The 220725-nt window shown below is 71.2% G+C and carries 188 protein-coding genes, 3 pseudogenes and 1 riboswitch; of the genes and pseudogenes, 78 read left to right on the forward strand and 113 right to left on the reverse strand.

Going from position 1 to position 220725, the window contains the following annotated elements:
• Nucleotides 1-47: 47 nt before the first annotated feature.
• Nucleotides 48-989, reverse strand: a complete 942-nt coding sequence (locus tag DY218_RS24375) for a choice-of-anchor P family protein (protein ID WP_128558282.1) — start codon at nt 987-989, stop codon at nt 48-50.
• A 305-nt stretch (nt 990-1294) separates the two neighbouring features.
• Complete coding sequence (locus DY218_RS24380; protein WP_128558283.1) at nt 1295-2281, reverse strand: alpha/beta hydrolase; 987 nt, start codon at nt 2279-2281, stop codon at nt 1295-1297.
• Between the two features lie 163 nt (nt 2282-2444).
• Here DY218_RS24380 and DY218_RS24385 point away from each other — a divergent pair, with 163 nt between their 5' ends.
• Nucleotides 2445-3425, forward strand: a complete 981-nt coding sequence (locus DY218_RS24385; protein WP_128558284.1) for an ArsR/SmtB family transcription factor — start codon at nt 2445-2447, stop codon at nt 3423-3425.
• A gap of 30 nt (nt 3426-3455) precedes the next feature.
• On the opposite strand, the gene DY218_RS24390 is transcribed toward DY218_RS24385, so the two are convergent.
• The 10 genes from DY218_RS24390 to DY218_RS24435 all read right to left on the reverse strand — a co-directional run bounded on the left by DY218_RS24390 (nt 3456) and on the right by DY218_RS24435 (nt 15625).
• Complete coding sequence (locus tag DY218_RS24390) at nt 3456-3980, reverse strand: PH domain-containing protein (RefSeq protein ID WP_128558285.1); 525 nt, start codon at nt 3978-3980, stop codon at nt 3456-3458.
• Between the two features lie 93 nt (nt 3981-4073).
• Entirely contained in the window at nt 4074-4685 is a 612-nt protein-coding gene (locus DY218_RS24395; RefSeq protein ID WP_128558286.1) for a TetR/AcrR family transcriptional regulator, read from the reverse strand.
• A 54-nt stretch (nt 4686-4739) separates the two neighbouring features.
• On the reverse strand, nt 4740-6200 hold the full coding sequence (locus tag DY218_RS24400) for an MFS transporter (RefSeq protein WP_233521887.1): 1461 nt from the start codon (nt 6198-6200) through the stop codon (nt 4740-4742).
• A gap of 202 nt (nt 6201-6402) precedes the next feature.
• Complete coding sequence (locus tag DY218_RS24405; RefSeq protein ID WP_128558288.1) at nt 6403-7053, reverse strand: MBL fold metallo-hydrolase; 651 nt, start codon at nt 7051-7053, stop codon at nt 6403-6405.
• Complete coding sequence (locus DY218_RS24410) at nt 7050-8135, reverse strand: S-(hydroxymethyl)mycothiol dehydrogenase (RefSeq protein ID WP_128558289.1); 1086 nt, start codon at nt 8133-8135, stop codon at nt 7050-7052. The genes DY218_RS24405 and DY218_RS24410 overlap by 4 nt, the downstream gene beginning before the upstream one ends.
• A gap of 116 nt (nt 8136-8251) precedes the next feature.
• The gene (locus tag DY218_RS24415; protein WP_128558290.1) at nt 8252-11542 is read right to left on the reverse strand and encodes a family 78 glycoside hydrolase catalytic domain; all 3291 of its coding nucleotides are present in this window, start codon (nt 11540-11542) and stop codon (nt 8252-8254) included.
• 118 nt (nt 11543-11660) lie between these two features.
• Nucleotides 11661-12671, reverse strand: a complete 1011-nt coding sequence (locus DY218_RS24420; RefSeq protein WP_233521888.1) for an alpha-ketoacid dehydrogenase subunit beta — start codon at nt 12669-12671, stop codon at nt 11661-11663.
• Complete coding sequence (locus DY218_RS24425) at nt 12668-13648, reverse strand: thiamine pyrophosphate-dependent dehydrogenase E1 component subunit alpha (protein WP_199566841.1); 981 nt, start codon at nt 13646-13648, stop codon at nt 12668-12670. The genes DY218_RS24420 and DY218_RS24425 overlap by 4 nt, the downstream gene beginning before the upstream one ends.
• A gap of 22 nt (nt 13649-13670) precedes the next feature.
• On the reverse strand, nt 13671-14762 hold the full coding sequence (locus DY218_RS24430) for a LacI family DNA-binding transcriptional regulator (protein WP_158574106.1): 1092 nt from the start codon (nt 14760-14762) through the stop codon (nt 13671-13673).
• A complete protein-coding gene (locus tag DY218_RS24435) occupies nt 14759-15625 on the reverse strand; it encodes a sugar phosphate isomerase/epimerase family protein (protein ID WP_128558292.1) in 867 nt (288 codons plus the stop codon). Before DY218_RS24435 ends, DY218_RS24430 begins: the two co-directional genes overlap by 4 nt.
• 131 nt (nt 15626-15756) lie before the next feature.
• Here DY218_RS24435 and DY218_RS24440 point away from each other — a divergent pair, with 131 nt between their 5' ends.
• A complete protein-coding gene (locus DY218_RS24440; RefSeq protein ID WP_128558293.1) occupies nt 15757-16068 on the forward strand; it encodes an L-rhamnose mutarotase in 312 nt (103 codons plus the stop codon).
• Between the two features lie 87 nt (nt 16069-16155).
• Here DY218_RS24440 and DY218_RS24445 read toward each other — a convergent pair whose 3' ends face one another.
• Complete coding sequence (locus DY218_RS24445) at nt 16156-16917, reverse strand: SDR family NAD(P)-dependent oxidoreductase (RefSeq protein ID WP_128558294.1); 762 nt, start codon at nt 16915-16917, stop codon at nt 16156-16158.
• Nucleotides 16917-18100 (reverse strand): annotated as a pseudogene (locus tag DY218_RS24450) (mandelate racemase/muconate lactonizing enzyme family protein). Before DY218_RS24450 ends, DY218_RS24445 begins: the two are co-directional and overlap by 1 nt.
• Nucleotides 18101-18354: 254 nt before the next feature.
• On the opposite strand from DY218_RS24450, the gene DY218_RS24455 reads away from it, so the two are divergent.
• Genes DY218_RS24455 through DY218_RS24475 form a run of 5 tightly spaced genes read left to right on the forward strand, consistent with a single transcriptional unit; the run spans nt 18355 to nt 24267 of the window.
• Nucleotides 18355-19419: a sugar ABC transporter substrate-binding protein gene (locus tag DY218_RS24455; RefSeq protein WP_128558295.1), complete on the forward strand. Its 1065-nt coding sequence runs from the start codon at nt 18355-18357 to the stop codon at nt 19417-19419.
• A 13-nt stretch (nt 19420-19432) separates the two neighbouring features.
• Entirely contained in the window at nt 19433-20965 is a 1533-nt protein-coding gene (locus DY218_RS24460) for a sugar ABC transporter ATP-binding protein (protein ID WP_128558296.1), read from the forward strand.
• Between the two features lie 29 nt (nt 20966-20994).
• Complete coding sequence (locus DY218_RS24465; protein ID WP_158574108.1) at nt 20995-22026, forward strand: ABC transporter permease; 1032 nt, start codon at nt 20995-20997, stop codon at nt 22024-22026.
• Between the two features lie 58 nt (nt 22027-22084).
• Nucleotides 22085-23140, forward strand: a complete 1056-nt coding sequence (locus DY218_RS24470; protein ID WP_158574110.1) for a Gfo/Idh/MocA family protein — start codon at nt 22085-22087, stop codon at nt 23138-23140.
• Complete coding sequence (locus tag DY218_RS24475; RefSeq protein ID WP_128558299.1) at nt 23140-24267, forward strand: mandelate racemase/muconate lactonizing enzyme family protein; 1128 nt, start codon at nt 23140-23142, stop codon at nt 24265-24267. Before DY218_RS24470 ends, DY218_RS24475 begins: the two co-directional genes overlap by 1 nt.
• A 28-nt stretch (nt 24268-24295) precedes the next feature.
• Here the strand turns inward: DY218_RS24475 and DY218_RS24480 are convergent, their stop codons facing one another.
• The gene (locus DY218_RS24480; protein WP_233521896.1) at nt 24296-25021 is read right to left on the reverse strand and encodes a DeoR/GlpR family DNA-binding transcription regulator; all 726 of its coding nucleotides are present in this window, start codon (nt 25019-25021) and stop codon (nt 24296-24298) included.
• 308 nt (nt 25022-25329) lie between these two features.
• Here DY218_RS24480 and DY218_RS24485 point away from each other — a divergent pair, with 308 nt between their 5' ends.
• The 9 genes from DY218_RS24485 (at nt 25330) to DY218_RS24525 (ending at nt 35886) form a co-directional block, all read left to right on the forward strand.
• Complete coding sequence (locus DY218_RS24485) at nt 25330-26397, forward strand: ABC transporter substrate-binding protein (RefSeq protein WP_128558301.1); 1068 nt, start codon at nt 25330-25332, stop codon at nt 26395-26397.
• 130 nt (nt 26398-26527) lie between these two features.
• Complete coding sequence (locus DY218_RS24490; protein ID WP_128558302.1) at nt 26528-27355, forward strand: ATP-binding cassette domain-containing protein; 828 nt, start codon at nt 26528-26530, stop codon at nt 27353-27355.
• A complete protein-coding gene (locus DY218_RS24495; RefSeq protein WP_128558303.1) occupies nt 27352-28605 on the forward strand; it encodes a sugar ABC transporter permease in 1254 nt (417 codons plus the stop codon). Before DY218_RS24490 ends, DY218_RS24495 begins: the two co-directional genes overlap by 4 nt.
• A gap of 4 nt (nt 28606-28609) precedes the next feature.
• Nucleotides 28610-30130: an FGGY-family carbohydrate kinase gene (locus DY218_RS24500; RefSeq protein ID WP_128558304.1), complete on the forward strand. Its 1521-nt coding sequence runs from the start codon at nt 28610-28612 to the stop codon at nt 30128-30130.
• Complete coding sequence (locus tag DY218_RS24505; protein ID WP_128558305.1) at nt 30127-31623, forward strand: FGGY-family carbohydrate kinase; 1497 nt, start codon at nt 30127-30129, stop codon at nt 31621-31623. Before DY218_RS24500 ends, DY218_RS24505 begins: the two co-directional genes overlap by 4 nt.
• The gene (locus DY218_RS24510; RefSeq protein ID WP_128558306.1) at nt 31620-32243 is read left to right on the forward strand and encodes a histidine phosphatase family protein; all 624 of its coding nucleotides are present in this window, start codon (nt 31620-31622) and stop codon (nt 32241-32243) included. Before DY218_RS24505 ends, DY218_RS24510 begins: the two co-directional genes overlap by 4 nt.
• On the forward strand, nt 32240-33274 hold the full coding sequence (locus DY218_RS24515) for a 2-hydroxyacid dehydrogenase (protein WP_128558307.1): 1035 nt from the start codon (nt 32240-32242) through the stop codon (nt 33272-33274). The genes DY218_RS24510 and DY218_RS24515 overlap by 4 nt, the downstream gene beginning before the upstream one ends.
• Before the next feature lie 135 nt (nt 33275-33409).
• The gene (locus DY218_RS24520) at nt 33410-34573 is read left to right on the forward strand and encodes a hypothetical protein (RefSeq protein ID WP_128558308.1); all 1164 of its coding nucleotides are present in this window, start codon (nt 33410-33412) and stop codon (nt 34571-34573) included.
• Between the two features lie 116 nt (nt 34574-34689).
• A complete protein-coding gene (locus DY218_RS24525; protein ID WP_128558309.1) occupies nt 34690-35886 on the forward strand; it encodes an ABC transporter substrate-binding protein in 1197 nt (398 codons plus the stop codon).
• Nucleotides 35887-35905: 19 nt separating this feature from the next.
• Here DY218_RS24525 and DY218_RS24530 read toward each other — a convergent pair whose 3' ends face one another.
• The 15 genes from DY218_RS24530 to DY218_RS24600 form a co-directional block, all read right to left on the reverse strand.
• Nucleotides 35906-36793, reverse strand: a complete 888-nt coding sequence (locus DY218_RS24530) for a PrsW family glutamic-type intramembrane protease (RefSeq protein ID WP_128558310.1) — start codon at nt 36791-36793, stop codon at nt 35906-35908.
• 159 nt (nt 36794-36952) lie between these two features.
• Nucleotides 36953-37567: an isochorismatase family cysteine hydrolase gene (locus DY218_RS24535; protein WP_128558311.1), complete on the reverse strand. Its 615-nt coding sequence runs from the start codon at nt 37565-37567 to the stop codon at nt 36953-36955.
• A complete protein-coding gene (locus DY218_RS24540) occupies nt 37567-38538 on the reverse strand; it encodes an LLM class F420-dependent oxidoreductase (protein ID WP_128558312.1) in 972 nt (323 codons plus the stop codon). The genes DY218_RS24535 and DY218_RS24540 overlap by 1 nt, the downstream gene beginning before the upstream one ends.
• A 98-nt stretch (nt 38539-38636) precedes the next feature.
• Nucleotides 38637-40175, reverse strand: coding sequence for an acyl-CoA synthetase (locus DY218_RS24545; protein ID WP_128558313.1), 1539 nt, complete (start codon nt 40173-40175; stop codon nt 38637-38639).
• A gap of 67 nt (nt 40176-40242) precedes the next feature.
• Nucleotides 40243-41196, reverse strand: coding sequence for an alpha/beta fold hydrolase (locus DY218_RS24550; protein ID WP_128558314.1), 954 nt, complete (start codon nt 41194-41196; stop codon nt 40243-40245).
• A 13-nt stretch (nt 41197-41209) separates the two neighbouring features.
• On the reverse strand, nt 41210-42637 hold the full coding sequence (locus DY218_RS24555; RefSeq protein ID WP_128558315.1) for an amidase: 1428 nt from the start codon (nt 42635-42637) through the stop codon (nt 41210-41212).
• A gap of 196 nt (nt 42638-42833) precedes the next feature.
• Nucleotides 42834-44492, reverse strand: coding sequence for a PucR family transcriptional regulator (locus DY218_RS24560; RefSeq protein WP_128558316.1), 1659 nt, complete (start codon nt 44490-44492; stop codon nt 42834-42836).
• Nucleotides 44493-44636: 144 nt separating this feature from the next.
• On the reverse strand, nt 44637-45743 hold the full coding sequence (gene menC, locus DY218_RS24565) for an o-succinylbenzoate synthase (RefSeq protein WP_128558317.1): 1107 nt from the start codon (nt 45741-45743) through the stop codon (nt 44637-44639).
• Nucleotides 45740-46729, reverse strand: coding sequence for a GNAT family N-acetyltransferase (locus DY218_RS24570; RefSeq protein WP_128558318.1), 990 nt, complete (start codon nt 46727-46729; stop codon nt 45740-45742). Before DY218_RS24570 ends, menC begins: the two co-directional genes overlap by 4 nt.
• Nucleotides 46726-47868 (reverse strand): M20 family metallopeptidase, encoded by a 1143-nt coding sequence (locus DY218_RS24575; protein WP_128558462.1) that lies wholly within the window; start codon nt 47866-47868, stop codon nt 46726-46728. Before DY218_RS24575 ends, DY218_RS24570 begins: the two co-directional genes overlap by 4 nt.
• Nucleotides 47869-47944: 76 nt before the next feature.
• Nucleotides 47945-51304: a serine hydrolase gene (locus DY218_RS24580; RefSeq protein WP_128558319.1), complete on the reverse strand. Its 3360-nt coding sequence runs from the start codon at nt 51302-51304 to the stop codon at nt 47945-47947.
• 49 nt (nt 51305-51353) lie between these two features.
• Nucleotides 51354-52352: an ABC transporter ATP-binding protein gene (locus DY218_RS24585; RefSeq protein ID WP_128558320.1), complete on the reverse strand. Its 999-nt coding sequence runs from the start codon at nt 52350-52352 to the stop codon at nt 51354-51356.
• Nucleotides 52349-54253 carry a dipeptide/oligopeptide/nickel ABC transporter permease/ATP-binding protein gene (locus tag DY218_RS24590; RefSeq protein ID WP_128558321.1) on the reverse strand — a complete coding sequence of 635 codons (1905 nt, stop codon included), beginning with the start codon at nt 54251-54253 and terminating at the stop codon, nt 52349-52351. The genes DY218_RS24585 and DY218_RS24590 overlap by 4 nt, the downstream gene beginning before the upstream one ends.
• Nucleotides 54253-55266 (reverse strand): ABC transporter permease, encoded by a 1014-nt coding sequence (locus DY218_RS24595; protein ID WP_128558322.1) that lies wholly within the window; start codon nt 55264-55266, stop codon nt 54253-54255. The genes DY218_RS24590 and DY218_RS24595 overlap by 1 nt, the downstream gene beginning before the upstream one ends.
• 10 nt (nt 55267-55276) lie before the next feature.
• Nucleotides 55277-56881, reverse strand: a complete 1605-nt coding sequence (locus tag DY218_RS24600) for an ABC transporter substrate-binding protein (protein WP_128558323.1) — start codon at nt 56879-56881, stop codon at nt 55277-55279.
• Nucleotides 56882-57324: 443 nt separating this feature from the next.
• On the opposite strand from DY218_RS24600, the gene DY218_RS34330 reads away from it, so the two are divergent.
• Nucleotides 57325-58020: an alpha-isopropylmalate synthase regulatory domain-containing protein gene (locus DY218_RS34330; RefSeq protein ID WP_158574112.1), complete on the forward strand. Its 696-nt coding sequence runs from the start codon at nt 57325-57327 to the stop codon at nt 58018-58020.
• A gap of 29 nt (nt 58021-58049) precedes the next feature.
• Here DY218_RS34330 and DY218_RS24610 read toward each other — a convergent pair whose 3' ends face one another.
• Genes DY218_RS24610 through DY218_RS24645 form a run of 8 tightly spaced genes read right to left on the reverse strand, consistent with a single transcriptional unit; the run spans nt 58050 to nt 66046 of the window.
• Nucleotides 58050-58808 (reverse strand): ferredoxin reductase, encoded by a 759-nt coding sequence (locus tag DY218_RS24610; RefSeq protein WP_128558325.1) that lies wholly within the window; start codon nt 58806-58808, stop codon nt 58050-58052.
• Nucleotides 58801-59412, reverse strand: a complete 612-nt coding sequence (locus tag DY218_RS24615; protein WP_128558326.1) for a sulfite oxidase-like oxidoreductase — start codon at nt 59410-59412, stop codon at nt 58801-58803. Before DY218_RS24615 ends, DY218_RS24610 begins: the two co-directional genes overlap by 8 nt.
• Nucleotides 59409-60707 carry an amidohydrolase gene (locus DY218_RS24620; protein ID WP_128558327.1) on the reverse strand — a complete coding sequence of 433 codons (1299 nt, stop codon included), beginning with the start codon at nt 60705-60707 and terminating at the stop codon, nt 59409-59411. The genes DY218_RS24615 and DY218_RS24620 overlap by 4 nt, the downstream gene beginning before the upstream one ends.
• On the reverse strand, nt 60704-61465 hold the full coding sequence (locus DY218_RS24625) for a nucleoside phosphorylase (protein ID WP_128558328.1): 762 nt from the start codon (nt 61463-61465) through the stop codon (nt 60704-60706). The genes DY218_RS24620 and DY218_RS24625 overlap by 4 nt, the downstream gene beginning before the upstream one ends.
• Nucleotides 61462-62319, reverse strand: coding sequence for an ABC transporter permease (locus tag DY218_RS24630; RefSeq protein ID WP_128558329.1), 858 nt, complete (start codon nt 62317-62319; stop codon nt 61462-61464). The genes DY218_RS24625 and DY218_RS24630 overlap by 4 nt, the downstream gene beginning before the upstream one ends.
• On the reverse strand, nt 62319-63401 hold the full coding sequence (locus DY218_RS24635) for an ABC transporter permease (RefSeq protein WP_128558330.1): 1083 nt from the start codon (nt 63399-63401) through the stop codon (nt 62319-62321). The genes DY218_RS24630 and DY218_RS24635 overlap by 1 nt, the downstream gene beginning before the upstream one ends.
• 1 nt (nt 63402) lies before the next feature.
• Nucleotides 63403-65022: an ABC transporter ATP-binding protein gene (locus tag DY218_RS24640; RefSeq protein ID WP_128558331.1), complete on the reverse strand. Its 1620-nt coding sequence runs from the start codon at nt 65020-65022 to the stop codon at nt 63403-63405.
• Nucleotides 65003-66046 (reverse strand): BMP family ABC transporter substrate-binding protein, encoded by a 1044-nt coding sequence (locus DY218_RS24645; RefSeq protein WP_128558332.1) that lies wholly within the window; start codon nt 66044-66046, stop codon nt 65003-65005. Before DY218_RS24645 ends, DY218_RS24640 begins: the two co-directional genes overlap by 20 nt.
• Nucleotides 66047-66384: 338 nt before the next feature.
• Here DY218_RS24645 and mtnA point away from each other — a divergent pair, with 338 nt between their 5' ends.
• Nucleotides 66385-67416 (forward strand): S-methyl-5-thioribose-1-phosphate isomerase, encoded by a 1032-nt coding sequence (gene mtnA / locus DY218_RS24650; RefSeq protein ID WP_128558333.1) that lies wholly within the window; start codon nt 66385-66387, stop codon nt 67414-67416.
• Nucleotides 67417-67448: 32 nt separating this feature from the next.
• On the opposite strand, the gene mtnB is transcribed toward mtnA, so the two are convergent.
• The 3 genes from mtnB to DY218_RS24665 are packed head-to-tail and all read right to left on the reverse strand — an operon-like array spanning nt 67449 to nt 69351.
• Entirely contained in the window at nt 67449-68051 is a 603-nt protein-coding gene (gene mtnB, locus DY218_RS24655) for a methylthioribulose 1-phosphate dehydratase (protein WP_128558334.1), read from the reverse strand.
• Nucleotides 68048-68770, reverse strand: a complete 723-nt coding sequence (gene mtnC / locus DY218_RS24660) for an acireductone synthase (protein ID WP_128558335.1) — start codon at nt 68768-68770, stop codon at nt 68048-68050. Before mtnC ends, mtnB begins: the two co-directional genes overlap by 4 nt.
• Nucleotides 68767-69351, reverse strand: coding sequence for a 1,2-dihydroxy-3-keto-5-methylthiopentene dioxygenase (locus DY218_RS24665; protein ID WP_128558336.1), 585 nt, complete (start codon nt 69349-69351; stop codon nt 68767-68769). The genes mtnC and DY218_RS24665 overlap by 4 nt, the downstream gene beginning before the upstream one ends.
• A 352-nt stretch (nt 69352-69703) precedes the next feature.
• On the opposite strand from DY218_RS24665, the gene DY218_RS24670 reads away from it, so the two are divergent.
• Nucleotides 69704-71380 carry a glycine/sarcosine N-methyltransferase gene (locus DY218_RS24670; RefSeq protein ID WP_233521889.1) on the forward strand — a complete coding sequence of 559 codons (1677 nt, stop codon included), beginning with the start codon at nt 69704-69706 and terminating at the stop codon, nt 71378-71380.
• Between the two features lie 63 nt (nt 71381-71443).
• Here the strand turns inward: DY218_RS24670 and DY218_RS24675 are convergent, their stop codons facing one another.
• Complete coding sequence (locus DY218_RS24675) at nt 71444-72436, reverse strand: SDR family NAD(P)-dependent oxidoreductase (RefSeq protein ID WP_128558338.1); 993 nt, start codon at nt 72434-72436, stop codon at nt 71444-71446.
• Nucleotides 72437-72499: 63 nt separating this feature from the next.
• On the reverse strand, nt 72500-73654 hold the full coding sequence (locus tag DY218_RS24680; protein WP_128558339.1) for a UDP-N-acetylglucosamine--N-acetylmuramyl-(pentapeptide) pyrophosphoryl-undecaprenol N-acetylglucosamine transferase: 1155 nt from the start codon (nt 73652-73654) through the stop codon (nt 72500-72502).
• 62 nt (nt 73655-73716) lie between these two features.
• Between DY218_RS24680 and DY218_RS24685 the strand changes: the two genes are divergently transcribed.
• Nucleotides 73717-74400 (forward strand): response regulator transcription factor, encoded by a 684-nt coding sequence (locus tag DY218_RS24685; RefSeq protein ID WP_128558340.1) that lies wholly within the window; start codon nt 73717-73719, stop codon nt 74398-74400.
• The gene (locus DY218_RS24690) at nt 74397-75815 is read left to right on the forward strand and encodes a sensor histidine kinase (protein WP_128558341.1); all 1419 of its coding nucleotides are present in this window, start codon (nt 74397-74399) and stop codon (nt 75813-75815) included. The genes DY218_RS24685 and DY218_RS24690 overlap by 4 nt, the downstream gene beginning before the upstream one ends.
• Here the strand turns inward: DY218_RS24690 and DY218_RS24695 are convergent.
• From DY218_RS24695 to DY218_RS24700, 3 genes are all read right to left on the reverse strand, one after another.
• Nucleotides 75794-76432: a disulfide bond formation protein B gene (locus DY218_RS24695; protein WP_128558342.1), complete on the reverse strand. Its 639-nt coding sequence runs from the start codon at nt 76430-76432 to the stop codon at nt 75794-75796. The genes DY218_RS24690 and DY218_RS24695 overlap by 22 nt on opposite strands.
• A 1-nt stretch (nt 76433) precedes the next feature.
• Nucleotides 76434-76598 (reverse strand): DUF5993 family protein, encoded by a 165-nt coding sequence (locus DY218_RS34620; protein WP_199566844.1) that lies wholly within the window; start codon nt 76596-76598, stop codon nt 76434-76436.
• Between the two features lie 111 nt (nt 76599-76709).
• On the reverse strand, nt 76710-77780 hold the full coding sequence (locus DY218_RS24700) for an NAD(P)-dependent alcohol dehydrogenase (RefSeq protein WP_128558343.1): 1071 nt from the start codon (nt 77778-77780) through the stop codon (nt 76710-76712).
• Between the two features lie 103 nt (nt 77781-77883).
• Between DY218_RS24700 and DY218_RS24705 the strand changes: the two genes are divergently transcribed.
• Nucleotides 77884-78471, forward strand: coding sequence for a TetR family transcriptional regulator (locus tag DY218_RS24705; protein ID WP_128558344.1), 588 nt, complete (start codon nt 77884-77886; stop codon nt 78469-78471).
• A 51-nt stretch (nt 78472-78522) separates the two neighbouring features.
• On the opposite strand, the gene DY218_RS24710 is transcribed toward DY218_RS24705, so the two are convergent.
• Nucleotides 78523-78825 carry a helix-turn-helix domain-containing protein gene (locus tag DY218_RS24710; RefSeq protein ID WP_128558345.1) on the reverse strand — a complete coding sequence of 101 codons (303 nt, stop codon included), beginning with the start codon at nt 78823-78825 and terminating at the stop codon, nt 78523-78525.
• Nucleotides 78826-78891: 66 nt separating this feature from the next.
• Between DY218_RS24710 and map the strand changes: the two genes are divergently transcribed.
• Complete coding sequence (gene map / locus DY218_RS24715) at nt 78892-79665, forward strand: type I methionyl aminopeptidase (RefSeq protein WP_128558346.1); 774 nt, start codon at nt 78892-78894, stop codon at nt 79663-79665.
• Between the two features lie 31 nt (nt 79666-79696).
• Here map and DY218_RS24720 read toward each other — a convergent pair whose 3' ends face one another.
• Nucleotides 79697-81250 carry an MFS transporter gene (locus DY218_RS24720; RefSeq protein WP_128558463.1) on the reverse strand — a complete coding sequence of 518 codons (1554 nt, stop codon included), beginning with the start codon at nt 81248-81250 and terminating at the stop codon, nt 79697-79699.
• Between the two features lie 146 nt (nt 81251-81396).
• Here DY218_RS24720 and DY218_RS24725 point away from each other — a divergent pair, with 146 nt between their 5' ends.
• The 3 genes from DY218_RS24725 (at nt 81397) to DY218_RS24735 (ending at nt 84160) form a co-directional block, all read left to right on the forward strand.
• On the forward strand, nt 81397-82002 hold the full coding sequence (locus DY218_RS24725) for a helix-turn-helix domain-containing protein (protein ID WP_199566845.1): 606 nt from the start codon (nt 81397-81399) through the stop codon (nt 82000-82002).
• Between the two features lie 106 nt (nt 82003-82108).
• The gene (locus DY218_RS24730) at nt 82109-82978 is read left to right on the forward strand and encodes a class I SAM-dependent methyltransferase (RefSeq protein ID WP_128558348.1); all 870 of its coding nucleotides are present in this window, start codon (nt 82109-82111) and stop codon (nt 82976-82978) included.
• Nucleotides 82979-83434: 456 nt separating this feature from the next.
• Complete coding sequence (locus tag DY218_RS24735) at nt 83435-84160, forward strand: hypothetical protein (protein WP_233521890.1); 726 nt, start codon at nt 83435-83437, stop codon at nt 84158-84160.
• Between the two features lie 453 nt (nt 84161-84613).
• On the opposite strand, the pseudogene DY218_RS35950 reads toward DY218_RS24735, so the two are convergent.
• Nucleotides 84614-84814 (reverse strand): annotated as a pseudogene (locus DY218_RS35950) (IS256 family transposase); the annotation flags it as partial.
• Nucleotides 84815-85210: 396 nt separating this feature from the next.
• Nucleotides 85211-86611 carry a hypothetical protein gene (locus DY218_RS24745; protein ID WP_233521891.1) on the reverse strand — a complete coding sequence of 467 codons (1401 nt, stop codon included), beginning with the start codon at nt 86609-86611 and terminating at the stop codon, nt 85211-85213.
• Nucleotides 86612-87191: 580 nt separating this feature from the next.
• Here DY218_RS24745 and DY218_RS24750 point away from each other — a divergent pair.
• Nucleotides 87192-91244 (forward strand): AAA domain-containing protein, encoded by a 4053-nt coding sequence (locus DY218_RS24750; protein WP_128558350.1) that lies wholly within the window; start codon nt 87192-87194, stop codon nt 91242-91244.
• Nucleotides 91244-92086, forward strand: coding sequence for a hypothetical protein (locus tag DY218_RS24755; protein WP_128558351.1), 843 nt, complete (start codon nt 91244-91246; stop codon nt 92084-92086). The genes DY218_RS24750 and DY218_RS24755 overlap by 1 nt, the downstream gene beginning before the upstream one ends.
• 178 nt (nt 92087-92264) lie before the next feature.
• Here DY218_RS24755 and exaC read toward each other — a convergent pair whose 3' ends face one another.
• The 4 genes from exaC to xylB form a co-directional block, all read right to left on the reverse strand.
• The gene (exaC, locus tag DY218_RS24760; protein WP_128558352.1) at nt 92265-93788 is read right to left on the reverse strand and encodes an acetaldehyde dehydrogenase ExaC; all 1524 of its coding nucleotides are present in this window, start codon (nt 93786-93788) and stop codon (nt 92265-92267) included.
• Nucleotides 93789-93844: 56 nt separating this feature from the next.
• On the reverse strand, nt 93845-95131 hold the full coding sequence (locus DY218_RS24765) for a GAF domain-containing protein (protein WP_128558353.1): 1287 nt from the start codon (nt 95129-95131) through the stop codon (nt 93845-93847).
• A gap of 109 nt (nt 95132-95240) precedes the next feature.
• Entirely contained in the window at nt 95241-95840 is a 600-nt protein-coding gene (locus DY218_RS24770) for an N-acetylmuramoyl-L-alanine amidase (RefSeq protein WP_128558354.1), read from the reverse strand.
• Between the two features lie 230 nt (nt 95841-96070).
• Entirely contained in the window at nt 96071-97537 is a 1467-nt protein-coding gene (gene xylB, locus DY218_RS24775) for a xylulokinase (RefSeq protein ID WP_128558355.1), read from the reverse strand.
• Nucleotides 97538-97799: 262 nt separating this feature from the next.
• Between xylB and DY218_RS24780 the strand changes: the two genes are divergently transcribed.
• Entirely contained in the window at nt 97800-98240 is a 441-nt protein-coding gene (locus DY218_RS24780) for a hypothetical protein (RefSeq protein ID WP_128558356.1), read from the forward strand.
• A 179-nt stretch (nt 98241-98419) separates the two neighbouring features.
• Here the strand turns inward: DY218_RS24780 and DY218_RS24785 are convergent, their stop codons facing one another.
• From DY218_RS24785 to DY218_RS24795, 3 genes are all read right to left on the reverse strand, one after another.
• A complete protein-coding gene (locus tag DY218_RS24785; protein ID WP_128558357.1) occupies nt 98420-98767 on the reverse strand; it encodes an SH3 domain-containing protein in 348 nt (115 codons plus the stop codon).
• A gap of 494 nt (nt 98768-99261) precedes the next feature.
• Nucleotides 99262-100587 (reverse strand): SWIM zinc finger family protein, encoded by a 1326-nt coding sequence (locus DY218_RS24790; protein WP_407703682.1) that lies wholly within the window; start codon nt 100585-100587, stop codon nt 99262-99264.
• Between the two features lie 5 nt (nt 100588-100592).
• Nucleotides 100593-103526, reverse strand: coding sequence for an SNF2-related protein (locus tag DY218_RS24795; RefSeq protein WP_407703679.1), 2934 nt, complete (start codon nt 103524-103526; stop codon nt 100593-100595).
• A 264-nt stretch (nt 103527-103790) separates the two neighbouring features.
• On the opposite strand from DY218_RS24795, the gene DY218_RS24800 reads away from it, so the two are divergent.
• Nucleotides 103791-104855, forward strand: coding sequence for a fatty acid desaturase family protein (locus DY218_RS24800; RefSeq protein ID WP_128558360.1), 1065 nt, complete (start codon nt 103791-103793; stop codon nt 104853-104855).
• A 155-nt stretch (nt 104856-105010) separates the two neighbouring features.
• The gene (locus DY218_RS24805; RefSeq protein ID WP_128558361.1) at nt 105011-105193 is read left to right on the forward strand and encodes a hypothetical protein; all 183 of its coding nucleotides are present in this window, start codon (nt 105011-105013) and stop codon (nt 105191-105193) included.
• A gap of 95 nt (nt 105194-105288) precedes the next feature.
• On the opposite strand, the gene DY218_RS24810 is transcribed toward DY218_RS24805, so the two are convergent.
• The 4 genes from DY218_RS24810 to DY218_RS24825 all read right to left on the reverse strand — a co-directional run bounded on the left by DY218_RS24810 (nt 105289) and on the right by DY218_RS24825 (nt 108045).
• Nucleotides 105289-106392, reverse strand: a complete 1104-nt coding sequence (locus tag DY218_RS24810) for a hypothetical protein (protein WP_128558362.1) — start codon at nt 106390-106392, stop codon at nt 105289-105291.
• Between the two features lie 126 nt (nt 106393-106518).
• Nucleotides 106519-106830, reverse strand: coding sequence for a hypothetical protein (locus DY218_RS24815; protein WP_128558363.1), 312 nt, complete (start codon nt 106828-106830; stop codon nt 106519-106521).
• A 120-nt stretch (nt 106831-106950) separates the two neighbouring features.
• Nucleotides 106951-107550: a class I SAM-dependent methyltransferase gene (locus tag DY218_RS24820; protein ID WP_128558364.1), complete on the reverse strand. Its 600-nt coding sequence runs from the start codon at nt 107548-107550 to the stop codon at nt 106951-106953.
• Between the two features lie 66 nt (nt 107551-107616).
• On the reverse strand, nt 107617-108045 hold the full coding sequence (locus DY218_RS24825; protein ID WP_128558365.1) for a PPOX class F420-dependent oxidoreductase: 429 nt from the start codon (nt 108043-108045) through the stop codon (nt 107617-107619).
• A 77-nt stretch (nt 108046-108122) separates the two neighbouring features.
• Between DY218_RS24825 and DY218_RS24830 the strand changes: the two genes are divergently transcribed.
• Complete coding sequence (locus DY218_RS24830; protein WP_128558366.1) at nt 108123-108560, forward strand: roadblock/LC7 domain-containing protein; 438 nt, start codon at nt 108123-108125, stop codon at nt 108558-108560.
• 157 nt (nt 108561-108717) lie between these two features.
• Nucleotides 108718-109683: a DUF6397 family protein gene (locus tag DY218_RS24835; RefSeq protein ID WP_199566846.1), complete on the forward strand. Its 966-nt coding sequence runs from the start codon at nt 108718-108720 to the stop codon at nt 109681-109683.
• Here the strand turns inward: DY218_RS24835 and DY218_RS24840 are convergent.
• The 3 genes from DY218_RS24840 to DY218_RS24850 all read right to left on the reverse strand — a co-directional run bounded on the left by DY218_RS24840 (nt 109653) and on the right by DY218_RS24850 (nt 113777).
• Complete coding sequence (locus tag DY218_RS24840; protein WP_128558367.1) at nt 109653-110183, reverse strand: tetratricopeptide repeat protein; 531 nt, start codon at nt 110181-110183, stop codon at nt 109653-109655. The genes DY218_RS24835 and DY218_RS24840 overlap by 31 nt on opposite strands.
• On the reverse strand, nt 110180-111064 hold the full coding sequence (locus tag DY218_RS24845) for an acyl-CoA thioesterase (protein ID WP_128558368.1): 885 nt from the start codon (nt 111062-111064) through the stop codon (nt 110180-110182). Before DY218_RS24845 ends, DY218_RS24840 begins: the two co-directional genes overlap by 4 nt.
• 76 nt (nt 111065-111140) lie before the next feature.
• Complete coding sequence (locus tag DY218_RS24850) at nt 111141-113777, reverse strand: DEAD/DEAH box helicase (RefSeq protein ID WP_407703680.1); 2637 nt, start codon at nt 113775-113777, stop codon at nt 111141-111143.
• Between DY218_RS24850 and DY218_RS24855 the strand changes: the two genes are divergently transcribed.
• Nucleotides 113776-114567: a metal-dependent hydrolase gene (locus DY218_RS24855; protein WP_128558370.1), complete on the forward strand. Its 792-nt coding sequence runs from the start codon at nt 113776-113778 to the stop codon at nt 114565-114567. The genes DY218_RS24850 and DY218_RS24855 overlap by 2 nt on opposite strands.
• Nucleotides 114568-114608: 41 nt before the next feature.
• Here DY218_RS24855 and DY218_RS24860 read toward each other — a convergent pair whose 3' ends face one another.
• Both DY218_RS24860 and DY218_RS24865 read right to left on the reverse strand, forming a co-directional pair.
• Nucleotides 114609-116390, reverse strand: coding sequence for an ABC transporter ATP-binding protein (locus DY218_RS24860; protein ID WP_128558371.1), 1782 nt, complete (start codon nt 116388-116390; stop codon nt 114609-114611).
• A complete protein-coding gene (locus DY218_RS24865; RefSeq protein ID WP_128558372.1) occupies nt 116387-118249 on the reverse strand; it encodes an ABC transporter transmembrane domain-containing protein in 1863 nt (620 codons plus the stop codon). Before DY218_RS24865 ends, DY218_RS24860 begins: the two co-directional genes overlap by 4 nt.
• 280 nt (nt 118250-118529) lie before the next feature.
• Here DY218_RS24865 and DY218_RS24870 point away from each other — a divergent pair, with 280 nt between their 5' ends.
• Nucleotides 118530-119300, forward strand: a complete 771-nt coding sequence (locus DY218_RS24870; RefSeq protein ID WP_128558373.1) for a L,D-transpeptidase family protein — start codon at nt 118530-118532, stop codon at nt 119298-119300.
• Between the two features lie 57 nt (nt 119301-119357).
• Here the strand turns inward: DY218_RS24870 and DY218_RS24875 are convergent, their stop codons facing one another.
• The 3 genes from DY218_RS24875 to DY218_RS24885 all read right to left on the reverse strand — a co-directional run bounded on the left by DY218_RS24875 (nt 119358) and on the right by DY218_RS24885 (nt 124526).
• Complete coding sequence (locus DY218_RS24875; protein ID WP_128558374.1) at nt 119358-120803, reverse strand: Gfo/Idh/MocA family protein; 1446 nt, start codon at nt 120801-120803, stop codon at nt 119358-119360.
• A 218-nt stretch (nt 120804-121021) separates the two neighbouring features.
• Complete coding sequence (locus DY218_RS24880) at nt 121022-123970, reverse strand: FAD-binding and (Fe-S)-binding domain-containing protein (RefSeq protein ID WP_128558375.1); 2949 nt, start codon at nt 123968-123970, stop codon at nt 121022-121024.
• A gap of 115 nt (nt 123971-124085) precedes the next feature.
• The gene (locus DY218_RS24885; RefSeq protein ID WP_128558376.1) at nt 124086-124526 is read right to left on the reverse strand and encodes a MarR family winged helix-turn-helix transcriptional regulator; all 441 of its coding nucleotides are present in this window, start codon (nt 124524-124526) and stop codon (nt 124086-124088) included.
• Nucleotides 124527-124621: 95 nt separating this feature from the next.
• Here DY218_RS24885 and DY218_RS24890 point away from each other — a divergent pair, with 95 nt between their 5' ends.
• Complete coding sequence (locus tag DY218_RS24890; protein ID WP_128558377.1) at nt 124622-126475, forward strand: ABC transporter ATP-binding protein; 1854 nt, start codon at nt 124622-124624, stop codon at nt 126473-126475.
• 148 nt (nt 126476-126623) lie between these two features.
• Nucleotides 126624-127466 (forward strand): endolytic transglycosylase MltG, encoded by an 843-nt coding sequence (gene mltG, locus DY218_RS24895; RefSeq protein ID WP_128558378.1) that lies wholly within the window; start codon nt 126624-126626, stop codon nt 127464-127466.
• Between the two features lie 18 nt (nt 127467-127484).
• Here the strand turns inward: mltG and DY218_RS24900 are convergent, their stop codons facing one another.
• From DY218_RS24900 to DY218_RS35905, 6 genes are all read right to left on the reverse strand, one after another.
• A complete protein-coding gene (locus DY218_RS24900) occupies nt 127485-128600 on the reverse strand; it encodes an NAD(P)-binding domain-containing protein (RefSeq protein WP_233521892.1) in 1116 nt (371 codons plus the stop codon).
• Nucleotides 128601-128716: 116 nt separating this feature from the next.
• On the reverse strand, nt 128717-129925 hold the full coding sequence (locus tag DY218_RS24905; protein WP_128558379.1) for an LLM class flavin-dependent oxidoreductase: 1209 nt from the start codon (nt 129923-129925) through the stop codon (nt 128717-128719).
• Nucleotides 129926-129927: 2 nt separating this feature from the next.
• Nucleotides 129928-130971, reverse strand: coding sequence for an ABC transporter substrate-binding protein (locus DY218_RS24910; protein WP_128558380.1), 1044 nt, complete (start codon nt 130969-130971; stop codon nt 129928-129930).
• Nucleotides 130972-131063: 92 nt separating this feature from the next.
• The gene (locus tag DY218_RS24915; protein WP_128558381.1) at nt 131064-131834 is read right to left on the reverse strand and encodes an ABC transporter ATP-binding protein; all 771 of its coding nucleotides are present in this window, start codon (nt 131832-131834) and stop codon (nt 131064-131066) included.
• Entirely contained in the window at nt 131807-132733 is a 927-nt protein-coding gene (locus DY218_RS24920; RefSeq protein ID WP_128558382.1) for an ABC transporter permease, read from the reverse strand. The genes DY218_RS24915 and DY218_RS24920 overlap by 28 nt, the downstream gene beginning before the upstream one ends.
• Nucleotides 132734-133012: 279 nt before the next feature.
• Nucleotides 133013-133096 (reverse strand): putative leader peptide, encoded by an 84-nt coding sequence (locus DY218_RS35905; RefSeq protein ID WP_351276907.1) that lies wholly within the window; start codon nt 133094-133096, stop codon nt 133013-133015.
• Between the two features lie 102 nt (nt 133097-133198).
• Between DY218_RS35905 and DY218_RS24925 the strand changes: the two genes are divergently transcribed.
• Nucleotides 133199-133624 (forward strand): secondary thiamine-phosphate synthase enzyme YjbQ, encoded by a 426-nt coding sequence (locus DY218_RS24925; protein WP_128558383.1) that lies wholly within the window; start codon nt 133199-133201, stop codon nt 133622-133624.
• Between the two features lie 35 nt (nt 133625-133659).
• Here DY218_RS24925 and DY218_RS24930 read toward each other — a convergent pair whose 3' ends face one another.
• Nucleotides 133660-134496, reverse strand: coding sequence for a PIG-L family deacetylase (locus tag DY218_RS24930; protein WP_128558384.1), 837 nt, complete (start codon nt 134494-134496; stop codon nt 133660-133662).
• Nucleotides 134497-134603: 107 nt separating this feature from the next.
• Complete coding sequence (locus DY218_RS24935; protein ID WP_128558385.1) at nt 134604-136199, reverse strand: long-chain-fatty-acid--CoA ligase; 1596 nt, start codon at nt 136197-136199, stop codon at nt 134604-134606.
• Nucleotides 136200-136436: 237 nt separating this feature from the next.
• Between DY218_RS24935 and DY218_RS24940 the strand changes: the two genes are divergently transcribed.
• Complete coding sequence (locus DY218_RS24940; RefSeq protein WP_128558386.1) at nt 136437-137609, forward strand: TetR/AcrR family transcriptional regulator; 1173 nt, start codon at nt 136437-136439, stop codon at nt 137607-137609.
• 30 nt (nt 137610-137639) lie between these two features.
• On the opposite strand, the gene DY218_RS24945 is transcribed toward DY218_RS24940, so the two are convergent.
• A complete protein-coding gene (locus DY218_RS24945) occupies nt 137640-138848 on the reverse strand; it encodes an oxygenase MpaB family protein (protein ID WP_128558387.1) in 1209 nt (402 codons plus the stop codon).
• A gap of 206 nt (nt 138849-139054) precedes the next feature.
• Between DY218_RS24945 and DY218_RS24950 the strand changes: the two genes are divergently transcribed.
• From DY218_RS24950 to DY218_RS24960, 3 genes are all read left to right on the forward strand, one after another.
• Nucleotides 139055-140677 carry a succinic semialdehyde dehydrogenase gene (locus DY218_RS24950; protein ID WP_128558388.1) on the forward strand — a complete coding sequence of 541 codons (1623 nt, stop codon included), beginning with the start codon at nt 139055-139057 and terminating at the stop codon, nt 140675-140677.
• A gap of 75 nt (nt 140678-140752) precedes the next feature.
• A complete protein-coding gene (locus DY218_RS24955; RefSeq protein WP_128558389.1) occupies nt 140753-141916 on the forward strand; it encodes an acyl-CoA dehydrogenase family protein in 1164 nt (387 codons plus the stop codon).
• 177 nt (nt 141917-142093) lie between these two features.
• Complete coding sequence (locus DY218_RS24960) at nt 142094-142570, forward strand: DedA family protein (protein ID WP_128558390.1); 477 nt, start codon at nt 142094-142096, stop codon at nt 142568-142570.
• 32 nt (nt 142571-142602) lie between these two features.
• Here DY218_RS24960 and DY218_RS24965 read toward each other — a convergent pair whose 3' ends face one another.
• A complete protein-coding gene (locus DY218_RS24965) occupies nt 142603-143484 on the reverse strand; it encodes a LysR family transcriptional regulator (protein ID WP_128558391.1) in 882 nt (293 codons plus the stop codon).
• An 81-nt stretch (nt 143485-143565) separates the two neighbouring features.
• On the opposite strand from DY218_RS24965, the gene DY218_RS24970 reads away from it, so the two are divergent.
• The 6 genes from DY218_RS24970 (at nt 143566) to DY218_RS24990 (ending at nt 150469) form a co-directional block, all read left to right on the forward strand.
• Nucleotides 143566-144810 carry an MFS transporter gene (locus DY218_RS24970; protein WP_128558392.1) on the forward strand — a complete coding sequence of 415 codons (1245 nt, stop codon included), beginning with the start codon at nt 143566-143568 and terminating at the stop codon, nt 144808-144810.
• 116 nt (nt 144811-144926) lie between these two features.
• Nucleotides 144927-146168, forward strand: coding sequence for a CynX/NimT family MFS transporter (locus DY218_RS24975; RefSeq protein WP_128558393.1), 1242 nt, complete (start codon nt 144927-144929; stop codon nt 146166-146168).
• 74 nt (nt 146169-146242) lie between these two features.
• Nucleotides 146243-146407 carry a putative leader peptide gene (locus DY218_RS34335; RefSeq protein ID WP_158574114.1) on the forward strand — a complete coding sequence of 55 codons (165 nt, stop codon included), beginning with the start codon at nt 146243-146245 and terminating at the stop codon, nt 146405-146407.
• Between the two features lie 93 nt (nt 146408-146500).
• A complete protein-coding gene (locus DY218_RS24980) occupies nt 146501-147766 on the forward strand; it encodes an LLM class flavin-dependent oxidoreductase (protein ID WP_128558394.1) in 1266 nt (421 codons plus the stop codon).
• A 19-nt stretch (nt 147767-147785) separates the two neighbouring features.
• Nucleotides 147786-149159, forward strand: coding sequence for an NtaA/DmoA family FMN-dependent monooxygenase (locus tag DY218_RS24985; protein ID WP_128558395.1), 1374 nt, complete (start codon nt 147786-147788; stop codon nt 149157-149159).
• A 47-nt stretch (nt 149160-149206) separates the two neighbouring features.
• The gene (locus DY218_RS24990) at nt 149207-150469 is read left to right on the forward strand and encodes an SLC13 family permease (protein WP_128558396.1); all 1263 of its coding nucleotides are present in this window, start codon (nt 149207-149209) and stop codon (nt 150467-150469) included.
• 13 nt (nt 150470-150482) lie between these two features.
• On the opposite strand, the gene DY218_RS24995 is transcribed toward DY218_RS24990, so the two are convergent.
• Complete coding sequence (locus DY218_RS24995; RefSeq protein WP_128558397.1) at nt 150483-152435, reverse strand: FAD/NAD(P)-binding protein; 1953 nt, start codon at nt 152433-152435, stop codon at nt 150483-150485.
• On the reverse strand, nt 152432-153409 hold the full coding sequence (locus tag DY218_RS25000; protein WP_128558398.1) for an amino acid ABC transporter permease: 978 nt from the start codon (nt 153407-153409) through the stop codon (nt 152432-152434). The genes DY218_RS24995 and DY218_RS25000 overlap by 4 nt, the downstream gene beginning before the upstream one ends.
• Before the next feature lie 593 nt (nt 153410-154002).
• On the opposite strand from DY218_RS25000, the gene DY218_RS25005 reads away from it, so the two are divergent.
• The 13 genes from DY218_RS25005 (at nt 154003) to DY218_RS25065 (ending at nt 166528) form a co-directional block, all read left to right on the forward strand.
• Nucleotides 154003-155133, forward strand: coding sequence for an LLM class flavin-dependent oxidoreductase (locus DY218_RS25005; protein WP_128558399.1), 1131 nt, complete (start codon nt 154003-154005; stop codon nt 155131-155133).
• Nucleotides 155130-155729 (forward strand): GNAT family N-acetyltransferase, encoded by a 600-nt coding sequence (locus tag DY218_RS25010; protein WP_128558400.1) that lies wholly within the window; start codon nt 155130-155132, stop codon nt 155727-155729. Before DY218_RS25005 ends, DY218_RS25010 begins: the two co-directional genes overlap by 4 nt.
• The gene (locus tag DY218_RS25015) at nt 155726-156691 is read left to right on the forward strand and encodes an ABC transporter substrate-binding protein (RefSeq protein ID WP_128558401.1); all 966 of its coding nucleotides are present in this window, start codon (nt 155726-155728) and stop codon (nt 156689-156691) included. The genes DY218_RS25010 and DY218_RS25015 overlap by 4 nt, the downstream gene beginning before the upstream one ends.
• A 20-nt stretch (nt 156692-156711) precedes the next feature.
• Nucleotides 156712-157755, forward strand: a complete 1044-nt coding sequence (locus DY218_RS25020; protein ID WP_128558402.1) for an amino acid ABC transporter permease — start codon at nt 156712-156714, stop codon at nt 157753-157755.
• Nucleotides 157752-158516 carry an amino acid ABC transporter ATP-binding protein gene (locus tag DY218_RS25025; RefSeq protein ID WP_128558403.1) on the forward strand — a complete coding sequence of 255 codons (765 nt, stop codon included), beginning with the start codon at nt 157752-157754 and terminating at the stop codon, nt 158514-158516. The genes DY218_RS25020 and DY218_RS25025 overlap by 4 nt, the downstream gene beginning before the upstream one ends.
• A 48-nt stretch (nt 158517-158564) precedes the next feature.
• Entirely contained in the window at nt 158565-159548 is a 984-nt protein-coding gene (locus tag DY218_RS25030) for an ABC transporter substrate-binding protein (protein WP_128558404.1), read from the forward strand.
• A gap of 10 nt (nt 159549-159558) precedes the next feature.
• Nucleotides 159559-160632 (forward strand): LLM class flavin-dependent oxidoreductase, encoded by a 1074-nt coding sequence (locus DY218_RS25035; protein ID WP_128558405.1) that lies wholly within the window; start codon nt 159559-159561, stop codon nt 160630-160632.
• Between the two features lie 219 nt (nt 160633-160851).
• The gene (locus tag DY218_RS25040; RefSeq protein ID WP_128558406.1) at nt 160852-161073 is read left to right on the forward strand and encodes a hypothetical protein; all 222 of its coding nucleotides are present in this window, start codon (nt 160852-160854) and stop codon (nt 161071-161073) included.
• Nucleotides 161074-161354: 281 nt separating this feature from the next.
• Nucleotides 161355-162569: an acyl-CoA dehydrogenase family protein gene (locus DY218_RS25045; protein WP_128558407.1), complete on the forward strand. Its 1215-nt coding sequence runs from the start codon at nt 161355-161357 to the stop codon at nt 162567-162569.
• Nucleotides 162570-162622: 53 nt separating this feature from the next.
• Entirely contained in the window at nt 162623-163081 is a 459-nt protein-coding gene (locus DY218_RS25050; RefSeq protein WP_128558408.1) for an RrF2 family transcriptional regulator, read from the forward strand.
• A gap of 501 nt (nt 163082-163582) precedes the next feature.
• Nucleotides 163583-164434 carry a glutathione S-transferase C-terminal domain-containing protein gene (locus tag DY218_RS25055; RefSeq protein WP_128558409.1) on the forward strand — a complete coding sequence of 284 codons (852 nt, stop codon included), beginning with the start codon at nt 163583-163585 and terminating at the stop codon, nt 164432-164434.
• 10 nt (nt 164435-164444) lie between these two features.
• Nucleotides 164445-165962 (forward strand): flavin monoamine oxidase family protein, encoded by a 1518-nt coding sequence (locus DY218_RS25060; protein WP_128558410.1) that lies wholly within the window; start codon nt 164445-164447, stop codon nt 165960-165962.
• Nucleotides 165963-166057: 95 nt separating this feature from the next.
• Complete coding sequence (locus DY218_RS25065) at nt 166058-166528, forward strand: GlcG/HbpS family heme-binding protein (protein ID WP_128558411.1); 471 nt, start codon at nt 166058-166060, stop codon at nt 166526-166528.
• Nucleotides 166529-166530: 2 nt separating this feature from the next.
• Here DY218_RS25065 and DY218_RS25070 read toward each other — a convergent pair whose 3' ends face one another.
• Nucleotides 166531-166947 (reverse strand): Fur family transcriptional regulator, encoded by a 417-nt coding sequence (locus DY218_RS25070; RefSeq protein ID WP_128558412.1) that lies wholly within the window; start codon nt 166945-166947, stop codon nt 166531-166533.
• A 258-nt stretch (nt 166948-167205) separates the two neighbouring features.
• Here DY218_RS25070 and katG point away from each other — a divergent pair, with 258 nt between their 5' ends.
• The gene (gene katG / locus DY218_RS25075) at nt 167206-169437 is read left to right on the forward strand and encodes a catalase/peroxidase HPI (RefSeq protein WP_128558413.1); all 2232 of its coding nucleotides are present in this window, start codon (nt 167206-167208) and stop codon (nt 169435-169437) included.
• A 70-nt stretch (nt 169438-169507) separates the two neighbouring features.
• Here the strand turns inward: katG and DY218_RS25080 are convergent, their stop codons facing one another.
• A complete protein-coding gene (locus DY218_RS25080) occupies nt 169508-170953 on the reverse strand; it encodes an MFS transporter (protein ID WP_128558414.1) in 1446 nt (481 codons plus the stop codon).
• A 184-nt stretch (nt 170954-171137) separates the two neighbouring features.
• On the opposite strand from DY218_RS25080, the gene DY218_RS25085 reads away from it, so the two are divergent.
• A complete protein-coding gene (locus DY218_RS25085) occupies nt 171138-171632 on the forward strand; it encodes a MarR family winged helix-turn-helix transcriptional regulator (protein WP_128558415.1) in 495 nt (164 codons plus the stop codon).
• Between the two features lie 23 nt (nt 171633-171655).
• Here DY218_RS25085 and DY218_RS25090 read toward each other — a convergent pair whose 3' ends face one another.
• Nucleotides 171656-172054 (reverse strand): DUF5997 family protein, encoded by a 399-nt coding sequence (locus DY218_RS25090; protein WP_128558416.1) that lies wholly within the window; start codon nt 172052-172054, stop codon nt 171656-171658.
• A 108-nt stretch (nt 172055-172162) separates the two neighbouring features.
• On the opposite strand from DY218_RS25090, the gene DY218_RS25095 reads away from it, so the two are divergent.
• Complete coding sequence (locus DY218_RS25095; protein ID WP_128558417.1) at nt 172163-172939, forward strand: LysR family substrate-binding domain-containing protein; 777 nt, start codon at nt 172163-172165, stop codon at nt 172937-172939.
• Between the two features lie 47 nt (nt 172940-172986).
• Here DY218_RS25095 and secD read toward each other — a convergent pair whose 3' ends face one another.
• On the reverse strand, nt 172987-175251 hold the full coding sequence (gene secD, locus DY218_RS25100; RefSeq protein ID WP_407703681.1) for a protein translocase subunit SecD: 2265 nt from the start codon (nt 175249-175251) through the stop codon (nt 172987-172989).
• A gap of 67 nt (nt 175252-175318) precedes the next feature.
• The gene (locus DY218_RS25105; RefSeq protein WP_128558419.1) at nt 175319-175771 is read right to left on the reverse strand and encodes a hypothetical protein; all 453 of its coding nucleotides are present in this window, start codon (nt 175769-175771) and stop codon (nt 175319-175321) included.
• A 227-nt stretch (nt 175772-175998) separates the two neighbouring features.
• Here DY218_RS25105 and DY218_RS25110 point away from each other — a divergent pair, with 227 nt between their 5' ends.
• Nucleotides 175999-176328: a TraR/DksA family transcriptional regulator gene (locus tag DY218_RS25110; protein ID WP_128558420.1), complete on the forward strand. Its 330-nt coding sequence runs from the start codon at nt 175999-176001 to the stop codon at nt 176326-176328.
• 23 nt (nt 176329-176351) lie between these two features.
• On the opposite strand, the gene DY218_RS25115 is transcribed toward DY218_RS25110, so the two are convergent.
• The 7 genes from DY218_RS25115 to DY218_RS25145 all read right to left on the reverse strand — a co-directional run bounded on the left by DY218_RS25115 (nt 176352) and on the right by DY218_RS25145 (nt 183793).
• A complete protein-coding gene (locus DY218_RS25115; protein ID WP_128558421.1) occupies nt 176352-176717 on the reverse strand; it encodes a PH domain-containing protein in 366 nt (121 codons plus the stop codon).
• A 63-nt stretch (nt 176718-176780) separates the two neighbouring features.
• Entirely contained in the window at nt 176781-179321 is a 2541-nt protein-coding gene (locus DY218_RS25120; protein WP_128558422.1) for a polysaccharide lyase family 8 super-sandwich domain-containing protein, read from the reverse strand.
• A 101-nt stretch (nt 179322-179422) separates the two neighbouring features.
• Nucleotides 179423-180280 (reverse strand): ABC transporter ATP-binding protein, encoded by an 858-nt coding sequence (locus DY218_RS25125; protein WP_128558423.1) that lies wholly within the window; start codon nt 180278-180280, stop codon nt 179423-179425.
• Nucleotides 180259-181338 carry a FecCD family ABC transporter permease gene (locus DY218_RS25130; RefSeq protein ID WP_128558424.1) on the reverse strand — a complete coding sequence of 360 codons (1080 nt, stop codon included), beginning with the start codon at nt 181336-181338 and terminating at the stop codon, nt 180259-180261. The genes DY218_RS25125 and DY218_RS25130 overlap by 22 nt, the downstream gene beginning before the upstream one ends.
• Nucleotides 181335-182372: a FecCD family ABC transporter permease gene (locus tag DY218_RS25135; RefSeq protein WP_128558425.1), complete on the reverse strand. Its 1038-nt coding sequence runs from the start codon at nt 182370-182372 to the stop codon at nt 181335-181337. Before DY218_RS25135 ends, DY218_RS25130 begins: the two co-directional genes overlap by 4 nt.
• A 17-nt stretch (nt 182373-182389) precedes the next feature.
• On the reverse strand, nt 182390-183436 hold the full coding sequence (locus DY218_RS25140) for an iron-siderophore ABC transporter substrate-binding protein (protein ID WP_128558426.1): 1047 nt from the start codon (nt 183434-183436) through the stop codon (nt 182390-182392).
• Between the two features lie 93 nt (nt 183437-183529).
• The gene (locus tag DY218_RS25145; protein WP_128558427.1) at nt 183530-183793 is read right to left on the reverse strand and encodes an FAD-dependent oxidoreductase; all 264 of its coding nucleotides are present in this window, start codon (nt 183791-183793) and stop codon (nt 183530-183532) included.
• Between the two features lie 109 nt (nt 183794-183902).
• On the opposite strand from DY218_RS25145, the gene DY218_RS25150 reads away from it, so the two are divergent.
• Complete coding sequence (locus DY218_RS25150) at nt 183903-184598, forward strand: luciferase domain-containing protein (RefSeq protein ID WP_128558428.1); 696 nt, start codon at nt 183903-183905, stop codon at nt 184596-184598.
• 169 nt (nt 184599-184767) lie between these two features.
• On the opposite strand, the pseudogene DY218_RS25155 reads toward DY218_RS25150, so the two are convergent.
• The 4 genes and pseudogenes from DY218_RS25155 to metE all read right to left on the reverse strand — a co-directional run.
• A pseudogene (locus tag DY218_RS25155) lies at nt 184768-186971 on the reverse strand (NADP-dependent isocitrate dehydrogenase); the annotation flags it as partial.
• A gap of 126 nt (nt 186972-187097) precedes the next feature.
• The gene (locus tag DY218_RS25160) at nt 187098-187826 is read right to left on the reverse strand and encodes an HAD family hydrolase (protein ID WP_128558429.1); all 729 of its coding nucleotides are present in this window, start codon (nt 187824-187826) and stop codon (nt 187098-187100) included.
• Between the two features lie 76 nt (nt 187827-187902).
• Nucleotides 187903-188385, reverse strand: coding sequence for an Lrp/AsnC family transcriptional regulator (locus DY218_RS25165; protein ID WP_128558430.1), 483 nt, complete (start codon nt 188383-188385; stop codon nt 187903-187905).
• 236 nt (nt 188386-188621) lie between these two features.
• A complete protein-coding gene (gene metE / locus DY218_RS25170) occupies nt 188622-190946 on the reverse strand; it encodes a 5-methyltetrahydropteroyltriglutamate--homocysteine S-methyltransferase (RefSeq protein WP_128558431.1) in 2325 nt (774 codons plus the stop codon).
• 161 nt (nt 190947-191107) lie between these two features.
• Nucleotides 191108-191307: riboswitch (cobalamin riboswitch) on the reverse strand.
• A gap of 354 nt (nt 191308-191661) precedes the next feature.
• On the opposite strand from metE, the gene DY218_RS25175 reads away from it, so the two are divergent.
• Nucleotides 191662-193173: an FUSC family protein gene (locus DY218_RS25175; RefSeq protein WP_128558432.1), complete on the forward strand. Its 1512-nt coding sequence runs from the start codon at nt 191662-191664 to the stop codon at nt 193171-193173.
• Nucleotides 193174-193279: 106 nt separating this feature from the next.
• Nucleotides 193280-194314: a lactonase family protein gene (locus DY218_RS25180; protein WP_233521894.1), complete on the forward strand. Its 1035-nt coding sequence runs from the start codon at nt 193280-193282 to the stop codon at nt 194312-194314.
• 114 nt (nt 194315-194428) lie between these two features.
• Here DY218_RS25180 and DY218_RS25185 read toward each other — a convergent pair whose 3' ends face one another.
• Both DY218_RS25185 and DY218_RS25190 read right to left on the reverse strand, forming a co-directional pair.
• Nucleotides 194429-195352, reverse strand: a complete 924-nt coding sequence (locus DY218_RS25185) for a sirohydrochlorin chelatase (RefSeq protein ID WP_128558434.1) — start codon at nt 195350-195352, stop codon at nt 194429-194431.
• Between the two features lie 95 nt (nt 195353-195447).
• Nucleotides 195448-196608 (reverse strand): N-acetylglucosamine kinase, encoded by a 1161-nt coding sequence (locus DY218_RS25190; RefSeq protein ID WP_233521895.1) that lies wholly within the window; start codon nt 196606-196608, stop codon nt 195448-195450.
• Nucleotides 196609-196848: 240 nt separating this feature from the next.
• On the opposite strand from DY218_RS25190, the gene DY218_RS25195 reads away from it, so the two are divergent.
• Nucleotides 196849-197526: a uracil-DNA glycosylase gene (locus DY218_RS25195; RefSeq protein ID WP_128558436.1), complete on the forward strand. Its 678-nt coding sequence runs from the start codon at nt 196849-196851 to the stop codon at nt 197524-197526.
• 85 nt (nt 197527-197611) lie between these two features.
• Here the strand turns inward: DY218_RS25195 and DY218_RS25200 are convergent, their stop codons facing one another.
• Together DY218_RS25200 and mmuM are read right to left on the reverse strand one after the other, a co-directional pair.
• Nucleotides 197612-198694 (reverse strand): WD40/YVTN/BNR-like repeat-containing protein, encoded by a 1083-nt coding sequence (locus DY218_RS25200; RefSeq protein WP_199566847.1) that lies wholly within the window; start codon nt 198692-198694, stop codon nt 197612-197614.
• Between the two features lie 181 nt (nt 198695-198875).
• The gene (gene mmuM / locus DY218_RS25205) at nt 198876-199835 is read right to left on the reverse strand and encodes a homocysteine S-methyltransferase (protein WP_128558438.1); all 960 of its coding nucleotides are present in this window, start codon (nt 199833-199835) and stop codon (nt 198876-198878) included.
• Nucleotides 199836-199906: 71 nt separating this feature from the next.
• Here mmuM and aroQ point away from each other — a divergent pair, with 71 nt between their 5' ends.
• Nucleotides 199907-200374 carry a type II 3-dehydroquinate dehydratase gene (aroQ, locus tag DY218_RS25210; RefSeq protein ID WP_128558439.1) on the forward strand — a complete coding sequence of 156 codons (468 nt, stop codon included), beginning with the start codon at nt 199907-199909 and terminating at the stop codon, nt 200372-200374.
• 232 nt (nt 200375-200606) lie between these two features.
• Nucleotides 200607-201434: an endonuclease I family protein gene (locus tag DY218_RS25215; RefSeq protein ID WP_128558440.1), complete on the forward strand. Its 828-nt coding sequence runs from the start codon at nt 200607-200609 to the stop codon at nt 201432-201434.
• Between the two features lie 72 nt (nt 201435-201506).
• Here the strand turns inward: DY218_RS25215 and DY218_RS25220 are convergent, their stop codons facing one another.
• The 3 genes from DY218_RS25220 to DY218_RS25230 all read right to left on the reverse strand — a co-directional run bounded on the left by DY218_RS25220 (nt 201507) and on the right by DY218_RS25230 (nt 205270).
• Nucleotides 201507-202946 (reverse strand): nucleobase:cation symporter-2 family protein, encoded by a 1440-nt coding sequence (locus tag DY218_RS25220; RefSeq protein WP_128558441.1) that lies wholly within the window; start codon nt 202944-202946, stop codon nt 201507-201509.
• A 133-nt stretch (nt 202947-203079) separates the two neighbouring features.
• Nucleotides 203080-204495 (reverse strand): FAD-dependent oxidoreductase, encoded by a 1416-nt coding sequence (locus DY218_RS25225; protein WP_128558442.1) that lies wholly within the window; start codon nt 204493-204495, stop codon nt 203080-203082.
• A 109-nt stretch (nt 204496-204604) separates the two neighbouring features.
• Nucleotides 204605-205270: a DUF305 domain-containing protein gene (locus DY218_RS25230; protein WP_128558443.1), complete on the reverse strand. Its 666-nt coding sequence runs from the start codon at nt 205268-205270 to the stop codon at nt 204605-204607.
• A 237-nt stretch (nt 205271-205507) separates the two neighbouring features.
• Here DY218_RS25230 and DY218_RS25235 point away from each other — a divergent pair, with 237 nt between their 5' ends.
• Entirely contained in the window at nt 205508-207019 is a 1512-nt protein-coding gene (locus tag DY218_RS25235; RefSeq protein WP_128558444.1) for an LVIVD repeat-containing protein, read from the forward strand.
• Here the strand turns inward: DY218_RS25235 and DY218_RS25240 are convergent.
• The 7 genes from DY218_RS25240 to DY218_RS25270 all read right to left on the reverse strand — a co-directional run bounded on the left by DY218_RS25240 (nt 206995) and on the right by DY218_RS25270 (nt 213119).
• A complete protein-coding gene (locus tag DY218_RS25240; protein ID WP_128558445.1) occupies nt 206995-207669 on the reverse strand; it encodes a TetR/AcrR family transcriptional regulator in 675 nt (224 codons plus the stop codon). The two genes, DY218_RS25235 and DY218_RS25240, sit on opposite strands and share 25 nt — an antisense overlap.
• Before the next feature lie 400 nt (nt 207670-208069).
• A complete protein-coding gene (locus DY218_RS25245) occupies nt 208070-208783 on the reverse strand; it encodes an HAD family hydrolase (protein ID WP_128558446.1) in 714 nt (237 codons plus the stop codon).
• 32 nt (nt 208784-208815) lie between these two features.
• A complete protein-coding gene (locus tag DY218_RS25250) occupies nt 208816-209484 on the reverse strand; it encodes a phosphatase PAP2 family protein (protein WP_128558447.1) in 669 nt (222 codons plus the stop codon).
• Nucleotides 209485-209516: 32 nt separating this feature from the next.
• The gene (locus DY218_RS25255) at nt 209517-210452 is read right to left on the reverse strand and encodes a M56 family metallopeptidase (RefSeq protein ID WP_128558448.1); all 936 of its coding nucleotides are present in this window, start codon (nt 210450-210452) and stop codon (nt 209517-209519) included.
• Nucleotides 210453-210572: 120 nt separating this feature from the next.
• Nucleotides 210573-211142, reverse strand: a complete 570-nt coding sequence (locus DY218_RS25260) for a DUF5134 domain-containing protein (RefSeq protein ID WP_128558449.1) — start codon at nt 211140-211142, stop codon at nt 210573-210575.
• Nucleotides 211143-211275: 133 nt separating this feature from the next.
• The gene (locus DY218_RS25265; protein WP_233521897.1) at nt 211276-212463 is read right to left on the reverse strand and encodes a cytochrome P450; all 1188 of its coding nucleotides are present in this window, start codon (nt 212461-212463) and stop codon (nt 211276-211278) included.
• Between the two features lie 269 nt (nt 212464-212732).
• Nucleotides 212733-213119 carry a VOC family protein gene (locus DY218_RS25270; RefSeq protein WP_128558451.1) on the reverse strand — a complete coding sequence of 129 codons (387 nt, stop codon included), beginning with the start codon at nt 213117-213119 and terminating at the stop codon, nt 212733-212735.
• Between the two features lie 160 nt (nt 213120-213279).
• Here DY218_RS25270 and DY218_RS25275 point away from each other — a divergent pair, with 160 nt between their 5' ends.
• On the forward strand, nt 213280-213834 hold the full coding sequence (locus DY218_RS25275) for a GNAT family N-acetyltransferase (RefSeq protein ID WP_128558452.1): 555 nt from the start codon (nt 213280-213282) through the stop codon (nt 213832-213834).
• 62 nt (nt 213835-213896) lie between these two features.
• On the opposite strand, the gene DY218_RS25280 is transcribed toward DY218_RS25275, so the two are convergent.
• On the reverse strand, nt 213897-214580 hold the full coding sequence (locus DY218_RS25280; RefSeq protein ID WP_128558453.1) for a glycerophosphodiester phosphodiesterase: 684 nt from the start codon (nt 214578-214580) through the stop codon (nt 213897-213899).
• A gap of 441 nt (nt 214581-215021) precedes the next feature.
• Between DY218_RS25280 and DY218_RS25285 the strand changes: the two genes are divergently transcribed.
• From DY218_RS25285 to DY218_RS25295, 3 genes are read left to right on the forward strand one after another with little or no spacing between them, the layout of a single operon-like run.
• On the forward strand, nt 215022-216464 hold the full coding sequence (locus DY218_RS25285; RefSeq protein ID WP_128558454.1) for a DUF6421 family protein: 1443 nt from the start codon (nt 215022-215024) through the stop codon (nt 216462-216464).
• A 26-nt stretch (nt 216465-216490) separates the two neighbouring features.
• Nucleotides 216491-217246, forward strand: a complete 756-nt coding sequence (locus DY218_RS25290; RefSeq protein ID WP_128558455.1) for an SDR family NAD(P)-dependent oxidoreductase — start codon at nt 216491-216493, stop codon at nt 217244-217246.
• Nucleotides 217243-218313, forward strand: coding sequence for a threonine aldolase family protein (locus DY218_RS25295; RefSeq protein WP_128558456.1), 1071 nt, complete (start codon nt 217243-217245; stop codon nt 218311-218313). The genes DY218_RS25290 and DY218_RS25295 overlap by 4 nt, the downstream gene beginning before the upstream one ends.
• 84 nt (nt 218314-218397) lie before the next feature.
• Here DY218_RS25295 and DY218_RS25300 read toward each other — a convergent pair whose 3' ends face one another.
• Entirely contained in the window at nt 218398-219120 is a 723-nt protein-coding gene (locus tag DY218_RS25300; protein ID WP_128558457.1) for a lysophospholipid acyltransferase family protein, read from the reverse strand.
• Between the two features lie 279 nt (nt 219121-219399).
• Between DY218_RS25300 and DY218_RS25305 the strand changes: the two genes are divergently transcribed.
• Both DY218_RS25305 and DY218_RS25310 read left to right on the forward strand, forming a co-directional pair.
• Nucleotides 219400-219720 carry a thioredoxin family protein gene (locus tag DY218_RS25305; RefSeq protein WP_128558458.1) on the forward strand — a complete coding sequence of 107 codons (321 nt, stop codon included), beginning with the start codon at nt 219400-219402 and terminating at the stop codon, nt 219718-219720.
• A gap of 211 nt (nt 219721-219931) precedes the next feature.
• Nucleotides 219932-220438 carry a flavin reductase family protein gene (locus DY218_RS25310; RefSeq protein WP_128558459.1) on the forward strand — a complete coding sequence of 169 codons (507 nt, stop codon included), beginning with the start codon at nt 219932-219934 and terminating at the stop codon, nt 220436-220438.
• Nucleotides 220439-220725 lie beyond the last annotated feature (287 nt).

Consider the following 220725-nt stretch of genomic DNA (forward strand, 5'->3'; position numbering starts at 1 on the left):
CCGGCCGCTCCGCCCGCCCCGTTCACGGATCTCGGGGGAGGCGAGCGTCAGCTCTTCTTGCCCTGCTCCTCCGGGATCACGAACCGCACGTAGCGGTGGTTGCCGTCCACGGCGACCGTGCCGGAGCAGCGCTGTGCGGGCATGCCGTAGCCGTCGGGGACATCGGTGACGCACACCTGGTACGAGCCGGCGGCGAGGTCGGAGAACGTACAGCTGCCGGTGTCGTTGCCGGTGCAGGACGGCGCGGCCGCACGGGTCTTGAGGGTCTTGAGCTCGTAGGCGACGCCCGCGACCGGGTCGTCGTCCTCGTCGACCGCGGTGGCCGTGATCTTGCCGGTCTTCGGCTGCTCGGCGGTGCCGGCCTTGCAGGTGGCGGAGCCGATGACGAGGTCGCCACGGATGGCCGGCTGGATCGACTTCAGGTGCACGGCGTTCACGGTCAGTGAGCCGTCGGCGTTGCGAACCTGTTCGTTGAGTACGAGCGTGCCGAGATTGCGCACGTTCACGGTCGTGTTGGGGGCCGGAGAGGCGTCGAGCTCGACCTCGGACGGCGGGAAGACGGCGTTGACCTTGCCGTTGGCGATGTTCACCGACCCGGTCGGATCGGCGCCCGGCTCGGCGTTGCAGGTGGTGGTGATCGCGTCCGTGGACAGCGCCGCGGCGACGAGATCCAGCCTTGCGCCGGCGATCTTGGACGTGGACTCGGTGGTGCCTGCCTGATCGTCGCCGGTGGAGGAAGTGGTGAGGCCCTGGATCGAGCCGTACGTGCCGACCCGCACGTCGGCCACCGTGGCCTCTTCGGGCCCGCCCGGGTAGGCGGTCGGGGCAACTTCCGCGATGGTGATCGGTCCGAGTGAGGCCTTCACTCCGTACGCAGAGCTCGAACCCGCGGCAGCGTGCGCCGTGCCGGCGGCCTGCGCGACCAGCGTCGCGGCGAAGACGGCACCGAGGGCGGCACGACCTGCCACACCCATCTTGACTGAGGCCATGAGGTTCCTTTCCGAGGGGGGAAGGCGGGCCGCCGCGCGGGTTCGCCGACCGGGTGCCCGTCTTCCTGCCTGACAGCCGGACGGCGTGCCCGGCCTGGGCCAGAGGTACCCGCGGCCTGCCGGGCTCGGACAGGTTTGCCGCCGAACGGTGGGTTTGTTCACCTGTGCGGCAAGGCGCCGGTGGGACGGCTTGCGGCCGGGCGCGACCCGTGTTGAGGTCGCGCGGAACGACGAGACGGCCGGCGCCCGGCGCCGGGGAGGCGCCGGACACCGGCCGGGGGGCCGAGCCGAGGGTGTGGGTCCGTCTACGCCTTGCGCAGCCGGTCGACGATGCCGTCCAGGTCACGGCGGAACAGCGCGGCACGGAAGACGTGCCCGCCGGGCTCCTCGTGCGACTCGTGGGGCAGGCCCGCCTCGTCGAGCCGGGCGCGGAACTCCCGCTGTCCGGCGAGTACTTGGGTCTCATTGACCCAGTCCGCCCAGTTGACCGGATCCGGGCTGGTACCGGCCACCAGGAAGATCCGCTTGTCCCGGTAGCTGGGGATGCGTTCCACCGGATTGTCGGCGCTGACCCGGGCCTCGTCCCAGAGCGGTGCACCGTAGACGGTGCCGCCGCCCAGGTCCGCCGCGCCCGCGGAGATGTTCGCCCAGTGCGCCACCAGGCCCGCGTCACGGCGCAGGCTCGCCGGGCCGGAGTGGGCGCTCACCGATGCGAAGTGCCCGTAGTACTTGGCCGCGTACTTCAGAGCGCCGAAGCCGCCCATCGAGAAGCCTGCCACCGCGCGCCCGTCGTACTCGGCGTAGGTGCGGAAGTTCGCGTCGATCCAGGGCACCAACTGCTCGATGTGGAAGGTCTCCCAGTTGCGCGGTCCGGTGTTGGACGACACCGGATTGCTGTACCAGCCGGCGTGCCCGCCGTCCGGCATCACCACGATGACGGGCCGGCCGGCCGTCAGCTCGCGGATGCCCATCCGGTCGAAGGTCATGAAGTCCTGGTCGAGGCCGCCGCCGTGGAACAGGTACACCACGGGGTAGCGGCGGCCGGAGGCGTAGTCGTCGGGCAGCAGGACGTTGACCGCGGGGTCCCAGCCGATCGCGTCGGTGGCGAAGCGGTAGTACTTCATCCGCGGATCGCTCTCGTTGCTGTCCACGACCCGCAGTCCGGCCGCGTCGCCGGCCGCGAAGGCCGGTGCGGACGCGGTGAGGGCTCCGACGCCGCCGAGTGCGAGTGCCGCGCCGGCGGCACCGGCGCTTTGGAGCAGACGGCGTCGGGAGACATGAGGCTGACTCAACTCGACCTCCAGGTGGGGAGTTTGTGTGGTCGCGGGGATGCGCGAACGTCGACCGCAGGGTGTGCGGTGCCACCGGATGCTAGGCAGCCGCGGCGCAACCGGCGGGGCAGGAGTTCGGGCACGGCCGAACTCCCCTTGTGGCAGCGGTGGTTACCCTTCTGCCATGGGCGGTGTGCTGCGCATCCACTTCCAGGACCGGGACTTCCGGCACCTGCAGCTGGCCCGGTCGGCGGACCCGGTGTGGGAGGCGTTCCTGGCGCTGCATGTGCTGGCCACCTCCCCGGCCCGGCTCCCGGCGGGTCTGCGCGCGTGGCGCCGCCGGGCCACCGAGCGCCTGCAGGACCCGGACCTGCGCGCCGCCTGCCGGCTGCTGCACGATCTGGCACCGGCGAACGCCCCGTACTTCCCCGACTTCCTCACTCCCGCCGAATCGGCGGAGGGCATGACCGCGGCCCTGGGGACGCTGCGCGCCACTCCCGATGTCCGCCTGGAGCGTGAACTTCGCCAGGCCGCCCGGTACCGGCCGCTGCCCGGCTGGACCCGCCGGCTCGCGTCGGGGGACCGTGACCTGCTCGGCCGGGTGGCCGACGCGGTACGTCACTTCCACGCACGCCTCATCGCCCCCGACTGGAGCGAGGTGCAGGCCACCGTGGCCGCTGACCGGGAGAGCCGGCTCGAACGGCTCGACGGCGGCATGACCGCGGTGCTCGACACCCTGCACCCGTTCGTCCGCCGGGACTCGGTGCTGCTCGCCCCGTATCCGGTGGACACCGATCTGCTGCTGCGCGGTCGCGGCGTACGGCTCGTCCCGTCGTACTTCTGCCACACCGCACCGATCGCGATCGCCGATCCCCGACTGCCGCCCGTGGTGGTCTACCCGGTCCGGCGAACCGCCGCCTCCCGCGGCACCGACCCGGACCGGGCGCTCGGGGCACTGCTCGGCATCGGGCGCTCAGGCGTGCTGCGCGCCCTGACGTCCGCGTCCACCACCGGAGCCCTCGCCCAGCAGCTCGGCATGTCCGCATCCACGGTGAGCGGCCATCTCAAGGTGCTGCGCGACGCCGGCCTGGTGCACAGTGAGCGCAGCGGCGTCCATGTGCTGCACCGCGCGACGGCCCGTGGCCGCCACCTTCTGGACGACTGACGGGGCCGCACGGCCGGTCCCGGCGAGAGCTCAGTATGCGGGCGGCGGGCCCGCGGGCCCGCCCCACTGCTGCTGGCTCCGCTGCTCCTCGCCCACGGCCTGGTGGATCAGCTGCTTGAGACCCTCGGGGTCGGGGACGTGCTTGAGGGTGAGCATCCCGTGCTCGGACGCGGACTGGATGGACAGCGTCCCCTCGCGCAGGATCCGCTCCCAGAGCGTCGCGCGGAACGCCACGTCGTTCACCCGGACCAGCGGGATGCTGTGGCCCGTCTTCGTGAGGAAGCCGCTGCGTACATAGATCCGCTTCGTGCTGACCACGTACACGGTGCTGCGCCACTTCAGCAGCGGCACCAGCCAGAACCAGATCGAGGCGATCACACCGAGGGCGAGGACCACCATGTCGGCGGTGCCGGACGGGACGACCCACAACAGGGCGCCCACCACTGCCCAGATGACGACCAGGACGACGAACTCGCCCACGATCTCGGTCCAGTGCTGGCGCGTCGCATGCACCAGCTGCTCGTCCTCGGCCAGATAGCGCTCAGCGTTCAGCATGGGATCGATCCTGGCACACCGTGCGCCACTGTCCACCGTTCACCCCGATCGGATTCCGCGCTCGGGGCGAGTGGACCGGCGTACGACCGGACCTCAGGGCTCGGGAGGGGGCGCCGGCCGGTCGTCCGGTGCCTGCGCGGCCGCTTCGAGTACCGCACCGATCGCTTCGGGAGTCATCGAGGCGAGGCCCTCGAACAGATTGCTGGAGCGCAACGCGATCACGCCGACCAGACAGGAGATGAGCACCTCGGCCCGGCCGGCCGGGTCCTCGTGGCCCTCGGCCGCAAGGCGTTCGGCGAGCGGAGTGACGAGCCGGGTGTGCAGTTCGCCGGCCGCGGCGGCGCGCACCTCCGGCGCGCTGCTCTGCGACAGGAGCGCCTGCACCAGCGGGCCCGGCGCGCCACGGCGGTCGGTGCGGTGCAGTGCGTACGCGGTGTACGCGCCGAGGTCGCCGGCCTCGGCGGGAGCGTTCACCTCGCGGCCGTCCTCGGCCACCGCCGAACGGTGCACCGCGGCCTTGTTGCCGAAGTAGCGGGCGATCAACGACGCGTCCACACCGGCACGTTCACCGATGTCCCGCAGGGTCACCTTCTCGTAGCCGTGCCGGCCGAACAGGTCGCGGGCGGCGGCGAGCAGGGCGGCCCGCGTCGCGTCCGCGTCGCGCTTCCTGCGCGGTGCGCCCCCGGTGTCCGGACCCGAGCCCATCGGTCATCCCTTCCTGCCCGTGCCGCCCCGGTGGCCGCGGGACGGACCGCATGATCAGCGCGTGGAGCCACGCCGGACGATACCGGAAGCCGGCGCGGCGGGACGGTGCGCGGCCGGCGGCTGCGGTGCCTCCGGTTCGGTCGCGGCCGGTAGTTCGGGCGTACGGCTGCGCCGCGGTGGCAGTACGACGGCGGTCACGACCCCGAGGAAGGCGGCGCCCGCGGTCACCAGGAGGGCCAGCGTGTAGGCGCCGCTGTCGGGTGTCTCGCCGCCGGCCGGGGTGTGGGCGAGCAGGATGGCCGAGACGGTGGCGCTGCCCACCGAGCCGCCGACGACCCGCAGCACCTGGTTGAAGCCCGTGGCGCTGCCCGTCTCGGACGGTGGCACGTGGCGCACGATGAGCAGTGGCATGACGGCGTAGGACGCGCCGACGCCGTTGCCGAGCAGGAACGTTCCCAGGACGAGGATGCCCAGATGGTCGCGCCACACGGCGAGCAGGACGAGGTCCGCACAGACCAGCAGGGCGCCGAGGGGCAATACGCGGTTGAGCCCGATCCGGGACACCAGGGCGGAGGCAGCGCGGTTCGCGGTGATGCTGCCGAGGGACAGCGGCAGCAGGATCAGGCCGGTGGCGGTCAGCGAGAGCTGGAAACCGTAGCCGGCTGATGCGGGCACCTGCGTGTAGAGGGTGACCAGGGACAGCACTCCGAACATGCCGATGCCCATGAGCAGCGCCGTCACATTGGCCGCGAGGACCGCGCGATTGCGGACCAGGCGGATGTCGACCAGCGGATGACCGACACGTAGCGCGGACACCACCCAGAGGGCGAACGCCGAGACCGCGCCGGCCAGGCATCCGAGCGTCGCGGGAGAGGCCCAGCCCCAGACGCTGCCCTGGCTCAGGGCGAGCAGGACGGTGGCGAGTCCGGTGCAGAGCAGCACGGCGCCGACGGTGTCGAGCCGGCGTCCCGGAGTGGACGAACCCGTGGGCACCACCCAGGTCACCAACCCGAGGGCCAGGGCGCTGAGCAGCGCGGCGAACCAGAAGCCCGCGCGGTAGTCGAGATGTTGGGCGATCATCCCGGTCACCGGATACCCCAGTCCCGCGCCCACCGACGTGGTGACGGACAGCGAGGCGATCCCGGACCGCATCCGCTCGGCCGGGAGGTGGTCGCGGGCCACCGAGATGGCCAGCGGCATGAGCCCCATGCCGACCCCCTGCAGCGAGCGCCCGGCCATCAGGAGCCAGAACGCCGGGGCCGCGGCGGCCAGCACGCTGCCGACGAGGACGCAGGCAAGTGCGCCCTGGATGGCGCCGCGCCGGCGCGGCCCGTCGCCGAGCCGGCCGAGCACGGGTCCCGCGATCGCGCCGGCCAGCAGCGTCACCGTCAAGGTCCACTGGGCGGCGCCGAGGGACACCTGCTGCTCGCGCGCGATGGTCGGCACCATCGGGGCACCGAGCGTGCTGATCACGGAGACCGACAGGGCCATGAACATCAGTGAGGGGAGCAGCACCCCGGGACGCGTCCCCCGGCTTCGACCGCTGCCGCCCGTGGGCGGATTCCCCCTGGTCACGGTCATCTGCGGCGAGCCCTCCGGCACGGTTTGTCAGCATCGGATGTCATCAACTGATGACAAAGATAGCCGCAGCCCACCGATCTGTCATGACCGCCCCGTCCCACGCGGCCGTGCACCCGCGTGGGACGGGGCCGTCACCTCAGTGACCGCGCGCGATCCACTCCTCGAGATGTGGAGCCTCGTCGCCGATCGTGGTCGAGTCCCCGTGACCGGTGCGTACGACCGTCTCCGGGGGCAGTGTGAGGAGCCGCTCCCGGATCGACTCGACGATGGTCGGGAACGAGGAGAACGACCGGCCGGTCGCCCCCGGCCCGCCCTGGAACAGCGTGTCGCCGGAGAAGACCGTGCCGAGCTCCGGCGCATACAGGCACACGGCACCCGGGCTGTGCCCGGGAGTGTGCAGGACTCGCAGTTCCACGCCGGCCACCTGCAGTGACTCGCCGTCGGTGAGTGCTGCGTCGGGCCGCAGATCGGGGTGGCGGAGCTTCCAGAGCTCGCTGTCCGCGGGGTGCAGCAGCACCGGCGCTCCGGCGCGCTCGGCGACCTCGGGGGCCGCGTCGATGTGGTCGTCGTGCCCGTGCGTGGAGATGATGCCGAGCAGCCGGCGTCCGCCCACGGCCTCGAGGATCGCGTCCGCGTCGTGCGCGGCGTCGATCACATAGACCTCACGGTCGTCGCCGACCAGCCAGACGTTGTTGTCCACCTCCCAGGTCCCGCCGTCGAGCGAGAAGGTGCCGGAGGTGACGAGATGGTCGATACGGGCGCCGCCCGCCTGCGGTGCGCTGCTCACAGGACCACCACCGAACGCAGCACCTCGCCGCGCTGCATCCGCGCGAAGGCCTCCTCGACGTCGTCGAGTGCGATCGTCTCGGAGACGAAGGCGTCCAGGTCGAGCCGGCCCTGCCGGTAGAGATCGATGAGCATCGGGAAGTCGCGCGAGGGCAGACAGTCCCCGTACCAGGAGGACTTGAGCGCGCCGCCGCGGCCGAAGACGTCCAGGAGCGGGAGTTCGAGCTTCATCTCGGGTGTGGGGACGCCGACCAGGACCACGGTGCCGGCCAAGTCGCGGGCGTAGAAGGCCTGTCGGTACGTCTCCGGGCGGCCGACCGCGTCGATCACGACATCGGCGCCGAAGCCGTCGGTGAGTTCCCGGATGCGCTCGACCACGTCCGTCCCGCCGCCGGGGACCGTGTGGGTGGCGCCCAGGGACTCGGCCTTCGCGAGTTTGCGGTCGTCGAGGTCCACCGCGATGATCTTCGCGGCCCCGGCGAGGCGGGCACCGGCGATCGCCGCGTTCCCCACGCCGCCGCAGCCGATGACCGCGACGGAGTCGCCGCGGCCCACCTGGCCGGTATTGATGGCGGCCCCGAGCCCGGCCATCACACCGCAGCCGAGCAGACCGGCGGCGGCGGGCGAGGCCTCCGGGTCGACCTTGGTGCACTGGCCCGCCGCCACCAGGGTCTTCTCCGCGAAGGCGCCGATGCCCAGAGCGGGGGAGAGCTCGGTGCCGTCGGTCAGTGTCATCGGCTGCGAGGCGTTGTGCGTGGCGAAGCAGTACCACGGCCTGCCGCGCGTGCACGCCCGGCACTGGCCGCACACCGCACGCCAGTTGAGGATCACGAAGTCGCCGGGCGCGACCTCGTCCACGCCGTCGCCGACGGACTCCACGACGCCCGCGGCCTCGTGACCGAGGAGGAAGGGGAACTCGTCGTTGATCCCACCCTCGCGGTAGTGCAGATCCGTATGACAGACGCCGCAGGCCTGGATCTTCACCACTGCCTCGCCCGGCCCGGGGTCGGGGATCACGATGGTCTCCATCCGGACCGGTTCGTTCACCGCGTGCGAGACGACGCCGCGTACTTCCTGTGGCATGGGCGCACTGGCCTTTCCTCGTCGGTGCGCACCGTTGCGCACCGGGTGTCCGCTGTACCGCCTCATCCTCCCCGACCGCGGAGCGCGGCGCAGCGACGCCGACCGGCCGGCAGCGCTCAAGCGCGGAAGCGGTACCGTCCGGCGCCCACACGGAACACGCCGTCACCCCGCGGCCGCACGCCAGGAGCGTCGGCGGCGGCCCGGCCGCCCTCGGTGACCTGCCTGCCGGCGGGCAGGTGCACATCCGCCGAGGTGTTCGGCGGGACCGTGACGTCGAGCTCCAGGCGGCCGCGCTTCTTCTCCCAGCGCACGGACACCCACCCGTGCGCGGTCTCGAGCCGGGCCGAGGCATGGGTCAGCGGGCCCCGGGTGTAAGGACGGATCCTGATGCGGCGGTAACCGGGCTCGGCCGGGGTGATGCCGGCGACGTGCTCGTAGAACCAGCGGTCCACCGAGCCGAACAGATAGTGGTCGTGCGACGGAGGCCGGCCCTGGCCGCTGTGCTCCGTCTCCCAGGTCTCCCACAGGGTGTCGGCGCCACCTTCCAGCCAGAAACCCCAGCTCGGAAAGGTGCGTTGGCCGGCGATCGCATGCGCGGACTCCTCATGGCCGGCCTCCGACAGGACCGGCAGCAGGACGGCGGTGCCGAGGCAGCCGGTGTTCAGATGACCGTCCCGCTCCCGGACGTCGTCGGCGATAGTCCGGGCGATGCGCGCACGGAACTCCTTCGGCGCGAGCCCGAAGGCCAGAGCGAGGGCATTGGACGTCTGCCGGTAGCCGTCGTCGGAGTCGGTGCGGTAGATACCCCGCTCCCGGTCGAGGAACGCGGAGTTGAAGTGGCCGAGCGTCTTCGCGTGCTGCTCGGCGTATCGCTTCGCGTCCCTGGGCTTGCCGAGGACCTCGGCGCTGTCGATGAGGATGCGCAGGCCGAGCAGCAGATACGCGGTCGCGCTGAGCCGTACGTCCTCCGGTGGCAGTGCGCTACCACCCGGCGGCAGCCAGTCGCCGTTCCCGCTGGTCACAAGGCCGTCGTCGTCGGCCTGCGCGGCGCACCACGCGATGTAGCGGCAGGCTCCCTCATAGTGCCGCTCCAGGGCGGCACGGTCCCCGAACCGTTGGTGGAGCTCCCACATCACGATCGGATAGGCCGTGGTCCACTCCGGCGAGAGCCCGCCGTAACCCCAGCCGCCGCTGGGCGCGATCACCGGGAGCGAACCGTCGGCCGACTGGCTGTCCGCGATGTCGTCGAGCCACTTGGCGAGGAACGCGTGCGAGCGGAAGTTCAGGGCGAAGACCGGGGTGTTGAGCTGGCCGTCCGCGGTCCAGCCGATCTTCTCGTACATCACATCGACCGCGGGGATGCCGACCATATGGTGCGCGGTGCTGCGGACGACCATGGCGTGGATCCGGTTGTACAGATCGCTGGAGCAGGAGAAGTGCCCGGTGAGCGGGGCGTCCGTGTGCACGACCAGACCGCGCAGCAGCTCCTTCGACGGGGCCGCGGGCAGTCCGGTCACCTGGACGTAGCGGAAGCTCTTGTGACTGAAGCGCGGTTGCCACCGCTCGTCGCCCTCGCCGCTCAGCACGTACTCGTCGCGCTGGAAGCGACCGCCGTGCACATAACCCTGTTCCAGATTGACCGTGCCGTCCTTGTGCAGCTGCTGCCCGTACTCGAGGGCGATACGGGTGCCGCGGCGGCCGGTGACGCGCAGCTCGGCCCAACCGCCGATCGTGCGGCCGAAGTCGAAGAGATGGACGCCCTGCTTCACCTCGGTGACCTCGACCGGGTCTACGGAGTCGACGACACGGATGGGCTGCAGCGGCTGGGCGGTCAACGTGCCCTTCGGGGCGTCCAGTTGCGTCACCGGACGCCAGGCCGCGTCGTCGAACCCGGGGCGTGACCAGCCGGGTTGGGCCTCGCGGGCGTCGTAGGTCTCGCCCGCGTACAGCGAGTCGCTCACGGTGGGTCCGTCGGCCGTGCGCCAGCTGTCGTCGCCGGCGACCACCTGCCGGGTCCCGTCCGCGTACTCGATCTCCAGTTGTACGAGCATCCGTGGCTCGCCGCGCCACGAGGCCTCGGTCCAGTCCCAGGCGGTGACGGTCCGTTCGGCGTAGAAGCCGCGGCCCAGTTCGGCGCCGACGGCGTTCCTGCCGCGGCGCAGATGGCCGGTCACGTCGTACGTGATGTGGAACAGGCGCTCGTCGTAGTCCGTGGTGGCCGGGGCGAGGACCTGGTCGCCCACGCGCTCGCCGTTCAGCTGCAGCTCGTGGTAGCCGGCGCAGGCGACATACAGGCGGGCGCGCCGGACGCCGCCCCGGACGTCGAACTCGCGGCGAAGCAGCGGCGCCGCGATGGGTATCTGCGCGTCCGACACGCCCTTGCCCCACGGTCCCTTCCCGTACGGGACGACCTTGCGCGCGGACTTCCACCCGCTGTGGTCGAAGTCCGGTCGCTGCCAGTCCGGCTGCTCCTCGTCCCAGGTCCGCCAGGACTCGTCGCTGTCCACGACGAGCGGCTCCCCGGACTCGAACTCGACGACGAGGCGTCCGATCAGTCCCGCGGGGCTCGGACTCCCGCCCGACTCGGCCTTGTTGGTCACCGCGATAGCGAGGACATGGGCACCGGCTCCCAGTGACTCGGTGAGGTCCACAAGCCGACCGGTCTGCCAGGTGTCGTCCGCACCGGTCTCGGCGAGCTTGTGACCGTCGGCCCACAGGACGAAGGAGTCGTCGGCGGTCAGGAACATCCGCGCGCGCTCGACGCGCCTGCCCTGCGGGACGTCCACGCCGAGCCGGAACCAGCGGGTCATGGCCGGGAGCCCCGCGGCCGGGTCGCCCTCCGGGTACCAGATCCAGTGGGCGTCGTCCAGACCGAGCTCGGGCGTCTTCTCCGGCGAGCCCCCGATCCAGTCACCGACCCAGTCGTCGGCCCCGGTCAGTCCCGCCTCCCAGCGGGCGGGCCTGCTCCACTGCGAGGGGCGGCCGTCCTCGTCCCAGGTACGGACGGTCCAGAAGTACCGCTTCCGGGACGTGACCGGCGGCCCGCCGTAGGCGATCCCGTGGGTGTCGGCCGACTCCACGCGGCCGCTGTCCCAGACATCCGCCTCGCCCGGCCGCAGCTTCGCGGCGGAGCCGGCCACCAGAATCCGGTACGCGGTCTGCCGCGCGCCCCGCCCGCCGCCCTGCAGCCACCAGCTCAGCCGAGGCCGGGCCCGATCGATGCCCAGCGGGTCGCGGGCCAGCTCGGTCCGCAACTCCGCTGCGTGCAGCGGTCCGGTCGAGGCGGCGGGGGCCTCCGGCGCGGACCACGCGGGCGAGAAGGTGCCGAGCGCAGTGCCGACGCCCAGGCCGGCGCCGGTACCGAGCAGCCGGCGTCTCGACCAGCCGGTGGATTCGCTGCGTGCCATGGTCGCTCCTACGTGGTCGCGTGATCGTCGGACGCCCGAGTGATCGCCGGACGAGGGCAGGGCTGTGCGCGGGGAGGCGGGCCGGGCCGCCTCCCCGGGCAGGGAGATGGAGTCGAGGTCAGTACCGGACGAGCTGTTCCACGGCCGCGACGATGCGCGCCGCGTCCGGCAGCGATGCCTGCTCCAGAACTCCCGCGTACGGGACCGGCGTCGGGTCACTGGCCAGCAACACCGGTGCCGCGTCGAGCAGTTCGAAGTGCTGCGTACACACCGTGGAGATCAGCGAGGCGCCCCAGCCGCCGTCCGGCGGGCCCTCCTGCACGACGACGAGGCGGGAGGTCTTGTCGAGCGACGCCGCCACGGTCGCCAGGTCGAACGGCACCAGGGTGCGCGGATCGATCACCTCGGCGGACACACCGCGGTCCGCGAGCAGCGCGGCCGCCTCCTGGGCGCGATGACGCATCTGCTGGGTCGCGACGACGGTGACATCGCCGCCCTCGCGCACCACGTCGGCGACACCGATCGGCACCAGGTGCGCGTCGTCCGGCTCCGCCGGCACCTCGCCCTTCACGGTGAAGAGATTCTTGTGCTCGAAGACGAGGACGGGGTCGTCGTCCCTGACGGCGGAGCGCAGCAGCCCGTACATGTCCGGCACCGTGCCCGGCACCACGATCTTCAGGCCGGGGATGTTCAGGAACCAGTTCTCGGCGGCCTGGGAGTGCTGGGGGCCGAAGCCCGCGCCCGCCCCGTTGGCCATCCGGACCGTGACGGGGACGCTCGCCTGCCCGCCGCTGGTGTAGCGGTACTTGGCGAGGGTGTTCACGAGCTGGTCGAAGCAGACGCCCGCGAAGTCGGCGAACATGATCTCGGCCACCGGGCGCAGCCCCATGAGCGAGGCACCGACGGCGGTGCCGATGATGGCCTGCTCCGAGATCGGCGTGTCACGCACCCGGTCCCCGAAGCGCTCCTTGAGGCCGGCCGTCGTCTTGAACGCACCGCCCGCCTCGCCGACGTCCTCACCCAGGAAGACGACGCGCGGGTCGTGCGCGAGTTCGTCGGCGAGCGCACGGCCGATCACCTTGCGGTAGTTCATCTGCACCAGGGGCCGGGAGGCGAGTGTGTCGGTCATCGGGCCATCCATACGTGGTCGAAACGTGCATCGGGCTCGGGGTCCTTCCAGGCCTGCGCGCGGGCCGCCGCCTCGGCGACCTCGGCTTCGGCGCGCTCCCGCACCTGGTCCAACGCCTCCTGGGAGACGCCCAGTTCGCGGGCGCTCCGCTCGGCGACGAGCAGCGGGTCGCGGGCCAGCCAGCTCTCCAGCTCGCCCGCCGGCCGATACGCCCCGGGGTCCGACCGGGAGTGGCCCGACTGCCGGTAGGTCATCGCCTCGAGCAGGGTGGGCCCCTGTCCGTCCCGGGCCCGCCGCACGGCAGTACGGGCCGCTTCACGCACCGCGAGCACGTCATTGCCGTCGACCCGGACGCCGGGCATGCCGTAGGACGCGCCGCGCCCCGCGAGATCCGTGTTCGCCGTGGTGGTCGAGACGGGGGAGTACTCGCCGTACAGGTTGTTCTCGATGACGAAGACGACCGGCAGCTTCCAGACTCCGGCGAGATTCAGCGACTCGTGGAACGTGCCGATGTTCACCGCGCCGTCCCCGAAGAAAGAAGCGCTGACGGCGCCCGTGCCCTGGACCTGAGCCGCCCAGGCGGCCCCGGCGCTGATCGGCAGATGAGCGCCGACGATCGCGAAGGAACCGAGGGCGCCGACGCCGAGGTCGGTGAGGTGCATCGACCCGCCCTTGCCGGCGCACAGCCCCTCGGCCTTGCCCAGGATCTCGCCGAACGCCCGGTCGAGCGGGGCGCCCTGGGCGAGTACGGTGCCGTGGCCGCGGTAGGTGCAGGTCGTGGTGTCGCCGGGGCCGAGCGCCGCGGTCACACCGACCGCGACGGCCTCCTGACCCTGGTAGAGGTGGGTGCTTCCGCGCACCAGGGCGCGGGAGAACCAGTCCTTGACGGTGTCCTCGAAGAAGCGGATCTCATGCATCCGGCGCAGGAGATCGACGATGCCGGTCCGGTCGCCGGAGCCGGCTGGTTCGGTGGTCACGGGTGCACTCCTGAAGTGTCTTCTACTGACGCGGACGCGGCGGTGCGCAGCTGCTCGCGGCGCTGAACTGCGTGGGCAGGGTGGCGACTTCGTCCGCCGCACCGCCGAGTCGGGCGAGCAGCAGGCGGGCTGCCGTCGCCCCCATCTCGTACGGATCGCGCCGGATGGTGGCGAGGGCGGGGGTGAAGAACTGAGCCAGCGGGACGTCGTCGCAGGTCACGAGCGAGAGGTCGTGCGGGATACGGATCTCGCGGGCGGCGAGCTCGGCGAGCACGCCGACGAGGATCTGATTGCCGCCGGCGATGATGGCGGTCGGCGGTCGCCGGCCGTCGAGGAGGTCACGGGTGGCGGCCCTGCCGTGTGCCTCGGTGAAGGCGCCCGGCCTGACCTGGGCGACGACACCGGGGCTGTCCTCGAGGGCCTCCTCAAGCGCGTCGATGCGCTCACGGGTGGGCCGGACATGCGGGGAACCGGCGATCAGGGTGATCCGCTCGTGCCCCAGACCCACCAGGTGCTCCACGGCACGGGTGATGCCGGCGCGGTGGTCGGACAGGACGGCACTGGTGGGCGCGCGGGTGGGCAGATCGCGGTCGATGAGGATGGTGGGCGTATCGGTCCGTGCCACCGCCTCGGCGGTCTGCTCGCTGGTCTCGTCGGAGAGGGAGAGCAGGAAGCCGTCGACCCGGCGCTGGTGCAGGAGTTGGATGTTCTCCGCGTCGAGCCGCGGGTCGTTGACGGAGTTCGCGAGGAGGAGGGCGTAGTCGGAGGCGCGCAGTGTCGTCTCCGCGCCCAGCGCGATCTGCGAGAGCAGCGGGTTGGAGATGTCGCCCACCACGAACCCCACGGTGCGGGTCGCGCCCCGGCGCAGCATCTGGGCGAGCATGTTGGGCTGGTAGCCGAGCTCCTCCACCGCGGCCATCACTCGGGCCCGCATGGCCTCGCTGACGTCCGCGTGCCCCGACAGGACGCGGGAGACCGAGGACATGGCGACCCCGGCCCGCTCGGCGACCTGGGACATGCCGGTGCCGGCGGAGGCCGCGGCGCTCTTCCTCGCCGGGCGGGTACGGGAGCGGGGCGCGGCGGTATTGCGCTGCCCGGAGGACTCGGTGCTCATGCCTGGGCCCCCACCGGGGTGCCGCGGTCGATGGCGCCGGCGGCCCGCAGGGCGTCGCGCAGCAGGGCGGACTCGGCGACGGTGTCGACGCGGTTGCAGTCCATCCATTCCTGCCAGACGAACTCCAGGCCCCAGTAGCCCTCGTAGCCCTGGCGCCGCAGCGGTGTGACGAGCGACGGCCAGTCGATGGTGTCCTCCTCGACGGCGACCTGGAGCCGGCCCGGTGCGCCCGGGCGGCACTGCAGGTGCCGGGCGTGCGGGAGCAGCGGCAGAATGTCCGGTACGGGCACGGCCGCGTGGACGTAGTGCGCGGGGTCGAGGGTGATGCGCAGTCCGGGGACGCGTTCGAGGAGTTCCAGGGTCTTCTCCGGGGTGTCGATCAGGGAGCCGGTGTGCGGCTCGACGGACAGGTCGAGGCCGTGCGCCGCGGCGAGTTCGACCCGCCGGCTCAGTCCGTCGGCCGCGCGTGCCAGCGCCGATGCGTGGGAGTCACCGGCGAAGAGCACCCCGGGCAGGGTGGTGAGGCCGGGCGCGCCCGTACCGGCCGCGAAGTCCACGGCGTCGCGGAAGAACGCGAGGGAATTCTCCTGCTCCTTGGGGTCCGGATGGTTCGCCGCCATGGTCTCGAAGTCGGTGTACGGGATGGCGAACACATCGGCGGCGTCGAGACCGCGTGCGTCCAGGCGCTCGCGGACGACACCGGCGGTGAACGGGATCGCGCCTCGCGCGGTCTCGGGCCGTATGTGCGAACGCAGGGTCATGAAGCCGAGGTCCACCGCCGCGCACTCCAGGGCCCTGGCCAGATCGAGCGCGGCGCCGTGGGGGAGCAGCGGCCAGGTGTAGTCGGCGCACGAGAAGCGCATCAGTCGTCTCCGCAATCGTCAGAGGTTCCGCAGCGGATCAGCCGACTGGAAACCTTTCCAGTCCGGAATCCGTTCCAGTACAGTGCCCGAACCCTTCGCACCGACACAACCCCGAAGACCGAGGAGTTGTCATGCAGCGCGTGTGTTTCCTGATGGAGCTGATCCCGGGGCGCGAGGACGAGTACCGGCGGCGCCACGACGAGATCTGGCCGGAGCTCGTGGCCGAGTTGACCGGCGCGGGAGTGCGCAACTACACCCTGTTCCGTCGCGGTACGACGGTGATCGCGTACGCCGAGTGCCATCCCGACGCGGACACCGCCTTCGGTCAGGTCGGCGCCACCGAGGTCAACTCCCGCTGGTCGCAGTGGTTTCGGGACGTGCTGGTCAGCACGCCGGACGACGGGGGCCGGACCGAGGCCGAGGAGGTCTGGCATCTGGACTGAACCACCTTTCCTCCGAAGTGGGTTCATGGACGGCAGGCGATCACGTCGGCCTCGAGCCGGCGGCGCAGGGTGACGAGGGACTCCATGTCAGTAGGCCAGCCAGCCACCGCTGACGTTGAGCGTCGCCGCGGTGACGAAGGAGGCGCGGGCCGAGCCCAGGAACAGCACAGCGGAGGCGACCTCCTGTGCGGTCCCGAGGCGGCCGAGCGGGGTGGCGGAGACGATGCCGGCGAGCGCCTGCTCGCTCAGGTCGTCGGTGAGCATGGCGGTGTCGACGGCGCCGGGCGCCACGGTGTTGACGGTGATCCCGGCCGGGCCGTACGTGCGTGCAAGGCCCCGGCAGAGCGAGACCAGGCCGCCCTTGCTGGCCGCGTACACGGACGATCCGCCGTAGCCGCCGCTCCACCAGCCCTGCGAGGTCGCGGCGACCAGGCGGCCCCCCGTCCCCTGCCGCCTCATCAGCTCCGCGGCGTCCCGCAGCAGGAAGAACGACGCCTTGAGGTTCACGTCGTGCTGCAGGTCCCAGTCGTCCTCGGTGACCTCGTCGATCTCCCTGCGGCGCAGCACCCCGGCCAGGTGCGCGACGACATCCAGACCGCCGAGCTCCTCGGCCGTCGCAGCGAGCAGCCGGGTGCGGTCGGCAGCGCTGCGCAGATCGGCCCGCACCGTCGCCCGCGCACCCGAGTCGCGCGGGAGCCCGGCGACGTCGGAGGCCACCACCGCCGAACCGGCCTCGACGAACGCGTCCGCCACCGCCGCGCCGATGCCGCCCGCGGCGCCGGTCACCAGGACCCGTGCGCCCGCGAGCCCGTCGTCCAGCGGGGACATCCCGCCGCCCACCGGGGACATCAGGCGTCCAGCCGGTGGCGCTCGATGTAGTCCCAGTCCAGTTCCCAGCCGAGGCCCGGTCCTTCGGGCAGCTTGAACTGCCCGTCCTGCAAAGGTGATCGGTTGGTGACCAGGGTCCACCAGAAGGGGTCGCGGTCCGGGTGGAAGCACTCGGCCTGCGTACCGTGCGGCACCCCGGCCAGCAGGTGCGTGCTGACCTGAGGCTCCTCGTGGTGCCCCATCAGCACGTCGTAGCTGGCGGCGATCGCGGCCGTACGGCGCCACGCGGTGGGTCCGCCGGACCAGGAGGCGTCGAAGTTGCACACGTCGACCGACCCGTCTCCATCAGGTCGCGGCAGCCGCTCGACGACAGTTCGCTCTGTCCGGCGCACACCGGAATGCCGCCGAGGTAGCGCACGTCCCGCAGGCCGCGGCGGTCGTTGTGCCAGCGCACCGGCTCCTCGAACCACTGGATGTCCGCGCCCTCCAGCCGCCGCGCCAGGTCCACCGCCTGCGGGACGGTGTAGCCCTGGTTGGCGTCGATGCAGAGGGTGAAGTCCGCACCCGCCGCGGCCCGCGCACGCAGCACCCGTCGCGCGTCCTCGGCAGGGGAGGCGCCGCCCACCTTGAACTTCATTCCCGCAAGGCCCAACGTGTCGCGGTAGTGGGCGACTTCCTCCTCGATCGGCCCCAGCGGCTCGCCGTAGTACCCGCCGATCGCCGTCATCGGGACGCGGTCGCGGGCGCCGCCCCACAGGCGCCACAGCGGCTGGCCGAGGACCTTGCCGTAGGCGTCCCAGACGGCCGTGTCGAGGGCCGCGAGGGCCACCAGACCGATGCGCCGGTCACGCAGGATGTCGAAGGTGGCGGGGTAGGCCGCCTCCCAGGCCTTCTCGGTGGCGAGGACGTCGATGCCCTTCACCCGGGGTGCTATCTCGTCGAGCAGGACCGACCGGATGGCGCGGGCGCCCGCGTCCTCGTCGCCCACATAGGCCTCGCCGACGACGCCTGCGTCGGTCAGCACCCGGACGACCAGGGTGGCCCGGTGCGTCATGCGGTAGTAGCTGCCGCGGAACTCCCGGGCCAGCGGTGCGCGTACGGGCACCGCCTCGACGGCCCGGATGTGCACACCCGACGAGGCGGTCCGGGGAATGTCGGCCTCGGCCGGCGCGATCCCGGTGGAGTTCAGCGCATTGGACACCATGGGTGAGCCCTCTCTGCTGGAATCGAATCCAGCGTTGCAGCTGGCTCGGGCGCCGGTCAACCGTCCGGCGCTTCGGACTTCGACTCACCGAAAAGTACAGGTAGTTGGAGGATCGTCGAGATGGGCATCGGCCAATCCGTGCGCGAAGTATTGACGCGACTCGACCCGGAGCATAGACAGAGCGCTGGAATGCATTCCGGTCCGGATTGCTGCGGGACCCCGCTTGCCTTCAAGCCTTAAGAGAGGTCGTTCTCATGGAGTCTCGGACACTGCGCACGGTGGCTCTGGCCAGCGTGGTCGCGATTCTGGGCCTCGGCGCGTGCTCCACGGGCAAGCCCGGCGGAGCCAAGAGTCAGGAACCGCCGGCCGATCCGCCGAAGGCGGAGATCAAGGTGCCGAGCGGCGAGGCGGGCGCCGTCGAGTTCGAGCAGGTGAAGCCGGGCAGCGGCAAGGGCCTCAAGCTCGGCCTGATCGCGCTCGACGAGGCGGCCCCGTTCTCCCAGCTCGTCAGCAGGAGCGTACGCAAGCAGGCGAAGCGCGCCGGAGCCGAGCTGATCCTCTGCGACTCCAAGGGCGACGGCGCCACCGCCCTGTCCTGTGCCAAGAACTTCCGGCAGCAGGGCGTGGACGGCTATCTCAACTTCCAGGCCGACGCCAAGGCGGGCGACTCCATCTGCAAGGCGGGCCCCGACGTCCCGGTCATCGCCATCGACATCGAACAGGGCTCCTGCCAGACCTCCTTCATGGGAGCGAACAACGCCTACGCCGGTGAGCTCGCCGGCAAGGCCCTCGGCAAGCGGATGAAGGACGAGTCCGACTGCGAGTACGACGCGTACGTCTCCCTGGAGCAGCGCGACGCCGGCGAGGTGAACGCCGCCCGCATGGGCGGATACCGCAAGGGCTTCGAGTCGGTGTGCGGTCCGGTGAAGAACCTGAAGACCGAGAACGCCTTCCGCATCGACCAGGCCCGCACCACCTTCAACGACGTCCTCACCACCCTGCCGAGCGCCGGGCGGATCGTCGTCGCGGCCATCAACGACGACGCGATCGAGGGCGCCCTGGCGGCGGCCAAGACCGCGGGCCGCACCGACGACCTGTACGTCTCCGGCCAGGGCGCCGACCCCTCGGCCTGGTGCGAGATCAAGCGCAACTCCCAATGGGTCGGCGATACCGCGTACTTCCCCGAGCGGTACGGCGAGATCGGCGTCCCGTACCTGATCGAGGCGGTCAAGGGAGCGAAGATCCCCAAGAAGCTCCTCGTGCCGCACATGATCATCAACCAGTCGAACATCGACGACATCTACCGACCGTCCTGCTGACGGGAGCCACCCGATGTCCAGCGACCGACCACAGGACCCCGCGCCCTCGGCGTTCAGCCTGCGGGCCAGGAACATCCGCAAGTCCTTCGGCGGCACCGAGGTGCTGCACGGAGTCGACGTCGACGTGCTCGGCGGCCGGGTGCTCGCGCTGCTCGGCGAGAACGGCGCGGGCAAGTCGACGCTGGTGCGCGTGATCGCCGGAGCCCACCAACCGGACGCCGGAACTCTCGAGTTCGGCTCACCGGACGGCGCCGCGGAGACGGCGACCGGCCTCGACCCGCCCGCGGCCCGCCGCCGCGGCATCCGGATGATCTTCCAGGAGCTCTCGGACGCACCGGACCTGACCGTCGCCGAGAACATCAGCCTCGGCAACTGGCCCCGCCGCCGCGGACTCGTCGACTGGCGGGCCGTACGACAGCGCGCACGGCAGGTGCTCGACAGCATGGGCGTCACACTCGACCTGGATGCGAAGGTGGCGACCCTGCGGGTGGGGGAGCGGCAGATCGTCGAGATCGCACGGGCGCTGTCCGACGACGCGGGCTGTCTGGTGCTCGACGAGCCGACCGCGGCGCTCTCCGCCGAGGAATGCCGGCGGCTCTTCGGGTTCGTACGCCGACTGCGGGAGCAGGGTGTCGCGCTCGTCCACATCACCCACCGGCTCGACGAGGTAGCCGAGTTGGCCGACGACGTCGTCGTACTGCGGGACGGAGCCGTCTCCGCCGCGGGCCCCGCCGACCGCTTCGACCGGACCGAACTCGTCACCGCGATGGTCGGCCGCGACATCGGCGCCGTCACCCGGCCCGAGCCCTCGACCTCGGTGACCGGCACGCCCCTGCTCGTCTTCGACAAGGCCACCGCACCACCCGCGTTCGAAGAGCTCGACCTCGTGGTGCACGCCGGTGAAATCGTCTGCCTGTACGGGAAGGTCGGCAGCGGGACCGCGGACGTCGCCGACGCGGTCTTCGGTCGCCGACGGCCGACCGCGGGCACCGTCCGCGTACTCGACCGACCGCCCGCCGACGGCCCACGGCAGGCCATCGCCCGGGGAATCGGCTATCTCGCCGCCGACCGGCAGCGCGAGGGAGCCCTGCTCACCCGGTCCGTCGGCGAGAATCTCGCCGCGCCGTCCTGGCCGCGACTGAGCCGTTTCGGCCTGGTCGACGCGGCCCGCGAACGGCGGGCGTTCACCCGCTGGAGCGAGCAACTGGGCATCCGGGCGCCCGACGGGGCCGGACAGTCGCTCGCCGGCCTGTCCGGCGGCAACCAGCAGAAGGTACTGCTCGCCCGCTGGCTCGAACGCGGATCCTCGCTGCTCGCCCTCGTCGAACCCACCCGCGGAGTGGACGTGGGCGCACGGTCCGACATCTATGCGGCGCTGCGCGGCATGGCCGCCGACGGCGCCGGGATCCTCGTCGCCACCAGCGACTACGAAGAGGTCGTCCAACTGGCCGATCGCGCCCTCGTGATGGTCCGCGGCCGGGTGACCCGCGAGCTCGCCGGGGACCTGGTCACCACCGAAGCGCTGACGGACGCAGCCGGCGGATGAGCCGGCCCACAAGCCCGGAAGAAGGACCCATGGCACACGCGACAGAAGACCGGACGGCCCCGAACGGCGCCGGTCCCGACGGCGCCGCGGCACGACCCGCCTCGGCCGAGGGCCCCGCGAAGCGTCCTCTGCGCGGACGCACCCTGCCCGAACTGGGCGCCCTGCTGCTCATGCTCGCCGCACTCGTGCTGTTCTTCTCCCTGAAGACACCGCAGTTCATGACCCAGGGCAATCTGCTCAACCTGCTCACCGCGGTCGCGGTGACCGGCATCATCGCGATACCCGGCACCATGCTGCTCATCGCCGGACAGGTGGACCTGTCCGTCGGCAGCGGAGCCGCCTTCTGCGGTGTGATGATGGCGAGCATCGCGCAGGAGCAGATCATCCTGGTGGGCGTGCTCGCCGCCGTCGGCATCGGCATCGCGATCGGTGTCGTCAACGGGGTGCTCGTCACGGTCTTCAAGGTCAACGCCCTCATCGCGACGCTCGGCATGATGGCCGTGCTGCGCGGCCTGACCCACGTCAACGCGGACGGCGGCACCATCGCCCTGGCCAACTTCGCCGGACTCGGCACCGCACGGCCGTTCCTGGACATCCCGCTGCCCGTCATCATCCTCGTCCTGGTCGCGGCGATCGCGGTCGTGCTGATGCGCTACACCGTCTTCGGACGCTCGCTGTACGCATCGGGCTCCAACCCGGTCGCCGCCCGGCTCGTCGGCGTACGGGGCAACAAGATGCTGGTCCTGGCCTTCGTCGCGAGCGGTCTGAGCGTCGCCCTGTCGGGACTCGTCCTCACCTCGCAGCTCTCGGCCGCCTCACCGAACAGCGCGACGGGCCTCGAACTCACCGTGGTGACCGCCATCGTGCTGGGCGGGGCCAGCCTGTCCGGCGGCCGCGGCACCATCCAGGGCACCCTGGTGGGCCTGCTGATCATCGGAGTGGTGAACAACGGCCTGACCCTGATGAACGTGAACAGCTTCTACCAGCAGGTCGCCAGTGGCACCCTGCTCATCCTGGCGGTCGCTTTCGACCAGCTCAGGCTGCGCCTGGCGAAGACGTGACGCGGGCCGGCACCCCAGGTCGGACCCACCGCAACACTGCAGAAGGGGAGGGATCACCGTGGCCAAGCTCCGCCTCGGCGTGATCGGCGCCGGATCGTGGGCGACGGCGGCGCATCTGCCGGCGCTGCGGGCCCGGGGGCAGGACGTCGAGTTCGTCGGCGTCTGCCGGCCGGGCGCCGACGCCCTGGCCCGGGTCAAGGAATGCTTCGGCTTCCGCATGGCCAGCGAGGACTACCGCGACGTGCTCGACGCGGGCGTCGACATCGTCGTCGTGGCCAGCCCGACCGTGCTGCACCACGAGCACGCATCGGCAGCTCTCGACGCCGGCGCCCATGTGCTGTGCGAGAAGCCGTACACGATCAGCAGCAAACAGGCCTGGGACGTGGTCGACCGAGCCCGCCGGGCCGACCGCCATCTGGTGCTCTCCTTCGGCTGGAACCACTCCCCGATGATCAAACGCCTCAAGCGGCTCTTGACCACCTACGACATCGGCCCTGTGGAGCATCTGACGGTCACCATGTCCTCCCAGACCCGCGAACTGCTCACCGACACCGGGGTCTACCCGGACGCCAGTCCCGACGCGGTGCCCGAGCCCGAGACCTGGACCGATCCCGCGGTGTCCGGCGGTGGCTACGGTCAGGCGCAGCTGTCGCACGCGCTGGCCCTCGCACTCGGGCTGACCGGCGCACGCGCGAACGGCGCCTTCGCCCTGGCCTGGACGCCCCGAGAGGCCCAGGTGGAGCTGCACAACGCCGTCAGCCTGACCCTCGAAGGGGGCGGCATCTGCAGCCTCGCGGGCGCTTCCGCCTTCCTCGGGGCGGACGGCAACAAACACCACCTCGCCGTCGAAGCCGTGTGCAGCCGCGGCCAGTTCGCGGTCGACGTCTTCCGCGAGCGGGCCGTTCTGTTCAGCCCGGAGGCGGGACAGATCGACCTCACGGTCGCGCCGGGGGAGGGGGCGTACGACGGGACGCGACCCGCGGGCAGCCTCGTCGACCTGGCGCTCGGCCACCGCGACGAGAACCCGGCGCCGGGAGAACTCGGTGCCCGTACGGTCGAGGCGCTCGAGCTCACCTATCGCAGCGCCGCGAGCGGCGCGTTCGAGAGGGCCTGATGAAGGTCACCGCGGTGGAGACGATCCCCGTCGCCCATCCCGAGCCCAACGACGCCGGCTCCACCCGCCATCTCCTCTTCGTCCGCATCACCGACGCCGATGGCCGGGTCGGCTGGGGCGAGGCCGTCACCATGTGGCCCGAGGCGACCCGGGCGACCGCCGTGCTCGTGGACGCCCTCGCCGAGCTGGTGATCGGCCGTGAAGCCCAGGAACACGCCGCGATCCACCGGGAGTTGCAGCGCCACACCTGGTGGTACGGCCACGGCGGACTCGCGGCCTTCGCCGTCTCGGCACTCGACATCGCCCTCTGGGACCTGGCGGGCCGGCAGACCGGGACCGGCCTGGTCGAGCTGCTCGGCGGTGCGGTGCACACCACGATGCCCGCACTCGTCAGCTGTCACGCCGCGGAGGCGGATCTCGACAGGATGGCCGCCACCATGGCGAGTTGGGTGGACCGGCACCGGGCCGTCGGCATCAAGGTCGGCTTCGGCAAGCGCGGTGAGGCGCGCCTCGGCGTCGACGAGCGGCGCGATGTGGCCTTCGTGTCGGCGCTCAGGCGCGAACTCGGTCCGGACCGCTCGATCATGATCGACATCGGTGCCGCCGTCGAGTGGGACGTGCCGACGGCTATCCGGCGGACCCGCGCCTTCGAGGAGTTCGGGGTCGACTGGATCGAGGAACCACTCGGCGCCGACCATCCGGAGGGCTACGCCGAGCTGCGCGCCCGCACCGCCACGCGGATCGCCTACGGCGAGCGGGAGTGGACGCCCCGCGGGATCCGGCGCATCGCAAGGACGGGCACCGTCGATGTGGTCGGCGTGGACCCGGGGCGCTGCGAGGGAGTGACGGGGTGGCTGGCGGCGGCCGGGCACTGCCGAGCGGCGGGGTGCGAGATCAATGCGCACGCCTGGTCCGGCGCCGTGATCAGTGCGGCGAGCCTGGCGCTCTCGCTGGTCTCGCCGCACTGCCACCAGTTCGAGCTGAAGCCCCTGGACAGTCCGATGCAACACGAGCTGGTGGCCGAGCCGTTGGCCCCGATCGAAGGTGGCTTCACGGCACTGCGGGGCCCGGGCCTGGGCATCGAGGTGCGGCAGGACGTCCTGGATCGGTACCGGACCGACCGCTGACGCTCTCTGCCGCCGCCGTCCGCCGCCCTCACACCGGGTCGGCCACCAGGACCTCCACGCCGTCCGCCTGCAGGGCGTCGAGGTCGGATGCGGGGATCCCGGAGTCCACGATCACCAGGTCGAAGGCGCCGACCGGGGCCAGTTGATGCAGGCCGCGGCGGCGGAACTTGGTGTGGTCGACGAGCAGCACCTTGCGCGCGCAGGCGTCCATCAGGGCGCGCTTCACGGCCACCGTCTCCTGCGACTGGTGATAGCAGTGGCCGCGGGTGATCGCCGTGGTGGACGCGAACAGGGTGTCGGCACTGAGGCTGGTCACCGCGTCCACCGTGCGCAGGCCGAGGAACGCGTCGTACGCCGGGTAGTAGGTGCCGCCCAGCGATATCAGCTCGATGCCCGGGACGCCGGCCAGCGTCTGGGTGACGGGCAGGAAGTTGCTGATGACGGTCAGCGGGGCCTGCGGGCCGAGCAGCCGGGTGAGGGCGAGCGCCGTCGTGCTGTCGTCGACGATGACCGAATGGCCGGGCCTGACCAGGGGCAGGGCAGCGCGTGCGACGGCGTTCTTCTCGGCGGTCATCGCCTGGGCGCGGTGGCGTACGTCGCCGTGGAAGGCGGCCGACGGCTGGGCGGTCGCGCCGCCGCGCACCTTGCGCAGCCAGCCGCGGTCCTGGAGGTAGTCGAGATCGCGCCGGATGGTCATGGCGGTCACGCCCAGCTCCTCCGCGAGTTGCTCGATCCGGACGAAGCCGTTGTCGATCACCCGGCTCTTGATCTCCTCCCGCCGAGTCCGCAGCTTCCGTGCGCTCAGGTCCGCCGGCTGGCGTGCCTCTGCCCCCATGGAAACTCCTGTTCATTTTCTGTGAAGTGAACACGGCCGGGGCGGTGTTGGTGCACCCGTTGCCGTGGCGGACGCCAAGTCGATGTTAATACGCGGGCGTTGCGTGAACATCCTGGGGCGGCACCCGGAGGCGGTCCAATTGTTCAGTTGTTGAGGCCTGTTGACACTAATGAAACATCCGAGTTTCGTGTCCGTTGCCTCGAGCGTCCACGAGCAGGGAGTGGCTCATGAGAAGACTCGCCGGTTTTGCTCTCGTCGGAATCGTCGCCGCGGGCGCGCTCACCGGATGCGCCGAGGAACCGGACGAGGGCGGTTCCGACTCCGGCGGCGGCACGGGCAAGGTCGCCTTCCTGATGCCCGACCTCGCCTCCACCCGCTACGAGCAGTACGACGCACCGCTGTTCAAGAAGCGCATGCGGGAACTCTGCGACGACTGCAAGGTGATCTACCAGAACGCGGACAGCGACGCCTCGTTGCAGCAACAGCAGGCCAACTCCGCACTGGCGCAGGGCGCGAAGGTCCTCGTCCTCGACCCGGTCGACTCCGACTCGGCCGCGACCATCGTCCAGACCGCACAGTCCCAGGGCGTCAAGGTCGTCGCGTACGACCGCCCGATCCCCAAGAAGCCCGCGGACTTCTATGTCTCCTTCGACAACGAGGCGATCGGCGAGTCCATCGGGCAGTCGCTCGTCGACCACCTGAAGAAGACCAAGGCGAAGGGCGGTCTCCTCCAGGTCAACGGCTCACCCACCGACGCCGCCGCCGGGCTGATCAAGAAGGGCATCCACAACGCGGTCGACGACAGCGGCTTCAAGCTCCTCGCCGAGTACGACACCCCCGACTGGTCACCGGAGAAGGCGCAGCAGTGGGTGAGCGGCCAGATCGCCCAGTACCCGAAGCGCATCGCCGGAGTGGTCGCCGCCAACGACGGAACGGGCGGCGGCGCGATCGCGGCCTTCAAGGGCGCCGAGGTCGAGGTCCCGCCGGTCACCGGCAACGACGCCGAACTCGCCGCCGTACAGCGGGTGATCGCCGGCGACCAGTACAACACCATCTCCAAGCCCATCAAGACCGTCGCCGAGGCGGCCGCCGAGGTCGCGCACCAGCTCATGGAGGGGAAGAAACCGAAGGCGGACGCCAAGCTCTTCGACACCCCCTCACAGCTCTACGAGCCGACCGTGGTGACCCAGGACAACCTGAAGAAGGTCGTCTTCGGCGCAGACGGAGTGCTCGAGCCCAAGAAGGTCTGCACCCGCGCGTACGCCGACGCCTGCCGCGACCTCGACATCACGTAGCGGACCGGACGGACCGGATCGAACGGACCGAACCGGACCGAACAGGACCGGACCGAACTGGACCGGAGCACAGACGCACGGACGGCCGCGCGGACGGCCGTCGTACGGCCAGGAGGAGAGAGGGCCCACCATGACCACCCCCGCAGCCCCTGCGGCCCCCGGCGAAGCCACCACCGGCGTGCTGTCGCTCAGGGGCGTGAGCAAGCAGTTCGGCGCGGTCGCCGCGCTCACCGGGATCGACCTCGACGTGGCGGCCGGCGAAGTCGTCGCCGTGGTCGGGGACAACGGCGCCGGCAAGTCCACGCTGGTGAAGATCCTGTCCGGGGTGTACACGCCCGACGCCGGGACCATCTTGTTCCACGGCGAGCAGGTGACCCTCCAATCCCCGGCCGCGGCACATCAGTTGGGCATCGCCACCGTCTACCAGGACCTGGCGCTCTGCGAGAACCTCGACGTCAAGGCCAATCTGTTCCTGGGCCAGGAGATCCGGCCCTGGATGCTCGACGACATCGCCATGGAGAAGCGCTCCTGGGAACTGCTGAGGGAACTCTCCGCGCGGATCCCCACCCTCGGCATCCCGGTCGCCGCCCTCTCCGGCGGCCAGCGGCAGACCGTGGCCATCACCCGGGCCCTGCTCGGGCGACCGGAGATCATCCTCCTCGACGAGCCGACCGCGGCCCTCGGCGTCGCCCAGACCGCCGAGGTGCTCAACCTGATCGAACGACTGCGCGGCAACGGCCTCGGCGTCGTCATGATCAGCCACAACATGGACGACGTCCGGGCCGTCGCCGACCGCGTCGCCGTCCTGCGACTCGGGCGCAACAACGGCGTGTTCGACGCCCGGCAGGTCTCCTCCGAAGACGTCGTCGCCGCGATCACCGGCGCAGCCGACAACGCCGTGTCCCAGCGCGCCGCACGCCGCGCGGCCACCCCGCGCGAAGGGCAGGAGAACCCGTGACATCCCTCGAAACCCCGCCGGCCGCCACCGCCACCGACCTGCAGGACGAGCGCCTCGCCGCCCCGCAGGGCTTCCGCGACCACCTCCGCGGCACCGTCCGCCGCGCCCGCGACGGCGACCTCGGCATGCTCCCGGTGATCGCGGGCGTCGTGGTCATCTGGACCATCTTCCAGTCCCTGAACGCGACGTTCCTGTCCAGCACCAACCTGGTCAACCTGGCCTTCGACATGGTGTCCCTCGGCGTCATCGCCCTCGGCATCGTCTGCGTGCTGCTCGTCGGCCAGATCGACCTGTCGGTGGGCTCGGTCAGCGGCGTCGCCGCGGCCACCACCGGTGTGGTGATGGTCCGTCACGAGCAGCCCCTGGTACTCGCCGTGCTGGTCGCCATCGGAGCAGGAGCGCTGATCGGCTGGCTCTACGGCCAGGTCCTCAACCGCTTCGGAGTGCCCAGCTTCGTCGCCACCCTCGGCGGCCTGCTCGCCTTCCTCGGCACCCAACTCTGGCTCCTGCGCGGCCAGAACGCGATCAATCTGCCGTACGACTCCACGCTCGTGCGGTTCGCCCAGGTGTGGTTCGTCCCCGAGGCGCTGGCGTACCTCTTCGCGGTGACCGCGGCCGGCGGCTTCCTCGCGGCCGGCCTGCTGCGCGCCCGCAAGCGGCGGCGGGCGGGCCTGTCCTCGGTCAGCACCCGATGGCTCGCGGCGCAGGCCCTGGCCCTGGGAGCCGCGCTCGTCTTCGCGGTCTACTACCTCAACCGCACCCGCGGAGTGCCGTGGATGTTCATGCTCTTCGTCGTCCTCGTGCTCGCCCTGCAGTACGTCCTGACCCGGACCGGATTCGGGCGCTCCCTGTACGCGGTGGGCGGCAACGCGGAGGCCGCACGCCGGGCCGGCATCAATGTCCGCGGCGTCTACACCGCCGCGTTCGTGATGTGCTCCACCCTCGCGGCCACCGGCGGCGTACTGGCCGCCGCACGGCTCGCCGCCGCCAATCAGAGCACCGGCACCGCGGACGTCAACCTCAACGCGATCGCCGCCGCGGTGATCGGCGGGACCAGCCTGTTCGGCGGCCGCGGCTCGGCCTTCGCCGCACTGCTCGGCGTACTCGTCATCCAGTCCATCTCCAGCGGGCTCACCCTGCTCAACCTCGACTCCTCGTACCGCTTCATCATCACCGGCGCGGTGCTGCTCGTCGCCGTCGCCCTGGACTCCGCCGCACGCCGCTCGCGGCAGGCACACGGAAGGGGCTGAAGCCATGACATCGCTGGCCATCGACGCCGGCACCACGACCGTCAAGGTCGTCGGCTACGGGTCCGACGGGGCCGAGCTGGCGGTCGGCCGCCGCCCCACGGAGGTGCTGCGCCCACGGCCCGGGCACGCCGAACAGGACATGAACCAGGTCTGGGACGCGGTCGCCTCGGCGATCCGCGAGGTCGTGGGCCGGCTTCCGGAACCGCCCGATCTGGTGGCCGTCACCGGGCAGGGCGACGGCGCCTGGCTCGTCGACGACCGCGGCCACCCGACCGGACCTGCCGTGCTGTGGAACGACGGCCGCGCCGCCGGCCTGGTCAGCGCCTGGGAGCGGGACGGCACCCTCGAGGAGGCCTTCCGCATCTGCGGCTCCCGGCTCTCCACCGGCATGCCCAATGCCGTACTCGCCTGGCAGCGCGCCCACGACCCGAAGGCCCTCGACGGCGCCCGGCACCTGCTGACCTGCGGCGGCTGGCTGTACCTCCGACTGACCGGCAAGGCCGCCGTGGACGAGTCCGAGGCCTCGGCGCCGTTCCTCGACATCCGCCGACGCACCTGGTCCGAGCGCCTGTTGGAGCTCTACGGTCTGGAGTGGGCCCGCGAACTGCTGCCCCCGTTGCGCGACGACGACCACCGCGTCACCGAACTGGCCCCCGCGGCCGCCGCCGAGACCGGCCTTGCGGCCGGCACGCCCGTGGTGCTCGCGCCCTACGACATCTGCGCCACCGCCATCGGCTCCGGCGCGGTCACCGCGGGCCGGGCCTGCACGATACTCGGCACCACCCTGTCCACCGAGATCGTCACGGAGTCCGCCGAGGCAGCGGTCACCGGCGACCCGGTGGGCATCACGGTCACCCTCGGCGTACCGGGGCACTATCTGCGGGCCTTCCCCACCATGAGCGGCGTCGACATGCTGCACTGGGGTGCCCGGCTGCTCGGACTCGACTCCGTAACCGAACTCATGGCCCTCGCCCAACAGGGCGCCGAGGACACCGCGGGCGTACGGTTCCTGCCGTACGTCTCCTCCGCGGGGGAGCGCGCCCCGTTCTTCGACCCCGGCGCGCGCGGATCGCTCCTCGGACTCTCCCTGGACAGCGGCCGGGAGGACGTCGCCCGCGCCGTCGTCGAGGGCGCCACCATGGCCGTACGGGACTGCCTCACCGCATCCGCGGCCGACCCGCAGCGCCTCACCCTCAGTGGCGGCGGCGCCCGCAGCACATACTGGACCCGGCTGATCGCGGACGTCACCGGACTGCCGGTCGCCGTACCCGCCGACACCGAGACCGGAGCCCGCGGCGCCTGGCTGACCGGCATGGTCGCCACCGGTCGCGAACGCGACTTCGGCACCGCGGCCGACCGGCATGTGACGATCGCCGCCACCCACGACCCGGATGCCGCCAAGGGCGGTGCCGTGCACGAGCGTTACGCCGAGTTCCTGCGCCTGCGGGAGCTGCACCGGCCGATCTGGGCACTGGGCCGCGAGGGCGTGGCCGGCACGGCCGCGGCCGGCGGGGCGGGCGCATGAGCGACCCCGGCCAGGACCTGTGGCTCGGCATCGACCTCGGCACCCAGGGCGTCCGTGCCGTCCTCGTCACGTCCGGCGGGCATCGACTCGGCTCCGGATCGGCCCCGTTGACCAGCAGCCGCCACGGCGAGCGGCACGAACAGGACCCGCAGGACTGGTGGCGCGCGACCTGCACGGCCGTCGCACAGGCCCGCGCCGCGATCACCGACCCGCGCCGCATCCGCGCCCTCGCCGTCGACGCCACCTCCGGCACCGTCACCCTCACCGACCGGCACGGCGGGAGCGTCACACCGGCCCTGATGTACGACGACGGGCGCGCGGCCGCCGAAGCCGAACGGGTCAACGCGATCGGCGCACCGCAGTGGGCCAAGGCCGGCTACCGGCGGATGCAGCGCTCCTGGGGTCTGCCCAAGCTGTGCCGGCTGCTCGACCGGCATCCGCACGCGGCCGCCGACGGCCTGCAACTGGCGCACCAGAACGACGTGATCAACCGCAGGCTCGTCGGCCACCCCGTGCCCACCGACACCGGCAACGCCCTCAAGACAGGCGCGGACGCGGCCACCGTCACCTGGCCCGAACAGATCCTTGCGGACCTCGGGGTCCCCGCGTCCGTACTGCCCGACCTGGTGACCCCCGGCACCGTCATCGGCGAAGTGTGCGCCGACGCCGCCCACGCCACCGGACTCGCCGCGGGCACCACCGTGGTGGCCGGGACGACCGACGGATGCGCCGCCCAACTGGGCTCCGGAGCAACCTCGGTGGGCAGCTGGAACTCCGTCCTCGGCACCACACTCGTCGTCAAGGGCGTCACCGAGCACCTTCTGCACGACCCCGACGGCGTCGTCTACTCGCACCGCTCACCGGACGGCCACTGGCTGCCCGGCGGAGCCTCCAGCACCGGGGCCGGCCTGGTCGCGCGCGAGTTCGCGACCGGCGACCTGGACTCCCTCACCGCCACGGCCGAATCCCTGCTCCCCACCGATCTGCTGCGCTACCCCCTGGTCTCGCCCGGTGAACGCTTCCCCTTCGTCGCCCCAGCCGCCAGGGCCTTCCGTACCCGCGAACCAGCCAGCAGCGCAGAGGACTTCGCCGCCCTGCTGCAAGGTGTCGCCTACACGGAACGCCTCTGCTTCGACTATCTGCGGCTGCTCGGCGCACCGACCGACGGCTCTCTCGTCCTCACCGGCGGCGCCACCCGCAACCCGGTGTGGAACCAGCTGCGCGCCGACGTCCTGCAACGCACCGTGACGCTGCCGCAAGGTGCGGGCCCGGCCCTCGGCATGGCCGTACTGGCCGCCTCCGCGCACGGCGGGTTCGCATCGCTCGACCGTGCCGCGGCCGCGATGGTCCGGCCCGCCCGGACCGTCGAGCCGAGCACCGCACACCGCTCCGCCCACGACGAGGGCTACCACCGACTGCTCGAACTCCTTGTCCGGCGCGGCTGGTTGGCCGAGTCCGTGGCGGCGCACGCACGAGAAGGGACCGCGGCATGAGCCTGCACGTCTTCCTGGTCCGGCACGCGCAGAGCGTCTGGCACGACGAGAACCGCTATGCGGGCGCCACCGACATCGACCTCACCCCCTACGGGCACGGCCAGGCCGACCGCCTCGCGGACTGGGCCGGGCATGCCGGGCTCACCGCCGTCCGCTCCTCGCCCATGCGCCGCTGCCGGGCGACCGCCGAACAGAGCGCGGCCCGCGCCGGACTGCCCCTCGGCCTCGACCCCCGGCTGCGGGAACTGGACTTCGGTGTCGCCGAGGGACTGACCCGTACCGAGATGCGCCGGCGCATGCCCAAGGACCTCGATGCCTTCGAGGACGATCCCGTCGGCCACCACTTCCCCGGAGGCGAGGACCCGCTCGAAGCCGGCCGGCGCTATCTCGACTTCCTCGACGAGCTGCGCACCGAACACCCCGACGGCCGGGTCCTCGTGGTCGCCCACTCCACTGCGATCCGCCTCACCCTGTGCCGGCTCCTCGGACTGCCGCTGCGCGACTACCGCCGGCTCTTCCCGTACCTGGCGAACTGCGCCCTCAACGAACTGGTCCTGCGGGACGGCGTGCCCGCGCTCCTCGCCCTCAACAAGGAACTGACCCCAGGAGCAGCCGAGTGACCACCATCCTTCTCGCCGGCGACCACTTCGTCCGCAACGCGCTGTTCGCCGAGCGGCTCCGGCCCGTCGCACCCGGCGCGACCCTGCGCGAACTCACCCTGCCCTGGCCGGTCGAGCCGTTCGGACCGATCGCCGAGGTCCGCGAGGCCTCCGGCACCGAGGACCAGCTGATCGAGGCGCTGGACGGTGCGGAGATCTGTGTGACCCAGATGGCGCCGCTCACCGAGCGGATCCTCGCCGCCAGCCCGCAGCTGCGGCTCTTCTGCGTCAGCCGCGGCGGCCCGGTCAACGCGAACCTCGTGGCGGCCACCCGGCACAAGGTCGCCGTGACCTCCGCCCCCGGCCGCAATGCCACCGCCACCGCCGAGCACACCGTCGCGCTCATGCTGGCCGCCGCCCGCCGGGTGCCCGCCACCCACGGCGACCTCGCCGCCGGCACCTGGCGCGGCGACTACTACCGCTACGAGAGCGTCGGCCCGGAGCTCGCGGACAGCACGGTCGGCATCGTCGGCTACGGAGCGATCGGCTCGCGCGTCGCGCGCATCGTGCGCGGCTTCGGCGCCCGGGTACTGGTCGCCGACCCGTACGCCGATCCAGGCGATGTCGCCCCTGCGGAACGGGTCGAACTGCCCGAACTGATGCGCCGCTCGGCCTTCGTGACCGTGCACGCCCGCGCCACCGCCGAGACCGCGGGACTGCTCTCGCGCGAGCTGATCGGGCTGCTGCCGCCCGGTGCCGTGCTGGTCAACTGCGCCCGCGGATCGCTGCTCGACTACGAGGCCGTGTGCGACGCCCTGGACGCGGGGCGGCTCTTCGGCGCCGCCTTCGACGTGTTCCCCGAGGAACCCGTACCGGCCGGCTCCCGCCTGACCCGTACCCCGGGCGTCGTGATGACTCCGCATCTGGCCGGGGCCAGTAAGCAGACCGCGCACAACGCGGCCGACATCGTGGCCGGGGAGGTGTCCAGGTATCTGACCGGACGGCCCCTCGCGCACTGCGCCAACCCGGAGGTGCTCGGGGCGGGTTCGTGACCCTCCGTCGAACGGGACCCGTTGTGAAGGAATCCCCGCAGTCCGGGCACCGCCGGTTCGTTCCCCGCTCACCCCGTCAACGTCGTGCGCGCGTTCACTGGCGCGCGACCCCTGGACCCGTGGAAAGGACACCGCGTGCACGCCAAGCTTCGCCCGCTCCGCTCGACCGCCGTCGCCGGGAGCGCCGTACTGGCCCTGCTGACCGCCGCATCCGCACCCGGCCTGGCCGCCGACGGCCCGACCGGCAGACCCGAACTGCCCACCCGTATCGACGGCGGCGCGTGGCCCACCAGCCATGTGCAGGGCGTCACCGTCGACCACGAACGGGGCTTCGTCTACTGGTCGTTCACCCAGATGCTGGTCAAGACGGACCTCTCAGGCAAGGTGATCGGCACCGTGGAGGGCCTCACCGGACACCTCGGCGACATCGACATCGACGACCGCGACGGCCGGGTCTACGGCTCGCTCGAGTACAAGGCCGAGGAATCCTTCTACATCGCCGTCTTCGACGTCGACCGCATCGACCGGGTCGGCATGGATGCCGAAACCGACGGCGTGATGACCGCCGTCCATCTCGACGAGGTCGCCGAGGACTTCACCGCCGACATGAACGGCGACGGAGTCTTCGACGGCGACGTCGCGGACACCCCCGACCACCGCTACGGCTGCAGCGGCATCGACGGCGTCTCCTTCGGCCCCGGATTCGGCAAGCGCGGCGGCAGACAGACGCTCAAGGTCGCCTACGGCGTCTACTCCAACACCGAGCGCACCGACAACGATCACCAGGTGATCCTGGAGTACGACATCGCCAACTGGCGGAAGTACGAGCGGCCGCTCTCCCAGTCCGACCCGCACCACAGCGGCCCGAAGCGGTACGACGGCAAGTTCTTCGCGTACACCGGCAACACCACCTACGGCGTGCAGAACCTGCAGTACGACCCGAGCACCCGCAACTGGATCATGGCCGTCTACGAGGGCGAGAAGGAGGGCTTCCCCAACTACTCCTTCTTCACCGTCGACGGCACCGCCAAGCCGGTGCGGGGCGAGATCGCCGGACAGCCGGAGCCCGAGACCGGCAGGCTTCTCAAGCTCCGCGAGGCCGGTCTGCGCGACGAGGCGACCGGGATCCGCGGCTGGGAGTTCCACGGCAACCTCGGCTTCGACGCGCTCGGCGACGGCCGCTACTACGTGGCCGAGGGGCGGGCCGTCGAGGAGGACGGCGTCAAGAAGCAGGAGGGCTGGGTGCGACTGCACCGCTGGACCGGCGACACCCCGGCGCCCTTCGAACCGATCGACTGACAGCGCCGCGGGACACAGCTCCGGCGAACGCGCCTCGACAAGGTGTCCGCGCGACCCGCGGCGGCTTCGACGCACCGTCCATTGTCCGGCGCCGCCCGGCCGGGCATGCTGCGGTGATGCGAGCCCACCACGGGTGCAGCCCGTCCCCGCCGTCCCGCCGATCCGTGCTGCGAGCGCTCGGCGGAGGCCTGGCACTCGGCGCGCTCGCCGGGTGCGGGGTCCCCGCCGCGTACGTACCGGCCGGCGATCGCGCGGCCGCCGATCTCTCGAAGCGGGACCGGCGCCTCACCTTCGCCAACTGGCCGCTCTACATCGACACGGACGACGACGACACCTCCCGCAGGCCCACCCTGGACGCCTTCACCCGGCGCACCGGGATCGGCGTGCAGTACACCGAGGAGATCAACGACAACGACGAGTTCTTCGGGAAGATCAGCCCGGCCCTGATGAACGGCCAGGCGACCGGCCGGGACCTGATCGTCATCAGCGACTGGATGTGCGCCCGCTTCGTCCGCCTCGGCTGGGTCCAGGAGATGGACCGCTCCCGGCAGCCCAATGTCGCCAAGTACCTGGACCCGCTGCTGCGTTCACCCCACTTCGACCGCGGCCGCCGCTCCACCGTGCCCTGGCAGTCCGGGATCACCGGCATCGCGTACAACAAGGCGAAGATCGGCCGCGAGCTGAAGAGCGTGTCGGATCTGTGGGCCGACGACCTGCGCGGCCGGGTCACCCTCCTCTCCGGGCTCGACGAGGCCTTCGCGCTGCTGATGCAGGGCGACGGGGTCGACATCACCCGGTGGGACGCCGACGACTTCCACCGGATCTGCGATCGCGTGGAGAAGCTGGTCGCCGCCCGGCACATCCGCCGCTTCACCGGAAACGACTACATCAAGGATCTGGAGACCGGCGATGTGCTCGCCTGCCAGGCCTACAGCGGTGACGTCATCCAACTCCAGGCGGACAAGCCGGAGATCGAGTTCCTGGTCCCCGAGGAGGGCGCCGAGCTCTGGTCGGAGTCGCTGATGATCCCCAACCTCGCCCGCCACAAGCGCAACGCCGAACAACTCGTCGACCACTACTACGATCCGGAGGTCGCGGCCGAACTCGCCGCCTGGGTCAACTACGTCTGCCCGGTCCCGGCGGCGCGCGACGTCCTCGCCTCCAGCAAGGACGAGGAGACCGCGGCCCTCGCCGAGGACCCGCTGATCTTCCCGGACGACGCGATGCGCGACCGCCTCGCGATCGCCCGCGACATCACCGACGAGGAACGCCCCGAACTGTCCAAGCGGTGGAACCGGATCGCCGGGGTGTGACCGCCCGCCCCGGCGCCCGTCACGCCGGGGTGCGGGTCTGCGGCGCCGGCAGCCCGTCGACGGAGAGGTCGCGGGTCAGCCTCCGGAAGAGCAAGTAACTGGCCAGCGCCACCAGGAGATAGAGCAGATGCGCCGCCACCGGCACGTCGTGCATGACCAGAAGTCCGTCGTTGAGCGAGTGCAGCACGCAGACGGCGACGAAGACGCCGAGGATCGAGGGCGTCACGACCACCTTGCCGCGGCGCTCCCACACGGCGAAGGCCGCCGCACAGACCGCTCCGGTCCACACCAGATGACCGAAGGGCGTCGTCAGGCCCCGCATCAGGAGCACACCGTCGGCGGCGAAGACGTTGTCGTGGTGCATGTTCGAGAACGCGTACGACACCGACTCGAGGACGGCGAAACCGGTCGCCACCACGAGGCCGGTCATCACACCGGCCCGCTTGCTGATCACCTTGCCGGTGAGGGCCATCGCCAGGACCGGCACGAGCTTCGCCGGTTCCTCGATGAATCCGACCCGCAGGATCTCCAGACTGTCGTCGACCCCGATCAGCAGCGCGTCGTAGAACCCGCCGAGCAGCAGGGCCACACCACCGCCGAACAGCCCCGCGCTCATCAGCGTCAGGGCGGGCACGCTGGTCGCGATGCCGGTGCGGTCCTGGGTGGCGACGAGCAGGGCGACCGGACCTGCGGCCGCGCCGTAGAAGAACGACGCGGGGACCACGGCGGTGTTCCCGGTCCCCTTCGCGACCAGGGCGAAGGCGAGCGAGAGCAGCAGCATCAGGAGCCAGACACGGAACCAGCGGTTGCGCAGGAACCACCGCCGGCGTCGTCGTGGCGCCGCGGCCGGATCCGCCGGCCGACGGGAGTCCCACTGGGACCGGTGAGGGTCCGGCTTGCGTGCCATGACTGAGCCCCCTTCGGCTCGACGAGGCGGTCGGCCTCCCGCACGCCGCGCGGTGCTCCCGGCGCGCTGGGCCCACTCCACCCCACCGCACCGGACGCGCCGGCGCACCGCGGGAGCACCCGATCGGGCGTCCCGCGTCCCGCACCGGGCGGCCGGACGTCACGGCACGGACGGGCCGGGCGCCGAGGGCGGGCCGTGGAACGGCACCCGGTCGGCCGCCACCACCTCGGCGTTCATATTGCGGCGCATCATCTCCAGGGCCGCATCCGCGAGCCCGGGATGGATATGGGCGACGCCGTCGCGCGGGACCGTCACGCGCAGATGCCGGATGTGGGCGTCGAGCGCCGAGTAGAGCACGCACTGCTCGGTGACCTGTCCGCACAGCACCAGATGCCGGACGTCCAGCTGCCACAGCAGATACGACAGCGGCGTCTCGTAGAAGATCGAGTGGCGCGCCTTGACCACGAACAGGGACGTGTCGTCCGGCAGGATCGGCTTCACCAGGTCGGCATGCGGTCCCGCGAGCGCGCTGTCCACGATCTCGCCGTGGTGCGAGCGCCATTCGCCGAAGTTGTCGTTCACGTAGATCACCGGCACCCCGGCCGCCCGGGCACGCTCGATCAGCCGCCCGATCGTCGGCACCACGGTGCGTGCGGATGCCACGAGCTGCTCCGCGTCGTCGTGGTCGTACGTGTTGATCATGTCGATGACGACGAGCGCCCCGGGGCCGCCGGTCCCGTGTCCGTCGGGCCTCGGCCCGTCCGGCGCACTCATCACAGATCCGCCTTGCGCAGGGTCGGCAGCAGCGTGCGGGACGCCCACTCGAGGAACGGATCCTGTGCGTCGCCGCCGATCTGCACGAGCGCGACCTCGGTGAAGCCCGCCGCCGTGAAGGCGCGCACGGCTTCCACCACGGCATCGGGATCGTCGCCGCAGGGGATGGACTCCGCGACGTCCTCCGGCGTGACGAACTGCGTGGCGCCGGCGAAGGAATCGGGGTGCGGGAGCTCCGAGTTCACCTTCCAGCCGCCCGCGAACCAGCGGAACTGGTCGTGGGCCCGCTCGACCGCGGCCCGGCGGTCGGTGTCGAAACAGACCGGCAGCTGCCCCACGCGGGGCTTGCCGCTGCCACCGTGCCGGTCGAAGGCGCGCAGCAGCTCCGCGTCCGGCTCGGTACTGATCAGGAGGTCGGCCAGCCGGCCCGCCAGGGCACAGGACCGCGTCCCCGACACGGCGATCCCCAGCGGTGGCAGCGGATCCGGAAGGTCCCACAGCCGCGCCGAGTCCACGTCGAAGTGCCGACCGTGACGGGTGACATGACCACCGGCGAACAGTTCGCGAATGAGCGTCACCGCCTCCTCGAACATCTCGTGCCGCACGTCGACGGACGGCCACCCGCGGCCCACGACGTGCTCGTTGAGGTTCTCGCCGGACCCGAGACCGAGGCGGAATCTGCCCTCGGACAGCAGCTGCAGCGTCGCCGCCTGCTGCGCCACCACGGCCGGGTGGTACCGGAAGGTCGGACAGGTGACGTACGACATCAGCGGGATCCGGGAGGTCGCCTGGGCCGCGGCCCCGAGCACACTCCACGCGTACGGTGAGTGACCCTGGGACCGCAGCCAGGGGAAGTAGTGGTCACTGGTCACGGAGAAGTCGAAGCCGGCCTCCTCCGCCCCCACCACATGCCGTACGAGCTCCCGCGGCCCGGCCTGCTCGGTCATCATCGTGTACCCGATCTGCACCATGACCACCGAGTCCCCCGCACATCACGGGACAACCGGACCGCTACGCCTTGTGCACGGGCGGCTCACCGAGTGCTACGAGGCCGGACCCGGCCGGCGGGTCAGCCGACGGCGCGGTCGCGGTCTCGCCAGTGCTGCTCCCGGAGGGCTCGTTTGAGGATCTTGCCTGCGGGTGAGAGGGGGAGCTGCGGGACGAACTCGGCGGTGCGCGGGGCCTTGTAGCCGGCGATCAGGGTCTTGCAGTGGTCCCTGAGTTCCTCGGCGGTGGTCTCGGTGCCGGGCCTGAGGACGACCACGGCGTGCACCCGCTCGCCGTAGGTCTCGTCCGGTACGCCGATCACGGCGCAGGACGCCACCGCGGGGTGGCGCCCCAGGGCGTTCTCGACCTCGGTGGAGTACACGTTCTCGCCGCCGGTCACGATCATGTCCTTGATCCGGTCGACGATGTGCAGATAGCCGTCCGGGTCCAGGCGCCCGCCGTCGCCGGTGTGCAGCCAGCCGTCCCGCAGCACCTCGGCGGTCTCGGCCGGCTTGTCCCAGTAGCCGCTCATGACGTGTCCGCCCCGGACCGTGATCTCGCCGACCTCCCCGGGCGGCAGCTCCCCGCCGTCGGGGCCGACGATCCTGATCTCGCAGTGCGGGGCGGCCCGGCCGCCGGAGCGCAGCCGGGTGCCCTCGATGTGGTCCGCGCCGGTCAGCAGCGTGGCCACCGGCGCCACCTCGGTCATGCCGTACGCCTGCAGGAAGCGCGCCGCGGGGAAGGCGGCCATGGCGCGCTCGAGCAGGGCCTCGGGCATCGGGGACGCGCCGTACAGGAACGAGCGGAAGCTGGACAGGTCGTACGCGGAGCGCTCCGGATGGTCCACGAGCAGCTGGATCATCACCGGCGGCAGCATCGCCGTGGACACCGCATGCCGCTCCACGGCCTGCATCACGGCCACCGGCTCGAACGACGGCGTGAACACATGGGTGCCGCCGGCGATCGTCTGGATGTTCCAGGCCACCAGACCCGCGCTGTGGAACAGCGGTGCGGCGTGCAGCATCCGGCCGCCCGCCACCGCGATCGGCTCGCAGGCCTGGCTGCCCAGGGCCGAGACCATCATGTTGGCGTGGCTGAGCATGACGCCCTTGGGGAAGCCGGTCGTCCCGCCGGTGTAGAAGACACCGGCCAGCGTCTCGCCGCCGAAGCGCCCGTCCTCGACCGGACCGGTCGAGGACACCAAGTCCTCGTACGACAGGAGCCCTTCGGGCGCGGCCTGCTCGCCGCAGTGCACCACGGTGTCGAGCAGATCTCGCAGCTCCTCGACCACCGGCAGGAAGGCGTCGTCGACGAACAGGCAGCGGGTGCCGGACTGTTCGAGCGAGTAGCGGATCTCGGGTGGCGCCCAGCGGATGTTCACCGGGTTCACCGCCGCGCCGATCCACCAACAGGCCATCAGGTACTCGTGATACCGGTCGGAGTTGAAGGCGAGGATCCCGACCCGGTCACCCTGCCGTACGCCGAGTTCGCGCAGCGCTCCGGCGAGCCGGGCGGTCCGTTCGACCGATTCACGGACCGTGCGCACCCGGTCGCCGCTGATCGTGAGCGGCAGATCCGGACTCTGCTGCAGAAGCCGGTGCAGCGCTTGCGTCAGATACATGGAGCGTCTCCCCGGATGGAGGTGGGAGTGGGAGTGGAGGTGGATCACGGGCCGCTGCGTGAGCGTGTCAGTCGGCGGTCTCCTGGGACGCCGGCCCGGCCGCCCCCGGTCGGGTCCGTGCGGACCGCAGCACCTCGATCACGGCGTCGCGTACGGGCCCGGGGCGTTCCTGCGGGACGAGGTGACCGGCCTCGGGGACCACGACGGTCCTGCCGCCCCGGGTGTCGTGCATCAGCCGCTCCGCCGTGTCGTTGAGCAGCAGCCGGGTCCGGGCCGTCCCGCGGTCGACCCGCCCGCCCTGCACGCAGATGGTCGGCACGTCGGGCGTGCCGGCCTGCTGCAGACGGCGGACCAGCGGGCGGGCGGAGACGATGTGCTCCGCCTCACGGGCGCCGGCCCGCATGGCCCGGACGCAGGCGTAGTCGCGCAGCATGATCGCCACATCGGCGCGGTCGATGTCCGGCGAGGTGCCGTGCGGCAGGGTCAGGCGCTCGATCAGTCCGGCGCCGCCGAACCGCGCCAGGAACCCCATGACGCGGAACGAACCGGCCACCAGCCAGGCGTTCTTCGCCGGCATCGTCTCGGCGACCGTCGAATCGACGAACACGATCCCGGCGACCCGTGCCGGATGCCGTTCGGCGAAGAGCCGGATGACGGGACCGCCCCAGCTGTGCCCGACCAGCACCACCGGAGCCCGCTCGTCGAGCACGTCGAGGAGTGCGGTGAGGTCGTCGACCAGGCGGTCAAGGGTCCGAGGGCGCGGGTCGACGTCACTGCCGCCGTAGCCGGCACGGTCGTAGGACAGGGTGCGGGTGTGCGCACCGATCTCGCGCTGGGTGTGCACCCAGCAGGCCGCGGGCGCGCTCATGCCGGCCTCGAACAGCACGAGCGGGCCGGGGCCCTCGCCGGCGGCGACGGTGCGCAGCGTACGGCCGTCGGGCAGCGTCACGAGTCGTTCGGTCAGGCCGCGGCCCGGGTCGAGCCCGGCGCCGGCGGGCGGTGAGGTCCGATCGTGGGGCACGAAGGTCCGCCTTTCACCGGGATCCGAGTACGCGGCGGTCAAGGTCCCACCGGGATGCGCGTTCCAGCTGGGCGGCAAGGTTCAGCAGCTCGGCGTCCCGGTGCGGTCGCCCCACCAGCTGGGCGCCGTACGGCAGTCGGGCGTCGTCGAGGTGGGACGGGACGGCGACGGCCGGCTGCCCGGTGAGATTGACCCACGGTGTGTAGCAGGACCAGTCGAGCATCAGGCGCGGCTCGGCCTCGACCCCGTCGCGGAAGTAGTGACCGATCGGCACCGGTGGGCCGTTGGTGGTGGGGGTCAGGGCGACGTCGTAACCGTCGAGTGCCGTGAGGAAGGCGCTCGCGTAGCCGGCGAGGACCGCCTGCATGCCCATCACGTCGAGGCCGGTCGACTTCGCGCCCAGGGCGTGCAGATGGCGTGTGTACGGCCTGAGCAGAGGTTGCCGGTCGGCGGGTACGAGCGCGGTGGCCGCGGCATGGACCGAGGAGGCGAACCAGGCGGTGATCGCCTGCTGTACCGGCTCGGTGTACGGCACGGGCACGGCGATCTCGTGGACCTCGTGGCCGAGTTCGCGCAGCAGGACCGCGGTCCGCTCGGCCGCATCGACCGCGCCCGGATGCGGCCGTACCCCGTCGAGGCCCGTATCGGTCCACAGCGCGATGCGCAGCGGCCGGTCCGGATCGCGGGCGACCGCGCCGGCGAGGCTCTCCGCGGGCCGAGCGCCGTACAGATCGCCGGGCGAGGGCTGCGCCATCACATCGAGCAGCAGCGCGGCGTCCTCGACGGTCCGGGCGATCGGCCCTTCCGTGGTGGTGACGAAGAACGAGGATCCCGGCGCCGGACTCACCACGCCCCGACTCGGCTTGACCCCGACCAGATGACATGTCGACGCAGGAGTGCGGATCGACCCCGCCCCGTCGCTGGCGTGCGCCAAGGGCAGCAGCCCCGCGGCCACCGCGGCGGCCGCCCCGCCGCTCGAACCGCTGGCATAGCGGCCCGGGTCGTACGGAGTGACGGCCGGGTGCACGGTCACGTCGTTCTCGGTGTAGCAAGTCGCCCCGAACTCGGGTGAGTTGGTCTTGCCCACGAGCACCGCGCCGGCCGTGCGGAGCAGGCCCACGGTCCAGCTGTCGCCGTCGGGCACATGCTCGGCGAGCGCCGCGGAGCCGAAGGTGGTGCGCGTACCGGCCGTGGCGAAGAGGTCCTTGATGCCGAGCGGCAGCCCGCACAAGGGGCCGCCCGCTCCCCGGGCCAGTTGCGCATCGGCGCGATCCGCTTCCTCGAGGGCGCGTTCGGGGGTCACGGTTACGAAGGCGCCGAGCGCGGAGTCCAGCCGGTCGATCCGGGCCAGGTAGTGCTCGGTCAGCTCTCTGGCGCCGACCTCGCGTGCGCGCAGCGCGGCGAGCTGCTGCGCCGCGGTGAGCTCGTGGAGATCACTCATCGCCGGCACCGCCGTTCGTTCGACGTTCCGTACATGACGACACGGGGACCCTCACTTCCGCGGCACCGGACCAGTACTGCCCGCAAGGTAGGGCAGCCCGCTCGGACGCAGCTTCGTCGTCACCGCCAAACCCGGGGGCGGTGGTTGGTGCCCGGCCACCAGCGCGCGCGGGCGTGCACCGGGCGTGCCGGAGACGTCACGGCGATGCGGCGCCCGGCAGTCGGAGCAGCCGCAGCTGCAGCATCAGGGCGAAGCGGGTGTCGGGGTCGGCGAGATCGGTCTCGGCGACCTCGGTGACCCTGCGCAGCCGGTAGCGGAAGGTGTTCTGGTGCACGAACATCGCCTCCGCCGCGGCCGGGACGTCTCCGAAACTGTTCAGCCAGTGGCGCAGCGTCTCCACCAGGGCCGAGTCGTGCCGCCGGTCGTACGCGAGCAGGCGCGCCAGCGGCCCGGTCGGTGCGTCGCCGCGTGCGGCCGCGAGGTCGGCCAGGTCGAGCAGCAGCGCCTCGACCTGGACGTCCGAGATGTGCGCCAGCCGCCGGGAGTGCCCGCCCGACCGCAGTACCCGCAGAGCCCGGTCCGCGCCCTGCCGGGACCGGGCGAGCGCACCGCCGTCACGGGCGATCGTGCCCACCCCGATGAGCGGGCCGAGCCGGTCGCCGACCCGGGTCAGGAAGTCTGCGGCGACCCGGACCGCGTTGTCCTCGGCACCCTCGGCACCCGTCTGATGGTGTGGCACGGGCAGGATGCCGTACGCCACGTCGCCGATCAGTGCGGTGGCGGCCCGCGCGTGGATCGCGGAGAGGTGCATCGCGAAGGCGTCCGTGAGGCGTTGGCGTTCGGCCGCGTGCCGCGCGTGCTGGTCGGCCGATCCGGACGGTGCGGGCGGATCGGGCACGGCGAGTGCGAGGACCACTCCGGCGTAGTCGGTGAGGCCGAGCCGGCCGAGCGCCTCGGCCGCACCCGTACCGCCTTCGAGCGCCGTGGACAGCAGATCGGCGCGGAGCCTGCGCTCCACGTCGGCGCCGGCCCGCAGCCGCAGCATGTGCAGGGCGACCAGTTTGGCCGCGTCGTGCAGCGCCCGGGTGCGCTGCGGCCCGAGCTCGGCATCCACCACGGCCCAGATGGAGCCGAGGATCTCGTCGCCCGCGCGTACCGCGATCGCGGCGCGCGGCAGGTGGAAACCGTCCGTGTCCGCGGGCGCGACCAGGACCGGCTGGTCGCTGCGGTACAGCGCACGGAACACGCCACGGTCCTCCAGGAGCCGGGTGAAACGCTCGGGCACCTGCCGGCCCAGGACGGTCTCCACCCGGGAGGCGTCGGCCTCGTCCTGACGGCCCGAGAAGGCGAGGACGCGGGAGCTGCGGTCCTCGATGGTGACGGGCGCGTCGAGCAGCGCGGCCACCGCATTGGCCAGCGCGAACATGTCGCCGGACGGGGTGCCGCCCAGCGTCTGCGGACTCGCCTCGCCGACATCGCCGTCCGCGAGCAACGAGCGCAGCAGCGCGGCCAGTTGCGCCCAGGAGGCGCCGCGGGTGAGCGCGAGCAGGGCGACTCCGGAGCGCTCGGCGGCCGCGATGACCGCCGCGTCCTGCGGGGCGGGGGAGCGGACCACGAGCGCCGCCGCCCCGGCCTCGCCGAGCGTGCCGAGCAGCCGGGCGATCTCGGACGCGCCCTGCACACCGACCCCGAGCACCAGGGCCTGGCGGGGCAGCACCGGATCGTCCAGCGGATCGTGGATGATCACCCCGCCGATCGCGTCCGCCCGCTCCGGATCTCCGCAGACCAGATCGAGCAGGGTGGTGCCCAGATCCTCGAGCACCCGCGGGAGGCCGGCGCGGGGCGACGCGTGCACCACAGAACCGCCCCCTACATCCCGGCGTGCGAGCGGGCCGTGCCTCGGCCGTTCGTCGTCAGCACCGGAATTGTGTGCTCCAGCTGTCGTCCTCGACAAGGGGTGCGACCTCGTCGGCCGTGGATCCCGCGCCCGGGGCCCGCCTCACAGCGGCAGCCACTCGGTGCCGACCGTGACCTCGTCGAGCACGTCCGGATCGGGCGTGACGCCGAGGCCGGGCCCGTCGGGCACCGGCAGCTGCCCGTCGGCCAGGACGAACGGCGCGGTGATGTCGGTCCGGTAGTAGCGGGCGGATCCCGAGGTGTCACCGGGCAGGGTGAAACCGGGCAGCGCCGCGAGCGCCACATTCGCCGCTCGCCCGAGCCCGGTCTCCAGCATGCCGCCGCACCACACGGGCACGCCGTGGGCCGCGCACACGTCGTGGATGCGCCGCGCCTCCAGATAGCCGCCGACCCGGCCTGGCTTGATGTTCACCACACTGCACGCGCCGAGCGTGATCGCGGCCGCCGCGGAGCGCGCGGAGGTGATCGACTCGTCCAGGCACACCGGTGTGGTGAGAGCCTTGGCGAGCTCCGCATGGCCGAGCAGGTCCTCCTCCTCCAGAGGCTGCTCGATCAGCAGCAGACCGAAGGGGTCGAGCCGGGCCAGATGCCGCGTGTCGGCGAGCGTGTAGGCCGTGTTGGCGTCGACCTGGAGCAGCACCTCTTCGCCGAACCGCTCCCGTACGGCACGGACCGGTTCCACGTCCCAGCCCGGCTCGATCTTCAGCTTGATGCGTACGTAGCCCTCGTCCAGATATCCGGCGACCGCATCGAGGAGCTGCGGGACCGAGTCCATGATGCCGACCGACACCCCGCACGGAACCCGGTCGCGGACGGCACCCAGCTCGCGGGCCAACGGCACGCCCCTGGCCCGCAGTTCGGCATCGAGGACGGCCGTCTCCAGGGCCGCCTTCGCCATCCGGTGACCCCGGAACGGAGCGAGCGCGGGGCCCACCGCGACGGCTCCCAGCCGGTCGCGCCCGCCGAGCGCGGGCACCAGGAAACGGCGCAGTACGTCGGCGCAGCCGGCCACGTACTCGGACGAGTACAGCGGGTCGGCCATCGCCACGCACTCGCCCCAGCCCTCGCTCTCGGTGCTCACCGCCCGCAGCAGCAGGGCCGAGCGTTCGGTCTGGGTGGCGAAGGAGGTGCGGAAGGGCGCCACCAACGGCAGCCTGATCTCGCGGATCTCGACCCCGGTGAGCTTCACGGCTGGTCCTCTCGTTCGACGGGTACGGACGGTGACCCGGGTCGGTCGGGCAGGTCGGGTGGGTCGGGCAGGTCGGGTGGGTCGGGCAGGCCGGTTCGCTCGGACGCTTCGAGCAGGTACCAGCCCGCCCGGTCGAACCCCGTGACCTGCCACCCGTCGGCGAGGAGACCGCCGAGGACGTCCCGCAGTCCGGAACGCCAGTCGGCGGCGCAGCCCGGATCGCTGTGCCGCAGCTGCTCGATGTCCGCCGGTACGGCGACCCGGGTACGCGTACCGGAGACCCGGCCCGCCACGGGCCGTCCGTCGGCCGTCACGTCCAGGGCGGCGGCGATCGCTCCGGGAGCCGCAGCGGCGGAGTGCCGCGGCAGTCCGTGGCAGGCGGCGGCGGCCTCGGGGGAGGCGAGGCGCCACTCGACCAGGAGCCGGTCGGTGGCATCGGCGCCGTTGATGCCGTCGTTCATCCGGCCGTAGAAGTCCGGCAGATACTGCGCGGGACGGGCGGCCAGCTTGCCGATGTTGAAGTAGGCATTGCGCCGCACCAGCGGGTCGAAGGTCCAGGAGATCCGCGCCGTGCCGCGCCGCAGCGCCCAGGCACGCTGGTGGACCTTCAGCGCGAAGCCGACGCTGCGTCCGCGCATCCGCCCCGAGACCCCCGCGATGTGGCTGTGCAGAGCGCCGGCCGGTGGCGGTCCGAAGAAGCCGATGCAGGCGCCGACCAGTTCGCCGTCCCGGCCTCCGTCGAAGGCGGCGGCCACATAGCTGCCCGCCTTGTCCAGGGCGCGCAGCAGCTCGGGGGTCGCCAGACCGTTCTCGCCGTCGGGCTTCCAGATGCTCTCGAAGAGTCCGCAGGCGGCTTCCAGGTCCGCACGGGCGTCGATCGCCCGCACCTCGGTGCCCGCCGTACGTGCGGCCGCGTCCGCCGCGGCCCGCGCATCGGCGACGGTCCGCTCGTCCGCCGCCGGGGAACTCAGTGCCAGGTCGCTCATCGCGCACTCCCGCTGCTCGCTGCCGCCGAACTCCCGGGCGCTCCAAGGGAGTCGGTGCCCAGCAGGTCCTCCACCAGTGCCGCGAGCAGCGCGGTCCGCGGAGGTATCCCGGCGATCCGCACATGCTCGTGGTCGGCGTGCGCGCCGCCGCCCACCGCGCCGAGCCCGTCCAGGGTGCGGATCCCGGCGCCCGCGGTGAAGTTGCCGTCCGAGGCCCCGCCCACCGCCGCCTCGGCCGGCGGTGCGAGGCCGAGCCGGGCGGCCAGTCGCTCGGCGGTGCGGTACAGCTCCTCGGACGCCTCACGCGACAGCGGCGGCCGGTTGGGGCCGCCGGTCACCTGCACCGTCGCGCCGTCGAGCACGGGCCGCAGCGCCTTCAGCGCCGCATCCACCCGAGCCTGCTCCGCGGCCTCCCGTACGCGTACGTCCACGGCGAACCGGCCGTCGGCGGGCACCGTGTTGGTGGTCGCCCCCGCGCGCAGCACGGTCGGCGTGACGGTCGTCCCGCGGCCGTCGTCGCCGAGAGCGGCGACGGCGAGGAGCTGGTGTGCGGCCTCGACGGAGGCGTTCACCCCGTTGTCCGGCTCGAGGCCGGCATGCGCGGCCCGACCGCCGGCCCGGACCTCGTACAGCGAGACGCCCTTGCGTACGGTCTTCAACGCGCCGCCCTCCGCGGCCCCTTCGAGGACCAGCGCGGCCGCGCACCCGGCCGCCTCCTGCTCGATCAACTCGCGCGAGGACGGCGAGCCGAGCTCCTCGTCGCCGGTGACCAACAGGGTCACCCCGTCCACCCGGTCGAGCGCACTGAGCACACCGAGTGCGTGGAAGGCCATCACCAGACCGGTCTTCATGTCGAAGCACCCGGGCCCGCGCAGCACTCCGTCCCGCACCGAGAACGGGCGGGCGGCCAATGACCCGAGCGGCCAGACCGTGTCGTGGTGCCCGAGCAGCAGCACCCGCCGCGGCCCGGCGCCGAGGCGCCAGCGCAGATGCGTACGCCCGTCGACGACGACCACCTCGGGCTCCACCCCGAGCCGGCGGGCGCCGACAGCGGCGACGATCTCTGCACTGCGCGCCACCGCCGCGAGGTCGGCCGACGGCGACTCGGCCCGCACCAACTGCCCGATGTCGTCGACCATTTCGGGCAGCGCCGCCTCGAATCGGGCCCGCCCCACCGTGCCGCCGGGGTCGTCGTAGCCGTCTTGCTGTTTCATGTCAGGACACCTTCGGGGTCGCGCGCACGCCGTGGTGGACGTAGTGCTCGCCGGTGGGCAGTGCATAGAACGTCACCGGGATCCAGGACGGACTGCCGGCGTACTGCACGAGGAACCGGCGGTCCGACACCGGCACCAGGGCGGCCTCGCGGACCGGTTCCGGCACGAGGTGCGCGAGCGGCCCGGTCGTCGTGTGCCGCAGCCGCGGTCCGTCCGTGCCCTCGAGGATGTCGATGCGGGTCCCGGCCCGCTCGTACCGTCCGAGGTGCCGGCCGGCGTCCACCGACACCGGCCCGGCCGGCGGCCGCGGGGCATCGGGCATGGCCACTCCGGCCAGTTCGGCGAAGATCTCCCCGAACAGCTCCCGGTACAGGTCCGCCGCCGCCCCGCCGTTGGTGAGGAGCGTGACGGCCAGGTCCTGTTCGGGCAGCACCCGCAGGAACGCCGACTGGCCGAGCGTGTTGCCGTCGTGACCGATCAGACGCCGGCCGTCCCAGCCGAAGCGGATCCAGCCGAGCCCCCAGGAGTCCCCGAGCGAGTCGGTGTCCGGCAGCTCGACCTGCTGCTCGGTCATGGCCTGCGCCGCACGCTCCGAGAGCAGCCGCGTCCCGTCCGGCGCCAGGCCTCCAGTCAGGTGGAGCCGGGCGAAGGCGAGGACGTCCGCGGCCGTGGCCGTGATCAGCCCGGCCGGACCCGCGGAGCGAGGCAGACCCCAGGCGGGTACCGGGCGCGGTGGCGCGTCGCCCTCGGAGGCATGACCCATGGCGGCACGGAAGCGCAGCGCCTCCTCCGGAAGCGTCACCGTACGCTCGAGGCCGAGCGGGGCACACAGCCGCTCCTGCAGCGCACGGTCCCAGCTCGTGCCGGTGAGCTTCTCGACGACCCGTCCGGCGAGCACGAACCCGGAGTTGCAGTACGAGAACGTCGCCCCCAGTGGATGGTTCTGCGCCGCCTCGTCCAACCGGTCGACGAAGCGCTCCAGGCAGTCGTCGCCGCGTCCGGTGTCGGTGAACACGTCCCCGTCGATGCCGCTGGTGTGGGTCAGCAGATGCCGCATCGTCACCTGCCGTGCCACCAGCGGGTCCGCGAGATGCAGCTCCGGCAGCACATCGGCGACCGGCGCGTCCAGATCGAGCACACCCTCGTCGACGAGCTGCATCGCCAGGGTCGCGGTCCACACCTTCGTGATCGACCCGATCTGGAAGAGCGAGTCGTGCGTGGTGGTCACTCCGGTGTCTTTGTTCAGCACACCGTGCGCGGCGACCGCGCTGTGCGCACCGCGGGCGATACCCAGGACCGCACCCGGTACTCGGTGCCGCCCGGCCAGCTCGGCCAACCGCCGCTCCCAGTACGCCACATCCACCGGACGCGCGGCAGACCGCCCGGAGGCGACGCGCCGCGGGGCTCCCGCACCGGCGTGCTGCTCCACCCAGTCCACGATGCGCCGGCCGAGATCGGTGCGGTGCGACGGCGGGCCGTCGAGCAGGAACAGGTGCGACCCGCCCGGGTACAGCACCATGCGGGTCGGCACCCCACGCACCCGCAGCGCGTTGAACCACTGCTCGGCCTGGCCCACCGGACACCGTTCGTCCGCCGCCCCGTGCAGCACGAGTGTCGGCGTGCGTACCTGTTCCACCCGGGAGTACGGGGAGAGTTCGGCGTACCGGTCGCGGTCGAGCCAGGGAGAGGTGCCCAGTTCGGTGGTGGCGAGCCAGTGCCCCGCGTCACTCGTGCCGCACATGCTGGTGAGGTCACTGACCACACCGCCGGCGACCGCCGCGGCGAAGCGGTCGTCGTGGCCGGTGAGGTAGCAGGTCATGTAGCCGCCGTAGCTGTATCCCGCCACCGCGAGCCTTCCGGGGTCGGCCGTCCCCTCGGCGACCAGCGCATCGACCGGTTCGAGGAAGTCCCGCGCGTCCGCCGCGCCCCAGGCGCCGGCGGTCGCGGTGAAGAAGGCCTCGCCGTAGCCGTCGCTGCCCCGCGGGTTGAGCAGCAGCACCGCCCAGCCGCGGGCGACCAGCTCCTGGTGGTAGAGGTGGGCGGGATCCGCCGCGCCGTTCCAGGAGTTGTGCGGTCCGCCGTGGATGTCGAGCAGCAGCGGGGCGGGACCGGTGCGTTCCGGGTCGCGCAGCAGCCAGCCGTGCACGGTGCCGCCGTCGGAGATGGCGAACTCCCGTTCCTGCGCGGGGAAGAGCTCCACATCGGCGAGCGGCGCGCCGTGCCGGGTGAGGACCCGCTCGCGGCCGGTGGCCGTCTCGACGGCGACGATCTCGCCGTGGCTCCCCGGAGTCGTCAGGACAACCGCGGCCGTGTCCTTGGCGGCGGTCATGCCGGCGACCACGCGGCCCGCTCCGCCGACGACCGGCCGCGGGGCTCCCGCGCCGGTCGCGTCGACCGCGTACAGATGGCTGCAGCCTCGGTCGCGCAGACAGAACAGCACGGTACGGCCGTCGTCGATGACCCGGGGCAGCGCGCCCGGGTAACCGGGCCCGCCCGGCATCACATTGCGGTCGACGCCGCTCGTCAGGTCGACAACCGGCCCGCCGTCCAGGGGGACCCGCAGCAGACCGGCGTGGCCGAGTGCGGTGTCCGTGCGGCCGACGACCAGCAGGGCGGTGCCGTCCGCGGTCCAGGTCACGGCATGGGCGACGCCCTCGTCGCCGCCCACGAGCCGTGGTGGTGCGGCCGTCGCGGCCGGGTCCACGTCCACCACGTACGCCTCGGAGGCAAGGGTCAGATCGGCGGTGGAACCGCGGGCCGCGCAGAAGGCGAGCGACCGGCCGTCGGGCGACCACGCCGGAGCACCGGCATGCCAGTCGCCGTCGGTGACCTGCCGCAGCCGCCCGCTCGCGGCATCGACGACGTGCAGATGGCTGCGGACCGTGCCCACCGGCCCGCCCCCGTCGGTCTTGTGGTCGAGCCGGTCCACCACGAGGGGCGGCGGCACGGCCGTGCCCGCGGTCGGCGCCGGCCGCCGGTCGACGGGCGCGGTGAAGGCGATCGAGGTGCCGTCCGGGCTCCACACCGGGGCGCCCGCCCCCAGCGGCAGCTCGGTGACCTGCTCCGGCTCGCCCCCGTCGGCCGGCAGCAGCCACAGTTGCGCCGGACCGTCCCCGCCCCGCAGGAAGGCGATCCGTGCGCCGTCGGGCGACCAGGCGGGTGCGGTGTCGGCCGGCCCGCGGGTCAGCCTCCGTGCCGCGCCCGTCCCGGTCGGCACGGTCCACAACTCCCTCTCGTCCCGGTCGTGTTCGCGGTCGGCGGTGCGCAGGACGTACACCAGACGTGTACCGTCCGGTGACAGCGCGGGCTGCTCCGGCAGCTCGAGCGAGTAGAGATCGTCGATACCCAGGCGTCGAGTCAAAGCGGGCTGTCTCCTCGTGGACGGTGCGGATACGGCAGACATGTGCGGTTTACGAAGCGTTCCCCGGGGCGCCGGCCTCGAGGCCTGCAGTACTGGGCGCGGTCACGAAATGGCAGGCCGCCCGATGGGCACGTGACGCCGCTTCGGTGCCGGGATCGCGGGTGCGGCACAGCTCGCGGTCGTCGCGGACCGACGGCCCGACCGGGCAGTGCGGGTGATAGCGGCAGCCGTCCGGCGGGTGGTGCGGATCGGCCGGCTCACGGACGTCCTCCTCGACCCGACCGACGTCTTCCGGCGTCGCGGAGCGGCGGGGCACGGCGGCGAGCAGCTCACGGGTGTACGGGTGCTGCGGATCGGCAAGCACCTCCTTGGTCGGGCCCGACTCGACGATGCGGCCGAGGTGCATCACGGCGATGTGGTCGCTGACGTACCGCACCACGGCCAGATTGTGCGTGATGAACAGCGTGGTCAGACCGAGGCGTCGCTGCACCTCGCGGAAGAGGTTCAGGACCGTGCCCTGGACGGACACATCGAGCGCCGAGGTGATCTCGTCCGCGATGACGGCCCCTGGCCGGCCCGCCAACGCCCGGGCGAGACCCACGCGTTGGCGCTGACCTCCGGACAGCCGCCCCGGCAGCAGGCTCGCCCGCCCGGCGTCCAGACCGACCTGCTCCAGGAGCCGTTCGACCTCGGCGCGGCGTGCCGTCCGGCCACGCAGTGCGGCCCGGGGGATGGCCTCGGCGATCGAGTCCCCGACCGTCATCCGCGGATCGAGCGACGCGTACGGATCCTGGAAGATCATCTGCAGCGGACGGTGCCGTCCGCGCAGCCGAGTCACATCGGTGCCGTCGAGCAGGACCCGGCCCCCGCGGACCGGTGCCAGACCCACCGCGGACTTGGCCAGAGTCGACTTCCCCGACCCCGACTCCCCGACCAGACCCACGACTTGACCGGACGGTACGGTCAGGCTCGCACCGTCCACGGCGGTCAGGCCGCGGCGGCCGTGGCCGTAGCGCACACTGACCCGGTCGAAGACCAGCCCGCTCATGAGGCACCTCCGGACGTGGCGGCGACGGGCGTCGGCGCGGGGTTCCAGCAGGCGAGCCGATGGCCCGCGGAGTCGGTCACCAGGTCCGGGTCCTCGCCGCGGCAGCGGTCCTCGGCGCGCGGGCAGCGCGGTGCGAATGCACAGCCCTCGGGCAGCCGGTCGGGTTCCGGCGGGCGCCCGGGAATCACCGGCAGCGGACGTGCCCGGTCGGTGTCCAGGTCCGGCACCGCGGCCAGCAGCGCCCGCGTGTACGGATGCCGCGCCGCAGCGAACAGCTCGGCGGCGGGCAGCTCCTCGACGATCCGGCCCGCGTACATCACCAGGATCCGGTCGCAGGTGCCGGCGACCACCGTGACGTCGTGGCTGATCAGCAGCAGGGCGGTGCCCTCGGCCGCCCGTACGTCGGCGAGCAGCCGCAGCACCCGGCGCTGCACCGTGACATCCAGCGCGGTGGTCGGCTCGTCCGCGACGATCAGCCGTGGGCCGCCCATCAGCCCCATGCCGATCATCGCGCGCTGCCGCATCCCGCCGGAGAACTCGTGCGGATACTGCCCGGCCCGGCGCTCCGGCGCCGGCACCCGCACCTCGCGCAGCCGGTCGACCGCGGCCGCGAGCGCGGCGCCACGAGACATCCCCCGATGCTGTTCGGCGACTTCGGCCAGCTGCCTGCCCACGCTCAGTACGGGATTGAACGAGGTCATGGGGTCCTGGAAGACCATCGCGAGCCGGCCGCCGAGCAGCGGCCCGAGCTCCCGGTCCGAGGCGCGCAGCAGCTCGGTGCCCGCGAACTCGAGGCGGTCGGCGGTCACTTCGCCCGGTGGTTCGACGAGCCGCGCCGCGGCGAGCGCGGTCAGGCTCTTGCCGGAGCCGGACTCGCCGACCACCCCGACCGCTTCCCCGGGCCGCACGGTCAAACTCACCCCGCGCACCGGTGTCACCGGAGCGTCGCGCCCCGGGAAGGACACCCGCAGGTTCCGCACCGCAAGCACCGACTCCGCGCCGTCCGGCTCAACCACCGTGCCGGGGCGCTGAGTCGAGAGGCCGCGCGCCTCGGTGCGGCGCGGCGACAGGGGTCGCACCCCGAGCGCGGCGGCGGCCGCCTCCCCGAAAAGGTTGAACGCCAGGCCGGTGACCACCACGGCGAGGCACGGAGCGAGCGCGGGCGCGGGCGTCAGACTGATCCGGTTCAGTCCTTCGCCGAGGAGCCGGCCCCAGTCGTAGTCCGGTGCCTGCACACCAAGGCCGAGGAACGAGAGGCCCGCGAAGGCGAGCAGCGCGGTACCGGCACCGATTGTGGCGTTCACGGCCAGCGGCTCCGCGATGTTGGGCAGGATGTGCCGCACCAGCATCCGGATCCGGCCGACTCCGGCGACCCGGGCGGCCGCGACGAAGTCCTTGCCCGCCACCGAGGCGGACAGCGTCTGGGTGAGCCTGGCGAAGGACGGGGCCGTCGCCAGACCGATCGCCAGCACCGCACCGGTCGTACCCACACCGAAGATCACCGCGAAGAACAGGGCGAGCAGAAGCCCGGGGAACGCCACGGCGGTGTGCACCGCGGACGTCACAAGACGCCCCGCACGCCGCGGCAGCACCGCCGGCGCCGTGCCGAGCAGCAGCCCCAGGAGCACGCCGATGACGGTGGCCGTCACGGCGAGCAGCACGGACAACCGGGTGGCCACCAGGACCCGGTAGAAGATGTCCCGGCCCAGCGTGTCCGTGCCGAGCAGATGCGCGGCCGACGGCCCCTGCTGCACGGCCCCGGTGTCGACCACCGACGCCCGCTCGCCCCACAGGAGGGGCGCGAGCACCGCCACCACGACCACCACGAGCAGCAGCACCGCCGCACACAGCCCGACGGGCGTACGGACGACCGCCGCCCACCTGGAGTCCCGTACCGACATCAGCCCTCCTTGATCGTGGACCGTGGATCGAGCACGGCGAGCAGCACGTCGACGAGCAGATTGATCACAAGGACACCTGCGCCGTAGACCAGCACGATGCCCTGGACGACCGGGAAGTCCTTCTGCTGGATGGACTGCACGATGGTCGAGCCGAGCCCCGGCCAGGCGAACACGTTCTCCACCAGGACCGTGCCCGCGACCAGGGCGGACAGCAGCAGACCGCCCAGCGTGAGCGTCGCCGTGAGGGCATTGGGCAGCGCGTGCCGTACGTACACCAGGCGGGCGGGCAGCCGCTTGGCGCGGGCCGTGCGCACAAAGTCGGCGCCGAGCACGGACAGCATCTCCACCCGGCCGATCCGGGCGAGTACCGCGGCGGGCCCGACCGACAGGGCTAGCACGGGCAGCACGTATGAGGCCGGCCCGTCGCGGCCCGCGACCGGGAACCAGCCGAGCTGCACACCGAAGACGTACGCGAGCAGCACCGACAGCAGGAACTCCGGGACGGCGGCCAGCAGGACGCTGACCGAGGTGAACACCAGCTCCCCGCCCCGGCGCCGCCCGCCGCGGGTGAGTGCGGCCATCACCGTGCCCAGCGGAATCGCCACCGCAAGCGCGACCACGAAGGCGAGACCGGCCAGTTCCAGGGTCGCCGGCAGCCGCTCCCCGACGACCTGCGACACCGGCAGCGCACTGATCGTCGAGGTGCCCAGGTCTCCGGTGCACAGCCCTTTGAGGAAGTGCAGGTACTGCTGCCACAGCGGGTCGTCCAGGCCCAGCTCGGCGCGGCGGGCCCGCACCAGCTCCGGCGAGGCGGTCATCCCGAGCGCGGCCCGCACCGGATCGCCCGGGATCAGATGGATCATCAGGAACGCGGCGGTGACCAGGACCCACAGGGAACCCGCGAACCGCACCGTCCGCCGTGCGGCGAACGCCGGCCACCGGCCGCCCCGCGGGACCCGCCGGCCGGGCACACCCGCCGCAGGCGCGGCCGCCTCCACCGTCGAAGTCGTCATCGAAGAGCCCTCAGTCCGTGTACATACGGATCGACGACGGGACGATCGCGCCCTGGCTGAGCTCGAAACGCGCGCCCTTGCCGAAGACCGGCGTCAGCGAGTCGTAGTACGGCACCGCGTCGAGGTCGTCGATCAGCGCCTCCTCGGCCTGCTGCCACTGCGGACAACTGGCCTCGCCGACCTTCGCCGAAGCCTGCTCGACCAGCGCCTCGTACTTCGCGTTGTGCACCCCGGCGAAATTGACGCCCTTCGGCGCGCGCGGGCCGGCCATGAACGGCACCAGCTGGGTGGGTGAGTTGAGGGCGACCGGCCCCATCGACACATCCCAGTCGCCGCCGCCGAACAGCGCGTTGTTCAGGCCGGGGCTGTCCACCGGACGCAGCTCGACATCGACCCCCAGGGCCTTCCACTCCTTCTGGACCAGCTCGGCGCCCGCGGCCGTCGTCGGCCCGTTCTGGGTGCCGTACATCAGGCTCAGTGCGAGCTTCTTGCCGCCCTTGGCGCGGATTCCGCCTGCGCCCGGCTTCCAACCGGCCCTGTCCAGGGCGGACTTGGCGGCCGCGACATCGTGCTCGGGCAGCCGGCCGGTGACCGTGTCGCCGGTGCAGGCCCGCGGCTCGACCGTGACCATGCCCTTCGACGGCTTCCCCGCGCCATTGGTGATCACCTTGCCGACGGCCGGCAGGTCGAGGGCGCCCACGAGGGCCCGGCGTACGGCCTCGTCGGCTCCTGGCCGGCCACCGTTCTGGTTGAAGTACAGCTGGCCCACCGGCGCTTGCAGATCCTTGCGGAACAGTTTCTGGGCGGCCAGACGCTTCTGCTCGGGGCCCGTCATCGGTGCCGCGTTGAGCTCCCCGGAGAGCAGCAGGTTCGCTGCCGTCGACTCATTGGGGATCACCCGGATCGTCACCTTGTCCGGCAGCCCCTTCGCCTTGCCGTCGTACGAGCCCGGGCCCCAGGTGTAGTCCTTGCGCCGGGTGAGTGTGTAGTGGTCGCCCGTGACGGCCTCGGTCATGGTGAACATGCCGGTGCCGCCGTCCTTGCCGCCCTTCGCGAGGGACTTGCGGTTCGCGAGGCCCTTGCCGCAGGCGATCGGCACCGATCCGGCATTGCGCAGCAGCATGGCGTCGGGGGCGCCGCTGGTGAGGGTGACCGTGCGCTTCGCATCGTCCGCCTTCGCCGTGGTGCCCGGCTGGATCTGCACGCCCGCGAGCGGCGACTTGTTCTTCGGATCGCCGATGTAGTCGATGTTCTTCGCGACATCGCTCGCCGTCAGGGCCGAGCCGTCCGAACAGGTCACGCCAGACCGGAGGGTGAAGGTGGCGGTGGTCCCGGTCGCCTCCCACTTCTGCGCAAGGCCGGCGACCGGCTCGCCCTCGTCGTCCAGGTGGATCAGCGGGTCGTACAGATAGCGGTTGACGCCGATGGCGATCGACATGACCGTCTTGGCCGGATCGAGGGTGCCCGGATCGGAGGCGTACGCCATGGTGAACGTCCCGCCGTCGGCCGGCTTCCCGTCGCCGCCGCCCGACGATCCGCCACAGCCCCCGAGCACGAGGGCGGCGGCCGTGGCGAGGGACGTGGCGCGCCCGAGACTCCGCAGCCTGCTCCTCATCCCGCGCACCGCCGATCCGCCGCAACACCGTGCATCCGGGCCGGAGTTCCGGTCCGGTGGACGAGCTCATCCCAGGTGGCCATGGAGGTCCCCACTTCCGAGGCAGTGAACCGGTGATGCCGGGAAAGGTAGGACGGGTGTGCCGCCGGTCGCTTCGTCGCCGGCACCAAGGTGCGGGTGGGACCTTCGTGCGGGACGACGAAGTGGGAGTGCGAGCGGGCCGGCGTTGCCGCGGCCGCCGATGTGTGCCAGCATCTGCGCCATGCTGCACCGGCTCATTATCAGCTGGAGCGTGTCGGCACCGACGTGACCTGGAGGCGAACCCTCCACGGAGCGCACCGCCCACACGCAGACCTCTCGCATCCGCGAGGGGTCTTTTTGCTTTCCCCATCCGATGCCGGCGGCCACCTCCGTCCGGCACCTCAAGACAGGAAGCAGCCGCCATGCCCCATCACGACGTACGCGCCCTCGACGCCCCCGTGTTCCAGTGGGAGTCGTGGCGCGTCATCTCCGAGGACGACACCCGCCGGTCGGGAGCCGTCGACGCCACGGTCAGGATCCTCGTCGGGGGTGAGCGCGCCGTCGCGACCGCCGAGGGCAACGGACCGGTGAACGCCCTGGAACGGGCGCTGCGCCAGGCCCTCCTGCCCAGCCACCCCGCCGTCGCCCACCTCGAACTGGTCGACTGCACCATCCGCGTCGTGGAGAGCGGGCGGGGCACCGCAGGGCAGAGCCGAGTGGAGATGAGCGTCACCGACGGCCACGCCCTGTGGCGCTCGGGAAGCGTCTCGCCCAATGTGCTCACCGCAGCCTGCGCGGCACTGCAGCAGGGGTTCACCCAAGGCCTGACGCGCCGACCGGATCCGCACGCCGACGCGCAGCGCGGCCCGCTGCCGGACACCGGCCCGGTCTGCCGTCTCACCGTGACGGCCCGGCACAGCGGCGCCGCTCTCGCCCGTATCGTCGCCACCCTCAACGCCATCCCGGTGGGGGAGTTGACCTACGAGGTCTCCGGCACCGCACGGGCGACCGCCCGACTCGTGGTGCCGCGCGCCGACGCATCGCTGGCCCGCAGACGGCTCGATCGCATGGTGGACGTCCTGGCCGTCACCGAATCGGGGACGGCGGCGCAGCCGTGAGCACGTCCACCGGTAGCGGTGAGCCCGCGTCAGCCGAAGCGTTCGATGCGGATACGGTCCACCGGCTGGCCGAGGCCGACCAGGAGCCGGGACGCGTGCTCGGCGAACGCGTTGGAACCGCACACATACGCCTCCCACTCCGGGGCACCGGCCCCGAGGAGCGGCGCCACATGGTCCGCGGAAAGCCGCCGGCCTTCGCCCTCGCGGGTGAACACGGTGCTGGTCTCGTCCCCGTACTCGCCCGCGTACAGGAGCTCCGCACGGGTGCGTGCGGACACCAACAGGCGCAGCGGCACGTCGAGTTGCTGCCGGCGGTGATGGCGGAGCATCGAGATCAGCGGCACCACACCCGAGCCCCCGCCGAGCAGCAGCGCCGGCCGGTCGCCGGGCCAGGCGAAGAAGCCGCTCAGCGGGCCCCGCACCTCCATCTCGTCACCCGGCCGGGCGGCCGTGTGCAGATGTCCCGACACCTCGCCGCCCTCGACATGGTCGAGGGTGAGCTCGATGTACCCGGAGTCGTCGGGCGGTGAGGCGAGCGAGTAGTGGCGCTGTGCCGTGTACCCGTCCTCGGCGGTCAGGCGCAGCATCAGGTGCTGGCCCGGCAGATGGCCCTGCCAGCCGGGCACCGCGAAGCGGAAGGTGGCGGCCGTCGGTGTCTCCCGGCGGACCTCGGTGAGGGTGGCGCGCTGCCAGGTGGCGGCGGCCCGGTTGCTGGCGACGATCCTGCCGGGGACGGCGAATCGGGTACGAGATGTCCCGGCGGCAGCGGCCGCGGCGGTCTCAGTCACCGGCGTACCGCTGTTCTTCCCAGGGGTTGCCCCGCGCGTGATAGCCGTTCTGCTCCCAGAAGCCGGGCTCGTCGTGGTCGAGCAGCCGAAGGCCCGCGAGCCATTTCGCGCTCTTCCAGAAGTACAGGTGCGGCACCAACAGCCGTACCGGGCCGCCGTGTTCGGGCGGCAGCGGCGCATCCTGGTAGGTGAGCGCCAGCCAGGCCCGGCCGCCCGTGACATCGGCGATCGGCAGGTTCGTGGTGTACCCCGTGTGCGAGTACGCGACCACATGGGTGGCCGAGGCATCCGGACGTACCGCGTCGAGGAACGTGTCCAGCGGGATGCCGCCGAACCGCACCCCGAACTTGGACCAGCCGGTCACGCAGTGGATGTCGCCCTCGTAGCGGGTGGTGGGCAGCTGCTGCAGCTCCTGCCAGGTCCAGGTGCGTGGCTCGTCGACCAGCCCGTCGATCCGGAACGTCCAGTCCTCCGCGGCCAGTTCGGGCGTGACCTCGGCCGACAGGACCGGCCAGTCGTCGCCCGCGTCGTACTGGCCGGGTGGCAGCCCGGGGTTGTGCACCCGGGGGCGGCCGACGAAGCCGCGGGTGGCGCGGACGGTCATACGAGACCCTCCAGACCCGCGAGCACCGCTCCCTCGTCGAGCGTGGTGAGCGCCCGGTCGCGCATCAGGACCCGGCCGTCGACGACGGTGTCCCGTACGTCGGAGGCCTGGGCGGCGTACGCGAGCATCGACCAGGGGTCGTGACGCGGTGTGAGGTGCGGGCGGTCCAGGTCGAGCACGATCAGATCGGCGCGCTTCCCGGCCTCGAGGGACCCGAGTTCGGCGCCGAGACCCAGGGCGCGCGCACCTTCCACGGTCGCCATCCGCACCGCCTGTTCGGCGCCCACCGCGGTCGGGTCGCCGTCCGCCTTGTGCACGAGCGCGGCCTGACGCACCGCGCCGAGCAGGTCGAGGGTGTTGGAGCTGACGGCGCCGTCCGTGCCGAGGCCGACCGTCACTCCCGCGCTCAACAGCCGCGGCACCGGCGCGATCCCGCAGCCCAGCTTGAGATTCGACACCGGGCAGTGCGCCACCGAGGTACCCGTACGGGCGAGCGCGGCGATCTCCGCGCCGGTCAGGTCGACGGCATGCGCGAGCAGCACATCGGGGCCCAACAGGCCGAGCGAGTCGAGCAGTTCGACGGGCCGCTTGCCGTGCTGGACCTCGACCGTCGCGACCTCGGCGGCGTTCTCCGAGGCATGGATGTGGATCAGCGCACCGAACTCCCGGCCCAGGGCGAAGATCTCCACGAGCTGCTCGGGCGACAGGGTGTATGCGGAGTGCGCGAAGAGCACCGGCCTACTCCCGCCGGTGCGCGCCGCCAGGTCGCGGCGCGCCCAGTCGAGCCGGGTCTTGTAGGCGCGCGAGTCCGGCGGGTCCGGGACGTCCATGAAGGTGGGTCCGGTGAGCAGCCGCCAGCCGGCCGCGCGCGCAGCCTCCTCGGCGGCCTCGTGGAACCAGTACATGTCGAGTGCCGAGGTCACCCCGGCCCGTACGCTCTCCGCCACGGCGAGGCGGACCGCCGCCGTGACGTTCCCCGGATTGAGCAGCCTGGCCTCGGCCGGGATCACCCGCCCGAGGAACTCCTGGAGCGTCACGTCGTCGGCGCTTCCGCGCAGCAGTGTCATCGCGAGATGGGTGTGCGTGTTGATCAGGCCGGGCATCACGAGGCCGCCGCGGGCGTCGAGTTCGTCGGCGGGGGAGTACCTGGCCCGCAGTGCTTCACCGGGGCCGACCGCGACGACGACACCGTCCCGAACGGCGACCGCACCGTCCGGGATCACGGTCGAGTCCTCGTCCACGGTCAGCACCGTGCCCCCGTGGACGAGCAGATCCGCCCGCTCGTCGCCGCTCACCGGGCCTCGTCCCCGGCGAGCAGGCGCAGCGCGTCGAGCGCGACGGTGCTGCCGCGGGCCACGCCCTCGGCGACCACGTCCCGGTGCGGGTTGTATCCGCCGGTGCTGTCCTCGTCCACCAGCTCGTCCGCGTTCGCCCCGTCCACCACGAGCACGCCGCCGGCGACCAGGCCGCGCAGCGAGGCCGTCACATACAGCGCGGACAGCTCCATCTCGATCGCCGCGAGCCCCGCCTTCTCATAGGAGTCGAGCGGGATGAGGCCCGGCTGGAAGGCGGCCCGGGTCCACACCAGGCCACGGTGGTACGGAGCCCCGGCCGCGCGCGCCGCCCGCGTCAGGGCGAGCACCGCCTCCGGCGCGGACACCGCCGGATACTCGGCGGGCACCAGCTGCTGCGTCACACCGTCGTCCCGTACGCAGGCCTCGGCGACCACCAGATCACCGTCGGCGATCCCGGGGCGCATCGCACCGGCCGTGCCGAACCGGACGAAGGTGTCCACACCCGCGTCCGCCAGCTCCTGGAACAGCAGGATCGCGCCGGGCGCCCCCACGCCGTGCGAGGCGACGACCACCGGCAGTCCCTGCCAACTCCCGCTGAACACCCGGTACTCACGGTGGTACGACACCTCTTTGGCGTCCTCGAGCAGATCGGCGACGGCCGCCGCACGGGCCGGGTCGCCGACCACCACCGCCCGGGGCGGCAGGCCCGTGCGCGGTATCCGGGTGATGGGCAGCAGTTCGGCGGCGGGATCACTCATACAACGGCTCCAGTCTTGCGGCGGCGCTTCGCGGTGGTCAGGAAGAGGGCGATCAGGGTGACGACATAGGGCGCGGCGTCCGTCGCCTGCTGCGGAAGACCGAGGCCCTGCAGCCGGAAACCGGCGGCCTCCGCGAGCCCGAAGAGCAGCGCCGCGAGCAGCACACCGAGCGGCAGGGCGCGGCCCAGCATCACGGCGACGACAGCGATCCAGCCGCGGCCGGCCGTCATGTTCTCGGAGAACAACGTGACATTGCCCAGGGCGAGTTGGGCTCCGGCGAGTCCGCACAGGACCCCGGAGGCGAGCACCGCACCGTACTTGTACTTGGCCGGGCTCACCCCGAGCGTCGCGGCCGCCTCGGGTGTCTCGCCGACCCCGCGGAGCCGCAGACCCCAGGCGTGCCGGGACAGCAACACGGCCGCCACCGCGACCGCACCCCACGACAGCCAGGTCAGCGGCGAGAAGCCGGCGATCTCCCCGAGCCCCGCGAGGTCCGGGTCGTCGAAGGTGCCCTGCACACCGAAGACCGTACGCAGCAGGAAGCTCGTCAGGCCCACCGCGAGCAGGTTCATGGCGACACCGAGGACCACGGCATCTCCCTTGAGGGTGACCGCGCCGACGGCGAGGATCAGCGAGTACGCCGCCGCGGCGAGCGCCGCCGCGAGCACCCCGAGCCAGGGGCTGCCGGTGAACCAGCTGGTGGTGACCGCGGTGAAGCATCCCATCAGCATCATGCCTTCGAGGCCGATGTTGAAGACGCCCGCGCGTTCGCAGATCGCTCCGCCGAGCGCGGCGAGCAGGATCGGGGTGAGGGCGCGCAGCGCCGACAGGGCGAGATCGGAGTCGAGGAACATCAGGCGCCGACCTTCCGGGGGTCCTTCCGGCTTTCCTTCTGGGGTTCGTCGCTCTTCCTGCGCCGCCAGGTGATCCGCAGCCGGGCCGCCAGGAACACGATCACGATCGCCTGAAGGACCTGCGTCAACTCTCGTGGCACGTCGGTGGTCCGCTCCATGGAGAGACCACCGACCTGCAGCACGGCGAAGAAGAACGAGGCGAGCACGGTCCCGAGCGGTGCCGCGGCGGCGAGCAGCGCCGCCGTCAGGCCGGTCCAGGTGTAGCCGGGCGCGGTGAGCGACCCGTCCAGGAACCGGAAGGGGAAGGTGAGCACCCCTACCGCGCCGACGAGCCCGGCGATGGCACCCGACACCGCCATCAACTGCAGCGTCTGGCGCCCTCGTTCGACACCCGCATACGCGGAGAAGCGGCGGTTGAGCCCCGTCATCCGCATCTCGTAGCCGACCGTGGTGCGCGAGTCGACGACGTGGTACGCGACGGCCGCGAGCGCCACGAGGACCAGGCCGAGCGTCACCGTCGAGGAGCCGAAGGCGGGCAGCGCCACTCCGTCGGGCAGCCGCTCGGTCTGCGGCAGGCTGGAGCCGGGCTCCTTGAGTGGATAGCGCACCAGATACGAGGCGAGCGATCCCGCCGGATACGACAGGAGCAGACTGCTCACCAGGAGCGGCACACCGAACTTGATGTCGCACAGCGCGGCGAGCGCGGCGTACAGGGCGCCGCCCGCCATCCCGGCGAGGACGGCCAGGACGGTGGTCAACGGCGCCGGCAGCGGCGAGTACAGACCGACCGCGACCGCGGCGATGCCACCGAGCACCAACTGGCCGTCGCCGCCCAGATTGATGAGCCCGGCGCGCAGCGGGATCGCCAGGGCCAGGGCCATGCCGAGCACGCTGGTGCCCGTGGTCAGCGTCGAGCCGATGCCGTCCGAGCCGAGCGAACCGGTCAGCACCGCCTGATAGGCGGTCAGCGGGTCCGCGCCCGTGCCGATCAGGAACAGGGCGCCGATCACCAGGGCCGCGGCCACCGAGAAGAAGACGGGAGAGCGCAGCACGCGCGCGGCGGCGGGCAGGGTCGTCGCCATGTCAGGCCCCCTTCTCGGTCTGCGCGGTCTGCGCGGTCTCCTCGGGGCGCGCCGTCGGCGCGGTGCGGGAGGCCGGCACCACCGGCTCCGCCTCTGCCTCCGGCCGGGCGGAGTCGACACCACCGGCCATCGCGAGCCCGAGTGTCCGCTCATCGGCCTCGCCTTTCGGATACGAGGCCACGATCCGGCCCTCGTACATCACCAGGATCCGGTCGGCGAGACCGCGCACCTCGCTCAGCTCGGCCGAGACGAGCAGCACCGCGTGCCCCGCGTCGCGATAGGCGATCAGCTGCTCATGGATGTTCTGTACGGCCCCGATGTCGACACCCCGGGTCGGCTGCTCGACGAGCAGCAGCGGTGCGTCGTGCGCGATCTCCCGGCCGATCAGAAGCTTCTGCAGATTGCCGCCGGAAAGGGCGCTCGCCGCCACCCCGGGCGAGGACGCCTTGACGCCGAATCGCTCGATCAGCTTCACGGCGTGCTCGCGCACCGACTTCGGCGGCAGAACTCCCTTGTGGGACAGGGCCGTCCGGTGGTGTCCCATAGCCAGGTTGTCGGCCACCGATGCGGCCGGCGCGGTGCCGACCGCATGCCGGTCCTCGGGTACGTAGGCGAGTCCCTCCACGCGGCGTCGGGCGGCCGAGGCGTGCGTGATGTCACGTCCGGAGAGCATGACCCGTCCCGAGTCGACCTGCCGCAGACCGGCGAGCGCCTCGACCAGTTCGCTCTGGCCGTTGCCCGCCACACCCGCGATCCCGACGATCTCGCCCGCGCGCACGGTCAGTTCGGCGTCGTGCACACCGGCCGCCGTCAGGCCCGACACCCGCAGCACCTCTTCGCCGGGCGCGCCGGTCTCGTACACCCGGTCGAGGGCGACGGACCGGCCCGTCATCGCCGCGGCTATCTCGTCCGCCGTGGTGTCGGCGGTACGGAGGCGGGCGACCACGCGGCCGTCCCGCATCACCGTCACGTTGTCGCTGCCCTCGAGGACCTCGCGCAGCTTGTGGGTGACCAGGACGACGGTGCGGCCCGCGTCGGTCAGCGAGCGCAGCACCCCGAAAAGGGCGTCCGCCTCGGACGGGGTGAGCACGGCGGTCGGCTCGTCGAGGATGAGCGTACGGGCGCCCCGGTGCAGGAGCTTGAGGATCTCCACGCGCTGGCGCACACCCACCGGCAGATCGCCGACCCGGGCGTCCGGGTCCACCGCGAGTCCGTGCGCCTCGACGAGCTCGGCGACCCTGCGGCGCGCCGCGGCCCGGTCGACGAATCCGTAGCGTCGCGGCTCCGCCCCGTACACCACGTTCTCGGTGACCGTCAGCGAGTCGAACAGCTTGAAGCTCTGGTGCGCCATGCCGAGGCCCGCGGCCATCGCATCGCCCGGTGAGGCGAACGACACCTCGCGGCCGTCGACCTTCACCGTGCCTGCGTCCGGGCGCAGCATCCCGTACAGGACGGACATCAGCGTCGACTTGCCGGCGCCGTTCTCACCCATCAGGGCGTGGATCTCGCCGCGGCGCACGGCCAGGTCGACCCGGTCGTTGGCGAGAGTGCCGGGGAACTCCTTGCTGATGCCGATGAGTTCGAAGGCGGGCTCGGACGGGTCAGGCGGCTGCGGGGTCATCGACCTTCAGCTTCCCGTCCACGATCTCGTCACGCAGCTCCGCGATCTTCTTCAGGACATCCTCGTGCTTCGCGATCACGCACTTCGAGCCGGCCACATCCTTTTCGAGGCCGGTCAGCGTGATGCCGCCCTCCTCGAGGCCGTACGAGACGTTCTTGCCGGCGTCGCCGCCCAGGATGTGCTTGATGCCGTCACGGACCGCGACGTCGGTGCGCTTGACCACATTGTCGACGACGGTGCCGGGCGCCGACGGGCACTGGTTGACGTCCACGCCGTACGCGAAGGTGCCCTTCGCCTTGGCCGCCTCGAACACGCCGTAGTTGCCCGCCGCGGCCGCCGCCATGATGTGGTCGGTGCCCTTCGCGATCAGTGACCCCGCCTGCTCCTTGGCGCGCGCCGAGTCGTCGAACGGCGACTGCCCGCCCACGAATCGCGTACTGGCCCGGGCCTTGGCGTCGACGTGCTTCGCGCCCGCGGCGAACGGATCGCTGTAGCGCCGGAACTGCGGGGTGTCCAGGACGTCCACCGCGCCGACCTTGCCGCTCTTGCTCAGCAGCCCCGCCTCGGCGCCCGCGAGGAACACGCCTTCGTGCTCACGGAATGTGGCACAGGCGACATTCTCGAACGACTCCTTGGTGCAGGCGTCGACCATCAGGAACTGCTGCTTCGGATGCGCCTCCGCCTGCTGGGCCACCGCGTCCGCGAACTCGAAACCGACAAGGACCACGGCGTCCGGGGCGGCGTCCACCGCGGCCTGCAGATTCTGCTGCTGCGAGGCCGAGTCGGAGCTCTGGTACACCTTCGAGGTGCCGCCGTGCGCCTTGGCCGCCGACTTCACTCCGGTCACGGCGAGCTTCAGGAACTCGTTCTGACCCACCGGATCGGGGGTGACGAGCGTGAACGCCTTCGACCCCTTCTCGCCCGATTCGCCCTTCTTCGCGGCGGCGTTGCAGCCCGTCAGTACGAGCGCGGTGCCGGCGGCCAGTGCGGCGAACTGCAGAGTGCGGCGGGATCTACCAGGCATGACGGGGCCTTCCGGACGTGGTGCTGCTGGGGAGAAGGGAATGCGGGTCTTACGGGGACAGAGGTGCGCCGGGTGCGAGTTCAGCCGCAACAGGCGTCGCTTGAGCACCGGCCGTGGTCGAGGAAGCGGCGCATCGTCAGCAGCACGGGCCCTCCTCGCCGTTGTCGTCCCGGTGTCGTACCGGCGCTGTCCCGGTGCGGTGGAGCAGGAGGGTAGCACTGCCGCTCGTACCCCTGCGCGAGTGTCTCGAACTGTGGTTCGCGCTGGTCATGTACGGTGTCGCGCACCCTTGGGCGCCCCGACCGCGGTGTCCGCGCCCGGAGATTCAGGAGAACCGCATGTCCCAGGAATTGCGCGCCGTCGAGTGGACCGGCGATGCCCTCGCACTCATCGACCAGACCGCCCTGCCGCACCGCACCGAGACCCTCCGGGTCCGCGACGTGGACGGCCTGGTGGACGCCATTCAGCGCCTGGTGGTGCGCGGCGCCCCCGCGATCGGCGCGGCCGGTGCGTACGGCGTCGCCCTCGCCCTGCTGCAGGCCGAGCGTGAGCACTGGGACGGCGAGCGGCTGCGGGCCGGGATCGCCCGCATCCGGGCGGCCCGACCCACCGCCGTGAATCTCATGGTGTGCGTGGATCGTGTGGCGGCCCGGCTCGACGACGGCCTGGACGCCGTCCTCGCCGAGGCCGATGCCGTACAGCGCGAGGACGTCGAGGCCAACCGCGCGATGGGCGTGCACGGCGCGGACTGGCTGATCGAGCGGGTCGCCGAGGACCGGCCGCTGCGGCTCCTCACGCACTGCAACACCGGCGCCCTCGCCACCGCCGGCTGGGGCACCGCCCTCGGCGTCATCCGTGAACTGCACGCCCGCGGCCTGGTGGAGCTGGTCCACGCGGACGAGACCAGGCCGCTGCTCCAGGGCTCCCGCCTCACCGCCTGGGAGCTGGTCCAGGAGGGCATCCCGCACCGCGTCCAGGCCGACGGGGCCGCGGCCGGCACCATCCTGCGCGGCGAGGTGGACGCGGCGATCGTCGGCGCCGACCGCATCGCGGCCAACGGCGACACCGCCAACAAGGTCGGCACCGTGGGCATCGCCCTCGCCTGCGCGGACGCCGGCATCCCGTTCCTGGTCGCCGCGCCCACCACGACGGTCGACCTCGCCACACCGGACGGCTCCGCCATCCACATCGAACTGCGCGGCGAGAACGAGGTGTTGGAGTGGGGCGGGGTCCGCACCGCACCCGCCGAGTCACGGGGCCACAACCCGGCCTTCGACGTGACACCCGGCCGCCTGGTCACCGGACTGGTCACCGAGCGCGGAGTGCTCGAGGTGTCGGCGGGCGAACTGCCGGGGGAGCGGCTGGCCTGACAGCCGGCGGGCGGGCGCCCCCTGCGCGCGAACTACCGCTCGGTCAGAGCGAGTTCAAGCAGCCACTCCACGACCTCGGTGTGGTGCCGCGCCTGCCGCGGCGAGTCGCCCCACACATACAGGCCGTGCCCGGCGACCACCACCGCCGGCATCCGCTCGTCCCGCGCCGCCTCCAGGCGGTCGCCGAGCACCTTCATGTCCTGGCTGTTGGCGATCACCGGCAGCGTCACCTCGGTGTCGTGCGCGGGCTGCCCGACGCCCTTGAGCATCTCCAGGTCCTTGAACACGATGCCGCCCGGCTCCCGCCGGCCCATCGCCACCGACGCCACCGTGTGCACATGCACCACCGCGTTCGCACCGGTGAGCGCCGCGACCCGGGCGTGCAGCTCGGCCTCCGCGGACGGCTTCCCGCCGTCCACCGCGGCGCCGTCCCCGTCCACCAACACCACGTCCGAGGACGTCAGTTCACCCTTGTCGTGCCCGCTCGCCGTGACCGCGAGACGCAGCGGGTCACGCGACAGGACGGCGGACAGATTGCCGGACGTCCCGCGCATCCAGCCGAACCCGGCGAACCGCGCCGACTCCTCGGCGAGTATCGCCCCGGCCTCCTCGAGCTGCCCGGTCGTCGTCGTCACTGCGTGCTCCTCGTGCTCAGGGTGATCTCGTCGAACGTCGCCACCGCAGGGTGGTCGCCGACGCCTTGCTCGTAGTACGGCTCTCCGGGGCGCCGCACACCGACGGCCCGCCAGCCCGCGGCGCGCGCCGCGTCCAGCTCGCCGGGCCGGTCGGACAGGAAGAGGGTGCGCCCGGCGGGCACGCCCAGGGCCGCGGTGATCCTGCGGTACGACTCCGCCTCCTGCTTGGGCCCCGCGTTCTCGGTGTCGTACAGGCCGTCGACCAGCGGCAGCAGATCGCCCTCGGGACTGCTCGCGAACCACGCACGCTGCGCGGCCACCGACCCCGACGAGTACACCGAGAGCCCGATGCCCGCCGTGTGCCAGGTGCGCAGCACCGGCAGCACATCGTCGTAGAAGTGCGAGACCAGATCGCCGCGTGCGAAGCCCTCGGCCCAGACGATGCCCTGCAGGGTCTTCAGGGGTGTGGCCTTGCGGTCCTCGTCGAGCCAGCCGTTCAGGACCTGCTCGATACGGGCCGCGTCCGCGTCCGGCTCACCGATCAGATCCCGCACCTGTCCGATCGCGCGCGCCACTTCGGGCTCGTCCGCGCGCTCGGTCAGCAGCGCACCGAAGCGCTTCCGGGAGTACGGATAGAGGACGTCGACCACGAACCCGGTGGCGCTGGTGGTGCCCTCGATGTCGAGCACCACTGCGTCCACGTCGTACTGCACACTCACGCCAGGTGCCCCGCGGCGATCGTGTCGAAGTCGGGGAAGCGGTCGGCGATCCGGTCGCCGGTGAAGTTGCCGATCCAGCCGTCCTCCTCGTGGAAGAACCGGATCGCCGTGAACGACGGGCGCGTACCCATGTCGAACCAGTGCGTCGTACCGCGCGGCACCCCGAGCAGATCGCCCTTCTCGCAGAGCACGGCGTGCACCTCGCCGTCCACGTGCAGATAGAAGATCCCGGAGCCCGAGACGAAGAAGCGCACCTCGTCATCGTCGTCGTGCGTGTGCTCCTGCAGGAACTTCTCCCGTGCGGCCTTCGCCTTGACGGGGAATTCCGGGTCGTCGCTCGGGTGCAGACCGAGGACGTCGACCGTGGTGAAGCCCTCCTCCGCGTTGAGCTTCGCTATCTCGGGCCCGTACGCGGCGAACACCGTGTCGCTGTCCGCGTCGGCCGGTACGTCCTCGCGGATCGGCCACTGCTCGTAGCGGACCCCGATCGGGGCGAGCGCTTCCTTGATCGCGACCGGGTCGGCGGTGCGGCGCACCTCGGTCTCCGGACCGGATTCGGGCCAGGTGGTGAGGAGAGTCATGAGAACTCCAAGGAGAGAGAACGGAAGCGGCAGCAAGGGGACGCCTGCTGTCGTCACGCCTCGCTGTCCCGGGAGCGTCGGCCGGTCTCCGGATCGTATCCCCACCCACCGACCGACGTCAGACGGCACCTGTTCCGTCTCACTCTCCGAGAAAGAATCTCCGCCGGGAAACCCGCTGGCCAGGGCGGCGATTCGCGTCAACGACGCATATGTATACGGCTGTTGGGCGCATAGAACGGGCGTTCCCTGGATAGCCATGCGCTCAGACCGTGCGCACCCGGGGCCACAGACCGAGCCGTGGCGGGACTGTCGTGCCCGGGCAACACTCCCACAACGGAAGGGTTCCTCCACCGTGCAATCGGCCCAAGAGTTCGGCGACAACCCCGTAGAAGTACGCGAGACCGGGCACTACACCGAGGAATACGTCCCGAGTTTCGTCGAGAAATGGGATTCCCTCATCGACTGGGAGAAGAGAGAGGAGAGCGAGGGGAACTTCTTCATCGACCTGCTGCGCAAGTGGGGCGTGAAGAGTGTGCTCGACGTCGCCACCGGCACCGGATTTCATTCGGTGCGACTGCTTTCCGCCGGATTCGACACCGTGAGTGCGGACGGCAGCGCGGACATGCTGGCGATGGCCTTCGAGAACGGCATGAAGCAGGGCGACCACATCCTGCGCGTGGTGCAGGCGGACTGGCGCTGGCTCAATCGCGACGTCCACGGCGAGTACGACGCCATCGTCTGCCTCGGCAACTCCTTCACGCACCTCTTCTCGGAGCGTGACCGGCGCAAGGCGCTCGCCGAGTTCTACGCCATGCTCAAGCACGACGGAATCCTCATCCTCGACCAGCGCAATTACGATGCGATCCTGGACGACGGCTACACCAGCAAGCACACGTACTACTACTGCGGCGAGGACGTCAGCGTGGCGCCGGAGTACGTCGACGAGGGCCTGTGCCGGATGCGGTACGAGTTCCCGGACGACTCCGTGTACCACCTCAACATGTTCCCGCTGCGCAAGGACTACGTGCGCCGCCTGATGTCGGAGGTGGGCTTCCAGCACATCGAGACGTACGGCGACTTCCAGCACACCTACCGCGGTGAGCAGCCGGACTTCTTCGTGCACGTGGCAGAGAAGGAGTACCGCATGGACGACGAGAAGGAAGGCCGGTACTCGGGAGCGGTCGGCACCGCCCGCAGCTACTACAACTCGTCGGACGCCGACACCTTCTACGCCGCCGTGTGGGGCGGCGAGGACATCCACATCGGCCTCTACGAGAGCTCCGAGGAACCCATCGCGGACGCCAGCCGCCGCACCGTGCAGCGGATGGCGGAGAAGCTGGACCTCGAGCCCGGCTCCGTGGTCCTCGACCTCGGTTCGGGGTACGGCGGCTCGGCGCGGTACCTGGCCGGCACGTACGGCTGCCGGGTCCTCGCGCTCAACCTGAGCGAGGTGGAGAACCGGCGGCACGAGGAGCTGAACTCCGCCAGCGGGCTCAGCGACCGGATCGAGGTCGTGGACGGGTCCTTCGAGGACATCCCCTACCCGGACGACTCGGTCGACGTCATCTGGTCCCAGGACGCCTTCCTGCACAGCGGGAACCGCGTCCGCGTCCTCGAGGAGATCGCCCGGGTGCTGCGTCCCGGCGGACAGCTCGTCTTCACCGACCCGATGGCGGCCGACGACTGTCCGAGCGGTGTGCTGCAGCCCATCCTCGACCGCATCCACCTCGACGACATGGGCTCACCCGCCTTCTACCGCCGCGAGCTGACCCGGCTCGGATTCACCGCCGTCGACGGCGGGTTCGACGAGCACCGCGAGCAGTTGGTGGCCCACTACGCCCGCGTCCTGAAGGAGACCGAGCAGCAGGAGGCCGAGGGCCTGGCCCGCAAGGTCAGCCACGAGTACCTCAGCCAGATGAAGAAGGGCCTCGACCACTGGGTCGACGGTGGTCGTGCGGAGCACATCACCTGGGGCATCTTCCACTTCACGCTGGACGACTTCCACCTGAGGCTCGACGACGCGGGCTGACGCACACCGGACGGGTCGGTGGCCGGCGGACGACTCCGCCGGCCACCCCGGAACCTGCGCGGCTCATACCGCGTAACGGTCCGCGGCGAACAGGTGCAGGTTCTCCTCGACCCACGCGGAGGTGCGCCGGAGCCCTTCCCCGAGGGAGACCTCGGGCCGCCAGGAAGTCCACTGCAGTGCACGGGAGTTGTCCGAAAGGAGCCGGTGCACCTCGCTGCCCGAAGGGCGCAGCCGTGACGGGTCCACGACGACCTCCGCGTCCCGGCCCGAGGCGGCGATCAGCTCCTCGGCCAGCCGGCCGATGGCGATCTCCTGCCCGGAGCCGAGATTGACCACCTCACCGAGCGCCCGGTCGCACGCGGCGGCCGCGAGGAAGCCGGCCGCGGTGTCGGTGACATAGGTGAAGTCCCGGGTCGGGGTGAGCGATCCGAGGCGTATCTCCCGGGCCCCGGAGTGGAGTTGGGCGAGGATCGTCGGGATCACCGCACGGGCGGACTGCCGTGGACCGTAGGTGTTGAAGGGCCGTACGACCGTGACGGGCAGCTCGAAGGCGTGCGCGTGCGACAGCGCCATCATGTCCGCGCCGATCTTCGACGCCGAGTAGGGGGACTGCGGCTGCAGCGGGTGGTCCTCCGCGATCGGCGCGGTCAGCGCCGTGCCGTAGACCTCGCTGGTGGACGTGTGCACAAGCCGGCGGACCGCGTGCCGGCGGCAGGCCTCGGCCACGTTCTCGGTGCCGACGACATTGGTCGCGACGTACGCGCCGGGGGAGTCGTAGCTGTACGGGATGCCGATGAGCGCCGCGAGATGGAAGACGGTGTCGCAGCCCTCCACGACGTCCATCACCCGGCCCGCGTCACGGACGTCTCCGCTGACCGTCTCCACATCGCCGGAGTGCAGCAGATGAGCCAGATTGCCCTTCTCCGCGTACGGCTTGTAGTGCGTGAACGCCCGTACCTGCGCGCCGAGTTCGACGAGCAGGTCGACCAGGGTCGAGCCGATGAATCCCTCGGCTCCGGTGACCAGGACCTTACGGCCGTGCCAGGGGCTGTGCATGATGGTTCCTTCTCGTTTCGTCGGGGAGGGCGGCGCGCCGGCGGGTGCGCCGCATGGCGTACGTCAGTGGGATGTGCTGCGCCGCGCCCGCGGGACGTGCCCGGCGAGCCGCAGCACGCGCAGCGCGATCCGGTCGGCCGCCACCGCATGCCCGCCGGGATCCGCGGAGTGCGCCATCGCGGCGAGCCGCTCCGGCGTCTCGAACAGCGGGGTGACGAGCCGGTGGAGACTCTCGCCGCTGGTCCGGTGGTCGGGCAGCAGCAGACCCTGACCGGGGTCCGAGACGACGCGTGCGTTGTGCGTCTGGTGGTCGCCGGGCGCATGCGGATACGGCACCAGGACCGCCGGCATACCGGTCGCGGCGAGCTCCGCGACCGTCGCCGCCCCCGCCCTGCACACCACCAGATCGGCGGCCGCGTAGGCGAGGTCCATCCGGTCCAGATACGGCACCGCATGGGCGAGCAAGTCGCCACCGGTCGCCCGGAGTCGACTGCGAGCGTCCGCGAGGCCCGCGGGCCCGGTCTTGATCAGCAGCCGGTACGGGCGCCCCTCGCGGGCCCAGCGCGCGGCCAGGTCGAGCGTCGCCGAGGTGAGTCGGGCGGCGCCGAGGGAACCGCCGTTCACCAGGAGCAGACGCTCGTCCGGCCGGACGCCGAGGGAGGCGCGGGCCTGCGGCCGCAGGGCCGCCCGGTCCAGGCCGGCCAGCGGACCGGTCAGCGGCATGCCGATCACCTCGCCGCCGGGCAGCTGCTGCCGCCCGTGCTCGAAGGCCAGCGCTATGTGCGGCGTCAGCCGCGCGGCGAAGGCATTGGCGCGGCCGGGCACGGCGTTCGACTCGTGGACGAGCGAGGGCAGCCCGGACAGCTTCGCCGCGAGCATCGCCGGGGCGCTCGGGTACCCGCCCATGCCGACCACCACCTGCGCGCCCTGCTCCCTGAGCACCGCGCGGGCCTGCCCGGCGGAGCGCAGCAGGGCGGCGGGCAGCAGGTAGCGGCGCGCGCCGAGCGACGGGTCGAAGGGGATCATGTCGACGGTGTGGAGCCGGTACCCCGCCGCGGGGATCAGACGCGACTCCAGGCCGCGTGTGGTCCCCACGAACGAGACGACGGCATCGGGCACCGCCCGCCGCAGGGCGTCCGCGATCGCGAGCCCGGGATAGATGTGCCCACCCGTACCGCCCGCGCCGATGACGACGGAGAGAGTCTGCTCAACAGTCATGCCGCAACGCTGGCGGAGCGGTCTAAGAGGTATTTAAGAGCGGTTTCGGCATGCTGGTCCGCATGCGCACCACGATCCTGGTCGTCGACGACGACCCCGAGGTCCGGGCCGCCCTGGACGACGTCCTCACCCTGGAGGGCTATGCCGTGCACACGGCGCCCGACGGCCATGCGGCACTCGCCGAGGTCGCCGCCGGGGAGCCGGACGCACTCGTCCTCGACGTGATGATGCCGGTACTCGACGGACTCGCCGTCTGCCGCCGCCTCCGGGCGCTCGGCGACCGCACGCCGATCCTGGTGCTGACCGCCCTCGACTCGGTCCACGACCGGGTCGACGGCCTGGACGCGGGCGCCGACGACTATCTGGTGAAGCCGTTCTCCCTGGACGAACTGCTGGCCCGGCTGCGGGCCCTGCTGCGCCGAGCGACCCCGGACCCGGTGGCACCCGGCCCGCCCGGCTTCGCCGACCTCGCGGTCGACCCCGCGACGCGGACGGGCCGGCGAGGCGGCCGCTCCCTCGAGTTCACCCGTACCGAATGGGCGCTGCTCGAACTGCTCCTCAGACACCCGGGGCAGATCCTCACCCGCGAGACCCTGATGGAGCACGTCTGGGGCCGCGACCTGGGCCGCGACTCCAACTCCCTCGCCGTGTACGTCGGTTACCTGCGGCGCAAGCTGGAGGCCGACGGCGCGTCGCGCCTCGTCCACACCGTGCACGGCGTCGGCTACCGCCTGGACACCCGGTGAGCGGGCACCGCGCCCGCCGGCGCCGTCGTGCACCCCTGCGCCGGCGTCTCACCCTGGCCGCATCCGCGGCGGTCGCCGTGGTGGCGGTCGCGCTCTGCGCCGGCGCGTACGCGATCGTGCACTGGGAGCTGGAACGCCAACTGCGGCTGCAGCTCACCCAGTCGGTGGCCCGCCTCGGCGTCGACCGGGACGAGCCCGCGGAGTACGGAACGCTCTCCGGCGAATGCCGCTACCTCGCGGCGCCGGCCTGCGCCCAGCTCGTGCCGGCCGACCCGGACCGTGATCGCGGGGACCATCTGCTGCCGGTCACCGACGAGGTGCGCGAGGCGGCCGCCGGCCGGCAGGGGCCGTTCTATTCCACGGGCACCGTGGACGGGCACCCGCTTCTCGTCCTCACCCAGAACCACGGCACCGACCGCGCCGTCCAGGTCGCGCTCCGCTCCGACGGCGTGGATCGCTCCGAGCGGCGCGCCGCCTGGCTGTTCGCCGGACTCGGCGGCGGCGCGGTGCTGCTCGCCGCCGGACTCGGATACTGGGTCGCGCGCACCGGTCTGGCACCCGTGGCCCGCCTCACCGCCACCGCCGAGCGGATCACGTCGACCCGCGACGCCGGACACCGCATCGAGCTGCCCGAAGGGCGCGGCGAGGACGAGATCACCCGGCTCGCCGCAAGCTTCAACGGCATGCTGGAGGCCCTGGAGGATTCCGTCGAAGCCCGGCGCCGGCTCGTCGCCGACGCATCCCATGAACTGCGCACGCCCCTGACCTCGTTGAGCGCCAACGCCGAACTGCTCGGCCGGTCCGAGCGGCTCTCCCCGGCCCAGCGGGACCGCGCCTGCGCCGCTGTGGTGCGCCAGGCACGCGGTATGACCGGACTGGTCAACGACCTCATCGAGCTGGCCCGAGGAGAGCAGCCGCCCACGCAGGCCGAGGCGGTCGACGCGGTCGCACTGGTGCGCTCAGCCGTGGAGTCCGCGCGCGGACACTGGCCCTCGGTGGTGTTCAGGGTCGCCGTGCACAAGAGCCCGCGGCTGGTACACGGCGATCCGGCCCGGCTCGATCGCCTGCTCACCAACCTCCTCGACAACGCGGCCAAGTTCTCGCCGCCCGGCGGCCCGGTCGAGGTGGCGCTGACGGCCGAGGCCGAGCACCTCATCCTCACCGTCCGCGATCACGGGCCGGGCATCGCGCCCGAGGACCAGCCGTATGTCTTCGACCGCTTCTACCGGTCACGCTCGGCCCGCGCCCTGCCCGGCTCGGGCCTCGGCCTCGCCATGGCCCAGCAGACCGCCCGCGCCCACGGCGGCCGTCTGACCGCCGGCGACGCCGGCGAGGGAGGCGGCGCGGAACTCCGCCTCCGGCTGCCGTATCTGCCCGCCGGCCCGGAGCGCGGTCAGTCCAGGATTCCCACCTGATAGAAGAACTCGTAGCGCGTGGGGTCGTCCGGCAGGAACCAGTGGAAGCCCTCCTCGAAGAAGACGGCCACCAGATTCACGGCGATGACCACGCCGGTGAACCAGAGCACGCCGAGCCCGAGCATCCGGTACGCACCGGACGAGGGGATGTCGTTGTCCGAGGTGAGATGGGCGAGCGCCATGACGACACCGATCGCCACCACCGAGGCCATGAAGAGGATCCACGCCCACACGTACATGTGCAGACCGAGCACCGGACTGCCGTAGCCCTCGTCGCCGGGCAGGATGTGCAGCATCGTCTGGCGCCACGCGGTGAAGCCGCCGCCGATGCAGGCGACCAGGGCGAGCCCCCAGCCCATCATGTAGTCGCGGCCGGTGATGCCGCCCGTCATGCCCTTGCGCACGATCACCCCGGCGCCGAGCGCGGCGAGCAGCATGAACATCCGCTGGATCATGCACAGCGGGCAGGGGTAGTCCCAGCTGATGAACTGCACCCCGAGTCCGGTGCAGACGATGGCCGTCCAGCCGGCGGCGAAGAGGCAGGCGAACCAGTACTGGACCTTGCCGAGCGGCCCGGCCGCCTCGGTGTCCCGGAGGTATGCGGTCGTGGCGGCCATGTCAGTAACTCAGCCCGAGACCGAGGCTGCTGGTGATGTGGTGCGACAGCAGCACCCCGACGGCCGCGATCACGACCCACCAGCAGACGAGCAGTACGGTCCGGCCGCGCCGGCGATAGAGCACCAGCCAGGTGGCGAGCAGGCCGCCGAAGATGAGGGTGTCCATGCCGGCGGACGGTACCGAGCCGGTGTCCGGCCGGTGCGGGAGCACGCCGGATACGGCCTCGAAGCCCACGGAAGGACGACACGGCGGCCGGGCCACCCGGCCGAGCCGCTCTCAGCGGCGGTCGAGTTCACCGTCCGGAGCCCGGTCCAGGTCCGCCATGTCCAGTACGAAGCGGTACCGGACGTCGTTGCGGCGGAGCCGGGCGAGTGCCGTGTCGACCTGTGCCGAGGGAAGTACCTCGACATCGGCGACGATGCCGTGCGCGGCGCAGAAGTCGAGCATCTCGGCCGTCCCCGCGCGGCCGCCACTGCCCGCGGAGCTGAGCTTCTTCCGTCCGACGAGCAGGTCCATGACCTCGACGGTGACCGGCCCCAGATGCCCGAGGTGGCTGAGCGTGCCGTCCATCGCCACCAGCTTCAGATACGGGGCCGGGTCGTGGGGCGCGGAGACGGTGTCGATGACGACGTCGAAGCTGTCGCGTACGGCTGCCATCCGCGCCTCGTCCGTGGAGACGACGAGATCGCCTGCGCCGAGCCGCAGGGCGTCCTCGCGCTTGTCCGGGGTGCGGCTGAGCACCGTGGTGTCGGCACCGAGTGCCACCGCCAACTTGACCGCGAGATGGCCGAGTCCGCCGAGCCCCGCCACGGCGACCCGAGTGCCCGTACCCACGCCGAGTGCGCGCAGCGGCTCCCACACGGTGACTCCGGCGCACAGCAGGGGCGCGGCGGCGGCGGCATCCAGTCCGTCGGGAAGCCGGTGGGCGAAGGCGTCGCGCACGACGTACTCACGCGAGAAGCCACCCAGTGTGGTCGTCCCGTCCTGCCGATCGGTGCCGGCGTACGTCAGTGTCGGGAAGGAGTGGCAGAAGTTCTCCTGTCCCGCCGTGCACATGGCGCACGCCCCGCAGGCGTCGACGATGTTGCCCACCGCGACGCGGTCGCCGGCGGTGAAAGCGGTCACCTCGGAGCCCGTTTCGCTCACCACACCGGTGAGTTCGTGGCCCGGCACCAGCGGCGTCCCGGCGCGCGGGTCGTACTGGCTCAGCGCCTGCAGATCGGTGTGGCAGACGCCGCAGTAGTCGACCCGGACCGCCACGTCGTGCGGGCGCAGGTCACGGCGTTCCAGCGGCACGCGGCGCAGCGTGTCCGGTCCGATCGCCCGCAAACCCGTGGTCGTACGCACAGCAGCGCCTCCAGAACGAACTGTTCGGTCTATGTGCGCTGTCGAGGCTAGGTGTGATGACGCGGCAAGGCAAACCAACTGTTCTGTTTGCTAGGGTCGGCGCATGCCGGAACAGCCCCAGACCTCGCGAGGCGCCGCGACCTATCGGCGCATCGTGGAAGCCGCGACCGAGGAGTTCGCCCAGCACGGCATCGCCGGTGCCCGCGTCGAGCGCATCGTGAAGTCCGCGCGCACCAACAAGGCCCAGCTCTATGCCTACTTCGGCGACAAGGAGCAGCTCTTCGACGCGATCTTCCTCGACTCGCTCGAGCGCATCACGGACGTCGTCCCCATCGACGCGGACGACCTCGCGGGCTGGGCCGTGCGTCTCTACGACGAGTATCTGCGCCGCCCCGACCTCATCCGGCTCGCGACCTGGACCCGCCTCGAACGCCGGCCCGCCGGTCACCTGGTGGAGACCCACGAGCACTACGACGACCGCAAGCTCACTGCGATCGCCGAGGCCCAGGCCGCCGGGCGGGTCCGGGCGGGCGACCCGTTCGACCTGATGGCCATGGTGATCGCCATGTCCATGGCCTGGTCCCCGGTGAGCAATGTCTACGCGGCCACCGACCGCGAGGCCGCCGAACTGCACGAGCGCCGTCGCGAGCTGCTCCGTGACAGCGTGCGCCGAGTCACCGCGGCCGACTGACGCCCGCGTACCGCGCTGCGTGGCTGACGGGCGTCCGGGTGACCGGCCCGGTCATGCAGGCAGTTGAGCCCCGCGGTCGGGCACGGCGGCGCTCTGCCCGGCGTGCCTCTCGGGCCCGCTGATCTCCGCCCACACCGCGTCGAGGGAGAGGCCGAGGACGTCGGCGATCGCCGCGATGGTCGGGAAGGCGGGGGTGGCGACGCGGCCCGACTCGATCTTCCGGAGCGTCTCCGGCGAGACGCGGGCGTCGAGTGCGACCTCGAGCATGGAGCGATGTCCCCTGGCGCGACGGAGGAGCGCACCGAGGCGCTGTCCGCGTTCGACCTCTGCGGGGGTGAGCGGCAACCTGACCATGCCGCCGATTGTAGTACCGGTATAGTATGGCCGGTATAATTATTGGCCGCATCGGAGAGGCGCCGCATGATCGAGATCCTGAACTCCACGCTGCTGGACCGGGCGAAGGACACGGGCGCCCTGGTCGCCGACATCCTGCAGACACTGCGGAGCCGCACCGCGGTCGGCACGAACCTGCTGGACATCGACCGGTGGACGCAGGCCATGATCCTCGAGGCGGAAGCGCAGTCCTGCTACGTCGACTACGCACCGTCCTTCGGCCGCGGCCCGTTCGGCCACTACGTCTGCACCGCGGTCAACGACGCGGTGCTGCACGGCCGCCCGTACGACTACGCACTGGCCGACGGTGATCTGCTCACCCTCGACCTCGCCGTCTCCCGGGGCGGAGTCGCCGCGGACGCGGCCATCAGCTTCCTGGTGGGCGACGCGAGGCCCGCCGAGAGCGTCGCCATGATCGAGACGACGGAGCGCGCACTGGCCGCGGGGATCGCCGCCGCCGGGCCCGGGGCGCGCATCGGCGATCTCTCCCATGCGATCGGGACGGTCCTCGATGCGGCGGGGTACGCGATCAACACCGAGTTCGGCGGCCACGGCATCGGCTCGACGATGCACCAGGACCCGCATGTGGCCAACTCCGGTCGCCCGGGCCGTGGTTACCGGCTCCGGCCCGGACTGCTGCTCGCCCTGGAGCCCTGGATCATGGCGGACACCGCGCAGCTCGTGACCGATCCCGACGGGTGGACGCTCCGCAGCGCGACGGGCTGCCGCACGGCCCACAGTGAGCACACCATCGCGATCACCGAGGACGGGGCCGAGATCCTCACGCTGCCTTCGCGATAGTCAGGAGGCGCCGGTATCCACCGCCCGGTGATCACCCCGCCGGGGTTCGATCCCCCGGGCCGCGCAGGACGATGTGGGCGAACAGCGCGGCCAGTACGGCGGCGCCCACCCACATGGACTGCTGCCAGCCGTCGACGAAGGACTGCTGTGCGGCGTGCAGCAGTTCCGGCGCGTGCGAGCCGCTCCTGGGCGCGACCTCGACGGCATGGGCGATGCCTTCGCGTGCGGTGTCCGCGGCCGGGCCCGGTACGCCGTCGAGCCTGTCGTCCATGGCGCTGCGGTATCCCGCGGCCAGGAGCGCGCCCAGCACGGCGACCCCGAGTGCGGTGCCGAACTCCCGGGTGACGTCGTTGAGCGCGGAGGCGACTCCCTGCTGGGCGCGGGGCAGCGAGGCCGTGATGGCCTCGGTGGAGGGCGTCATCGACAGGCCCATGCCGATGCCCATCGCGAGCATGCCGGCCAGGACGGACAGGTAGCCGCCTTCGACGGAGACGAACAGCGCCATCAGGGCCAGGCCGAGAGCGGCCAGGGCGATACCGGCGGCCATGGTGGCGCGTGCCCCGATCCTGGCGGCCGTCCTGGGAGCCAGGCCGGACGTCAGCATCATCATGACGGCCATCGGCATCATCGCGAGCGTGGACAGCAGCCCGGACCAGCCCAGGACGGCCTGGAAGAAGGGGAAGAGCACGACGGCGATGCCCGCCTGGACGCCGAAGACGACCAGCAGGGTGATCGAGCCGCCGGCCAGGCCGCGCTCACGGAAGAGGCGTACGTCGAGAAGTGCGGCGTCGCGGCGGTGCAGCTCCCGGGCGACGAAGACGGCGGCGGCGACGACGCCGACGGCCAGACCGATCAGGGGCACCGGTGCGGTCCAGCCGCGTTCGGGTCCCTCCTGCAGGACGAAGATGAGGCCGGTCACGGCGACCACGGAGAGCAGCGCACCGATGGTGTCGAAGGAATGCGCCGAGCGCTCACGGGAGTTGGGCACCGACCTCAGTGTCATCGCCAGGGCCACGGCGGCCAGTACCACCGGCAGGAGGAACAGCCACCGCCAGTCGGCGACATCGACGAGGAGGGCGGACAGAAACATGCCGACGATGCCGCCGCCTCCGGCGACGCCCGTCCATACACCGATCGCCCTGCCCCGCTGCTCCTCGGGGAACGTACTGGTGATGACGGCCAGCGTGATCGGCATGATCATCGCGGCGCTGACGCCGGCGGCCGCCCGGGCGGCGATCATCACCCCGGCCGACGGGGCGAGTCCTGCCGCGATACCGGCGGCGCCGAACAGGGCCAGCCCGGCGACCAGCATGGGCTTGCGGCCCAGGCGGTCACCGATCGCGCCGAGCGGCAGCAGCAGTGCGGCCAGGGCGAGGGTGTAGATGTTGATGATCCACAGCACGGTGCTCTGCGAGGCGCCGAACTCCACGGCCATGTGCGTCTGGGCGACGTTCAGCCCGGAGACCGACGCGATGACGGCCATCAGCGCGACGGAGACGGCGATCAGGATCGTGCGCAGCCGGCGCGCATTGGGTGCGTCCGCGTCGCTTGCGTCTGCCGCCTGTGGATGCTGGTGAGTACGCATCATTTCCTTCCGAAGGCCCCGAGCGAGGCATGCCGCAGCAGTGCCGGAGCGTGCCGGTCGCCGGGGCGATGCGATGGGGGAGTCGAGGTGAGGACTGGTGGCTCGACGCTAAGCCCGGATTGCCGACAGGGCATACGATGTTGCCCATGACGCAAGAAGATGGGCAGTTGGACAGCCTCGTACGCAAACGAATCCGCGCTCTGCGGGTCGCCCAGGGCTGGTCCCTGGAGGAGCTGGCCACCCGCGCGAACCTCAGTCAGTCCTCGCTGAGCCGCATCGAGAACGGCCGGCGACGCCTCGCCCTCGACCAACTGGTCACCCTGGCCCGCGCCCTGGACACATCCCTTGACCAGCTCGTGGAGAACGCCGCCGACGACGTCGTCATCAGCCCGATGATCGACGGCGCGCACGGAATCATGCGCTGGCCCGTGAAGGGCGATCCCGGGATGAGTGTGATGCGCCAGCGGATGACCGAACCGCCGCCCGACAACCCGGCCCGGATGCGCGCGCACCCGGGCCGAGAATGGCTGGTGGTCCTGTCCGGCACCGCCGTCCTCATGCTCGGCCACCGGCGCTTCCGCATGGAGGCCAACCAGGCCGCCGAGTTCCCGACGATGCTGCCGCACGCGATCGGCGCCGAGGGCGGGCCGTGCGAGATCATGGGCATCTTCGACCGCGACGCCCGCCGCGGTCACCAGCGGGAGGCCGCCGAAGCGGGCGACCGCGGCGAGGCGCAGACGCCCCGCGAGTGACCGGCGCCGGGCAGGATCTTGCGTGGCCGGCAGCAGCTGGGGCCACCTTCTTGCGGATACGGCAACCGACGCTGCGATCGGCGCAGCACGGCTCTACGGTGCAGCCATGACCCATGCGCACGACCACTTGCCCCACGAGCACACTCCGCACGAGCACACACCCCACGACGACAGGGCTCAGGCGGAGATCCTCGACCTGGACGCCGAGGTCCTCGCCGAGCACATCGCGTCCATCACCGCCTGGCTGCCCCTGAAGTCCGCGCCCCGCCAGATCGTCGATCTGGGCTGCGGCACCGGAGCGGGCACCTTCGCCCTCCTGGACCGATTCCCCGACGCCCACATCACTGCCGTCGACACCTCCGCCGGTCATCTGCAGCTGCTGCGCGAGAAGGCGTGCGCCCAGGGCGTCCTGGACCGCGTACGCACCGTGCAGGCCGACCTCGACGCCGCCGGCTGGCCGGACCTCGGCACACCGGACCTGGTGTGGGCCTCGGCGTCGATGCACCACATGGCCCACCCCGAGCGCGCCCTGCGCAGCGTCCGCGAACTACTCGCACCGGGCGGCCTGTTCGCCGTCGTCGAACTGGACGGCTTCCCCCGCTTCCTGCCGTACGACGTACCCGAGCACAGGCCCGGCCTCGAGGAGCGCGCGCACGCCGCGACAAACAGCTTCCACGCCGAACACGTCCCGCACCGCGGCGCCGACTGGGGACCGATGCTGAGCGCCGCCGGCTTCACCGTCGAGGACGAGCGCACCATCACCGTCCGCATCGAGGCCGCCCGCAGCGAGGCCGTCACCCGCTACGCCCGCAGCAGCCTGCAGCGCCTGCGCGGCACCGCCGCACCCGCGCTCGGCACCGAGGACCTCGCCGCACTCGACGAACTCCTGGACGCCCGGAGCCCGCACAGCATCCTGCACCGCGACGACCTGACGGTCCGCACCGAACGCACCGTCTGGGCGGCCCGCCGCGCCTGAAGCGAGAGACGACAGCTGCCGGGAATCCGGAAAGTGACTGGATCTGCCCGCGCGTCGAGTTCAGGCGGGCCGTGCGGGCGAGGGCCGGACGCCTCGTCGAGCGGGCCTGAGCGAAGGGTTCGTAGCCATCTGGTCTAGGGCTGGCAAACTATGGCGGGAGCGGCGACGAGCGCGGCTTCCGTCCCCTGTGCTGCCCGTACACTGCGCTTGCCAGCACAGGAAATGTCAACTGGCCGGAAGCAAACGGAGATCGGCATGGCTTCGGGGGGATGGGGGCCGGCAAACGGCCCGAATCAGCCTGGCGGCAACGGACCGGGTGGGCAAGGCGGTTGGGGCGCTCCCTACGGACCACCGCACGGCGGCCCCGGAGTGCCACCACAGAATCCGGGCCCGAACCCTTACGGCCCTCGGCCCACGAGACCCGCCCCCCGGCGCCGGCGGTTCGGGCTCATCGGCATGCTGTTCCGCTCCGCGCACCGCGTGGCCACCAGACTCTTCGCGCAGGAGGGCGACGGCCGGATCGTCGACCGCACCGTGGACCGCGTCCAGGGGATCCGCACGGTGCTCGGTGCCGCCGCCACCGTCTTCCTGATCCTCGCCTACAACGTGGATCCGAACCGCTGGGAGGACGCGGCGTTGGGCGGCGCCGCCCAACTGATCATCGCGCCAGTGGTGCTGATCATCGCCGCGCCCTTGGTCATCATCGGCTTCATCCGGTACGCGCCCCCGCATGTGCGGCCACAGCTGCGCTCCCGACTGCGCGCTCCGCTGAAGGCGGTCGGCTGGTACGTCCTGACGCTGGTCGTGATCGGCGGGATCCTCGTCGCGACGGCCCAGACGGTCAACGCCGACGACGGCAAGAGCCTCTGGGAGTACGCACTGGTCATCGCCTCGCTGGTCGTGATCGTGTGGGGCTTCCCCTTCTTCTTCCTGGCCTCGCTGTACTCGGCCCGCACCGCCTTCAACAGCGCCCAGGTCCACCCGATGCTGCCGCCCGTCCTCACCATGACACTGGTGTGGGTGTTCGCGGCCTTCAGCGTGATCGGCGACGGCGGCATGCCGCCGGGCCCACCTCTCGTCCAGTTCTGCTCCGTCCTGGGCGGCCCGCTTTCGGTGACGGCTGTCTCGCTGTGGGAACTGCGGCGGATGAAGACCCGCTTCGGCGTCGTACTGCGCGCCTGAGCCAAGAACGGCGCCCGACCGGCACAGGACCAGGTCAGGCGCCGTTCTCGTACTCCTAGAAGAAGCCCAGCTTGTCCGGCCAGTACGACACCGGCATGTTCTTGGTCTGCTGGCGGTACAGCCGCTGCACCCACGTTGACCAGGGGCAAGGGTAGTTGGTGCAGCTTTCGGGCGGGGCTGGGCCGGGAATGGTCCGGATCTTGGTCTGGCGGGACCCGTTCGGGTCATGCTGTCGCTGTAGTGCGAGCGATCGGGAGGCGGGACCGGACGGAGCAGATGGGTGGCTGCCCGTACGCTGGCAATCTGGGATCAAGGGTCTCTGTGCCGTCGTCTCCTGGAATGGCGTTCGGCTGGACCTTGATGCGGGTCGTGTCGGCGAGGAAGTCGGTGACCTGCTGGGCCGTGTAGGTGTTCGTGCGGTAGATGCCGAAACAGGTCACGGTTGCATCCTTCTCAGACCGCGTGGTTCTCGGTGCGTTCAACCAGTTGGCCATTCCCGAAACGGGCGCCCGCGCGGACCAGCGGGATCGGATGGGTTCCCGTGGTCTCCCGCCGGCGTGACTGGGCGTACCCGACGGGCTTGAACACCATCGGGACGGCAGCGGCCGGACTGCCAGAACGTCGGGTGACATTCGTGCGGAGCTTGACCGTGGAAACGTCCTGAAGCCATCCGTTGTGGTGCGGGAGGGGTGGCTCGTCGACCCCACAAACTTCGTCGGTGACTCGTGCTCGACGAGGTCTGCCCGCCAGGCGTCGACGTCGCTCGTTACCTGAACTACCACGAGGATCCGGTGCTTCGCGGAAGGAGAGGATCCAGAGTGCTGGGCGCGACGGACCAGCGCCCTGTGTCCGACTTCCGTGCTGGCTGCGCTCGACCAGCAAGATCCCCGGGAGGTCTGAGAACCGCGTGTCCCGCTTCTGTGGGGCAGGAATCGTTTGACTTGCTTACGGGAGAAGTGGGTTCTGCATGATTTCCTTCGGCAATCCCAGTCCAGGCGTCACCGAGGAAAGTCTTGTCTTGCGGTAGAAGGGCCCATTGGATACGGCGACTCAGGGCTTGCGCTGTCGTCGAAGCGGCAAGATCCTTAGTGCCATCACGGTGCCGTTCGGTTGAAGGGAAAGGGGACTGGTCTGCCTGTCCTCTTTCTGGATATCGCCCCACGTCGAACTCAGGTTGTGGGCTACACGCCGATATTCTTCCACCTCTCCCTCTTTGATTAACTTGTACAGATTCTCGGCCATTCCGGAGAAAGCCTCGACGCGCACGGATCCCAGCCGGAAGACGTGATCGGTACCTACGAACTTCACGCCGCCAACATAGATTTGTGCGTCGTCGACACTTGACGTCGCGGCGAAAATGGGCACCTGGTAGTGCTTTCGGCCTTGGCGTGCGGTCAGGTAGTGGGCTGTGTTGGGGCCGCCGCCTGCGAAGGCCGTCAGGCCGGCTGCCCCGGTTCGTGCAAGGAGTTGACCGAACCACGCGAGGTCGTCAGGGCCTACTTGAAATCCGTCGACTCGGTGCGCTCGTTGCCCTTCATGGACAGGGATCTGAACGGCGTTGAGGTACGGGATGCCGGGTCTATCTCTGATCTCGTCGTCTGCGTTTCCGGGCGCTCCTGGTACTCGGAGGGGGAGCTGAGCGTCGCCTGGTGACTCGATCACATTGACCACGATGCCGCCTTGACCAATGAGTTCGGTCGAGAGCATCAGGCTGGCAGCGGTGTTCCAGTCTCCGAACTGCATGCCCTCGGTCAGCTCGGCGCCCTTGACCAACTGTTGAAGGGTAGTGCTGCGCGTCTTGCCACCTCGCTTGCTGGGCTGCTGGTGGTTACCGCGGCACGCTACGAACGTGATCTTCGAAGGTTCGCCGGGCTTCCAAGCCTCAAGGATGTAGTCAGGGCGCGGCCGTGAGGAATTGCTGTGCTGCGAGACGTTTGGCGGCCAGCCGGCACGCAGAACCGTTCCCGTATCCACCACCGAGACGATGTGGCCCGGATACCGTTGTTGCACGATGTGTTCCGCTGCTGCGAGTCCAAACCCCACGGCCAACTCGCGTGCTTGCATCCCCTTGTACCAACTCTCGGGCGTACGGCCCCTCTCAGTGAGGTCCATGGCGCGGGCGCGGTTCCCATGCAGGGCTTCGCAGAACTTCAGACTCAGCCAGTGTTCTGCGAGTCCGTGCCCCATGCCCTGGCCTGACAACACGTATCCGCGCGCCAGCGCGTGCAGCACTTGCCAAGGTGTCAGTTCAATCGTGGAGCCTGATTGTGCGCGCGCGACGGGGTGAAGTGTGGGCTTTCTGCGGAGCGCGCTCTGCCCGTTTTCGCGCCGCTTCTTGTCGACGGCCGCTGCCGTCGACTCGACCTGGGCGACGAGCTCCTGTGTGGAGTGGAGGTAGATGCTCGCTGGGCGTCGGAGTGCGTTCATCGTCTGTCGCGCGGTCCTGGCCATCCATCCCCCTACGCCGTCGCCCTCTGTAGCTGGCGTGGAACGTAGTCGGGGGTGGCCAGGCGCACGCAAGTGCGCATGGCATGTGAAATGTCGAATTGGCTGGAACTGAGTTCGCCTCGTGTAGATCAACTCTGGGCAAGATGGTCGCCTCTCAGGCGGTCCCGAAGAGCGCCGTGGTGCGGTTCGACTGCCAAGCGCCTGCCTCGCGGCAGGCGGAGATTGTCGCTCTTGCATGTTGCGATCGTGGCAAGGCGAGGTTCTTGACGGTGCTGATGTCGACGTGGCGCCTGCGGCAGGTGAAGAGGCGGCACTCGAGAGTGGCACGTCGTGATCGCAGGCGAGTAAAGCGAAATGCTCTGGCTCCGCAGCCGAAGGTCATTTTGTACACGAGCTGAGACCCGTTCATTGAAAATGCGCCGCATCTGCGCCGTGTGTGCTTCCGACGCGCCCCTGTGTGTCTCAATTTTGCCTGTGGCATGACCTCTTCCGCTCGTATGTTGATCTGTTCGTCTCGGCCCGAGAGCGGACGACGACCCATACACGGTCGGAGCTAGCAGCCCAGATCAGCCAAGGGGGAGACGTGGACGAACACGTGGGACCTATACGCCGCCGGGCGGTGGAGGTCTGCGCGCAGCAGTGGTCCGATGCGCTGATCGACTTCGGCCCCTACAACACTCTGCTGCACTTCAAAGACACGAAGCGGGCGACCCTGGACGTCACCTGTGCGGCGTCACAGGCACTGACCTCGCTACTGAATGGCCGCGCAACCCGACTGGCCAGCCTTTTCCCGGCCGTTGATGATCACAAAACGGCGTGGGCGCGAGCGCGTGGTCTCCGCCGCAAGATGGTCGAACTGGCGGAGGAACAGGGCATCGACGCCGGGCGCCTGGCGCTTGGCCTGGTGCGTGTCGAGCCCTCAACTACGCGTGGCAATCGTCCGCTCGCAGCCCTGTGTGCTCCCCTTCTCCTGCAGCCGCTGACCATTGAACCGCGCACCGCGACGGAGAGCGACTTCGTCCTCGAAGGAGTGAGCGAAGCCGAGATCAACCCAGTCCTGCTCTACGCCCTGAGCCGACAGTACGGTCTGGATGGTGATCTCGAGGAGCTCTCTGACAAGATCGCGAACGCGGTCGAGGAGTGCGCGGATCCTGGTGAACGTACCCGTTGCGCCTATGCGGTGCTGCAGACGGCTTGCACCCGTAGCCACCTCAGTGTGGAACTTGAAGAACGTGTGGTGGCCGGCGTCTTCAGCTTCGACCGCCTTCCCATGGTCAACGACCTCGCCCGATCAGTTGACTTGCTGGCGAGCCACCCGGTTGTAGCGGCCCTGGCCAAGGACAAGGAGGCCGAACGTGCCCTGCATGCGGAGACAGCCTCTCACGTGGCCTCCAGCGCAGACTCCACCGCACCTCGGTCGGAATATCTGGTACGTGACGCCAACGGCTCTCAACAGAAGGCCATCAGCGCCGCATTGGCCGGCGCTCACCTCGTCATTGAAGGACCACCCGGCACGGGCAAGAGCCAGACCATCGCCAACCTGATCGCCGCCTTTGCGGCATTGGGTAAACGGACGCTCTTCGTCGCCGAGAAGCGTGCCGCCATCGAAGCGGTGACCGACAGTCTTGCCGAGGTCGACCTCGGCGGACTGGTCTTCGACCTGCATGGCAACAAGCTCAGCCGCCGCCAGACCGCCAGGCAACTGTATGAGGCCCTGGAACGCGCCGGAAAAGAGCCTCCACCCCGCCCTGACGGTCTCCACCGAAGTCTTGATGGCCATCGGGAACAGGCCCTGAGGCACGTCCAGGAGTTTCACCAGCTTCTGGCGCCTTGGGAGATCAGTCCCTACCAACTCATCACGCGCCTCATGGCCAGCCCTCGTGACCAGCACACCCGGCTGCGGCTTCGCGGCGGCGACCTGTACCGCCTCCACGGAGAGCAGCTCCTCCAAACCGAAAGCGACCTGCGCGCCCTTGTGGCCAAGAACGGCCTTCTGGTGCGATGCGGATCCTCCCCCTGGTCTCACCTGCCAGTCCGCTCCGACAACGAACTGCATTCCGTCGTCGCCAGCCTCGACCAACTCACCGGCCGTGCCCTCACAGATGCCCGACGCACCGTTGAGAAGCTCGTGAACGCAGCGGGACTGCGACCGGCCGACGACGTCCATGGATGGCAATCCCTCCTCGCTCTGCTGGATGACGTCACCACAACCCTCAGCCGCTTCGAGGTAGCCGTCTTCGACTCGGGCCTGAGCGACATGATCGCCGCGACAGCAGACCAGGCCTGGCGCAAGGAGCGCTCAGTGAAGATCGGTTGGTGGCAACGTCGAAAACTGACATCCAGAGCGCGGGGACTGGCCAAGGACGGCTGTCGAACCCGCTCTTTGCTGCACGCGGCACTCACGGAGGCAGCCGATCAGAAGGCCCGGTGGCAGGAACATGCTACGACTGACGAAAGCAGCCCATGGGCCGTCCCCGGGCTGGCCAACGCTGTCGCCTCCTTCACGCAGGTGCGTGATCAGCTGGCTGCGATCGCCCTGTGCGTGCGCTGGGACGGATGGGAGAACACGTCCACCGACGACGTCGACCGATTCATCCAGCGACTTGACCAGGACCGCGCGACGCTGCTGCGGATGCCCGAGCTCAACCAGCTCACCGACCGCCTGGAGTCGGCCGGGCTCGGCCGCTTGCTGGACGAGCTCGCCGAAGCCGGAACCACGCCCGACAGGGCTGTCGGAACCCTGAACCACCTCTGGTGGGCCTCTGTCCTGGACGAGGCCCACATGCAACACCCCTACTTGCGCTCCTTCGTCGGAACCGAGCACGATCACACGATCGAGCAGTTCCAACGTCTCGACCGCACCCATCGAGACCTCAATCCGGCTCGCGTCCGGTACGAGGTCGCCACCCGCCTGCGGAAAGCCCGCGATACGCACCCCGACCAGAACACCCTCGTGCGCACCCAGGCCCACCGAAAATCCCGGCACCTGTCCGTCCGCAGACTGGTTGAAAAGGCGCCCGACGTCCTCATGGCCGCCAAACCGTGCTGGGCCATGTCCCCACTCGTCGTGAGTCGCGTTCTACCCGCCACTCGCCTCTTCGACGTCGTCATCTTCGACGAAGCCAGCCAGGTCCTTCCGCACGACGCCATCACATCCATCATGCGCGCCCACCAGGTCATTGTCGCCGGCGACCCGCACCAACTCCCCCCGACGACCTTCTTCCAGAAGCTTCTCAGCGGCGCAGGCGAAGAATCCGATGACGACGAGTCTGGCGACGCCGCGCCAGATGCCTTCGAATCCCTCCTCGACATGCTGTGCAGCCACCTCCCCGTACACACCCTCAAATGGCACTATCGCAGCCGCGATGAACGCCTCATCGCCTTCGCCAACCACACCATCTACAACGACACACTCGTCACCTTTCCGGGCACCACCCAGGCGAGTCCACTACGCCTGGACATCGTCGACGCCCAGGCCCGCCCCGGCCAAGCCGGCTCCTCAGACGAAGAAGTGCAACGGGTCGTCGACCTCGCTCTGGCACATGCCACCCGCACACCGGGCCAGAGTCTCGGAGTCATCACCATGGGACAGCGGCACGCAGAGCGGATCGAACTTGGTCTGACCCAAGCTCTGAAAGGCCACCCGGACCTGCAGGACTACTTCAGCCCCGATGCTGGCCCGCGCCAACGCTTCTTCGTCAAAACGATCGAGCAAGTCCAAGGCGATGAACGAGACGCCATCATCCTCAGCATCGGCTACGGGAAAGCCGCCAACGGACGCCTGGCCATGAACTTCGGCCCGCTCAACAACGAAGGGGGAGAGCGTCGCCTCAACGTGGCGATCACCCGCGCCCGCCAGTCGATGACCGTCGTCACCTCGCTCACCCACCACGACTTCGACCCGTCCAAGCTCCTGGCCACCCGCCACCGCGGCCCCGAGATGTTGCGCGCGTTCCTGGAGTACGCCGCTCACGGAGGAGACCTCCAGCGCACCGGCAGTGCACGCACCGACTGGAACCTCAACGGTTTCGAGCAACAGGTCCTCGCCGCCCTCGAAGCAGCTGACGTCCCGGTCACACCGCAATGGGGCGTGTCCGGCTACCGCATCGACTTCGCGCTCGGCCACCCCACACGCCCTGGACAGATGGTCCTCGCCGTCGAAACCGATGGCGACCGCTACCACCGAGCTCCCAGCGCTCGCGACCGCGACCGACTGCGCCAAGAACACCTCCAACGACTGGGATGGCGCTTCCACCGCATCTGGGCGTCCAGTTGGTTCGCCAACCCAAGCGCCGAACTCGAACGACTCCTCGACACCTGGCGTGATGCCACAGATCGGGCCGACCGCGCACCAATCCCCGATTCAGTCCAACACCCGCCGGCTCCTCCACCGGCGGTCGGCCGCGGCGCACGCCCCACTGTGCCGCACGGAGGACGCACCGCCGACTACAGCGACGCCGACCTGCTCGCGCTGGCCAACTGGCTCCTGAGCGACGGGTACCAGCTCGATCGCGACACCCGAGTCGGCCAGGCCCTCACCGAACTCGGCTTTAAACGACGCGGACGCGTGATCACCGAACGTCTCATCCGCGCCTTCGAACAGGCCCAGAACCCGGCAGACAAGGAAGCGTACTGATGAAGAAGCTCGACGTCCTGACCCTTGAGCGCGTCGCTCGTCTCATCGTCGACATTGACGGCCCCTTCGAACGGCGCGGCTACCAGCTGGAACAACTCCTGCGACGCGCAGCCTGGCCATCGCCTCCCGACTACGACGGCTCACCGCGCATCGCGTGGCTTACGGACGTCATGGCCGGTACCGATGACCACGCCGCTGTCAGTCGACTGCTCTGTCGCATCTGTGACCCGCTCGAATACGACGACGGCCGTTCCTCCGCCGAGATCATCCGCCAAGAGCTGAACAGTCTCCTCGCAGCAGAGCGGGTGGCGGTCACCTACGTCGCAGGGCGCCCCGTCCTGGGAGAGGTCGGCACCGACGGTCACAGCACGCTGTTCTCCGCCCCCGAGGACCTGGAAGAGCGAATCCGTCCCCTCGTCAGCAGCGAGGAGTTCCTGCAACAACTCATGGAGAGGGTCACCGAAACGCAGATCTGTGAGCAGCACGGTGCGTACGGCATGGCGCTCATCGGCATCGGCAGCTTCACGGAAGCCCTTCTCCTCGAGGTACTAACCCATAGAGATCCAAGCCTTCAACGAGGCTTCCCCCAGGGCGAGAAGCGCGTTGCCCCTGAACGGGCGAGCTTTGCCCTGCTGCTCGACACTGCTCGTACCCGAGGATGGATTCAGATGGACGCCCACGACTTCATGGCGATCGTCCGTGAGTATCGAAACTTCGTCCACCTCCGCAAGCAACGAGAACGCGGCGTGGTCCCGGATCGAGACACCGTCGGCATGTGCTGGGGACCAGTCCTCGCGGTGCTCAACGACCTCGAGACCACCCGAGAGCACATTGTTGTGTGATCACGCCCACCACCAGACGTCGCCGAAACGTAGCGCCCAGATGGTCCATGGCTGGTCCGGGGCGGGCGCAATTTCGCGGTGAATGGATCCAGAAGGTTACTGACGGGTCACTGATAGTGGCTGCACTCTGTGGGTGCCTGAAAGGGCAAAGCTTCTTCCAGGCACCCAACTTGAGGCTCTAGAAGAAGCCCAGCTTGTCCGGCGAGTACGACACCAGCATGTTCTTCGTCTGCTGGTAGTGGTCCAGCATCATGCGGTGGTTCTCGCGGCCGATGCCCGACTGTTTGTAGCCGCCGAAGGCGGCGTGGGCCGGGTAGGCGTGGTAGTTGTTCACCCAGACGCGGCCCGCCTGGATCGAACGGCCCGCCCGGTAGGCGGTGTTGGCGTCCCGGGTCCAGACCCCCGCGCCGAGGCCGTACAGCGTGTCGTTGGCGATCTTGATGGCGTCGTCGTAGTTGTCGAAGGACGCGACCGACACCACCGGACCGAAGATCTCCTCCTGGAAGATCCGCATACGGTTGTCGCCCTCGAAGACGGTCGGCTGGACGTAGTAACCGCCCGCCAACTCGCCGTCGTACTGCACGCGGTGGCCGCCGGTCAGGACCTTCGCGCCCTCGCGCTGACCGATGTCCAGATACGAAAGGATCTTCTCCAGCTGGTCGTTGGAGGCCTGGGCGCCGATCATCGTCTCGGTGTCCAGCGGATGGCCCGGGACGATCTGCTCGGTGCGCGCGACCGCCGCGTCCAGGAACTCGCTGTAGTGGCCGCGCTGGATGAGCGCACGCGACGGACAGGTGCAGACCTCGCCCTGGTTCAGGGCGAACATGGTGAAGCCCTCGAGGGCCTTGTCGCGGAAGGCGTCGTCCTCGGCCCACACGTCGTCGAAGAAGATGTTCGGCGACTTGCCGCCCAGCTCCAGCGTGACCGGTTTGATGTTCTCCGAGGCGTACTGCATGATCAGCCGGCCCGTGGTGGTCTCACCCGTGAAGGCGACCTTCGCGACCCGCGGGCTGGACGCCAGCGGCTTGCCTGCCTCGGCGCCGAAGCCGTTGACGATGTTGACCACGCCGGGCGGCAGCAGATCGGCGATGAGACTCATCCAGTAGTGCACGGAGACCGGGGTCTGCTCCGCCGGCTTGAGGACCACCGCATTGCCCGCGGCGAGCGCGGGTGCCAGCTTCCAAGTGGCCATCAGGATCGGGAAGTTCCACGGGATGATCTGCGCCACCACGCCGAGCGGCTCATGGAAGTGGTACGCCACGGTGTCGTCGTCGATCTCGCTGAGCGAACCCTCCTGCGCGCGGATGGTGCCCGCGAAATAGCGGAAGTGGTCGATGGCGAGGGGGATGTCCGCCGCCAGTGTCTCTCGGACCGGCTTGCCGTTCTCCCAGGACTCGGCGACGGCCAGGGACTCGAGGTTGGCCTCCATGCGGTCGGCGATCCGGTTGAGGATACCGGCACGCTCCGCGGCCGGCGTCCGGCCCCAGGCGGGAGCCGCCGCGTGCGCGGCGTCGAGGGCGCGCTCGACGTCCTCGGCGGTGCCGCGGGCCACCTCGGTGAAGGACCGTCCGTTCACCGGACTCGGATTCTCGAAGTACCGGCCGGCCGCGGGCGGTACGTACTCACCACCGATGAAGTGGTCGTAGCGGGACTGGTAGGAGACGAGGGCGCCTTCGGTGCCGGGCGCGGCGTAACGGGTCATCTCTGCTGGCCTCCCGTGGACTGCTGCCCGCCGTTGGGCAGCGCTGTCCCGGCACGCTAGGTGCGCGGAGGTTGCAACCACGTTGCGGCGGACTGCTCCGCGTCCAGGGCGTCCGACCGGTCCTGGACCGCGGCCCGTTCGGGCGCGCCCCGCGGCAGGGAGCGGGCGAGGGCGCGCCAGATGTCGGCGTCCTCGGTGCCCCAGGGGCTGTGCGCCCAGTCGGCGAGCAACTGGGGATCACCACGGTCGGTCAGGGCGGCGCGCAGCGCACGGTCGAGCCGGTCGCGCAGGGTGGCCACCGCGGGCGCCAGGGACAGCGGCAGCAACGGACCGTCGTACGCCCGCATCGCCGCCGACACGGCTCCCGTCGCCAGCCTTCGCTCCACCAGCTGGAAGTCGGACTCCACCGGTTCGGTGAGCCGGTACGGGCGGGAGGCGAGCAGATCGGGGCCGAGCAGGCCGCGGAGCCTGGACAGTTCGGCCCGTAGGGTCACCGGCGACATCGACTCGTTCTCGTAGAGATGCACCAGGAGCTGATCACCGGTCAGGCCCTCGGGGTGGCAGGCGAGCAGGACCAGCAGCTCGCTGTGACGGCGGCTGAGGCGCAGCTTGCGGCCGTTCGCGACGAGCAGTGCCTCGTCCCTGCCGAGTGCGTGCAGTTCGACCGTGCTGCGGCCGACGGGGCGTTGGTCCAGGGCAAGTTGGGTCTCCGCGGCGCGGGCGACGGCCTGCACGAAGGCGAGGCTGTGCGGATGGGCGAGCCGGTCGCCGCCGGTGATGTCGACCGCACCGAGCAGCCGTCCGGTGTGCGGATCGTGCACGGGGGCGGCGGCGCAAGTCCAGGGCTGCACACGGCGGGTGAAGTGCTCGGCGGCGAAGACCTGCACGGCATGATCGACCGCGACCGCGGTCCCCGGGGCGTTGGTGCCCACCGCCGTCTCCGACCAGCGGGCACCCGGTACGAAGTTCATGCAGTCGGCGCGCTTGCGGGTGGCGCTGTGCCCCTCCACCCACAGGAGTCTGCCGTGCGCGTCGCACACAGCCAGAAGGTGTTCCCCGTCGGTGGCGAAGGTGCTCATCAGTTCGCGGAACAGTGGCATCACCCGGGCCAGCGGATGCTCCGCGCGATAGGAACCGAGGTCGTCGTCGGTCAACTCCACGCGTGCGGAGCCGTCGGGACTGACCCTCGCCCGGGCCGAGCGCTGCCAGGAATCGGCGACCACGGCACGCACGGGCCGCTGGACGGTGCCCGCGGCGGTGAAGGTGTCGTGCGCGCCGCGCAGGGCACGCGCATGGTCCGCCGGATCCACGCCGGAAGTGAGAGCGACCCACGGATCCGTCAACTCGGCCTCCCCTCGGGGGCGATGCGTCACCTGCCATCGTCGCCCCGCGGCGGGCGCCCGACAACCGCCCCAGCAGGAACGGGCGAACGGCGGTCGCCGGGCGGCCGGTTCACGCCGCCTTGATCAGCCGCATGTAGCGGGCCCAATCCCAGTGCGGACCGGGGTCGGTGTGGGTGGCGCCCGGCACCTCGTTGTGGCCGATGATGTGGTCGCGGTTGCGGGGGATGCCGTAGGTGTCGCAGAGGTGGGCGGTCAGGGCGGCCGACGAGGCGTACATCTCGTCCGTGAAGTACTCCGGCTGATCCACCCAGCCCTCGTGCTCGATGCCGATGCTGCGGGTGTTGTAGTCCCAATTGCCCGCGTGCCAGCCGATGTCGCGGTCGGCGACGCACTGGGCGACATGGCCGTCCTTCGAGCGGACCAGGTAGTGCGCGGACACCTGCTTGTCGGGATTCCGGAAGATCGCCAGGGTGTCCGCGTACGTCTCCTGCGTGACGTGTACGACGACGAAGTCGACCGGATACGCCGAAGGGCGGTCGGAGGAGGTGTAGTTGGAGGGGCTCGCCGGGATCCACTCGGCGTCCGGATAGTCGCGCGGACGCCGGCGGGCCGCCGTCGCTGCGGTGGCCGGCACGAGGGCCGCCGGGACGGCCAGCGCCGCACCCTGCAGGATGCGGCGCCTGCTCGGCATACGTCGGGCTCGGTCCATGGTCCTTGCCTCTCTGTGTGGGGGCGTACGAGCGGCCCGCGCGGAGGTGGACGTACGGTCGGCGTGACCGTCGGGGCGCACGGGTGCGCTGTACTCGACGTGGTGCACGGACGGTGTGGTCCGCCGATTCGATGAAGCGTCAAGTACCGTACGGCTACGCCGTGTTGAGGCGAAAGAGGGACTGCCGGTACCGGGTCGGTACCGACGGGCTCGATGCCGGCTTCGGAGAACTAGGAGGTGCCGCCCGGGGATCCGGATCCGTCGAACAGCGGCACGGCGTCCGAGAGGACGCCCTCGATGCGCTCCCAGGCGGCGTCGTCGCGTTCCGTCGGCTCGAGGACCGGCCCGTCGGAGGTGCCCCAGCGGCGCGCCACCGCGGCCGCGTCCTCGCCGGTGAGCAGCCCGGCCGCCTGGGCGGCAGCGCCGAGCGCGACGAGCTCCTGTGCCCGCGGGACCTGCACGGGCCGTCCGCTGAGCCGGCGCACCGTCTGCTGCCAGGCGGTGCCACGGGCGCCGCCGCCGATCAGGAGCAGGGGAGAGGCCGAACCGTCGACCGTCCGCTCGTCCTGGCCGAGCACCAGGCCGAGCGCCCGCAGCAGGGCGAACACCGCACCGTCGTAGGCGGCTTGCAGCAGCTGACCGGCGGTGGTCTCGTGGCGCAGCCCGTGGAGCAGGCCGGATGCACCCGGCAGGTTGGGTGTGCGTTCGCCGTCCAGGAACGGCAGCAGTACGGCGGAGCCGCCGGACTCCACGGCCTCGCGGTCCCGGCCGAGCAGTGCGGCGATGCGGTCCACGGCGAGCGTGCAGTTCAGGGTGCAGGCCAGCGGCAGCCAGTCGCCGCGGGCGTCGGCGAATCCGGCGACCGTGCCGCTCGGGTCCGGCACGAGCTGTTCCGAGACCGCGTACACGGTGCCGGATGTGCCGAGGCTGAGTACCGGGGTGCCCGGACGCAGGCCGAGTCCGAGGGCGGCCGCGGCGTTGTCCCCCATGCCCGGACCCACCAACGTCCCTTTGCTGAAGGGGAGGTCGGGCAGCTCGCGTACGGTGCCGGCCACCTCGCCCGGGCCCACGACGGAAGGCAGGAGCACCGGGTCCAGGTCGGCGAGGGCGAGGATCTCCTCGTCGTAGCGTTCGATGGAAGCGGCCCACCAGCCGGTGCCCGAGGCGTCCGAGCGGTCCGTGGTGCCCTGGCCGGTGAGGCGCTCCGTGAGGTAGTCGTGCGGGAGGCGCACGGCCGCCGTGGCGGCCGCCGCCGTCGGCTCGTGCTCGCGCAGCCAGGCCCACTTTCCGACGGTGAATGCGGGAGCGGGCACACTCCCGATGCGATCCGCCCACGCCTTGGGGCCGCCGAGGCGCTGCACCAGATCGGCGGTCCTGGCCGCCGGCCGGACGTCGTTCCACAGCAGCGCCGGGCGCACCGGACGTCCGTCGGCGCCGAGCGTCACCAGGCCGTGCTGCTGGCCTGCCACGGATACAGCCGCGGCCCGCCGTGCGAAGTCGCCGCACTGGGCGAGGGCGTCCGCAAGTGCCTGCCACCACTGCTCGGGATCGCTCTCCCGGCCGGCGCCGCCGGACACCGTGTGCGGGGCCTGCCCGCTCGCGACGACCTCTCCCGAGGAACTGTCGACCACCAGGGCCTTGGTGGACTGAGTGGAACTGTCCACGCCGACGACGAGGGGCGCGTCCGCAACTGACATCGAGAATCTCCGTCCGAGAATCGGGCGACCGGGAGCTTTCCAGGGATAGTGCCGGAGATTAATTTGTTCAGTGCCATGACGAAACAGGCACGGCAGATGCGCGGCGGATCGCGGCTGATGGCGGATGTGTGGTGGATCGCGGCTGACGGCGGATGCGCGGCGGATCGCAGCGGACGAGGGTTCCGGCCGGGCAGGCGGTGTGATCGGGCCCAACTCGCCTGTATGGCGCGCACGGTGGCGGCCCATGGGTGACGCTGGGAGCATGGCCATGCCGCCCGAGCCTCCTCAGACGCCGCCGCCTCAAGCACCGCCACCGCCACCGCCGCCGCCCGGTCCCGAACCGTCGGGGCTGCCGCCGCAGGGGCCGGGCGGTCGGCGTCCGCCGTTCCTGATCCTGGCGGCGCTGCTCGCGGTGGCGGCGATCGCCGTCGTGGTCGTCGTGCTCAACGGCCGGGACGATCGGGGCGATCCGGCGAACCCGGGTGATCGCACCAGCGAGACGCCTGATCCGCCGACTCGTACGCCCTCGAAGCTGCCGACCGGAGCGCCGTCCGACCTGCCCACCGAGCTGCCGTCCGATCTGCCTACGGAGTTGCCCTCCGATCTCCCCACCGAGCTGTTGCCGTCCGATGTCCCCACCGACCTGCTGCCGTCCGACCTGCCCACCGGCCTCGGCGCTCCGGCGGACGCGGCCGGCCGCTAGCAAGGGCCGGGCGGCTGGTTCCCGGCCGGCGGCAGGGCGCGGGCGGCTGTCCGCCGGTCGGCGGGTCGCCGCATGGTGTGCCGGGAACGCCGAAGCGGCGCCTCCCGCGAGGGGCGGGAGGCGCCGCGGTCCGCCCCCGGCGGTCAGCGCCGTCGCAGTCCGCCGGAGGAGGCGCGGGGTCAGCAGTGGTTCGGCACGTTGCCCTTGTCGTCGCCCTTCAGGTAGATGGCGCTGACGTAGCCGATGCCGCCGCTGTTGAGCTTCAGGCGGACCCAGTTGCGGTTGCTGATGCCCTTGTCGTTGACCAGATCGCCCTCGAGCCAGCACTGCGCGTTGTAGCTGTAGCCGTTGTTGACATGGCTCACGACGCGCTCGCCGAGTGCCGGACCCGCGTGCACCTTGCCGTGGGTCCACGCGACGACGGCGGTGTCCGCCATCGCGGGTCCCGACGACATCAGTGCCGTGCCGAGCAGAGCGGCGCCGGCCCCGGAGAGGGCGAGGGCGCGCTTGGTGTTCCGTCCGAGCATGTACATCTCCCGTTGAACGACGTCAGGCCGGTGACGGTGAGTCACCTGGCCGGTGGCCGGCCCAGCGAATGTCCGGCCGCGGTCCGCACCCCTCTGAGCCGTGATCAACGCTCCCGGACGGCCGGCTACTTGATCAATCGCCGATCGGGGTGAGCGCCCGTGCGACTGTTCGGGGAGCGTGTCCGACCTGCTGGAATGCGCCGGTCGCCACCGCGTGTGTTTCGGCCGCGTCGGCACGGCCGGTACGACGCAGCCGCTCCGCGCGCTGACCGGCCGATGCGGCGCTGTGATGCTTCACAGGTCGGGGCATGCCTGGCTTGATCTTGATGTTCCAGGCGGACGGTGACAGGAAGTCACCTACGGGCCACCTCGCCCGGCGGTCGCTGCACACCGCCGGGCGAGGGAGGCGCACTCCTCAGCGGCGCGCCGGTCGAGCGCGCCCCGGCCCTCCCCGCGCCTGCCCGCCGCGGATCGGGACCGAACACCGCCCGCCCTCAGCGCACTTCGCTGCCCGTCGCCACCGCGTACGCCGTCGCCGGATCGGGCGCCGCAGGGCCGCACGGCTCCCAACGACCCCGCTCCTTGCGGTACGGCCACCAGCGGCCGTTCGGCGCCAGGCGGACCTGGACGCCGTGCTCACCGTCCGTCCAGCGGTTGCCGGAGCGGGCCAACTCCGGCCGCTCCGCCCGGTCCCACTCCGCATCCAGGGCGGCACGCGCGCGTGCCAGTGCCGCGGGATCGGGCGACCACGACTCCTCCAGCGCCTCGATGCCCGCATGGCCACCCCACTCCCAGGCGCGTACCGCCCGCTGCAGGCCCTCCGGATCGCGCCCCGTGCCGGCCGCCAGGCGCGCCGACTGCGCCTTGCTCGCCCCGGCCGCGGCGAGGCGGACGGCGTCCTGCGAGACCGTCGGCCGCGCCTGGACCGGCTGCCGTTCGTGCCCCGGTGCCAGGGCCTCGGCCAGCAGGCGGTGAGCGGCCGCCGCGGTGCGGGCCGCCAGGAGCTCCAGACCGGACACGTCGAGGCCCGGCGCGGGCTCCGTGTCCGTGTCGAGCGCCGGGGGAGCACCCGGCGCGTCGGGCACCGGCGGCGGGGCGGGCAGCGCCGGCAGCACGTCCCCCGTGCGATACGCCTCCAGGGCCGGAACGCCCGCCGGCGCGGCTGGCTCCACGGCATCCCCGGCACCGACGGGCGCGGCCCGGGAGGCGGTGCGCATCTGCAGTTCGTCGAGCACTTCCCGTTCACCGCGTCCGCGGAGCAGCAGCAGTACGAAGGGATCCTGGTCGAGGAGCCGGGCCAACTGATAGCACAGGGCGGCCGTGTGCCCACAGTGGTCCCAGGCCCCGCAGTCGCACTCCGGCTCCAGATCACCGATGCCGGGAAGCAGCTCCACCCCGGCCGCGGCCGCGTCCTCCACCAGGTGCGGAGGCATGTCGCGGTCGAGCAGGGCGGCGATGTGGCCCGCACTCTCCACCGCCATGTCGAGCAGCCGGTCCCACTCCTCCTCGTCGAGCCGCTGCAGCATCACATCGGAGCGATGCGCCGTACGGTCACGGTCCTGGACCACCGCGGTGATCCGGCCCGAACGCACGGACACGGCGCCCACCGACCCCGCGCGCGCCAGCCGGCGCCCGGCCTTCAACTGCTGAAGATCCAGGGCGGTGTCCTCGAGCGCCTTGAGCCAGGCGCGACCCCACCAGGTGGTGGCGAAACCACGGCCCTGGGCCGGTGGAAGAGCTGCGAAGGTGCGTTCCGTGGGCGCACCGCCCTGGTGTGCTTCGTCGCCGAAACCGTGGTCGCCGTCCTCGCGCGCGTGCATGTCGGTCACCGTGATCCCCCTCGCAGCTCGACCAGGTGCGCCAGCTCCGCATCGGTCAGTTCGGTCAACGCCGCCTCTCCTGAGCCCAGTACGGCGTCCGCCAGCTCCCTCTTGCGGTCCAGCATCTGCGCGATACGGTCCTCGATCGTGCCTTCCGCGACGATCCGGTGCACCTGCACGGGCTGGGTCTGGCCGATCCGGTAGGCGCGGTCGGTGGCCTGTGCCTCGACGGCCGGGTTCCACCAGCGGTCGAAGTGCACGACGTGACCCGCGCGCGTGAGATTCAAGCCCGTGCCCGCCGCCTTCAGGGACAGCAGAAACACCGGTACCCGGCCCTCCTGGAAGCGCTCGACCATGGACTCCCGCTCTGCCACCGGGGTGCCGCCGTGCAGGAACTGGGTCGTCACCCCGCGGGCCGCCAGATGCGCCTCGATCAGCCGCGCCATTCGCACGTACTGGGTGAACACGAGCACACTCGCGTCCTCGGAGAGGATCGTGTCGAGCAGCTCGTCGAGGAGCTCGAGTTTGCCGGAACGGCCGGCCAGAGTGAGCGGGGCGGTCCGGCCGGTGGTGCGGCTCCCCGCGGCCGGCAGCTCCTCCTTGAGGTACTGGGCGGGATGGTTGCAGATCTGTTTGAGCCCTGTGAGGAGCTGCATCACCAGACCGCGGCGCTCCATCCCGGTGGAGTCCGAGATGACCGCCAGCGTCTCGCGCACCAACGCCTCGTACAGGCCGGTCTGTTCGGCCGTGAGGGAGACCGTGCGGTCCGTCTCGGTCTTCGGGGGCAGTTCGGGCGCGATGCCCGGGTCCGACTTACGGCGCCGCAGGAGGAACGGGCGCACCAGTGCGGCGAGTCGCTCCGCGGCGGCCGGGTCCTCGCCGCCCTCGACCGCGTGCGCGTACCGGCTGCGGAACGTGCCCAGACGGCCGAGCAGCCCTGGCGTGGTCCAGTCGAGGATCGCCCACAGCTCGGAGAGGTTGTTCTCCACGGGAGTGCCGGTGAGCGCCACGCGCGCGTGGGCACCGATCTCCCGGAGGGCCTTCGCGGTCGCCGAGTACGGGTTCTTCACGTGCTGCGCCTCGTCGGCGACCACCATGCCCCAGCCGACGTCCGCGAGCCGCGCGGCGTCCAGCCGCATGGTGCCGTACGTGGTGAGCACGAACTCGCCGGCCCCGAGGCCGTCCAGATTCCGTGCACCGCCGTGGTGGCGCCGTACCGGAGTGCCGGGCGCGAAGCGCTCGATCTCCCGCTGCCAGTTGCCCATCAGGGACGTCGGGCAGACCACGAGGGTCGGACCCGCGGACTCGGGATCGTGCCCACGGTGCAGATGCAGCGCGATCAGAGTGATCGTCTTGCCGAGGCCCATGTCGTCGGCGAGACAACCGCCGAGGCCGAGCGAGGTCATACGAGCGAGCCAGTTGAGGCCGCGCAGCTGGTAGTCGCGGAGGGTCGCGGCGAGCTCGGGCGGCTGGGGCACCGAGCGCTCGCTCTCCGGGTCGGCGAGCCGCTCGCGCAGCCGCGACAGCCAGCCCGTGGTCTCGACCTCGAAGCGCTCGCCGCCGACCTCCGTGCACCCCGTCAGGGCGGCGCTGAGCGCATCGATCGGGGTGACCTTGCGGTCCGGTTGCTCGGTGGCGTGGCGGGCCGCCTGCGGGTCGACCAGGACCCACTGGTCGCGAAGCCGCACCACCGGCCGCTTCGCCTCGGCGATGCGGTCGAGTTCGGCGCGGCTGAGCTGCTGATCGCCCAGCGCGAAGCGCCAGTTGAACGACAGCAGGGCGTCGGCCGACAGGAACGACGGCACACCGGACTCGCCGCGCTCGAAGCCGCGGCCGCTGCCATCGGGCGGTGCGCCGTCGTCGGGCGTGCCGATCACGGCACGTGCGGTGAGCGTGCGCGCCAGCTGTTTCGGCCAGTGCACCGCGACGCCGGCTGCCGCCAGCGTGCCGGAAGCGGCCCCGATGAGGTCGGTGACTTCTTCTGGGGCGAGTTCGACGGCATCCGGTACGGCCGCGGAGAGCAGCGGCGTGAGCGGTGCCCACGCGCGCGCCGCCCGGCGCAGGGCCAGCAGGGCGTCGAGGCGCGCACGGGGCCCTAGGCCCCGGCTGTCCGCATCCGCCCACACCTCCGCCGCGTCGGCGACCAGCGCCGGATCGCTGATGCTGTGCACCTGGAGCACGGCCCGGAAGGCCGACGGCGGGGCCTCTGGATCCGCCGTGTCGAGTCCGGGCACCTCGACCCGGAGGGAGAGGCGCACACCGGCGTCGTGGCCCGCGGCCACATCGGCCGCCCAGCCGCGTTGCGCGGGCAGCTGCTGGGGCTCATCGGCGGCGAACGCGGCGTGCCCGGTGGCCAGTTCGGCAGCCGGTGACCGAGGGAGAGTGTCGGCGACCGCGTCCAGGAAACCGCGGACCAAGGCGGTCGGTTCGGCCAGCCGCGGCGGATCGAGGACCTCGCCGTCCGGCCCGCACAGGGCGGCCGCGTGCGCCTCTGGCGGCATCGCGGCGGCCAGCTCGTCGATGCGCCGCAGGTCCTCGGCGTCGAGCGGGCCGATGCGCCAGGCGTCCTGATCCCCGGCCGTGAGCCCGGGCAACAGCAGCCCGCGCGCTGTGAGTTGGAGTGCGAGTACCGCGACGGCTCCCCAGAAGGCCGTCGCCCGGTGCGAGTCGTCGACGACCCGCGCGCGGGTGAGCACCGGCAGCGCCTCGCGCAACGACAGCGTGCGTACCGGCACGCGCGCGTGGGCCACGCCGTTCCCGGCGGGCAGCACCATCGGCAGCTCTTCCGGCCGGCCGTCGAGGGAGGGGGTTGGGTCCGAGCCGTCCGGTGACCAGAAGGCCACACGGCCCGCGCGCGCCGGGGTGCCGGGTACGAAGACGGCCGGGTGGCGGGCTGTTTCGGTGGCCGGTTGCGAGGTCGCCGCTTGATGCCTGTGCACAGCTATGACTGGTTCCTCAAATTTGACTACTGGGTTCGCAGGGCGCCGAGGGTACAGCATCGGCCGAAGAAATGGCGGAAGAGCGGCCGGCGGCCCCGGTACGAGGTCGAGGCGGCGGAGGACCGCCGTGCCGGGTGTATCCAACAGCACCCTGTCCCGGGTGCTTACCCCCCGATTTTCGGGGTGGTGGCGCCATGGCTGCCCGGCCCCCGTGCTCCGTAGCTTCAAGGCATCGGATCGCCCACCACAGACCGGAGACCCACCATGCCGCACACCGTACTCGCGGAGCCGGCCCCGGCCGCCGAACCGGCCGGGAGGCCCGGCGGATCGCGTGCCGGGAGCGAGTTCTCACCGCTCCTGCGCACGGTGAAAGGGCAGGGCCTCCTCGAGCGCCGTATCGACTGGTACGCGCGCGTGATCGCCGTCAACGCGCTTGCTCTGGCCGCCATCGGCACCGGGATGTTCCTGCTGGGCGGTTCCTGGTGGGTGGTCCTGCTCGCCGTACCGCTGGCCGTCTTCTCGGCGCGCACCGCCTTCATCGGCCACGACGCGGGTCACTCGCAGATAGCCGCGGGGCGGCGAGCGAACCGCATCATCGGCCTGATCCACGGCAATCTGCTCCTGGGCATGAGCGCAGCGTGGTGGAACGACAAGCACAACCGTCATCACGCCAACCCCAATCACGTCGAGAAGGACCCCGATGTGAAGGCCGACGTGCTGGTGTTCACCAGCCGGCAGGCCGCCGTGCGCACGGGATTCCGGCGCTGGCTCACCCGCCATCAGGCCTTGCTGTTCTTCCCGCTCACCCTCCTCGAAGGCATTGCTCTCAAGGTCTACGGATTCCAGGACCTGCGACGGCAGTCCCGAGGGGAGCGTCTGGTGGAGGGCGCTCTGCTGGTCGCCCACGTCGCCGGCTATGTGACGCTGCTGCTGCTCGCCATGCCACCGGCCCACGCCGTCGTCTTCGCCGTGATCCACCAGGCGCTCTTCGGACTGCACCTGGGGTTGGCCTTCGCACCCAACCACAAGGGCATGGAAATGCCCGACGGAGACAGCGAGCGCTGGGGGCATCTGCGCAGGCAGGTCCTCACCTCGCGCAACATCCGCGGCGGCGTCGCCACCGACTGGCTGCTCGGCGGCCTCAACTACCAGATCGAGCACCACCTCTTCCCGAGCATGCCGCGCCCCCATCTGCGCCTGGTGCAGCCCCTGGTCAAGTCGCACTGCGCGGACCTCGGCATGCCGTACGCGGAGACGGGACCGGTCGATTCGTACCGGCAGGCACTGCGCCACATGTACGAGGTCGGGGAGCCGCTCCGCGTCGAGTAGGCGGGCGGCCGGCGCCGTCCCCTAAGGGGCGTCTCCCTCTCAGGGAGGCTGAGTCCTGTCTCAGGGTTGTGTCAGGGTTCAGACTGGAACCAGGGCGGGCCTGGGGCCGTTCTCACAGTCAGAGAGCGGCTGCAGCCGCGGAGGAGGCAACTCAGATGTCCAAGAACGCGAAGATCGCGGCGGGTGGCGTAGCCGCCGGGCTCATCCTGCTGATCTGGCTCCCGTGGTGGGCGGCACTGCTCATCGTGCTCGGAGTCCCGGCCGCGGCGTACCTGACGCTCGATCCCTCGCAGCGGCGCCGGCTGCGCCGGGTGACGCGCAAGGAAATAGGCCACTGACGGACGCCGTGCGCGCACGGTCCGCCGCTCACCACCTGCAGGCCCCGTCGCGGGCCATGAGCAGGGGGAGCGGCGGTCCCGCATCCGTCGCTGCTTCAGGATGGGCGTACGGCGATCTCGTCCAGGGAGGCCAGCAGGCCCGGCAGTTCTGTCCCCCGGCCGACCGGAAGCACCTCGCCGGGTTCCTCGTCGAGCAGGACGAAGGCGATGTCGTCGGTGCGCGCCACCAGTGACCAGCCCGGGCCGTCGGCCCGCAGGGTGCGCGCCTCGTCGGTGGCGAAGGCCGAGCGGATCCGGCCCGGCGGGGGCGCATTGTCGAGATAGGCCCGCGCTTCGGTGAGCACGCGGCGGACGCCCGCGTGCAGATGGGAGGAGCCAGCACCTCCCTTCGACTCACCGTCCTCCTGCGAGGAGATCCGCTCGGTGTCCTGGGTCGGAGCAGCCTCGTCGTCCTGGGCCGAATCGTCCGCGACCTCCTCCGCCGATTCGGCTCCGGCTTCGGCGTCCTCGGCGGATTCGGGCCGGGCGTCGGAGTCCTCCGTCCCGGCGGACTCGACGTCATGTGCGTCCGCGTCCGTGCCCGCGTCGGCGTCCGCTGCCTCGGCCGCTGTCTCCGTGTCCGAGGCCGTGTCCGCCGCCGCGGCTTCGGAGACCGCTGCCGTCCCGTCGGTGTCGTCCGTGCTGTCCTGGATCACATCCGAATCGTCCAACTGCGCACGCCAGGTCGCCCATTGCAGGGCGACCTCGTCGGCCCCCAGCCGCCGCTGGGCCGGCCCCCAGGCGCTGGTGTCCGGCGGGCGGAGCACCTGAGCGCCCTCGGTATCGGGGTCCGGTTCCGGATCGTGCGGGGCAGGGATTCCCGGTGCAGCGACGTCGAGGGCGAGCGGCCACCCGGGCAGCGCCGCCACCACGGTGCGATCGTCGGGCGACAGGTCGTACTCCATGCCGCAGTCCCAGGACGCGATCGCCACGGCGACCAGGGACACGTCGTCGACGGCCACGGTCCAGCGGGCGCCGTCGCTGTCCTGCCCGAGGACCAGGCCGTAGCCTTCGGCCAGCGGTACGAGTCCCAGGGCCGCGCACGCCTCGGGATAGTCGTCGCCGAGCACGCTCGGGAACTGCGGCGGCGTGAGCAGCGTCGCCGTCAGCACGTACAGAGCGTCCTCGTCGGCGGCGACGGCCTCGTCCGTCCCAGCCATGGCACCCCTCCCTCTCGCTTCTACCGTCGGCGCACCTTAACGAGTCAGTAACCAGGTCGTCGAGGCTTCGCGAGCACGGAAACCGCTAGTCGACGCGCTGCCGGCGGTCGGCCCGCACACCTCCCGTCAGGCGGCGGGCAGCCCCAGGAGCGAGCGCGCGACCTTGTGCGGCGGCTCGTCGTACTCTCTGGCCAGGGCGATGAGGGCGCGGCACGCCAACTCACGGACACCGAAGGACAGAGCCTCCGGGGACGTCAGGTGCTCTGCCGCCTCGATCGCCTCCTCGTCGTCCTCCGCGCATGCGGCGACGTAGGCGGCCGCGGCCTCGAAGAGATTGGGCCCCGGACGTGTCGTGTGGCGCCCGGCGCGTGCTTCCGGGTCCGGCGTGCCGGGAGCCCGCCCGTCCGGCTGGAACAGCCTGCGCAGTCTGGTGAGCATGCTGGAACCTCCCCGTGTCACGCAGTGGCGAACTTCGGTTCAACCTGTCAAGTGTGCCGTACGGCGCGGGAGTTGGCGCGGGCTCTGCGCATGCGGTCGGCCACGGCGCCGCGTGCCAGGTCAGGCGCTGCGCTCGGCCAGGGCGAGGAAACACGCGTCCTCGTCCACGTAGGACGTCAGCTGCCAGCCGGCTCCCGCGAGCAGTGGGCGGAGATTGGGCTCGGCCCGCAGATCCCCGGGCGTGATCTGCCGCCCCTGACGGGCCGCGAGCGCCGCACGCCCGATGGGATGGAACAGAGCAAGGGTGCCGCGGGGGCGCACGACCCGGGCCAACTCGCTGAGATTCTCGGCGGGTCGGGGGAGGTGGGCGATGAGGCCGGCCCCGAGGACGGCATCCAGCGACTCCGTACGAAGCGGAAGCCGGGACACGTCGGTGAGCAGGAGCCGCCCGACCTCATCGCGTCCCGCCCGTACCGCGACCGTCAGCATCTCGGGCGTGAGATCCGCCCCGATCACGATCCCGGTCGGGCCCACGGCGGACCGCAGTTCGGGCAACGCCCGCCCGGTGCCGCATCCGGCGTCCAGGACGCGGTCTCCCGGGCGCAGCCGCATCCGGGCGACTCCGGCCGCGTAGGCGGGGCCGTCGTCCGGGAAACGCCGGTCCCAGTCGTCGGCCCTCGCGGCGAAGAACTCCTGCACCTGTGTGTGGTCGTCGGTCATGAAGGAATGATCGCGCGGATCCGTCGCCGGGGGACACCCGGCCGCTGATCACCCCTTACGGAGGCGCTACGCCGCGACGTCCGCCAGGGCGACCACCTTCGCGATCCTCACGCGGACCAGGAGCTCACCGGGGACTCCGTTGCGCTCGCCGAACTCCTCGGCCCGGTCCTCGCCCATGTACCGGGCACCGATCCGCGCCGCCCAGTGGCGCAGCTCGGCCGGTTCCTCGGTCACCTCGGCGGTGCCCTGGACGACCACGAAGGAGAAGGGTGGCCGGTCGTCGTCCACGCAGAGAGCGATTCGCCCGTCGCGCTCGATGTTGTGTCCCTTGACGGTGTCCTTGCCGGTGTTGAACACCAGGTCGTCGCCGTCGAGCACGAACCAGATCGGGGCGATGTGCGGCGAGCCGTCCGCCCGCACCGTCGCCAGCTTCCCGGTCCTGGTGCCGTGCGAGAGGAACGCGTGCCACTGTTCGTCGGTCATCTTCTGTGCCATGTCGCCATCGTGCCTTGCCCGCACGTCGAGTGTGGGGAAGGCTTACGGCCAACGAGTCAAACGGGGAGGGGCCGGACATGGCACAGAACGCGGGACTCGGCTGGTTGCTCGACGATCTCACCAAACGTGTCGAACACATCCGGCACGCCTTGGTGCTCTCGAACGACGGCCTCGTCACGGGCGCGAGCAGCGATCTCGAGCGTGCGGACGCGGAGCATCTGGCCGCGGTGTCCTCCGCACTGCACAGCCTGGCGAAGGGCTCGGGCCGGCACTTCGGGGCAGGGGGCGTCCGGCAGACGATGGTCGAGTTCGACGGCGCCGTACTCTTCGTGACCGCCGCCGGGGACGGCAGCTGTCTGTGCGTGCTCACCACGGCCGAGGCGGACATCGGCCAGGTCGCCTACGAGATGACTCTGCTGGTCAACCGTGTCGGCGAGCATCTGGGCGTGGAGATCAGACAAGGCGGCGGCCCGGCGCCGATCGGCGTCGACACCGTCCGGACGCCGAGCGACTGATCCCCGCGAAGGCGGGCGACTGATCCGCTTCGCGATGACGGTGCGCTGACCTGCATGAACGCTCGTTGATTTGAGTTATCCACAGGCCGAGCGCGGAGCGTGACATCCGGTCTATGGTCTTCACCGAGAGTAATCAACACCTCACGGGGAGGCCGTCATGGTGGAAGAAGCAGTGGCATGTCCGGCAGCCGAGCGCTCGTACGCGCCGTCTCGCGCGGCACGTGAACTGGAGTTGCGGCGCAGCGAGTTCGACCTCGCGGTGCTGCTCGGCAGCGTCCGCTCGATCCCGGACGGGGAGACCGGCCGCCGCCGTGTCCCCGTCGCGGAGATCCGGCGGCTCCGTACGACGCGGGGATTTCCGCATGTGCTGCGCGAGCGCCTGCAGACGGTGGGGACGGCCGATGGCGCAGCCCTGATGCGGATCACCGAGGCCCGGTTCACGCGCCTGGCCCGGGCAGGCCTGCTCGTGCCGATCCGCTTCTATCTGAACAGGTACCAGAGCGTCGTATGGCACTATCTGGCAGACGATCTGCGGCAGTTCGCCGATGCCAACCCTGCTCTTCTCACCGGCCGGGCACCGGAGACCATGCGCGCCCGCCTCGAGGCAGGCGAGGACAGCCGCGCGCGGAACTGGCGGGCCAGATACAGCGGACACCTGCTCCGTCTCGCCGAGGACGGCTGGGCGCGTGCCGCGATCGCGGCGTCGATACTGCCCCAGGGAGAACTCGAGGACGCCGTCCCCGACCCGTGGGAGAGAGCGCATCTGAACCGCCTGCGACCGGGACTCGCACCGGTGTCGGGACCCGCAGGCTCACCGGCGGCGCGACGAGCCGCCGCACTCCAGCTCGCGGACGATCCCGCCGAGGTGCGCTGGCTGCTCGCGATCCTCGGCCTCGACCTGGACGAAGCACGCCGGGAGTCGGCCGCACCACGACCGGGCGCGCAGGCACCGGCGGCAGGAGTGCCGGAGCGATGCCCGCCAGAGACGGACGGACCGCTCGAGACGGACGGGCCGCCAGGGCTGCCCCGCCGTGGCATGTTCGGCTGGCTGCGGCGCCGGCAGACACGACTCAGCACGGACCGCGGCCTGCCTCAGACGGTCGCGTCCAAGTCCTCCGCGTAGGCCTCGATGGCCGCGCGGTAGGCCGTGATGCTGGCGTCGTCGCTGGTGGAGGCCAGGAGAGTGAGGAGCAGCTGCATCGCCTCGTGGTGGCGGCCCGTGTTGTAAAGGGCCATGGCGAGGAAGGTCCGCAGCCCACCGTGGCTCGGGAATTCCTCGACCGCCCCGCGAAGCGTGTCGATCGCCTGCGGGTACATCCCGAGAATCCGATACGTGGATCCGAGACCGAGGAGCGCTTCGCACCGTTCGCCCGGCTCGAGGCCGTCACCCTCGACCGCCGCCAGGTAGTAGGGCACCGCCTCGGCCTCCAGGCCGAGCACATCGTGCACCCACGCAGTCTGATGCGCGACCTCGGCGTCGTGCGGGTGGCGCGCGGCGAGATCGACCAGGAGCGCCCTGGCCTCCTCACGCCGCCCGTTCTCCCGCAACCGCACGCCCTCGGCGAGCAGTTCGTCCCTCCGGCGATCCGGTCCCGTACCGGCACCCCTGCTGGCCGCCGTCACGGCTCCAGACTCCGGAAGAGACCCTCCTGGACGACGGAGACGAGCAGGTTCCCCTCGCGGTCGTAGATCCGTCCGCGGGCCAGCCCTCGGCCACCCGTGGCGATGGGGGACTCCTGGTCGTACAGGAACCACTCGTCGGCGCGGAAGGGGCGGTGGAACCACATCGCGTGATCGAGCGAGGCCATGTCGAAACCGCGCGGACCCCACAGCGGCTCCACCGGGATGCGCACCGCGTCGAGGAGGGTCATGTCACTCGCGTACGTCAGGGCACAGGTGTGGATCAACTGGTCGTCGCCCAGCGGGCCCACGGCCTTCATCCACACGGCGCTGCGCGGCTCCGCGCCCGTGACCTCGTCCGGTTCCCAGCGCAGCCGGTCGACGTAGCGGATGTCGAAGGGCTGTCGGCGCGCCATGCGTTCCCACTGCTCGGGCAGCTCGCCGAGATGTTCGCGGATCTCGTCGGCGACCGTCGGCAGCGACTCCGGATCCGGCGCCTCGAGCCGCGGTGGCAACTGGTGCTCGAATCCCCCCTCTTCCGGACGATGAAAGGAGGCGGTCAGATTGAAGATCGTGCGGCCCTGCTGGACCGCGGTGACCCGGCGCGTGGTGAAGGAGCGCCCGTCACGGACCCGTTCGACCTGGTACACGATGGGCACGCCGGGGCGGCCAGGGCGCAGGAAGTACGCGTGCAGCGAGTGCACGGGACGCTCGCCGTCCGTGGTGCGGCCGGCGGCCACCAGAGCCTGGCCCGCCACCTGCCCGCCGAAGACCCGCTGCAGAGCCTCCTGGGGGCTGCGGCCACGGAAGATGTTGACCTCGATCTGCTCGATGTCGAGCAGGCCGACGAGCCTGGCGGCCGGGTCCGTCTCGGAATCGCTCATCGCGGTGGCTCAGCTCCTGTCCGGAAGCGCCGCAGATCCGCGGCATGGTGAAGGTGACGCACGGTGTTCCCCAGGCTCACAGCTGTCCGACGTCGGTGACGCGCACGACGGCGCGTCCCTCCGCGTCCGAGGCGGCGAGGTCGATCTCGGCGCTGATGCCCCAGTCGTGGTCGCCGTTCGGATCGGCGAAGGTCTGGCGCACCACCCACAGGCCGTCCTCGGGCCGTTCCTCGATCCGGAGCAGCTTCGGCCCTCGAGCGTCCGGGCCGGTGCCGAGGTCGTCGTACTCGTCCCAGTAGGCGTCCATCGCCTCGCCCCAGGCGTCCGCGTCCCAGCCGCTGTCGCCGTCGAGTTCGCCGAGCTCGTCCACGTGATCGAGAGCGGCCAGCTCCACCCGGCGGAAGAGCGCATTGCGCACCAGGACCCGGAAGGCGCGGGCATTCGCGGTGACGGGCTTGACCTGGTCGGCCTTCTCCTGCGCCTCCTCGGCGGTCATCTCCTCGGGGTTGGCGAGCTGTTCCCACTCGTCGAGCAGACTGGAGTCGACCTGCCGCACCATCTCCCCGAGCCAGGCGATCAGATCCTCGAGATCGTCGGACTTCAGATCGTCCGGGACGGTGTGCTCCAGGGCCTTGTAGGCGCTCGCCAGGTAGCGCAGCACGATGCCCTCGGTGCGCGCCAGCTCGTAGTACGACACGAACTCCGTGAAGGTCAGGGCCCGTTCGTACATGTCCCGGATCACGGACTTCGGGGACAGCGGATGGTCACCCACCCAGGGATGGCTCCTGCGGTACAGGTCGTAGGCGTGGAAGAGCAGCTCCTCCAGCGGCTTCGGGTACGTGATGTCCTGCAGCCGCTCCATCCGCTCCTCGTACTCGACGCCGTCGGCCTTCATCGCGCCGACCGCCTCGCCGCGGGCCTTGTTCTGCTGAGCGGCCAGGATCTGCCGCGGATCGTCCAGGGTGGACTCCACGACCGAGACCATGTCGAGGGCGTACGACGGGGAATCCGGCTCGAGGAGTTCGAATGCGGCGAGGGCGAAGGTCGACAGGGGCTGGTTGAGCGCGAAGTCCTGCTGCAGATCGACCGTGAGGCGGACGATCCGCCCCTCCGCGTCGGGGGCGTCGAGCTTCTCGACGATGCCGCCGTCGAGCAGGGACCGGTAGATCGCGATGGCCCGCCGGATGTGGCGCAGTTGGTTCCTGCGCGGCTCGTGATTGTCCTCGAGGAGGCGGCGCATCGCCTCGAAGGCGTTGCCGGGACGCGCGATCACCGACAGGAGCATGGTGTGCGTGACGCGGAACCGGGAGGTGAGCGGCTCGGGTTCGGAGGCGATGAGCTTGTCGAAGGTGTTCTCGGTCCAGCCGACGAACCCTTCGGGCGCCTTCTTGCGCACCACCTTGCGGCGCTTCTTCGGATCGTCGCCCGCCTTGGCCAGCGCCTTCTCGTTCTCGATCACATGCTCCGGCGCCTGCGCCACGACCAGCCCCGCAGTGTCGAAGCCTGCCCGCCCCGCACGCCCGGCGATCTGATGGAACTCGCGGGCCCGCAGCACCCGGACACGATTGCCGTCGTACTTGGCGAGCGCGGTGAACAGCACGGTGCGGATCGGCACATTGACGCCCACGCCCAGGGTGTCCGTACCGCAGATGACCTTCAGCAGGCCCGCCTGCGCGAGTTTCTCCACGAGCCTGCGGTACTTGGGCAGCATCCCCGCGTGATGCACACCGATCCCGTGCCGGACGTAACGGGAGAGATTGCGGCCGAATTTGGTGGTGAAGCGGAAGTTCCCGATCAGATCGGCGATCTGGTCCTTCTCGGCCCGGGTGCACATGTTGATGCTCATCAGCGACTGCGCCCGCTCGACGGCCTGCGCCTGAGTGAAGTGCACGATGTAGACCGGGGCCTGCTTCGTCTCGAGCAGTTCGGTCAGCGTCTCCGTGATCGGCGTCAGCCGGTACTCGTACGAGAGCGGCACCGGGCGAGTCGCGGAGCGGACGACAGAGGTCTCACGCCCGGTCCGGCGCGTCAGATCCTTCTCGAACAGCGAGACGTCACCGAGCGTCGCCGACATCAGAATGAACTGTGCCTGGGGCAGTTCCAGAATCGGAATCTGCCAGGCCCAGCCGCGATCGGCCTCGGCGTAGAAGTGGAACTCGTCCATCACCACCTGACCGATGTCCGCGTCCTTGCCGTCGCGCAGGGCGATGGACGCCAGGACCTCGGCCGTGCAGCAGATCACCGGAGCGTCCGCGTTGACCGATGCGTCGCCGGTCAGCATGCCGACGTTCTCCGTGCCGAAGAGCTTGCACAGGTCGAAGAACTTCTCCGACACCAGCGCCTTGATCGGAGCGGTGTAGAAGGTGACCTTGTCCTGGGCCAGCGCCGTGAAGTGCGCGCCGGCCGCCACCAGGCTCTTGCCCGAGCCGGTCGGGGTCGACAGGATCACGTTGGCGCCGGAGACGACTTCGATCAGCGCTTCCTCCTGGGCCGGATAGAGCGCGATGCCCTGCTCCTCCGCCCAGCCCGAGAAGGCTTCGAAGAGGGCATCTGGGTCGGCGTCCGGCGGCAGCTGATCGATAAGGGTCACGCCCCCATCTTGCCTGCCGACCACCCGGATCAGGGAATCGGCGGTTCCCACGAAGATCACGCCCGATACGCTGATCGCCCAACGCGGTTGATGCGAACAAGAAATGGGGCGGGGAACGGCCATGATGGGTCCTGCACACTCACTGTCGGGAGCAGCAGCCTGGCTGGGGGTGGGAGCGGCCGCGGCGGCCGCCGGGCACACCATGCCCTGGCCGGTCCTCGTGGTCGGCGCCCTGATCTGCGCGGGTGCTGCCCTGGCACCCGATCTGGACCACAAGTCGGCCACCATCTCGCGCGCCTTCGGTCCCATATCGCGCGCCCTGTGCGGGATCGTCGACAAGCTGTCCTACGCCGTCTACAAGGCCACCCGGTCGAGCAGCGACCCGCGGCGCTCCGGCGGTCACCGCACCCTGACGCACACCTGGCTGTGGGCGGTACTGATCGGTGCGGGCACCTCGGCGGCGGCCGTCACCGGCGGCCGTTGGGCGGTCCTCGCCATCCTTTTCATCCACCTCGTCCTTGCGGTCGAAGGCCTGCTGTGGCGGGCTGCCCGGGTGTCCAGCGATGTGCTGGTGTGGCTGCTCGGCGCCACCAGTGCCTGGATCCTCGCCGGCATACTCGACCAGCCGGGCCAGGGCGCCGACTGGTTGTTCACGTCCCCGGGCCAGGAGTACCTGTGGCTCGGCCTGCCCATCATTCTCGGGGCGCTGGTGCACGACATCGGCGATGCACTGACGGTGTCCGGTTGCCCCATCCTCTGGCCCCTGCCGATCGCCGGGAAGCGCTGGTACCCGCTCGGGCCGCCCAAGTTCATGCGGTTCCGCGCGGGCAGCTGGATCGAACTGAAGGTTCTGATGCCGGTGTTCATGCTGCTCGGCGGAGTGGGCGGCGCCGCGGCGCTCAACTTCATCTGAGCGGCCGGCGGCGCCCCGCCACCCCGAGGATCTGTCGCAGCTCAGCCGTGCCAGGAGCGCCACAGCGCCGCGTAGGCGCCGTCCGCCGCGACCAGTTCGTCGTGGCTGCCCAGCTCCGTGATGCGCCCCTGCTCCACCACCGCGATCACATCGGCGTCGTGCGCGGTGTGCAGACGGTGCGCGATGGCGATCACCGTACGACCGGCCAGGACACGGGCGAGCGAGCGCTCCAGATGACGTGCCGCTCGGGGGTCGAGCAGCGACGTCGCCTCGTCCAGGACCAGGGTGTGCGGATCCGCGAGCACCAGACGGGCCAGCGCGATCTGTTGCGCCTGCGCGGGTGTGAGCGTGAAGCCGCCCGAGCCGACCTCGGTGTCCAGACCGTCGTCGAGAGCCCGTGCCCAGCTGTCCGCGCCCACTGCGGACAGCGCGGCCCACAACTCGTCGTCCGTGGCCCCGGACCTGGCGAGCAGCACATTGTCCCGCAGAGACCCGACGAAGACGTGATGCTCCTGATTCACCAGAGCCACATGCTCGCGCACCCGCTCCGCAGGCATCCGCGACAGCTCGGCGCGGCCCAGCGTCACCAGTCCCGTCCGCGGCGAGTAGATCCCCGCGAGGAGCCGTCCGAGCGTCGATTTGCCCGCGCCCGACGGACCGACCAGGGCGACCCGGGTGCCCGGTGGCACCCGCAGCGAGACCTCGCGCAGCACATCGGTGCCCGGCAGGTAGCCGAAGTGGACGTCGTCGGCATCGACCACCCTGCCCTCGGGCGCGACCTTCGGGTCACCGGCGTCGGGCTCGATCTCCCGCACACCCACCAGCCTGGCCAACGACACCTGTGCGACCTGGAGTTCGTCGTACCAGCGCAGGATCAGCCCGACCGGATCCACCATCATCTGCGCGATGAGCGCGCTGGTGGTCAACTGACCGATCCCGATCCAGCCCTGCAGGACGAACACGCCGCCGATCATCAGGACCGAGCCGAGCACGGTGACATGGGTCAGGTTGATCACGGGGAAGAGCACCGACCGCAGCCACAGCGTGTAGCGCTCCCACGCGGTCCACTCCGCGACCCGCTGGTCGGACAGCGCCACCCGCCGGTCACCGAGCCGGTGGGCCTCCACGGTCCGGCCTGCGTCCACCGTCTCGGCGAGGGCCGCCGCGACCGCCGCATAGCCCGCGGCCTCCGAGCGGTAGGCGGACGGTGCGCGCTTGAAGTACCAGCGGCAGCCGAGCACAAGGAGCGGCACGGCGAGCAGCAGCGCAGGAGCGAGCGGCGGCGCCGTCACGGCGAGACCGCCCACGAGCAGGGCGATCCACACCACGCCGATCGTCAGCTGTGGGACGGCCTCGCGCATCGCGTTCGCGAGCCGGTCGATGTCCGTGGTGATCCGGGAGAGCAGATCTCCGGTGCCGGCGCGTTCCAGCACACCGGGAGGCAGACCCACGGAGCGTACGAGGAAGTCCTCCCGCAGGTCCGCGAGCATCTGCTCGCCCAGCATCGCCCCCCGCAGCCGGACCAGCCGTACGAAGACGGCCTGCACCACGAGCGCCGCGACGAACAGCGCGACGGTGCGCCCCAGATGGAGTTCGCCGGCCCCCGCCTCGGCGCGCTCGACCAGTGTGCCGAGAAGGGAGGGGCCGACCATCGAGGCGACCACCGCGGTGACGTTCGCTCCGACCAGGATCAGGAACGCCCTGCGGTGACGGCGCAGCAGTTCACGCACATACGTACGCACCGTCGGCGTGCTGCCCACCGGCAGGGTGGTGGCGGTCCGGGGAGCCGCCGGATCATGATCCGGAGGCGCCACGCCGATCATGCTGTCTCCTCGATGGTGTAGTCGTTGCAGGCGTTGTAGTCGTCGCGGTCCGCCTCGCAGTCCGCGCGGTACGCGGAGGCGTGCGGTTCGTCCGTGGCACGTTCGTCGTCGGTCTCGCGGGTGACCACGGCCCGGTAGCGGGGATCGGTCCGGATCAGCTCCCGGTGCACACCGACCGCGGCGACCGCGCCGTCGTGCACCAGGACGACCCGTTCGGCCCGGTCGAGGACCAGCGGGGACGAGGTCAGGACCACCGTCGTACGTCCGCTCCGCAGCCAGCGGAGCCCGTCGGCGATCCGCGCCTCGGTGTGGGAGTCCACGGCGGAGGTGGGCTCGTCGAGTACGAGCACCTCCGGGTCCGTCACCAGGGAGCGGGCGAGCGCAAGGCGCTGGCGCTGGCCACCGGAGAGCGAGCGGCCGCGCTCGGTGATCGGCGCGTCCATGGCGTCGGCCCCGTCGACCGCGGCCTGGCGCAGCGCATCGAGCACATCGCCACACTCCGCCGCCGCCAGCGCGTCCTCGGCGGCGACCTTCCCGGAAGCCGGCACGTCGAGCAGTTCGCGCAGGGTGCCCGAAAGAAGCACCGGGTCCTTGTCCTGGACGAGCACGGCGGTGCGCGCCGCGCCGAGCTCCACGTCGTCCAGAGCCACCCCGCCGAGCAGGGCCGACGGCTCCGGCGGCGTCGACTCGTCGAGCGCCGCATGCCCGCCGAGCCGCTCCGCCAGCCGCCCGGCCGCATCGGGATCGCCGCAGACGACCGCGGTCAGCCGCCCGGCAGGTGCGAGCATGCCCGTCGCAGCGTCGTACAGATCGCCGGCCGGTGAGCCGTCGATCTCCGTGGCCGGGCGGTCGCCCTCGTGGGAGGTGCGGCGCAGGCTCAGCACCCGGGCCGCGCGCTGGGCGGACGGCCGGGAGAACGAGTACGCCATCGCGATCTCCTCGAAGTGCCGCAGCGGATAGGTGAGCAGCATGACCGCGCTGTACACGGTGACGAGTTCACCGACCGGGATCCGGCCCTCCGAGACCAGGCCGACTCCGTACCAGACCACGACGACGAGCAGCAGGCCCGGCAGCAGGATCTGGACGCCGCTGATCAGCGCCCACATACGGGCGTTGCGCACGGCCGCGCCGCGCACCTCCTGGGAGGCACCGCGGTAGCGCCGGAGGAACAGCTCCTCGCCGCCGATGCCGCGCAGCACGCGCAGGCCCGCGACGGTGTCGGAGGCCAGCTCGGTGGCGCGGCCGGCCTTCGTCCGCTGCACATCGGCCAGCCGGGTCGCCCGGGGCAGCAGCGGAATCACGCCGAGCGCCAGGATCGGCACTCCCACGGCGACCACGACCCCCAGCGCCGGCTGGTACACGGTCAGGCCGATGCACACGAGGACGACGGTGAGCGCGGCGGCCGTGAAGCGCGAGACGGCCTCGACGAACCAGCCGATCTTCTCCACGTCACCGGTCGACACCGCGACCACCTCACCGGCCGCCACCTGGCGGGTCAATGTGGAGCCGAGTCGCGCCGTGCGGCGGGCCAGCAGTTGCTGCACACGCGCGGAGGCCGTGATCCAGTTCGTCACGGCGGAGCGGTGCAGCATCGTGTCACCGAGGGCGATACCCAGGCCGCACAGCGCGATGAAGCCGCCGGTCAGCGCCAGACCGGCGCCCGAGCGGTCCACCACGGCCTGCACCGCCAGCCCCACCCCGAAGGGCAGCCCCATCACCGCACCGAAGTGCACGAGGCCCCACGCGAGCGACTTCAGCTGGCCGCCCAGCTGATTGCGCCCGAGCCAGAAGAGGAACCGGGGCCCCGAGCGCGCGTCCGGCACACCCGGGTCGGAATACGGAAGGTGACTGATCTGCATGACGTCCCAGAACTCGGCTGTGGTGGTGCGGACGGTGGAGGTCGCCGGTGCCCGATACGGGGCGGGACACCGGCGGCGAAACGGACGGGACCTCCGCCGCACACGGCGGACGACGGAGGTGGGACAAGGGGGCGGGACAGGGAGGAAACCGTGCAAGGCTGCCCCGGCCGGGCGCCCGAGGCAAACGGTTTTTCGGCCCCCGGCAAAGATCAGGTCATTCCCCGGTCGGCCGGTTGAGCGAGGGCGAGGTTCCCGCGGAGCGGGTGCGACGATGGGGCCCATGCGCATATCCGCCTCGGCCGCCCGACGGACCTGGACCGCGACCGCCGGCACACTCGCCTGCCTGCTCGCCCTGACGTCCTGCGGGGGATCGTCGGACGGCGCGAAGGACTCCGCCGCACAGGACGGCGGCTCGACCCAGTCGCGCTCGCCGACTGCGAGCCCCAGTACGAAACTCCAGCGCATCCCCGGCGTCGGCGACCGGCTGCAGGACCGCATCCCCGATTCGGCCCGCCAGGTCGTCGCGGTGTACGGCGAGGGACCGGATTCGGCGAAGTCCACCGTCGTCCTGTATTCCAAGCACGGCAAGACCTGGGACCGAGACCGCTCCTGGCAGGGCCACAACGGCAAGAAGGGCTGGAGCACCGACCACCGCGAGGGCGACAAGCGCAGCCCGGTGGGTGTCTACACCCTCACGGACGCCGGGGGAGTGCTCGCCGACCCCGACCGTGCGCCCGACGCCGGCCTCCCCTACACCCAGTCCGGCGCGTTCGCCGCACCGCGCTACTGGCCCAAGACGCACTGGCACGACTTCGACCTGGTCATCGCCATCGACTACAACCGCGTCAAGGGCACCCCGCCCAACGACCCGACGCGGCCGCAGGGCCAGTCCAAGGGCGGCTCCATCTGGCTGCACATGGACCACGGCAGCGGGACCTCGGGGTGTGTGAGCCTGTCGCGCTCGGCCATGGAGCATCTGCTGCGCACCCTCGATCCGGCGCAGAAGCCGGTCGTGGTCATGGGCGACAAGGCTCAACTGGCCCGCTCCTGAACGACGGTGGGCCCGGCCGAAGCACAGCGGCCGGACCCACGGCGTTCAGCGGACCGCTCAGCCCTCCGGCTTCTCCGAGTCCATCCCCGGCCGCTCCTTCTTCCACAGACCACGGGTGAAGTCGGGAATCTCCTGCGGGGCGCCCTTCGCCTTGATCGAGGCATGGCTCAACGGCACCGGCGCGGTCCAGGTCGCCGCGTCGTACACGTCGAAGTCAGGGACGAGGCCCAGCTGCATGGTCTGCATCAGACGGAAGATCATGATGTAGTCCATGCCGCCGTGACCGCCCGGCGGGTCGGAGTGCTCCTTCCACAGCCAGTGGTCCCACTCCGCGTAGTCGCCGAAGTCCTTCCACTCGTCGTCGGTGTGCTCCGGCTCGAGATAGATCCGCTCGGGATAGTCCTCGAAGACGCCCTTGGTGCCGCCGAGGCTGTTGATACGGCTGTACGGATGCGGAGTCGACACATCGTGCTCGAGACGGATGACCCGCCCCTTGGCCGTCTGGACCAGGCTGATCGTCCGGTCACTGCCGATATAGGTCTCCTTCCAACTCGGGTCGCCCGACGGCATGTTCGCCTTGCGGTACTCGGCGAGACCGAGCGCCGGGGTGCCGAAGCTGGAGATGTGGGTGACGCGGTCGCCCCTGTTCACATCCATGTAGTTGGCCACGGGCCCGAAGCCGTGGTTCGGGTAGAGATCGCCGCGCAGCCGGGTGTGCCACAGCCGCCGCCACGGGCCCTCGTAGTACTCCGGATCGAACATCAGGCCGCGCAGATCGTGGTTGTACGCACCTGCCCCGTGCAGCAGTTCGCCGAAGAGGCCCGCGTGCGCCATCCGCAGCACGCGCATCTCGTTCTTGCCGTAGGCGCAGTTCTCCAGCTGCATGCAGTGCCTGCGGGTGCGCTCCGAGAGGTCCACGAGCGCCCACAGCTCGCGCAGTTCCATCGCGATCGGACACTCCACGCCGACATGCTTGCCGCTCAGCATCGCCGCCTTGGCCATCGGGAAGTGGAGTTCCCACGGGGTGGCGACGTACACGAAGTCGACGTCCTGGCGTTCCAGGAGCTTCTCGTAGTCGTGCTCGCCCTTGGTGTACGTGGCCGGAGCGGGCTGGCCCGCGTCGGTGACCTTCTTCGCGGCCGCGGCCGTCTTGTCCTTGACCGGGTCGCAGAGGGCGACGACCCGTACGCCCGGTATCGCGAGGAAGAGATCGATCATGCTGCCGCCGCGGTTGCCCAGGCCGATGATCCCGACCCGGACGGTGGCGCGCCCCTCGAAGGGCACGCCGATCATGGTCTCGCCCTGTCTCTTCGGCGCTGCGGCCGCTGCCGACGCCGCGGCAGGCTCTCCGGGCGCGGCCTGTGCCGTGCCGCCGGCGAAGGCGCCGAGTCCCAGTCCCGCACCGGCGATTCCGGCCGTGCGCAGCACGGAACGGCGGGAGAATCCGTCGGTTTCGTCGGGCTGCGGTGTCGCGTTCTCGTGGTGCTCCGGACCGTCGTGCATCGGACCTCCGTCGTTTGCGGGATGGTGCCACTGCGGTGGCTACCTTGGCCGCGCGACGGACGGTGCGCAAGAGGCTTGAGGGGACCGGTAGTTGGAGTTTTTTGCAAGGGTGCGCATGTACCGAGCAGTGAACGAGCATCAGATACGCGGTTATGCGCAGATGCATGCAGCGAGGGGCCCTGCGCGAACAAGCGCCGGGCCCCTCGTACGACAGTCGGTCAGCGGCTCACTGGCCGCTGTCCGGGGCGTGTCGCCCGCTCCAGCTCGAAGAGGACGGAGCGGTAACTCCGCCCTGTCGCATGGTCCATGCCGATCTCGCACATGCGATTGGCCGAGACATAGGTGTCGTACGGACGCGAGCGCACCTCGGCGGCCTCACCCGCCGTCGCCGACTGAGTCAGCTCCTTGTGCAGCAGGCCGCGGTCGCCGGCGAACCCGCAGCATTCCGCGTCGTCCGGCACCACCACCTCCTCGGCACACGCCTCCGCGACGGCGACCAGCTGCGCCTCGTCGCCCAGATGACGCATCGAGCACGTGGGGTGCACCACCGCGGAGCCCAGCTTCCGCAGCACCGTGAGATGCGGCAGGAGTTCGTCCGCGGCCCACACCAGGGAGTCGACGATCTCGAGCTCGGCGTGCAACTCCCTGTTCTCGTCGGTCAGATAGGGGACCACCTCGTGGGCGATGCCAAGGGTGCAGGACGAGGCGTCCACCACCAGCGGCAGCTTGCCGCCGGCCGTCCATCCCCAGGCGGCCTCGACGATGCGGTTCGCCATCACCCTGTTGCCCTCGGCGTAACCCTTGGAGTGCCAGATGGTGGAACAGCAGGTGCCCGCCACGTCTCCCGGGATCCACACCGGCTTTCCGGCCCGTGCCGACACCGCCACCATCGCCTGGGACAGCGAAGGGCCGCGCCTGCCCTCGGACTTGCCGAAGATCCGGTTCACACACGCCGGGTAGTACACCGCCTTCGCCCCGACCCGTGACGTACTGGGCATACGACGGGGCGCGGCGCCGGGGATCTCGGGCAGCCACTCCGGCACCAGATCCGGCCGGACCGCCTTGCGGGCGGCGCGGGTCACGGAGCCGAGCAGCCGGTCACTGATCCGGTCCGCGGCGGCCACCGCAAGGCGGGCGGAGGCCTCCACGATCCGGAAGTTCTTCGCCGTCAGGGCGGCGATGCGCTCCTCTCGCGAGGAGTGCCGCTCGTGCCGGAAGTCCTTCATCATCGCGCCGGTGTCGATGCCCACGGGACAGGCCAGCTTGCACGTCGAGTCGCCGGCGCAGGTGTCGATCGCGTCGTAGCCGTACGAATCGAGCAGTTCGCCCTCGACCGGGGAGCTGCTCGGCTGGCGCATCATCTCGCGGCGCAGCACGATCCGTTGGCGCGGCGAGGTGGTCAAGTCGTGGCTGGGGCAGGTCGGTTCGCAGAAGCCGCACTCGATGCAGGGATCGGCGATCTGCTCGACCTTCGGGATCGTCTTGAGGCCGCGCAGATGGGCGCGGGGGTCGCGGTCCAGGACGATGCGCGGTGCGAGCACGCCGTCCGGATCGATGATCTGCTTGATGCGCCACATCAGTTCGGTGGCGCGCGGGCCCCATTCGAGCTCGAGGAACGGCGCGATGTTCCGTCCCGTCGCATGCTCGGCCTTCAGGGATCCGTCGAAGCGCTCGACGGTCAGCGCGCAGAACTCGTCCATGAACGCGGCATAGCGGTCCACGTCGGACGGCTTGCCCGCGTCGAAGGCGAGCAGGAAGTGCAGGTTCCCATGGGCCGCGTGGCCGGCGACCGCCGCGTCGAAGCCGTGCCTCTCCTGCAGTTCGAGCAGTGCGGCGCAGGCGTCGGCGAGCCGCGAGGGCGGGACCGCGAAGTCCTCCGTGATCAGCGTCGTGCCCGAGGGACGGGAGCCGCCGACGGCCGTCACGAAGGCCTTGCGCGCCTTCCAGTACCCGGCGATCGTCCCGGCGTCCCGGGTGAACTCATTGGTCACCGACGGCACCGGTGCCACCAGGTCCAGGGTCTCGAGGACCCGTGCGGCAGCCTCCTCGTTCGCCTCGCGCGCCTCGTCGTCCGGCGCACGGAACTCGACCAGGAGCGCCGTCGTGTTCCTGGGCAGCTCCGCCCAGTCGGCCGGGACGCCCTGCACGCTCACCGAGGCCCGCAGGGTGTTGCCGTCCATCAACTCCACGGCGAGCGCGCCCGCTTCGTTGAACTTCGGCACGGCGGCCGCCGCGGCCGTCAGCGAGGGGAAGAAGAGCAGGGCAGTCGACAGCTTCCGGTCGAGCGGCAGCGTGTCGAAGACGACCTCGGCGATGAAGCCGAAGGTGCCCTCGGACCCCACCATCAGACCGCGCAGGATCTCCACCGGGGTGGATCCGTCGAGGAAGGCGTCGAGGCGGTAGCCGTTGGTGTTCTTGATCTCGTACTTGGCGCGGATGCGCTTGACAAGATCCGCGTCCGCCTCGATCTCCCGCTTGACGGCGAGCAGCCCTTCGCAGAGCGCGGGCTCGGCGTGCGCGAGACGCTCGTCGGCGTCCGGCTCCGCGGTGTCGACGACCGTGCCGGACGGCAGTACGAAGGTCAGCGAGGAGAGGGTGCGGTACGAGTTGCGGGTGGTGCCGGCGGTCATGCCCGAGGCGTTGTTCGCCACCACGCCGCCCAGGGTGCAGGCGATCGCGCTGGCCGGGTCGGGGCCGAGCACCCGGCCGTGCCGGGACAGGGTGGTGTTGGCCCGTACGACCGTGGTGCCGGGGCCGATCCGTGCCTGCTCGCCGTCGCCGAGCACCTCGATGCCGGCCCAGTGCTTGCGCACGTCGACCAGGATGTCCTCGCCCTGCGCCTGGCCGTTCAGCGAGGTGCCGGCCGCGCGGAAGACGACCTCGCGGCCCCTTCCGTGGGCGTACGAGAGGACGGCGGAGACGTCGTCGATGTCCTCGGCGACCACCACGACCTGCGGCAGGAAGCGGTAGGGGCTGGCGTCCGAGGCGTACTTGACCAGGTCGGAGATCTTGGTGAGCACCTTGTCCGCGCCGAGCAGGGCCACCAGGTCGCCGCGCAGCGGCTCGGGCGTGCCGTGCGCCTGCCGGTCCGGCACCCGGTCGGGTGACGGTCCCGCCTCGCGCGCGGTGGGGCGCAGGGCGTCCGGGTCGGGCTCCAGCAGAGGCATGGACACACTCCTCAGGTCGTCGGCGTCGCTCCGGCGATGATCTCCGATCCGGCGCCGCGGGCTTCGGGCGGGGTGGCGAGTCCCTGCCTCGCAGGCCGGGTCCCTGCCTCGCAGGTCAGGCCGGCCGACGGTCACCGTCTATGAGGGCCGACAGCAGGCCGCCGAGCTCGCCGCGCTGGTCGGCGGTCAATGGAGCCAGGATGTCCTCTGCGGCGGCCCGGCGCGCGTTGCGCAGGGCGCGCAGTACTTCGCGGCCCCTTTCGGTCAGCTCGATGCGGATCACCCTGCGATTGTCCGGATCCGGCACGCGCCGCACGGCGCCGCTCGCCTCCAGGCCGTCGATCAGTGTGGTCACCGCGCGCGGGACCACCTCGAGACGCTGCGCGATGTCCGCCATCCGCGGCGGTGCGTCGAAGTGCGTGAGCGTGCGCAGTAGCCGGGCCTGCGCCGGGGTGATGCCCACCGGCTCCAGGTGGCGCTTCTGGATGCGGTGCAGCCGACGGGTGAGGCGCAGCAGTTGCTCGGCGAGAAGTCCGTCGCCGTCGGGGGTCGTCATGCCGCGGAGCCTATCAGGACTCTGCTCATTGTGCATATAGGTAACAGTGAGCTATGCTCTCGAAGTCCCTGGCGTCCCACCCTCCGTAGGAGCCCATGCAAAGCCCCGAACTGCACCCAGAATCCAGCCCTTGGAAAGCGGCCGACTCCAGGCCGCCCGACTCCAGGCCGCTCGACCCCCGGCCACCCGATCCGGAGCAGCCCCGACAGCTGAGGCGCATCGTCCGGTTGTTCCGCCCGTACCGCGGCCGCCTCGCCCTCGTCGGGCTGCTCGTGGGCGCCGCGTCCCTGGTCTCCGTGGCCACGCCGTTCCTGCTCAAGGAGATCCTCGACACCGCGATCCCACAGGGGCGTACGGGCCTGCTCGGTCTGCTCGCCCTCGGCATGATCGCCGGTGCCGTGCTCAGCAGCGTCTTCGGTGTCCTGCAGACCCTGATCTCCACCACGGTCGGCCAGCGCGTCATGCACGATCTGCGCACCGCGGTCTACAGCCGCCTGCAGTCCATGTCGCTCGCCTTCTACACCCGCACCAGAACGGGCGAGGTCCAGTCCCGTATAGCCAACGACATCGGCGGCATGCAGGCGACGGTCACCACCACCGCGACCTCCCTGGTGTCCAATCTGACCAGCGTGGTGGCGACGGTGATCGCCATGCTCGCCCTCGACTGGCGGCTGACCGCCGTCTCCCTCCTGCTGCTGCCGCTCTTCGTCTGGATCAGCCGCCGGGTCGGCCGCGAGCGCCGGAGGATCGCCACGCAGCGCCAGAAGCAGATGGCGGCCATGGCCGCCACCGTCACCGAATCGCTCTCCGTGAGCGGCATCCTGCTCGGCCGCACCATGGGCAGGTCCGACTCCCTGACCCGCTCGTTCGCCACCGAGTCGGAGCGCCTGATCGACCTGGAGGTCCGGTCCAACATGGCGGGCCGCTGGCGCATGTCCGTCATCGGCATCGTGATGGCCGCGATGCCCGCGGTCATCTACTGGGCGGCCGGCGTCGCCCTGCACCTCGGCGGTCCGGCGATCTCGCTCGGCACTCTGGTGGCCTTCGTGTCGCTGCAGCAGGGCCTGTTCCGGCCCACCGTCAGCCTGCTCTCCACGGGCGTCCAGATCCAGACCTCGCTCGCCCTCTTCCAGCGCATCTTCGAGTACCTCGACCTGCCGGTCGACATCACCGAGCCGGACCACCCCCGCCGCCTGACCGCACCGCGCGGAGAGATCCGCTTCAAGGACGTCGAGTTCCGCTACGACGCGGCCGGTGCACCGGTCCTCGCGGGCATCGACCTCACCGTCCCGGCCGGCGGCAGCCTCGCAGTGGTCGGCGCCACCGGCTCCGGCAAGTCCACCCTCAGCCACCTCGTCCCCAGGCTGTACGACGTCACGGCCGGCAGCGTCACCCTGGACGGGGTGGACGTGCGCGACCTCGACTTCGACTCCCTGGCCCGGGCGATCGGCGTCGTCTCTCAGGAGACCTACCTCTTCCACGCCTCGGTCGCCGAGAACCTCCGCTTCGCCAAGCCGGACGCCACCGACGAGGAGCTGTACACGGCCGCCCGAGCCGCCCAGATCCACGACCACATCGCGGCGCTCCCCGAGGGCTACGACACCGTGGTCGGCGAGCGCGGCCACCGCTTCTCCGGAGGCGAGAAGCAGCGCCTCGCGATAGCCCGCACCATCCTCCGGGACCCGGCCGTACTCGTTCTGGACGAAGCGACCAGCGCGCTCGACACCCGCACCGAGCACGCCGTGCAGCAGGCCCTCGACTCCCTCGCGGCGAGCCGCACCACGATCACCATCGCGCACCGCCTCTCCACGGTCCGCTCGGCCGACGAGATCGTCGTCCTGGACGCGGGGCGCATCGTCGAGCGCGGCACGCACGCATCCCTGATGGCGGTCGACGGCAGGTACGCCGCGCTGGTCCACCGGGATGCCCAGCTGGAGCCCGCTGGATGAAAATATGCCTGCTGATCCGGATGTGCCGGATATAGCCGCTACGTCGGGTTAGCGTGCCCGCATGCTGCCGCGCCCTCCCGGGATCACACCCGGACCCAGGCCGAGCTCCGGCCGCCCGGGTCGGGCGCACGACATCGCGAGGTGAAATGTGCTGAACGACAGTCCCGGCCGGGGCAAGATCCGGCTGACCCGCCGAGGTCGCGGGGCACTCCTGCTGACCGGCGCTCTGGTCGCAGGGGCGGCCGTCGCCGTTCCGTTCCTGCTGCTCGACGACTCCTCGGAGCGGCCCGAGGCCCTCGTGGTCCCCGAGGGCTGGCGTACTGCCCAGGTGTACGAGGCGGTCGACAAGGCTCTGGGCAAGCCTGAGGGCACCACGAAGAAGGCCGCCGCCAAGGCGAAGCTGAAGCTTCCGAAGGAGGCCGGGGGCAATCCCGAGGGCTATCTCTTCCCGGCCACGTATCCCCTCGGGGAGAAGTCCACGCCCGAGTCGCTGCTCTCCTACATGGTCGCCACGGCCGGCAAGAAGTTCGGGGCGTCTCCCATCGCCGCGGGCGCCGAGCAGAACTCGGTCTCCGTCTACCAGACCGTGACCATCGCGAGCATCGCGCAGGCCGAGGCGGAGACACCCAAGGAGATGGGAAAGGTCGCCCGGGTCGTCCTCAACCGGCTGAGTCAGGGCATGCCCCTGCAGATGGACTCCACGGTCAACTACGCGCTCAACCGCACCACGTTGAACACCAAGGCCGCCGACACCAGGGTCGAGAGCCCGTACAACACCTACGCCCGCATGGGCCTGCCGCCCACCCCCATCGCGAACCCGGGTGACGAGGCGATGCGGGCCGCGACCAGCCCGCCGCAGGGCGACTGGCTGTACTTCGTCACGGTCAAGAAGGGCGACACCCGCTTCACCTCGGACTTCGAGGAACACCAGCGCAACGTGGACGAGTTCAACCGCAATCAGAAGCAGCAGGGCAAGAACGCATCGTCCTGACGCACACCTCCCGGCCGGTCAGCCCACCAGGGCGGGCCGGCCGGCGAGCAGCTGCCGGATCTCGCGGACCGCGGCGCGGCCCGCCCGGTTCGCCCCGATGGTGCTGGCGGACGGCCCGTACCCCACCAGATGCACCCGGCGATCCCGTACGGCACGGGTGTTCTCGACGCGGATGCCGCCGCCGGGCTCGCGCAGCCGCAGCGGCGCGAGATGCGCCACCGAGGCGCGGAAGCCGGTGGCCCAGAGGATGACGTCCGCGTCGATCCGCCGCCCGTCGTCCCAGGCCACACCGTCGGGGGTGATCCGGTCGAACATCGGCAGCCTGTTCAGTACGCCGTCCTCGCGTCCGCGCCGCACCGCCTCGGTGACCGGCAATCCCGTCACCGACACCACACTCTGCGGCGGCAGTCCGCGCCGTACCCGTTCGTCGACCAGGGCCACCGCGGCCCGGCCGTCACTTTCGTCGAACGGCCCCTCCCGGAAGGCCGGTTCGCGCCGTGTCACCCAGGTCGTCTCTGCGGCGTACGGCGCGATCTCGAGCAGATGCTGGACGCCGGAGGTGCCCCCGCCCACCACGACGACCCGCTGACCGGCGAACTCCTCCGGCCCCGGGTACTGAGCCGTGTGCAACTGCCGTCCGCGGAAGGTCTCCTGGCCCGGATGGCGCGGCCAGAACGGACGGTCCCAGGTCCCGGTGGCGCTGATCACGGCGCGTGCCGACCAGTCACCCGCCGAGGTCTCCACCGTCAGGCGCCCGCCCGCGCCCTCGCGCACCGCCCGTACGTCCACGGGGCGCCGTACCCGCAGATCGAAGGTCTCCTCGTACCGGGTGAAGTACTCACCGATGACCTCGGAGGACGGACGCTCCGGATCCGCACCGGTCAGCTCCATGCCCGGCAGTGCGTGCATCCCGTGCACCTTCGCGTACGTCAGGGTCGGCCAGCGGAACTGCCAGGCGCCGCCCGGTGCGGGCGCATGGTCCAGCACCACGAAGTCCCGGCCGGGCTCGAAACCCGACCGGCGCAGGTGGTAGGCGGCAGAGAGCCCGGCCTGTCCCGCGCCGATCACGACCACGTCGGTCGTGCGTGGGCCGCCGGAGAGCGGGCGTGCGTCTGGTGTCCCGATATAGTTCACGCTTCTACTAACCGGGGTGTGGTGAGCATTCTTCCCGCCAGGTGAGTCCGCCTTGGGCGATCGGTGACCGGGTCGGGAGGGACCGGCCCGGGCGCGCACCCGGACCGGTCACCCACTCACCGCCCGCCGGCCACCAGCAGCGGCGCACCGCCCGGAGCGGACGCCGGACGGCCGTTGGACGCCGGCACCCCGGTCAGCGGAGAGGCCGGGAGCCGAGGCAGCAGACCGCGCGCCCCAAGCTCCGGGACGACCCCCTCGCCGAACCAGTACGCCTCCTCCAGATGCGGGTAGCCGGACAGCACGAAGTGGTCCACGCCGAGCGCGTGATACTCCTCGATCCGGTCCGCCACCTCGGCGTGGCTGCCGACCAGGGCCGTGCCCGCCCCGCCGCGCACCAGGCCCACGCCCGCCCACAGATTCGGCGAGATCTCCAGGTCGTCCCGGGAGCCCCCGTGCAGGGCCAGCATGCGCTGCTGGCCCACCGACTCGCTGCGGCGCAGCGCCTGCTGCGCGGCCGCCACGGTCTCCGGGTCGAGGTCGTCAAGGAGCCGGTTCGCCGTCGCCCAGGCGTCCTTCGACGAGTCCCGCGAGGTGGAGTGCAGGCGGATGCCGAAGCGCACCGTCCGCCCCTCGGCCTCCGCGAGCCCCCGGATCCAGTCGATCTTCTGCTTCACCTGCTCCGGCGGCTCGCCCCAGGTCAGATACACGTCCGAGTGCCGGGCCGCGACCGGCCCCGCGGCCGCCGACGAACCGCCGAAGAAGATCTCCGGGCGGGGCTCGGGCGGCAGCGCGGTCAGACCGCCCTCCACCTGGTAGTGCTCGCCGTCGAAGTCGTACGGCTTGCCCTCCCACACGCCACGGACCACCGACAGGAACTCGTCCGTCCGTGCATACCGGCGGTCGTGGTCCAGATGGTCGCCGAACCGCCGCTGCTCGGTGGAGTCCCCGCCGGTGACCACGTTCAGAAGCAGCCGCCCGCGGGTGATGCGCTGATACGTCGACGCCATCTGCGCCGCCAGGACCGGGGAGATCACCCCGGGCCGGAACGCGACCAGAAACTTCAGCCGTTCGGTGTGCTGGGCGAGTGCCACCGTGGTCAGCCAGGCGTCCTCGCACCAGGTGCCGGTCGGGGTGAGTACGGCCTCGAAGCCCAACTGTTCGGCGGCCTTGGCTATTTGCGCCAGATACTCGATGTCCGGAGCCCGAACGCCGCTCACCGGGGTGATCTTGGAACGCTTGATACCGCCGTCGGTGTAGGCGTGCCGGTCGACCAGGGTGCGGCCGTCACCGCCGGTGGGCAGGAACCAGTGCAGATGAACGGACATGATCAGGACTCCTTGTAGCTGCGGGGCTCGGTGGAGGACGGCGGCAGGTCGCCGTTGAAGCGGGTGTCTACGAAATCGCCGAACTTCACGCGCCGCGGGATGAGTTTCAGGTCCGCGAAGACATCGACGATCTCCTGCTCGGAATCGATCACGTCCTGGTCGACCGCGACGGGCACCCGGGTGCCGGTGGTCCGCTTCACCGCGTCGAGCGCCACTTCGTAGGGCAGCTTGGTCTCCTTCGCCCAGACCTTCGCCCACTCCTCGGGGTGCTTGAAGGACCAGTCCTGCGCCCGCTGGAGCCGTTTCAGATAGTCGGCGATCACCTTCGACTTCTTCTTGTCGGCGAGCGCGCCGGGTGCGGCGACATTGAAGGCCAGGCCGTTGACGATGCCGTCGCCGTCGGTCAGCACCCGCCCCTGCTTGGCGTGCAGGGCCTGCGAGGTGTACGGGTCCCATACGGCCCAGGCGTCCACCTTGCCGCCGGTGAACGCGGCCAGCGCATCGGCCGGCTGCAGGTACTTCACCTGGATGTCGTCCAGGGACAGCTTGTTCTTACGGAGCTGGGCGACCAACTGGTAGTGCGCGGAGCTGCCTTGGGCCACCGCGATGGACTTGCCCTTGAGCTGGCTCACCTTGCGCAGCGAGGAGTCCTTCGGCACCAGGATGGCGTCTCCGGCGGCCGCGCCGTGGGTGGCGCTCACCACGGTGATCTTGGATCCGGCGCCGGCGGCGAAGACCGGGGGAGTGTTGCCGACCGCGCCGATGTCGACGGCCTTGGCGTTGACGGCTTCGAGCAGGGGCGGTCCCGAGGTGAAGGTGGACCACTTGATCTTGTAGTCCAGATCGTCGAGTTCACCGGCGGCCCGCAGGACAGCTTCCGAACCGCCTTTCTGGTCACCGACGTTGAGGGTCACCGACCCTTTGCCGTCGGTGCCGCTGTCCCCGAGGCCCGAGCCGTCGGAGTTCGCGGACGACGCACCGCCGCAGGCGGCGAGGAGCAGGGACAGCGGCAGGAGCAGGGCGGGGAGTATGCGGCGTGGTCGCATCCGGGGTCCGTTCATCGATTGGTGCAAGGGGATGGTGGGTGTGGGGTCGGGTGTGCGGAGGGGGTCGGGCGCCGTGTGGGGCTCGCGGCGGCTCAGGCGGCCTGGGGCGCCGTTGCCTCCACCCCGAGACGGTCGAGGAGTTCGGCGCGCAGTTCGCCGAATCGGGGGTCGGCGATGTCCCGCGGGCGGTCGAGCGCGACCGGTGCCTCGTGGGCGATGACCCCGTCGTCCATGACCAGGACGCGGTCGGCGAGCAGAATGGCCTCCTCCACGTCGTGCGTGACCAGGAGCACGGCGCACCCGCGGCGCTGCCACAACTCGGCGACAAGCCGCTGGGCCTTGATCCGGGTGAGGGCGTCGAGCGCGCCGAACGGCTCGTCGAGCAGCAGCAGATCGGGCTCGCGCACCAGCGCGCGGGCGAGCGAGGCGCGCTGTGCCTCGCCTCCGGAAAGCGTCTTGGGCCAGGCCTCGGAGCGATGCGCCAGACCCACCTCCTCCAGGGCGGCCTCCGCGCGGGAACGCGGCGGGCGGCCCGGAAGCCCGAGCAGCACATTGCGCCAGACCTTCTTCCACGGCATCAGACGCGGCGCCTGGAACGCGGTGGCCCGCCTGCGCGGCACCAGGACCGAACCGTCGATCTCCCGGTCGAGCCCCGCGAGGATCTTCAGAAGGGTCGACTTCCCGCAGCCGCTGCGACCGAGCAGGGCCACGAACTCGCCCGGACGCACGGTGAGTTCGAGATCGTCGATCACCCTGCGTCCGCCGAACGAACGAGTCAGCCCCTGTACGCGTACGGCGGCCGGCGCACCGCTCTGCACGGGCGCGTCCTGGTCGGTCACTGTCCGGTGAACGTCGGTCGCCATCGCAGCAACAGCCTTTCGAGAGTACGGACGACGAAGTCGGCGGCCAGGCCGAGGAAGGCGTAGACGATCAGGCAGACCACGATCACGTCGGTCCGCAGGAAGTCACGTGCCTGCACCATCAGGAAGCCGAGACCGGAGTCGGCGTTCACCTGCTCGGCGAAGACCAGCGCCAGCCAGGCGATGCCGAGCGAGAACCTGAGGCCCGTCATCGCGCCGGGCAGCGCGCCGGGCAGGACCACATGGCGGACGAGGCCCCGGCGTGAGAGTCCGAGTGACTGGCCGGCCTCGATCAGCTGGGCGTCCACGTTGCGGATACCGGCGTAGACGTTCAGATAGAGCGGGAAGGAGACACCGAGGGTGATGATGGCGATCTTCGGTGCCTCGCCGATGCCGAACCAGATGATGAACAGCGGGATCAGGCCGACGAACGGCACGGTCCGCAGCATCTGAACACTCGCGTCGACCAGGTCCTCACCGATCCGGAAGAGCCCGGACACCAGGGCGAGCGAGGTGCCGACGACCACGCCGAACAGCAGGCCGAGTGCCACGCGTTGCAGCGACACCCCCATCGCCGAGGTGAGCGAACCGTCCGATACGAGGTCGCCGGCCACCGTCGCGATGGTGCCGGGCGAGGCGAGCACATCGGGACTCAACGTCCCGGTGGCGCTGAGCACTTGCCACAGGGCGAGGAGGAGCAGCGGGCCCGAGGTGCGTCGTATCCAGCGCGGTGTCCGAGTGCCGCGGGCCTTGGTGGAGACGAGCCGCTCGAGCTCGGGCGCGGCCGAGCCGCGATCGCCCACTGCTGGGTCCGCGGCTGAACTCTCCGCCGCAACCGGCGACTTGGCGAGGCCCGCGGTCGGCGGATCCGGTGTGTCCGGGGGAGCATGACTGATGCTCATGACGGCTCCAGGGAAGGGGAGTTGGGAGCGCGCGCAGGCTGCGCGGCCGCCCGGCCGAGGGTGTGGAGCGACCGGGTGGTGCGGGAAACGGGTGGTGTGGTGCGGGATACGGGTGGTTCGGAGTACCTGAAGCCGACGTCACGACCTCGTAAGGGTGCGGAACACCGCGCCTGCGTGCGGCCGGCCGGCCGTGTCCCTGTGCGTCCGGGGCACGATCACGCCGGTGACGGCACCGGGAAGGGCAGCGTTACGAGGTGCGCGAAAGCGCGAGAGGGGACGTCAGCAGCCGCGGCGACAGGCGGCGGAGGCCACCCGCAGCAGGTCGATGTGACCGCGCGTGGTGAGCATGGCTGAACGCAACATGCCGCTGAACGTAGCGAGACAGCCTGCCCACGGTCAACGGCGTCTCGCCACGCGGACGCCATGACCGGCTCCTGGGACACCGGGTGCACCAGCATGGGGACCATGCCCGATCCCTTCACCACCCGCCTGCTGTCCGTGACGACCGGCTCACGGGAGAGCGTCACCGACCTCACCCACGGCTGCGAGTCGTTCCTCGCCGAGGTGGCGCACGGCCGCGACGGCCTGCTCAATGTCTTCGTCCCGCACGCCACGGCCGGTATCGCCGTCCTCGAGACCGGCGCCGGCAGCGACGACGACCTGCTCGCCGCCCTGGACACCCTGCTACCGGCCGACGACCGCTGGCGGCACCGCCACGGCTCCCCGGGCCACGGCCGCGACCACGTCCTGCCGGCCTTCGTACCTCCGCACGCCACCCTGCCCGTCATCAACGGCACGCTGGAACTGGGCACGTGGCAATCGGTGTGCCTGGTCGACACGAACAGGGACAATCCGCGGCGGCAGGTGCGGCTCAGCTTCTACGGTGGGTGAGGCGGTGCGGCCCGGGTCCCGGGGGCGGTCGAGTCCTATCCGCGCAGGCCCGTGAAGAGGTTTGTCTCGGGGGTGGGGCTGCCGGTGGGGTCCTGGACGCGCAGGAAGGTCTCCGTGCCCATCAGTTCGGCGAAGCGTTCCTTGCCCATCTTGAGGAAGATGATGTTCTCGCCCTGGCTGGCGTGTGCGGCGAGGGAGTCGAACTTCTGGCCGCTGTAGGCGGTGGTGTCCACCCAGGTGGTGATCTCGTCGTCGGGGAGGCCGATCTCGGCCATTGCGGCCGCCTCGGCGGGATCAGGTTCGGGCATGTCCTCGCCGAGGTCCCGCATGATCTCACCGAACCGCTGCATCCCGGAGCGGGGCATCGTCGTCCAGTACACCTTCGGTGTCAGCGTGGTCATCGGCAGAGCTGCCATGGTGATGCGGTGGGCCTGGATGTGGTCGGGGTGGCCGTAGAAGCCGTTCTCGTCGTAGGTGACCACCACGTCGGGGCGGTAGTGGCGCATGAGGTCCGCGAGGCGGGCGGCGGCTTCCTCCACCGGGGTCTGCCAGAAGGAATCCGGGGCGTCGTTGCTCGGCCAGCCCGTCATCCCGGAGTCGGCGTAGTCCAGCATCTCCAGGTCGCCGACCTGCAGGATGTCGCAGCTCGCCTCGAGTTCCGCACGGCGCATCAGGGCGACGGCCGCCGGGTCGTGCCCGGGCTCTCCCGGTTTGACGCCTCCGGGGCCGTCGCCGCAGGCGCCGTCGGTACAGGTCACCAGGACCGTGCGGATGCCTTCGGCCGCATAGCGCGCGAGGATCCCGCCGGTGCCGGTGGCCTCGTCGTCGGGGTGGGCATGTACGGCCATGAGGGTCAGCGGGCGTTCGGTCATCGGGCAGTCCTCCTGCGGAAGCACGGCGGTCCGGGTGCGCGGGGACGCACCCTCCGGCTGGTGCAACCGTGGAGGCGTGACCGGCTGTTCCCGGTGCGGGGATCGGGTCAGCCGTGGTCCTGCTTCCGCAGCCGTGCCGCGTCCTGGGCACGGAGTGCGGTCTTGAGGATCTTGCCGCCCGCGTTGCGCGGGAGTTCGGCGGCCACCACGAGATCCTTGGGCCACTTGAAGGAGGCGAGTCTGCCGTCGAGGTACCCGGTCAGGTCGTGCAGGGACAGCTCGGTGCCGGGGGCGAGCGTGACATGCGCGACCGGTATCTGACCCCATCGGGAGTCCGGCCTGCCGATCACGGCGACCTCCCGTACGGCGGGATGCGCGGCGACCGCGTTCTCCAGCTCGGCGCAGTAGATGTTCTCGCCGCCGCTGATGATCATGTCCTTCTTGCGGTCCACCACCCAGATGAAGCCATCCTCGTCCCGTCTGACCAGGTCACCGGAGTGGAACCACCCTCCGTGGAAGGCCTCCGCGGTCGCCTCCGGCTTCTGCCAGTACCCCTGCATGAGGGTGGGACCGCGGTAGACGATCTCACCGACCTGGCCCACCGCGACATCGTTCATGTCCGGGTCGACAATGCGGTGCTGGATGCTGGGGATCGGACGGCCGACCGAGCCGAGTTTGCGCAGGGAGTCCTCGCCGCGGAGCACACAGGTGACCGGCGATGTCTCGGTCTGGCCGAACACGGCGACATTGAGTGCGTCCGGGAACTTCTCACTCATCGTCCGCAAGGTCGCATCGCTCGCGGGAGCCGCCCCCCAGCTGATGATCCGCAGCTTCAGGTCGCGCTTGTCGATGCCCGGCTGTGCGCAGATCAGATCCCACTGCTGCGGGACGTTGAACACGACGGTGGCGCCCTCGCGTTCGTACGCGTCGAGGACCGCCTGCGGGTCGAAGGCGCCGAGCGGATGGATCACGACCGTGCCGCCGACGACGATGTTCGCCACGATCGACCCCAGACCGGCGATGTGGAAGAACGGCGCGGTCAGGAAGCCGATGTCGGAGTCGTCGAACATCTCCATCGCGCGGATGCAGGTGAGTGCCTGTACCTGCATGTTGCGGTGGGACAGCATCACACCCTTCGGCCGGCCGGTGGTGCCCGAGGTGTACATGATCAGCGCGGTCGACTCCTCGCTGATGTCGGGCAGTTCCATGGGCTCGTACGCGGATAGGAACTCCTCGTACGCGAGAGGCGCGGCGCCTGAGGCGGTGGGGGCGTCGTCCGGTTCGCCGATCACCACGACTGTGCCGACAGCGGCGGCGGACGGCACGGACCGGAGCAGCGGCAGCAGTCGTGCGTCGACGACGATCGCCGAAGGCGTGCAATCGGTGAGGATGTAGTCGAGCTCGGGCGGCGCGAGCCGGAAGCTCAGCGGTACGGCCATGGCCCCCAGGCTGTTCGCCGCGAACACGCTCTCCACGAACCACGGATGGTTCAGCGTGAGCAGCGCCACCCGGTCGCCCGCGGCGACACCGCGGTCGGCGAACGCGGCCGCCAGCTGCAGCGACCGCCGTGACAGCTCGGCCCAGGTGGTGGTCCGCCCGAGGTGGCGCAGTGCAGGCTTGTCGGGGCGCATCATCGCGTGTGTGGCCGTCTGGGACATCCAGTGGTGCCGGAAGGACCAGGAGGGCGCCGTGTCGGTCGACATGGGGGACTCCGTAACCTGTCGGGTGGCCGGATCGGACGGTGGCTGCCGTGGCCTTGTGATTGTGCCGCTCAACGCCCTTGCTGCCTATGCGTCGTGCCGGATTTTGTTAACGGGAAATCACGTACGTGCGATCGTTCCGCCGCCGCCGGGGCCGCCCGCAGGAGTGGAGCTCCTGGCCGCTCGGGCGTGTGGTTCACTGAACGTCATGGCCCAGTCCCCGCATCCGTGCGTGCGTCCATGACCGCAGAGCCGATCACCGCCACCCGGCCCCGCAATCGCCGGCAGCTCATCGTCGAGGCGGCGGGCCGGCGCTTCAGCGAGCGCGGCTATCACGGGGCGTCCATGGAGGAGATCGCCGCGGCCGTCGGCATTTCCGCCGCGGCCCTGTACCGGCACTTCCCCAACAAGTACGCGCTGTTCGCCGAGTGCGCGCACAGCATGGTGGACCGCCTCGTCGCCGTGCTCGACGAGCTGCCGCCCGACGCCGCGCCCGCGGAGGTGTTCACGGCACTGGCCCGGGTCACCGTCGCCCACCGGGCGTCCGGGGGTGTGTACCGGTGGGAGGCCAGGTATCTCGACCGTACGGACCGGCGGCTGCTCGCAGGGAAGTTCGCGCGCGTCGTCCGGCGGGTCACCGAGGCCGTGCGCGAAGAAGAGGGTGAAGTCCCGCTGCCCGAGCTGCAGTTGAGGGTCGCGGCGGCCCTCGGTGCCATCGGGTCCATCACGATGCATCGCACCTCCGTCGCCAAGGGCCGGCTCGAGGGACTGCTGTCCGACTGCGCCCTGCGTGTCACCGCGACCGACCCGGAGCCGGCAGGGGCGCGCGGCAGGCCGGTCGAGCTGCCCCCGCTGCCGGTGCCGCGCTCGCGGCGCGCGGAGATCCTCAATGCGGCCGTCCCGCTCTTCGCCAGGGACGGCTTCGCCACCGTCACCAACGGCCAGATCGCGGAGGCGGTGGGGCTCACGCCGTCCGCGCTCTACCGCCACTACCCGGGCAAGGTCGACATCCTGGCGGCGGCCTGCCTCCAGGCGGCCGGTCTGCTGGCCGCCGCGGTCGACCGGAGCCTGCGGGATGTGATCGGCCCCCGGGACGCCGTGCGGGCCCTCGCCGCCACGTACGTGGCGTACAGCTTCGAGCACACCGCACTGACCAGCGTGGCCGAGGCCGAGTTCGCCGGCCTGCCGGCCGAGCTGCAGCGCCCGCTGATCGTGGCTCAGCGTGAGCACATCGCCGTCTGGGAGGAGCAGTTGAGGCAGGCCCGCCCCGAGCTCGACCCGCGCCGGGCCCGGGTCCTGGTGCACGCCGGGTTCGGTGTGGTGGTCGAGGCCGGGCGGAGCCTGCGCCGCCGGGGCGGCCCCGAACACCGCGGCGCCGTGACCGAGTTGGTCGTGGGCGCGCTGGGAGTCTGAGCCGGACCAGGCGGACGGCGGGCCGGTGGCTCAGGAGCTCGGCCTGTTCCCCGTCGGGATCACGATGGGAGTGGTCCGGCCCGAACTGCCGTTGTTCAGGAAGGCCATGGCCAGTGCGCGGACGAACTGGTCGAACAGGTAGAAGGCGCCGGGCATGACAGGGGTCAGCCCTTCGCGGAACCTGATGAACGCCGGCCACGCGGCCCGGATCAGCCCCGCCGACGCATGGTCCCGCTTCAGGCCGAGCCAATCGCCGATCTCGTCGCTCAGGACGTAGCGCACGAACTCGTTGAGGAATCCGCGGGTGACGCCCAGGTCGACCTGGGACGGCAGACCGAGCAGGTCCTCGGCCAGCGCGATGCCCTCGGTCGTGGGGGCGAGGATCGGCGTGAGCACCTGCTCCGACTGTGCCTCCGCGTCGGCCCACGACTTGGGGATGTACTCGTCGCGAACGCCCAGCAGATGGAGCGCCACCTGCCAGCTGTGCAGAAAGGCCTCCTGGTCCTCGGCGTCGAACGGCACCTGCCAGTCGAGCAGCTTCCGGCGCACATAGGTGCCGAGGCTGTGGAAGGTGACCAGGATGTCCGCATTGCTGATCGGGATGTCCTGGTCCGCGTCGCCCGCCCAGTGCGGCGACTGCGGCAGCAGATGACGTACGGCGGCATGCACCAGGCGCGTCTTGTTGGCCGTGACCACGAACTGGCCGGTCGGTTCGAAGCCGTCCAGCTCGGCCAGGTCGTAGCCGAAGGTGAACGTCTTGGCCGCGCGGTCCTTCATGTCGGCACCGCCCGCCGACCAGTAGACGCTTCTGGCCTCGCGCGGGATCACGGTGCTCATGATCCCGCTGCCGAGGCCGTAGAGCATGAAGAGGTAGGTGTCCTTGCGCCGGTTGAAGTCGGCGGCGCGCGCCAGTTTGGTCCGATCCGCCCAGGAGGGCAGCCTGTTCACCTTCTGCAGGTACGCCGACAGGGCGGTCGGCAGGCCGGTGGGCAGGGGGTCGTCGTTGTCGACCCAGGACTCCATCGCGCGGTTGACCGCGGGGATGTGGCCGCCCTCGATCAGGGAGACGAGCAGCTCGTCCACCTCGTCGTCCCACACGTACTCCGGATCGGTGCCCGTGCCGGTGCCGGCGAGCGAGCCGGCCGGCGGCCACGCCCATGCGGTGCCGGAGCCCGTCGCGCCCACGAGGCCCAGTGCGACCCCGAGCGAAAGCGCCCTTCTGCGGCTGAGATTGGTCATTGACTTCGCTGCCTTCCTGGTGTCGCGAATGCCTCAGCAGGCCTATTGATGAAGGGAGTTGGCGATGCCGGGCATGGATGAGTGCTTGTTCCAGGATGTGATTTCCGATTAACATAGCGAGGGGTGCTGCGGTCGACAAGAGTGTCGGCGAGGGCATCGCGCAGGCGTTCCGGTCGGAGTCTTTCCCGTACGAGCGAGGAGCCCGGATGACCACGGAGCAGGAGCACGCACCCGAGTCGCCCGACCGCGCGCAGGACCGGTCCCGACCCGGCTGGGTGACGGACGAGCTGATCGGGAAGTGGTGTGCGGGGGTGAGCTGCGATGCGTCGCGTGCCGCTGCCGTGCAGCCGGTGACGGCTCTCGCACCCTTCGATCTGACACCGATCCCGGCCGCCCCCGGATGCACCCCGGAGGATGTCACCGCGGCGGTGGCGGGCGCGCGATCGGCTCGGACACGGTGGGCGGCCACCTCGCTGCGGCGGCGCGGGGATGTCGTACTCGCCTTCCACGACCTGCTGTTGGAGCGGCAGGACCAGGTGCTCGACCTGATCCAGTGGGAGACCGGCAAGGCCCGCTATCACGCCTGGCAGGAGGTGGCCCAGGTCGCGGCCCTCGCCCGGCACTACGCGCGGCGCGCCCCGCACTACCTGGCCGACCGGCGGGTGCGCGGCATGGTGCCCGGCCTGACGAAGACCAGGGAAGTAAGGGTGCCCAAGGGCGTCGTCGGGGTGATCTCCCCGTGGAACTACCCGCTGTACCTGGGAGTCGGCGATGTACTTCCGGCACTCCTTGCCGGGAACGCGGTGGTGTCCGGAGCGGACCCGCAGACCGTGTTGACGCTGCTGTGGACGCGTGACCTGCTGATCGAGGCCGGGCTCGAGGGCGGCCTGTGGCGGATCGTGACCGGCCCCGGACCCGTGGTGGGCACCGCACTGGTCGATTCCGTCGACTACGTCTGCTTCACCGGATCGACCGCGACCGGCCGCACCGTCGCCGAGCGCGCGGCACGTCGCCTCGTCGGCGCCTCGCTCGAACTCGGTGGCAAGAACCCGCTGTTGGTACGGGAGGACGCCGACATCGCCGCGGCGGCGACCGGTACTGCGGCGGCCGCCTTCGCCAACGCCGGGCAGATGTGCATCCACATCGAGCGAGTCCTCGTGCACGAGAAGGTGTACGACGCCTTCCGCGAAGCGCTCGTCCGGGAGACGGAGAAGCTGCGCCTCGGCACGTCGTACGACTACACGCCGGACCTCGGCTCACTCACCTCGGCGGCCCGACTGGCCACGGTACGAGCACATGTGGACGATGCGGTGGCCCAGGGCGCGAAGGTCCTCACGGGCGGCCGCACCCGCCCGGACATCGGCCCGCTCTGCTACGAGCCGACCGTCCTCGAAGGGGTCACCGACCGGATGGCCGTGTGCCGCGACGAGACCTTCGGCCCCGTCGTCTCGCTCTACTCGTACGGCACGGACGACGAAGCGGTCGCCCTGGCCAATCAGGGCAGCTACGGCCTCTCGGCGTCGATCTGGTCCAAGGACACCCGGGAGGCCGCCCGGATGGCGCGGCGGATCCGGGCCGGGTCGGTCAACATCAACGACGGCGCCGCCGCGGCCGCCGGCAGCATCGAGGCCGGCATGGGCGGGATGGGGGACAGCGGGCTCGGCAGGCGGCACGGGGCCGAAGGCATCCGGAAGTACACCGAGACCCAGACGGTCGCGACCCAGCGGCTCATGCCGCTCGGGCCCGGATCCGGGCCGGGCGCGGTCGCCAAATTCGTCCGCCGCACCAATGGCCAGTTGGCCCTGTTGCGCCGGCTGCGGGTGCGCTGAGCGGCCGCGGCCCGCAGCCGACCGTACGCCGTTGCCTGCCGCGCGCCCGCGCGGCACTTCGAGATCGGAGCCCTGATGACGAGTGCGCTCTTCGCCCAGCGGACGCTGTACGGCGACGACCACGAACTGCTGCGCAAGACGGCCCGCGCCTTCGCCGACAAGCACGCCGCACCGCACGCCGAGCGATGGCGGGCCCAGGGCAGGGTCGATCGCTCGCTCTTCCGGGAGGCCGCCCGCGCCGGTGTCCTCGGCTTCAACATCCCCGAGGAATACGGCGGCGGCGGAAGCACCGACTTCCGCTTCAACGCGGTGATCGGCGAGGAGTTCGCCCGCCACCCCGCCGCGGACGGCCTCGCGTGTGTGGGTCTGTCCAACGACATCGTCGTGCCCTACTTCACCGGTCTGACCGACGACGACCAGAAGGCCCGCTGGCTGCCGGGCATAGCGGCCGGGGAACTCGTCGTGGCGGTCGCGATGACCGAGCCCGGCACCGGCAGCGACCTCGCCGGCATCGCCACCACCGCGGTCCGGGACGGCGACAGCTACCGTGTCGACGGCAGCAAGGTCTTCATCTCCAACGGGCAGAACGCCGATCTGATCGTCACCGCCGTACGCACCGGCGAGGACCGGCACGGCGGGATCAGCCTGCTGGTCGTGGAGGCCGACAGCCCGGGCTTCTCGCGCGGTCGGAATCTGGAGAAGGTCGGCCTGCACGCCCAGGACACCAGCGAGCTGTTCTTCGACGACGTCCGGGTGCCGGCCGCCCATCTGCTCGGTGCGGAGGGCTCCGGATTCAAGGCCCTGATGCACAACCTCGCCCAGGAGCGGATCTCGATCGCGGCCAACGCCGTCGCGTCCATCGAGGGCGTACTCGAGCGGACCGTGGAGTACGTCAAGGAGCGCAAGGCGTTCGGGCGGTCCGTCGGCTCCTTCCAGAACACCCGGTTCCAGCTGGCCGACATGGTCACCACCGCACGCGTGGGGCGGAGCCATCTCGACGACCTGCTGTCCCGGCACTCCCGCGGCGAACTGAGCGCCGTGGACGCCGCGGCGGCGAAGTTCTGGGCCACGGAGCACTATGTCGACATCGTCGGCCGCTGCCTGCAACTGCACGGTGCCTACGGCTACATGCGCGAGTTCCGCATCGCGCACGACTACCTCGACTCGCGGATCAGCACCATCTACGGCGGTACGACGGAGATCATGAAGGAGATCGTCGCGCGCGATCTCGGCCTCTGAGCTCACCGCTCCTCCGCCCGAGTCGTCCAGCTCGGGGCAGGGCCCGTTCCGGGAGCCGTGCGGAACGGCGGTAATCTGCATCCGGCCGGACATCCGGCGCCGTAGCCCCAGGCAGCGGGCGCGGGACCGGACCGGACGGATGCAGGTGAGGTATGGAGACGCTGAGGACGGGGAGCGGTGGATAAGGTCTGGCTCACGGCCGCCGGCCTCTACGTCATCGTGCTGCTGCGGGCAGGCGGGACCTTCGCCGTCGGATGGCTGACCGGAGCGGGCGCCCGGCGCAGCAGGTTCGCCGAGAAGTTCTCCGCCGAGCGGTTCCAGCGGGTGGAGCGGGCCATCCAGCGCTGGGGGGCGCCGGTGGTGGCGCTGTCCTTCCTGACCGTCGGCTTCCAGACCGCCGCGAACTTCCTCGCCGGGAGCATGCGGATGCCCGTGCGCCGCTACCTTCCCGCCCTCTTCGTCGGGGGCGCGGCCTGGGCGCTGGTGTACGCCACCGCGGGGATCGGGATCCTCGAAGGGCTCGGCAGGCTCTTCGCCGAGCACACGGCGCTCGGCGTGGCAGGCGTCGTGGCGATCGTGCTCGCGGTGGCCGGCGTGGTGGTGTACCGACGCCGGCGCACGGCCCGGACCCCGCAGGACACCGCGAACGACTGAGCCTCACCGACCGGCGGAGCGGGGGAGCGGAGTCAGCCGGACACCGAGTCCAGAAACGCCTTCGCCGCCGGTGAGCAGCGTGCGCCGTGCCAGACCAGGCGTTCCTCGCGGGTCGGGCCGTCGCGCAGCGGGACCGCGGCCAGACCCGGCAGCCGGGGCACGAGCCGGGACGGCAGCAGCGCGATACCGAGACCGCCCCGCACCAGGTCGGCCAGGAACTCGAGCCCCTTCGCCTCGAAGGCCACCTCGCGGTGCAGCCGTGCCGCCTGGAACGCCTCGTCCGTCTGCGCCCGCGCCGCGGCGCCCGCCGGAAAGTCCACGAACGCCTCGTCCACGAGCCGCTCCAGCGGGACGGGCCCGCGCGCCTGCTCGCCCGCCAAGGGATGGTCGGGCGACACGACGGCCACATGCCGGTCGGTCGCCAGGGTCCTGCTCCGCAGACCATGCGGTGCTGTCGGGAACGAGGGCGGGACGCCCAGGAATGCCAGATCGAGGCCTCCGTCGTGCACGGAACGCACCAGGGTTTCGCTCATCCCGTCCAGCAGACGCATCGTGACCTGCGGATACGCCGAGTGGTACGCACGCATCAGGCCCGGTACGTCGACCGCGGTCACCGTGGTGATCGCGCCGATCGCAAGGCGCCCGCGGATCTCGCCGGTCACCGCCGCCACCTCCGCCCGTGCCCGGTCGGCCGCCTCGAGCGCCTGCCGGGCGGCGGGCAGGAACGCCTCACCCGCCGCCGTGAGCGCCACCCGCCGGCTGGTGCGCTCGAAGAGCCGCGCACCGAGCTCCTTCTCCAGCTTGCCGATCTGGTGGCTGAGCGCGGACTGCACCACCAGACACCGCTCCGCGGCCCGGGTGAATCCGCCGGTCTCGGCGACGGCGACGACATAACGCAACTGCTGCAGCTCCATGCCACCCATCGTGATCCGCGATCGTAAGGATGACAAGGATGTGTTGGACTCATCGATCCAGGTGGAGACAGGCTGAGTGCCATGACACAGACGGGACTTGACCTCCGAACCGCCCCTGCCGCACCCGGCGCCCCCGAGACTCCCACCGGACCGCGCCGCGGACTGCTGCCGCTGATGGCCGTCGCCACCGGCCTGTCCTGCGCCGGCAACTACCTCGCCCAGCCGCTGCTCGACCTCATCTCCCGCGATCTGGGCCTCGGCAGCCTGCTCGCGGGCCTCGTCGTGACCGCTTCGCAGGCGGGATACGCACTCGGTCTGCTGCTGCTCGTGCCGCTCGGCGACGTCGTCGACCGGCGCCGCCTCGCGGTGGCACTCTTCGCCGCCACCTCCCTCTTCCTGACGGTGTCGGCACTGGCCCCGGGCGGCCCGCTGCTGCTCGCCGGCACCGTGCTCGCCGCCCTCACCTCCGTCGGCGCCCAGGTCGTCGTCGCCCACGCCGCCGCACTCGCCAGCGCCGAGACCCGGGGCCGGGCCGTCGCCACGGTGATGTCCGGCATACTTCTCGGTGGCCTGCTCGCCCGCACCGCCGCCGGCGGCCTCGCCGACCTGGGCGGCTGGCGCACCGCGTACTGGGTCCTCGCCGTGCTCATGGCGGCCGCGGCAGTCACCCTGCACCGGCGCCTGCCCCGGCTCCCGGTCACCGCCGATCTGCCGTACCCCGCACTGCTGCGCTCCACGCTGGCGCTGCTGCGCACCGAGCCCGTGCTGCGCCGTCGCACCGTGCTCGGCGCGCTCTCCTTCGCCTCGTACAGCGTCCAGCTCACCGCGCTCACGTTCTTGCTCGCCGGTTCGCCCTTCCACTGGTCCCCGTCCGCGATCGGCCTGTTCGGCCTGGTCGGTGCGGTGGGCGTGCTGAGCATGACGCTGGCCGCGCGGCTCGGCGACCGCGGCCACGTACGGAAGGTGACCGGTGGCGCCACCGTGCTGCTGCTGGCCGGCTGGCTGACCCTGCTCGCGGGGGAGCGTTCGCTGACCTGGCTGGTGGTCGGTGTCATCGCCCTCAACATCGGCCAGCAGGGCGTCCTCAACAGCAGCCAGACCGTGATCTACGCGCTGCGGCCCGAGGCCCGCAGCCGTATCAACGCGGCTTTCATGACCGCCATGTTCCTCGGCGGCGCCATCGGCTCGGCGGCCGCATCGGTCGTCTGGGCCGGCTCCGGCTGGCCGGGCGTCTGTGCTCTCGGGGCCACGCTCGCCTCCGCGACGCTCGCCGTGTGGGCGTGGACCCTCCTGCGCGGACGCTCCGACCGCCCGGCCGGCGCCTGATGTGTCAACACCACATGAAGATCAGCGGAGATCGGGCGGCGGACGAGTCCGGCGCCCCTACGATGCCCGGGTGCCCGACATGAACGGCCCGACATGAACGATCCGGCAGGTGCGACGTGACCGGGCGACGCCCGTCGCCGACCGCGAGCGGCGCGAGGTCACGGGCCGAGGTCTGGACGCGCCGGACCGCCCTGGTGGCGCTGATCCTCGCGGCGCTCAATCTCCGTCCCGCGGTCACCAGCGTCGGGCCGGTGCTCGAGGAGATCCGTGACGGTCTCGACATGAGCGCCACCGTCGCGGGACTGCTCACCTCGATGCCGGCGGTGTGTTTCGCCCTCGTCGGTTTCGCGGCCCCTCGGCTCGCCCGCCGATTCGGGCACGACGCCGTGGTGGCGGCCGGCGCGCTGGTGATCGCCGCCGGTCTCGCGGCACGCCCGTTCGCCGCGGACAGCGCGCAGTTCGTCGCCCTGAGCGCACTGGCCCTCGCCGGGATCGCCGTGGTCAACGTCCTGCTGCCGGTCGTGGTCAAGCAGCGCTTCCCGCAGCGGGTCGGTGCGATGACCGGCCTGTACTCCATGGCGCTCAACGCCGGTGCCTCCACCGCCGCCGCAGTCACCGTGCCGCTCGCCCGGGAGTTCGGCGCGGACTGGCGGGTCGGGCTCGGCGCCTGGGCACTGCTCGCAGCCGTCGCCGTGGTGCCGTGGCTGCTCCTGGCCCGGGAGGCCGGCCGCCGGCAGGACGCGTCCGGGCAGGCGGAGCAGCAGGAAGGCGTGCAGCCGGCCTCCCGGGACCGGTCGGTCCGCGGTCCCACCGCCTGGGCCCTCGCCGTCTACTTCGGCCTGCAGGCCACCGCCGCGTACGTGGTCATCGGCTGGCTGCCGCAGATCTTCCGCGACGCGGGCATCTCCGCGGACACCGCGGGTCTGCTCTTCGCCGTCACCTCGGTGCTCGGCATCCCGCTGTCCTTCGCGCTGACCGCGCTCGCCGGGCGGCTTCGCCACCAGAGCGGCATCGCCGTCGCCGTCGGACTGTTCGGCCTCGCCGGTTACGCCGGGCTCTGGGCGGCACCGGATGCCGCACCCTGGGTCTGGGCCTGCCTGCTCGGCGTCGCCAACTGCTCCTTCCCGCTGGCGCTCACCATGATCGGACTGCGCGGACGCGACAGCGCGGCCGTGGCCAAGCTCTCCGGGTTCGCGCAGAGCACCGGATACCTGCTGTCCGTGCCCGGACCCGTGCTCGTAGGTGTGCTGTACGAACACTCCGGTGGCTGGCGGCTGCCGCTGGTGTTCCTGGCGGTTCTGATGGTGCCGCAGCTGGTGGCCGGCCATCTCGCGGGCCGCGACCGCCAGATCGGCTGACCGCGCAGCGGCGGCAGGCGCACGGCCGAGATTTCACGCTGCCGCAACGAGCCGCTGCACGGACTTTGCTAGACATGGTGGAGGAGCACTCCGATGCCGCTCCGCCCCTGAAGGGATACGCCTCCGTGGTCCATGTGACGTGCCGGCCGCGCGTGATCGATCCGCGCCGCCGCATCCGTCTGCACGGCAGGCCACACATCGACCTGCGGCGCGTCGCCGGCGCGCTCTGTCGTTCCTGACCCCGCCGCGGTGACCGACCCGGTCACCCTGCGCCCGCCGCGGCCCCGTGCTCGCCGGCCTCTCTCGTACGGACCATCAGGAAGGCACCCGACGTGTCCTCAACACCCCCTGCACCTCTGCACCTTGCCGTCGCCCTGGACGGCACCGGCTGGCATCCGGCCTCCTGGCGGGAGCCGGTGGCCCGCCCACGGGAGCTGTTCACCGCCGGATACTGGACCGATCTGGTCGCCGAGGCCGAGCGCGGACTGCTCGACTTCGTGACCATCGAGGACGGCCTTGGCCTGCAGTCCTCGCACTTCCTCGAGCCGGACGACCGCACCGACCAGGTCCGCGGCCGCCTCGACGCCGTACTGGTCGCGGCCCGCATCGCCCCGCTGTCCCGGCACATCGGCCTCGTACCGACCGCGGTGGTCACCCACACCGAGCCCTTCCACCTCTCCAAGGCCGTCGCCACCCTCGACTACGTCAGCGGCGGACGTGCCGGAGTGCGGGTGCAGATCAGCGCCCGCCCCGCCGACGCCGCCCACTTCGGCCGCCGCACCCTCCCGCACATCGACGGCTACGAGACCCCGGGCGCACGGGAGTCGGTGACCGAGCTCTTCGACGAGGCCGCCGACTACGTGGAGGTGGTGCGCCGGCTCTGGGACAGCTGGGAGGACGGAGCGGAGATCAGGGACGCCGCCACCGGCCGGTTCATCGACCGGGACAAGCTGCACTACATCGACTTCGAGAGCCGGCACTTCAGCGTGCGCGGACCGTCGATCACGCCGCGGCCTCCGCAGGGCCAGCCCGTGGTCAGCTCCCTGGCGCACTGGACCGTGCCGAACCAGCTGGTGGCCCGCCAGGCGGACGTCGGCTACATCACTCCGCACGATGCCGAGCAGGCCCGGGCCACGCTGGCCGAGATCCGCGCCGAACAGCGGGCGGCGGGCCGCTCGGCCGAGACCGTGCACGTCTTCGCCGACCTCGTGGTGTTCCTCGACGACGAGCAGACCACCGCCGAGGCCCGCCGGGACCGCCTCGACTCGGCCGCCGGCGAGCCGTACACCGGCGACGCCCGCATCTTCGCCGGCACGCCCGCCCAACTGGCCGATCTGCTCGAGGAGTTCCAGTCGGCCGGCCTCACCGGGTTCCGGCTGCGACCGGCCGTACTCGGCCACGACCTGCCCGCGATCAGCCGCAGCCTCGTCCCCGAACTCCAGCGCCGCGGACTGTTCCGCCGTGCCTACGAGGCCGACACCCTGCGCGGCCTGCTCGGCCTGCCCCGCCCCGCTAACCGCTACGCGTCCGGGCCGGACGGACGCGAACCGGCGCCCGAGCCCGTCGCCCCGGCCGCATCCCGCGCCGCCACCGCCTGAGCCGGAGGACCCCACCACCATGAGCAAACCGCAGAAGCAGATCCATCTGGCCGCGCACTTCCCCGGCGTCAACAACACCACCGTGTGGAGCGACCCGGAGGCCGGCAGCCACATCGAGTTCAGCTCCTTCGCGCACTTCGCGCGGACCGCCGAACGCGCCAAGTTCGACTTCCTGTTCCTCGCCGAAGGACTCCGCCTGCGCGAACAGGGCGGCCGGATATACGACTTGGACGTGGTCGGCCGCCCCGACACCTTCACCGTGCTCAGCGCCCTGGCCGCCGTCACCGACCATCTCGGCCTCACCGGCACCATCAACTCCACCTTCAACGAGCCCTACGAGGTGGCCCGGCAGTTCGCCAGTCTCGACCACCTCTCCGGCGGCCGCTCCGCCTGGAACGTGGTGACCTCCTGGGACGCCTTCACCGGCGAGAACTTCCGCCGCGGCGGCTTCCTGCCACAGGAGGAGCGCTACTCGCGGGCCCAGGAGTTCCTCGCCACCGCACACGAGCTCTTCGACTCCTGGCGCGGCGACGAGATCCTCGCCGACCCGGCCGTCGGCGCCTTCCTGCGCGACGCCAAAGCCGGAGCCTTCTCCCACACCGGACAGCACTTCGACATCCACGGGCAGTTCAACGTCCCGCGCTCGCCCCAGGGCCGGCCGGTGATCTTCCAGGCCGGTGACTCCGAGGAGGGCCGCGAGTTCGCCGCCGCCGAGGCGGACGCCATCTTCAGCCGGCACGCCACCCTGGACGCGGGCCGCACCTTCTACGCCGACGTCAAGGGCCGGCTCGCGAGGTACGGCCGCGGGCCGGACGAGCTCCTGATACTGCCGGCCGCGACCTTCGTACTCGGCGACACCGACGCGGAGGCCCAGGACCTCGCCCGGGAGGTCCGCCGGCAGCAGGTCAGCGGCGCGACCGCCCTCAAGCACCTGGAGTTCGTCTGGAACCGCGACCTGTCCGGCTACGACCCGGACGGCCCGCTGCCCGACATCGACCCCGACGTCGGCGAGCACCACATCGCGCGCGGCCGCGCCCAGGTCCGTATGTACCGCGACCCGCTGGCCACGGCCCGCGAATGGCGTGAGCGCGCCGCCGCCAACAACTGGTCGATCCGCGATCTGGTCATCGAGACGGGCAACCGGCAGAACTTCGTCGGGTCGGCCGACACCGTCGCACGGACCATCGACGAGCTCGTCCAGGCGGACGCGAGCGACGGATTCATCCTCGTCCCGCACCTCACACCCGGCGGTCTGGACGTCTTCGCCGACACCGTCGTACCGCTGCTCCAGGAGCGCGGCGTCTTCCGTACCGAGTACGAGGGCACCACCCTGCGCGACCATCTCGGCCTCGCCCACCCCGACGACCGTACGGGAGCGCGTCACGCCTCCTGACCGCAGCGCGGTGGAGGGCCGTTTCCGGTGACGGACGGACCGCATGGATGATCGGGGGTGTGTTCCTCGCAAGTCTGTCCGTCGCGGCGCTCGCCGTGGTCCTGGTGGGCGCCGTCGTCCGACCCTTCGGGAAGCCGGAGGCGGTGTTCGCGATACCCGCGGCCGCGCTGGTGGTGGCCACGGGTGCGATACCGCTCGACGACGTGCGCGAGGAGGCCGCCCGGCTCGGTCCTGTCGTCGGCTTTCTCGCGGCCGTCCTGGTGCTCGCCAGACTCTGCGACGACGAGGGGCTGTTCCGCGTGTGCGGGGCCTGGATGGCCCGGCGTGCGCGGCGCGAGCCCCGTCGCCTCCTCGGCGCCGTCTTCGCGTTCGCCGCGCTGATCACCGCCGCGCTCAGCCTGGACGCCACCGTGGTCCTGCTCACGCCGGTGGTGTTCGCCACCGCCCGCCGTATGGGCGCCCGCGCCGGCCCGCATGTCTACGCCGCCGGCCATCTGGCGAACTCGGCGTCCCTGCTGCTCCCCGTGTCCAACCTCACCAACCTGCTCGCGTACAGCGCCGCCGGACTGAGCTTCACCCGCTTCGCAGCCCTGATGGCCCTGCCGTGGCTTGCGGCGATCGCGGTCGAGTACGCCGTGCTGCGCCGCCACTTCGCCGCAGATCTGGCAGCGCCCACCGCCACGCGGGACCAGCAGCAGGAACCCGTCGCGCTGCCGCTGTTCGCGCTGATCACCGTCGCCGCCACGCTCATCGGATTCGCCGTCGCCTCCGCCTGCGGCATCGACCCGGCCTGGGCGGCAGCGGCCGGCGCCACGGTGCTCGGCATACGCGCACTGGCCCGGCGAGCCACCACGCCCAGGGTGCTGCTGCGCGCCGCCGACCTGCCCTTCCTCGCGTTCGTACTCGCCCTCGGCATCGTGGTCCGCGCCGTGCTCGACCACGGACTCGGAGATGTGCTCGGTGCGCTACTGCCGGACGGCAGCACGCTGCCGGCGCTGCTCGCGATCGCCGCCGTCGCCGCCCTGCTCGCGAATCTGATCAACAACCTGCCGGCCGTACTCGCCCTGCTGCCACCGGCCGCCGCCGGCGGTCCCGGACCCGTCCTCGCGGTGCTCATCGGCGTCAACATCGGCCCGAACCTGACCTACGCGGGCTCCCTGGCCACCCTCCTGTGGCGCCGGATCGCCCAACGCCACGGCTACGAGGTACGGCTCGGCGAGTTCACCCGGCTCGGGCTGCTCACCGTGCCCGGCGCGCTCCTCGCCGCGACCACCGCCCTGTGGGTGGCGCTGCGGACGCTCGGCAGCTGACACATGGCGCCGTTCAGCCGTCCGAAGCAGCGGCCCGCGCCCTGCTCAGCGTGCGCAGCAGCCGCCTCGCCACCGCATCGTTCTGCCGGAAGGCCGGGGCATCGGTGCGCGGCCGGGCGAAGGCGGCGATGGCGCGGCTGTTGGTCGGTGCGCCGAGCGCGATACGCCGCGGATGCGGCCGGCCGAGGCGTGGATCGCGCAGATGCGCATCGGCGGGGGAGACGTCCACGAGGCCCGAACGGTGAGTGCCTTCGGCATCCGATACGACCTCCTCGGCTATCGCGCCCGCCGCCAACAGGTCGCGCAGCAGAGGGCTCTCGGTGCGCTGCAGCGACGACCTCGGCAGATACGCCTCGATCAGCGCCGTCGCCCGGGTGACGTGCCCGGGCACGGTCGGGCTGGTCGCGGTGAAGGTCCCGGTCGCCTCGTCCGTACCGACCCGGATGTCCGCACCGACGAAACGGACGATCCCGGCCCGGGACAGCGCGAGCAGCTGCCGCAGCCGGAATCCGGGCGGACCGGAGGCGAGAAAGCTGAAGAACCCCTGCCACCAGCCGTCGAGGTCCTCCCCGATGGACCGCGCGCTCAGCCTGCCCTCGGCCACCACCCGAGGCAGCTGCCCGTAGATCGAGAGCAGTGCGAGGAACGCACCCAGGTCGGCGCTGAACTCCTCGTCCTCCCGGCGGTCGACGTCCTCGGCGATGTACGTGCGCAGGCCGGCCTGGAACTCCTCGGCGGAGGCGAAGACCCGCCCCGCGAGCGGCCGGTCCAGGGCCTCGAAGTCGAGCCGGTCCACCGGATCGGGCACTCCCTTCGCCACCAGCGATGCCATGTCCGGCTCGTACCAGTCGAGCCGGTCGTACGCCGCGAGGAACTCCGGCCAGGGCATGGCGGTGCGCTCGGGGTGGGCGTGGAACAGCTCGTGATAGTGGCCGAAGCCGATCTCCTTGGCCATCAAAGGCCACAGATCGCGCCGCAGATCGAGCGGCCGCTCCTCGGCGAGCAGCTCGTCCACCGCATCCGCCCCGAAGTAGCGGGGCAGCGGCGCGCGCGGCCCGCGCAGCCGGTAGCGGGTCTTCGCGTGGTACGGCACCCCGCGCCGCGAACCGGCGTGGATCACCGGCTCACGCCCCGACGGCAGATAGCTGAGCGTGCCGTCGGACTCGGTGCGGAACCGGCCGCCCCGCCCCTCGGTGAGCAGCGCCACCAGATCGATGAAGGCGAGCCCGAGACCACGCAGGACGACCGGCTCACCGGCCCGGACCCCGGACAGATCGGCGTCCGCGGAGAACTCCGGCGGGAGATGGAAGCGACCGTGCCGCCGGGCGAAGTCGGCGTTCGCCTCGTGCTCGGCCGGCGGCGCGGAGCCGAGATGCCCCAGGGCAAGCACGACCAGATCGGCGGTGAGCGGCTGCGCGCGGTCGGCGAGGTGGACCTGCTGCGGCCCGTTGGGAGGTCCGGTGACGGCGTTCGCCGTGGTGCGGTGCCAGTCGACCGTCACCGACGGCGGCAGTTCGCCGATCGCGCGCCGGAACACCCAGTCCAGATAGGCGCTCTGGGCCCGGCGGGTGGGGAAGTCACTGCTCGCCAGGTCACGCAGCTCTGCCAGCACATCCGGGTCGGCCGGCTCCTCGTACGGCTCGTGCCGCGGGCCCGACCCCGCGAACTGCGCCGCCCACTCGGCGAGCGAGGGACCGGGCCGCACGGGCCCCTCGACCGTCGACGACTCGTCCGTGAAGAGCGTCACGTCCTCGGCCATCGAGTTCATCCGCAGCAGCGGCGACTGCGCGTGCCGCCATATCCGGCCCGGCCCCGGCGGATGCGGGTCCACCAGATGGATCTTCAACTGCCGTGTGCCGTCCCAGAGTTCGGGCGCGTTCGCGGCAATGCGCTCCAGCAGCCCGGTGGTGCGCGGGCCCGCGCCCACGACGACCAGTACGGCCCGGTCCGCCGGGTCGGCGCTCACTGCTTGCCGCCGGGCGTCCCCCGGCGTGCGGACAGCCGACCGATCCGACGCCGTACCCGCTGCACCGGAGTGGGCGGCAGCGCGGCGGACGTCCCGCGTGCGTAGTGCCGCTCCACATAGAACTGCCCGACGCTCAGCACCGTGGTGACCGCGATGTACCAGACGGTCGCGACAAGCAGCAGCGGGATGACCTGGTACGTCTGGTTGTAGATCAACTGGACCGAGTAGAGCAGGTCGTGCACGGCGAGCACGCTCACGATGCTGGTGCCCTTGAGGGTGCCGATCAGCATGTTGCCCGCCGTCGGCACGATGGACCGCATCGCCTGCGGGACGACGATCCGGCGCAGGGTGCGCCAACGGCTCAGACCGAGCGCCTGCGCCGCCTGGGTCTGACCGGGCTCCACGGACAGGATCCCGCCGCGCACCACCTCGGCGGCGTACGCGGCCTCGTGCAGGGTCAGTCCGATCACCGCGGTCAGCGTCGGCCCGAGCAGATTGACCGTCTGCACGGAGAAGAACTCCGGGCCGTACGGGATGCCGAGGCCGATCGTCGGATACAGGGCGCCGATATTGAACCAGAACAGCAGCTGCACGAGCAGCGGGGTGGAGCGGAACACCCAGACGAAGCCCCAACTGATGGTCTGCAGCACCGGGTTGGCGGACAGCCGCATCACCGCGAGCGGGATGCCGAGCAGAAAGCCGAGCACCATCACCAGACCGGTGAGCCACAGAGTGAGCAGCAGTCCGTCCAGGACCGCGGCGGTGGTGAAGTAGCGGCCCACCACATCCCACTGGAAGGCGTCGTTGCGCGCCACGGAGTGCGCGGCGAAGGCGACGAGCGCCAGCGCGAGGGCCCCGGTGAGCCGCCGGCCCAGGTGCCGGCGCGGCACGATACGGGGCGCGTCGTCCTTGCCGGACGCGGCTGGCGGGGAGGAGCCGGCGCGCGGCGGGCCGACGTCGGAGAGAGTGGCCATCGAGGGATCTCCGCAGGGGGAAGTCACGGGCGTCTGAGTGGGTCACGCGCCGCGTCCCTCAACGCAGCCGGAGCAGCGGTCCGCGCAGTGCACGGACAGGCGGCTCCGTGCCCGAGCGTAGGCGCCCGCAGCGGCCGACTGTCAATCGCCCGGGGCAGGTTGCAAAGTGCTGTACACACCCGCGCAACACGCCCGCACGGTACGGGTCCGGCATCCGGTCGCCGCTTGACGGCAGCGCGGACGTACTGCTCAATGACACACATGAACGCCCAGGAACGCTTGGTCTCGCGCGACCACATCGACTTCGGTCGAGTGTGGTCCGCCGCGTGTTGCGCCTGATCCGGCAGTGCGGGTGCCCCGGCACCCGGTAGGGGCGGCGGGACCCCGTTCTTCTCTCCCGTCCGGTGACCGGTCCTTCCCTCCTTCGGATGGCCGCCTGGTGCGGTGACCCCGTCGAGGGCCGGGCTCCCACTTCATCCTCCGACGGACGGCGCGTGCCCACGTGCCGCGGCTCGTCCTCGTCAACTCCTGCCGTACGCCGCCGCGTTCACCCGCGGCCGGCCGGAGCACGCATAGCGAAAGGCCATTCACCCATGCCTGTGGAGTTCCTCGGCATAGCCGCGACCAATGACGGCTCGGAGACCGCCGTACGGTCCGGTCCCGCCTTCGACAAGGAGTACACACTGCGCCTGGGCCGGGCGCACGAGGACCACGGCTGGGACCGCGTCCTGTTCGCCTACGGCTCCGGCTCGCCCGACCCCGCACCGGCCGCCGCGTATCTCGCGAGCCGGCTCGACAAGCTGCAGATCCTGCTCGCCCACCGGCCCAACGTGTCGTACCCCACCTACGCGGCCAAGACCTTCGCGACCCTGGACCGGATCAGCGACGGCCGCCTCACCGTGCACTTCATCACCGGCGGCAACGACCACGAACAGCAGCGCGAGGGCGACACCCTCACCAAGGACGAGCGCTACGCCCGCACCCGCGAGTACATCCGGATCGTCAAGAAGATCTGGACCAACCACGAGCCCTTCGACCACGAGGGCGAGCACTACCGGTTCCACGACTTCGTCAGCGACGTCTTCCCCGTGCAGCAGCCCCGACCGAACGTGTCGTTCGGCGGCTCCTCACCCGCGGCCCACGCGGCCGGCGGCGCCGAGGCAGACATCTACGCCCTGTGGGGCGAGCCCCTTGCGAGGACCGCAGAACAGATCGAGCAGGTCAAGGCCGCCGCCCGGGCCGCCGGCCGCACCGAACTCCCGCGCATCCAGGTCGCGTTCCGGCCGATCATCGCCCCGACCGAGGAGCTCGCCTGGGAGAAGGCGCACCGCACGGTCGGCGCGATCCGCGAGCGCCGCGAGCAGACCCTCAAGCCGCGCCACCGCACCGGCGGCGCCCCGGAGAACACCGGTGCCCAGCGACTGATCGCCATCGCGGAGGCGGGCGAACGCTACGACCGCGCCCTGTGGACCCCGACCGCCGCCGCCACCGGTGGCGCGGGCAATTCCAACGCCCTGGTCGGCACCCCCGAGACGGTCGCCCAGGCCCTGCTCGACTACTACGACCTGGGCGTCGACATCCTCTCGGCCCGCGGCTACGACCTGCTCGGCGACGCCATCGACTTCGGCCGGCACGTCATCCCGATCGTCCGCGAGGAGGTCGCCAAGCGCGACGCCGAGAAGTCCGCCCGCGGACCGGAGACCCTCGCGGCGGCCGGCGCATGACCTCGCTCACCCGGCGACCGCCGGACACGGACCGCCTCACGGTGCTGCGCACCGAGGTCTCCGACCCGCTGGTGCGGCCCCTGCTGCACGAGCTGGGCGAGGAGTACTCCACCCGCTACGGCAAGGACGCGCACGCCGAACTCGCCCGCTATCCCGACGAGGAGTTCACCCTCCCGTACGCCGGGCTGCTCCTGCTGCTCCTCGAGGACGGCGACCCCGTCGCGGGCGGCGCCTTCCGCCGCTACGACGCCACGACCGCCGAGCTCAAGCGGATCTGGACGCACTCCGCGCACCGCCGTCGCGGTCTCGCCGTGCGGGTCGTCGCCGAACTGGAGCAAGCCGCGGCCGAGTTGGGCTACCGGCGCGTGTACCTCACCACCGGGCCGCGCCAGCCCGAGGCACGCGGCCTGTACCTGACCACCGGCTACCGCCCGCTCTTCGACACGGCCGCCGACCCCGAGTCCATCGGCCCGCTGCCCTTCGAGAAACACCTCAGCGAGACACATCTCAGCGAGAAGCACCCCAGCGAGAAGCACCTCACCGCCGTTGCCGTGCCGCCGGCCGCAACCGCACCGACCGGAAAGGCCGAGCTGTGAAACCCACCGCGACCAGAACCCGAGCGGGCCTCGCCGCACTGGCGGCCCTGCCGCTGCTCGCCCTCACGGCCTGCGGCTCCGAGGACGCCGCCGACGGCACGCCGGCCGGCGCCCAGGGCTCGCCCGTGCCGAAGGGCAACCCGGTCGCCGATGTACGCAAGGTCGACCAGGTCGCGGACCAACTGCCCGCCGACGTCAGGAAGAAGGGCAAGCTGCTCGTCGGCAGCTCGATTGGTTTCCCGCCCGGCGCGTACTTCCCGAACGGCCAGGACAAGCCGCCCGCCGGACTCGACATCGACCTCGCCGACGCGGTCGCCAAGGTGCTCGGCCTGAAACTGGAGCGCCAGGACGCCTCCTTCGAGACGATCCTGCCCGCCCTCGGCAGCGGCAAGTTCGACTTCGGCACCGGCAACTTCGGCGTCACCGCCGACCGCCTGAAGACCATCGACTTCGTCACGTACATCAATGACGGCCAGGGCTTCGCGGTCAAGAAGGGCAACAAGCAGTTCGGAAAGAGGATCACCGACCTCACCCAGTTGTGCGGCAGCACCGTCGGCACCGGTGCGGGCACCACCTTCGAGGCGACCCTCAACGCGAAGAAAAGCGTCTGCACCAAGGCCGGCAAGAAGCCGTACAACGTGAAGGTCTACTCGGAGAACGCCGCCACGCTCACCGCACTCCAGCAGGGCCGCATCGATGTCGTCATGTCGACCATCAACGGCCTGCGCTACCAGGCGGCGCAGCCCTCGTCGGGCACCGAGTTCCTCAACGAGTACCACCGCCTCGACGTGGGCTTCACCTTCAAGAAGGGCTCCAAGCTGACCAAGGCCTTCCAGTCCGCTGTCGACGAGCTCATCAAGAGCGGCGCCTACGCCAAGATCCTCGACAAGTGGGGCACCAAGGCCTCCGCGATCGACGCCTCGCGGATCAACCCGCCCGAGCACCGTCCCCCGCACTCCTGAGACCCCCGGCAGGACACATCATGGGATCCCCCACCGAGACCGCACCCCCGGGCACCGGCCTGCCGTCCGACGGCGACAGCACACGCACCGCACCGCCACCCGACGGCCCGGCCACGCTGGAAGTGGTGCCCGTACGGCACTACGCGCGCTGGGTCGCCGTCGCCGCCGTCCTCGTCCTGGTCGCGCAGTTCACACACGGCCTGGCCACCAACCCCGTATGGGAATGGGGGGTGTTCGGCGACTACATCCTCTCCGACACCATCGTGCAGGCCGTGTGGGTCACTCTGCAGCTCACGGCCTACGCCACCGTCCTCGGGTTCGTGCTCGGCACGGTCCTGGCCTTCATGCGCCTGTCGCGCAACCCCGTGCTGCAGACCGTCTCCTGGACGTACATCTGGGTCTTCCGGTCGATCCCGATGATCGTGCAGTTGGTGTTCTGGTTCAACCTCAGCGCCCTGTACGAACGGCTCGGGGTGGGCATCCCCTTCGGCCCGGTCTTCTGGTCCGTCGACAGCAACAGCCTGATCGGCACCATCGGCGCCGCCGTCATCGGACTGACCCTGCACCAGGCCGCGTACGCCGCCGAGATCGTCCGCGGTGGTGTACTGGCCGTGGACGAGGGGCAGTTGGAGGCGTCCGCGGCACTCGGCCTGCCGCGGCTGCGGCAGATCCGCCGCATCGTCCTGCCGCAGGCGATGCGCGCCATCCTGCCCACCGCGGGCAACGAGATCATCGGTCTGCTCAAGGGCACCTCGGTCGTCTATGTAATGGCGATCGGCGAGCTCTTCTACCAGACCCAGGTGATCTACGGCCGCAACGGCCGGGTGATCCCGCTGCTCCTGGTCGCCACCGCCTGGTACGTGCTGCTCACCTCGGTGCTCTCGATCGCCCAGTACTACGTCGAACGCCACTACGCGAAGGGCGCCGACCGCAGCACGCCGCCCACCCCGCTCCAGCGTGCACGGCGCCTCCTCACCGGTGTGCGCTCGGCCGCGGCGCGGCGCCGTGACCCCGTCGTACCCCGCAGCAGCCCGCACCCCGAATCGCAGGGAGACAGCAGATGAGCAAGGTCATGGTGGACGTGCACGGCGTCCGCAAGAGCTTTGGCCCGGTGGAGGTGCTGCGCGGCGTCGACCTGCAGGTGCGCGCCGGCGAGGTGACCGTGGTCCTCGGTCCCTCCGGATCGGGCAAGTCGACGCTCCTTCGCACCATCAACCACCTGGAGAAGGTGAACAGCGGCTGGGTCAGCATCGACGGCGAGCTCATCGGCTACCGGCGCTCCGGCGACAAGCTCTACGAGCTCAGGGAGCGGGACGTCCTCAAGCAGCGCACCCACATCGGGTTCGTGTTCCAGAACTTCAACCTGTTCCCCCATCTGACCGTCCTGGAGAACCTCGTCGAGGCCCCCGTCTCCGCACTGCGCCGCTCCCGCAAGGAGGCGGAGGAGACCGCGCACCGGCTGCTCGACCGGGTCGGTCTCGCCGACCGCGCCGGCGCCTATCCGCGTCAGCTGTCCGGCGGCCAGCAGCAGCGGGTGGCCATCGCCCGGGCGCTCGCCCTGGAGCCCAAGGTGCTGCTCTTCGACGAGCCGACCTCGGCGCTCGACCCCGAGCTCGTCGGTGAAGTACTCGATGTCATACGGGACTTGGGGCGCACCGGCACCACCATGATCGTGGTCACCCACGAGATCGGCTTCGCCCGCGAGGTCGCCGACACCGTGGTCTTCATGGACGACGGACTCGTCGTCGAACAGGGCCCGCCCTCCGAGGTCCTGGACCGGCCGCAGCACGAACGCACCCGGACCTTCCTCTCCAAAGTCCTCTGACCCCCGCACCTTCCGCCCGCGATCCCCATCCACTCGAGGAGAACCACCGTGTCCCCGTCCCGCCCCCGCCGTACCGTCGCAGTCGCCCTCGGGCTGGTCTCCGCCCTGGCCCTCGCGGCCTGCGGGAACCCCTCGGACGGCGACACCACCGAGAGCGCCGGCAAGTCCGGCAAGCAGACGAAGATCAATCTCAGTCCGGACCAGAAGCGGATCACCACCGACAAGGTGGAGTCGATCGCCGCCAAGGTCCCGGCGAAGATCCGCGAGCGCGGAACTCTGGAGCTCGTCAGCTCCTCCGGATCGGCGGCGCCGCTGACCTTCTACGCCACCGACGACAAGACCGTGATCGGCGTCGAGCCCGACATCGCCCACCTGGTCGCCGATGTGCTCGGCCTGAAGGTGCACCTCAACACCGTCTCCTGGGAGAACATCTTCGTCGGCCTGGACAGCGCCAAGTACGACGCGGGCTTCAGCAACATCACCGTCACCGAGGAGCGCAAGGACAAGTACGACTTCGCGCCCTACCGCGAGGACACCCTCGGCTTCGAGGCCAAGAAGGGCAGCGGATGGAAGGTCCGCGGCCCGAAGGACGTGGCCGGCAAGACCGTTGCGGTCAACAGCGGTACCAACCAGGAGAAGCTCCTCGTCGAGTGGAGCAAGGCCAACGAGAAGGCGGGCCGGGAGCCGGTCGACATCAAGTACTACCGCGACGACACCGACGTCCACCTGGCTCTGCAGTCGGGCCGCGTCGACCTCTACGTCGGCCCGCACCCGACTGCCGCGTACCACGTCGCCACCGCCGGCAGGACGGAGGTCGTCGGCACCTACTCGGGCGCGGGCAGCACCCTGCAGGGCCTGATCGCTGCCACCACCAAGAAGAACAGCGGCCTGGTCGAACCGCTCTCCGAGGCCATCGAGCATGTCATCGGCAACGGCACCTACGCCAAGGTCCTGAAGCGCTGGGGCCTGTCCGGCGAGGCGGTCGAGAAGTCGCAGATCAACCCGCCCGGCCTGCCCCGCGACAACAAGTAGGGAGCTCCGCATGAAGTTCCAGGTCCTGACCCTCGTCGGACATGCACCGCATCCGGTGACGGGTGAACTCGGCCCGGCCGCCGATCGGTTGGCCGAGGCGGTGGAGACGGGCGTGAGCGCGGAGGAGCTGGGCTTCGATGCCTACGCGGTGGGGGAGCGGCACGCGGGACCGTTCCTCTCCTCCAGCCCCGGCGTGCTGCTCGGCGCACTCGCCGCCCGTACGAGCCGTATCCGCCTCCTGACCGGTGTGACCGTGGTGGCGATCCTCGATCCGGTACGGGTGGCCGAGGAGTACGCCACGCTCGACCAGCTCTCCCGCGGCCGGATCGAACTCGTCGTGGGCAAGGGCGCCGAGATGGGCCACTTCGACCTCTTCGGCCTCGACGAGGGACTGCAGTGGGACTACCAGGCCGAGAAGTACGAACTCCTGCGCCGGCTCTGGCGGGAGGAGAACGTCACCTGGGAGGGCAAGTTCCGCCCGCCCCTGCACGAGGCCACCACACTGCCGCGGCCGTACGGTGACCGCCCGCCCCGCGTCTGGCACGGCTCCGCCACCAGCCTCAACTCGCCCGAACTGGCCGCGAAGCACGGCGATCCGCTGTTCAGCGCCAACGCCATCCAGCCGCGCGAGGCCTATGCCCGGCTCATCGACCACTACCGGGAGCGGTTCGCGGCGTACGGACACGATCCGAGCGGCGCGTACGTGGGCGCAGGGTCCGGCGGGCTGTTCATCGCCGACACCACACAGCTCGCCGTGCAGCGCTTCAAGGAGTACTACGAGGCGAAGGTCCGCCAGACCCACAAGCCCCACCTGGAGGGCCGGCCCGGCTACAACACCCCGTTCCGCACCATCGAGGAGGCGATCGCCGACGGGCCGCATCTGATCGGCTCGCCGCAGCAGATCATCGACAAGATCCTCGGCTACCACGCGGCCTACCGGCACGATCTGCAGTCGATCACGGTCGACGGCTCCGGACTCGAACCAGCGGCACAACGGGAGCAGTTGCAGTGGTTCGCAGAGGAGATCGCTCCCGTGGTCCGCCGCGAGGCACCCACCTCGCTCTGGGAGCAGCCGGCGTCCTGAACCAAAAAGGTCAGGCGGCAAGGCAACGTGAAGGCTCAAATGACCGTCTGGACCCGAATAGCCCCAGGTCAGAGGGATGCAGGGCTATGGTGCGTTTCGTGCGGTGACCGTGTACGGTCCTCCGAGATCGTTTATCGGGCGCCTACGTCGCTCCGTCACCCGTGCGGGTAAGTCCCGCGCGGTGCAGTGCCACAACATCACCAAGTGAGGACGGCCCTGATGTCGAAGGATGAGGATCAGGGGGCGCATACCACCGGCCAGTGGTGGGGGGAGATTGCTGTCTTCATCGTCACCACGATCGGTGCCGCGCTGCTCGTCGCCGTCGTGTTTGCGGTGGTCTTCGGACGCTCACCCGTCGTGGACCTGGGAGGTCTGTTCGTCGGCGGTCTGGCGGGAGTGTGGGCAGCTCGCTCGTACCGCCGCAAACGCACCCGGGGGTGAGCAGGCGGCGTTCGCCGAGCGGCTGGGTATGGAAACGGCGGATCTCCTGATGGGTCGGAGGCGCGCAGTCGACCGGATCCAAGTTTTCCTACTGGAAAAGTAGGGAAATCGTTGACGCTGGTCGGCGGGCGGGTGACGATGGCGTTCTGCCCGGATCTTCGAAGGAAGCCCACCATGGTCACTGCACCTCCGGCCCCGTCCGCCACGGCCGATCGCGCCTCCCGTGCCGAAGGTCGCGAGGCGTGTACCGGGGCGGGCGGCCACTCGGCGGGAGGCACCGCATGACGGTGGAGCTCGAGTCGGCCGAGCTCCGGCTCGGGCCCGCCGACTGGCTGCGGGTCGCCGGCGATCTCGCGGACGACCTGGCGACCGACGCCGCCGCGCGCGACCGTTCCGGCCGGCCGCCGCTCGACGAGGTGGACCGACTGCGCGAGGCCGGACTGCTCACCCTGCTCACGCCGGCCGAGCTCGGCGGCGGGGGAGCGGACTGGCGCACGGCGTACGCGGTGGTCCGCACCGTCGCCGCGGCGGATGGTGCGATCGGTCAACTCCTCGGCCGTCATTACTTCCTGGCCGGCGCCCCGCGCTTCTTCGCCGACCCGGCCCGTGCCCGGCGCCTGGAGCGGGAGGCCGCGGCCGAGCGGTGGCTGTGGGGCGGCGGCATCTCCGCCCACGAGCCACCGCTCACCCTCACCCCGGACTCGGCCGGCACCGGCAGCCACCTGCTGGACGGCCGGCTGCCCCAGGTGGCGGGTGCCGGGCACGCCGACCGGCTGGTGGTACGCGCCGTGCGGTCCGCGACCGGAGAGCCGCTCGCCGTCCTGGTCGACCCGTCCCGGCCCGGAGTGCGCCGCCTCGACGGCGGGACGGCCGCCGACGGGGGAGTGGACTTCGACTCCGTGCGCGTGACGTCCGACGACGTACTCGGCTCCCTGCTGCCCGACGACGACGTGCTGTCCCCCTTCGCCCGGCTGGCCGGACCGGCCGCGCGCCTGGTCTCCGCCCACTTCTGCCTCGGCGTGGCCGAGGGGCTGCTCGCCGAAGTCCGGGAGTACGAACGGGGGTTGCGCGCTCCCTGGCAGCCGTTCACGCCCGAGCCGCGTGCCGTCGGGGACCGCTCGCAGGACGCGCACGCGCTCACCGTCTACGGCGAGCTCGCGGTCTGCGCGCGCGCCGCCGCCGCCCTCACCGAACAGGCCGTCGCCGTCCTGACCCGCGCCCTCGGCCGCGGCGAGGAGCTGGAGGACGAGGAGTGCGCCGAGGCCGTCGTGCTCGCGGGCGCCGCCGAGGCGGCCGCCTCGCGCGCGGCCCAGGACATCACCACCCGTGCCCTCGACGGCATGGGCATGGACGCCGTCTCGCCCCGCTACGGATTCGACCGCTTCTGGCGCAGCGCCCGCGGCCACGCCCTGCGGGAGCCGGTCGCACACCGGCTGCGCGAGGTGGGCGACTACTTTCTCAACGGCGCCCACCCTCCGTTCACCCTGCCCGCCTGACCGGGTGGACGGCACGGTGATCGCGGTACGGGGCGGGGATGGATAATTGCGGTATGCGGATCTCGGCGAGGGCGGACTATGCGGTGCGGGCGGCACTGGAGCTGGCCGCGGCCGGTGACGACGCCTCGCTCAAGGCCGAGGCGATCGCCGCGGCACAGGGCATCCCGCACAAGTTCCTCGAGGGGATCCTCGGCGATCTGCGCCGGGGCGGGCTCGTCACCAGCCGCCGCGGCGGCAACGGCGGTTACCAACTCGCCCGCCCCGCCGCGGAGATCTCCCTCGCGGACGTGATACGGGTCGCCGACGGCCCCCTGGTCTCGGTGCGCGGCGTGCGACCGCCCGAACTGTCCTACGGCGGCCCCGCCGAGTCGCTCCTGCCGGTGTGGATCGCCGCCCGTGCCAGCGTCCGCAAGGTCCTCGACGAGGTCACCCTCGCCCAGGTCGCCGCAGCCGAGCTGCCCGCCGAGGTGCAGGGCCTCACCGAGACCGCGGACGCCTGGACCAACCCCTGACCCGCACGCACCTCAACAGGCCCTTCTCGCACCGGAGTCGGCACGTCGGACGGGCGGCTGCCCGAGCACGGCCTCTTGACGCGCCACCCACCCCGTCGCACACTCCAGGTAGGAATTCCTATCCGTACGGTAGGAAAAGGCGGCAGCGAGGGGACGGTGACACGGTGCAGCACAGTGACCCCCGTGCCCCCGGCGCGACGACCGCCGCAACCGTCCGGCCGTGGTCCCCGCTGACCAGCCGCCGGCACATCGACCTGCTCCGCGTCAGCAGCGCAGCGAGTACCGCCCGCCACTGACGCCCCTCGCATCCGTCCCTGCACGGATCGCGCAATCCGCGCCCGCCTTCCGCGCGCGCCGTCCGCGCGCCCCTCCACCGGACACCTCCACCCGTATCGCCACGCGCCCCGGACCGCATCCCGGGGTGCGCGCCTCCGGCCGCGCCGATGCCGCCGCGTGCCGTCGCTCCCGCATGCCCCGTGACCGAGCACCCCAGGGAGACGTATGTCCGCCACGTACCCGACCGCCGCACCGTCGCTGCGCAGCAGGATCGGCAGCGATCCGGAGGGCGGCGGCTACTACGCCGCCCCGCGCCGCTACCGCCTGCACCTCGCCCTGTCCTGTCCGGACTCGCTGCAGATCGCCGTGGTCCACCGCCTCCTGCGCCTCGACGACACCCTCCCCGTGACCCGGCTGCCCGCCGTCCCCGACGCTCCCGACGGCGGATACCTCGCGCTGCGGCCGCTGTACGAGGCGAGCGCACACCACCACCCCGGCCCGAGCCTCGCACCCGTGCTCAGCGACGCCTGGAGCGGCCGCATCGTCAGCACGCACGCCCCCGACATCCTGCGGGACCTGGCCCGCCGTTTCGGGGACGCGGGGCCCGTGCTGCACCCCTGCGGCGCGGAGGCGGACCTCGAACGGATCGGCCTGCTCTGCGAGCGCGTACACGGGGCGGCTCAGCGGGCCGGGAGCGCGGATCCCGCCGAACGCTACGCCGCCGTCGAGGACTTGCTCGATGTGCTGGCCGTACTCGAGGGCCGGCTCACCAGCCATGCGTACATCACCACCGGCGGGCTCGGCCTCGCCGACATCCAGCTGTGGGCGACCCTCGTACAGCTCGACACGGTGCACCGTCCGCACCTGGATCCTGAAACCGTCCGGCGTATCGCCGCCCACACCCAACTCTGGGCGTACGCAAGCGGATTGACCGAGCGTCCGGAGTTCGGCGGACAGCTGGACCTGGACGGCATCGAGCAGCGCCGCCGTGCGCACCGGCCGGATGCGGCGGCGGCCGCCGACGGTTTCATGCGACTGACATGCCTGCTACACCATCGGCCGCAAGCCGCTCACTAGCGTTTCGGGCATGTCTCCCACCGAGGTGAGCAGCCCGTTCGACGAGCACTTCCGCTTCCCGGCCGACCTGGCGGACGCCCGGCCCGGACCCCCGGGCCGGGTCGCCGTCGTCGGCGGCGGTATCTCCGGACTCGCCTGTGCCCACGAGCTTGCGCGACGCGGCCTCGATGTCACCGTCTACGAGCGCGGCGAGCGGCCCGGCGGCCGCATCCGCACCCACCGGTTCTGGGACGGGACACACGGCGAACTGGGCGCCATGCGACTGCCCGCCAACCACCACACGACCCTGCACTACGTACGACGGTTCGGCCTCGCCACCCGCCCGTTCGTCAACGCCAACCCCGACGCCTGGCTCCATCTGCGCGGCAGCCGGGTCAGGGCCCGCGACGCCCACACCCTGCCCGCCCGCTACGGACTCAGCGGCCCCGAGGACCGCGATCCGCTCGGCCTCCTGGAGGAGCTGCTGCACCGGGTCTGGTACGGACTGCGCCGCGAGCAGCACAAGGCGGTGCTCGCCGGCGAGATCGACGACCCGGAGGTCGCGGCCCTCACCGAGACCTCCCTGTGGCAGTACGCGAGCAGCCGGCTCAGCCCGCGGGCCTGGGACCTGGCCGGCCAGGCGACCGGCCTCGCGCACTACGAGCACGCCTCGCTCCTGGAGGTACTCGTCGACTACTTCGGTCTCTTCCATGTGGCGCAGCTGGAGTTGACCGACGGCATGGACGCGCTGGTCTCCGCCTTCACCGGCAGCCTGCCGCCGCACACCGTCCACCTCTCCACCCACGTCGAACGACTGCACACGGACGCCGACGGGGTACGGATCCAGGGCCGGGGCCTCGGCGGCCGGTTCGACGACCACCACGACTGGGCCGTGTGCGCCCTGCCCGCGCCGGCGCTCGACCGGATCCGCTTCGACCCCGCACTGCCGCCCGGACAGCGGCAGGCGGTCCGCGGCATCCACTACGCGAGCAGCAGCAAGACGCTGGTGCATGTGAACCGCAGGACCTGGGAGCTCGCCGACGGGATCCACGGCGGCGGCAGCGTCACCGACCTGCCGATCCAGCATGCCTGGTACCCGTCCGACAACGCCCGTGCACAGGGCGACAGTTGGGTGGCGGTCGACCCCGACCGGTCGCACGGCCCCGCCGTCCTGACCGGCGCCTATCTGTGGGAGGGCAACGCCCGGCGCTTCGGTGCGCTCCCGGAGGAGGACCGCACCGGACTCGTCCTGGAGTCCCTGGAGGCACTGCACCCCGGGATCTCCGCGACGGTCGACGACATCGTGCACTGGAACTGGGACGAGCAACCCGGCATCGCCGGCGGCGCGTTCGCCTACCTGGCTCCCGGCCAGCACGCCCGCTACCTCGCCGACCTCGGCGCCCCGCATCCGGCCCCGCGGCCCCGGATCTTCTTCGCCGGCGAGCAGTTGTCGGTCGCGCACGCCTGGATCCAGGGCGCCCTCGAATCCGCGCTCGTCGCCGTACGCGCCCTCCTTGCGGAGGCCCGCTCGGGAGCGGCGGCACGCTGAGCGCGGCGCGACGACCGTCTAACAGACCCATCGATTCGTCGACTTGACGACTCATCGCCACACCGAACCACAGATCCGTCGAAGGGAACCCCGACATGAGCGTCACCCTCGCCCAGGCGAACCGCATCGTGCAGGCCGGACTCGACTTCGCCCGCGCACGGCGCTTCGAGCCGCTCACCCTCGCCGTCCTGGACACCGGAGGTGTGCTCGTCAGCCTGGCGCGCGAGGACGGCGCGGGACTCCTGCGCCCGGACATCGCCGTCGCCAAGGCGTGGGGCGTACTGGGCCTCGGTATCGACAACCGCGAGATCGGCCGCCGGGCCGCAGCCGCACCGGACTTCTTCACCTCGGTCGCGGCCCTGGCGGGCGGCCGTGTGCTCTCGGTGCCGGGCGGCGTGTTCGTACGGGACGCACAGGGGCGGCTGCTCGGCGCGGTGGGAGCGACCGGCGACACCTCGCTGAACGACGAACGGGCCGCCGTCGCGGGCATCAGGGCCGCAGGTCTCGTCCCGGAGACCGGGGCGGAGGAAGACGAGACCGACGAGACCGACCAGACCGGAGCCTGAGCTCAGCCCCGGGCGCAGTCCGGGCACAGGCCCCGGTAGGTGACCTCGGCGGCCGAGACGTCGAAGCCGAAGCGCTCGGCGTCCGGCAGATCGGCCAGCGGATCGCCGGCCGGGTGCACATCACGGATGATCCCGCAGCCCGAGCACACCAGGTGCTGGTGGGGCCGGTGTGCGTTCGGGTCGTAGCGCTTGGCCCGGCCGTCGGTGGTCACCTCGACGACCTCGCCGAGCGTGACCAGTTCCCCGAGTGTGTTGTAGACCGTGGCCCGGGAGATCTCCGGCAGCCTCGCCGTGGCGCGCTCGAGCACCTCGTCCGCGGTGAGGTGGATGTGGTCGCCGTCCAGGACCTCGGCGACCACACGCCGCTGTGCGGTGACCCGCCAGCCGCGCCCGCGAAGCCGTTCCAGCAGGTCGCTCATGACCACGAGCCTTCCTGTGCCTCGTCCATGGAATGATTCCGTATCGCTCGGTGCGTCTCGGTCTGTGCGTCATATTGACTTGGACTTGGTCCATCGTAGGATCGGCGCCAGCGACAGCCAAGGGCCGAGAGGCGGAAGCACCACCGGAGCCCGGTCACCCGCTCGGGCCGATGCCCCGGTGTTCCACCGGTCCACGCAGCGCAGTTGCAGACAGCGTGAGTCAAAGAGCGTGATCCGTACAGTCCCGAGGGATACCCAATGACTGAGAACCACGACGCGATCGTCACCGACCCCAAGACCGAGGAATCCGGCGGCTGCCCGGTCGCGCACGGGCGCGCGCCCCACCCGACCCAGGGCGGCGGCAACCGGCAGTGGTGGCCGGAGCGCCTGAACGTGAAGATCCTCGCCAAGAACCCGGCGGTGGCCAACCCGCTCGGCGAGGACTTCGACTACGCCGAGGCCTTCAGCGGTCTCGACCTGCCGGCCGTGAAGCGCGACATCGCCGAGGTCCTGACCACGTCCCAGGACTGGTGGCCCGCCGACTTCGGCCACTACGGACCGTTCATGATCCGGATGGCCTGGCACAGCGCCGGCACCTACCGGATCAGCGACGGCCGCGGCGGCGCCGGCACCGGCCAGCAGCGCTTCGCCCCGCTCAACAGCTGGCCGGACAACGGCAACCTGGACAAGGCCCGCCGGCTCCTCTGGCCCGTCAAGAAGAAGTACGGCCAGAGCCTGTCCTGGGGCGACCTGCTCATCCTCACCGGGAACGTCGCCCTGGAGACCATGGGCCTGAAGACCTTCGGCTTCGCCGGCGGCCGGGTGGACGCCTGGGAGCCGGACGAGGACGTCTACTGGGGCCCGGAGACCACCTGGCTCGGCGACGAGCGCTACACCGGCGACCGCGAGCTGGAGAACCCGCTCGGCGCGGTCCAGATGGGCCTCATCTACGTCAACCCCGAGGGCCCGAACGGCAATCCGGACCCGATCGCCGCGGCCCGCGACATCCGCGAGACGTTCCGCCGGATGGCGATGAACGACGAGGAGACGGTGGCCCTGATCGCCGGCGGCCACACCTTCGGCAAGACCCACGGCGCCGGCCCCGCGGAGAGCGTCGGACCCGACCCGGAGGCCGCGCCGATCGAGGCGATGGGCCTCGGCTGGCCGAACACGCACGGCACGGGCAAGGGCGCCGACGCGATCACCAGCGGCCTCGAGGGCATCTGGACCGACACCCCGACCACATGGGACAACAGCTTCTTCAACATCCTCTTCGGCTACGAGTGGGAGCAGTTCAAGAGCCCCGCGGGAGCCTGGCAGTGGCGGCCCAAGGACGGCGCCGGCGAGGGCACCGTGCCCGACGCGCACGACCCGTCGAAGACCCACGCCCCGACCATGCTCACCACCGACCTCTCGCTGCGCTTCGACCCGGCGTACGAGCAGATCTCGCGGCGCTTCCACGAGAACCAGGACGAGTTCGCCGACGCGTTCGCCCGTGCCTGGTACAAGCTCACCCACCGCGACATGGGGCCGCGGGTGCGCTACCTCGGATCCGAGGTGCCGTCCGAGGTGCTCCTGTGGCAGGACCCGCTGCCGGACCGGGACTTCGAGCTGATCGGGGACGCGGAGATCGCCGCGCTCAAGGAGCAGGTCCTCGCCTCCGACCTGACCGTGTCCGACCTGGTGTCGACCGCCTGGGCGTCCGCCTCCAGCTTCCGCGGCAGCGACAAGCGCGGCGGCGCCAACGGCGCGCGCATCCGCCTCGAGCCGCAGCGCGGCTGGGAGGTCAACGAGCCGGAGCGGCTCGCGACCGTCCTGCGCACCCTCGAGGGCATCGCGGGAGAGTTCAACTCGGGCCGTACGGACGGCAAGCAGGTCTCGCTGGCCGACCTGATCGTGCTGGCCGGCGGCGCGGCCGTCGAGCAGGCCGCACGGGACGCCGGGGTCACCGTCGAGGTGCCCTTCACCCCGGGCCGGGTGGACGCCACGCAGGAGCAGACCGATGTGGAGTCGTTCGCCGCGCTCGAGCCGTCCTCCGACGGCTTCCGCAACTACGTGGGCAAGGGCAACCGGTTGCCGGCCGAGCACCTGCTGCTCGACCGGGCCAACCTGCTCACCCTGAGCGCCCCCGAGACGACTGTCCTGGTCGGCGGTCTGCGGGTGCTCGGGGCGAACTTCAAGCAGTCGTCGCTCGGTGCCCTCACCACGACTCCGGGTTCGCTGACGAACGACTTCTTCGTCAACCTCCTTGACCTGGGCACGACGTGGCACGCCACCACGGAGGACCAGAGCACCTTCGAGGGCCGGGACGCCGCCACCGGCGAGGTCCGCTGGACGGGCACGAGGGCGGACCTGGTCTTCGGCTCGAACTCCGAACTGCGCGCGGTCGCGGAGGTGTACGCGAGTGACGACGCCAAGGAGAAGTTCGTCACCGACTTCGTCGCCGCCTGGGACAAGGTGATGAACCTGGACCGGTTCGACCTCGGCTGAGCCGAGCGGGTCGGGGGTACGGCCCGTGCCGTACCCCCGACTCCCCGGGGTCGTCAGGCCTCTGTGGTCGTCAGGCCTTGGTGACGGACGGCTCCGGAGCACTCTTCCCGGGCTGCTCGGCGGTGGCCGGGCGCACCGGGATGAGGAACGCGACGAGCGAGGCGAGCAGCCCCACGGCGCAGCCGATCAGCATCGCGGCGCGGAAGCCGTTCTCGGACGGCAGCAGATGTCCGCCGAAGTCCGTCGTCAGCTGCGAGAGCACCACACCGATCACGGCCGCGGCCACGGAGGTGCCGATCGAGCGCATCAAGGTGTTGAAGCTGTTGGCCGAAGCGGTCTCCTGCTGCGGCACGGCACTCATGATCAGCGCGGGCATCGCCCCGTACGCCAGGCCCACGCCGCCGCTGCAGACCACGGTCACCACGAGCAGTCCGGCGGTCGAGCCCATCAGGAACATCGAGATCCCGTAACCCGCCGCGATGACCAGGCTGCCCACGCCGAGCGTGACCTTGGGGCCGCGGGCCGCGCTGAGCTTCGCGCCCAGCGGCGAGAGCGCCATCATCATCAGGCCGCCGGGCGCCATCCACAGGCCCATCGCCAGCATGGACTGCCCGAGCCCGTAGCCGGTCTCCTCCGGCAGCTGCATCAGCTGGGGCACCACCAGGGACTGGGCGTACATCGCGAATCCGACCAGGACCGAGGCGGCGTTCGTCATCAGGACCTGAGGCCGTGCGGTGACCCGAAGGTCCACCAGCGGCTCCGCACAGCGCAGTTCCCACCGCGCCCACAGCAGGAGTACGACGACGGCCGCCGCGAACAGCCCGAGCGTGGTGGCGCTCGACCAGCCCCAGTCCGACCCCTTGGACACCGCCAGCAGCAGGGAGATCAGGCCGGCTCCGAGGCCGATCGCCCCCGCGACGTCGAAGCGGCGCGCGCCGGTGCCGGGCCGGCCCGCCGGGACCAGGGTCAGGATCAGCGCGCCGACCGCCAGGCTGAGCCCGGCAGTGACCCAGAACAGCACCCGCCAGCTGGTGTTCTCCGCGACGGCGGCCGCGAACGGCAGCCCGAGCGCGCCACCGACGCCCATCGAGGCGCTCATCACGGCGATGGCGGAGCCGAGCCGCTCGGGCGGTGTGACGTCCCGCAGCAGACTCACTCCCAGGGGTACGACACCCATGCCGAGCCCCTGCAGACCGCGCCCCGCGATCATCGGCACCACCGAGGACGAGACGGCACAGACCACCGATCCCGCGACCAGCGGGACCACCGAGGCGAGCAGCATCCGCCGCTTGCCGTACATGTCGCCGAGCCGGCCCGCGACAGGCGTGGCCACCGCCGCGGAGAGCAGCGTGGCGGTGACGACCCAGGAGGCGTTGGACGCCGAGGTGTCCAGGAGCCGGGGCAGATCGCCGATCAGCGGCACCACCAAGGTCTGCATGATCGCGGCCACGATGCCCGCGAAGGCGAGGACGCCGACCACCCCGCCGGGGCGTACATCGGCCTTGGAACCGTTCACATGCGTCTCCCTGCAATTCCGTCACGGGTGCACGGAGTCCGGCGTACGCGGCACTGAGTACGCCGCGGCGTGCACTTCATGTGCAGAGTACATGCCCTATGTATCCTGCACATGAAGGTGGGGGGTGCAGCGACGGGGAGCGGTGCCGTCCGGGCCGCGCGACGGGATTGGGAAGATGGTCGACATGGACAAGCCCACGCACCTGATCGAATTCGAGACCATGCTGGTCGGGCGGCACTCGCACCTGGCGAGTTCGCGGACCCGGAACGCGGACGGGCGTCTCGACCGCAGCGCCTATCTGCTGCTCAATCGCATCGATGTGCAAGGGCCCATGTCCATCGGCGAGTTGAGCGCCGCCTTCCGTCTGGACGCCTCGACGCTGAACCGGCAGACCGCGGCCATGCTCCGCGCCGCGGTGGTCGAGCGCATCCCCGACCCCGAGGGCGGGATCGCCCGCAAGTTCGCCATCACCGAGGAGGGCCGGCGCCGGCTCGAGGGCGACCGTGCGCACTACACGCGCGGCCTGGAGCGGGTGCTCGCCGACTGGACGGCCGCCGAGGTCGCCGAGTTCGCCGCGTATCTGCGCCGCTTCAACGGGGACATCGAACGCCTCGAGGGAGCACCCTGGCCGCGCCCCACGGCGGACGAGGCCACCGGCGCGCGGCCCGGCAGCGGGTGAGGTCGCCGGACAGCGGCTGAGGATCAGGAGCCGGCGGAACCGTCCGGCTGCTGCGCCTTCTTCTCCTTGAGGCGCGCCGCCTCCTTGCGGACGTCCGCCTGGGTGGAGCGCTCGCGCCGCAGCCAGTCGGGGTTCTCCGCCTTGAGCGCGTCGATCTGCTCGGTGGTCAGCGCCTCGGTCACGCCGCCGCGCGCGAGACCCGCGATGGAGACACCGAGCTTGGCGGCCACGACGGGGCGCGGGTGCGGGCCGGTGCGGCGCAGCTCGCGCAGCCACTCGGGCGGGTCGCTCTGCAGGGCGTTGAGCTCGCCGCGTGCGACCGTGCCCTGCTGGAATTCGGCGGGGGTGGCCTGGAGGTACACACCCAGCTTCTTCGCCGCGGTTGCGGGCTTCATGGACTGGGAGGTCTGCTGCGACGTCATGCCTTCCAGGGTAACGAGCCGACGGGACGCCGCCGACCACGGGCGGTGGCCGAGGTCCGACCACTGCACGGCGCGGGCCGCCCCGACCGCGGCCGGTAGCCTGGCGAGGTGACAGGCACCGCAGTACCTCCCCCCTTCCGGCTCGCCTACGTCCCGGGCGCGACCCCCGGCAAATGGGCGCGGATCTGGCGTGAGCGGCTGCCCGACGCCGAGCTCGTCCTGGAGACCGTGAGCGCGCGGCACGCACCGGACGCGCTACTCGGACGCGAGGCGGAGGCCGCTCTCCTGCGGCTCCCGGTGGACACCGAACGGCTGCACGCCATCCCGCTGTACACCGAGACCACCGTCGTCGTCGTGCCCAAGGACCACCTGGTCACCGCGGCCGACGAGGTCACCTGCGCGGACCTCGCCGACGAGGTCGTACTGCACCCCCTCGACGACACACTCGGCTGGGAGCGGCCGCCGGGGGAGCCCGCCTTCGAGCGGCCCGGCAGCACGGCCGACGCGATCGAACTGGTCGCCGCCGGCATCGGTCTGCTCGTGGTGCCCCAGTCGCTCGCGCGGCTGCACCACCGCAAGGACCTCACGTATCGCACGGTCTCCGACGCGCCCACCTCACAAGTCGCCCTGTCCTGGCCGAAGGACAGCGACGACGAGCGGGTGGAGGACCTCATCGGCATCGTCCGCGGCCGTACGGTGAACAGCACCCGAGGACGCCCGCAGAGCTCGGACGGCACCAAGTCCGCCGCCGGCAAGGGAAGCACGGCCAAGAGCGGCGGCCGCGGCTCGGGCAGGCCCACCGGCCGTACCGCGAATCCCGGACGTACCGCGCAGCGAGGGGCGAAGCCCGGGGCCAGGCGCGGCAAGCCACGCCGCCGCTCCTGACCTCCGACTGCCCACGACTGCCCCGGACGCCTCCGACGGCTGCTGCCTCAGCCGCGCCGCCCTCGGCGCGACTCGAACTCGACGGCCAGCGGCGCAGCCGTGAACATCGACGAGTACGTCCCGACCACGATGCCGATCAGCAGGGCGAGCGCGAAGTCGTGCAGCGAATCACCCCCGAGCACGGCGAGCGCGGCCAGGATGAACACGGCCCCCATGCCGGTGTTGACCGTGCGCGGCACCGTCTGCAGCACGGCCTGGTTCGCGACGGACCGGAACGACCGCTTCTCGCCGGCCGGCAGCAACTCCCGCACCCGGTCGAACACCACCACCGAGTCGTTCACCGAGTAGCCGATCACCGTGAGCAGCGCCGCAAGGAACACCCCGTCGACCGGCTTGCCGAGCCAGGCGAAGACACCCACCAGGATCAGCGCGTCGTGCGCCATCGCCACCACCGACGACGCCGCGTACGACCAGCGGAAGCGCACCGACAGATAGAGCAGCTGACCGGCCAGGGCCACCCCGAGCGCGATCAGCGCACCGCGCCGCAGCTCCTCGCCGAGGCTCGGCCCGATCAGCTCGTCGCGCAGCTTGTCCGTGCCGCTGCCGCCGAGCTCCGTGATCGCCGAAGTGACCTTCCGTTCCTCGGAGTCGGAGAGCTGTCCGGTGCGTACCGTGAGGTCCGCGTCGCCCGAGGTCTGCACGACCGCCTGCGGGAACCCGGCGTCCGCGAGCGCATCGCGGGCCCGGTCCGCGTCCACCGCTGAGCCGGTCGAGTACTGCAGCAGCCGGCCGCCGGTGAACTCGACCCCGAAGTCGAGCCCCTTGGCCACGATGCCCGAGACGGCGAGCACCAGCGCCGCCGCCGAGAGCGCGAGCCAGCGGCGCCCGTGCCGCATCAGGTCCGGTGCGCGCCCGGTGAGCCACTGCCTGACCCGTCCGGCGTTCGCGATGCCGCTGAGCTGCGGCCTGCGCCGCAGCGCGGGCCTGGCCACCGCGAACTCGGCGAGCACGCGGGTGATCACGAGTGCGCTGAACATCGACGCGATGACCCCGATGCCGAGCGTGACCCCGAAGCCGCGGACCGGCCCCGAGGCCAGGAAGAACAGCAGGCCCGCCGCGATCAGGGTGGTGATGTTGGAGTCCGCGATCGCACTGAAGGCGTTCCGGAACCCCTTGGCCAGGGCGGACCGCAGACTGGCCCGGCCGCCGGTGAACTCCTCCCTGGCCCGCTCGAAGACCAGCACGTTCGCATCGACCGCCATACCGATCGCGAGCACGAAACCGGCCAGCCCCGGCAGGGTGAGGGTCGCGCCCAGAGCGGCAAGCGCCGCGTACGACACCACTCCGTAGCAGGCCAGCGCGATCGCGGCCAGGCCGCCGAGCAGCCGGTAGATCACCCCGATGAACAGCGAGGTGAGTACGATCCCGATCACCGCGGCCTGGGCGCTGGACTCGATCGCGGCGGCGCCGAGCGTCGGGCCGACCGTGCGCTGCTCCACGGTCTCCACGGGTACGGGCAGCGCCCCGCCGTTGATCAGCAGTGCCAGATCCTGCGCCTCCTGCTGACTGAAGCTGCCGGTGATACGGGTGGAGCCGCCGGTGATTCCCGCGCCGCAGCGCACGGAGCCGTCGACCTGCGGCGAGGAGATCACCTCGTCGTCCAGGACGATCGCCACCCGTCGGGTGGGGTCGCCGCCCGGGGCGCAGGCGGCCTTTCCGGTCAGCTCGGCCCAGCGGTCGCCGCCCGGGCCCCGCAGGTCCACGGAGACGAACCAGCCCGCTCCGCCCTCCGCGTCGATCCGGGCCTCGGAGCTCTCCACATGCCGACCGTCGAGGCCGGACGGGCCGAGGCGCAGCGGCTGCTTGTTCTCGTCGGGCAGGACGAGTCCGTCCTTCGGGCCGTCGTTCTGCCGGCTGTCGTCCTTGCCGGCCCCGCCCGGGGTGACCTCGTCGCGCTCCGCGGTGCCGAGCACGGGGTGGAAGGTCAGTCGAGCGGTCTTGCCCAGCACTTCCCCGGCCTCCCGGGGATCCTGCACACCCGGGAGTTCGACGATGATGCGGTTGTCGCCGGAGCGGGCGAGCGTGGGTTCGGTGACGCCGAGGGCGTCGACGCGACGGCGCAGTACTTCCAGGGTGCGGTCGGTGGCCTCGCCGTCGGCCTCGGCCTCAGGGGTGTCCCGGGTCTCCAGGACGATCTGGGTGCCGCCGCGCAGATCGAGGCCGAGACGGGCGGGCACGGTGACGGTGACGTACAGGGACAGGGCGAGCACGGCCAGGGCGAAGAACGCCCGCAGCCGGATGGCGCGAGTCAAGGGATGCCTCCCACAGGCATGGCGCCGCGCCCGGGTGTGCCGGGGCGGCATTTCGGCAAAGGGGACGTCAGATGCCGGTGGGAAGGGGTGGTGCACGGCCGGAGCAGGCCGTCGACAGCGGCCGGCCGGCCGCGGTGTCCGGGGCACGGGGCATCGGCCGCCCGGCCGTCGGTGGCCGCGGCAGCAGAATTCCGGCCGTGGTCACCCCGCCGGGGTGCGCCAGTGGGTGTTCGGCCGGGACGCCTCGGTGCGCGCGGGGCGTGACGCAGGAGTCGGTGGAAGTCACCGAGGCGTCGAGGTGGAACGAGGAGGGGGCACGGTCCGCGCCCTGCGCGGTCACCGGCGCCGAGACGCCGTGCCCCGCGGTCCATGCCACGGGCGTGCCCGCTTCGGTCCGGCCGGGCAGCAGGACGCCGAGGATCGCGAGCAGCGTCACGCACAGGAGCCGGGCGCTCTTCGGGAGCCCGGCCCGACGTGCCGGGGCCGCGTCGAGACCTGCCCGCACCGGACCGCCGCTCATGCCACCCCCGCTCACACCGCCCTCTTCGCCCGGTCCACCATGGCACATCGCGTGCGGCGTCCGGGCCCGCCCACGACGACCTTGACCGGAACGGCCCGGGTGCCTGCCGCGTCTACACCACGCGGCCCCCGGGAAATGGGGCCTGACCCCGATGGCGGTCCGGTCGCGGGCTGTCCACGCTGGGCATCGGGGTCGCCCCGACCCCACAGGAGCAGAGGAGCGATCGAATGTCCCTGGACATGGTCGGCCCCGAACCCCGGCCCGAGCGCTTCGCGGTGGAAGAGATCCGCCGGATCCTCGAGCACGAGCGCGATGCGCGGCTGGCCCAGCTGAGAGTGATCGACGAGGAGGCCCGCGACGCCGAGCACGATTTCGTGCAGGCGCAGCGGGAGTCGATCCGGCGGGTCCTGAAGGACATCGAGACCGCCTTCGCGCGCCTGGAGCGCGGCGAGTACGGCCTGTGCGAGGACTGCCGCAGACCGATCCCGGTCGAGCGGCTCGACATCCTGCCGTACGCGCGGCAGTGCGTCAGCTGCTGCCGGCGTCGGGCGATGTGACCGGCCGCGCCGCCTCCCGTGGGTCAGCGCGCGACGAACTGCGTGAGGATCGCCTGCACCTCATAGATGTCGACGCCCTTGGTGAAGGTCTTCTCCACCGGTGTGGGTGAACTGGAGATCCAGATCTTGAGCTCCGCGTCGAGATCGAAGTGGCCGGCGGTCTCCACCGCGAAGTGCGTGATGCTCCGGTACGGGATGGAGTGGTACTCCACCTTCTTGCCGGTGAGCCCCTGCTTGTCGACGAGGATCAGACGCCGGTCGGTGAAGAGGATCGTGTCCCGTATCAGGAGATACGCCGCGTGCACCTGCTCGCCCTGGCCGAGCAGCTTGGCGTACTCGTGGTGCGCCTTGGCCGGATCGATCGTGTGCGCGTTGCCGAACAGCGCCATGTCTGCCCCCAGTTGACGAGAATGGTCGAGAAGGGCCAATCCTCGCACGACTGTTCAGGTGGCTCACTTCAGCGTGACGGTGAAGCTCCTCCCGTAAGCGTGCCGGGTGCGAGCCTCCACCAGCGTGCCTCCGGGCACCCGCCGTGCCTGTACGCCCTCGTCGCCCTCGACCGCCTCCAGGTGCCGGCCGCGCAGCAGGACGGACACCGTGTCCCGGTCCATCGTCGGGTCGGACAGGGCCACTTCGGTGCGACCCCGGTGGTGGGGCCGCCGCACCAGAATCGACGCCGGACCGTCGACGCGCAGCCCCGCCGTCCCGTGGCGGCCGCGGGTGAACGTGTTGACCGCGGTGAGTCCGAGTCCGCGGTGTGTCACGGCCTGCATCCGGGTGGTGTTGGTGTGCACCTCGAGGGGGCCCTTGCGGCCGAGGGAGCGCAGCTGCCCCGGCTTCGCGTTCGGCACCAACGCATAGGCGAGAGAGCTTGGTTCGGCGCCGGCGGGCAGCTCGAAGGACACGTCGAGGACCTGCCGGGTCACCTCGGTGTCCGGGTTGGCGGTGCGGACCACGCGGAGGCTGCGAGTGACGTCCGCGAGGCGCACGACCACCTCGGGAGTGTCCAGGAACACATAGCCCGACGACTCGCCGCGTGTGCCGTTCGCCCAGTGCAGCCAGCTCAGTTCGGCCGTGCCGGGCCCGGTCCAGGCACGGCCGTCGTGCAGTGCACCGGTCACCGCCACCCGGTCGTCCGGCCCGGCGATCCGGGCGTCGGCCGTGGTCGTGACGGCCCGCCCGGCCGGGTCGCCGACGCCCGCCGCGAGGACCACGATCTCCTCGTCGAACAGGAACCACGACTTCGTCGCGTCCGCGTTCCGGTACGTCACGAAGTCGTCCGGCAGCAACTCCCGGTCCCCGTACGCCACATCGCTGGACTGCACCAGGGACGCGGTGCCGTACGCGCCGAGCGTCGCCCCGCCCGAATGCCGGTTGGTGCCGCGCGGGAAGTACACATAGGTGTTCTGCGACTCGGACGACGGAGTGAAGTTCAGCGGGTGGCCGGGATTGTCGTAGTACGGCTGCCCGTAGAGCTCGGGGACGGTGCCGCGACGCTCGACGGGGGCCGTGACACCCGCGAGCCGGTACGGGGACACCGCGGTGTAGTAGTCCACCCCGAACGCCTGCCGCTGGTCCTGCCCGGCCAGATACAGATGGTGGGCGCCGTCGCCCTGGAACCAGGGCATCAGGTTCTCGCCGCTCATGTACTCGTACTTGCTGATCCGGTCCGAGCTGCGGGCCAGCGCGAAGGCGTAGCCGGGACGCCGGTGCACGGTCCGGTCCATCGCGTTGAAGGCGACGCTGCGGGCCGCGGGATTGAGGTCCTCGGCGGGCACCGAGGCGTCGCCGTCGATCTCGGAGTGCCGGGCGATGCTGACGGGTGAGACGAACTCCGCCGGGTCGAAGGGCGCCGCGCCGGCCGAACTCAGGTGCTTCGCATAGCTCTTGAGCTCCTGAGCCGTGTCACCCGTGGCGAGGTGGGCCAGGTCGACCACCGCCTCCGCCACGACCGCGACATCCGCATACCCCGTACCCGTGCGGGACACCGCCCGGCCCTTGACGGCCTCCATCATCCAGCCCTCGAAGATCAGCGGCGCGAAGCCGTTCGCCACCCAGCCGTGCACGGTCGGCACCAGCTCCTCGCCGTGCGCGAAGCCCGAGCCCTCCAGGAGCGTCAGGGTCTGCACCACCCGCGAGAGCAGCCCCTTTCCGTACGACCCCGTGTACGCCACCGATGCGTGCTGGATGAACGACCCGTCCGCGTAGTGCCCGTCCGTCACCTCGTGCTGCAGGTTGTACGGGTCGATGGTGGCGAACACCGTCAGCTGGTCGGTGAGCGCCTTGCGGATGCGTGCCTCGTCGCCGAGCAGGGCGCCCTGCAGGATCCGGTTGGTGGTGATGTCGGCGAGATTCGCGCCGGTGTGGAAGCGGGAGTCGAGATCCACGTCGCCGTCGACGCCGTTGCGCAGATAGGCGTCCATCGACTCGACACTGGTGGCCGTCAACTCCGGCTGATATGCGGCGACTTGGTCGCGCAGCAGCACCAGGGTGCGGGTCAGGTGCTGGGAGATGCCGATCTCCCAGTTGAACCAGTTGCCGTAGTAACCGCCGTCCTGGTCGCCGTAGTACTTCTCGTGCAGCCACAACAGGCCGTCGATCACCCGCCGTTGGACCGCGGTGTCGCCGTACAGGTCCGACGGGGGAGTGCCGGGCGCGCGGGTGGCGAGCGCGATCTCGTACAGACGCAGATAGGCCGTGTTGAGATTGGCGTCGTCGGTGCCGAGCTCCAGGCCGGCGAAGAGCTCGCCCTCGCCCGCCTCGTCCATCGCCGCCAGATTCTTCTGCGCCGCCTCGACGATCGCCGCGAGCCGGGGAGCCACCTCCGCCACGGAGTTGGACTCCTCGGTGCCCGCGAACAGCGCGTCCGTATTGCCGAGCAACTGCTCGAAGCCCGCCGCCGATTCGGCCGCATCCGCCCGCCCCACCGGGATCACCGCGAGGACCCCGGCGGCCGACAGGGCGGACAGCAGCGTTCTCCGGGCGATCTCCATGACGTCCTCCGCACGTGGGCATACCGGCGGCCGGAGTCAAGCAGAACGTCCCAGGCGCGACAAGGGTTGCGGCAGGCACCCGAGCGCCGCAACGCCGCGGGTCAGCCGGTCTTCCCCGCCCGCACCCGCTCGTGCGGGATCACCATCGGGGTCGCCGTCCGCGGATCGGGCACGATGTCGCAGTCCAGCTGGAACACCTCCGCCACCAACTCCGCCGTCAGGACGTCGTGCGGGGCGCCCTCGGCCACCACCTCGCCGTGGTTCATCACCACCAGATGGGAGGCGAACCGGGCAGCCTGGTTGAGGTCGTGCAGCACCGCGACGATCGTGCGCCCGTCGCGGTTGAGCTCGGCACACAGTTCGAGCAGGTCGTACTGGTGGGAGATGTCCAGGAAGGTGGTCGGCTCGTCGAGCAGGATCACCTCGGTGTCCTGGGCCAGCACCATCGCGATCCAGGCCCGCTGACGCTGACCGCCCGACAGATCGCCCGCCTGCGCCTCGGCGAGCTCCGTCATCCCGGCCCGCTCGAGCGCCAGCGCGATCGCCCGGTCGTCGTCCGGCGACCACTGGCGGAGCAGCGTGTGATGCGGATGCCGGCCGCGGCGCACCAGACCCTGCACCGTGATGCCCTCCGGCGCGATCGGGCTCTGCGGCAGCAGCGCCACCTGGCGTGCGAAGTCCCGGCCGCGCAGCGCCCGTACGTCCCGCCCGTGCAGCGCGATGTGCCCGCTCACCGGCTTCAGGACCCGGGCGAAGGACTTCAACAGGGTGGACTTCCCACAGCCGTTGGGGCCCACGATCACCGTGAGCCCGCCGTGCGGCACCTCCAGGCTGACGCCCTTCACCACGGGCGCGGCCCCGTACGAGAGGGTGACCTCCCGGGCACTGAGGCCCTGAACGGCCGGCGCCCCGCCGGTGTGCGTACCCGCGTCGATCGTCACAGGCTTCCCCTTCTCCATTCACGCGTCAGCAGGTAGCCGAGGTAGAGGCCGCCGACGGCCATGGTGTAGATGCCGACGGGCAGGTCGTCGAAGAGCGGGAGTTGCTGCGCCGCGAGATCGGCGAGTACCAGCAGCAGGGCACCCGTCAGGGCGGAGAGCAGCAGGCGCGGTCCCGCGCCTCGGGTGATGCGCCGGGCGACCTGCGGTGCGATCAGAGCGACGAAGGCGATCGGCCCCGCCACGGTGACCGCGCCTGCCGCGAGGACGATGGACAGGACCACGGCCGCGGTCCTGGTACGGCCCGGGTCGCTGCCGAGCGAGGCGGAGATCTCGTCGCCCATCTCACCCACGGCCAGGTGCCGGGACACCAGGGCGCACAGCGGCGCGGTGGCGAGCAGCACCACCCAGATCGTCGTCGCGTCCGACCAGGAACGCGCGGCCAGACTGCCGTTGAGGTACGCGGTCAGCGAAGTGGCCGCATCGCGCTCCACGACGTACACCACGTACTGGATCACCGCCGTGGAGATCGCGGCCACGCCGATGCCGGCCACCACGAGCCGCCCCGGGTTGCGGAAGCCGGTCCCGGTGGACACGTACACCAGCGCCATCGCGCCCACCGCGCCGAGCACGGCCCCGATCCACACCGGTACGCCCGGAAGCAGCAGCGCGAACGCTGCGGCGCCGGCGCCGGCACCCGTACTGAGTCCGATGATGTCGGGGCTGCCGAGCGGATTGCGGGTCACCGTCTGGAACAGCGTGCCGGAAAGGCCGAAGGCCGCACCGGTCGCGATCCCGGTGACCAGGCGCGGGCCGCGCAGCCGGTTCAGTACGAAGGCGTCCTTGCCCTCGGCCCCGCCGAACACGGCGCTCGGCAGATCGGTGAGCCGGATGCCGAGCCTTCCGAGGGTCAGGGTCAGAACGGCCGCGACCAGCAGCGCGGCCAGAGCGCAGAGCACCACGACCACCGAACTGCGCTGCACGGGCAGGGCGATCCGGTTGCCGACACGCAGATAACCGCGCGGCGGACGCGGGGAATCGGCCGGCGCGGGCGCGGCCTTGCGGAGGTCGGTGCTCATGCGCCGCCCTTCATCCGCCGCACCGCGAGCAGCAGCGCCGGGGCGCCGACGAACGCGGTGACCACACCGACCATCAACTCCTGCGGACGCAGCAGAATCCGGCCGATCACGTCAGCGAACAGCAGCAGGGACGGACCGGTGAGGGCCGCGAGCAGCACCTGCATACGGAAGTCGACCCCGCCGACGGCCCGCACGATGTGCGGAACTGCCAGGCCCACGAAGGCGATCGGCCCCACCGCGGCGGTCGCGGCGGCGCTCAGCACCGTCGCGGTCAGCAGACCGGTCCCGCGGATCACCGCAGGATTGGTGCCGAGTGAGGTGGCCGACTCGTCGCCGAGGGCCAGGCTGTTCAGGGACGGCGCGAGCACGAGCGCGACGAGCAGCCCCACCACCGCGAACGGCAGCACCGGCCAGAATGCCGAGAAGTCCCTGCCGCCGAACGCGCCCACCACCCAGTACCGGTAACTGTCGAAGACCTGCGGCCTGCTGAGCGTCACGGCCTGCACGAAGGCGGTCAGTACGGCGGTGAGCACGGCGCCCGCGAGGACGAGCCGCACCAGTGACGTACTCGACCCGGCGGAGCCGAGCAGATGCACGAACACACCGGACAGGAGCGCACCCGGCAGCGCCCACCCCATGGTCTCCGACTGCCCGGACGCACCGAGGAAGGCGGTGGCGGCGACGATGCTCGCGGCCGCGCCCGCATTGATGCCGAGCAGTCCCGGATCGGCCAGCGGATTGCGTGTCACCCCCTGCATCAGGGTGCCGGACACGGCCAGACAGACACCGGCGAGCACACCGAGCACGGTGCGCGGATAGCGGCTCTCGACGACGGTCGTCAGATAGCTGTCGCCGTCGCCGGAGAGCACATCGAGCACATCGCCGAACGAGTTGCTCATGTTGCCGAACATCACGCTGGCGAACAGCGCGAGCACGAGCAGCACCAGCGCCCCGACCAGACAGAGCACCGAGCGGGCGGCACCGCTCCGTACGGGAGCCGTGCCACCCGTACGGGAGGTGACGGAAGTGGTCATGCGGGAAGGACCACGCCCTACTTGGTCTTCTCGATCGCCTTGTCGATCATCGGCAGATAGCGCTCGATGCTCCACGGCACGGTCAGCGGGTTGATCATCGAGGAGGCGGTGACGAACGGATTCTCGTCACCCGCGACGACCGCGCCCTTCTTGATCGCCGGGATCGCCTTGTACAGCTTCTGACCCTCGATCTGCTCACGGGACTTGGCGTCCGAGTAGAACGTGAAGATCAGGTCGCTGTTCTTCAGCTTGTTGCCGTTCTCCAGGCCGATCAGCGAGGAGTCCGTGCCCTCGGTCTCCTTGAAGGTGTCCACCACCGGGTCGGACTTCAGACCGAGCTCGGACACCATCTCCACCCGCTGCTCCTCGGAGCGGAACACCCCGAGCGTGCCGGGACCGGTGGTGTAGATGTACGAGAACGTGTGGTCCTTGTACTCGGGACGGGACTCGGCCGCGGCGGACAGCTGCTTCTGGATCTTGTCCTTGAGCTTCTTGCTGTCCTCGGGCTGCCCGAGTGCCTTGGCGATGATGTCCATCTGCTGGTCCCAGTTGGTGCTCCACGCCTTGTCCGGGTAGGCGACCGTGGGGGCGATGTCCTTGAGGATGTCGTACTGCTTCTGCGTGATGCCCGACCAGGGAGCGAGAATCACGTCCGGCTCGAGCTCCGTGATGGCCTCGATGTCGAGCTCCTCGCCGCCCTTGAACTGCTTGGGCAGCTTGTCGCCCTTCTTCTTGACGGCCTCGTGGATCCACGGCATGTAGCCGGTCTTGTCGCTGCCCCAGGGGTACTCCTCCATGCCCACCGGGGTGTGTCCGAGAGCGATGGCGGTCTCCGTGGAGCCCTGGCCGAGGGTGACGACCCGCTGGGGCTCCTCGGTGATCTCGGCGGTGCCGAGGGCGCTCTTGATGCTCACGGGGAAGGCCCCGTCGCCCTTCTTGCCCGAACCGCTGCCGCCGGAGGCCCCGTCGTCACCGGAGCCGCAGGCGCCGAGGACGAGGGTGAGCACCGCGGCGGACGCGGCCGCCGCGAGAGCCCTGCGGCCCGGTCGAGTCGATATGAGCATGAGAGGTCCTCTTCGTTCAGTACAGGAACACCGCCGGTCACAGCGACACCGTCCGGCTGGTAAGGAGACCCTAAGTTACAGCGTTCAACCACATCAACTCGGGGGGTGGGTGCGGGCTGTGCACGGCGCCCAGCACTCCGCCGATGTGTTGCGCCCCGACGCGCCGTACCCCACATGCTCCGCCTCCACCACGACGACCGAGATGCCGGGCAGCGCCTGGGTGAGCCAGTACGCGGTCCACAGTCCGGTGTAGCCGGCCCCGATGACGCACACGTCCGCGGTGGCGTCACCGTGCAGGCGGGGCCGGTCCGGCCGCCGGGACTGCCGGATCCAGTGCGAGGTCTCGCCGTTGATCATGTCCAACTGTCCCGTCCACGCTGGGCGTTCACCGATCCGCCGGCCGGGCTCGTACCGGCGCTGGGACCATGGTGCCTGTACGTCGTCGTTGTCTGGAGGCTGGTGTTCGATGAAGAGTTCCCCGTTCGGTCCCTGGCGTACTGCCGTGGGACTCGGCGCTGTCACGGCCGCGGCGGTACTGGTGCGGCGCGACTACCGGCGCTGGCAGTCCCTCGGCGAAGGGGGGATCCCGTGGGGTGTGCGGGGCTGGATCAAGATGACGGGGCTGCGGCTGCGGGCCGGGGATCCGCTGGACGTCGCGGGCTTTCCCGACGGCGCGGAGCACCCGGACCTGAAGGCGCTGCCGCAGCGCGGCGCGCGGCCCCGTATCGCCCCGCACCCGGTGCCGCACCGGCAGCTCGACCAGGACGCACCCAGCGGCATGCTCGACCGCCTCCAGGAGGTGTTCGACGGCGAACTCCGCGCACGTGACGGCGAGGTGGAGGAGCGGCAGAGCCAGTTCGAACTGCACAACCCGGCGTTCTTCGTACCCGCCGCCGTACGCCGTGGCGACTCCGTGACCGGCGAGGTGGCCCACTTCCACCGCCCGCAGGGGTCGCTCCACCTCCATCTGCATCCCGCGGACGTCCGCCCCGTCGTCGAACGCGGCTGGGGCGAACTGCACGGCCTCGCGGGCCGGTTGGCGAATCTCCCGGCCAGTTACACGCTGCTCTACGCGCCGCGCGATGCCGCGGAACTCGACGCGGTCCGCACCATCCTGCGAGCCACCCTGGACCGGGCGACCGGCGACCCGGCCGACGCATAGCCGGCGTACCCCGTACACACGACCGCCCCGACCGGCGGGTTGCCGGTCGGGGCGGTCGTGTGGTGCGGGAGCGGAGTCCCTGGAGCCTCAGGACAGCGAGGCGATGGCCTTGTTGAAGGTCGCGGAAGGACGCATCACCTCGGCGGCCTTGGCCGTCGAGGGCTGGTANATGGCCTTGTTGAAGGTCGCGGAAGGACGCATCACCTCGGCGGCCTTGGCCGTCGAGGGCTGGTAGTAGCCGCCGATGTCGGCCGGCGAGCCCTGCACGGCGAGCAGCTCGTCGACGATCGTCTGCTCCTGCTCGGTGAGCGTCTTGGCGAGCGCCGCGAACGCCTCCGCGAGCTGCGCGTCGTCGGTCTGCTTGGCCAGCTCCTGTGCCCAGTACAGGGCCAGGTAGAAGTGGCTGCCGCGGTTGTCGATGCCACCGAGCCGACGGCTCGGCGACTTGTCCTCGTTGAGGAAGGTGGCCGTGGCGCGGTCCAGGGTGTCGGCGAGCACCTGGGCGCGCGCGTTGCCCGTGGTCTGGGCCAGGTGCTCGAAGCTCACCGCGAGGGCGAGGAACTCACCGAGGCTGTCCCAGCGCAGGTAGTTCTCCTTGACGAGCTGCTGCACGTGCTTCGGAGCGGAGCCGCCGGCGCCGGTCTCGAAGAGCCCGCCGCCGTTCATCAGCGGCACCACCGAGAGCATCTTGGCGCTGGTGCCCAGCTCCAGGATCGGGAACAGGTCGGTCAGGTAGTCACGCAGCACATTGCCGGTCACCGAGATGGTGTCCTCACCGCGCCGGATGCGCTCGAGCGAGAACGCGGTCGCCTCGACCGGGGACAGGATCTCGATCTGCAGACCCTCGGTGTCGTGCTCCGCCAGGTACGTACGGACCTTCTCGATGAGGACCGCGTCGTGCGCACGGGTCTCGTCCAGCCAGAACACGGCCGGGCTGCCGGTCGCGCGGGCACGGGTGACAGCGAGCTTCACCCAGTCCTTGATCGGGGCGTCCTTGGTCTGGCACATCCGGAAGATGTCGCCGGCGCTGACGGTCTGCTCGAGGACGGCCTTGCCGCTGCCGTCGACGACCCGCACGGTGCCGGTGGACTGCACCTCGAAGGTCTTGTCGTGGCTGCCGTACTCCTCGGCCTTCTGCGCCATCAGACCGACGTTCGGCACCGAACCCATGGTGGACGGGTCGAAGGCGCCGTTCGCCCGGCAGTCGTCGATGACGACCTGGTAGATGCCCGCGTAGCTGCTGTCGGGCAGCACCGCGATGGTGTCGGCCTCCTCGCCGCGGGTGTCCCACATGTGGCCCGAGGTACGGATCATGGCCGGCATCGAGGCGTCCACGATGACGTCGCTCGGCACGTGCAGGTTGGTGATGCCGCGGTCCGAGTCGACCATCGCGAGCTCGGGGCCCTCGGCGATCTCGGCCTCGAAGGAGGCGTTGATCTCGGCGGCCTGCGGCAGCGACTCGATGCCCTTGAGGATGCCGCCCAGACCGTCGTTCGGGCTGAGGCCGGCGCCCGCCAGGACGTCACCGTAGGCGGCGAACGTCTTCGGGAAGAAGGCGCGCACCACGTGACCGAAGATGATCGGGTCGGAGACCTTCATCATCGTGGCCTTGAGGTGCACGGAGAACAGCACACCCTCGGCCTTGGCGCGCGCGACCTGCTCCTTGAGGAACTCGCGCAGCGCGCCGACCCGCATCACCGAGGCGTCGACGACCTCGCCCTCGAGCACCGGTACCGACTCGCGCAGCACCGTGGTGCTGCCGTCGTCACCGACGAGCTCGATGCGCAGCGAACCGGCCTCGGAGATGACCGCGGACTTCTCGGTGGAGCGGAAGTCGTCGCCGGACATGCTGGCGACATTGGTCTTGGAGTCGGCCGACCAGGCACCCATGCGGTGCGGGTGCGTCTTGGCGTAGTTCTTGACCGAGGCGGGCGCACGGCGGTCGGAGTTGCCCTCGCGCAGCACCGGGTTGACGGCGCTGCCCTTGACCTTGTCGTAGCGCGCGCGGACGTCCTTGTCCTCGTCCGTCTGCGGGTCGTCCGGGTAGTCAGGCAGCGCGTAGCCCTGCTCCTGCAGCTCGGCGATGGCGGCCTTGAGCTGCGGGATCGAGGCCGAGATGTTCGGCAGCTTGATGATGTTCGCGCCGGGAGTCTTCGCCAGCTCGCCGAGCTCGGCGAGCGCGTCCGGAATGCGCCGGCTCTCCTCGAGGCGCTCGGGGAAGCTCGCGATGATCCGTCCCGCGAGGGAGATGTCGCGGCTCTCCACCCCGACACCCGCCGTCGAGGCGTAGGCCTCGATCACCGGCAGGAACGAATACGTCGCCAGGGCAGGGGCCTCGTCGGTGTGCGTATAGATGATGGTCGAGTCAGTCACCGGGTGCTCCGCTCCACGTCTGCAACATTGCTTGACATCAAGATATCTCGTCGGGGGGCCGCCATCGACAAGGGCCCTGTCCAGGATCCGGGCCGCCCGAGCCGGTGGCCGGATCCGTCGCCGAGGTCAGGACCCCGCACCGCCGGCCGGTGCCGTCCGCACCAGCCAGTCGTACGCCGCCCTGGCCGTGAACTCCTGCTGCCCACCGGGAAACAGCAGGTCCGCCGCGGCGAAGGCCGGAGCGTCAGCGGTCTCGGGCACATACGGAACGGCGATGCACCGCATGCCGGCAGCGCGGGCCGCCGCGGCGCCGGGCGCCGCGTCCTCGATCACCACGCACGCCTCGGGCGCCACCCCGAGCCGCCGGGCAGCCTCCAGGAACACGTCCGGCTCCGGCTTCCCGTGCTCCACCTCCTCGGCGGACACCAGGACCGTGAGATACGCGTCGAGCCCCGTGCCCTGCAGGATCGCCTCGATGGCCGCCCGCGAGGAACCGGACGCGACGGCCATCGGGACACCGCGGGCGTGCAGCTCGGTGACGAACTCCCGCATCTGCGGATAGGCGCGGGTGCCGGCCCGGGCCAGTTCCAGGTAGTAGGCGTTCTTCTCGGTGAGCAGTTCCTCGGGCGTCGCGTCGAGACCGTACTTCGTCCGCCAGATCGCGACCGTCTCGGCGGTGGAGATGCCCACGTACCGCTCGTGGTCCGCCCAGTCGAAATCGGTGACGCCGTGCCGGGCGAGCAGTCGGCGGCCCGCCTCGAAGTAGTTGGGCTCGCTGTCGACGAGGGTGCCGTCGAGGTCGAGGACGACGGCGGTACCGGCCGGCACGGCGGCGCTGGGTGTCTGGCTGCTCATGCCCCCAAGCATGCCAAGGGTGCGCCGGACCGGCGCCGTGGACGGTCCTCGGGCGGGCAGGGTCAGGCGGGCTGGGTCAGGAGGATGCGCCGGGCTTGCGGGCCAGGGACTCGACGAGCGGCAGCAGCCTGCGCGGCACCCGCTCGCGCAGCGCCACCTCGGACCGGGTACGGACGACGCCCGGCAGCTGGATGAGCTGCTGGATGACGTCCTCGAGATGGCCGTTGTCCCGGGCCACGACCCGGGTGAGCAGATCGCCGCCGCCGGTGATCGAGAAGGCCTCGATGATCTCCGGGATCTCGGCCAGCGCATCACCGACGTCGTCCAGGTGCCCCTGGGTGACCTCGATGTGCACGAAGGCGAGCACGGGGTGCCCGAGCGCCGCGGGCGACAGGGCCGGCCCGCTGCCGGTGATCACGCCCTCGCGTTCCATCCGGTCGATGCGGGCCTGCAGGGTGCCGCGGGCCACCCCGAGGATGCGGGCGTACTCGCGCACGCTGGTGCGCGGCTGCTCGATCAGGAGCCGCAGGATCCGGGTGTCGAGCTCGTCGACGGCCATGCCGTGCGCGCCTTTCGTGGGACGCCGTGCCCGGGACCGGGCAGCGCTTCGATGGTGCCACCGGCTCGTCCGGAACGCTCCACCGCCTCCGTATGGCACGGGACACCGCGACGACAGGCAGCCGATGGCCCACCGGGCGGGCGGCGACGGACCGGCGCTGCCCGCCGCCGCCCGTACGAAGCCGGGGCGGGGCACTGCCGTGGCGCAATGCCCCGCCCCGGCGCTCATGGACCGGGTCAGGCCGTCGGCGCCCCGCGCTCACCGCGGACCGTACGGGCCGCGGCGACCAGGTTCTCCAGGGACGCCCGGGTCTCCGGCCAGCCGCGGGTCTTCAGGCCGCAGTCCGGATTGACCCAGAGCCGCTCGGCCGGGATGGCCTCGAGCCCGGTGCGCAGCAGGGCGGCCGCCTCCTCCGCGTCCGGGACCCGCGGGGAGTGGATGTCGTACACACCCGGTCCCGCCTCACGCGGATAGCCGTGCTCCGCCAGCTCGTGGGCCACCTGCATGTGCGAGCGAGCGGCCTCCAGGCTGATCACATCGGCGTCGAGGTCGTCGATGGCCTGCACGATGTCACCGAACTCCGCGTAGCACATGTGCGTGTGGATCTGAGTGTCCGGGCGGACGCCGCTGGTGGTGAGGCGGAAGGCCTCGGTCGCCCAGGCCAGATAGCCGGGACGGTCGGCGGCGCGCAGCGGCAGCGTCTCGCGCAGCGCGGGCTCGTCGACCTGGATCACCGAGGTGCCGTTCGCCTCCAGATCGTCCACCTCGTCGCGCAGGGCGAGCGCCACCTGGCGGGCGGTGTCGCCGAGCGGCTGGTCGTCCCGTACGAAGGACCAGGCGAGCATCGTCACCGGGCCCGTCAGCATGCCCTTCACCGGCCGGTCCGACAGCGACTGCGCATACGTCGTCCAGCGCACCGTCATCGGCTCGGGCCGCGAGATGTCGCCCGCGAGGACCGGCGGCCGGACATAGCGCGTGCCGTACGACTGGACCCAGCCGTGCTGGGTGGCCAGATAGCCGCTGAGCTGCTCGGCGAAGTACTGGACCATGTCGTTGCGCTCGGGCTCGCCGTGCACCAGGACGTCGAGGCCGGCTTTCTCCTGGAAGGAGATGACCTCGCGGATCTCGTTCCTGATGCGCTCCTCGTAGCCCTCGGTGCCGATACGTCCCGCCCGCAGATCGGCGCGCGCCGTGCGCAGCTCGGTGGTCTGCGGGAACGAGCCGATGGTGGTGGTCGGGAGCAGCGGCAGACCGAGATGGGCGCGCTGGGCCGCGGTCCGCTCGGCGTACGGCTGGGAGCGGCGCGCATCGGCGTCGGTGACGGCGGCGGCGCGGGCACGCACGGCGGGGTCGTGGGTGATCGGCGAACCGGCGCGCGAGGCCAGATCGGCCTTGTTGGCGGCGAGTTCCGCGGTGATGGCGTCGGTGCCCTGGGCGAGGCCCTTGGCGAGCGTGACGATCTCGGCCGTCTTCTGCCGCGCGAAGGCGAGCCAGCGCAGGATCTGCGGGTCGATGTCCCGCTCGAGGGAGGCATCGAGCGGTACGTGCAGCAGCGAGCTGGACGCGGCGACGTCGACCCGGTCGGCCAGGCCGAGCAGGGTGCCGAGGGTGGCGAGGGACTGCGCCAGGTCGTTGATCCAGATGTTGCGGCCGTTCACCACGCCCGCGACCAGACGCTTGCCCGGCAGTCCGCCGACGGCGGCCAGCGCGTCCAGATTGGCCGCGGCGGCCTCGGTGAAGTCCAGGGCCAGTCCCTCGACCGGGGCCTTGGCGAGTACGGGCAGTGCGTCACCGAGGCGGTCGAAGTACGAGGCGACCAGGAGCTTCGGGCGGTCGGTGAGGCCGCCGAGATCGCGGTAGGCGCGCGCCGCCGCGTTCAGCTCCGCCGGGGTGCGGTCCTGCACCAGGGCGGGCTCGTCCAGCTGCACCCACTCGGCGCCGGCGGCGCGCAGATCGGCGAGCACCTCCGCGTACACCGGCAGGAGCCGGTCGAGCAGGGTCAGCGGGTCGAATCCGGCCGCGACGCCCGGGGCGGGCTTGGCGAGCAGGAGGTACGTGACGGGGCCGACAAGCACCGGGCGCGCGGCGAGACCCGCCGCGAGGGCCTCCTCGAGCTCGGCCACCTGCTTGGCGGAGTCGGCCGTGAACACCGTGTCAGGGCCCAACTCGGGCACCAGATAGTGGTAGTTGGTGTCGAACCACTTGGTCATCTCAAGGGGTGCGACATCGCTCGTCCCGCGGGCCATGGCGAAGTACCCGTCCAGGGCGTCGGCGTCGACGGCCGCCCGGTGGCGCTCGGGGATCGCCCCGACCATGACGCTGGTGTCCAGGACGTGGTCGTAGTAAGAGAAGTCGCCGGTGGGCACCTCGGTGATGCCCGCGCCGGCGAGGTCCTGCCAGTTCGTGCGCCGGAGCTCTGCGGCGGTGGCGCGGAGGGCGTCGGCGGTGACCCGGCCCTTCCAGTAGCCCTCGATCGCCTTCTTGAGCTCACGGCTCCGGCCCTGGCGGGGGTAGCCGTACACGGTGGCCCGTGCTGCCGCGGCTGCGGTCTCGGTGGTCACGGAGTTCTCCTTCGAGAGACGTATCCCTGAGATTCCGGAGACCGACGCGGCCGGGGGAGGAGACAGACCGGCGGTGCGACCTCGCACGGCCGTCCGCCCGTATGTACGCCGACCCGCCCTCGAGGTCACCGGAATGTCCGCACGCGCGGTGCGCGCACGGGCAGGTGGCAGGTCTTCGGACTCGCGGGCGTGCTCTCCTTGCCGGAGGGCTCCTACTGGCCGTCGCTTCCCAGGTCCCGTTCGTCGGGCCCAGTGCGTATGACGGCGGTCGTTCCCACTCACCGCTGCGGGGCAGTCCCGGATTCCCACCGGGTTCCCTCTTGCGACGCGTCCCGCCTGGCTGACGGGGGCGAACCAGCTGCGTCCGCCACCCTACGGGCCGTGGTCGAGGACGGCCAGCACGTCCGGATTCCGGACGGGGATGCCGGTGGCCGGCGCCCAACGCTCCGTGGCCGCCCAGTCGTTGGGGGCCGATCCGGCCGGAGGTGGAGTCCTGGTGGTCCGTTGGCTCGCCGGCGGCCGACGAGAACCCGCCCGGAGTGAGCCATTGGCCCAGGACACTCGGCCCGTGTTGAACCAGGAGCCGGTCTGATGCTCTGATGTACGCGTCGATGGCGCTGCGGATCCCAGGGATCTCCGCGGCGCCTTTCTCATGTCGGCGCCGCGGCACCAGGTGGACCGCGGCGGATCGCGCGCGTGGAGAGGGCGGGGCAACTTGCTGAGAAGGGCGTTCACGGCACCGGACCCCGGCCGGATCCGGTTGCGGTTCGCGAGCCGTGCCGTGCTCGGAATCGGGCTCGCCGTGGTGGTCTGCGGCCTGCTCGGGCACTCGCTCGAGGCCGCCATCACCGGCGGCCTCGCCGCGCTGCTCGCCCTGTTCACGGTGACCGACCCGACGGTGCGCGGACAGGCGGTGACGACGGCGCTGCTGCCGGCGGTCGGCCTGCCGGTGCTCGCGCTCGCTGCGGTGCTGCACGACGTCCCCGTCGCCCGTGACCTGGCGTTCCTCGCGGTCGTGGGAGCCGGGGTGTACGCGCGGCGGTGGGGACCGCGCGGCCACTCCCTCGGGGTGTTCGCCTTCATGACCTTCTTCGCCGCCCAGTTCCTGCACACCGTGCCCGGTCAACTCCCCGAGCTGTACGCCGCGGTACTGCTGTCCCTGCTCGCCTCGTCCGCGGTGCGCTTCGGCGCCTGGTGCTACGAACGCCGGATCCTGGGGCCGGTGGCGGTCGCGCCACCCACCGGCGGCACCGGGCTCGCGCGGATCACCTCCCGGCAGGCCGTCCAGGCGACCCTCGGCGGCGCCTTTGCCCTCGCGATCGGGCAGCTCCTGTCCGGCGAGCGGTGGTACTGGGCGGTGGGTGCCACCTGGTGGGTGTTCGTCAACACCACCTCGCGCGGAGAGACCCTGGTGCGGGGCTTCCGCCGGTTCCTCGGGACGGTGCTCGGGATCGTCCTCGGCTTCCTGGTCGCGGTGCCGCTGCACCACGAACCGGTGGTGGCCGCCGTGGTCGTCGCGGTCAGCGTCTTCGGGATCTTCTACACCGCCGCCGTCTCGTACACCTGGATGATGCTCGCGGTGACCGTCATGGCGAGCATGCTCTACGGCCTGCTCGGCGTTCTCGACCCGGCCCTGCTCGGGCTGCGGGTGACCGAGACGGCGGTCGGTGCGCTGGGTGCCGTGCTCGCGGTGCTGCTCGTGCTGCCGGTGACCACGCACTCCGTGACCGACGCCTGGGTGGCGCGGGCGCTGCGCTGCGTGCGCGCCTGCACCGCCGAGGCGGCGGCCCGGCTCGGCGGCGACGCCGACGCCGATCCGGCACCCCGCGTCGCCGAGCTCGAGGCGCTGCTCGGACGCGTACGTCTGTCACTCGCGCCGCTCGTGCACCCCTTCAGCCCGATGAAGGCGCGCAAGGGCCGTGCCCGGCACGTGCTCGCGCTGCTCGACGACTGCGCCCGTGAGGTACGGGGACTGGCCTCCGTCGCCGCCGATCCGGAGGCCTCGCACGACGCGAGGCTGGCCGCTGCGTGCTGGCGCGTCGAGGCCGCGGTCGAGGCGCTCACCGACGCGCCGGACATCCACCGGGGACGCCGGCCCGAGGACGCCGCGGCGGTCGAACCCACACCCACGGAACCCGAGCTCGTACACCTGCATGCGCTGGAGCGCGCCCTGCTCGAACTGGCCGTCCCACTGCGGAGTTCGGACCGCCTGCCGATCGGAGCCTGAGGAGGCTCGGGCCGCCGCCGGAGAGGACCACCGAATCCCCGCCTCTGGTCTAGACCGCCTGCTACCGTCGGGATCACCACACGGCCTCGGCGACAGGGATTCTCACGTGGGCGGCACCCGGGCGTACATCGGTTCCTTCACCACGGCGGGCGGGCTCGGTATCACCGCCGCCACGATCGATCCGGAATCGGGTGCACTCGGCGTGCTCGGCTCCACCGCCGCTCTCGACAACCCGTCGTTCCTCGCCCCGTCGCCGGACGGGGACTTCCTGTACGCGGTCGGGGAGAGCGAGGACGGGCGGGCCGCGGCATTCCGCGCGACCGGCACCCCGGACGGTGTACCTGCACTGATCGGCACCCCCGTCCCGGTGGGCGGCGCGAGCCCCACCCACCTCGCGCTCGCGGACCGCCGCCTGGTCGTCGCGAACTACGGCTCCGGGAGCGTCTCCACGCTTTTGCTGCGGCCGGACGGGAGCCTCGGCGACAGCGCCGTACTGCGCCACAGCGGATCCGGTCCCGATCCGGACCGCCAGGAGGGCCCGCACGCCCACCAGGTCGTACCCGACCCGAGCGGCCGCCTGCTCCTGTCGGTGGACCTGGGCACCGACACGGTGCGGGTCTGCGCCTTCGCCGGGGACGAGCTCGTCGTACGCCACGAGGTGTCCCTGCGGCCGGGCAGCGGCCCGCGTCACCTCGCCTTCCACCCCGACGGCAGGCATGTCTACGTGCTCAACGAGCTGGCCGCGACGCTGACCGTCTGCGACTGGGACCCCGACTCCGGGACCCTCACCCCGCGCGACGAGCTGCCGGTGCTGGCCGCGGGCTCCACCGGGGACGCCTACCCCTCCGGGATCGCCGTCGCCCCACAGGGCGGGTTCCTGTGGACGGCGGTCCGCGGCAAGGACGTGATCTCGGTCCTGGCCCTCGGGGAGGCGGGCGCCGCACCCCGCCTCGTCGCCACCGTCGACTGCGGCGGGCGGTGGCCGCGCGACCTCGCCGTGCATCCGTCCGGCCGCTTCCTGTACGCGGCCAATGAACACTCCGGGGACGTCACCTGGTTCACTCTCGACCCGGCGACCGGTGTGCCCGCCCGGGCCGGTTCGGTCGGCGTACCCGCGGCCTCCTGCGTGGTCTTCTGCTGACCCTGGCGCCACGCATCCGGCCGGGGAGAACGCGAAGGGCCCGCTCCGAACGAGAGCGGGCCCTTTCGGGTGGCATCGGTGCCGGGCTCGCGGACGAGCCCTGTCGATGCGGTTCTAGCGGCTGTGCGCGCCGGACTGCTGGGCCGGGGTGATGCCGAGCGCGGTCGTGTACTGCGACAGCGCGAGCTTGCCGATCGCCGGGTACGCGCCGAGCGCCTCGGCCGACGCACAGCCGGCCTCCTTGGCGGCGGTCTCGAGGAGGCCCTCGTCGACCTCGGGGCCGATCAGGTGCGGGGCCAGCGCGAGCTGCGTGGAGCCGGAGGCGCGCAGCTGCTCGGCCGTGGCGGCGATCGCGCCGTCCTGGTCGAGGGCGGCGGCCATCACGGGCACGGCAAGGCGCGCCGCGAGCAGCATGCCGGTGATCCCGGCGGCCTGGACCGCCTCCTCGCCGCCGATGGTGGCCAGGATGATGCCGTCCGCCGCGGTCGCCACGGTGAACAGCCTGGCGCGGTCGGCGCGCGCCAGGCCGGCCTCCGAGAGGCGGACGTGCAGCGCCTCGGCGAGCAGCGGGTGCGGGCCGAGGACGTCGGTCAGTTCGGCGGGGGCGCGGCTGTCCATCACGGCCTGCCGGACGCGGCGCATCAGCGCGCTCTCCGGGCCCGCGAGCAGCGGCACCACGACGGCGACCGGCCCCTCGGGCTCGGCCACCTCCTGGCCGGCCGCGCGCGCCTGCTCATAACGGGCGGTGCGCTGCTCGGCGGCCTGGGCCAGCACCGACTGCAGGGTCGGGTACTCGGCGTCGTCACCGTCGAGGTAGCCGATCCGGGCGTCGAGGCCGGGCAGCTCGGAGCGCGCGATGCTCACGACCTCCTCGGCGAGCGACCTGGTGGCGGTGCCGGGCGCACCGGGTACGGCGAGGACGAGCGCGGGTGCTCCCTCGGGAGCCACCGCGGGTTCCGGACGGCGGTGCCGGCCGGGCTGGCGAGGTCGCGGCATTCGTACGGGCAGGCCGGATGCGGGCCCAGTGGGGGAGCTCATGGCGCCGCATGCTACTGGTTTTGTGGGCATCCCTGTTCGGGGAGGGTGCAGGCGAACGGTTTTCGTCCGTATTTATCCGATGAGTTACGAAAAGGTCAATTGGGCTGATCGTCCGGCGACTTGGGCAAGCTGAGCAGTCTCCCGTCGGCCGGCAGCAGCGGCCCACCGATGCACAGCGCCGTGGCGATCATCACGGCACCGTCGAGCGGATCACCCGCCGCGGGCACCGGCCGGGCCCCCGGAATCAGCCGTTCCAGCTCCTCCTCGAGCGGTACGAGCAGCGGCTCACCCATGCCGAACAGGCCACCGGTCAGGCCCACCGCCGCGTCCGCCTCGCGCGGACAGACGGCTGCCGCCGCTTGCGCGATGTTCCGCGCCGCCTCCCGCAGGATGCCGGCCGCGACCGGGTCGTGCGACGCGCAGCGGCCCACCTCGGGGGCGAAGGACGCCAGCACGGCGGGGCGGTCGCTCCGCGGATAGAGCTTCCCCGGCAGCTCGGGCAGCGGGCCGTCGAAGCAGACCTCCGCGCGGGCGCGCAGGGCCTCGGATCCGCCGTCGCGCCCGTCGTACGCACGGAACGCCGCCTCCAGGCCGGCCCGCCCGATCCACGCACCGCCGCCGCAGTCACCGAGGAGATGCCCCCAACCGTCGGCGCGGCGCCAGGAGACCAGGTCGGTGCCCAGGGCGATCAGGCCGGTGCCGGCGGCCACCACGGCGCCCCGCCGGGACCCGAGCGCCCCCGCGTACGCCGTGACGGCATCGGCGGCGAGTGCGAGCCGCCGCACGCCGAGCTCACGCTCCAGGGCGCCCGGCAGCACGGCGCGGAGCTCGTCGCCGAGGGTGGCCATACCGGCCGCGCCGATCGCCAGCGCGGCGGGCCGGTCGGCGCCCGCCCGGTCGAGCAACTCCCTGGCCATGGGCAGCAGCTGCTCCAGGAGGTGGGCGGCTTGGATGCCCTGCTCGCCGGTGCGCACCGGCGTCCGGGACGCGGTCGTCAGCGACTCGGCAGCCGCGGGCGGAGACCCGGTGTGCCCGCTGTACTCGGTGGGCGGAGACCCGGTGTGCCCGCTGTACTCGGTACGCGCGTACGGCTGTTCGGTACGTACGGACGGCGCGGAGTCCGCCGGCCCGTCGGCGTCCCGTACCGGGGCGAGCGCCACCCGCAGACCGGAGCCGCCGGAGTCCACCCCGAGCACCCAGCGCCGCGCGGTCGCACCGCCACCTCCGGCGAGGCGCTCCTCGTCTCCCGTGCCCACCTGCGCGTCCTCCGCTCCCGCACGTCCCGAACGAACGCTCCGGACCTCAACCGACCACACCGGAGCCGCAACCGGCCACTCCGGAGGCTCAAATGGCCGACCGCTGCGAGCGGTTGACCACCCGCCCATGCGGTCGGGCCTTCCGGACCCGGAGGAACCCTAGCGCCACCACGGACCGCCCAGGAGGGCGTACGGGGAGCGGTGTGTGGTGTCCGCCCGGGGCCAGTAGAGTGACCCGGCGTGGCACCACGACCGTTGCACGAACTTGTAGAGCCCGGCTGGGCGAAGGCGCTCGAACCGGTGGCCGGACGCATCGCGGACATGGGGGACTTCCTGCGGGCCGAAGTGGCCGCAGGGCGCACCTATCTGCCTTCCGGGGCGAACGTCCTGCGCGCCTTCCAGCAGCCCTTCGACGACGTCCGCGTCCTCGTCGTCGGCCAGGACCCCTACCCCACGCCCGGCATGGCGATCGGTCTGAGCTTCGCCGTCGCGCCCGAAGTGCGGTCACTGCCGGGCAGTCTGGAGAACATCTTCCGCGAACTGAACGCGGACCTCGGCCTCCCCAGACCGTCCAACGGCGATCTCACCCCCTGGACCCGGCAGGGCGTCCTGCTCCTCAACAGGGCGCTGACCACGGCCCCGCGCCGCCCCGGAGCGCACCGCGGCAAGGGCTGGGAAGAGGTCACCGAGCAGGCGATCCGCGCACTCGCCGCCCGCGGCAAGCCACTGGTGTCCATCCTCTGGGGCCGGGACGCCCGCAATCTGCGTCCGCTGCTCGGCGATCTGCCCTCCGTCGAGTCCTCACATCCCTCGCCGATGTCGGCCGACCGGGGCTTCTTCGGCTCCCGGCCCTTCAGCAGGGCGAACGAGCTACTGGTGGCGCAGGGCGCCGAGCCGGTCGACTGGAGTCTGCCGTAGGCAACGGCCGAACCGGTGCCCGGGGCAGGGGACTTGCCGCCACCCAGGGTCGCCGGCCGGACGACGATCGCCCGCAGCGCCCCCGTCAGGCCAGCACCGCCGCACGGACACAGAGCACGTCCGGCAGATGTGTGGCGAGCTGCTGCCAGCTGTCGCCGTCGTCCGCGCTGGCGTACACCTCGCCGTTGCGATTGCCGAAATAGATGCCCGCCGGGTCCGCGTCGTCCGCACACATCGCGTCGCGCAGCACCGTGCCGTAGTGGTCGCCCTCCGGCAGTCCCACGGTGAGCGGCTCCCAGGTCTCGCCCGCGTCCGACGTGCGGAACACCCGACATCGGCGCTCGGCCGGGACGCGGTCCGCGTCCGCGTTGATCGGGAAGACGTATGCCGTGTCGGCGCGGTTCGGGTGGCTGACCGCGGCGAAGCCGAAGTCGGAGGGCAGCCCCTTGCCGATGTCCGACCAGCTGCCACCTGCGTCGTCGCTGCGGAAGACGCCCCAGTGGTTCTGCAGATAGAGACGGTCCGGATTCACGGAGTCCCGGGCGACCTTGTGCACGCACTGGCCGAACTCCGGATTCGGATCCGGCAGGAAGACGGCCGAGACACCCGAGTTGGACGGCTTCCAGCTCGCCCCGCCGTCCGCGCTGCGGAACACGCCCGCCGTGGACACCGCCACCGTCACCGACTCCGGGTCGCGGGTGTCCGTGAGGATGGTGTGCAGTCCCTCGCCGCCACCGCCAGGCACCCATCGTGAGCGCGTCGGATGTTCCCACAGCGGTCTGACCAGCTCGAAACTCTCCCCGCGGTCCTCCGAGCGGTACAGGGCGGCCGGCTCCGTGCCCGCGTACACCACGTCCGGCTCCGCGGCGGCCGGGTGCAGCTGCCACACCCGCTCCAGGGAAGCCCCGGTGTCCTTGGGGAACTTGACCGCGGGAGCGGCCGGCTCCTGCCAGCTCGCACCGAGGTCGTCCGAGTGGAAGACGGACGGGCCCCAGTGGGCGCTGTCGCCCCCGACGAGCAGTCTGGGCGTGTCCGAGCGGGTGTCGATCGCGACCGAGTAGATCGCCTGGGCGTTGAAGTGCGGATCCTCGAACTCCCAGGTGCCGGAACGGCGGCGTCCGATGAAGAGTCCCTTGCGGGTGCCCACAGTGAGAAGTACGTCGGTCATGCCGATCGCCTCCGATTCGCTCGACTGCCGCGGACCTCTTTGTCCTCGACACGGGTCAGTCTGCACCTCGCCACTGACAATGCTGCCGATACGGCATCGGACGTGCAGCTTTTGCCCCTTCGGGGCCGTCGCCCCTCCCCGCACCTTCCCGAGACCAGGGCTCCGCCCCGGACCCCGCTCCTCAATCGGGGGAGGGGCTCGACCTGAGTCGCTCCGCCACCTCTGCGACTCCCTCCGGCCCCACCCGGCAGCAGCCACCGACAAGCCGGGCCCCGTCCTCCACCCACCGAGCCACCCGCACCCCCGCGAAGCCCACCGCCCCGGTCCAGCGGTGGCCGACGGGATCCCAGGTCTCGCCACTGTTGGGATACACGACGACCGGCTTGCCGGTGATCCGCGAAGCGAGCCGCACCGCCGCATCCGCGTCGTCGGGAGTGCAGCAGTTGATCCCCACGGCAAACACCTCGTCACACTCGGCCGCCAGGCGAAACGCCTCCTCCAGCGGCTGCCCGGCACGCGTCGCGCTCCCGTCGATGCTGTACGAGAGCCAGGCCGGCACCCCGAGCCCCCGTACCGCCCGCAGCAGGGCGCGCGCCTCGTCGGTGTCGGGCACCGTCTCGAGGGCGAGGGCGTCGGGCCCGGCGGCCGCGAGCACCTCGAGGCGCGGCCGGTGGAAACGCTCGAGCTCGGCGACGGAGAGCCCGTACCGGCCGCGGTACTCGGAGCCGTCGGCGAGCATCGCCCCGTACGGACCCACCGATGCCGCCACCCACAACGGTCGTCCGGCCGCGGCCCGCCGCGCTGCCGTCCGGGCCAGCCCGACACTGCGCACCAGCAGCCCCGACGCCTCGCCGGCCCCGATGCCACGGCGGGCGAACTCCTGGTAAGTCGCCTGATAGCTCCCGGTGATCGCCACGTCCGCGCCGGCCAGGTAGTACGCGAGGTGCGCCTCGACCAGCGCATCCGGCCGGTCGGCGAGCAGCCGCGCCGACCAGAGCGAGTCGGACAGGTCGTGACCGGCGGCCTCCAGCTGGTTGGACAGGCCGCCGTCGAGAACCAGTGGTCCCGCAGCCACCGCTTCCGGCAGGGACCGTGCGGCGGCGGGAGCCCGATCCTGCCCGGCGTCCTGTGCAGCGTCCATGATCCGAAGGTAACTCCGCGCCGGGCGGGGCGCGGTCATCCGGCCCGGTACCAGCGCCGTACTCTGGGGCCATGGCATCGGTGATGATCCTCAACGGCCCCAATCTCAACCTCCTGGGGACCAGGGAGCCCGGCATCTACGGGGCGGCGACCCTGCAGGACGTGGCGGACCTCTGCAAGCAGACCGCCGCCGGCCTCGGCCTCGAGGCCGACTGCCGGCAGAGCAACCACGAGGGTGTACTCGTCGACTGGATCCAGGAGGCCGGCGCACTGCAGCGCGACGGCCGCTCGATCGGTGCCGTACTGAACGCCGGTGCCTACACGCACACCTCGGTCGCACTGCACGACGCCATCACCGGATCCGGACTGCGCCTCGTGGAGGTGCACATCTCCAACGTCCATGCGCGCGAGCCCTTCCGGCACCACTCGTACCTCTCGCCGGCCGCCGCCGGAATCGTCGTCGGCTTCGGGACCGAGGGGTACCGTCTGGCGATCCAGGGACTGCACCGACTGGCCGAGGCCGCTCGACTCGACGGCTGAACAAGGCTGTTCGCCGGTCCGCAACCGGCCTCGACGCACCACTCAGGGATCCGCCCGCCCTCCCTGCCCTCATTTCGTCGCGTCCATGACACCGTCACGCAACCACCGCACGATGTTCACACGACGGCGCACCCAGACGTGTCACGCTCCCGTAGGCCACTTGTCAACTCGCGTAGAACGGGCGCCACTTGGCCCGGTGCCACGCGCGAGCCTCCGGGAAAGGACACCCCACATGCCCGTCCCGCACATACGTCGCTGGAAACCGCTGGCACTGACCGCGGCCGTCGTGCTCGTCGGCATCACCGTGCCGGCCGCCGCCTCCGCAAGCCCCACCCCCACACAGCAGCCCGAGACGGCCGCCGCCGTCGGCCCGTACGACGACACGTACTACCAGGACGCGCTCGGCAAGACCGGTCCCGAGCTCAAGGACGCCCTGCACACCATCATCAGCGACCAGACCAAACTCTCGTACGACCAGGTCTGGGACGCACTGAAGGTCACCGACGAGGACCCGGCCGACACCTCGAACGTCGTGCTCCTGTATTCCGGCGAATCCCGCAGCAAGGACGCCAACGGCGGCGACCAGGGCGACTGGAACCGCGAGCACGTCTGGGCCAAGTCGCACGGTGACTTCGGCACCTCGACCGGCCCCGGCACCGACGTCCACCATCTGCGCCCGACCGACGTCGGTGTCAACAGCACCCGCGGCAACAAGGACTTCGACGAGGGCGGCACCGAACTCGAGGACGCCCCGGGCAACTTCACCGACGGCGACTCCTTCGAGCCGCGCGACGCGGTCAAGGGCGATGTCGCTCGCATGATCCTCTACATGGCCGTGCGCTACGAGGGCACCGACGGCTTCGCCGACCTGGAGCCCAACGACGAGGTCGACAACGGCAGCGCCCCGAACATCGGCCGGCTCTCCGTCCTCAAGCAGTGGAACGACGAGGACCCGCCGGACGACTTCGAGAAGAACCGCAACCAGGTGATCTTCGACGAGGTCCAGCACAACCGGAACCCGTTCATCGACCACCCCGAGTGGGTCGGCGAGATCTGGTAGACCCGCGGCGGCGACACCGGCCCGAACGTGCGACAGCCCCGGCGATCCATCGGCCGGGGCTGTCGCAGGTCCTCACTCCCCGTCGGTGCGGCCGGCTCCCTCGGACTCGGACTTCCCGGACGGGACGTCGTCCGCATCGCCGGCCGGCCGCGGCCCCGGAACAGCCCCCTTGTCCGCCGCCCCAGGACCGTGGTTGAACAGCAGATTCAGCAGGATCGCCGTGATGCAGCCGGCACTGATCCCGCTGTCCATCACGGTCTGGAACCAGTCGGGGAACTCCGCGTAGATCTTCGGGACCCCGACCGGCAGCATCCCGATCGCGACCGACACCGCCACGACCGTGAGGTGATGGGTCCCGCGGAAGTCCACGGTCGCCAGGGTGCGCAGACCGCTGGCCGCCACGGTCCCGAACATGACCAGGCCGGCCCCGCCGAGCACCGACGCCGGCACCGCGGCCACCACCGCACCCAGCTTCGGCAGCAGCCCGAGCAGCACCAGGATCCCGCCGGCCGCCGCGACCACCCACCGGCTGCGTACCCGGGTCATGCCGACCAGGCCGACGTTCTGGGCGAACGCCGTGTACGGGAAGGTGTTGAACACCCCGCCGAGCACCGTGGACAGGCCGTCCGCCCGCAGCCCGTCGGCCAGCGGGCGCGCCGTCACCTTGCGTCCGGTCATCTCGCCGACCGCGATCATGTCGCCGGTCGTCTCGGTCATGATGACGAGCGCCACCACCAGCATGGACACCACGGCCGCGGGCTCGAACGTCGGCGCCCCGAAGTGGAAGGGCGTACTGACACCCAGCCAGTCCGCGTCACCCACGTCGCCGAAGTCCGTGAAGCCGAACGGCACCGCGACCGCCATCCCGACCGCGATCCCCACCAGGACCGCGATCCGGCTGAGGAAGGGCGGCGCGAAGCGCTGCACGCCCAGCACCACGACCAGGACGAAGGCCGCGAGGCCGAGATTCTTCGGCGCCCCGAAGTCCGGCGAACCGGCCCCGCCCGCGGCCCAGTTGCCCGCCACCGGCAGCAGTGAGACCCCGATGATCAGGATGACCGTGCCGGTGACCAGCGGCGGGAAGAAGCGCAGCAGCTTCCCGAAGACGGGCGCGAGCAGAATCATCGCCACCCCGGAAACGATCACCGATCCGTAGATCGCGGGCAGCCCGCCGCCCTCCGTCCCGATCAGCACCATGGGGGAGACCGCGGCGAAGGTGACGCCCTGCATGATGGGCAGCCGCACCCCGAACCGCCAGAACCCCACACACTGGATCAGGGTGGCTATCCCGCACAGCAGCAGATCAGCGGTGATCAGATACGCCAGGTCGGCCGGCGACAGCTTCATCGCCCCGCCGACGATCAGCGGTACCGCCACGGCGCCCGCGTACATCGCAAGCACATGCTGCAGTCCGAAGACGGCCAGATGCGAGACGGGCGGAACCTCGTCCACCGGATGCGGCGCGGGGCGCGCGGACGGGACCGGTGGTGGCGGGGATGCCGAGGACGCCATGAGCACTCCTGGGGTCAGGCGGGTGACGGGGGACTGCACGTGACCGTAAGTGGCTTGATCATGTCGGTGATTACACAGGTGTTGCCGTGCTGTGTCGGCGGTTTCGACCCGGTCCCGCGCTCGGCGGTGCCGGTCAGGTGTCTTCGACGGGAGCCGGGCCGGGAGCGGTCACGCCGCGGTCCGTGCCGTCGTCGCCCAGGTCCCCGGCGGCCGAAAGCAGCCCCGGCCAGTCGGGGATCTTCACCGGAGGACGCCCGAGCGACGCCCCCAGATCCGCCTCGGCCCGCTCGATGTCCTCCCAGCCCCGCCAGAGCACGGGGCGCACACCGTCCGCGCGCAGCGCGTCGAGCGGGTCGGCGCGATGACGGCCCGCCAGCACCGGGGCGTCGTCGAGCAGCGAGGCGACCGTCTCCTTGGAGCACGGGCGGTTGGTGCCGATCACCCCCGTGGGCCCGCGTTTGATCCAGCCGGCCACGTACTCGCCGCGCGCCACCGCGCCGTCGCGCAGCACCCTGCCCGCGAGGTGAGGGACGGTCCCTCGGTCGTCGTCGAACGGCAGCCCGTCGAGCGGGACCCCGCGGTATCCGACGGACCGCAGCACCAAGTCCGCCGGAATCTCCTCGAACCGGCCGCTGCCCGTGACGCCTCCGGCACCGTCCTGGAGCGTGCGCTCGAACCGCACCGCGCCCACCCGCCCCGAATCGCCCGAGGCCAGGAACTCCACCGGCCGCAGCTGGAATCGCAGATGGACCCGGCGTACACCGGGGGAGTCGGGAACGGGGTCCGCCTCGGCCCAGCCGCGCAGCACCGCGATGTTCCGGCGCACCGCGGTCGGCAGCGCGGACGGGTCCGAGTACCCAGGATCGAGAGCGAGTTCCCCGGGATCGACGATCACCTGTACGCCCGGCAGCGCACCCAGTTCGCGCAGCTCCTTGGTGGTGAAGCGGGCCTGCGAAGGGCCGCGCCGCCCCACCAGATGCACCTCCCGCAACCGGCTCTCGGCGAGCGCTTCGAGCGCCGCCTGCGGCATGTCGGTGGCCCGCAGATCGGCGAACGGGCGAGCGAGGATACGAGCCACGTCGAGGCCCACATTGCCCACGCCGATCACCACGGCCGAACGTACGCGGGTGAGGGTCTCGAAGGCCGCGGCATCCGGATGCGCGCTGTACCAGGAGACGAACTCGGTCGCCGAACGACTTCCGGCCAGATCCTCGCCCGGCACGCCAAGCCTGCGATCGGCCGCCGCGCCCACGCAGTACACCACCGCGTCGTACAGCTCGAGGAGCCGCCCGGGCGGGACCCCGCCCGGACCGACCTGCACACCTCCGAGGAAGCGCACCCGGTCCTGGGTGAGGACGGTCCGCAGGCTGTTCTGCAGGGACTTGATCTTCTCGTGGTCGGGCGCGACCCCGTACCGCACCAGGCCGTACGGGCACGGCAGCCGGTCGAGCACATCGACCCGGACATCGGGCACCCGGTCCTGGCCGAGGAGGGACTGGGCGGCATACACCCCGCTCGGGCCCGATCCGACGACGGCGACCTGCAGCACGGTGGGCTCCTTCCGCGGCGTGATTCCAGGATCGCATCAGGTGCGCCGGGAGGGGGAGACGTGTGGCAGCGGCGGCAGCGGTACCGTCCGGGGCCCGGCCCGCCGGGGCTCAGGCCATGCCGCGCATCCGGTTGATCTCACTGGTCTGCTGGGCGATCACGTCGGTGGCCATCTCCTCGAGCTGGACGTTGTTGCCGTCCGACAGCACATCCGTGGCCATCATGACCGCGCCCCGGTGATGCGTGATCATCAGCTTCAGGAAGAGCTGGTCGAAGGCCTCGCCCTCGGCCTTGCGCAGGCTCTCCAGCTGAGCCTCGCCCGCCATACCGGGCATCTTGGCGTGATCGTGCCCCGACCCACCGTGCGCCTCGCCGTCACCGCCGCCCTCGCCCTTGCCGCTCGCGGCCTTGTCGTGCTTGGCGAGCCAGCCCTCCATCGCGCCGACCTCGGGCCCCTGCGCCGCCTCGATGCGCTTGGCCAGCCGCTTCACCTTCGAGGCCTTCGCCCGCTTCGGGGCGAGCTTCGTCATGGTGAGTGCCTGCTTGTGGTGCACGATCATCATCTGTGCGTACGTCACATCCGCGGAGTTCGGCGAGTCGTCGCCGCGCCGCTTCTTCGCCTCCTCGGGGCCTATCGTCTCCGCCCGTTCGCCCGGCTTGCCCGGTGCGATCACCGAAGGGCCGCTCTGGGCCGCGGAGTTGTCGTCCCCACCGGAGTCGCAGGCCGTGACGGACAGAGCGACGGCGGCGGTGGCCGCCGCAGCCAGGACACGCATGGATCCGATCCGCTCGAGCACAACTGCCTCCCGGGGCACAGAGGTTGGGGCACAGAGTTGGTGACGGCATCCGACAACGTTGTGCGACAGCAGCGTCATGACGGTACGCCAGTGATTGTCGATGATCGAAAACTTTCATTACAAGGATGTTGCCACCTATTGATATGTGCATGGCAGCGCCGATACTGCGAATGTCCGTGCCCCTTCAAACTGCGCACGGCCATGAGGGAGGACGCAGTGACCCTGTTGAACACACCCCGGATACGGCGCAGACGTCTCGTCGGTGCCGCAGCCGCCGTCGGCCTGGTCGCCACCCTGTTGACCGCCGGACCCGCGTCCGCGACGCCCGACCCCGGCGACGCACCCACACGTACGGAGGTGTCCCGGAGCACCAGCGCCGAGACCAAGGCCGCCATCAAGCGCGGTGACATCCCCGACCCCGACGAGATAGTCCACTCCGACAACATCGAGCACCTGGCGAACATCCCCAAGGACGTGCTCTCCGACACCAATTCGGATCTGGCATTCCAGGGCAAGTACGCCTACGCGGGCAACTACGACGGCTTCCGGATCTTCGACATCAGCAACCCGAGGTCCCCGAAGACCGTCGCCCAGGTGCTGTGCCCGGGCAGCCAGAACGACATCTCCGTCTCCGGGAACCTGCTGTTCCTGTCGACCGACTCCTCACGCAGCGACGACTCCTGTGCCAGCACCACCCAGCCGGCGACGGAGAAGTCCTCCTGGGAGGGCATGAAGGTCTTCGACATCAGCGACAAGCGCAATCCCAAGTACGTCGCCGCCGTCGAGACCGCCTGCGGCTCGCACACCCACACCCTGGTCCCCGAGCGCCGGAACGTCTACATCTACGTGTCGTCGTACTCGCCGAGCGCGGACTTCCCCGACTGCCAGCCGCCGCACGACGGCATCTCGGTCATCAAGGTGCCCCGCAAGGCGCCCGAGCGGTCGGCCGTGGTGAAGTTCCCGGTGCTCTTCCCCGGCGACGGCCCGGACGGCGGCGGCAACCCCGGTGAGCCCACGAACCCCGGCGTCTCCAAGACCACCGGCTGCCACGACCTCACCGTGCTGCCCTCCAAGAACCTCGCGGCCGGCGCCTGCATGGGCGACGGCATCCTCTTCGACATCAAGAACCCGGAGCGGCCCAAGGTCATCGACCGGGTCCAGGACAACGTCAACTTCGCGTTCTGGCACTCGGCCACCTTCAACCAGCGGGCGGACAAGGTGGTGTTCACCGACGAACTCGGTGGCGGCGGAGCAGCCACCTGCAACGAAGAGATCGGCCCGGACCGCGGCGCCGACGGCATCTATGACATCAAGGGCAAGGGAGACAAGCGCAAGCTCGTCTTCAAGAGCTACTACAAGATCGACCGGCACCAGGCGGACACCGAGAACTGCGTGGCGCACAACGGCTCGCTCATCCCGGTCAAGGGCAAGGACCTGATGGTCCAGGCCTGGTACCAGGGAGGCGTCTCCGTCTGGGACTTCACCAACTCCTCGAAGCCCAAGGAGATCGCCTACTTCGAGCGCGGCCCGCTCAGCACGGACACCCTCACCACGGGCGGATCGTGGTCGGCGTACTACTACAACGGCTACATCTACTCGAACGACATGGCCAAGGGCTTCGACGTACTGAAGCTCGACGACCGCAGAACGGATCCGGCCAAGCGGATCCGGCTCGACGAGCTCAACGTCCAGACCCAGCCGGACTATTTCGCCCGCAACCGCGGCTGAAGCGGCTGACCGGGCCCCTGCTCGAGCAGTTCGCTGCGCGATCCGCCGGGCGGGGGTCCGTCCGGCGGATCGCCGAGCTTCCAGTCGAGCCCGAAGCGCTGGAACAGCTCCGCCCGCAGCACCTGCGGCGGCATCGGAGCACCCGGCAGCAGTACGGCCACCACGGCACCCATCAACAGCGCCCGCAGCAGCGGGTATTCGCGGTCCGCGTCGGCCGAGCCGTGCCGTTCGACCGTGTCGCGCAGCAGCTCGGCGAGCCGCTGCTGCTCCTGGCACTGGACGAATCCCTCGGCCTGCAGGATCCCCGCCATGTGCTGGCGCATCAGCACCGGCCGGTCCACCGCGAGACCCAGGATCGCGTCGATGGCCCGCGCCATGCGTTCGGGGCCGTCGTCGGTGTGCGGTTGCCGTTCCAGGGCCGCCTCGAGAGTCAGATGCATCAAGCGGTGCACCGCGGCCTGGAGCAACTGACGTTTGCTCGGGAAGTAGTAGGACACCAGACCGCGGGCCGCACCCGCCCGGTCGGCGATGTCACCCAGAGTGGTCCTGTCGTAGCCCCGCTCGCTGACCAGCTCGACTGTGGCGTTCAGAAGTCGCTCGCGGGATCGCCTGCGCAGTTCCTCATTGACCGATGCGCTTCGCGGGGACATCCTGTAACTCCTGCGTTGACTGGCTGCGGGCCAGTATACTCAGCGCGTCCCGCACGGCCCCGGCCGTACTGCGGGATGGGCGTCCGCATTTGGGCGACGCGGGGGATCGTCCAAATGCGGACGTAAGCGCACGTCAGGTGCGCTGCGCGTCAGGGGCGGCACCTCTCGGGTGCCGCCCCTGCGTATGTACGGACCGCGCGCTCAGCTCTGCGGACGCGAGCCGTGATTCGCGTTGTTCTTGCGGCGGGCCTTCTTCTTGCGGCGTCGCTTCGACGACATCGAATCCTCCGTGTTCCCTCGGGTACGTCCCTGAATGTCAGTACAGGCGATCATGCCGCCTCTACCCAGCACGATGGTCGGCAATGCATCGAATTCTCGCCACCGATACGACCCCGCGTCATCACTGTGGGTCGTGGATTCCGTCGACGCGCCTCAGCACCGGCCGCAGCCCGTCGGGACGTTCCGCGGCCGGCAGATGATCCACGAAGTGGACGGCGCAGCCGATGCCCGCAGCGCCGCCGTCGGCGACGCGGTCGTCACCGACCATCAGGGTGTCCACCGGATCGGTGCCGAGCCCTTCGCAGCCGAGCTCGAACAGCCGCGGATCGGGCTTCTGCACGCCGAGTTCGTACGACAGGACGTAGGTGTCGACATACGGGGCGAGACCGTGCTCGCGGAACACTGGGCGCAGGTCCCAGCCGATGTTGCTGACCACTCCCACCCGCACGCCCCGGCGGTGCAGCCCGGTGAGCACCTCGCGGGTGTCCGGGTACGGGTGCCAGGCGGCCGGTGTCATATGGCGTGCGTAGAGGGCCTCGGCCAGCTCGGGGGCCGGGAGCTGCACCTGGCGTACGAGGGCGAGGTAGGCGGCGCGGTGCCGTGCGGCGCTCTCGTCGCGGGTCGCCCACACATCCGCGATCGACTCGGGCACGACGGGGGAGTGCGTGGACCCGGGGAGGGCACCCACCGCTTCGAGCTCCCTGGCGCAGCGGTCGAACTCGGCGTCGTCCAGGGCGATGCCGGTCCGGTCGAGGGTCGCCCTGAGCCATGACACCGTCGGCTCGATACGGAGCAGGGTCCCGGAGAAGTCGAAGAGCACACCCTTGATCGCCATGCGGCGATCCTGGGCCGCCCGCCCGTGCACGGTCAAGCGGATCGGGTCCGCCGGGCGCGGTCGTGGGCGAGCACGGCGACGAGGACGGCCAGGGTGCCGAGCAGCCAGCCGCCCATCACATCGGTCGGCCAGTGCACCCCGAGCCAGACCCGCGTCCAGCCCACTCCCAGCACGGACACGGTGACGCCGGCGACCGCGGACCACCACAGGGGCCCGCGGACCGCGTGCATCCGCAATACCCACAGGCACAGTCCGAGCACCACCACCGCCGTCATCGCGTGCCCCGAGGGAAACGCCTGGTACCGCGCACTGTCCACCGGATCCGCCCACACCGGGCGGTCGCGGTCGACGGCCGCCTTGAGGACCTGCTGGAGCACGGTGGCGAGCACACAGGTCACCGCGCAGCACAGCGCGGACCGGCGGCGCCCTTGCATCCAGAGCCGGACCGTCACCACGGCGGCCAGCAGGCGCATGGTCCACGGGTCCCAGACCCAGTCGGTGAGTACGCGCTGTGTGCGGGTCATCGCCGGATGGTCGAGCGCCCAGCGGTGCGTCGTCCGCGCCAGGTCCTCGTCGAAGGCGAGCAGCGGACCCCAGCCGACCGCGACGAGCACGAGCAGCACGCTCGCGGCGGCGCAGGCGGCCACCGAGCAGGCGATCAGGGGGAGCGGCCGGTACGGGGAGGGTGGTGCCGAAGCCATCGTGCGATCTTCGCGCACCCGGCGCCCGGGGACTATCCCAGCGCGCGGAGTCCGGGCACGAAGGTCACCAGGAGGGGCGCGAGCGGCACCAGGGCGGACACGGCCGTGAGCCGCAGCCGCCGGCCCGCGGTCAGCCGCGGCAGCGGGCTGAGCAGCCGGTTCACCCGCGCCGGCACCTCGGCCTGTGGCACCGCGCACGGCCCGAACACGCCGCGGTGCTCGTTGAGTTCGACAAGGGCGAGCGCGATGGTGAGCCGGCCGAAGCGGCGCGAGGCGACGTCGTCCGCGGCCAGCTCGACCAGCCGGTGCATCTCGTCACGGAACGCCGCGAAGACCGGCACCTGCGGGAAACCCGCGGCGAGCGCACCGGAGGAGTGCAGCAGCCAGTCGTGCCGCGCCTGTGCGTGGCCCTGCTCGTGTGCCAGTACGGCATCGAGCTGACGGCCCTTCAGGCGGTGCAACGCGGCCGTGGTGATGACCAGTTGGGGAGCGGCGCCGGGCAGCCACCAGGCGTCGGGCCGCTCGCCCTCGAGCACCACGAGCCGGTCCGAACCGGGTTCCTCGCCGGGCAACAGGGGTGCACGGACGACGAGTTCGGCCCTGCGCTGCCGGCGCCGGGCACGTGCCCGTACGATCTCGCGGGTCAGCATGGCGGCCGTCCAGACGCCGCCGAGGGCGAGGGCCACCGCGGTCGCGGCCGCCCAGGGGCCCGCGGCCTGCAGCGCGTAGGCCTCCATCACACCGTGCGGGGCGCCCGCGAAGACCTGGCCGCGGACGGCCTGCCAGGCTGCGGAGGCACTGAGGATCATGGAGAGGGCGCAGCAGAGGATCACTGCGGCCACCACGCACTGCCAGGCCCACAGGGCCACCACCGGCTCGCGGTCCGGCCATTGGGCCCTGGCGAGCAGGCGCGGTCCAAGCACGGCGGTCAGCGCACCGAGCATCAGCAGGGCGACGGAGACCATCATGGGTCCAGCCTATGAGACCCGCACCACTCGGCGATACGGACGGCCGTGGCAAGTGACGGACGCCACGAGCGGGGGGACAGACAGCGGGAAAGCCCGCTCCGGGATGCGAGGCACGGCGTCTCACATGGTGAGCAGCATCGCGAGCATGCCGATCCCCATCGAGAGCCGGCAGGCCGTCGCCAGCTCCGGCCGATCGCCCCAACCGGAACCGCCCGCCGCCGCGACGCCCGCGGCGCCCACCGGCACCAGCCGGAAGCCGGCGACCAGCACATACGCCCCGTAGTACACGAGCAGCAGCGCCGTGAGCACCGGAGCACCCGCACCGGAGTGGCCGGCGTGCCCCGCATGCGCGGTGGACGCGGCGGCGGGCGCGGCCATCACCACCGCCATGTACACCATCGCCAGGGTCCCCACCAGATGGTGCAGATGGTGGGCCGAGGAGCGGGCCGCCCACAGAGCACGGACCGCCGCCACCCCGAAGGCCACCGCCATGACGGTCCACAGCCACGGAGGCGGCCCGAACACGGCGGCCGGCACGGCCATCAGCGCCATCCCGAAGCCCATCGCGGCCTCCGAGCCCGCCGCCGTACGCTGCTCCTCGACCCTGCTGCGCATCCGCAGCAGGCAGTAGGCGCCGGTGGCCGCGCACAGCGCCACGAGCAGCCACCCCACCGCAGCATGACCGTGCACCGCTGACCTCCCCCGGACGACGTCGTCGAGGAGGTGATGCCCACGGCGGCCCGTGCGCACGCGGCGCAAGGAGGTACGCGGGGGAGCGCGAGGGGGCGGACAGCGGGCGCCGTCGGTGCCTGGCGCGGGTGCCTCAGCGCAGCTTCACGGGCAGCGAGTCCACGCCGTACACGATCGAGAGCTTGCGGAAGTCGAGCTCCTCGGGGGCCACGGCCAACCGCAGGTCGGGGAAGCGCCGTACCAGGGCGGGGTAGGCCGCGCGGAGTTCCATCCGGGCCAGTTCGGCGCCGATGCAGCGGTGGATGCCGTAACCGAAGGCGAGATGGCCGGACGCCTTGCGGTGCGGATCGAAACCACCGGAGTCGCCGGTGAAGCCCGCGTCGCGGTCGGCGCCGCTCAGCGAGCAGATGACCATGTCGCCCTTGGGTATCCGGGCGCCCGCTATCTCGATGTCCTCGCGCGCGAAACGCGGGAACGCCATCTGTACGACGGTGAGATACCGCAGCGCCTCCTCGACGAACGGAGCGGCCGCGGCGTCGTCGTCACGCAGCCGCTGTGCCGTCTCCGGGTGCTGCAGCAGGACCAGCGAGCCGAGCGCGAGCATGCTCGCGGTGGTCTCGAAGCCACCGGTCAGTACGCCGTCGGCAAGACCGGCGAGCTCGTCGTCGCCCACGCTGTCGCCGTGCTCCTTGACGATCATGCCGAGCAGTCCGTCTCCGGGCGACTCGCGCTCCTTCTTCACCACATCGCGGAAGTACGACAGCGAGGCGGACATCGCACCCAGCGGCGCCGTGGCGCCCGCGAACAGGTCGAAGCGCTCCATCGCGAGCTGCTGGAAGTCGTGCCGGTCCTCGTAGGGCACCCCGAGCAGTTCGCAGATGGTCAGCGACGGGATCGGCAGCGCGAAGGACTTGACCAGGTCGACCGGGCCGGTGCTCCGCTCCATCGCGGACAGCTGCTGCTCGACGATGTCGTCGATCCGCGGGGTGAGCCGGCGCAGCCGCCGCATCGTGAACTCGGGAGTGAGGATCCGCCGGAGCCGGGTGTGCACCGGAGGGTCACTGAAACCGAGGCCGCCCGGGTTCTGCTCCTCGACCACCCCGGCGTTCCCCGCGAGGTTCGTGAAGTCGTTGCTGAAGCCGTCCGCGGAGCCGAGGACCGCCTTGACCTCCTCGTGCCCGGTCACCACCCAGGCATCCATGCCGAACGGCAGCGGCACGCGGTGCAGCGGTGACTCCTCGCGGAGTTCGCCGAGTTGGGGGACGGGGTCGAGCCCGACCCGTTTCAGGGGCATCAGGAGGGTGTCGGGCAACAGAGCCATGGTCGAGGAACCGAGGCCGTGCTTCTGGATCCGCGCCAGATAGGTGCGCCCGAGCCGCGCGGCGATGCGGGAACGGAGACTGGCCCTCAATGTGTGCTCCAGGGGTGGTCGTGTGGCCGGCACCGGGCGGAACACGGCGCGCACTTGTGGAGCGGTCAGCATAAGTGGCCCCGGCCCGAGGCCAAGTGGTGATCGGCGGGACAGAACGGATCTTTCGGGGTCTTCGCAGCGTCTGCACGGCGCGTGGCGCTCGTCTCATCGTGCCCGGCTCAGGGCCGGTGGCGCAGCGGGTGGTCGGCCGGGACCTCGACGATCGCGATGCGTACGCCGTCGGGATCGGAGATCCACATCTCGATCAGGCCCCACGGTTCCTGGCGCGGTTCGCGCAGGATCTCCACGCCGGCCGCCTGCAGCTCCCGGTGGGCGGCCGCCGCGTCCGCCACCTGGAGCCAGAGCTGGAGGCCGGGGGTGGGCGGTGTCTCGGACCGGCCCGACACTTCGAGGAAACCGCCGCCGAGGAAGTAGACGGTGCCCCGTTCCGGCCCGGTGCCGAACTCGCGGTAGACGGCGAGTCCCAGCGCCTCCCCGTAGAAGGCGCGGCTCCGCTCGGGGTCGGTGGGATGCAGAAGGGTGCGACTGCTCAGTACCTGAACCATGCCGGAAGGCTAGGGGGTGTCTTTCGGATCAGGCCGGATCGGGCCGTGGCGTCCGCGCTACGCTCGGGATCGCCACGGCGGAGACGACGGCCCGCGAGCCTTCGCTGCGAACCCGTGACCGCGAGAGATGTGTGTGATGCGAACGAAAGGCCCCCGGACCATGGACACCGCTGCCCGCACCGGCGACCCGTCACTGACCTTCCGGGACGCGGTCGAGTCCGACGCCGCCGCCCTCGTCGAGCTCATCGACTCCGCCTACCGCGGCGATGCCAGCCGGGCCGGCTGGACCACCGAGGCGGATCTGCTCGGCGGGCAGCGCACGGACCGGGACGCGGTGCTCGAGGTGATCGAGGCGCCCGGCAGCAGGCTCGTGGTGGTGGAGCGGGACGGCGAGCTGATCGCCTGCTGCCAGCTGGAACACCGCGGCACCGCCGCCTACTTCGGCATGTTCGCGGTCCGTCCCGCGCTGCAGGGCGGCGGTCTCGGCAGGACGATCATCGCCGAGGCCGAACGCACGGCGCGCGAGGCGTGGGGCGTACGCACCATGGAGATGACCGTCATCTCGGCCCGGGAGGACCTGATCGCCTGGTACGAGCGCCGCGGCTATCGCCGTACGGGCACGATGAGCCCCTTCCCGTACGGCGACGAGCGCTTCGGCATCCCGCAGCGCGCGGATCTCGAATTCGAGCTGCTCGTCAAGGACTTGACCGCGTAGCGCAGCCGCAGCGTCTTGCAGCCGTCTCGTGGCGCAGCCACTCTCGAGGCCCGCGCGATCGGTCAGGCGGTGAACCGTCCGGTGCGTTTGATCTCGGGGTAGTCCGTGGTGGCGCCGTCCAGGGCCAGCGCGCGCACCAGGCGCAGGTGGTCCTGAGTGTTGACCACCCAGCCGAAGATCCGCAGATCGGCCTTGCGGGCGAGCTCGACCGTCTCCAGGGTCAGCCGCCGGATGTTCAGGACGAGGGTGCCGGCGCCGACGGCCGTGGCGCGCTCCACCACCTCGGGGCCGTAGCGGCTCGCGACCAGTGCCGTACGTACGCCCGGCACCAGGCGGGTGATCTCGGCGAGCGCCTCGTCGTGGAAGGAGATGACCTCGACGCGTGGCGCGAGATCGCGCTCGTTCATCACCTCGGCGAGCGCCCGGGCGGCCGCGACGTCCTTGATCTCCGCCTGCAGCGGCGCGGTGACGGCCTCCAGGACTTCCTCGAAGACGGGGATCTGCTCACCGCCGCCGGCATCGAGCTCGCGGAGTTCGGTGAGGGTCTTCTCGGTGATCGCGCCCTTGCCGTCCGTGGTGCGGTCGACCTGTGCATCGTGCATGACGACCAGGGCGCCGTCCTTGCTCAGGTGCAGATCCAGTTCGATGAGGTCGAGGCCCGCCTGTTCGGCGCGCACGAAGGAACGGAGAGTGTTCTCCGGCTCCACGCCCATGACCCCGCGATGACCGATGAAGAGGAAGTTCAAGGTTCACTCGCTTCCGTCGGCGGCGACTCTCCGAGCGGCACGGTCCCTGTGCGGCTCGGACAAGGCCGCAGCCTAACGGCCCGCTCGTACAAAGGAACCGGCCCGCACGGCAGAAACGGAATGCGCCGAGCGCCGCTTCGGCCGCTCCGGTCCTCCTGCCTCGGGTGCAGACCGGCGAACGGCCGCCGTGATGGGCCGCCCGTCTCACCCGTGCGTGGGCGATTCCCGCCGCCCTTGACCACCGCGGTCGGCCGTCACCCCCGCCGGAGTCGGCCGTCGGGAGCTCATCGCCCCGTGCGTCGGTGGAAACGGAAGATTGCAGGAAAACGTCCGGTGAAAGCCGGGGGTGCGCAGGAGGATCTGCCGGGGGTCCCCTTGTGGGGAGGAACCGCGCATGCATACGGTGGTGCCTACGCGAGGTTCTCCCGTGGAGGAAGTGACATGACGGAAATTCTTGAGCCGACTGCCGTACGAGAGGACGTTCCTCCCGCCGGACGGGTCGTCGACCACCCGGCCTGGCCGCGGCTCAAGGACGCCGTGGAGGAGATCAGGCCCTGGCAGTCCGCGGACGGATCCATCGACTTCGACTCCGGGGACGCTCCCAGCCGCCCGGAGGCCGAAGCCGCCGTGGACCGGGTCATAGCAGGCGTCGAAGAGCTCACCGCCCTGCTGCCGCACGACGCGGAGTACCACCGCGCCCTGGCCGCCGACCTCCGCCGCTGGGCCGCGGACGGCTTCGGCGTACCGGACTTCCTGGACTCGCTGCTCGCCTTCCAGCCGGCCGCCCACCGCGCCGACGGACTGCAGCACCTGGTCGTCTTCGCCATGTACACCCAGAACGGCAACCCCGACCGCAACCTCGAGGCCGTCGTGCTGCGCATGGTCTGGCCCGACTGGCTGGCCGAGCTCGAGCGCACCCGCTACGACAACCCCATGTTCTGCGGCATCACCTTCGAGGACTTCACCTCCGGCTACGACACCAACTCGGCGGTGCTCTTCCCCGAGACGATCGCCGTCCGCGAGGCGCCCGAGCGCTTCAGCTGGGGCGGCATCTTCTGCGACCGCGAGGCCGCACGCTTCCGCCGCGTCACCGAGTCCGCCGTCGACATCCTCGGTCTCGAACTGCCCGACGACATCCGCGCGATGATCGCCGACCAGGACCGCTGCCAGCAGGCGTTCGTGCTCTGGGACATGGTCCACGACCGCACCCACAGCCACGGCGACCTGCCCTTCGACCCATTCATGATCAAGCAGCGCCAGCCGTTCTGGATGTACGGCCTCGAGGAGCTGCGCTGCGACCTGACCGCCTTCAAGGAGGCCGTGAAGCTGGAGGCCGACGGCGTACCGCAGGGCCGCGACGTCCAGTACGCGGTGCTCTTCGACCGGATGTTCCGCTTCCCCGTCACCGGCGAGCGCGTACGCAACTACGACGGACTCGGCGGCCAGCTCCTCTTCGCCTACCTCCACCAGCACGACGTGGTCCGCTGGACGGACAACAAGCTCCACATCGACTGGGACCGCGCCCCCGAGGTCACCAACCGGCTCTGCGGCGAGATCGAGGACCTGTACCGCGCGGGCATCGACCGCCCCAAGCTCGTCCACTGGTTCGCCGCGTACGACCTGGTCTCCCGCTATCTCTCGCCGCACCCCGGATCCCGCTGGGCCAAGGGCCCCGACGCCCTCGACGTGTCCCAGCCGCCCCGCAAACTCGTGGACGACGTGCTTCCGGACGAGTTTCCGCTCAGCATGTTCTATGAGGCACTCCGCAAGAAGCTCAAGGGTGTGATCGCGTCGACCCGGGGCATCACGGGATCGAGCACGGCAGGGGCGAGCGCGGCGCAAGCCGCCCGAGTGGAGCCGACGGTGGCGTCGGGGGCCGCGTGAGCGACAGCGGCCCGGAGGAGAAGACCATGAACGGCAACGAGAACGGCGTACTGGGCGGAGCGGTCGTGGCGGTGGCGGGAGCGGCGGGCCCGGCCGGCCGCGCCACCCTGCTGAGGCTGGCCGAGGCGGGAGCCACCGTCGTCGCCTCCGACGCGGACGCGGCCCGCCTCGCGGAGGCGGTCGACGCGGCGCGCTACGCCCACGGCGGGGCGACCGTCACCGGTGACACCGTCGACCTGCTCGACCCGGAGGCCGCCCGCGAATGGGCGCTGCGCACCGAGAAGGAGTTCGGCCGGATCGACGGCCTGGTGCACCTCGTCGGCGGCTGGCGCGGCAGCGCCTCGTTCATGGAGACCGACCTCGCGGACTGGGAATTCCTTGAGAAGCTCCTGATCCGCACCGTGCAGAACACCTCCCTCGCCTTCCACGACGGACTGCTGCGCAGCCCCGTGGGCCGCTATCTGCTGATCAGCGCCGCCGGAGCCAGTAAGCCCACCGCGGGCAACGCGGCCTACTCCGCGGCCAAATCGGCGGCCGAGGCCTGGACCCTCGCGCTCGGCGACGACTTCCGCAAGGCCGGGGGCGAACAGGGCCCGCAGGCGGCGGCTGTCATCCTGGTGGTCAAGGCGTTGGTGCACGACGCGATGCGCGCCGAGCGGCCCAACGCGAAGTTCGCGGGCTTCACCGACGTGAAGGAGCTGGCCGAGGCCATCGCCGGCGTCTGGGAGCGGCCCGCCGGTGAAGTGAACGGAACCCGTCTGTGGCTGACCGAGAAGCCGTGAACCCTCCGAGGACCAACGCGCGGCGACTCCACGACCCCGATCTGCGCGGCTTCGCGAGCGACAACTACGCGGGCGCCCACCCCGAAGTGCTCGCCGCCCTCGCCCTCGCCAACGGCGGCCACCAGGTCGCCTACGGCGGGGACCAGTACACCGAGCGCCTCCAGCAGACGATCCGCGGCCACTTCGGTGCCACGGCCGAGGCCTTCCCGGTGTTCAACGGCACCGGGGCCAACGTCACCGCGCTGCAGGCCCTCACCGACCGCTGGGGCGCGGTGATCTGCGCCGACACCGCACACATCCACGTCGACGAGGGCGGCGCCCCGGAGCGCATGGCCGGCCTCAAACTGCTCACGGTGCCCACACCGCACGGCAAGCTCACCCCCGAGCTGATCGACCGCGAGGCGTACGGCTGGGACGACGAGCACCGGGCCATGCCGCAGGTCGTCTCGATCACCCAGAACACCGAACTGGGCACGGTCTACACGCCCGAGGAGATCCGCGCGATCTGCGACCACGCCCACGAGCGCGGCATGAAGGTGCACTTGGACGGCGCGCGGATAGCCAACGCCGCCGCCTCCCTCGACGTCCCCATGCGTACCTTCACCAACCGCGCGGGCGTCGACATCCTCTCCTTCGGCGGCACCAAGAACGGCATGCTGTTCGGCGAGGCCGTGGTCGTCCTGAACCCCGACGCGGTCAGCCACCTCAAGCATCTGCGCAAGATGTCCATGCAGCTGGCCTCCAAGATGCGCTTCGTCTCGGTGCAGTTGGAGGCGCTGCTCGCCAAGGACCTCTGGCTGCGCAACGCCCGGCACTCCAACGAGATGGCCCAGCGCCTCGCCGAGGGCGTACGGTCCGTGCCCGGCGTCGAGATCCTGCATCCCGTACAGGCCAACGCGGTCTTCGCACGCCTGCCGCACGCGGTGAGCGAACGGCTGCAGCAGCGTTACCGCTTCTACTTCTGGGACGAGGCCGCCGGCGATGTGCGCTGGATGTGCTCCTTCGACACCACTCAGGACGACGTCGACGGGTTCCTCGCCGCCCTCAAGGAGGAGATGGCGCGCTAGCCCCGACGCGGTGTGCCGAGAGACACTTCGGCCCCCGTTCCCGGTCCGTGAACGGGGGCCGAGCGCATTCGAGCTGACCGGCGCTCAGCCGGCCTCCTTCACCTGCGCGGGAGCGGGGGCGGTGCCGCCCAAGTGCGCGGGCACCCACCAGGTGTCGTCCGGGCCCTTGGGACGTACCGGATACGCGCGCTGTGCCGTCTCCAGGAGATCCTGCATCCGGTCCTTGACCTTGCGGGTCAGCGCACCCGCGTACTGGTCGCGGGAAGCCTCGATGGCCTCGCCCACCCGGATGGTGATCGGGATGTGGCTGCGCTTGAGGTTGCGCGGGTGCCCCTTGGTCCACAGCCGCTGCGTACCCCAGAGCGCCACCGGGATCAACGGGACCCCGGCTTCCTGGGCCATGCGCACCGCACCGGACTTGAAGCTCTTCAGGGTGAACGACTGCGAGATCGTCGCCTCGGGGAACACCCCGATGATTTCGCCCGAGCGCAGGGAGTCCAGTGCGTGCGCGTACGCGGCCTCGCCGCGCTTGCGGTCGACCGGGATGTGCTTCATGCCGCGCATCAGCGGTCCGGACACCTTGTTGCGGAACACCGACTCCTTGGCCATGAAGCGGACCAGACGCTTCTGCGGCCGCGCGGCGAGTCCCGCGAAGATGAAGTCCATGTAGCCGATGTGGTTGCTGACCAGAACGGCACCGCCGGACCGCGGAATGTGCTCCGAGCCCTTGCAGTCGATCTTCAGATCCAGCGCCTTGAACAGCGTCAGAGCTGCACCGATGACCGGACGGTAGACGAGTTCTGCCATGGGCGGCGTGGACCCTCCTGTGCGCTGGGGAAGGGTTCCCCCCGGCGTGAAGTTACGGGCCCGTAGGTTACGGGCTTGTGGCGATCGTGCCCGAATCCAGCCGTCGTAGCCACCCCCCAGGGCTCTCAGCAGGGAGATTCTCGTCACGTGATCGCCCATCGGCACCGGGCGGCCGGGGTCCGTGCGGAACGCACCGACCGGCGGGAATGCCTGCCGGTCCGCCGCTGCTGCACACGACCGAGGACGGACACGCGGGAGACAGTGACGGAGTGAACGGGCATGACTGAGGCCGTACGAGAGCTGGGCGCCGAGGAGTTGGGCGGCGAGCTCGGCACGGTGGCGACGCTGGTGCAGTTCTCCAGCGCCTTCTGCCAGCCGTGCCGGGCGACCCGCCGCATCCTCAGCGATGTCGCCGAGGTCGTTCCGGGAGTCAGGCACATCGAGATCGACGCCGAGGCCCATCTCGATCTCGTCCGTGAACTCGCCGTCGAGCGCACACCCACGGTGCTCGTACTCGACCGGGACGGCCGGGTCGTCCGCCGAGCAGAAGGACAGCCACGGAAGCACGAAGTGATCGCCGCGCTCGGCACCGCGCTGTGAGAAAGGGGCATGCCGCAGGGTCCGTGAGCCATCTCCCATCGGACGAGGCGCACTTGACCGGGGCGGTCCCTCCTCGTCAGCCTGGGTGCATGCCGTCCGAGCTCCTTCTGTTCGCGCGGGTCCACGTGGATCTGGCGCGTCACGCCAGCGCGCGCTGTCCGGGTCCTTGAGCAACCACGGACCCCGCACACCACGCCAGAAGGACAATTCCATGACGGTCACCCCCGCGGCTGACGCCGCCCAGCTCGCTTCGCCCCAGCTCCTGCGCTCGGTCTTCCGGCAGCACGCCGCCGGCGTCGCCGTGATCACCGCTGCGGGCCCGCATCCCGTCGGCTTCACCGCCACCTCGCTCACCTCGGCGGCCGCCGAGCCGCCCCTGATCTCCTTCGGCATCGGCATCGGCTCGTCGAGCTGGCCGGTGATATCCACCGCCGAGTACGTGGGGGTCCATGTGCTGGGTGAGCACCAGCGCGAGCTCGCCGGCACGTTCGCCACCAGCGGGGCCGACCGATTCGCCGCGCCGACCCGGTGGCACGAGGGTCCTGAGGGCGTCCCCGTCCTGGAGGGCGTGGTGGCGTGGCTGGTGTGCCGGATCGTGGCACGCGTCCCGGCCGGCGACCATCGGCTCGTGGTGGCCGAGGTCGAGGTCGGGGACCCTTCGGGCGGCGGCCGTCCGCTGCTCTATCACGGCGGCCGCTTCCGGGAACTGCGCGACTGACGCGGCCGCGCCGGCTCTCCCGCACTGCAGCGCCCCGAAGGCGTTGGGTACATCACAGGCCCAAGCGATTGCTTACGTACAAGTAGCTGGTTGTACTGGTGAGTAATATTCTGTTGGGGCGCGGGTCGCCGCGTACGGAATGGGCCGCTCCCGGCGCTTATGCTGCCGGAGAGGCAGACCGACGAAGACGATGCAGTAGGAGAGCCGGCGTGAGCTTGAGGATCGTTGTCTGTGTGAAGTATGTGCCGGACGCCACCGGTGACCGTCAGTTCGCGGATGATCTGACG

This window comes from Streptomyces triticagri, from assembly GCF_003429565.1.
GTDB lineage: Bacteria > Actinomycetota > Actinomycetes > Streptomycetales > Streptomycetaceae > Streptomyces > Streptomyces triticagri.

Coding starts and splice junctions, on each gene's coding strand:
- DY218_RS24375 (WP_128558282.1), bottom strand. CDS start 989: ATGGCCTCAGTCAAGATGGGTGTGGCAGGTCGTGCCGCCCTCGGTGCC.
- DY218_RS24385 (WP_128558284.1), top strand. CDS start 2,445: ATGGGCGGTGTGCTGCGCATCCACTTCCAGGACCGGGACTTCCGGCAC.
- DY218_RS24390 (WP_128558285.1), bottom strand. CDS start 3,980: ATGCTGAACGCTGAGCGCTATCTGGCCGAGGACGAGCAGCTGGTGCAT.
- DY218_RS24395 (WP_128558286.1), bottom strand. CDS start 4,685: ATGGGCTCGGGTCCGGACACCGGGGGCGCACCGCGCAGGAAGCGCGAC.
- DY218_RS24410 (WP_128558289.1), bottom strand. CDS start 8,135: ATGCCACAGGAAGTACGCGGCGTCGTCTCGCACGCGGTGAACGAACCG.
- DY218_RS24415 (WP_128558290.1), bottom strand. CDS start 11,542: ATGGCACGCAGCGAATCCACCGGCTGGTCGAGACGCCGGCTGCTCGGT.
- DY218_RS24420 (WP_233521888.1), bottom strand. CDS start 12,671: ATGACCGACACACTCGCCTCCCGGCCCCTGGTGCAGATGAACTACCGC.
- DY218_RS24430 (WP_158574106.1), bottom strand. CDS start 14,762: ATGAGCACCGAGTCCTCCGGGCAGCGCAATACCGCCGCGCCCCGCTCC.
- DY218_RS24435 (WP_128558292.1), bottom strand. CDS start 15,625: ATGCGCTTCTCGTGCGCCGACTACACCTGGCCGCTGCTCCCCCACGGC.
- DY218_RS24440 (WP_128558293.1), top strand. CDS start 15,757: ATGCAGCGCGTGTGTTTCCTGATGGAGCTGATCCCGGGGCGCGAGGAC.
- DY218_RS24445 (WP_128558294.1), bottom strand. CDS start 16,917: ATGTCCCCGGTGGGCGGCGGGATGTCCCCGCTGGACGACGGGCTCGCG.
- DY218_RS24455 (WP_128558295.1), top strand. CDS start 18,355: ATGGAGTCTCGGACACTGCGCACGGTGGCTCTGGCCAGCGTGGTCGCG.
- DY218_RS24460 (WP_128558296.1), top strand. CDS start 19,433: ATGTCCAGCGACCGACCACAGGACCCCGCGCCCTCGGCGTTCAGCCTG.
- DY218_RS24465 (WP_158574108.1), top strand. CDS start 20,995: ATGGCACACGCGACAGAAGACCGGACGGCCCCGAACGGCGCCGGTCCC.
- DY218_RS24475 (WP_128558299.1), top strand. CDS start 23,140: ATGAAGGTCACCGCGGTGGAGACGATCCCCGTCGCCCATCCCGAGCCC.
- DY218_RS24485 (WP_128558301.1), top strand. CDS start 25,330: ATGAGAAGACTCGCCGGTTTTGCTCTCGTCGGAATCGTCGCCGCGGGC.
- DY218_RS24490 (WP_128558302.1), top strand. CDS start 26,528: ATGACCACCCCCGCAGCCCCTGCGGCCCCCGGCGAAGCCACCACCGGC.
- DY218_RS24500 (WP_128558304.1), top strand. CDS start 28,610: ATGACATCGCTGGCCATCGACGCCGGCACCACGACCGTCAAGGTCGTC.
- DY218_RS24505 (WP_128558305.1), top strand. CDS start 30,127: ATGAGCGACCCCGGCCAGGACCTGTGGCTCGGCATCGACCTCGGCACC.
- DY218_RS24510 (WP_128558306.1), top strand. CDS start 31,620: ATGAGCCTGCACGTCTTCCTGGTCCGGCACGCGCAGAGCGTCTGGCAC.
- DY218_RS24525 (WP_128558309.1), top strand. CDS start 34,690: ATGCGAGCCCACCACGGGTGCAGCCCGTCCCCGCCGTCCCGCCGATCC.
- DY218_RS24530 (WP_128558310.1), bottom strand. CDS start 36,793: ATGGCACGCAAGCCGGACCCTCACCGGTCCCAGTGGGACTCCCGTCGG.
- DY218_RS24535 (WP_128558311.1), bottom strand. CDS start 37,567: ATGAGTGCGCCGGACGGGCCGAGGCCCGACGGACACGGGACCGGCGGC.
- DY218_RS24540 (WP_128558312.1), bottom strand. CDS start 38,538: ATGGTGCAGATCGGGTACACGATGATGACCGAGCAGGCCGGGCCGCGG.
- DY218_RS24545 (WP_128558313.1), bottom strand. CDS start 40,175: ATGTATCTGACGCAAGCGCTGCACCGGCTTCTGCAGCAGAGTCCGGAT.
- DY218_RS24555 (WP_128558315.1), bottom strand. CDS start 42,637: ATGAGTGATCTCCACGAGCTCACCGCGGCGCAGCAGCTCGCCGCGCTG.
- DY218_RS24570 (WP_128558318.1), bottom strand. CDS start 46,729: ATGAGCGACCTGGCACTGAGTTCCCCGGCGGCGGACGAGCGGACCGTC.
- DY218_RS24575 (WP_128558462.1), bottom strand. CDS start 47,868: ATGGTCGACGACATCGGGCAGTTGGTGCGGGCCGAGTCGCCGTCGGCC.
- DY218_RS24585 (WP_128558320.1), bottom strand. CDS start 52,352: ATGAGCGGGCTGGTCTTCGACCGGGTCAGTGTGCGCTACGGCCACGGC.
- DY218_RS24590 (WP_128558321.1), bottom strand. CDS start 54,253: ATGTCGGTACGGGACTCCAGGTGGGCGGCGGTCGTCCGTACGCCCGTC.
- DY218_RS24595 (WP_128558322.1), bottom strand. CDS start 55,266: ATGACGACTTCGACGGTGGAGGCGGCCGCGCCTGCGGCGGGTGTGCCC.
- DY218_RS24600 (WP_128558323.1), bottom strand. CDS start 56,881: ATGAGGAGCAGGCTGCGGAGTCTCGGGCGCGCCACGTCCCTCGCCACG.
- DY218_RS34330 (WP_158574112.1), top strand. CDS start 57,325: ATGCCCCATCACGACGTACGCGCCCTCGACGCCCCCGTGTTCCAGTGG.
- DY218_RS24615 (WP_128558326.1), bottom strand. CDS start 59,412: ATGACCGTCCGCGCCACCCGCGGCTTCGTCGGCCGCCCCCGGGTGCAC.
- DY218_RS24625 (WP_128558328.1), bottom strand. CDS start 61,465: ATGAGTGATCCCGCCGCCGAACTGCTGCCCATCACCCGGATACCGCGC.
- DY218_RS24630 (WP_128558329.1), bottom strand. CDS start 62,319: ATGTTCCTCGACTCCGATCTCGCCCTGTCGGCGCTGCGCGCCCTCACC.
- DY218_RS24635 (WP_128558330.1), bottom strand. CDS start 63,401: ATGGCGACGACCCTGCCCGCCGCCGCGCGCGTGCTGCGCTCTCCCGTC.
- DY218_RS24640 (WP_128558331.1), bottom strand. CDS start 65,022: ATGACCCCGCAGCCGCCTGACCCGTCCGAGCCCGCCTTCGAACTCATC.
- DY218_RS24645 (WP_128558332.1), bottom strand. CDS start 66,046: ATGCCTGGTAGATCCCGCCGCACTCTGCAGTTCGCCGCACTGGCCGCC.
- mtnA (WP_128558333.1), top strand. CDS start 66,385: ATGTCCCAGGAATTGCGCGCCGTCGAGTGGACCGGCGATGCCCTCGCA.
- DY218_RS24665 (WP_128558336.1), bottom strand. CDS start 69,351: ATGACTCTCCTCACCACCTGGCCCGAATCCGGTCCGGAGACCGAGGTG.
- DY218_RS24675 (WP_128558338.1), bottom strand. CDS start 72,436: ATGCACAGCCCCTGGCACGGCCGTAAGGTCCTGGTCACCGGAGCCGAG.
- DY218_RS24680 (WP_128558339.1), bottom strand. CDS start 73,654: ATGACTGTTGAGCAGACTCTCTCCGTCGTCATCGGCGCGGGCGGTACG.
- DY218_RS24685 (WP_128558340.1), top strand. CDS start 73,717: ATGCGCACCACGATCCTGGTCGTCGACGACGACCCCGAGGTCCGGGCC.
- DY218_RS24695 (WP_128558342.1), bottom strand. CDS start 76,432: ATGGCCGCCACGACCGCATACCTCCGGGACACCGAGGCGGCCGGGCCG.
- DY218_RS34620 (WP_199566844.1), bottom strand. CDS start 76,598: ATGGACACCCTCATCTTCGGCGGCCTGCTCGCCACCTGGCTGGTGCTC.
- DY218_RS24705 (WP_128558344.1), top strand. CDS start 77,884: ATGCCGGAACAGCCCCAGACCTCGCGAGGCGCCGCGACCTATCGGCGC.
- DY218_RS24710 (WP_128558345.1), bottom strand. CDS start 78,825: ATGGTCAGGTTGCCGCTCACCCCCGCAGAGGTCGAACGCGGACAGCGC.
- map (WP_128558346.1), top strand. CDS start 78,892: ATGATCGAGATCCTGAACTCCACGCTGCTGGACCGGGCGAAGGACACG.
- DY218_RS24720 (WP_128558463.1), bottom strand. CDS start 81,250: ATGCGTACTCACCAGCATCCACAGGCGGCAGACGCAAGCGACGCGGAC.
- DY218_RS24725 (WP_199566845.1), top strand. CDS start 81,397: ATGACGCAAGAAGATGGGCAGTTGGACAGCCTCGTACGCAAACGAATC.
- DY218_RS24730 (WP_128558348.1), top strand. CDS start 82,109: ATGACCCATGCGCACGACCACTTGCCCCACGAGCACACTCCGCACGAG.
- DY218_RS24735 (WP_233521890.1), top strand. CDS start 83,435: ATGCTGTTCCGCTCCGCGCACCGCGTGGCCACCAGACTCTTCGCGCAG.
- DY218_RS24745 (WP_233521891.1), bottom strand. CDS start 86,611: ATGGCCAGGACCGCGCGACAGACGATGAACGCACTCCGACGCCCAGCG.
- DY218_RS24755 (WP_128558351.1), top strand. CDS start 91,244: ATGAAGAAGCTCGACGTCCTGACCCTTGAGCGCGTCGCTCGTCTCATC.
- exaC (WP_128558352.1), bottom strand. CDS start 93,788: ATGACCCGTTACGCCGCGCCCGGCACCGAAGGCGCCCTCGTCTCCTAC.
- DY218_RS24770 (WP_128558354.1), bottom strand. CDS start 95,840: ATGGACCGAGCCCGACGTATGCCGAGCAGGCGCCGCATCCTGCAGGGT.
- xylB (WP_128558355.1), bottom strand. CDS start 97,537: ATGTCAGTTGCGGACGCGCCCCTCGTCGTCGGCGTGGACAGTTCCACT.
- DY218_RS24780 (WP_128558356.1), top strand. CDS start 97,800: ATGGCCATGCCGCCCGAGCCTCCTCAGACGCCGCCGCCTCAAGCACCG.
- DY218_RS24785 (WP_128558357.1), bottom strand. CDS start 98,767: ATGCTCGGACGGAACACCAAGCGCGCCCTCGCCCTCTCCGGGGCCGGC.
- DY218_RS24790 (WP_407703682.1), bottom strand. CDS start 100,587: ATGCACGCGCGCGAGGACGGCGACCACGGTTTCGGCGACGAAGCACAC.
- DY218_RS24800 (WP_128558360.1), top strand. CDS start 103,791: ATGCCGCACACCGTACTCGCGGAGCCGGCCCCGGCCGCCGAACCGGCC.
- DY218_RS24805 (WP_128558361.1), top strand. CDS start 105,011: ATGTCCAAGAACGCGAAGATCGCGGCGGGTGGCGTAGCCGCCGGGCTC.
- DY218_RS24810 (WP_128558362.1), bottom strand. CDS start 106,392: ATGGCTGGGACGGACGAGGCCGTCGCCGCCGACGAGGACGCTCTGTAC.
- DY218_RS24815 (WP_128558363.1), bottom strand. CDS start 106,830: ATGCTCACCAGACTGCGCAGGCTGTTCCAGCCGGACGGGCGGGCTCCC.
- DY218_RS24820 (WP_128558364.1), bottom strand. CDS start 107,550: ATGACCGACGACCACACACAGGTGCAGGAGTTCTTCGCCGCGAGGGCC.
- DY218_RS24825 (WP_128558365.1), bottom strand. CDS start 108,045: ATGGCACAGAAGATGACCGACGAACAGTGGCACGCGTTCCTCTCGCAC.
- DY218_RS24830 (WP_128558366.1), top strand. CDS start 108,123: ATGGCACAGAACGCGGGACTCGGCTGGTTGCTCGACGATCTCACCAAA.
- DY218_RS24835 (WP_199566846.1), top strand. CDS start 108,718: ATGGTGGAAGAAGCAGTGGCATGTCCGGCAGCCGAGCGCTCGTACGCG.
- DY218_RS24845 (WP_128558368.1), bottom strand. CDS start 111,064: ATGAGCGATTCCGAGACGGACCCGGCCGCCAGGCTCGTCGGCCTGCTC.
- DY218_RS24855 (WP_128558370.1), top strand. CDS start 113,776: ATGATGGGTCCTGCACACTCACTGTCGGGAGCAGCAGCCTGGCTGGGG.
- DY218_RS24850 (WP_407703680.1), bottom strand. CDS start 113,777: ATGGCCGTTCCCCGCCCCATTTCTTGTTCGCATCAACCGCGTTGGGCG.
- DY218_RS24860 (WP_128558371.1), bottom strand. CDS start 116,390: ATGATCGGCGTGGCGCCTCCGGATCATGATCCGGCGGCTCCCCGGACC.
- DY218_RS24865 (WP_128558372.1), bottom strand. CDS start 118,249: ATGCAGATCAGTCACCTTCCGTATTCCGACCCGGGTGTGCCGGACGCG.
- DY218_RS24870 (WP_128558373.1), top strand. CDS start 118,530: ATGCGCATATCCGCCTCGGCCGCCCGACGGACCTGGACCGCGACCGCC.
- DY218_RS24875 (WP_128558374.1), bottom strand. CDS start 120,803: ATGCACGACGGTCCGGAGCACCACGAGAACGCGACACCGCAGCCCGAC.
- DY218_RS24880 (WP_128558375.1), bottom strand. CDS start 123,970: ATGCCTCTGCTGGAGCCCGACCCGGACGCCCTGCGCCCCACCGCGCGC.
- DY218_RS24885 (WP_128558376.1), bottom strand. CDS start 124,526: ATGACGACCCCCGACGGCGACGGACTTCTCGCCGAGCAACTGCTGCGC.
- DY218_RS24890 (WP_128558377.1), top strand. CDS start 124,622: ATGCAAAGCCCCGAACTGCACCCAGAATCCAGCCCTTGGAAAGCGGCC.
- DY218_RS24905 (WP_128558379.1), bottom strand. CDS start 129,925: ATGTCCGTTCATCTGCACTGGTTCCTGCCCACCGGCGGTGACGGCCGC.
- DY218_RS24910 (WP_128558380.1), bottom strand. CDS start 130,971: ATGCGACCACGCCGCATACTCCCCGCCCTGCTCCTGCCGCTGTCCCTG.
- DY218_RS24915 (WP_128558381.1), bottom strand. CDS start 131,834: ATGGCGACCGACGTTCACCGGACAGTGACCGACCAGGACGCGCCCGTG.
- DY218_RS24920 (WP_128558382.1), bottom strand. CDS start 132,733: ATGAGCATCAGTCATGCTCCCCCGGACACACCGGATCCGCCGACCGCG.
- DY218_RS35905 (WP_351276907.1), bottom strand. CDS start 133,096: ATGTTGCGTTCAGCCATGCTCACCACGCGCGGTCACATCGACCTGCTG.
- DY218_RS24925 (WP_128558383.1), top strand. CDS start 133,199: ATGCCCGATCCCTTCACCACCCGCCTGCTGTCCGTGACGACCGGCTCA.
- DY218_RS24930 (WP_128558384.1), bottom strand. CDS start 134,496: ATGACCGAACGCCCGCTGACCCTCATGGCCGTACATGCCCACCCCGAC.
- DY218_RS24935 (WP_128558385.1), bottom strand. CDS start 136,199: ATGTCGACCGACACGGCGCCCTCCTGGTCCTTCCGGCACCACTGGATG.
- DY218_RS24940 (WP_128558386.1), top strand. CDS start 136,437: ATGACCGCAGAGCCGATCACCGCCACCCGGCCCCGCAATCGCCGGCAG.
- DY218_RS24945 (WP_128558387.1), bottom strand. CDS start 138,848: ATGACCAATCTCAGCCGCAGAAGGGCGCTTTCGCTCGGGGTCGCACTG.
- DY218_RS24950 (WP_128558388.1), top strand. CDS start 139,055: ATGACCACGGAGCAGGAGCACGCACCCGAGTCGCCCGACCGCGCGCAG.
- DY218_RS24955 (WP_128558389.1), top strand. CDS start 140,753: ATGACGAGTGCGCTCTTCGCCCAGCGGACGCTGTACGGCGACGACCAC.
- DY218_RS24965 (WP_128558391.1), bottom strand. CDS start 143,484: ATGGAGCTGCAGCAGTTGCGTTATGTCGTCGCCGTCGCCGAGACCGGC.
- DY218_RS24970 (WP_128558392.1), top strand. CDS start 143,566: ATGACACAGACGGGACTTGACCTCCGAACCGCCCCTGCCGCACCCGGC.
- DY218_RS34335 (WP_158574114.1), top strand. CDS start 146,243: ATGGTGGAGGAGCACTCCGATGCCGCTCCGCCCCTGAAGGGATACGCC.
- DY218_RS24985 (WP_128558395.1), top strand. CDS start 147,786: ATGAGCAAACCGCAGAAGCAGATCCATCTGGCCGCGCACTTCCCCGGC.
- DY218_RS24990 (WP_128558396.1), top strand. CDS start 149,207: ATGATCGGGGGTGTGTTCCTCGCAAGTCTGTCCGTCGCGGCGCTCGCC.
- DY218_RS25000 (WP_128558398.1), bottom strand. CDS start 153,409: ATGGCCACTCTCTCCGACGTCGGCCCGCCGCGCGCCGGCTCCTCCCCG.
- DY218_RS25005 (WP_128558399.1), top strand. CDS start 154,003: ATGCCTGTGGAGTTCCTCGGCATAGCCGCGACCAATGACGGCTCGGAG.
- DY218_RS25010 (WP_128558400.1), top strand. CDS start 155,130: ATGACCTCGCTCACCCGGCGACCGCCGGACACGGACCGCCTCACGGTG.
- DY218_RS25020 (WP_128558402.1), top strand. CDS start 156,712: ATGGGATCCCCCACCGAGACCGCACCCCCGGGCACCGGCCTGCCGTCC.
- DY218_RS25025 (WP_128558403.1), top strand. CDS start 157,752: ATGAGCAAGGTCATGGTGGACGTGCACGGCGTCCGCAAGAGCTTTGGC.
- DY218_RS25035 (WP_128558405.1), top strand. CDS start 159,559: ATGAAGTTCCAGGTCCTGACCCTCGTCGGACATGCACCGCATCCGGTG.
- DY218_RS25040 (WP_128558406.1), top strand. CDS start 160,852: ATGTCGAAGGATGAGGATCAGGGGGCGCATACCACCGGCCAGTGGTGG.
- DY218_RS25045 (WP_128558407.1), top strand. CDS start 161,355: ATGACGGTGGAGCTCGAGTCGGCCGAGCTCCGGCTCGGGCCCGCCGAC.
- DY218_RS25050 (WP_128558408.1), top strand. CDS start 162,623: ATGCGGATCTCGGCGAGGGCGGACTATGCGGTGCGGGCGGCACTGGAG.
- DY218_RS25055 (WP_128558409.1), top strand. CDS start 163,583: ATGTCCGCCACGTACCCGACCGCCGCACCGTCGCTGCGCAGCAGGATC.
- DY218_RS25060 (WP_128558410.1), top strand. CDS start 164,445: ATGTCTCCCACCGAGGTGAGCAGCCCGTTCGACGAGCACTTCCGCTTC.
- DY218_RS25065 (WP_128558411.1), top strand. CDS start 166,058: ATGAGCGTCACCCTCGCCCAGGCGAACCGCATCGTGCAGGCCGGACTC.
- DY218_RS25070 (WP_128558412.1), bottom strand. CDS start 166,947: ATGAGCGACCTGCTGGAACGGCTTCGCGGGCGCGGCTGGCGGGTCACC.
- katG (WP_128558413.1), top strand. CDS start 167,206: ATGACTGAGAACCACGACGCGATCGTCACCGACCCCAAGACCGAGGAA.
- DY218_RS25085 (WP_128558415.1), top strand. CDS start 171,138: ATGGACAAGCCCACGCACCTGATCGAATTCGAGACCATGCTGGTCGGG.
- DY218_RS25090 (WP_128558416.1), bottom strand. CDS start 172,054: ATGACGTCGCAGCAGACCTCCCAGTCCATGAAGCCCGCAACCGCGGCG.
- DY218_RS25105 (WP_128558419.1), bottom strand. CDS start 175,771: ATGAGCGGCGGTCCGGTGCGGGCAGGTCTCGACGCGGCCCCGGCACGT.
- DY218_RS25110 (WP_128558420.1), top strand. CDS start 175,999: ATGTCCCTGGACATGGTCGGCCCCGAACCCCGGCCCGAGCGCTTCGCG.
- DY218_RS25115 (WP_128558421.1), bottom strand. CDS start 176,717: ATGGCGCTGTTCGGCAACGCGCACACGATCGATCCGGCCAAGGCGCAC.
- DY218_RS25120 (WP_128558422.1), bottom strand. CDS start 179,321: ATGGAGATCGCCCGGAGAACGCTGCTGTCCGCCCTGTCGGCCGCCGGG.
- DY218_RS25125 (WP_128558423.1), bottom strand. CDS start 180,280: ATGGAGAAGGGGAAGCCTGTGACGATCGACGCGGGTACGCACACCGGC.
- DY218_RS25130 (WP_128558424.1), bottom strand. CDS start 181,338: ATGAGCACCGACCTCCGCAAGGCCGCGCCCGCGCCGGCCGATTCCCCG.
- DY218_RS25135 (WP_128558425.1), bottom strand. CDS start 182,372: ATGACCACTTCCGTCACCTCCCGTACGGGTGGCACGGCTCCCGTACGG.
- DY218_RS25140 (WP_128558426.1), bottom strand. CDS start 183,436: ATGCTCATATCGACTCGACCGGGCCGCAGGGCTCTCGCGGCGGCCGCG.
- DY218_RS25145 (WP_128558427.1), bottom strand. CDS start 183,793: ATGATCAACGGCGAGACCTCGCACTGGATCCGGCAGTCCCGGCGGCCG.
- DY218_RS25150 (WP_128558428.1), top strand. CDS start 183,903: ATGAAGAGTTCCCCGTTCGGTCCCTGGCGTACTGCCGTGGGACTCGGC.
- DY218_RS25160 (WP_128558429.1), bottom strand. CDS start 187,826: ATGAGCAGCCAGACACCCAGCGCCGCCGTGCCGGCCGGTACCGCCGTC.
- DY218_RS25165 (WP_128558430.1), bottom strand. CDS start 188,385: ATGGCCGTCGACGAGCTCGACACCCGGATCCTGCGGCTCCTGATCGAG.
- DY218_RS25185 (WP_128558434.1), bottom strand. CDS start 195,352: ATGAGCTCCCCCACTGGGCCCGCATCCGGCCTGCCCGTACGAATGCCG.
- DY218_RS25200 (WP_199566847.1), bottom strand. CDS start 198,694: ATGACCGACGTACTTCTCACTGTGGGCACCCGCAAGGGACTCTTCATC.
- mmuM (WP_128558438.1), bottom strand. CDS start 199,835: ATGGACGCTGCACAGGACGCCGGGCAGGATCGGGCTCCCGCCGCCGCA.
- aroQ (WP_128558439.1), top strand. CDS start 199,907: ATGGCATCGGTGATGATCCTCAACGGCCCCAATCTCAACCTCCTGGGG.
- DY218_RS25215 (WP_128558440.1), top strand. CDS start 200,607: ATGCCCGTCCCGCACATACGTCGCTGGAAACCGCTGGCACTGACCGCG.
- DY218_RS25220 (WP_128558441.1), bottom strand. CDS start 202,946: ATGGCGTCCTCGGCATCCCCGCCACCACCGGTCCCGTCCGCGCGCCCC.
- DY218_RS25230 (WP_128558443.1), bottom strand. CDS start 205,270: ATGCGTGTCCTGGCTGCGGCGGCCACCGCCGCCGTCGCTCTGTCCGTC.
- DY218_RS25240 (WP_128558445.1), bottom strand. CDS start 207,669: ATGTCCCCGCGAAGCGCATCGGTCAATGAGGAACTGCGCAGGCGATCC.
- DY218_RS25245 (WP_128558446.1), bottom strand. CDS start 208,783: ATGGCGATCAAGGGTGTGCTCTTCGACTTCTCCGGGACCCTGCTCCGT.
- DY218_RS25250 (WP_128558447.1), bottom strand. CDS start 209,484: ATGGCTTCGGCACCACCCTCCCCGTACCGGCCGCTCCCCCTGATCGCC.
- DY218_RS25255 (WP_128558448.1), bottom strand. CDS start 210,452: ATGATGGTCTCCGTCGCCCTGCTGATGCTCGGTGCGCTGACCGCCGTG.
- DY218_RS25265 (WP_233521897.1), bottom strand. CDS start 212,463: ATGGCTCTGTTGCCCGACACCCTCCTGATGCCCCTGAAACGGGTCGGG.
- DY218_RS25270 (WP_128558451.1), bottom strand. CDS start 213,119: ATGGTTCAGGTACTGAGCAGTCGCACCCTTCTGCATCCCACCGACCCC.
- DY218_RS25275 (WP_128558452.1), top strand. CDS start 213,280: ATGGACACCGCTGCCCGCACCGGCGACCCGTCACTGACCTTCCGGGAC.
- DY218_RS25285 (WP_128558454.1), top strand. CDS start 215,022: ATGACGGAAATTCTTGAGCCGACTGCCGTACGAGAGGACGTTCCTCCC.
- DY218_RS25290 (WP_128558455.1), top strand. CDS start 216,491: ATGAACGGCAACGAGAACGGCGTACTGGGCGGAGCGGTCGTGGCGGTG.
- DY218_RS25300 (WP_128558457.1), bottom strand. CDS start 219,120: ATGGCAGAACTCGTCTACCGTCCGGTCATCGGTGCAGCTCTGACGCTG.
- DY218_RS25305 (WP_128558458.1), top strand. CDS start 219,400: ATGACTGAGGCCGTACGAGAGCTGGGCGCCGAGGAGTTGGGCGGCGAG.
- DY218_RS25310 (WP_128558459.1), top strand. CDS start 219,932: ATGACGGTCACCCCCGCGGCTGACGCCGCCCAGCTCGCTTCGCCCCAG.